This is a genomic window from Sphingomonas sp. LY54 (assembly GCF_035594035.1).
In the GTDB taxonomy this organism is placed as follows: domain Bacteria; phylum Pseudomonadota; class Alphaproteobacteria; order Sphingomonadales; family Sphingomonadaceae; genus Allosphingosinicella.
Map to the genome: position 1 here is coordinate 2488630 of NZ_CP141588.1, position 228235 is coordinate 2716864.

Genomic DNA, 228235 nt, shown 5'->3' on the forward strand with positions numbered 1-228235 from the left:
CCATTGGTGTCGAGAGCCGCGACCGGATCCAGCCCGGCCGCGCGGGCCCGGCGCAGCGTCCCCGGATCGACGAAGGCGCCAGCGGCGTCGGCGCTGCCGTCGATGCCGTCGATGCCGTCGCTGTCGGCGGCGAGCGCGGCGATTCCTTCGGTCCCGTCGAGGGCGAGAGCCAGAGCGAGCGCATATTCGCGATTGGGACCGCCGCTGCCGGGGCCGCGCACGGTCACGGTGAGCTCGCCGCCGGAGATGAAGGCGGTCCGGCGGCCCTCGCGGTGCGCGGCCAGCGCCAGAGCGGCGTGGACGCGGGCGACGTCGCGCGCCTCGCCGGCGGTTTCGGAAAGCTTGGGCGAATAGCCTCGGCTGACGGCCAGGGCGGCCGCAGCTTCCAGCGCATCGCGGCTCCGCGCCACGATGCGATAATCGGCGCGCCAGCGCTCGGTCTCGGCAGGCTTGACGCTCTCCGACCAGTGCGTGGCATGGAGGCCGTGCGCGGCGAGGATCGCCTGCGCCTCGGCGACCGTGCTCGCGTCGGCCGCGGTGGGGCCGGAGCCGATATCCTCCGGCCGGTCGCCGACCACGTCGGAGATTGCCAGCGTGACGAGCCGCGCCGGCTGGGCCGCAGCGCCGAGACGGCCACCCTTGATCGCCGAGAGGTGGCGGCGGACGCAGTTGATCTGCTCGATCGGAGTGCCCGAGCGAAGCAGGGCGAACGTGAGCCGTTTCTTCTCCTCGAGATCCAGGCCCTGGGCGGGCAGGCAGGCGAGGGCGGAAGCGCCGCCGCTCAGCAGGAAGAGCACGAGATCGTCGGGGCCCGCCCCTGCCGCCAGAGCGAGCAGTCGTTCGGCTGCGGCGATGCTGGCCTCGTCGGGAACGGGATGGGCGGCCGTCAACAAGACGATGCGCTGCAAGAGTTCGTGTGTGCCGTGGGGCGCGACCGCGATGCCCGTCAGCGGCCCGGGCCAGGCCTTTTCCACCGCCTTCGCCATTGTCGCGGCCCCCTTGCCGACTGCCAGCAGGATCGTGCGGCGGGGGGGCGGCTCGGGCAGATATTGCGGCAGGACGCGGGCGGGATGGCAGGCGGCGACGCCGGCGCGGAACATCGCCTCGAGAAGATCGCGCCGGTCCATCTTCGGACTGTGGCAGCTTGCGCCGGCCCTTCACAAGCCGCCTTCGCCGGCCCAGGCTAAGCCGCATGAAGCCACGCACGATCGCGAGAATTGCCGCCTTCGCCCTCGCCGGTCTGCTCGCGCCGGTCCTGCTCTATCTCGCCGCGGCGCTGATCGGCGGGCTGATCCCGGTCAATCGCGACTGGAAAGCGCCCGAAGCCGGCATCCCGATCTTCATCGAGACCAACGGCGTCCACACCTGGGTGATGGTGCCGACCGTTTCGGCCGACATGGACTGGCGGCCGCTCGCGCCCGCGGAGCATTTGAAGGACCCGCGCTACGCCGGCAATTACATCGCGATCGGCTTCGGCAATCGCGACTTCTACTTGAACACGCCGACCTGGGGCGATCTTTCGCCGCGCACCGCCGCGGCTGCCCTGGTCGGTGGCGGGCCTAGCCTGATGCACGTCTATCACAGCCGCGACCCGCAGCCCGGGCCCTACCAGCAGCGAATCCTGCTCACCCCCGACCAATATCGCCGGCTGGTCGGCTTCCTGGCCGGCAGCTTCCAGCTCCGCGACGGGCGCACCATGCCTCTGCTCGGCCGCGGCTACGGCGCGTCCGATGTCTTCTACGAATCTCGGGTGCCGTACAATTTCAGCAGGACCTGCAACGAGTGGACGGGCGAGGCGCTGCGCGCCGCCGGTGTCCGCATGGGTGCGTGGACGCCGCTCGCGCAGAGCATCACGTGGCGGCTGGACTAGCCTCTTCGGCGGCCGGCGGCTGGGCGGGGAAGATGTTCGGATTGAGCCGGAGCGCCTGCCGCCGCTGCGCCTCCGCCGCGGCCGCATTGCCCAAAGCGGCGTAGATGTCGGCGGCGACGGCGTGGAGATCGGCTGTCCGCCACGGCGAGGCGAGCACCTGCTCGATCAGGGTGCGGGCCTCCGGCGCGCGATTGGCGGCAAGCAGGGCCTTGGCGAGCCTGACCTTGCTCTCGCCGAACGGCCGGTTGGCGTGGTCGCGCTCGGCCAAGGTCAGCGCGCAGGCCCAATTCTCCACCGCGAAGCAATGGCCGAGCGCGTCGCTGTAGCTGGCCTCGGGGAAGCGGTTCAGCCTCTTCTCCCAGGCTTCGGACGCCTTGGCGGTCCAGTCGAGCATGGCGGCCGGATCGCCGCGGCGCCGGGCCAGTTCGGACAAAGCGTCGAACGCGGCGGGATGGCCGGTGCGGCTGGCGATGCGGGCGTAGAGGCGCTCGGCGCTGCCGAGATCGCCGTTCAATGCATTGACCTCGGCGATGCGGCGCTCGGTGCGCCAGTCGCCCGGGAAGACCGCATTGGCGCGCTGGAAGCGGGCGAGCGCTTCGTCCCGTCTTCCGGCGTCCAGCGCGGCGAGGCCCCTTTGCAGTTCCAGTTCGGCCACTTCCTGCGGCGTGCGGCGGCTGGGGCCGGCCGCGGCCTGGTCGAAAGCGCGGGCCGCGAGGTCCAGCCGGCCGATGCGGCCGTTGTAAATGGCGCGGCGCAGGTTGGTCGTGCCCGCCACATGGCGGTCGGCTTCGTCATAGGCCTGGACGGCGGCGCCATATTGGCCGCGCGCAAAAGCGATGTCGCCGCGCATCGCGGCGATGTCGGCCTGCTCGGCCGCGGCCGGCGTGACCGCATAATGGCGGACCGAATTCAGCGCCTTCTCGGCCTCGCCGATCCGGTTGAGGGCGAGGTCGAGCTCGGCCTTGGCGAGGTGGGGGCCGTCGTTGCGCGGTGCGAATTTGAACGCGCGCGCCAGCGCGGCGTCGGCCGCGGCGTAATCGTCAAAGGAACCGGTGAGGCGCGCCCGCAGCATATAGCGGCGGGCGAGCGTCTCTTGCGTCAGCCAGTCGCGCGGCCGGTCGCGGCTGGTCGCCTCGGCGTCGGCGATGCGGCGGTCGAGCTGGGCGAGGGCTTCCTCGTAAGTCTGCGCGACGCCATTCGACGTACCGGCGAAGGGAAGCATCGGCGCCGGCCGGCTGAGGATGCTGAACGAGCGCTCCAGCGCGACCAGTCCGAGGACCGCAAGCGCCAGGATGATGAGCCAGCGCCACCCGAACCCGTTCCTTGCCGTGTCGTCCGCCGCCATCATCTTCTCCGAAGTCACGCCTTTCCGCAGATTATCGCAGATTCGACAGGGGCGCTACCGCGGCGGGGTCTCGGGCAAAGGATAGGCCGTGGTCGCCTTGACCCGCTCCATCGCGAAGCGTGAGGTGACGTTCTTCAGCGGCACCTTTGCGATCAGCTTGCGATAGAAGGCGTCATAGGCGGTCATGCTGCCGACCGACACGCGCAGCAGATAATCGATGTCGCCGGCCATGCGGTAGACCTCCATCACTTCCGGCATTTCCGAAATGGCCTCGGCGAAGCGGGCCAGCCACTCGGCGGAATGATCGTTGGTCTGGATGTCGACGAACACGGTGATGTCGAGGCCGATCGCGACCGGATCGAGCAGGGCGACGCGGCGCTGGATCACGCCTTGCTCCTCGAGCCGCTGGATACGGCGCCAGGTCGGCGTCTGGGAGAGGTTCACTCGGTTCGCGATCTCCGTCACCGGGACCGAGGCGTCCTCCTGGAGGACGGCAAGGATCTTGAGGTCGGTCTGGTCCACGCAACGCTCCGGGAATTAGAAGATTAGTCTCGCGAAAGTAGGAACGGGTTCGATCACTCGCACATGCCCCCCGCCTTATAAGAGAAAATTTGGAAGCCAGTAGAAAAATCTTCCAGTCACGGCCGTGCTCGCTCCATCGCAGGACGGGTCTGGACAGCGCACCGCCTGCGGGGGACAGAATGGCCGCATGACCGCGCGTTCCCTCACCCATATCGAGCAGCTCGAGGCCGAGAGCATCCACATCCTGCGCGAGGTGGTGGCCGAGGCCGAGCGGCCGGTGATGCTCTATTCGATCGGCAAGGACAGCGCGGTGATGCTCCATCTCGCGCGCAAGGCTTTCTATCCCGCGCCCCCGCCTTTTCCCCTGCTCCACGTCGATACGACCTGGAAGTTTCGGGACATGTACGCGCTGCGCGACCGCGTCGCCGCCGACAGCGGGATGGAGCTGATCGTCTATCGCAACCCCGAGGCCGAGGCGCGCGGCATCAATCCGTTCGACCATGGCAGCCTCCACACCGATCTGTGGAAGACCGAGGGGCTGAAGCAGGCGCTCGATCTCTACGGCTTCGACGCCGCGTTCGGCGGCGCGCGCCGCGACGAGGAGAAGAGCCGCGCCAAGGAGCGCGTGTTCAGCTTCCGCTCGGCCAGCCACCGCTGGGACCCGAAGAACCAGCGGCCCGAGCTCTGGAATCTCTACAATGCCCGCAAGGCCAAGGGCGAGAGCATCCGCGTGTTCCCGCTCTCCAACTGGACCGAGCTCGATATCTGGCACTACATCCATGCCGAGGCGATCCCGATCGTGCCGCTCTACCTCGCCGCCCCGCGGCCGACGGTCGTGCGCGATGGCCTCATCCTGATGGTCGACGACGACCGCTTCCCCCTCCAGCCCGGCGAAGAGGTGGTCGAGCGCCCGATCCGCTTCCGCACTTTGGGCTGCTATCCGCTGACCGGCGCGGTCGAAAGCGAAGCTGCGACCCTGCCCGAAGTGATCCGGGAAATGCTGGTCGCCACCACCTCCGAACGCCAGGGCCGCGCCATCGACAAGGACGGCAGCGCCTCCATGGAACGCAAGAAACAGGAAGGCTATTTCTAGCCCGCGACGCGGCCCCCAACCCGTCATTGCGAGCGAAGGCGAAGCAGTCCAGCGATGCCGCGGTCCCTGGATTGCTTCGTCGCTTGCGCTCCTCGCAATGACGAGGGGAGGGTTTAGCCGGCGGCGGCGAAACCGCGGGCGAGGTCGGCGAGGAGGTCGTCGGCGTCTTCCAGCCCGACCGAAAGGCGCAGCAAGTCGCCGTGGATGCCGGCCGCCGCCTGCGCCTCGGGCGGCATGCCGCGGTGGGTCATCGTGGCTGGCTTGCAGATCAGGCTCGCGAAACCGCCGAGCGACGAAGCGAGCGTGACCAGCTCCAAGGCGGCGAGGAAGGCGGCGGTGCCCGCGTCGCCGCCCTTGACGCGGAAGCTGATCATGAACCCCGGACCGCTCTGCTGGCGCGCCGCGAGGCCGTGGTCGGGATGCGTGGCAAGGCCGGGATAATGGACCGCCTCGATTTGGGGGTGGGCGGCGAGCCAGGACGCGATCCGCCCCGCGCTCTGCTCCTGCCGGTCGACGCGCAAAGTGAGCGTGCGCAGGCCGCGCAAGATCTGCGCCGAATCCTGCGCCGATCCGTTGAGGCCGGCGGCGTTGGACCACCAGAGAATCCGCTCGACCAGCGCCGGATCCTTCGCCAGCAAGGCGCCGCCGAACAGGTCGCAATGGCCGTTCAAAGCCTTGGTGGTCGAATGCATGACGAGGTCGCAGCCGAGCGCGAGCGGCCGCTGCCGCACCGGCGTCGCCAGCGTGTTGTCGGCGATCACCAGCGCGCCCACCGCATGCGCCTCGGCGGCGATGGCGGCGATGTCGGTGACCCGGAGCAGGGGATTGCTCGGGGTCTCGATCCACACCAAGGCCGGCTTCGCGGCCATGGCCTTGGCGCGGGCCGCCCGGTCGCCGAGATCGACGAAAAGGCTGCGCAGCCGTCCCTGCTCTTCCAGTCCCTTGATCAGCCGGTAGGTGCCGCCGTAGCAATCGTGCGGCGCGACGACGAGCGCGTCGCCCGGTAGCAGAAGCATGGCGAGCAAGGCCGCGGATTGACCGCTGTTCGTCACCGCCCCGCCCGCCGCGCCTTCGAGCTCGGCCAGCGTCTCGGCCAGCACGTCCCGGTTCGGATTGACCGTGCGCGAATAATCATAATCCGGCTTGGTGTCGGAATCGAGCCAGCGATAGGTGTCGGAATGGTAGAGCGGCGGCACGACGCCGCACTGCGCTGCGGTCGCGCGGACGGCGTTGACGATGGTGTCGGGCTTGCGGCCAGTCATTCTGCCTCCAGGAACGGAGCGGCGAGGGCGCCGATCATCGCGGGCTCCTTCAGGAACATGTCGTGACCGTAGAGGCAATCGAACAGATGCAGTTCGGCATCGGGGAGCGCATCGGCGAGGTCCTCCATCTGCTCGGGCGGGACGAGCAGGTCGGTGGTGGCGCCGATCAGCAGCACCGGGCAGTCGATTCCGGCCGCATCGACCTTGTGGCGGTCGATCGAGGCGGAGAGGCTGAGGAATCGTTCGGGCGGCATCACCGCATGGAAGGCGCTGCCGCGGGCGTGGAGGTAGGCGCCGGGCTCGGACGGGCCGAGCGGATCGCAATCGGGCAGGCCGCCAATGAAGCGCTCGGCGAATTCCTCCTGCGTGCGATAGGTCAGCATCGCCATGCCGCGGGCGATCGACAGCGCCTCGCGTCCCTGGCCGGTGGCGAGCCCGAGGCCGACGACCCGGCGCTGCAATTCGCGGATCGCGGTCGCGGCCGGATGCGGCTGCGCGGGCGCGGAAATGACGACGAGGCGCCCAACCCGATCGGGGCAGTGCTGGGCGAGACTCAGGGCGACCATGCCGCCATAGGAGGCGCCGACGATCGCGTCGGCGCGATCGAGGCCGAATGCGTCGAGCGCGGCGCAGAGGATGCGCGCCTGCTCCTCGGTCGAGGGCGCGATCCGCCCGGCCGCGTCGGCGGCGAAGTCGAGCCCGAGCACGCGGTGCCGCGCGGGGTCGACCGCGCAGCCGGGGCCGACGAAGCCGGGCCACCAGCCCGCGCCGCCTTCTCCATCATGGCAGACGAAGCGATTGCCGGAGATGCCGCCGAGCACGACGATCACCGGCCCGTCCGGATTGCCGGCGAGGGTCGCGCGGGTCGGCGCGCCGAGGTGGCGGAGATCGGCCGGCAGCGACACCTCGATCTCGGTGCACGGGGCGGTGCGGACACGTTCCATCAGCATGGGGCCCGCTCCTTGGAAATAGCGAGGTCGAACAAATCGGCGACGATCGATTCGGCCGTCGCCGCGCCGCCGGCGCCGCGACCGGCGCAGGAGAAGGTGCGGCCGTCCTCGAGCGTGACGATGGCGCAATTCCATTCGTTCGGCCCGGCCGGGAGCCCGCGCACCGAGCGGAGCGGCTCGAGCGTGACGCTCGCCTCGATCCACAGGTCGCGGCAGGCGACCCGCGCGACCTGGACCCAAGGTTCGCCGCTCGCCTGGATGCGCGCCACCGCGGCTGCGTCGAGCCGCTCGGTGGTGACGTCGATCGCCTGCGGGTCGAGGCCGAAAGCGGATTGGGCGACGAGCCTCAGCTTGGCGGCGGCATCGGCGCCGCTCAGGTCGGATTCGCTGTCCTCCTCGGCAAAGCCGGCCTCGCGCGCCTCGGCGAGCGAGGCGTCGAAGCCGAGGCCCGCAGCAAGCCGGCCGAGGATGAAGTTGACCGTGCCGTTGAGGATGCCTTCGACCGAGCGGATCTCGCCGGCGGCGCGGGCGCGGGCGACCGTCTCGAGCACCGGCGCGCCGCCGCCGACGGCCGCCGAGTAGAGCAGGTTCGCGCCGGCGCCGGCCGCCGTTTCGGACAGGGCACGGTGGCGGGTGGCGATCACGCGCTTTGATGCGCTGACGACGGACGTGCCGTCGGCGAGCGCGGCCGCGCACAGGATCGCACCGGTCGCTTCGCAGGAAAGCGCGTCGACGACCACGTCCGGCTGCACCGCGCGGAAGGCATGGATATCACTGGTGGGAAGGACGGGCGGTGGGACGGCGCGCTCTCGTTCGAGGTCGCGGACCAGGATGGAAACGATCTCGAAGCGCGGCTCGGCACGGAGGCGGCCGGCGAGCGCCTGGCCGACCACGCCGTAGCCGGCGATGGCGATGCGCAGCGGGCGGTCGGCGCGGACCGGCTCCGCTGCGCCGGTACAGGGGCCGACGCGGGTGGGGATGCGGCTGCCGATCGCCTCGACCTCGATCGGCAGGCGCTTGGCGGCGGCATAAGCGACCGACTGCGGCTGGATCAGCGGCCGGGCAATGCGGAGCGCGTCGTCCCAGGAGATGGTGGCGAAGCGGCGGGCGTCCTCGTCGCCGGCGGGATCCCGATCGAATACGCCGTCGACATCCTTGTAGAGCCGCACCGCTTCGGCCTTGAGCTCGCCGCCGAGGAAGATGGCGGAGAAATCAGAGCCGCCGCGGCCGAGCAGGGTGCGCGCGCCAGCGGCATCGACGCCGACGAAGCCCGGGACGATGACGAGGCCGGTCGTATCGAGCGCGGCGTGCAGCGCTTCGGGGTCCAAGCGTACCGGATGGGCGTCCAGCGCCTCGCCCGTCGTGCGCAGGCCGAGCGCTTCCGGCCGGCAGATCGCCGCGGGCAGGCCGATCCGGTCGCAGGCGATGCGCAGCAAAGCGGCGGTACGCTCCTCGCCGAGCGAGACGAGGTCGGCAATGCCCGCGCAATCGGTAGCGCCCGAGACGGAATCGGCTTCGGCGAACAGGCGGTCGGTCTCGCCGGCCAGCGCCGAGACGACGGCGACGATCCGGCGACCGGCGCGGCGCTGGCGATAAATCTCGCCGGCCACCACGGGCAGGTCCGCTTCATTGCGCAGCACCGAGCTTCCGAACTTCAGCACGAAAAGCGGTTCAGCGGCGCTGGCCGCAGCTTCGAACTCTTGCGCTTTTTCGACGATCGACAGCTTCACGTTCCATTCCTTCGCATTCGAAGGACGACGCTGCCTGGAGACCCCGCTTGGTTGCCGGTCCGGCCGCATCGTCCCCCTGGGGGACCGCCACCTTGCCCGGGAGGGCAGGTTGGCGTGGGCCGTTGCCGGCCCACTCTGGATGCATGGGAATCGTCCTGAGGACGGGATCCCAATGGCGCCATCTATGGCGGGCGGGCGATTAAGGTCAACCTAATTTCGCGCGCCGGTTGTGCCGACGCGGAAAAGCTGGCTAGGCATGGGCCATGAACCCGCTCTTCGCCGACCAGCCGACGACGATCTTCGAGCATATGTCCGGCCTCGCCCGCGAACATGGTGCCGTGAATCTGGGGCAGGGCTTCCCCGATTTCGGCTGGCCGGAGGACGTTCTCGCCAAGGCGGGGGAAGCGCTGGCGCAGGGTTCGAATCAGTATCCGCCGATGCGCGGGCTGCCCGAACTGCGCCAGGCGGTGGCAGACCATTATCGCCGGCACCAGGGGCTCGACGTCGCGCCCGACCAGGTCATTGTGACCTCCGGCGCCACCGAGGCGCTGACCGCCGCGATCATGGCCCTGGTTTCGCCCGGCGACGAGGTGGTGCTGTTCCAGCCGCTCTACGATTCCTATTTGCCGATGGTGAAGCTGGCCGGCGGCGCGCCGAAGCTGGTCAATCTGGTGCCGCCCGAATGGCGGCTGACGCGCGAGATGCTTGAAACGGCGATCACGGACCGCACCCGGCTCGTCATCTTCAACAATCCGCACAATCCGACGGCGCGGGCCTTCGATGCGGAGGAAGTGCGGCTGCTCGCCGAGGCGTGCGTGCGGCACGACGCGCTCGCATTGAGCGACGAGGTCTGGGAGCATCTCGCGTTCGACGGCCGCGCTCACGTGCCTTTGGCGTCGATGCCGGGAATGGCCGAACGGACGATCAAAGTCGGCTCGGCCGGCAAGATCTTCTCGCTGACCGGCTGGAAGGTGGGCTGGGCCGTGGTGCCGCCGGACATGGCCAAGGCGGTGGCGAATGCGCACCAGTTCCTGACCTTCACGACCGCGCCCAATCTGCAGGCCGCGGTCGCTTTCGGGCTCGGCAAGGAGGCGGCATATTTCGAGCGGATGCGGACGACGTTCGCGGCTTCGCGCGACTTCCTCGTGGGCGGGCTTCGCGATGCGGGCTATGTCACGCTGCCGGCAGAGGGGACCTATTTCGTGACCGTGGATCTCGCCGCGTCGGACGTGAGGATCGACGACGTGACCTTCTGCGAGCGCGCGGTGCGCGAGGCCGGCGTCGCCGCGATCCCGGTTTCGGCGCTCTATGCGGAAAATTCGGTGCGCAATGTCATCCGCCTCTGCTTCGCCAAGAAGGAGGAGACGCTGCGCGCCGGCATCCTTGGCCTGGCCGAGGCTCGTGCGGCGTTCGCGGAGGGACAAAAGTGAAGGACTTCGCCGAATTCGCCTGTGCGCTGGCCGATGCCGCGCGCGCCGTCACTTTGGCGGCGGCGATGAAGCCGGGCACGGTGGAGGACAAGGCCGAGGGCACCGGTTTCGACCCGGTCACCGAGGCGGACCGCGGCGCCGAGAAAGCGATGCGCGCGCTGATCGAATATCGCTTTCCGAATCACGGCATTGCCGGGGAGGAATTTCCCGATCGGCCCGCGCGCGGCCGCCATGTCTGGAGCCTCGACCCGATCGACGGCACGCGCTCCTTCATCTGCGGCCTGCCGAGCTGGACGACGTTGATCGCCTTGCTCGAGGACGGCGCGCCGGTGCTTGGCCTGATCGATGCGCCGCGGCTCGGCGAACGCTATCTCGGCTTCGGCGAAGAGGCTTTGCTCATCACCGCAGAGGGGCAAAGGCCGCTCGCTACCAGCGATTGCCGAAGGCTTGCGGAGGCGCGCTTCTCCACCACCGATCCCTATCTTTTCGCAGGACCGGAAGCCGAGGCGTTCGAGCGGCTGCGGCGCAAGGCGCGGCTGACCCGCTTCGGCCACGACGCCTATGGCTATGCCCGGCTCGCCGGCGGCAGCGTCGATCTGGTCGTCGAATCGGGACTGAAGCCGCACGATTTCAACGCCCTCATTCCGGTGGTGCGCGGCGCCGGCGGCGTGATCGGCGACTGGGAAGGCGGATCGGATTTCAGCGGCGGCAGGCTCGTCGCTGCGGCGACCCGGGATTTGTTCGACGAGGCGGTGGCCGCGATCCGCGGCTGAGCGTCAGCGGTGGCGTTCGCGCAGCTTCGCCGCGACGTCGTCCCAGGAAAAGCCCTTCGCCTCCATCAGCACGGTCAGGTGGTAGAGGAGATCGGCCGCTTCCTCGACGCAGCCCGCGGCGTCGCGCGTGACCGCGGCGAGCGCGAGCTCGACGCCTTCCTCGCCGATCTTCTGTGCCAGCCGCGCCGGATCGCCGCCGAGCAGGCGCGCTGTATAGCTGGTCTCGTCGCCGCTCTCGGCGCGCTGGCGGACGATGCGGGCGAGCCGGGCGAGGAAGCCGACGCCGTCGGCGCCTTCTTCGGAGAAGCAGCTCGGCGTGCCGAGGTGGCAGGTGGAGCCCTCGGGCAGCGCCTTCACGAGCAGAGCATCCTCGTCGCAATCCGCGAAGATGCCGCGGACCGCGAGCCGGTTGCCGCTGGTCTCGCCCTTCTGCCAAAGCCGACCCTTCGAACGGCTGTAGAAGGTGGCAAAGCCAGAGCCCAGCGTCGCTTCGAGCGCGTCGGCATTCATGTAGCCGAGCATCAGCACCTGGCCCGTCCCCGCATCCTGGACGATCGCCGGAAGCAGCCCGTCCATCTTGTCCCAGGCGAGCGCGCCGATGTCCGCTGCGCTCAGCGGCGCATTTCGATCCCGCATGATCCGAGATACTCCTTGAGGTCGGGGATAGAGATCAGCCGGTCGTGGAAGACGGTGGCCGCGAGCGCCCCGCTTGCGCCGATCGCGAAGGCGTCGCGGAAATGTTCGGGCGCGCCGGCGCCGCCGGAAGCGATGACGGGGACGGTGACGGCCTCCATCACCGCCTCGGTGTGCCGCAGATCATAGCCGCTGCGGACGCCGTCGCGGCGCATGCAGTTGAGCACAATCTCGCCCGCGCCGCGCTCCGCCGCCTCGCGCACCCAGTCGAGCGTGCGCAGGCCGGTGTCGCGGGTCGCAGCGACGCTCCCGGTATATTGCTTCACGTAATAATCGCGGCCGTCCTCGAAGCTGTCGACGCCGAGCACGACGCACTGGCTGCCGAAGTCGCGCGCCAGTTCCTCGATCAGTTCCGGCCGCTCGATCGCGGGCGAGTTGATCGAGACCTTGTCGGCGCCGGCGTCGAGGCAGGCGGCGGCTTGGTCGCGGCTGCGCAGGCCGCCGGCGACGGCGAACGGTATGTCGATCACGCGCGCGATCCGCCGCACCCATTCGGTATCGAGGCTGCGGCCTTCGGCGCTGGCAGTGATGTCGTAGAAAACGAGTTCGTCGGCGCCTTCGTCGCGATAGCGCAAGGCGTGCTCGACGATGTCGCCGACGTCGCGATGGTCGCGGAACTGGACGCCCTTGACGACGCGCCCGTCCTTGACGTCGAGGCAGGGGATGATCCTACGGGCGGGCAATTTCGATCGCCTCCTGGAGGTCGATCTTCTGCTCCCACAAGGCCTTGCCCACGATCGCACCAGCGGCGCCGGCCTGCTGGAGCGCACGCAGATCGTCGAGCGAGGACACGCCGCCCGAAGCCTGGAGCTGCACGTTCGGAAGGCGCTCGGCGATCTCGGCCATCAGCGCCACATTGGGCCCGGCCATCATGCCGTCCTTGCTGACGTCGGTGACCAGCATGTGCTGTGCTTCAGGATAGAGCGCGGCCACGTCCCAGAGCGTGCGGCCGGATGCCTCGGTCCAGCCGGAGGTCAGGACATTGGGCTCGCCGTCGGCCAGGCTGACATCGAGCGCGAGCGTGATGCGGTCGCCGCCGAACGCGTCGAAGAAGGCGCGGACGAGATCGGGCTGCTTCACCGCGAGGCTGCCGATCACGACCCGGTCGACGCCGGCATCGAACATGCGCTTGAGCTGGTCGGCCTCGCGGAAGCCGCCGGCGACCTGCAGGCTGAGCGTCACCGACAAGGCGATGTCGGCGATCAGGCCGTGCTGGCGGGGGCGTCCGTCGCGGGCGCCGTCGAGATCGACGATATGGGCGCATTCCGCGCCGGCCCGCTCGAAGGCGAGCACCGCTTCCACCGGATCGGCCAGATAGCTGTCGACATCGTCGAACCGGCCCTGCGCGAGCCGCACCGGGCGGCCGTCCATCAGGTCCATGGCGGGGTAGATGATCATGAGAAAAGGAAAGCCTCGAGGAACCGCGCTCCAGCCTCGCCGGACCGCTCGGGATGGAATTGGGCGCCAAGGAAATTGGCGCGGCGGACGACGGCAGGGACCGGGCGCCCGTAATCGGCGGCGGCGATCGTGAACGGGCCGTCGTCGCAGGCGAAGCTGTGGGCGAAATAGACATAGTCGCCGTCGGAAAGGCCGATGCTGCGATCGCGCACGGCGAGGCGGCTCCAGCCCATGTGCGGCACCGGACGCTCGGGTGCGGGCTCGAACCGGCGGACTCTCCCGGGAATGACGCCCAGGCAGGCCGTGTCTTCCTCCTCGCTATGGTCGAACAGCAATTGCATGCCGAGACAGATACCGAGGACGGGCTGCTTGAGTTCCCTCAGCACGGGCGCCAGTCCGCGAGCCTTTATCTCGCCCATCGCGTAGCCGGCCGCGCCGACGCCCGGGAGGATGACCCGATCGGCCGCGGCGATCGCGGCGGCGTCGGCGGTGACCAGCGGCGTCACGCCGAACCGCTCGAAGGCGATGCCGACCGAGCCGATATTGCCGCAGCCGACATCGACGATGACGAGGTTCATCAAAATCCTCCCCGGCACGGGGAGGGGGACCGCCGCCGGAGGCGGTGGTGGAGGGGTTGGCGGGGCAGCGAAAGGCTTGTGCCGGCCCCTCCACCGCACTGCGTGCGGTCCCCCTCCCCGTACCGGGGAGGATAAATCATCACAGCACTCCCTTGGTGCTGGGCATCACGTCGGCATCGCCTTCGCGTCCCACCGCCTGGCGCAGCGCGCGGCCGAACGCCTTGAAGCAGGCCTCGGTCTTGTGATGGTCGTTCTCGCCGGCGACGCGGACGTGAATCGCCGCGCCGAGGCTGTCGGCGAGCGAGCGGAAGATGTGCCGCGTCATCTCGGTCGGATAGGCGCCAATGTGGCTGGCGTCGAAACTGCCTTCGAAGACGCTGTAGGGCCGCCCCGAAAGGTCGATCAGCACGTGCGCCTCGGTCTCGTCCATCGGCAGCGAGAAGCCGAAGCGACCGATCCCGCGCCGGTCGCCGAGCGCCTTCGATAGCGCGGCGCCAAACGCGATCGCGATATCCTCGAGACTGTGGTGGGCGTCGATGTCGAGGTCGCCCTCGCAGGCCAAAGTCAGCGAGAAGCCGGCATGCGCGGCGATCTGGTCGAGCATATGGTCGTAGAAGGCGATGCCGGTGTCGATCCGGCGCGGGGCCGGCCGGTCGAGATCGATCGCGACGGCGATGCGCGTCTCCTTCGTATCGCGCACGACTTCGGCGCGACGGCTCGGCGTCGTACCGGAAGCGACCCCGAAGGCGGCGAGCGCCGCCTCGTTCTCCGCGTCGGTGCCGATCGACAGCCGCACCCCACCCGGTGCGGCGTTGGGCCGGAAACGGACGCGGATGCCGAGGCCGTGCAGCTTGCGTGCCAGCGCCTCGGCGTCGTCGACTTCGAGGAACAGGAAATTGCCGCCGCCGCTGCGGACGCTGTTCACGATCGGCGCAGCGGCGAGCAGGCCGGCGAGGAGCTCACGATCGGCCTTGATGCGGACGATGCGCTCCTCGTGCAGTGGGCGGCGGGAGGGGGACAAGGTGGCGAGCGCCGCCTGGATCGACAGCGTCGGAAGCGGATAAGGCGGGAGCGCGCGGGCGATCAGCGCGATCAGCTCGGCGCTGCCGATCGCCGCGCCGACGCGGGCGCCGGCCAGGCCGTAGGCCTTGGACAGGGTCTTCAGCACGACGAGATTGTCGCGCTTCGCCGCTTCGGCCGCGAGGCTCGGCGTTTCGGAGAATTCCAGATAGGCCTCGTCGAGGACGACGATCGTGTCGGGAAGGGCGTCCGCCACGCGCAGCACGTCGGCAGGGTCGATCGGATTGCCGGTGGGATTGTTGGGCGAGCAGAGGAAAGCGAGCTTCAGCGCCGGATCGGCTTGCGCGGCGGCTACGAAAGCCTCCGCTCGGAACTCGAAATCGGCGTCGAGCGGCGCTTCGATCACGCGCGCGCCCTGCACCCGCGCGAACTGCGCATAGGCCGAGAAAGTGGGCGGGCAGATCGAGATGGCATCTTCGCCCGGCCTGCAGAAGCTGCGGATGAGGATGTCGATCGCGTCGTCGCCGCCGCGGGTGACGACCAGATTGTCGGGGGCGACGCCGTAAAGCGCGGCCATGGCGCGGCGCAGGCCGGCGGGCTGCGGCTCGGGATAGCGGTTGACGCCCGCGCCGAGCGCGCCGTCGATCAGCGGCGCGAACGGATTTTCGTTGGCGTCGAGCTTGATCGCGTCGGCGCCGAACGCCGCGTCGGCCTGGGCGGCGATGTCGACCGGGGGCAAAGCGAGGATTTCGGGCCGGGCGAGCCGGGCGACGAGCGAGGTCATGCGAGGACTCCTTGGCGCGCGTCGGCGGCCTGGGCATGGGCTTCGAGCCCTTCGAGCCGGGCCAGGGCCGCGGCAGGAGCGGCAAGGCGGCGCGCAGCTTCGGGCGTGACGGTCTGCACGCTTATCGCTTTCAGGAAAGTGTGCACGGAAACGCCGCTCCAGGCGCGGGCGGCGCCATCGGTCGGAAGGACGTGGCTGGAGCCGGCGAGATAGTCGCCGAAACTCTCGGCGGCGAGATGACCGGCGAAGACCGCACCGGCATTGCGGACGCGCGTTAGCAAAGACGCCGGATCCGCGACCGCGAGCGAGAGATGCTCGGGGGCATAGAGGTTGGCGACGTCCACCGCTTCCTCGAGGCCGTCGACCAGGATGGCCCGGGCATTGGCGAGCGAGGCCTGGGCGGTAGCGGCGCGGGGCAGCCGGGCCGACCGGTCGCTCACTTCCACGACGACTTCCTCTGCAAGACGGACCGAGTTGGTGACCAGCAGCACCTGGGCCGACGCATCATGCTCGGCCTGGCTGAGCAGGTCGGCAGCAACCAGGCGCGGGTCGGCGCTGTCGTCGGCGATTACCAGCAATTCGCTCGGCCCGGCCGGCATGTCGATGGCGAGCCCGCCGGGCAGCGAGGCGAGATAGGTTTTCGCCTCGGCGACAAAAGCGTTGCCTGGGCCGCAGATTTTGTCGACGCGGGGAATGGCGCCGGCGCCCACGGCTAGCGCGGCGATCGCCTGCGCGCCGCCCACGGTCCACACCGCCTCGATGCCGCACAGCTCTGCCGCGAGGGCGACGACCGGGTCGAGCCCGCCCTCGGGCCGGGGCGGGGTGACGACGACGATCTCGCCGACGCTGGCCGCCCGAGCGGGGAGGGCGAGCATCAGCAGGGTCGAGAAAAGCGGCGTCTTCCCGCCCGGCACATAGAGACCGACGCGGTCGAGCGGGCGCCAGACCTTGCGGACGACCAGGCCCGGCATCGTCTCGACTTCATGCTCGGCCGGAAGGCTGCCCTCGTGAAAGACAAGCACGTTGCGGCGGGCGAGCTCGATCGCGCCCAATTGTTCGGGCGAGAGCAGGCGGCGCGCTTCCGCGGCGAGCGGCGCTACGGGCACGAGGCGCGGCTCCTCGCCGTCGAGGCGAACGGCATGCTCCGTGACCGCGTCCCAGCCGCGTGCGCGGATGTCGTCGACGATCGCGCGCACCGAGGCCTGGAGCGCAGGGTCGCTGCGCTGCTCTGGTCGCGCGAGGGCGGCGCCCCGTTCGGGAGCGGCGAGACTGTTCCAAACGAGAGTCTTCACATCATCATCTTTTCGATCGGCATGACGAGGATAGCCGACGCACCGGCGGCCTTCAGCTTCTGCAGCGTCTCCCAGAAGACGGACTCCTGGCAGACGGCGTGGACCGCGAAGTGGCCCGGCCGGCCGTGCAAGGGGATGATCGTTGGCGCTTCGGCGCCGGGCAGGATGGCGCTGATCTGCTCGAGCGACTCCTCGGCCGCGTTCAGCATGATATATTTCGATTCCTTGGTAGCGAGCACGCCGTCGATCCGGCGCAGCAACTGGTCCGCCGCGTCGGCCTTGGCCGGCGCCCCTTCCTTCAGCGTCCGCACCAACACCGCCTCGCTCTCGAGCACGGTCTCGACGACACGCAGGCCGTTGGCTTCGAGCGTCGCGCCGGTCGAGACGAGGTCGCAGACGAAGCTGGCGATCTGCAGCCGCGGCGCGAGCTCGACCGCGCCGTTCATCTCGACGATCGTCGCCGCGATGCCGCGTTCGTCGAGGAACCGGCGCAGCAGGCGCGGATAGGAGGTGGCGATGCGCGTGCCCTGCAACGATTGCGGCCCTTCATAATCGGCGCGTTCGGGCGCGGCGATTTTCAGCCCGCAGCGGCCGAAGCCCAGGGGCGTCACGATCTCGAACCGCGTCTCGGCCTGGCCGAGCGCGAATTCCTCCAGCACGTTGCGACCGACGATGCCGAAATCGCACACACCGTCGACGACGAACGTCGGGATGTCGTCGTCGCGCACGAACATCAGGTCGATCGGGAAATTCTCGACGCGCGCGGCAAGGTCGTTCTTGCCGTGCTGGATGCGCAGGCCCGCATCGCGCAGCAGGTCGCGGCTGTAGTCCGACAAACGCCCCGATTTCTGGATGGCGAGGTGCAGCCGGCCGGTGTCGAACGTCATGCGCCCTCTCCGCTGCGCTCGAGCGCCAGCCGGTAGCCCTGGTGCGGCTCCTCCTTCAGGAAGCGGGCGACGCGGACGACGGTGGTGGTGCTGACCCCGGTCGCCTCGTGGATGTCGCGGTAGCTGAGGCCACCCTGGCTGAGCAGGCGCGCGACGTGCCAGCGCTCGGCCAGCGCCCTGATCTCGGCGCGGGTGCAGAGATCGGCGAGCAGCCGCTCCATCTCGTCCGGCGTCTCCGGCGTGAGCAGGGCGCGGCACAGATCGGCGACCAGAGCCTGCGGGTCGCGGAGGGGAGCGAAATCGGTTTTCGAATCGGCCATGGATCGTTCTACTGTGTTATCACGCTGTAACAAGTAGGCCAGATAGGGGCGAACCGGGAAGCGCGCAACCTCTCAATCCCGGAATGTCCGTCTTTTGTCTGGCTATGGGCCGGTCAGGTCAGCCAGTCGGGGAGCTTGTCGGCGCGGATCAGCGCTTCGATGTCCTGGCGCTCGCGCACCACCGCCCAGCGATCGCCGTCGACCAGCACTTCGGCGGTCAGCGGTCGGCTGTTATAGGTGCTCGCCATGGTCGCGGCATAAGCGCCGGCGGTGCGGAAGACGACGAGGTCTCCGGGCGCGACCGCGCCCATGTGGCGGCCGGTGGCGAAGGTGTCGCCGCTCTCGCACACCGGGCCGACGACATTGGCGACCATCTCGCGCCCGCTCGGCCGGACCGGCTCGATCGCGTGCCAGGCGTCGTAGAGGCTGGGGCGCATCAGGTCGTTCATCGCGGCATCGAGGATCACGAACGGATCGGTCGCGCCGGGCTTCACGCGGATGACCTCGCTCAGCAGCACGCCGGCATTGGCGACGATAAGCCGACCCGGCTCGAAGATCAGCCGGACGTCCCAGTCGCGGGTGATGCGCACGACCATATGGCCGTAATCATAGGGGCTGGGCGGCGGCGGCTGGTCGAGATCGTAGGGTACGCCGAGGCCGCCGCCGAGATCGGCGTGGGTGATGACGTGGCCGGCGGCGCGCAGGTCGCCGATCAGCGCCCCCAGTTTCTCGAAGGCGGCGGCGAGCGGGGCGAGATCGGTGAGTTGGCTGCCGATATGGACGGCGACGCCCTGGACCTGGAGACCCGGAAGGTCGCGGGCCTGGGCATAAGCGGCCGGCGCGTCCGCGATGGCGACGCCGAACTTGTTGTGGGCGGAGCCGGTCGAGATCTTGGCATGTGTGCCCGCCTCGACGTCGGGGTTGACGCGGAAGGCCACCGGCGCGGTGCGGCCGAGCGACACCGCGACCTCGGACAGCATCTCGGCTTCCTCGATCGATTCCAGGTTGAACTGGCAGAGCCCGCCAGACAGCGCATGCGCCATCTCCGCGGCCGTCTTGCCTACGCCCGAGAAGACAATCCTCTCGGCCGGAACGCCGGCCGCGACAGCCCGGCGATATTCGCCGACCGAGACAACGTCGGCGCCGAGGCCTTCCGCCGCCAGAGTGGCGATCACGGCGGCATTGGGATTGGCCTTCACCGCGAAGGCGACGAGCGGATCGGTGACGCCGGCGAGCGCTTCCTTGAACACGCGGGCGTGGCGCTGCATCGTCGCGGAGGAATAGACATAGACCGGGGTGCCGACCGCCTCGGCGATCTCGGCGAGCGGCACGTCCTCGCAATGAAGCTCGCCGTTGCGGGGGTGGAAATGGTCCATGTCTGTCAATCGCCCAATATGTTCGCGAGCATGCGGTCGCCGTCGCGGGTAAGGATGGATTCGGGGTGGAATTGCAACCCCGTCTGCATCGCCTCGCGGTCGCTGATCGCCATCGCCATGCCGTCGATCGCGGCGTGGACGCGGAAGCGGGCGGGGACGTCGCGCGTGCAGAGCGAGTGGTAGCGGCCGATATGGATCGGCCCCGGCAGGCCTGCGAAAGGACCGGCACCGTCATGGGCGAGGCTGGTCGCCTTGCCGTGAACGGGCTCGGTCGCCCGGCTGACCGTGCCGCCGGCCTGATGGACGATCGCCTGGTGGCCGAGGCAGACGCCGAGCAGAGGCACGCGGCCGAGCGCGAGCCCGATCAGATCGACCATGCAGCCGGCATCCTCGGGCCGCCCGGGGCCGGGGGAGAGGACGATCAGCGCGCCTTTCTCCTGGGCGAGCGCCAGCGCATCCGCCGCGGCGACGCTGTTGCGCAGCACACGCACGTCGGCGCCGAGCCGCTCGAACGCCTCGACCAGGTTGAAGGTGAAGCTGTCGAGATTGTCGATGAGGAGGACGGACCGGGTCACGCGGCTGCTCCGGTGGCGGCGAGGACGGAGAGCAGGGCCGAGGCCTTGCGCCTTGTCTCGTCGGCTTCGCGCTGCGGATCGGAATCGTAGACGACGCCCGCGCCGGCGCGGACATAGGCGATGCCGTCCTTGACCACCGCCGATCGGATGACGACGCCCGTATCCATCAGCCCCTCGCCGTTGATCCAGCCGATGGCGCCGCCATAGGGGCCCCTTTTGGTAACTTCGAACTCGCGCAGTAACTGGGTGGCGCGGATCTTGGGCGCGCCGGTCAGCGTGCCGACGTTGAGGCAGGCCTGCAGCGCATGGAGCGCATCGAGGCCGTCGCGCAGGCGGCCTGTGACGGACGAGACGAGATGCATCACGCGGGCGTAGCGCTCGACGCTCATCAGCCGGGCGACGCGGCGCGTGCCCGACCGGCTGACGCGGGCGACGTCATTCCTCGCCAGATCGACCAGCATCATATGTTCGGCGGTCTCCTTCTGGTCGAGCCGCATCTCCGCCTCGAGCCGGTCGTCCTCGTCGTCAGTGAGGCCGCGCGGGCGGGTGCCGGCGATCGGCTTCACCTCGACCTCGTGCGCGCCCTCGCCGCCGAACACGCGAACCGACGTCTCGGGCGAGGCGCCGAACAGGATGTGGTCGGGGCCGGCGACGAAGAACTGGTAGGGGCTGGGATCGAGCCGGCGCTGGGCGGCGTAGCTCAGCAGCGGTCTGGGGCAGGGCGCACGGAACGTGCGCGACGGCACGATCTGGTAGACGTCGCCCTCCGCGATATGCGCGCGCAGCTTCGAGACGATCGCGCCATAGGCTTCGTCGTCGAGGTCGACCGCGGTCGCCTCCGCGGCGGTGGGGACAGGCGGTTCGGGAAGCGCGGCGACGCTGGCGCAGCGCTCGACGAGCGCGGCGAGCCTCCGGGAGGCGTCGTGATAGGCCGCTTCGCCCGGCCCGAAGGCGGTGCAGAGGGCCCGCGGCCTGGCCCCGGGCTCGAACACGATCAGCGATTCCGCGAGCCAGAACACATAATCGGGGAAGCCGAGTGGGTCCTCTGCATTGGCCGGCAAGGTCTCGAACAAGTCGGCCTGATCGAACGCGACTACGCCCAATGCGGCGATCGTGAACGGCTCCTCCTTCGATGCCGGGACGAAACCGGTGGCCGCGCGCAGCGCGTCGAGCGGCGAGGGGGCGAGCAAGCGGGCTTCGGCGTCGTCGCCCTTCGGACCGGGGAAGCGCAGCGTGAGCCTGCGCGGCGCCGATGCCACGACCCGCGCGTCGAGCCGCCTCGCCACCGAAGCCAGCACCTGCTCGCCCCCGTTCGACAAGGCGAACAGGGTCACCTCGGGGCCGCGGCATTCGATCCGCACCGCCGCCTGGTCCATCAGCAGGGTCGGGCCGACGCTGCGCTCCAGCAGGAAGGTATCGGCGCGGCGGCCGTTGTCGGTGAGCGTCGCATAGAGCGCGAGCGGGTCGGGATGGGCAGGGAGACGGCGCTGGAGAGCCAGCGCCTGGCCTTCGGCGAGCGGCTGCATCAGAGCGTGCGTCCGACTGCGCGGACGACCGGGGCGAGCGCTTCCATCAGCGCCTTGAACTGGTCCGGGTAGAGCGATTGCGCGCCGTCCGACAAGGCGACCGCCGGGTTCTCGTGCACTTCGACGAGCAGACCGTCGGCGCCGCACGCCGCTGCCGCCAGCGACATCGGGATGACGAGATCGCGCACGCCGGTGCCGTGGCTCGGATCGACCAGCACGGGCAGGTGGGTCTTCTGCTTGATGTAGGGGATCGCGTTGAGGTCGAGCGTGTTGCGGGTGGCCGTCTCGAACGTGCGGATGCCGCGCTCGACCAGCACGATCTGGTCGTTGCCGGCGGCGAGCAGATATTCGGCGGCGAGCAGCAATTCCTCGATTCTGGCCGACATGCCGCGCTTCAGCACGACCGGCTTGCCGGCCTTGCCGACGGCGCGGAGCAGGGAGAAATTCTGCATGTTGCGCGCGCCAATCTGGAGCGCGCCGGCATATTCCACGACGAGATCCAGGTCGGCGGTGTCCATGACCTCGGTCACCACCGGCATGCCGAGTTCGTCGCCGACCTCGCGCAGAATCTTGAGCCCGGCCGGGCCGTGGCCGGAAAAGCCATAGGGGCTGGTGCGCGGCTTGTAGGCGCCGGCGCGGATCGCCGCCGCGCCCGACTCCTTGGCCGCGAGCGCGCTGGCGCGAAGCTGCTCATGGGTCTCGACCGCGCAGGGGCCGGCGATGACCTGGAACGCGGCGCCGCCGATCGCGACCTTGCCGATGCGGACGATCGTGTCGTGCGGGTGGAGCTCGCGGCTCACCAATTTGTACGGGGCAAGGATCGGCTTCACCGCCTCCACCATCGGATGGCTTTCGAGCTGCAAACCGGCGAGCACGCGTTCGTCGCCGAGCGCGCCGAGGACGACGCGTTCCGAGCCGGGCATGTGCAGCGGTTTCAGCCCGGCGCCGGAGATGCGGGCGAGGATTTCCTCGGCGGAACGGGACGTGGCTTCGGGTTTCAGGACGATGATCATGGAGCGGTTTCCGGATGGGAGGAGACGAAAAAAAGCCCGCCTGAGGCGGGCCTGGTCGGGTGGATCGGGGTCCTCTCGCGGCGAGAGGAAGCGTCAATCTACGAGGCGCGCCAACGGCATTCGGTCGAGGGCCAGCGCCACCAAGTGTTCGACACGCGCGCGTCCGCGGCGGCGGGAGCCGCGGCGGAAACAGCAAAGGCGAAGCGCGTCGTCATCGGGCCAAGGCTAGGCGAGTTGGCAGCGGCGCGTCAACCGAGCTTTGCTGCGCGGCAGAATCAGGCGAGGTGGCGCGCCAGCACGACGAAGGCGAGATCGCGGGTTCGCGGCAGGCCGAAGCGCGGATCGTCGAGCGGGAAGGGGCGCTCTTCGCCCGTGCGGGCGTAGCCGCGGCGTTCGTAATAAGCGATCAGCTCGGGCCGCTGGCGGATCACCGTCATCTCGATCCGGCGGGCGCCGAACAAGGCCTGCGCGTCATGCTCGGCCGCCGCGATCAGCAATTTGCCGAGGCCGCCGGCCTGTCGCCCCGGATCGACCGACAGCATGCCGAGATAGGCGGTGCCATGGCCCTTGTCGCTGATCTGGACGCAGCCGACGATCGCGCCCTCGTCGACCGCGACGAGCATACGCTGCCGGGGGTCGGCCAGGATCTCGGCCAAGCCGGCCTCGTCAGTGCGCTGGCCGCCGAGCAGGTCGGCCTCGTGGGTCCAGCCCATGCGGGCGCTGTCGCCGCGATAAGCGCTTTCGACCAACGCGTGCAGGCGGGGCAGGTCGGCGGGGGTGGCGGTCCGGATCGAGCGCGCGGTCATCGCCGCGCTATGACGCGCGCACGCCCGCAGCGCCAGAGCGAAGAGGGCTTAGCGGCGCGCGCCGCCGCCGAGAGCGCGGTAAAGATCGATCGCGGCTTCGAGCCGCTCCTGCAACGCCACGGCCCGCGCATCCTCGGCATCGACGAGACCGCCCTCGGCGTCGAGAACGACCTGGAGGTCGGCTTCCCCTTCGAGATATTGCAGCCGCGCGAGCCGGGCCGTGGTGCGCGCCTCGGCGACCGCGTCGGACAGCAGGATTTCGCGCTCCGCCGAGCGGGCGACTCCCGCCAACGCATCCTCGGTCTCCGACAGAGCAGTGAGCAGGGTCTTGCGATAGAGTTCGACGCTCTCGTGCTGCGAGGCCGTGGCATAATCCAACCCGCCCTGCAGCCGCGCGCGGTCGAAGATCGGCGCGAGGATATCGGCCCCGGCGGAGAGGGTTGTGCCGATCGGTCCGCCGACGGTCGCGGCCTGGCCGAGCGCCGCTGCGCTGAGCGTCAGCCGCGGCAGGAAGGCGGCGCGCGCCACCGCCACGTCGCCATTGGCGGCGGCGATGCGGGCCTCGGCCGCGCGCAGGTCCGGCCGCCGCACCAGCAGCATGGCCGGCGGCTCCGGCGCGAAGGCGGGGACGACCAGCGACTGCAGCGTGGCAGCGGGCAGGACCAGGGTCGGCGCCTCCTCGCCGAGCAGCAAAGCGAGCGCGTTGCGCGTGCGCGTGCGGGCTTCCTCGAGCCGGTGGCGTTCGGCCTCGAGCCGGCGCAGCTCGATCCGCTGCAGGCCGGTATCGACGCGCGTGGCCTCGCCGAAGCGGAGGCGGACGCCGAGGATGCGATCGAGCTCGCGCGCGCTGGTGATCGATCGGTCGAGCAACGCGAGGCGGTCGCCGAGCGCCGCATATTGGACCCAGCCGCGGGCGACTTCGGCTTCGACCACCAAAGCGAGAGCCTCGCGATCATATTCGGTGCCGAGGAGGCGGCTGCGCGCGGCGCGGCGCTCCGCCTTCAAGCGGCCGAACAGGTCGACCTCCCATTGCGCTTCGACCTGGGCCGTGGCTTCGCGCGTGTCGGAAGGGTCGTTGCCGCTGCCCGACGAGCGGGACCGGGCGATCCCGCCCGAAGCGGAAACGATGGGGAACATCGAGGCGCGGGCGATGGCGAGCTGGGCGCGGGCCTGCTCGACGCGCGCCGCCGCGACGCCGAGATCGGCATTGGCCGCCAGCGCGCGAGCGACCAGCGCTTCCAGGTCCGGGGAAGCGAAGCCCGTTGCGAGACTCGCCGGAATCGCGGCGGCCGCAGCGTCGGCGGGCGGGGCCACGCTCCACCCGGTCGCCTGCACGTCCGCGCGGCCGGGCAAGGTCACGCTCGGCGCGCAGGAGGCAAGGATGCCGGCCGCGGCCAGCAGGGTCGCGGCGCGAAGCGGCGCGAGGGTTGCGAGTCCCGGATCAGGCATGGTCGAGTCCATGGTGACCGATCTAGCGCATCACGGTAAAGTATCGGCTAAGCTTCTGCTTGGGCCCGCTGCGCGGCGTCATTGGGTTGCGTACAGTTTAACTGTCCCTTCAACGCTTTGCTCTATGGGGGAGTGCAGGTGCAGGCGGGAACAAGCGCGACATGACGAGCCGGCTGTTTCGGCAGGAAGTGATTGAGGCGGGCAGGGACCGCCTCGCGGGCAAGGTCGTCGCGGCAACGCCGCCCGGCTCGCGCATCTATGTCGGCGTGACCCTCGCCGTTGCGCTCGTCCTCGTCGCGATCCTGATCTTCGGCCAATATGCGTCGCGCGCTGCGGTCAAGGGCGTCGTCGCCTATGATGCCGGCATCGCCCGCGTCTATCCGAGCAGCTCCGGCGAAATCCGCGCGATCCACGTCCGCGAGGGCGATTATGTCGAGGCGGGAACGCCGCTCGTCACCGTCGCCTTCGCCCAGGGCGAGAGCGGCATCGATGCGCAATTGTCCGAAATGGCGCGCCAGCAGCAGGAACTGGAGCGGCAGGAAGCGCTTGCCGGCAATCTCGGCTCGGCCGAGGTGCGCGCGCTGGCGGCCCAGCGCTCCGGCCTCGTCGCGGCCGTCACCTCGCTCGAAAGACAGCGGTCGCTCGCCGCCGCGCAAGTGCCGCTCGCCGAAGCAGCCACGCGCCGCGCCGCCGCGCTCGCCGCGGAGGGCGCCGGCACCCAGCGCCAGGTCGAGGACAGCCGCGCGACCTTGCTCGCTCGCCGCGCCGAGGCGGAAAGTCTCAGCGAACGTATCGCCGAGCAGCGCCGCGCGCTGAGCGAGATTGACGGGCGGATCGGCCAGCGCGGGCTCGAGGCCGAGCGCATGCGATCCGAAGTCGCCACTCGCCGCGCGGAGCTCGGCGAGGAACGGGCGGCGCTGATCCGCACCGACCGCCTCGTCCTCACCGCGCCGATCGCCGGCGAAGTCGGCGACATCGCCAGCGAGGTCGGCCAGCGCGCGCGCCCCGAAACGTCGCTGGTGACGATCGTGCCGCGCGGCAGCCAACTCGAGGTGTGGCTCTATGCGCCCTCGCGCGCGGTCGGCTTCGTGCGCCCTGGCCAGGAGGTGCGCCTGCTGTTCGATGCCTTCCCCTATCAGAAATACGGAGCCGGGCGCGGCCGGGTGACCGCCGTGTCGCGGGTCGCCGTCGAGCCCGCCTCGATCGATTCCGCGCTCAAGGTCGACGAGCCCGTCTTCCGCATTCGCGTTGCGATCGACCAGGCGCCGCGCGTCGCCGGCGGCGAACGGCTGCGGCCCGGCATGACGCTCTCCGCCAATCTCGTGCTCGAACGGCGGAGCCTGTGGGAGGTTCTGTTCAAGCCCGTGGCGACGGCGCTCGGCGCGTGAGCGGGATCGATTGGCCCTGGGCGCCGCGGATGCGCCCGGTGATCCAGTCCGAAGCGGCGGAATGCGGCCTCGCGTCGGTCGCGATGATTGCCGCCTGGCATGGCCACAAGGTCAATCTCGCCGGCCTGCGCCAGCGCTACCCGACATCGATCAAGGGCGCGACCCTGGCCGAACTGATGGCCGTCGCGTCCGACCTCGATCTGGCGCCGCGCGCGCTCCGGCTCGATCTCGACGAAATGGACCGATTGCAGCTCCCCGCCATCCTCCACTGGGACCTCAACCATTTCGTCGTGCTCGAAAAGGTCGGGCGCGGACGCCTCACCATTCTCGATCCTGCCACCGGCCGCCGCACCCTGTCGGCGCGCGAGGTCAGCCGGCATTTCACCGGGGTTGCGCTCGAGCTGGCGCCGACGCCGGACTTCAAGCCGGTCGAGGCGCGGCCGCGCACGCGCCTGACCGACCTGTGGAGCCGCCTCGTCAATTTTCGCAGCGCGACGGTGCAGGTCCTCGCTTTGTCGTTGCTGCTTCAGCTGACGGCGCTCGTCATGCCCTTCTTCCTGCAGCTGACGATCGACGAGGGGATCGCGCAGGGCGACGCGAGCCTGCTCACCTTGCTGCTGGTCGGCTTCGGCGCGGTCTATGCGTTGAACGCTGTGACGCGCACTTTGCGGTCGTGGGTGGTGCTGACGCTCGGCCAGTCGCTGTCCTTCCAGCTCGGCGGCAACGTCGTCCGGCATCTGCTGCGCCTGCCGCTTTCTTATTTCGAGCGCCGCCATGTCGGCGACCTGCTGTCGCGGATCGGATCGATCCAGCCGATCCAGGCTCTGCTGAGCCAGGGGCTGGTCAATGCGCTGATCGATTCCGTGCTCGCGGTCACCACCCTGATCGTGATGGTCCTGATCAGCCCGGTGCTGGCGGTGCTGGTCGTCGTGACGACCCTCACTTACCTGCTCTACGGCGCCTTGCTCTATCCCGGCCTGCGGCGGCGGACCGAGGAGGAGATCGTCGCTCGCGCCCAGGAGGAAACCTATTTGATGGAGTCGATGCGCGCGATGCGCGCGATCAAGCTCCACAGCCACGAGGCGATGCGCGAGAATGGCTGGCGCAATCTTTATGCCGACGTCGTTTCGGCCAATTACCGCGCCCGCATCTACGACATCCGCCTCGACCTCGGCGAGCAGCTCCTGTTCGGGCTGCAATTCCTGCTGGTCGTCTATTTGGGCGCGCTGCAGGTGATGGAGCAGGAGCTGACCATCGGCCTCCTGCTCGCCTTCATCGCCTATCGGACGAGCTTCATGACGAGCGCAGTGGCTTTGGTCGACCAATGGCAGAAATGGCGGCTGATCGGCGTCCATCTCGACCGGCTGTCGGACATCGTCACCGAGCGGCGCGAGGAAGTGCGGCCGATGCCGCGCAAGGCGCTGCTGCCGCCGCCCGCGATCACGGCCGAGGGGCTGGGCTTTGCCTACAGCCCGGCCGACCCGCCGATCTTCGAGAATCTGCAGCTCGACATTCCCAAGGGCAGCTTCGTCGCGATCACCGGCCCTTCGGGCGCGGGCAAGACGACGATGATGCGGCTGCTGCTCGGCCTGCTCGCGCCCACATCCGGGCAGATCTTGGTCGACGGCGTGCCGCTCGGTCCCGCCACCCATTCCACCTGGCGCGGCCGGATCGGCGCGGTGCTGCAGGACGATCAATTGCTGACCGGGACGCTCGCCGACAATATCGCCTTCTTCGATCCGCGGCCGGACCCGGAGAAGGTCGAGGCGGCGGCGCGCTTTGCCCGCATTCACGACGATATCGTCAAGATGCCGATGGCCTATCAGAGCCTGATCGGCGACATGGGCGCGGCATTGTCGGGCGGGCAGCGGCAGCGGATCATGCTGGCCCGCGCGCTCTATCGCGATCCCGACGCTTTGTTCCTGGACGAGGGCACCGCCAATCTCGACGAGGACAATGAAAATGCGATCGCTGACATGATAGCGCGGCTGCCGATCACGCGCGTCGTGGTCGCCCACCGCCCGGCCTTGGTGGCGCGGGCCGACATCGTGCTGCGGCTGGACCAGGGCCGGCTCGAGCATGTGCCGCGTCCCGGCCGCTCGATCGGGGCGGTCGGGTCATTCTGACCAGTCGGTCGTCGTCCAGCTGCGCATCTTGAACTCAACCTCGACCGCGGTCTCCATCGGCCGCACCTGGAGCCGCTTGGCGAGCCGCATGTCGAAGAAGTCCTGGAGCAGGGGCGGCCGCGCGGCGCGGAAATAGAATTCCGGATCCTCGGACACGGTCTCGCTGGCGGCGAGGCGCAATTCGTCCTTCCGCGTCACCGTCTCGACGATGCAGGGCGCGTGGGTGATGCCGAGCGCGCGCAGCGCATAAGCGCGGTGATAGCCGTTGTGGAGCACGAGCCGGTTGTCGCTGCGGATCGCGGTCAGGAAATTGGAGCCGAAGCCGACGATCAGCCCGATCACTCCGGCGATCGGGCCGAAGCTCGCGATGTTGGCGATCTGGTCCTGCCCCAGCAAAGTCGGCTCGTGGGCGCGCAGGTCGGTCGAGGGCGAGGAGAAGAGGTAGCGGTCGGACGCGAGGCGCTGGATGCGCACCTCCGGATTGTCGCGCTCCAGCGGCAGGCAGAAATGGAACAGGGTCTCGGGGTCGGGCTGGGCGCCGAGCAGCCGCGCGCGCGCCTCCGAGAAGCGGTTGGCGATATGGGTCTGCGACACGATCAATTTGTCGAGTTCGACCATCGCGATCGTCGTCGGCAGCGTGTCGAAGGTCGTCCGGTAATAAGAGTTCGCCTTCAGCGCCTGCGCGAGCGGCTCGAGGCGCGGATGCAGCGGCAGGCATTCGGCCGCGTCGGCAATGCCCGCCTCGCTCTGCTCGAGCTCGTAATAGATGTCGTTGGCCGCGCGCCATTCATTGGCGAGCGTGCCCGCATCCATCGTCCGGCCGCCGACCACCTTGTGGCGCACGAAACCGAGATAGTCGGAAAGGTGCGGCTGGCCCAGCAGCCACGAAATCTCGGCGTTCGGCGCCGCTTCGCCCCGATCGGTTCCGTCCGGCACGCTGCCCCCTGCTGCCCGAATGAATAGGTGGAGCCGACACGGCGCACGCGGCGGCCGCCAGGGGCACGCCGCGCGCGCGAGGTCAGCTGCGCTTTACTGCGCGGCCGGGCTCAGCAGCCTCTGCTGCCGCTGCCGCTGCCATGACCGCGGCTCCGGCTGCCCTTGCCGCGGCTGCCGCTTCTGCTGCCGCCCTTGCATTTGAACTTCTTGGGCTTGCAGCTGCGGCTCTTGCCGCCGGCGCCGTAGACGAATGCCAATTCTGCAGGTTGAAGATCACGCATCGAGAACCTCCCTGAAAGTCGGTTGTGCGGGATAATCGGGGCGAGCACTGGCCCGGCCCGATTCCATACTCCTCTACAGGTCGGTTTTCCAAGGTTTCGCCGTCCCAAATCGGGACGGCGCGCCTTAGGCCGCCAGCGCCGGTGCGGGCGCGGCAGGGTCGAGATCGGCAAGCGCATCGAGGCGGACGTAAAGCGCCGACAGGTCGCCGCGCTGGACGAGGTTCAGCACGTCTTCGAACCGGTTGATGACGAAGTAGGCCATTTGGTAACTGTCGGTCTTGTAGGTGGTGCGCAGCACCCGCTCCAGATCGAAGCCGAGCCGGTTCGGGACCTCGCTCTCGAGCGCGTAGCGGCTCTCGCCGAAGCTGGAGAGGATGCCGGCGCCGTAGATCCTGAGATCGCCATTCTCGCGGGCGAGGCCGAATTCGACCGTGTACCAGTAGAGGCGGGCGAGCCGGTGGAGCGCGCCCTGGTCCAGCGCTTCGAGGCCGAGATGGCCGAGCGCCTGCATGAAGTCAGCGAATTCGCTCTCGGCGAGCAGAGGGACATGGCCGAACACGTCGTGGAACACGTCCGGCTCCTCGAGGTAATCGAGCTGCTCGGCGGTGCGGATGAAGTTGCCGGCCGGGAAGCGGCGCTCGCTCAGATGCTGGAAGAAGACGTCGTCGGGGACGAGGCCGGGCACGGCGACCACGGTCCAGCCGGTGCGAGCGTGGAGTCTTTCGTTAAGCTCCTCGAAATTGGGGACGCCGGGCCGCGACAGGCGCAACACGTCAAGGCTCTGGCCGAACGCCTCGACCGCGCGGCCGGGAAGCAGCTTCTGCTGGCGCGCGAACAGCACATCCCAGACGCGGTGGTCCTCGGCGCTGAAATCCTCCCAGTTTTGCGGCACGGTCCAGTCCGCGGCCGCGCCGGGCGGCGGGACGGGGGAGGCGAGGGCGCCGTGCTTGGGGGCTTGTTCTTGCATGTTGGGAGTTCCTTCTTGGCATAAGAAAAAACCCCGCCTGGAGGACCGGGCGGGGCTCGAAGATCGGCGTGCTTTTGGCGCGCGTCAGTCCGTGTCCGCCCGGGCGGTGCAATAATAGAGATAGGACGCAGCCGAGCCGGCACGGCGGAGCGCAGAGGCCTCGCGGGCGGCAGGAAGAATGTGCGTCATCATCACCATCAGACTGGAGGATTGGGATCCTGTCAACTGCATTGTCGGGGTTGCGGCATGAACCCGGGCTTTATGCGCTAAGCAGGGCGCGTAGCCGGCTATCGTCGCGTGGCGCGGGCTGCCCGAAGTAGGCCGTGAAGGCGGCGCGGGCCTGGCCGATCAGCATCGTCAGGCCGTCGATCGTCGCGCCGCCACTGGCCCGCCCTGCGGCGAGGAACTCGGTGTCGAGCGGCTTGTAGACCATGTCGAACAGAGCCGCGCCAGGAGCGTGGGCGGCGACGGCGTCGAGCAGCTCGCGCGGCATCGGATCCTTTCCCGCCATGCCGAGCGGGCTGGCATTGACGATCAGGCGCGCGTCCTGGAACGCGCCGTGGGCGCGGCCGAGCGGCGAGATTTCGACGCGGGTCAGGCTGTCGGCGCAGCGAAAGCCGGCCGCCTTTAGCGGATCGCGCACGGCGAGCGCGATCAAGCCGACGCCTTGGCTGCGCAGGTAGTGGAGCGCGGCGCGGGCGGCACCGCCGGCGCCGATCACTGCCACCTTGGCGCCGGCCAGCTCTATGCCCGCCAGCGCCGCGGCGATTCCCTCGACGTCGGTGTTACGGCCGCCAAGGCCGTCCGAACCCTTCACGATGCAATTGACCGCGCCGATTGCGTCTGCGCCCGGATCGACGTGGTCGAGAAATGAGATCACGTCATGCTTGAGCGGCATGGTGACGTTGCAGCCGCGCCAGTCGGGATCGGCCCGCCGCGTGGAGAAATAAGCGGAAAGCTCGGCCGGGGTGACGCGGACGGCGCGATAATCCCCGGACGCGCCCGTCGCCTCCAGCCAGTGCTTGTAGATCAAGGGAGACTTGGACTGGGCGATCGGGTCGCCGATCACCTCGGCATAAGGCGTGCCCATGATTCAGCCCTGCCGGTCGAGGAAGGCGGCGACGTCGGCGAGCGCGACTTCGCGATCGACGAACGCCTGGCCGATGCCGCGGGCCAGGATGAAGGGGATGCGGCCGCCCTCCTTCTTCTTGTCGAGCATCATATGGTCGGCCAGCCGCTGCCCGGTCGCGGAGATGCCGGCTTCGCGCAATCCGGTTGGCAGGCCCACGGTTGCAAGGTGGGCGCGCACGCGTTCGGCATCGGCATCTTTACAGAGGCCTCGTTCGGCCGAGAAGGCGAAGGCCAGCGCCATGCCGGCGGCGACGGCCTCGCCGTGAAGGAGCCGATCGGAGAAGCCCGCCTCCGCCTCGAGCGCGTGGCCGAACGTGTGGCCGAGGTTGAGCAAGGCGCGCACGCCCGCGGTCTCGCGCTCGTCGCGGGCGACGATCCCGGCCTTGCCGGCGACGCTGGTGGCAATCGCATGGCGCCGGGCCTCGGCATCGCCCGCGAGCAAAGCCGACCCATTGGCGTCCAGCCAGTCGAAGAAGGGGGCGTCCTCGATCAGCGCATATTTGACGATCTCGGCATAGCCGGCGCGAATTTGGCGCGGATCGAGCGTGTCGAGCACCAGCGGATCGATCAGCACCAGCGAGGGCTGGTGGAACGCGCCGACCAAATTCTTGCCGGCGGGCACGTTGATGCCGGTCTTGCCGCCGACCGAGCTGTCGACCTGGGCGAGCAGGCTGGTCGGGATTTGGACGAAGGCGATGCCGCGGTTGAGGATTGCAGCGGCGAAGCCGGCAAGGTCGCCGATCACTCCGCCGCCGAATGCGACGAGATGGTCGCTGCGCTCCAGCCGCGCCTCGAGCAGGCGGTCGATAAGGCCGGCGAGGGTTGCCCAGCTCTTGCTACCCTCGCCGGGCGGTAGGACGATCGGAACGGCCTGGATCGCGCCGAGGCCACGCCGAAGGCGTTCGCCCTGGGCCGCCCAGACATTCTCGTCGGTGACCACCACGAGCCGTCCGTCGCGCGCGAACGGGGCAAGATGGTCGGCGGCGCGCTCCAGCGCACCCTCCTCGATCCGGACCTCGTAGCTGCGCTCGCCGAGCGCGACCGGGATCGTCGTCATCCGCACTGCGCCCGGTGAAGCAGTTTCTGGTCGGCCAGAACCAGCGCCATCATCGCCTCGACGACGGGCGCGCCGCGGATGCCGACGCAGGGATCGTGCCGGCCCTTGGTGCTGATCTCGGTCTCCGTGCCGGCGCGGTCGATGGTCGGCACCGGCGTCAGGATCGAGCTGGTCGGCTTGAACGCGACCCGCACCACGACCGGCTGCCCGGTGGCGATCCCGCCCGCGACGCCGCCGGCATGGTTGGACAGGAAGGCAGGCTGCCCGTCCGGCCCGGCCCGCATCGCATCGGCATTGTCCTCGCCGCGAAGCCGCGCCGCGGCGAAGCCGTCGCCGATCTCGACGCCCTTGACCGCGTTGATCGACATCATCGCGCCGGCGAGCTCGGCATCGAGCTTGGCGTAGAGCGGTGCGCCCCAGCCGGCGGGGACGCCGGTCGCGACGCATTCGACCACCGCGCCGAGCGAGGAGCCGGCCTTGCGCGCTTCGTCCACCAGCCCTTCCCAGCGCGCGGCCGCAGCCGGATCGGGGCAGAAGAAGGGATTGCGATCGATCTCGGCATCGTCATGCGCGCCGCGGTCGATCGCATCGCCGCCAATCGCGACCACATACGCCCGTATCGAAACTTCGGGGATCACCAGCCGCGCGACCGCGCCGGCGGCGACCCGCGAGGCCGTCTCGCGCGCCGAGCTGCGTCCGCCGCCGCGCCAGTCGCGCAGGCCGTATTTGGCGTCATAGGCGTAATCGGCGTGGCCCGGCCGATAAGCCTGCGCGACCTCGGCATAATCCTTCGAGCGCTGATCGACATTGTCGATCATCAGGCTGATCGGGGTCCCGGTCGTGCGGCCCTCGAACGTGCCGGAGAGGATGCGTACCGCGTCCGGCTCGCGCCGCTGGGTCGTGAAGCGCGTGGTCCCGGGCCGGCGCCGGTCGAGCCAGGGCTGGATGTCGGCTTCGCTCAGGGCCAGGCCCGGCGGGCAGCCGTCTACGACCGCGCCGATCGCCGGGCCGTGGCTTTCTCCCCAGGTCGTGTATCGAAAGAGCCGTCCGAAGCTGTTGACGCTCATGCCGCCGCCCGCGCCAGCACGACGAAGGTGGTGGCATTGTCCTTATGGTCGTGGACGTCGCGCTGGAGGATGATCAGGCCGAACGCCTCGGCGGCGGCCTCGGAGGCGATGACGGCCTTGTTCGGATCGGACAGGGCCTGCGCCGCGACCGCCGTATTGCTGGCCGGCTGCATCGAAAGATCCATGCGGCCGAGCGTCTCGGCGCATTGCTTGAGCGCCATCGGGTGGCTGACGGCGGTCGTGACCTGGGCGAGGTTGGTGCCCGGCAGGCCGAGCAGATGCATGCGGATCGGCAATTGGTGGCGGGCGACGATGGCAAGCGGGCAATCGGCGAGCAAAGCCTGCACCTCCTCGACCGGACCGACCGCATTATTCTCATAGGGAAGCATGCCGAGATCGGCTTCGTCGTGGAGGATGGCGTCGATCACCTCGGCGAAGGTGGCGCGTCCGAACGGCTCGTCGTCGGGAAGGAAGGTGAGGCAGGCCTCGTGCGAGAATGCGCCAGGAAGGCCCTGATAGGCGATCCTCATCCCACGTCTCCTCCGATCGACCGCATCAGCTTGGCAAAGCCGGGGAAGCTGGTTGCGATCATGCCCGCGGAATCGACTTCGACCGGCGCCTGCGCGGCAAGGCCGAGCACGAGGAAGCTCATCGCGATGCGGTGATCGTGATGGGCGGCGACGCGGGCGCCGCCCGGCGGCGGCCCGCCTTGGCCCTCGACTACCAGGCTGTCGCCCTGGGCGAAGGCGTCGATGCCGCAGGCGTTGAGGCCGTCGATCATCGCGGCGAGCCGGTCGCTCTCCTTGACCCGCAGCTCGGCGAGGCCGTGCATGCGCGTCCGCCCTTGGGCGAAGGCGGCGGCGATGGCGAGGATCGGGAATTCGTCGATCATCGAGGGCGCGCGCTCGGGCGGAACCTCGACGCCGCGGAGCGGACCGAAGCGGGCGCTCAAGTCGGCGACGCTCTCGCCGCCGAGGAGGCGTTCGTTGTCGAGACGGAGATCGGCGCCCATTTCCTGCAATGTCGTGAACAGGCCGGCGCGATGGGGATTGATCATCACCGACCGGATCGTGACGGCCGATCCGGGCGTGATCAAAGCGGCGACGAGCGGGAAGGCGGCCGACGACGGATCGCCGGGGATGCGGACTTCGGTACCGACCAGCTTGCGGCGCGGGCCGAGGCGGACGGTCCCCCCGTCATCAATCTCGACGTCGCAGCCGAAGGCGCGCAGCATGCGCTCGCTATGGTCGCGGCTGGGCGCGGGCTCGCTCACCTGGACGCTGCCCGGCGCGCGCAGGCCGGCGAGCAGGATCGCCGACTTGATCTGGGCCGAAGCCTTAGTGTTGCGGTAGCGGATGCCGGAAAGGGCGCCGCCCTTGATCGTGATCGGCAGCGTTCCGCCCGGAGCGGCGCGGACCTCGGCGCCCATGTCGCGCAGCGGATCGAGCACGCGGTCCATCGGCCGGCGGCTCAGCGAAACGTCGCCGGTGAAGGTGACCTCGAGCGGGAAACCGGCGGCGGCACCCATCAGCAGGCGCACGCCGGTGCCGCTGTTGCCGCAATCGACCGGGGCCGCCGGGCTATGCCAGGGCGCGCCGGTCACCCGCCATGTCCCGGGCTCGATCCGCTCGACACTGGCGCCGAACGCGCGCACCGCGGCGGCGGTATGGAGCACGTCCTGGCCCTCGAGCAGGCCGTGGATTCGGGTCTCGCCCTCGGCGAGGCCGCCGAGGATTAGCGCGCGGTGGGAGATGCTCTTGTCGCCCGGCACCTCGATCTCGCCGGATAGTGGCGGCGACGGCGCAGCCGCCAGCAGATCGTCGTCGCGGAGGAGCGCGGCGCCGCTCATGCCGCGTCGGATCGGAGCTGGCGCTTGGCCAGCGCCTTGGCGATCGCCGCCGCCACGTCGATCGCCTGGGCGCGGTTGAGGCGCGGATCGCAATGGGTGAGGTAACGGCGCGGCAGGTCGGCCTCGACCAAAGGCAGGCTGCCGCCGAGGCATTCGGTGACGTCGGCGCCGGTCATCTCGAGGTGGACGCCGCCGGCATGGACGCGCTCGGCATGGGCGACCTCGAAGAAGGTCTCGATCTCGGCGACGATATCGCCGAGCAGGCGCGTCTTGAGCGCCCCGGCACTGCGCGTGTTGCCGTGCATCGGGTCGACCGACCAGATCGCGTTGCGGCCCTCGCGCCGCGTCGCCCGCATCAGGGCCGGCAGATGGTCGGCGACCGCGCTGGCGCCGAAGCGGCCGATCAGCACCAGCCGGCCGGGCTCGTTCTCGGGATCGAGCGTGTCGATCAGACGCAGCAGCTCGTCGGCCGTCATCGTCGGCCCGCATTTCAGGCCGACCGGATTGGCGACGCCGCGCGCATATTCGACATGGGCGCCATCCAGGGTACGGGTGCGGTCGCCGATCCAGATCATATGGCCGGACCGGGCCCACCAGCGGCCGGTCTCCGGGTCGAAGCGGGTCAATGCCTGCTCGTAATTGAGCAGCAGCGCCTCGTGGCTGGTGAACATGTGCACCGGGCGCGCCGCCTCGCTGCTGCCGACCGAACGGTGCAGCTCGGGAATGTCCGCATAAGCGGCGGCAGCATAAGCGTCGAGCAATTCGACCGTCACCTGCGCCTGGCGCAACGCGTCGAGCAGGCGGTTGGGATCGGGCGTGCGGCTGGCGTGGGTGAAGGCGGCGCCGTTGACCGCGTCGCCGCGGTAGCTGGGCAGGGTGACGCCATCGATCGTCTCGCTGAGCGACGAGCGCGGCTTGGCGAACTGGCCGGCGATGCGGGCGAGATGGACGACATCGCAGTCGCTCTCGGCGCGCAGCAGGGCCGACATTTGCAGCAGCAGGTTGAAGGTCGTGCGCACCTTGTCGGCGCCGAATTCGGCGAAGCTCTCGGCGCAGTCGCCGCCCTGCAGCAGGAAGGCGCGGCCGGCCGCGACCTCGGCGAGCCGGTTCTTGAGATGGCTGATATCGGCGACGTGGACCAGCGGCTGGGCGGCGGCGAGTTCCGCCTCGACCTGGGCCAGCACCTCGGCGTCGGGATAGACCGGCATCTGCGCGGCCGGACGATGCCGCCAGTCGGCCGGAGTCCAGCCTTGGAGATCGTGCCGTTCCATCTCGACCGCAGCTACGCATTGCGCGGGCGCGCCGCAAGCTTTGCGCGCATCTTGCGGCGCGACGCGGCCGAGCACGTGGGCGACGACGCCGCCGTCCGTGTCGTGCAGCCGATCGAACAATGTCAGTCCCGAGCCGCCATGCGGGTCATGGCTGCCGCAGATCACGGCGATCGCCTCGCCTTGCTGCGCGGCCTCCAGCGCCGCGGCCGGCGTCGCCACGCGGCGCAACGGCGCGGCGCTGCCGAAGCGGTCGCGCACGAGCGGCGCGAGCGAAGGGCCATTGCCCTCGCAGAGCACGATCTCGGTCGATGCCTGGGCCTGCAGGCCATGCGCCATCAGCTCGCGCCAGAGCCGAGTCACCAGGGCGGCCGGCGCACGGCGGGCGCGGCCCAATTGCCGCTCGATCACTTCGTCTTCACGGCGCGGGCGGATCTTGAGCAGCCCGTCGGCGGGCTTCGATCGCGCGACGTCGGCCGATACGGCGATCCTGCGCTCGACGAGATCGAGAATGGCGTCGTCGAGACGGTCGATCTCGCTTCGCAGCGCCGCTAGCGGCGCCGAAATCATGTGGGTCATGGCATGTCCTGCCGCCACGTCCCGATGGCCGGGAAGCGGCGTTTAAGCTCGAATTTTCAGAAAAGGTGGAGTGCGGTATTCTGTCCCGATACGCCCTCAGGCGTATCGGCCGCTAAACGAGCTCCAGGTGCCGAAATAGAAGCCGCGAGCCAATAGCGACGAGGGTTGGACCTGTCCTTTGCTCATGTTGGGCTCCTTACGACTACAATGCTTCAGTCCCCTTAAGCTGCAGGGGAGAGCGACGCGTGTCAACCCGTCAATGCTGCAACTGCACAAAATTTGTATCCCAAGTCGCATTTCGTATTGCATGAACCGCGGATATGAACTTATTCACTCGACATATGGGATCCCATCATGGGATTCGGAGATGTCGCCATGCCGCACAATTCGAGCCTGAGCATCGACGCACGAGCGTATAGCGGCGCCCCGTCCAAAATTTACGTGACCATTCTCTTTACCGCCTGCCTTTGGGGAGACGGCTCTTGATGACGGTCTAGGACAGACCAGAAATCGGAAGCCCCCGCTCCCCACCGGAGACGGGGGTTTTTCTTTGCGCGACGAAGGAAGGCCAGACATGCGATTGCCGGACAAGCAGGGCCTCTACGACCCCCGCAACGAGAAGGACGCGTGCGGCGTCGGCTTCATCGCCAATATCAAGGGCGAGAAATCGAACGCGATCATCCGCGACGGTCTGCAGATCCTCGCCAATCTCGATCATCGCGGCGCCGTGGGCGCGGACCCGCTGATCGGAGACGGCGCCGGCTGCCTGATCCAGCTTCCCGACGCCCTGCTCCGCCATTGGGCCGACGGCAATGCGCTCACCCTTCCGCCGCCCGGCGATTATGGCGTGGCGATGTGCTTCCTGCCGCGCGACGCCGAAGCGCGCGAAGCGGCGGTGGCGCAGCTCGAGCGCTTCATCGAGATCGAAGGCCAGATATTGCTCGGCTGGCGCGACGTCCCGGTCGACACCAAAGGCATGAGCCCGACCATCGTCGCGGCGATGCCGGTCATTCGCCAGGCGATCGTCGCTCGCGGGCCGCGGGCGAAGGATCAGGACGCCTTCGAGCGCAAGCTGCTCGTCATCCGCAAGCAGACGCTGAACCCGCTCGGCGAGCTGGCCGAGAAGCGCGCTTTGCCCGGCCTCGTCGATTTCTACATCCCGAGCTTCTCGAGCCGGACGATCGTCTACAAGGGCCTGCTGCTCGCGACCCAGGTCGGCAGTTTCTACAAGGATCTGCTGAACCCGCTGACCGCCTCGGCGCTGGCGATGGTGCACCAGCGCTTCTCTACCAACACCTTCCCGTCCTGGAAGCTGGCCCACCCGTTCCGCTTCATCTCGCACAACGGCGAGATCAACACGGTGCGCGGCAATGTGAACTGGATGAACGCGCGCCGCCGGACGATGGAATCGCCTTTGCTGGGCGCCGATCTCGCCAAGATGTGGCCGCTCATCCCGCACGGCCAGTCGGACACGGCCAGCCTCGACAATGCGTTGGAATTGCTCGTTGCCGGCGGCTATTCGCTGCCGCATGCGGTGATGATGCTGGTGCCCGAGGCGTGGGCCGGCAACAGCCAGATGGATCCGCAAAGGCGCGCGTTCTACGAATATTTCGCGGCCCTGATGGAGCCGTGGGACGGCCCCGCCGCGATCGCCTTCACCGACGGCCGCCAGATCGGCGCGACGCTCGACCGCAACGGCCTCAGGCCCGCTCGCTTCACCGTCACCGACGACGACCGCATCATCATGGCGTCGGAGAGCGGCGTGCTGCCGATTCCAGAGGAAAAGATCGTCCGCAAATGGCGGCTCCAGCCCGGCCGCATGCTGCTGATCGACCTCGAGCAGGGCCGGATCGTCGAGGACGAGGAGATCAAGGCGAGCCTCGCCGGCGCCGAGCCATATGGCGAGTGGCTGCGCGAGACCCAGTTCAAGCTGGAGGAGCTGCCCGCCGCCGACGGCGGTGCCAGCCCGCCGTCAGATCCAGCGGAACTGAGGAGATGCCAACAGGCCTTCGGCTATACCGAGGAGGATCTGAAGTTGTTCCTCGCGCCGATGGCGCAGCAGGGCGACGATCCGATCGGATCGATGGGCACCGACACGCCGATCGCCGTGCTGTCGGAGCGGTCCAAGCTGCTCTACGATTATTTCAAGCAGAACTTCGCCCAAGTCACCAATCCGCCAATCGACCCGATCCGGGAATCGATGGTGATGTCTTTGGTCTCGATGATCGGCCCGCGCCCGAACCTGCTCGGCCACCATGCCGGCGCGTTCAAGCGGCTCGAAGTGTCGCAGCCGGTGCTCACCAACGACGAGCTCGAGAAGATCCGATCGATCCGCGAAGCGGTGGACGGCGCCTTCCGCACCGCCACCCTCGACGCGACCTGGCCCGCGGGCGGCACCGGCAAGGCCATGGAAGCGGCGCTCCAGCGCCTGTGCTGGGAGGCGACCGAAGCCGTGCTCGCCGACATCAACCTGCTGATCCTGTCGGATCGCGCCACGTCCCCCGACCGCGTGCCGATCCCCGCCGCGCTCGCTACGGGGGCGGTCCACCATCATCTGATCCGGCAGGGGCTGCGCATGCAGACCGGCCTGGTCGTCGAGACCGGTGAGGCGCGCGAGGTCCACCATTTCTGCGTGCTCGCCGGCTACGGCGCCGAGGCGATCAACCCGTATCTGGCGTTCGAGACGCTGGCGGCGATGGGCCATGGCGACGAGGACGCCGCGCGGTACCGCAAGGCGGTCGGCAAGGGCATGCTCAAGGTCATGTCGAAGATGGGCATCTCCACCTTCCAATCCTATTGCGGCGCCCAGATCTTCGATTCCGTCGGCCTCTCGACACCGTTCGTCGAGCGCTATTTCACCGGGACCGCGACCACGATCGAGGGCGTCGGGCTGGACGAGATTGCCGAGGAGGCCGCGCGCCGCCACCGCCGCGCCTATCGCAGCCCGGCCGACGTGCTCGATCTGGGTGGCGCCTATGCCTGGCGCGTCGATGGTGAGGACCATGCCTGGACACCAGACACGGTCGCCGACCTGCAGCATGCCGTGCGCGGGAATCTGCCGGAGAAATATCTGCGTTACGCCGAGGCGATCAACGACCAGAGCAAGCGGCGGCTCACCATCCGCGGCCTGCTCGAATTGCAACCGGCCGGGCCGCCGGTGCCGATCGGCGAGGTCGAGCCGGCGAGCGCGATCGTCAAGCGCTTCGCGACCGGGGCAATGAGTTTCGGTTCGATCAGCCGCGAGGCGCATACCACGCTCGCGGTGGCGATGAATCGGATCGGCGCGCGCTCGAACACCGGCGAGGGCGGCGAGGAAAGCGATCGCTTCGCACCGCTGCCCAACGGCGATTCGATGCGCTCGGCGATCAAGCAGGTCGCCTCGGGCCGGTTCGGCGTTACCGCCGAATATCTGGTCAATGCCGACGACCTCCAGATCAAGGTCGCGCAGGGCGCCAAGCCCGGCGAGGGAGGGCAGCTTCCCGGCCACAAAGTCGACGCGCATATCGCCGCGGTGCGCCATTCGACGCCGGGCGTCGGCCTGATCTCGCCGCCGCCGCACCACGACATCTATTCGATCGAGGATCTGGCGCAGCTGATCCACGACCTGCGCAACGTGAACCGCCGGGCGCGCATCTCGGTGAAACTGGTCTCCGAGGTCGGCGTCGGCACGGTCGCCGCCGGCGTCGCCAAGTCGATGGCCGACCATGTCACCATTTCGGGCTATGAGGGCGGTACCGGTGCTTCGCCGCTCACCTCGCTGACCCACGCCGGGCTGCCCTGGGAGATCGGCCTCGCCGAGACCCAGCAGACTTTGGTGCTGAACGGCCTGCGCGGCCGCATCGCGGTCCAGGCCGACGGCGGCCTGCGCACCGGGCGCGACGTGGCCATCGCGGCTATCCTCGGCGCCGACGAATTCGGCTTCGCCACCGCGCCGCTGATCGCGGCCGGCTGCATCATGATGCGCAAATGCCATTTGAACACCTGCCCGGTCGGGGTCGCCACCCAGGATCCGGTGCTGCGCGCGCGTTTCACCGGCCAGCCCGAGCATGTGATCAACTATTTCTTCTTCGTCGCCGAGGAATTGCGGTCGATCATGGCGTCGCTGGGCGTGCGCCGGCTGGACGAGATGATCGGACGGCCCGAACTGCTCGACGCCAGGCCGGCGCTCGACCATTGGAAGGCGCGGGGGATCGATCTTGGCCGCCTGCTCCATGTGCCCGACGTCGACGCGTCTGCCGCGCGACGGAATGTCGAGCGCCGCCAGCACGACCTGGACGCCGTGTTCGACCAGGATCTGATCGCCGTCGCCGAGCCGGCGCTGACGCGGGGCGGGGCTGTGGTCATCGAGCGACCGGTCGGCAACATCCATCGCAGCGTCGGCGCGATGCTGTCGGGCGAAGTGGCGCTACGCCACGGCCATGCCGGCCTGGCTGACGACAGTATCCTCGTCCGCCTGCACGGCACCGCCGGCCAGAGCTTCGGCGCCTTCCTGGCCCGCGGCGTCACCCTGGAGCTCACCGGCGATGCCAACGATTATGTCGGCAAGGGCCTGTCGGGCGGCCGCATCGTCGTCCGCCAGCCCGCGCAGGCCCGCCGCGACCCTGCCGCCAACATCATCGTCGGCAACACCGTGCTCTACGGCGCCATCGCCGGCGAGGCCTATCTGAACGGCGTCGCCGGCGAGCGTTTCGCGGTCCGTAATTCGGGCGCGGTGGCGGTGGTCGAAGGCGTCGGCGACCATGGCTGCGAGTATATGACGGGCGGGCGCGTGGTCGTGCTCGGCGCGGTTGGCCGCAATTTTGCCGCCGGCATGTCGGGCGGGATTGCCTATGTCCACGACCCCGATGGGCGGCTGGAAGCGCAGTGCAACGGCGCCGGGGTCGAACTCGGCCCAGTCGAAGATGCGGATGCATTGCGCACCCTGATCGAGCGGCATTGCGCGGCGACGGGGAGCGCCAAAGCGCGCGCCCTGCTCGACGACTGGCCGCGGACGCTCGCCGCGTTCGTCCAGGTCATGCCCACCGAATATCGGCGGGCCCTGCTCGATCTCGAAGCCGATGCGTCGGCCTCCTTCACCGTCGCTGCGGAGTAAGTCTGATGGGTAAGCCGACCGGATTTCTCGAAGTCGAACGCCGCGACCGTACCGCCGCGCCGCCCCGGGAGCGGCTGCAGCATTGGGACGAGTTCGTCGAGCGGCCCGCGGCCGAGGCGGTCGGCCGCCAGGCGTCGCGCTGCATGGATTGCGGCATCCCCTTCTGCCACACGGGTTGCCCTGTGAATAACCTCATCCCGGACTGGAACGACCTCGTCTACCAAGACGATTGGAAAGCGGCGCTCGACCGGCTGCATGCTACCAACAATTTCCCGGAATTCACCGGGCGCGTCTGCCCGGCGCCGTGCGAGGCGGCGTGCACGCTGAACATCACCGACCAGCCGGTGACGATCAAATCGATCGAATGCGAGATCGTCGACCGCGGCTGGCGCGAGGGCTGGATCCGCCCGAACAGCGCGCCGCGCGGCACCGGACGGCGGATCGCGATCGTCGGCTCGGGCCCGGCCGGCCTCGCCTGCGCCCAGCAACTCGCCCGCGCCGGCCACGCGCCAACCGTGTTCGAGAAGAACGACCGGATCGGCGGCCTGCTGCGCTACGGCATTCCCGACTTCAAGCTCGCCAAGGCGCTGATCGACCGCCGCGTCCACCAGATGGAGATCGAGGGGGTCATCTTCCGGCCCAACTTGGAGGTCGGGGTGGACGTCTCGGTCGCGCGGCTGATGGACGATTACGACGTGCTTGTCCTTGCCGGCGGGGCCGAGCTTCCGCGCGATCTCGACGTGCCGGGACGCGAATTCGACGGCGTCCATTTCGCGATGGATTTTCTCGCCCAGCAGAACCGGCGCAACGCCGGCGATACCGAGGAAAAAGCGGCGGCTGCGGGCACGATCTCGGCGGCCGGCAAGCATGTCGTCGTGATCGGCGGCGGCGACACGGGCTCGGACTGCATCGGCACCGCCAACCGTCAGGGCGCGCTTTCGGTCACTCAACTCGAGATCATGGCGCAGCCGCCGCTCGGCGAGGACAAGGCGCTGACCTGGCCGCACTGGCCTATGAAGCTGCGCACGTCCTCCTCGCAGGAGGAAGGCGCGGAGCGCGAATTTGCGGTCGTCACCACCGGCCTGGTCGGCGAGGGCGGCAAGGTGACGGCGCTCAGCTGCCAGCGCGACGGCGAGCCGTTCGCGATCAAGGCCGACCTGGTGCTGCTGGCGATGGGCTTCACAGGCCCGCGCGTCGAAGGCGCGGTCGCCGAGGCGGGGGTCACCTTAACCGATCGCGGGGCGGTAGCGGCGAGCCCGCGCGATTACCGCACCGACGCGCCGCGCATCTTCGCGTGCGGCGACATGCGCCGCGGGCAATCGCTCGTCGTGTGGGCGATCCGCGAGGGCAGGGAATGCGCGGCCGCGGTCGACGCCTTCCTCATGGCAGGCGACGCGCCGGCAGCCGGCCAGGCCCGCCACGTGCTCGCCGGATAGCTAGCCAGTCATCGATGCGGCGGTCGTGAGTCGCTCGGGAATTCTCTGGCGCGCCGCGATCGTGTCCGCAGTGCGCATCGCCAGCGCGACGATCGTGAGCGTGGGATTGGCCCAGCCCGCCGTCGGGAAAAGCGAGCTTCCGGCGACGTAGAGATTGTGGATGCCGTGGACCCGTCCGTCGCCGTCCGTGACCCCGGTGCGCGGATTCTCGGACATGCGCGTGGTGCCCATATGATGGTAGCCGCCGATCGGGTGCGTGCTGATCAAGGGGTCGATCGCCCAGCGCCGCGACGGGTCGGAGAGCCAGGGTGCGGCTTCGACCCTGCCAAGGCCCAGGCGCGGCAACTCGCGCGCCAGCGCCGCGACGAGCCCGGCCGCGCTGTCGACGTCGAGCGCGCACGTGCGCCAGTCCAGCGCTACCCTTGGCATGCCGAGCGAATCCGTGTCGGCCGTCAGCGTCACCCGGCTGTCCGGGTTGGGCGCCTGCTCGCCGCGGATGACCAGGGCGACGTCCAGCCTGCCGGCCTTGTGCAACAGCCACGGCCGCAACGGATCCGTGACGTGCTGGATCTGCCCGGTGAAGCGCTTCGTCATCCGCCAGAGCTTGCGCCCGCCTTGGGTCGGCGCGAGCCGGTGCTTGGCATGGAGATAGGCGCGCATGAGCAGCGCCTCGCTGCCGTGCGTCGGGCGGCGGCCGGCGATCGTCAGCGACGTGTTGAGCAGCCCTTCCTCGGCCTGCAGTCTGGCCGAGGGAGCGATCAGCGGCGCAAATTCCATGTCGCCGACGCGGCGCTTCTGGAACGCGTCGAGCAGGTGCCAGTCCGCGCCGCCGACGATCCGCCCGCCGCGCGCATGGGGATGTTCCATGAAATAGCGCCCGACCTGGTCATGGTCGTTGCCGAGGCCGTCGCGCTGGACCGAGCGCGACGCCAGCAAGATGCGGGGATTCTCGATGCCGCCGGCGGCGAGCACATAATCGCGCGCCCGTACGTCGAGGCTGCGTCCGCCGGTGCTTCGCACGTCCAGATTGCGGATTGCCCGGCCCGACGGTTCGGCAACGATCTCGCGGACGGTCGCATGGGTGACGACGGTGCAGCGGGCATGTTCGACCAGATCCTGGCAGCGCAGGAAAGAGAAGCGGTCGAACTCATTGTCGAACGCCCAGAGCGGGGTCGCCAGTTCGTCGGGCGAGAAATCGGGGAGCAGCCCCTTGAGCGGGTCCGAGCAGTAGGCGGAGGGCGCCAACCCGAATGCTTCCCAGGCTTCGTCATAATAGGGACGCAACTGGGCATGATCGATCGGCCAGCCGCTATGCGGAATCCAGTTCCGCCTTGTGAAGTCGATCGGGTCCAGCTCGGCGCAGCGCCCGCCCCAGATCGCGGTGGTGCCGCCGAAGAAGCGAAGCCGGCAATCCTCGAGCGCGTAATAATCCTCGCCGACATTCTCGCCCGCGTTCAAATCCGAGGTTTTCTTCTCGTAATCCAGCCCTCCGCTTTCGAGCAGGATGACCGAAAGGCCTTCGGCTAGGAGCCGGCGGGCAAGGGTGATCCCGGCTGCGCCCGCACCGATGACGGCCACTTCCGCATCGAGCCGGTCCGGCCCCTGATGTTCCAGATCCAAGTACATCGGCAGGCCGCTCAGGCGGTCCGCGGGGAAGGTGCCGGTTTTCGCACAGTCAGTGGCAAGTTGCGGGCGTTCGAAACGCTGCTGACGAGCGTTTCCGCGCACGGACGATAAAGATCAGCCACGCCAGCTCTCCCTTTCGACGGACGTGATCGTACGGCTATCTTCGGGGCGATACAAGCGGAGCCAAGATCGACTGTTGGGACGGGGACAGGCAGACGATCGAAGCGGGCGACTGCCTGAGCGCTATTTGACCGGCCGTGCGTGACGGATCAGGGCAGCAGGCGCGCGATCGTCGCCATGCGCACCAGTTCGGACAGGCTGCGCGCGCGCATCTTGGTCATCACGTTGGCGCGATAGACCTCGACGGTGCGCGCGCTGATCGCGAGATCGTCGGCGATGACTTTGTTGGCGTGTCCCTCCACGAGGCCGTCCAACACCTCTCGCTCGCGCTGGGAGAGGGTGGCCATGCGCGCAACGATTTCGTCCCGTTCGGTTTCGACCAGGCCGCGCTGCTGCTGCCGCGCCAATGCGGCCCGCACCGACTCCAGGATGGTCTCGTCGCTGAACGGCTTCTCGATGAAATCGGCAACTCCCGCCTTCATTGCCTGGATCGCGAGCGGCACGTCGGCATGGCCGGTGATGACGATCACCGGATCGGGCACGCCGAGCGCCTTCAATTTGCCGATCAGCTCGACCCCGCTCATCTCCGGCATGCGCACGTCGGTGACGATGCAGCCATGTTCCATGTTCGGCACCGCCTTCAGGAACGCGATCGCGGATTCGTAGGTCCGCGCCTGGATGCCGGCGCAGTCGAGCAGGAAGCCGAGGGCATGGCGCGCCGCTTCGTCGTCGTCGATCACGTGCACCACGGGCTCAGTCGCCATCGTATAATTCCTCCTTGCCTACGCGCTGCACGGTGAAGCGGAAGATCGCGCCGCCCCCCGGATTGTCCTCGACCCAGATACGGCCACCATGCGCCTCGACGATCGTGCGCGAGATCGAGAGGCCGACGCCCATCCCGGTCCGCTTGGTCGTGATGAAGGGCTGGAACAGCTGCCCGGCGATCTCCGGACTGATTCCCGGTCCGGTGTCTGCCACGCTGACCAAAGCCATGTCTTCGGGCAAAGCGGCGACGCTGACCGTCATTTCGCGGCGCGGGCCGTCTTCCATCGCGTCGCCGGCGTTGCGGATCAGATTGAGCACCACCTGCTGAATCTGGACCTTGTCGGCGAGCACCAGATCGACGTCCGGATCGAGCGCGTAGCGGACCTGGACGCCGCTTTCCTTGGCGCCCACGAGAGCGAGCGCGCTGGCTTCCTCGATCAGCTTGGACAGGCTTTCCAGCCGCCGCTCAGTCTCGCCGCGGGCGACGAAATCGCGCAGCCGGCGGATGATCTCGCCCGCGCGCAGCGCCTCGTTGGCGGCGCGATCGACTGCGTCGCGGACCTTTTCGTGCGGGACCTCGTCGCGGCCGAGCAGCATCTTGCTGCCCTTGAGATAGGAGGCGATCGCCGACAGCGGCTGGTTGAGCTCGTGCGCCAGCGCCGAGGCCATTTCGCCCAAGGCGGTGAGGCGGGAGACGTGGACGAGCTCGGTCTGTAGCTCCTGCAGCCGGGTCTCGGTCTGCTGGCGCTCGGTGAGGTCGCGGACGAAGCCGGTGAAGAAGCGCCCCTTCGCTTCGTGCATCTCGCCGACCGCCAATTCCATCGGGAAGGTGGAGCCGTCCTTGCGCTCGCCGACGACGACGCGGCCGACGCCGATGATGCGGCGCTGCCCTGTCCGGTAATAGCGTTCGAGATAGGAATCGTGCGCCTCGCGATAGGGCGAAGGCATCAGCATGCTGACGTTGCGGCCGGTCACCTCGGCCGCATTCCAGCCGAACAGGCGCTCCGCGGTGTGGCTGAACGAGCGGATCAGGCCCTGCTCGTCGATCACCACCATCGCGTCCGGCACTGTTTCCAGGATCGAGCGCAGATGGGCCTCGCTCTGCCCGAGCTCCCTATGGGCCGCGCCGGCGCGGGCACGTGCACGCTGGAACCATTCGCCGCCGATCGTGACCGAGAGTCCGACCAGCAGGAACACCGCCGCACCGACCCAGTGGCCGGCGACCAAGCGCCCGCCGGTGGCTTCGAGCGCCAGGCCAGCGGCGGCGCCCAGCAGGGTGGCGAACAGGCCGGGCGCGAGGCCGGCGAGCGCGGCCGCTGCGACCACGGCCGGGACGAAGAACAGGAAGGTCTCGCGCCCGCCCAGCAGCGGATCCAGCGCCACGCGCGCCGCTCCGCCGCCGGCAATCGCGACCAGCGCGATCAGGCAGGCTCTGCCCTTGCCGACGGCGGGGAAGGACAGGGAGTTGGGACGCAATGCCAAGGCCATGGCGGCCTGCATAGCCGCTGCCGATGCGCGGCGCGACCTCCGGGATTCACCCTAGGGCGAAGACCCGAATTTCGCGGATTCGGGGCCGCTTCTATTTCCGGGCCAACGGCAACGCAGACTTGGCTGCCGTGTTCGCAGGGAGAATTTCGTCGTGACCGCACCGTTCATCGATCTTTCGGTCCACCACCGCCCCAAGGGCCTGTCCGACCGCGTCGCTTATGGCTTCACCAAGATGCTGCGCTGGTGCGCCGACACCTTCTTCGCCGAGCGCTACGGCCATCGCGCGGTGGTGCTCGAGACCGTCGCCGCCGTGCCGGGGATGGTCGGCGCGACGATCAACCACCTCGCCTGCCTGCGCCGCATGTGCGACGACAAGGGCTGGATCAAGACGCTCATGGACGAAGCCGAAAATGAGCGAATGCACCTGATGACTTTTATCGAAATCTCGAAGCCGACCTGGTTCGAACGCGCGGTCATCATCGGCGTGCAGTGGGTCTTCTATCTGTTCTTCTTTGCCCTCTATCTCGTCAGCTCGAAGACCGCCCATCGGGTCGTCGGCTATTTCGAAGAGGAAGCGGTGATCAGCTACACCCATTATCTCGCCGAGATCGACGAGGGCCGTTCGGAGAACGTCCCAGCACCCGACATCGCCAAGCGCTACTGGGGCCTGCCCGAGGACGCGACGTTGCGCGACGTGGTGCTGGTGGTCCGTGCCGACGAGGCCCACCACCGCGACGTCAACCACGGCTATGCCAACGAACTCGCCGGGCTGCCGCTGGGAGCCGTCGCCCCTTGTCCGCCCCACGCCGCCCTCGAGCCGACCTGGAAGCAGGCCGCCTGAACCAAACAAAAAGGGGAGGGGCTTTCCGCTCCTCCCCGCTTCCGGACACTGTCATGACCGCCTCCGACTGCCCCCGCATCCTGATCGTCGACGACGACGCCGCCCTCCGCTCCGCGCTGACTTTCTCGCTGGAGCTGGAGGGTTTCGCGGTGGAGGCGTTCGAGAGCGGCGAGGCGCTCGTCGCGCGCGGGCCAGTCCCCGATCCGGGCTGTCTCGTCCTCGACTACCATCTGCCCGGCATGGATGGCCTCGCCTTGCTCGCTTTGCTGCGCGCTCGCGGCGTCGCGTTGCCGGCGCTGATCATCACAAGCCTGCCGACGCGCAGCCTCGCCGCCCGCGCCGCGGCCGCCGGCGCCGCAATCATCGAGAAGCCCTTGTTGTGCGACGCTTTGGCGGCCGCTATCCGGGCGGCCGTGCGCAAGCAGATCGAACCCGTATGACCGATGCCATGTCCACCCCGCCCGCCGCGGCCATCACCGAGGAGGGGCTCCAGGCGCTGGTCGACGCCTTCTACGCCAAGGTCCGCCAGGATCCGCTTATCGGGCCGATCTTCAACGGCGCCATCGACGACTGGCCCGAGCATCTCGAGCGGCTCCAGGCCTTCTGGTCCTCGGTGATGCTGGGCAGCGGCCGCTACAAGGGCCGCCCGCTGCCGGCACATATCAAGCACGGCGATAGTATCACGCCCGACATGTTCCACCGCTGGCTCGCGCTGTGGCGCGAAACCACGCTGGAATTGCTGAGCGGCCCGGCGGCCGCGGCGATGCAGGAGAAAGCAATGCGGATCGCAGAGAGCCTGCAGATGGGGATCGCCTTCCACAAGGACCCAAGCGGCGGGCTGGGCGCGGTCGGTCGTGCGGGGCGTCCGTCAGGGTTGCGCGCCGACTGAGCGACGCGGCATCTCGCGCCCTATTGCGTCTGCGCAACCGCCGGAACGTCCATCACCACCACTTCGCCGGCCTTGCGGGTGATCCCGTAGATGCGGCGCGGCGCGGTACGGTCCCAGGCCCAGGCCTGGCCTTCGAGCGAGGCGGCGATGGTGGCGACATGCTCGAGCGTGGGTCCTTCGCCGGGCACGCGCAGCACGTAGATTTCCCCAGCGTCGTGGCCGGTGACGTAGAGCAGGCCGTCCGGCCCCCAGCTTCCGCCCGAAGCGCTGCGCGGCGCGAGCCGCTCCAGCACTGAATCCGGAAAGCGGTAGCCTCCGGTCATGCGCCACTGGTCGTCGAACGTGGCGACCAGGGTGAAGCGGTGGTCGCGGCCGGGCTCGCCCCCCTTGGCGTCGTAATTGGCGAAGCCCGCCCACCATTTCCCGTCCTTGCGCTCGACCCAGGTCAATGAGCCGAGCCGCATGCCGAGCGGGATCGAGCGGACGTGGCGCATCGTCTCGGGATCGAAGATCTCGACCGAGCTTGCCATCGGCACCTGCGGATAGTTGGAATTGGCGCAGACCAGCTCACGCGCGATCACGGCGCAGCTGTTGAGGTGGGTGATGCGGCGGCGGTCGCCGCTCCATTCGCCGACCTTCCGGCCGGTCGCCTTTGCATATTTGCCGATGCCGCTGTTGGTGATCGCGTAGAAATGGCGATCGTCAACCGCGACGCCCTGCCGCGCCTCCGGAGCCACGTGGCGGCGCACTTCCTTCGCCTGCAATTGGGCCACGGGGACGGCAGCGGGAGGCGCATCGCCCTTGGCCGCGGCGGGCTGCTGCATCGCGAGGAGCAGCAGGCCAAGGGTGGATGCGAGCATGGAAGTCTCCGAGGGACAGCGAAAAGGCGGGAAACAGGCGTGGCCGGTCCGTCCTTGCCTCTTTCTGTTACAATCGGGCGACAGGGCGCGCTCAGTGGCGGTGCTTTAGCCAATCGACGAGCGCCTCGGGCTCGTCGGTCTGGATCATCGACGCGCCCATCGCGATCAGCCTGCCCCAATGGCCTTCCGGGTCGGCCAGAGCGGCGCGGTCGTCGATCCCGGCGGCCATGGCGGGCGTGATCGTGCTCACCCAGATGCGCCTGTCGAGCGTGCGGGCCTGCGCCGCGGCCGCCTCGAACCAGGAAAGGTCCCGGAACACCAGTTCATAGGCGACCGGATCATAGTCTTTCCATGCGGCGAGCGGAACGCGCGGGCGCTTGCTGCAGGCGAGGGGAGGGCCCTTCGCGCATTGGCGGACTTGCGGCATGAAATATGCCCTGCCGGCGAAGGGTGACGTGGCGACGTGCCTCGTGTTCGGGTGCCCGCCCCGCTTCATCAGCACTTCAGCATTCATGCCGAGGCGGTCGACCAGCGCCATCACCTGGTCTTCCACGGGGACCTTGAGATGGAGGTTGACGAGAATTCGGCCGCGCGCGGCGAGCAGGGCTTCTTCCAGCGTCGGCACAGTGTGGGCGGTGACGGGTGTTCCGCGGCCACCCTGCCGGCGTAGCCGCAACCGCCGGACCGCAGCGCCATCCATCGCCGCCACCGCACCGATGCCGTCGGTCGTGCGGTTCACGGTCGGATCGTGCATGAGCACAAGCTGGCCGTCGCGCGTGCGGCGTACGTCGATCTCGACCATGTCGATGCCGATGCGAATGCAGGCCTCGATCGCCGCGATCGAATTTTCCGGTGCGTTCTTCCAGCAGCCGCGATGGGCGATCACCATCACCGGGGCTCCCGGGGAGGCGTCGTGGAGCGTGGCGGCAAGCGCGGCGATCCGCGGCGTAGGGGCGCCGGCGGCGGGCGCGGCGAAGGCAAGGCCCGCCGCGAGACATGAAGCCAGTCCTGCCCTCCATGCGCGTGCCATCGGGACTCCTCTTGGCCAGGACGGCGGCGCCATGATTGGCGCCGACCACTTGGGCACTGGGCACGCAGACATCGACCGGGTTCGATGGCCCTATCTTGCCCCTGACGGAGCGCGCGGTCGAGTCCTGCCAAGCGCCTCGGAAGCTGGCTTTGAAGCGTTTTTCGGGCATCGGAGAGCCTGCAAGGACCCTCGACGGGACCGGACGGGAACATCCGGGCCGCTGTCTCATTCTTGATCTTGTTACGCCAGCGAGCGTTCCGGCTGTGCCGGTGCGGGCCGCATCGCGCTTGTAAGGAGGAAAGTCGTGGTGGCTGCCGTTGAACATCGGACCTACCCAACGCCCGTTTCCCCACTCCATCCGCTGCACGCGGTGCTGCTGGCGGGAACGGTGCCCCTGTTCCTGGCCGCGCTGCTGAGCGACTGGGCTTACGCGGCCAGTTACGAAATTCAGTGGAAGAACTTTTCGTCCTGGCTGATCGTCGGCGGCCTGGTGTTCGGCGGCTTCGCCTTGCTGTTCGCGCTGGTCGATTGGGTCCGCGCCGGGCGGCGTTGGGGCCGAACGGCCTTCTATTTTCTCCTGCTGCTGGCGGCCTGGATTCTGGGCTTCATCAATGCGCTGGTCCACGCCAAGGATGCGTGGGCGAGCATGCCGGCGGCGCTCATCCTGTCGGCGATCGTCGCGTTGCTCGTGATTGCGGCGACGGCGCTCGGCTTCTCCACCTTGCGCACGGGAGCGGTGAAATGAAGCGTTGGACCCTGTTTCCCGGCGCCGCTTTGCTGGCCCTGCTAGCTGCCTGCGGCAGCGAACCGGCGGAACAACAATATGGCCCGAATCCGCAGCTTGCCGAGCCGCAGCGGGGGCTCCTGCCCTCCATGGTGATCGCGGACCCGGCGGAATGGGGCGACCGAAGGCCAACCGTGCCGGAGGGTTATGCGATCACGCCGATTGCCACCGACCTGCTGATCCCCCGCCAGACTTTAGTGCTTCCCAATGGCGACATCCTGGTCGCCGAAGGGCGCGGCGGCGGCGCTCCCAAGCTCACGCCGAAGGACGTGATCGCGAGCATCATTAAGGCCAAAGGAACGAGTTCGGCCAAAAGCGGCAACCGACTGACGCTGCTGCGCGATGCCGACGGCGACGGCGCCTATGAGGGACGCACTATCTTTGCCGACAATCTCAACGCGCCTTACGGGCTCGCCTTGGTCGGGAGCCAGCTTTACGTCGCCAATCAGGACGCTTTGGTGCGGTTCGACTATCAGGTCGGGCAGACCAAGGCCGCGGGCCCGCCGGTCAAGATCACCGACCTGCCGTCGCAGCTCAACCACCATTGGACCAAGGCGCTGACCGCAAGCCCCGACGGGCGGTTCCTCTATGTCGGCATCGGCTCCAACAGCAACATCACCGAGCGCGGCATGACCGCCGAAGCGGACCGCGCCCTGGTGTGGCAGATCGACGCGCAGACCGGCGCCCACCGCCCCTACGCGACAGGCCTGCGCAATCCCACCGCGCTGACGATCCAGCCCGGCACCGGCCAGCTCTGGGCGGCGGTGAACGAACGCGACGAGATCGGGCCGAACCTCGTCCCCGATTACATCACGTCCGTCCGGGAAGGCGGCTTCTACGGCTGGCCCTATGCCTATTGGGGGCCGAATGAGGACGTGCGCGTCCGGCCCCGGGACCCGCAGAAGGTGACCGCGACGATCAAGCCCGATTACGCGCTCGGATCGCACGTCGCCACGCTCGGCTTGGCCTTCTCGACGCCGGCGATGGGCGCGCGCTTCGCCGACGGGCTGTTCGTCGGCGAGCATGGCAGTTGGAACCGCAGCGTGCCGGTCGGCTACAAGGTCATCTTCGTGCCGTTCCGCGGCGGCCGGCCGGCCGGTCCCCCGATCGATTTCGTCACGGGCTTCTTCGGCGCCGACGGCAAGACCCGCGGCCGCCCGGTCGGCGTGACCGTCGACCCGCGCGGCGCCCTCATCGTCGCCGACGACCTGTCGAACACGATCTGGCGCGTGACGCCGATCCAGGCACCGAATCAGGGCGCCGCGGTCGCGCCAGTCCAGCGATGATTTTGAGAAGTGGGGGACGGGGCGGGCTGCTCCGCCCAGCTTCGGCCGGCTCGCAGCCGGCGATGGAACGGGCAGACAAGCCTGTGAAAACAGCGCCTTGGTCTCGCCTGCTACGGCCCGACGGTCGGCCCGCTGAGCATCTAGCCGGGCGGCCATGCTCAGGGCATAGTCCGGCGGGGGCGCGATCTTGCGCGCCGTGTTTGTATCAGGACGCATCCCGGGATGAATCTGCGCCACATCGAGATTTTTCACGCCGTCTACGTCAACGGTTCCGTGAGCGCCGCGGCGCGCGCGCTCAACGTATCGCAGCCCTCCGTGTCGAAAATGTTGCGCCATGCGGAAAGCCTGCTGGGTTTCCAACTGTTCCAGCGCACCAATGGCGGACTGGTGCCGACGGAGGATGCGCACACCTTGTTCGACGAAGTCCGCGAGATCCAGGACCGGGTGCACGCGCTGCGCGAGGCGGGGCGCAACCTTCGCCGCGGCACCGGCGGGACGTTGCGCATCTCCGCGCTGCCCTCGCTCGCGCTCGAAGCGGTGCCCACCGCCGTCGCGCGTTTCCTGCGGACACATGAGAATGTGAAGTTCGACCTCCAGACCGTCCATCACGACGATCTGCTGCGCAAGCTCCACGAGCGCGAGACCGACATCGCGGTCGCCTATCAGGTGCCCCAGGCGGCGCCGGTCGCGCAGAGCTGGCTCGGCGAGGGCGAATTGGTGGTCCTCTATCGCGAGGAGGACATGCCGGACGCGCCGTCCTGCATCGAGCTGAACCGGCTCCAGGGGCAGCGCTTCATCAGCCTGGCCGCGAGCGGGCCGACCGGGCAGATCTTCACTGAGGAACTGCAGCGGCTCAACGTCGATCTCGACCATGTCGTCTCGGCCCGCACTTTCTATATCGCCGCCGCTCTGGTCCGGCAGGGAGTGGGCATGACGGTGATCGACAGCTTCACCGCCCAGGCTTGCCTCGCGCCCGGTTTGGCGATGCGGCCGCTGAAGCCGCGCGTCACGTTCGACATCCATGCAATGTATCTGCTCAATCGGCCGCTCGGCGCGCTTGCGGTCGAATTCATGAAGACCCTGAAGCGCGTCCTCGACACTCCATAGCGTCGGGCTATGGCGTGCCGCCGCATCGTTATGCGGGGCGCGCGCCGGTGCGGGCTAGCTTCGCGGGACGATGATCCCAGCACCCTTCCTTCTCTATCTCGGCCACAGCGCCGATCCGCTCGCCATCAAGACCTCTCGGGGGGTGGCCATGTTCCGGCGCGAAGACTGCGTCGGCGAATTCCGGCACGACGATTGTCCCCAGACGCTCGGCCTGCCGCGGCTCGCCATGGCGGAGGCCGTCGCGGCCGGCGCGCGGACATTGATTCTCGGCATCGCCGGCGCCGGCGGCAAGCTTGGCGCCGACCTCGTCGAGGATGCGGCGGCGGCGCTGGAGGCCGGCCTCAACGTCGCGTCGGGCCTGCATCAGCGCCTTCGCGACGACCCGCGCCTCGCCGCGCTGGCGCGGGAGCGGGGGCTGCAGTTGTTCGACGTGCGCGACCCGCCCGAAAATCTTGCGGTTGGCAAGGGCAACAAGCGTGCGGGCAAGCGCCTGCTCACCGTCGGCACCGATTGCTCGGTCGGCAAGATGGTCGCCACATTGGCTCTCGCCCGCGGCATGCGCGAGCGCGGCATCGCGGCCGATTTCAGAGCGACCGGCCAGACCGGAATCCTGGTCGCCGGCGCCGGCGTCGCGGTCGACGCCGTGATCGCAGACTTCATCTCGGGCGCGATCGAGCAGCTTGCGCCGGCGCGCAGCGACGACGGCTGGGACCTGATCGAGGGCCAGGGCTCGCTCTTCCACCCCTCTTTCGCCGGCGTCTCGCTGGGGCTCCTTCACGGCGCCCAGCCCGGCGCGCTCGTCCTCTGCCACGAACCGGGGCGGCCCCATATGCGCGGCGTACCCGGCCGCCCGCTTCCCGATCTGGTCGAATGCCTGGAGGCTAATCTCGCGGCGGCGCGGCTCACCAGCCCGGACGTGCGCGCGGTCGGTATCTGCCTCAACACGTCGGCGATGGACGCGCAGGCCGCGCGCCGGCTGTGCGATGCTACGGCCGACCGCCTCGGCCTTCCCTGCACCGACCCTGTCGCCCTCGGCGTCGACTCCATCATTGATGAGCTATGTCCCGAATACTCAGCGCACAGCACGACTGCTTCCCGCTAAGCCGTCCATTCCGGATCGCGCGCGGCACCAAGACCGCCGCCGACGTGGTGACGGTGACGATCCGCGACGGCGACGCGTTCGGCCATGGCGAGGCCGTGCCCTATCCGCGCTACGGCGAGACGATCGACGGCTCGCTCGCCGCGATCGAGCAGGTTCGCCCTCTGATCGAGCGCGGCGCGGGACGGATCGAGCTGCTCGACATCCTCCCAGCCGGCGCCGCCCGCAATGCGATCGACTGCGCGTTGCTGGACCTTGAAGTGCAGCGCTCGCGTCAGGACGTGACGGCCATGTTCGGTGGTCCGGCGCTGCGCACGATTCCCAGTGCGATGACGGTGGTGATCGACACGCCCGAGGCGATGGCCCTCGATGCCGCGCGGATGGCCGATGCGCCGGTTTTGAAGATCAAGGTGGATGCGAACGATCCCGAGGCGCAGATCCGCGCGGTCCGCGACGCGGCGCCGAATGCGGAATTGATCGTCGACCCCAACGAAAGCTGGGACCGGACGGTGCTGGAGGCGATGCAGAGGATGATGGTCGAGGCCCGGGTCGGGCTGCTCGAGCAGCCGGTGCCCGCAGGTGAGGACGAATGGCTCGAGGGATTCACGCCCGAAATTCCGATCTGCGCCGACGAGTCGGTCCATGTCGCGGCGGACCTCGCGGTCGTCGCGCGCCGCTACCAGGCGGTGAACGTGAAGCTCGACAAGGCCGGCGGGTTCACGGCCGCGCTGAAGCTCGCGCAGGCGGCGCGCGCCCGCGGCCTCGGCCTGATGACGGGCTGCATGGTGAGCTCCTCGCTTTCGATCGCGCCGGCGCTGCATATTGCCTTGCTATCGGACTTCGTCGACCTTGACGGGCCGATCTGGCTCCGGGAGGATCGGCCTGGCGGGATAAGAGCGGAGGGTGGCTTCATCCATCCGCCGGCAGCAGGTTTTTGGGGGACGCCGCGAGTATGAAGTGGATTGCGTTGCTACCGGCCGCGACTTTGCTCGGGTGCGCCACTCCGGCGGCCGAACGGGTCGATCTCATCATCCGTGGCGGCACGATCTATAACGGCTCGGACGCACCCTTTGTCGGCGACGTCGCGGTTTCCGGCGACCGCATCAAAGCGGTCGGAAAGCGCCTAGACCTCAAAGCTGAGCGCGTGGTGGACGCGCGCGGCCTGATCGTCGCGCCCGGGTTCATCGATCCGCATGCCCATCTCGGCGCGCAGCTCGCCGACGACGATGCTCAGACGCGGTTGGTCCCCGGCTTCCTGATGCAAGGCGTCACGACCGCCTTCATCGGCAATGACGGCGGCGGCGAGGCCGATGTCGGACTCGTGCTGGGCCGGGCCGCAGCCAAGCCGGTCGGGATCAACTACGGTGCCTTCGTCGGGTTCGGCCCGGTTCGCAAGGCGGTGATCGGCGAGGCGGACCGCGCGCCCACTCCCGATGAATTGGCGCGGATGCGGCAGATGGTCGCAACGGCGATGTGCCAGGGCGCGCTCGGCTTCTCGACCGGCCTGTTCTACGCGCCGCAGAGCTTCGCCGCGCAGGACGAAGTGGTGGCGCTGGCGCGCGAAGCCGGCGCGCGAGGCGGCGTTTACGACAGCCATATCCGCGATGAATCCTCTTACTCGATCGGCCTCGCCGCGGCAGTGGACGAAGCGATCGCGGTCGGGCGGGGCGCCGGCATGCCGGTCAACATTTCCCATATCAAGGCGCTCGGCGTCGATGTGCACGGCCAGGCGCCGGCCATCATCGCGCGGGTGGAGGCGGCGCAGCGCAGCGGCCAGAAGGTCACCGCCGATCAATATCCCTGGTCTGCTTCGGGGACGAGCCTTGCCGCCGCTTTGGTCCCGCGCTGGGCGCATGACGGCGGGCGGGCTGCCATGCTGCGTCGCTTCGACGATGCCAGCGTGGCCGCGCGCCTGCGCACGGACATGACCGACAATCTGCGGCGGCGCGGCGGCGCGGAATCCCTGCTGATCACGCAGGGGAAGTTTCGCGCGAAGCGGCTTTCCGAGATTGCGACCGAGATGAAGCTCGATCCGGTCGCGACGGCGATGGCCGTGATCCGGATCAGCGATACCTCGGTCGCATCGTTCAACCAGACCGAGGAGGACATCGCAGCCTTCATGCGCAGGCCGTGGGTGATGACCGGATCGGACGCGTCGGGCGGCCATCCCCGCGCCTATGGCAGCTTCGCGCGCAAATATGCGCATTATGTGCGCGAGCAGAAGGTGCTCGATCTCCGCACCTTCATCGAGCGCAGCACGGCTTTGCCGGCCGACACCTTCGGCATTGCCGATCGCGGCCGGCTGCGAGCCGGCGCGTTCGCCGACATCGTAACGTTCGACCCGAAGACCTTTGCCGCGCGCGCGACCTATGAGGAGCCGACCTTGCTGGCGACGGGCGTGCGGACGGTGCTCGTCAACGGCGTCCCCGCTGTCGAGAATGGTGCGTTGACCGGCACCGCCGCCGGGCGCGGGCTGAAGCACGTGGCGCCGGCCGGACGCTGCCAATGACATTGCTTCGCGGTTGGTTCGCAATCCCGCTGTGGAAGCGGGTGCTCGGAGCGCTAGCGCTCGGCCTGTTGCTTGGTGCATTCTGGCCGCAGGCCGCTCCCGCGGTCCAGTTCCTCGGCGACCTGTTCGTCCGCGCGATCCGGATGCTGGTCGTGCCGATCGTGCTGATTACGATCGCGGCCGGGATCACCACTTTGGGCGACCCGAAAAGGATCGGCGGCATCGGCGGGCGCACGGTCGCGCTGTTCGCCTTCACGACGGCGATCGCCGTATCGGTCGGCATGGCGGTCGCGACGCTCATCCGGCCGGGCGAAGGCGCCCCGCTCGGCACTGCCACGGCGCACGCCATGGGCGTTCCGCCCACGCCCTACGAGCAGCTCATCAACATCGTCCCGGTCAACATCTTCGACGCGCTCGCCCGCGGCGACATGCTGGCGATCATCTTCGTCGCGGTGCTGGTCGGCATCGGCACGCTGCTGGCGGGCGAGGCGGGGCGGCCGCTCGCCAACCTGCTCCAGTCGGCGACGGCGGCCCTGCTCAAGATCGTCGGCATCGTCATGGAAGCGACTCCATTCGGCGTGTTCGCGCTGATCGCCAATGCGGTGGCGGCGAACGGCGCGGCGGTGTTCGTCAACGTCGGCTGGCTGGCGCTGGCCGTGCTGCTCGGCTCCGCGATCCAGATCCTGCTGGTGCACAGCCTGCTGTTGCGCTTCGCCGCGCGCGTGCCGGTCGGGCATTTCTTCCGCGGCATCATCGATGCGCTGGCCGTCGCTTTCTCGACCGCCTCCAGTTCGGCGACCTTGCCGGTGGCGATGCGCGTGGCGGAAAAGAATCTGGGCGTCGGTCGCTCGATCTACTCGACCGTGCTGCCGCTCGGCGCGAGCATCGGCAAGGACGGCACGGCCATGTATGTCGGCCTGCTGAGCCTGTTCAGCCTGCAGGCGCTCGGCGTGGATATGACACCTGCGACCTACGGGCTCGTCCTGCTGACCGGCGCGCTGGCCGCGTTCGGCACGGCGCCGGTCCCGTCCGCGTCCCTGTTCATGCTCGCCGCGGTGCTTTCGTCGGTCGGCGTCCCGGCGGAACATACGGCTTTGGTGGTCGGTTTCGTGCTGCCGTTCGACCGTCTGCTTGACATGACGCGTACCGTGCCGAGCGCCTGTGCGAACCTGACGGTGGCGACCACCGTCGCGCGCTGGGAGGGAGAATTGGACGATGAAATCCTGCGAGCGCCCAACGGTGCCTGAGATGGTCGATCCCGTGGCGTGGCAGCGCGACGGCTATGCGATCGTTCGCGGTTTCTTCACGCCGGAGGAAGTGGCGGCCATCGGCGCGGTGATCGATCGGGTCCATGCCGAAGGCGTCGCGCACGGCCGCAATTTCCGGCACGGCAATCTGTACTACAAGGTCGCTCAAGGCGAGACGAGCCCAGTGGTGCAGATGGTGCAGTGGCCGTCCTACCATAGGCCCGCGCTCGATGCGGTTCGGCTCGACCCGCGTTTTGCGGCGCTGCTCGCGCCGCTGATCGGCGGGGACGTCAAGCAGATCATCAACCAGATCCACTGGAAGGCACCGGGCGCCGTCGGCGATTTCGCCTGGCACCAGGATTCGCGCTTCCGCCAACCGGCCGACTGCTACCGCAACCTCGGCACGGCCTATGTCCAGACCGGCCTCGCCATCGATCCGCATGGGGCCGAATCCGGCGGCATGCGGTTCGTGCCGCGCAGTCACGTGCAGGGCGACCTCGACCTCGATACCGATACCGACGTGCTCGGCAACGCAATGCAGGACGCAGCGCTCGAGCGGGTCGGCCTATCTGCTGCCGACGTGATCCAGCTCGAGCTCGATCCCGGCGATCTGGCGCTCTGGAACCCCTATCTGGTCCACGGCTCCGGCACCAACCGGTCGAACCATTACCGCCGTTTCTACATCAACGGCTATGTCCGCGCGCAGGATTGCGACCGCGGCGAATGGGCGTTCCGCGGCGGCCAGCCGGTCCCGCTCGGCTCCGAACCGGCCCTCGTCCATTATGAGGCACTGCGGGAGCGGCCCGAGCCGCATTACGTTTGAGAGTATTCCTCCCCTGCTTTTGCAGGCGAGGGGGACCATGCGAAGCATGGTGGAGGGGCGTCTTCGGGACTGAAGGGAGCCCCTCCACCGCGCTGCGCGCGGCCCCCCTCCCCTCGGAACCGAGGGGAGGATAAGGTGCTGGCCTAGCGGTAGAAGCGGACGTTGCCGAGCTCGAGCGTGGCGTGGCCGCCGGGCTCGCCCTCCAGCCGGAAGATCAGAGCACGCAGCCGTGCCGGATCGAGCGTCCCTGCGCCTGAACTCTTCAGCGCGCTGAACGGGATGACGATCTCGCGCATGGCCTCGCCGGCGCTGAAGCTGGTGCGGAACGTCTCGCGGGACGAGATGCCGTAGCTTTCGAGCAGCAAGGCGTAGCGCCCGGTGCCGCGCGCCTCGAACGCGATGCCGGTGAAGCCGCGCGCGTCGGCAAGCTGGATCGCGCCGGGCGTCAGCGGCAGCACGAGATTGGCAAAGGGCTCCGGCGCCGCGCCCATGCGCGCGTAGAGGAACAGGCGGTTCTGATCGGCCGCCCCGCGGACATGGTGCAGATGGCTGTGATCGATGCCGGCTTCGTTGGTCTCGACCGGCAGCGTGTCGAGGTCGGTGCGGCCGTCGCTGCGCGCGCCGGTATCGATCGGTCCCGTCATCCGGTGTGTCGGCAGCGGCGAAAGCGTGTCGGAATCGAGATGACGGCGGAGCGCCGGCAAGGCGACCTCGCGCCCGGCGACGAAGACGCGGCGGACGGCGTAAAGGTCCTCGATCCGCTCGTCGGGGCGGCCGTGGACGAGGACGAGGTCCGCGCGCTGCCCGGGCGCGATGCGGCCATGATCCTCGCTTTTCCGGAGAATGCCGGCGCTGACGCTGGTCGCCGCGGCGAGCGCCTCGGCCGGCGTGAAGCCGTTCTGCGTGAGCACGCGGACCTCGCGCACCGCCGACGAGCCCTGATAGACGCCGCCGATGCCGGCGTCGGTGCCGACGCCGACGCGGACGCCGCCCGCCTTCAGCCGCCGGAGATTCTCTTGGAGGATCGTCCAGCGCCGCGCCTCATAGGCCGGGATCGGCTCGGGCGCCGCGGCCTTCTGCTCTTCCTCGCGGGCGCGTTCGGGCGCGCGGAGCATGGCCCATTCGGCCGGATCGAAAGCGCGGTCCTGCTGCGGCTCGTAGACCACCATCGTCGGCACATAAGCCGTGCCGTTCGCGCGCATGGAGGCGATGAGTTCGTCGTCGACCAGCGCATCGCCGATGCCATGGCCGAGCGCATCGACGCCCGCGGCCGCGGCGACCTTGGCGCCTTCGAGCGTGACGGTATGGGTAATGACGGGAATCCCGGCCTGGTGCGCGCGCTCGACGATGGTCTTCAAGGTCGGCAGGTTCATGCTGTCGAGGTCGGGCGAGCGGCCGTAGCGCCAGCCGTCGGTGAACACCTTGATGACGTTGGGCCGATAGGCGAGGGCGCGCTCCATCGCGATCTCGGCGGCGCGCGTCGTCGTCGCCTGCAGCGTGAAGGCGTCGCCCCAGCCATATTCGGTGCCGTGGCCCTGGGGCACGCCGATGCGGATGGCGAGCATCAGGTTCGGCGCGGCGATGGCGCCCGGTCCGGTCATGGCGCGCATCGGCGCCAGCATCTCGCCCGACACGGAGAAATCGTTGACCGTGGTGACGCCGTGGACGAGGTGCCCGCCATAGGCCTTGGGAAGGTCTTCCGGCGCCGAGAAGCCCGGGGCGCGAAGATGCGTGTGCAGATCGTGCAGGCCCGGGATGAGGGTCATGCCGCGGGCGTTCACCACGCGTGCGCCGCGGGGAGTGCGGAGGCCCTTTCCGACCCCGACTATCCGGTCGCCCTGGACCAGCACGTCGGCCGTGGCGGCGGGCGCGCCGGTCCCGTCGAACACGCGCGCACCGCGGATCAGCGTGCCGCCATCGGGAGCGGCGCCGATGCAGCAGATAGCGAGCAGCGCGCAGGCCAGCTTCGACCAGGTCATCGCAGGGGCTCCTTGCGCATCAGGGTGAGATCGAGAAAGTCCTCGGTCGCGCGCAGCGCGCGCAGCCAGCTGTCGTGGCGGAAGAAGCTGTGCCGCTCGTTGGGGAAGACGAGTTCGCGATAGGGGATGTTGCGGGCGGCGAGCTCGCGGGCGAGGAGCAAGGACTGCGCGAAGGGCACATTGCGGTCGTCGTCGCCGTGGATGAGCAGGACGGGCGAGCGCCAGGTCTCGATCGCGCCGAGCGGCGAGGACTCCCACTGCAGCTGGCGGGCTTTCGCTTGCGCGTCGGGCGAAAGCGTGTTGGGCAAGGCGCGCAGCAGGCTGTGGACGCCGTGGAGATCGACTCCGGACGCGAACAGATCGCTGTCGCGGGCGAGGCCGAGCGCGGTGAGATAGCCGCCCCAGCTGCCGCCCCAGAGGCCGATGCGGGAAGGGTCGACGTCGCCCTGAGCGGCCAGCCAGCGGCCGGCGGCGAGGATGTCGCGATATTCCGACGCGCCCTCGCGGCCCGTTTCCGGCGCTTCGCGGAAGGCCTGGCCGTAGCCGGTGCCGCCGCGATAGTTCACCGCCAGCACATGATAGCCGAGCGAAGCCAGATGCTGGTTCATCGCATAGGTCTTCGAATAATAGCTCGACGGGTGGAAGCCGAGCAGCATCTGTCGGCGCGGGCCGCCGTGGATGAAGAGCAGGGCCGGGCGCTTGCCCTTGCCGCGGGCGCGGAAGAGCTGGCCGTGAATCTCGACGCCGTCCGCGGCGCGGAAGGTCACTGCTTGCGGAGCGACGAAGCCGGCTGCCGTCGGGACCTGCGCGAGCGGTTCGGTGCGATCGCCGAGCAGAACGGGGTGGGCCGGCGTCGAGACGCCCGTCGCGATCGCCGCCACTTCGCCGCCGGCAAGGGCGGGGAAGAAGTGCATCGCCTCGCCACTGCCGAGCCGCACCGGCGCACCGCCCCGCAGCGGCCGGCGCCAGACGCGGCGGCGGTCGATATGGTCGGCATTGGCGGCGTAGAGCAGCGTGTCGCGCGCGTCGTCGATGAGGAAGGTCTCGACCTCGAAGCTGCCGCCAGTGAGGGCGCGGGGCTGGCCGCCTTTGGCCGCGTCGAGCGCATAGACGTGGAGCCAGTCGGTGCGCGCCCATGGGAACAGGATCTGGCCGTCCCGGCTCCAGAAAAGGTTGCGGCTGCGCGTCCCTGCATAGCGGCCACCCTGGCCTACGGGCGGGGTCCAGAGGATGCGTGCGGCGCCAGTGGCGAGGTCGACGACGCGGATCGACCAATAGGGACCGCCGCTGCCCGGAGCAGCCGCGGCGGGGGCCGAAAGGTAGCGGATGAAGGCCACCTGGCGGCCGTCCGGCGAGAAGACCGGGTCGACCGAATGGCCGAAGCCCGGATCGAGATAGGTCAGCCGCTGGCCGTCCGCGCCGAGCGTGGCGACATAGCTGTGCTCGCCGCGATCCTCGGAGAAGAGCAACAAAGTGCCGTCCGGCGACCAGGAAAGCCGCTCGATCTGGCCGTCGACTTTGGCGATGCGCCGGGCCTTGGCCGCGCGCGACCAGAGCCAGAGCTCGCCCCGCCGGGTGAAGGCGAGCTGCCGGCCATCGGGCGAAAAGACCGGGGAATGGCCCTGGCCCAATGGGATCGGAGCGCCGCCTTCCGCTGCGAGAACGAAGACCTGCTGGGCCGGCGTCAGCGGCGCGGTTCCGGTGTTGGGCAGGTCCTGCTGCTCAGGAAACTCCGCGTCGCCGCCGCGCACGTAGGCGAGACTGGCGCCATCGTTGCTGACGACGAGACCGGACAGCTGCTGCCCGTCATCGTCGGTGAAGGCGGTCAGCTTCCGTGCGGGCTGGCCGCGCGTCGCGACCCAGATGTTGCGCACGCCGGCTTCATTTTCGATCCAGGCGAAGCGGGGAACGTCGCGCGCGCCGGCGAGGTCGCTCGCCACGGGCAGAGCGAGCGCTTCGGCCAGTCGGTCGCGCGGCTGCGCGAATGCGGGTTGCGTGAGCGACAGGCCGATGAGGGCGAGCCAGAAGCGGACAAACGTACGAACTGCCATGGCGCGGATTGAAGCGGCTGCGCAGGTGGGGCGCAAGCACGGACGGCCGGGAATGCGTCTGCGTTATGGCGCCGCCAACGCTCTGAATGAGTGATGCCGGCTTGTTCCGCCGGCGATCTGGCTTAGGCTCGCTCCATGTCAGCAGCCCGCCTTCCCACGCTCCTCGCCGCCTCGCTCGCCTTGGCCATCGGCACGGCATCGCCGGCCTTCACCCAACCGCAGCCGCCGCTCCAGCAGCGCGTCGCGGCGACCCTGGCCGAAGCCGGGCCCGGCACGCGCTTCGGGCTGGTCGTGACGAATATGGACGGAAGCGACCTGGTCGCGATCAATCCCGACAGCCGCTTCATCCCGGCTTCCAACACCAAGATGCTGACCACCGCCGCGGTCTTCGCGAACATGACGGCGCTCGATCAGCCGGACACGGCCGGCGGCGCGGCGGTGCGGCTCGAACGCGGCAAGGGCAAGACGCCCGACGTGATCCTGTCGGGCGGGGGCGATGCGCGGCTGTCGAGCGCGCCCGATTGCGTCGCGAACTGCCTCGCGGCCCTGGCCGATGCGGTCGCGGCGCAGACGCGCCGGGTCGGCAATGTCATCGGCGACGACAGCCTGCTGCCCGACCAGCGCTGGAGTCCGGGCATGAGCTGGAACAACATCCAGTCGCGCTACGGCACCGCGATTTCGGCACTGACGCTCGACGATAACGAGCTGGCGATCCGGGTCCTGCCGGGCAAGGCGGGCGAGCGGCCGACGCTCGACATGCTGCCTTATTATATGGTCGAGAATCTCGCCACGACGGCCGTCGACGGAAAGACCGAGCTCGAATTCCATCGCATGCCGAACAGCCGTCATGTGCGCCTGACCGGCACGATCGCCGCCGGCGCGGAGCCGGCAACTCTGCACCTCGGCATCGACGATCCGGCTCATTTCGCCGCCTGGCGCTTCCGCCAACTGCTCGAGGCGCGCGGCGTCAAGGTGAAGGGCGACGTCGAGGCGCGTCACCGGCCGCTGACGCGCGCTGACGATCCCGAATATCGCAAGGGCGCCCCGGTGTCCCGACCCGCCGAACCGGAAGCGCTGGCGCGGCTCACGCCGCCGCCGCTTGCGGAGGATTTGGTGCACGTCAACAAGGTCAGCCAGAATCTCCATTCCGAGCTGCTGATGCGTCGCCTCGGCCTCGTCGCCGGCTCCGGATCGATCGAGGACGGCGTGGCCGCGGTCGCCAAGATGATGGGGCAGGCGGGCGTTCCGCGGACGGCCTGGGATCTGTCGGATGGCTCGGGCATGTCGACCTATAACCGCGTTTCGCCCCGCGCCACGGCCAGTTTGCTGCGCTGGGCGGCGACGCAGCCGTGGGGCGCGGACTGGCACAAGACCTTCCCGATCGCCGGCGTGGACGGCACGCTCGCCCGCCGCTTCCGCGGCACGCCGCTGGAGGGGAAGCTGGCCGCCAAGACCGGGACGCTCAACGCGACCAACGCGCTGTCGGGCTACATGACCGCGCGCAGCGGCAAGACCTTGATCTTCTCCTTCTACGCCAACGACGTCCCCGGAGACGCCGGCGCCACGGCCGTGATGGACAGGGCCCTCGCGCTGATCGCTGCGGAGAATTGAGCGGCGCTGGCTGAGCTCTCCGCCGTCATTGCGAGGAGCGAAGCGACGAAGCAATCCAGCGGTCCCGGAGGCCGGGCTGGATTGCTTCGCTCCGCTCGCAATGACGAACCCGAGGTTAAGCCGCGTCTCAGGCGGCGATGACGGCATCGCCGGTGGCGCGGCGCAGGTCCATGATCGCGGTCTCGCCATGGCGGGACGGGTGGACGCGGTTCGTGAGCAGGGTCCAGCCAAGGCCGCGCTCGAAATCCAGCCACAGGCCGGTTCCGGTGAAGCCGGTATGGCCGATCGTCTGGTTCGAGCAGGCGTCGCCGCCCGGCCAGCCGAGGAAGCGCCGCTCCCAGCCGCAGGTGCGGTGATCGTAGGCCGGCCTCCGGATCGCCTCCAGGATGAAGGGCGAGGCGCCGCTGCCGTCCAGCAGTCCCTGCGCGTAATCGAGCACGCCGGCGACCGTGCCGAACAGCCCGGCATGGCCCGGCGCGCCGCCGAGCGCCCAGGCATTTTCGTCATGAACCTCGCCCTTCATGACGCGTCCCCGCCACGCGCAGGCTTCGGTGGCTACCGCAGGGCCGGGCGGCGGGCCGTAGGAAAGGCCGGGGCCGAGCGGCCACTCCCGCAGCGATTGCCCGGTGATCCGCTCGATCGCGATGCCGAGCAGAATGAAGTTGATGTCGGAGTAAACCGGCGGGCCGTGGCGCCACTCGCGCTGGAGCACGAAGGCGCGCAGGCGGCTTGGGTCGTCGCCATAGGTGTAGATCGGCTCGACCGCGGGAAGGAAGGTGCGGTGGGCGAGGCAGTCGCGGAAGGTCAGCTTGCGTTCGGCTGCGTTCGCGACATCATATTGGCGCAGGTCCGGGATCGCGTCCGTGAGCGGACGATCGAGGTCGATCCGGCCCTGCTCGGCCAGCGACAGGATCATGTGGGTGGTGGCGATCACCTTGGAGACGGAGGCGAGATCGAACCAGTGTTTCTCGGTCAACGGCTCCGCCTCCGGCACCAGGGCGGCCATCCCGGCAACGCGTATCGCCCGGCGCCCGTCGGCCGCGACGATGCCGAGCGTCGCGCCGGGAATGCGCCCGGATTCGACCGCCTCGCGGGCGGGGGCGAATGCCTGTTCGATCATCTCAGGCATCATCCGCAGCGCGCGGTCGGGCGCGGACGATGAGCGGCAGGAACAGCAAGGCCGCCAGGCTCAGCACGCCCGACAGCGCGAAGAAGAGATCGAAGCCGCGATAGCCGGCGCTGTCGAACGCCTCGACGATCCCGCCGCCCGCGCCCGACAGCAGCCGCGGCAGCAGGAAGGCGAAGCCCGACAGGAAGGCATATTGCGCGCCCGGATAGCGCGGGTTCACCAGCATCGAGAGATAGACCACGAAGACCGCCCCGGCCATGCCGTTGCCGAACTGGTCGGCCGCGGTGGCGACATAGAGCGCCAGTCCGTCGACCGGCTGGTGGGCGAGCCAGACGAAGCCGAAATTGCCGAGAGCGGCGAAGCACGCGCCGACGGCGAGCGCCCATCCGGCCGGCCAGCGCGCCGCCATCCAGCCGCCGAGGCCGACGCCGACGATGCTGGCGACCAGCGCCACGTAGGAATCGGCGAGGCCAATCTCGGTGAAGGAATAACCGAGATTGCGGATCATCGGCTTGGACAGGTTGAGGGCGAGCACGTCGCCCATCCGATAGATCGAAACGAACGCCATCAGCGCCAGCGCCATGAAGCCGTAGCGCCAGAAGAAATCGACATAGGGGCCGATCGCGACCGATCGCCGCGCCGGCGCGCCCGGCGGGAGCTTGCGGATCCGGGGCAGGGCGGCCGCCATCAGCAGGAACGGCAACATGCAGATCACCAGCACGAACGGCGTGACATTGGTCTCGCCGCTGATGCCGATGCCGGCGGCGGCACCGAGCAGGAGCCAGCCCAACGCGGCGACGATCGCGGTCGCCCCGCCCAGGATGACGACGCTCGCGCCGAGGCCGGTGACAAGCGCGCGGACGCGGCTGCCGCCATGGCCGGGGTCGGGCCGCATCGCGACCAGCAAAGGGAAGGGGAGGAAAGCGACGGTGGCGATGGCCAGATAGGCGCCGGCCCAGCCCCAGCCCGGCAAATCGGCGAGCAGCAAGGCGCCGCTCCCGGCCGCGACCATGGCGGTGCGATAGCCCCAGAGATTGGCGGCGGCGATCGGGCCCTGCTCGGCCTGGGTCGGCGCCAGCTCGATGCGCCAGGCGTCAGCGGCGACCTCCAGCGTCGTCGTCCAGAAGGCGAGCAATACGGCGAAGAGGGCCGTGATGCCGAGATTCTGGTCGGAGGCCGTCAGCCCCATCGTCGCCATCGAGACGAAGATGCCGAGCTGGGCGAGCATGATCCAGCCGCGCCGCTTGCCCCAGAAGCGGCCGAAGCCCGGCACCTCGAAGCGGTCGAGCAGAGGCGCCCACAGGAACTTGAACGTCGGCAGCAACTGCACCCAGGCGAAGAAGCCGATGACGACCAGCCCGACCTCATGCGCCTGCAGCCTGAGCGACAGCACGGTCGAGAACATGTAGAAGGGCAGGCCCGCGGAGAAGCCGAGCAGCACGTAGAGCGCCTGCCGGCCGAAGCCCGGCGGCACGACCTGGCCCGCCAGGGCGATGCTGCTTTCAGCCTGCGACGCCATTCATTTCCCCCTCCGGCGGGTGTCACCCCCGCTCTTGTCGCTTGGATAGCACGCGATTGGCCCCGGGACACAATGACGAGAGGTTATGGATCGGCCAACAGAAACTATGGCGGGACATTTCATTCTTGTTACTTAATGCCGGCTTCGGCCGGCGATACGCCGCGCGGACCATAAAAATAATTCTGGGGGTGAGCAGATGCGTGCTTCGATTTCACTGAAAACGGTGCTTTTCTCCGGGGGCGCTTTCGTAGCGCTGGCGATGGCAGGGGCTGCCTCGGCGCAGGCCACGGACGCGACGGCGCAAACCAGTGCGACGACAGCCGAAGAGAATCGGGACATCCTCATCACCGGTACGCGCATCGTCCGCGACGGGTATCAGGCGCCCACTCCGCTCACCGTACTGACCCAGGAGGACATCCAGAATTCCTCCCCGACCAACAATATTGCCGACTTCGTCAACCAGCTGCCCTCGCTCGCCGGTTCGACGCGGCCGTCCAACTCGCGCCTGAACCTCAGCAGCGGCCAGGCCGGCATCAACGCGCTCAACCTGCGCAACCTCGGCGAGGTCCGCACCCTGGTGCTGCTCGACGGCCGGCGCTCGGTCGCCTCGACGATCACCGGCCTGGTCGACGTCAACACGATCCCGCAGATGCTGGTCGATCGAGTCGAAGTGGTCACGGGCGGCGCTTCGGCGACCTACGGCTCGGACGCCGTCGGCGGCGTCGTCAACTTTATCCTCGACAAGAAGTTCGAGGGGCTGAAGATCGAGGCCGACAGCGGCATCACCGGCCACGGCGACGGCTTTAACTATTCGTTCGGCGCCGCCGGCGGCACGTCCTTCGCCGACGGCCGTGGCCATATCATCCTGAGCGGCGAGATCGCCCATCGCGACGGTATCTTCGAGGTGGACCGCGACTGGAACCACACCGGCTTCGTGCGCATCACCAATCCGGCTTACAATGCGACGACGAACAGCAGCGTCCCGCAATTCCTGGTCCGCACCCAGGTCGGCTCGACCAGTTCGACCCCGGGCAGCATCATCCTCAACTCCGCGGGCGGGACGGCGAACCGGCTGCGCGGTATCTATTTCGGCCCGGGCGGATCGGTGAACCAGTTCCAGTACGGCGCGCTGAGCTTCCCGTCGCCGACCGGCTCGTCCCCTCCGACGCTGACACAGGGCGGCGATTGGCGGGTCAACGATACGGGGCGCCGCATCGGCCTCGACGCCGAGGACGATCGCCGCAGCCTGTTCGGCCGCGTGAGCTTCGACGTTGCCGACGGCGTCAGCCTGTTCGCCGAAGCCTCGTATAATTGGCAGGAAGTGCTCTTCAATGCGGGCCCGAACCTGTCGTCGACCACCAGCGCGCCGAATCGTGCCAACGTGGGCGTCGGCTCAGCGGGTGCGAGCACGCTCGCGGGCGACAACGCCTTCCTGATCCTGGCGCTGGGTCAGCAGCAGCTTGCCGACATCACCGCGGTGACGATCGGCACGAGCGCCGCCGATCTTCCCTACCGGCAGGCGAACAACAAGCGCGAGGTGCAGCGTTATGTGATCGGCGCCGAGGGCGATTTCGAGATGTTCGGCAACCGGGCGACGTGGGACGTCTATGGCCAATACGGTCGGGCCGATCTCCGCGAGCAGCTCCGCAACATCATGCACACCCAGCGTATCGCGAACGCCGTGGATGCGGTGTTCTCGGTGCCCGGCGACACGACGAGCCCGATCGTCTGCCGCATCAATGCGGACGCCAACCCGAACAACAACGACGCCGGGTGCGTCCCGCTCAACCGCCTCGGCATCGGCGTCGCCAATCCGGCGGCGATCCCGTACATCCTCGGCGATCCCTATCGCGACGAGGTGGTGGAGCAGTTCGTCACCGGTGCGAACCTCAACTTCACGCCGTTCGCGACCTGGGCCGGCGATGTCAGCGTCGCCGTCGGCGGCGAATATCGCGAGGAGAAGATCACGGGCTTCGTGCCCACCGAGTTCCAGCCGGTGATCACGCCCAATCCGGCCGGCGGCGTCACCACGCTCAATGCCTGGTCGGTCGGCAACTATCTGCCGACAAACGGCAAATATGACGTGAAGGAGGCCTATCTCGAGACGGTGGTGCCGCTCGGCTTCGGCCTCGAATTCAACGGCGCGGCACGCTTCACCGACTATTCGAGCTCGGGCTCGGTCACGACCTGGCGTGCCGGCGCGACGTGGCAGCCCATCGACGATATCCGCTTCCGTGTCACGCGCTCGCGCGACATCCGCGCGCCCAACCTGAACGAGCTGTTCCAGGCGGGTTCCTCGAACACCGACTCGGTGCGCAACCCGTTCTTCGTTCCGGGGCAGCAGAATCCCGGACCGGGCACCGGCGTCTTCGGATCGAGCATTTCTTACTCGGCGACCGCCACCGGCAATCCCAACCTGCGTCCGGAAAAGGCCGATTCGTGGAATCTCGGCGCGGTCGTTTCGCCGCGTTTCCTGCCGGGCTTCAGCGCCTCCGTCGATTATTTCCGCATCGAGATGAACGACGTGATCGACTTCCTCTCGGCGCAGGACATTGTCGACCGCTGCTTCGAGGGCAATGCGGAATATTGCGCCGCCATCACCCAGGATCCGAACAGCTCGGCACGCATCCTGCTGCGCAACCAGCCGTTCAACTTCGCCAGCAAGCTCGTGCGCGGCGTCGACTTCGACGCTTCCTACAGGCTGCCTCTGGCGAATGTCTTTGCTGGCGCCGACGGCACCTTCACGCTGCGCGGCGTGGCGACGCGCTACATCGACAACATCACCGACACGGGCGTTTCCGGGGTGACCCCCGTCAATACCGTCGGCGCCAACGGCGGCCAGTACAGCACGCCGACGTGGATCTACCGCATCAACGCCAGCTACGACACGTCGGGCTACTCGCTGACGGCGGTGGGACGCGGCGTGAGCTCCGGCAAATATGTCGCCAACGGCATCGAGTGCCAGACCACCTGTCCGGTCTCGACCTCGCAATTCCCGACCTATGACAACAATCACGTGTCGGGCGCCTTCTACGTCGATCTCAACGCGACCGTGAAGTTCGACGCGCTCGGCCGCGGCGACGGGGCCTTCTTCATCAACGTCACCAACGTGTTCGATGCCAAGCCGATCCTCCTCCCGGAGACCGGCCTGGCGGCGAACAGCACCTATAGCGACCTGCTCGGACGCGCCTTCCGCGCCGGCGTTCGCCTGAAGCTGCGCTAAGGCACGGCGCTCCTGCGCAGCCGCGGTCCGACAAGGGCGGCGGCTGCCGGGATGGCCGCCTGTCCTGCACGCGGCCCAATATCGGGAACGAGTGATGTCTGCTTTCCACCTGCGCGACGGGGTGACCCATTGCGAGGCCGTTCCCCTGCCGGCGATCGCGCAGGCGGTCGGCACGCCGGTCTACGTCTACTCGGCCGATGCGATGCGCGGCCAGGCGCGGGCCCTTCGCGCCGCTCTGTCGGCGCTCGACAACCCGCTGATCGCTTATGCCGTCAAGGCCAATCCCAATATCGCGGTCCTGACCACGCTGGCCGCCGAGGGGCTCGGCGCCGACGTCGTCTCGGGCGGAGAATATCGCCGGGCGCGCGCCGCCGGGATCGCGCCCGAAAAGATCGTCTTCTCCGGGGTCGGCAAGACCGCGGACGAGATGCGGCTCGCGCTCGCCGGCGGGCTCTGCCAGTTCAATCTCGAATCCTTCGCCGAGGCCGAGATGCTCTCGGAGGTCGCGGCCTCGATGGGCCTGACCGCGCCGGTGGCGTTCCGCGTCAATCCCGATGTCGATGCCGGCACCCACGCGAAGATCTCGACCGGCGCCGCGCACAACAAGTTCGGCATCCCGATCGGCGAAATGCCGGCCGCGTGCGCCGCGCTGCGTGACCTGCCCGGCCTCCGGCTCCGCGGCCTCGCCGTCCATATCGGAAGCCAGCTCACCAGCCTCGCGCCGCTGGAGTCGGCGATCGCCAAGCTCGGCGCTGCGATCGCGGAGCTGCGCGCACAGGGCCATGAGATCCACACTGCCGATCTCGGCGGCGGCCTCGGCATCGCTTATGATCCCGCGCTGCTGCCGCCGCCGAGCCCCGCAGATTATGGCGCGATGGTCGAACGCCTTACCCGTGGCTGGAACGTGCGGCTGATCTTCGAACCCGGCCGGCTGATCGTCGGCAATGCCGGGATCCTCCTCACCGAGGTCATCCGCGTGAAGCCCGGCGCGACAGGTCCGTTCGTGATCGTCGACGCGGCGATGAACGACCTGATGCGGCCGAGCCTCTACGACGCCTGGCACGCGATCGACGCGGTCGCGCCGACTGGCGAAGAGATGGTCGCAGACGTGGTCGGCCCGGTCTGCGAGAGCGGCGACGTGTTCGCGGCGGCGCGCCGGCTCGACCGGGTCGAGGCGGGCGATCTGGTCGCGATCGGCACGGCCGGCGCCTATGCGGCGACCATGGCCAGCACCTACAATTCCCGCGCACTGGCGCCGGAAGTGCTGGTCGATGGATCCGACTGGGCCATCGTCCGCCCGCGCCGCGGCGACGAAGCCTATCTCGCCGACGAAAGCGTCCCGGCCTGGCTGGGGCAGGCGGGATAGCGTCCGGCAAAGCGGGGGAGGCGTGGCCCAAATGACGGGACCACCATGGACTGGCTTTGAGAATCCAGCATTTCGGTGGCGTTGGCGATCCTGACAACCTTACATCCGCAACGCCAATTGACCGGTACCCCTTGCCCGACCATTCGCAATGACCTTTTCCGGTCCTGCGAGAATTTGCTCCCAGAGGGGCACGCATCTACCGGCGGGCTGAGGCAACTCAAGATCTCTAGGCGCAGAGAAGGGAGCATCCGCAGTGGCGGCGCATGTGCAAAGAGCCATGGAAGGATTGCCTTGCGCGCAGTTGCTCGGCCGGAATTACAGGCTCCCGAACACCTTGTAGAAATCTGCTCTGACCCACCCAGCTTCGCCCCGCCCGATTTGTGGATGCCCTGCCATGAATCTCGGGACGTTATTGAAGCGTATTCCTGTGCGGAGGGCTATTTCCGGGGTGGCGATGAAGCGTTGAAGACTAAAGAGGATTGCTTGCTACGGCTATCGCAAGGTTGGCGAAGGAGAAGGGTAAGGGGGTCCCAATACCAAACGGCGTTTAAATGGCGCGCCCGGCAGGAGTCGAACCTGCGGCCTCAAGATTAGAAGTCTCGTGCTCTATCCAACTGAGCTACGGGCGCGCGACGCCTCGCTCTAGCGCGCTTTCCAGCGGAGCGGAACACCGCTAATCATCGGCGGCGATGCACGGGGGGCGGATCAGGAAGATCGAGGGGGCGGAGGCCGGCGGGCGCCGCTTCGCCTATTTCGACTATGTGATGGCGGCGTTCGTCACCGTCATCCTGCTCTCCAACATCCTCGGCGCCGGCAAGGTCGCGACCGTCGATTTGCCCGGCATCGGCGCATGGCCGTTCGGGGCCGGCATCCTCTTCTTCCCGGTCTCCTACGTGATCGGCGACGTGCTGACGGAGGTCTATGGCTATGCCCGTGCGCGCCGCGTGATCTGGGCGGGCTTTGCCGCCTTGCTGTTCATGGCCTTCATGGCGTGGGTCGTGGTGGCGCTGCCGCCGGCGCCGGGCTGGCAGGGGCAGGCGGCCTATGAGAGCGTGTTCGGCCAGGTGCCGCGCATCGTCTTCGCCTCGATGCTGGCCTTCTGCGCCGGGGAGTTCGCCAATTCCTACGTGCTGGCGCGGATGAAGCTGCTGACGCAGGGACGGCACCTCTGGACGCGCACGATCGGCTCGACCTTCGTCGGCCAGGGCATCGACAGCCTGATCTTCTATCCGCTCGCTTTCTACGGCCTGTGGGACAATGAGACGTTACTGATCGTCCTCGTCACCCAGTTCGCGCTGAAGGTCGGCTGGGAGGTCCTGCTGACGCCCGCCACTTATGCCGCGGTCGGCTGGCTCAAGCGGCGCGAAGGCGTCGACATTTTCGACAAGGGCACGGACTTCAACCCGTTCCGCACCAGGATCCCATCATGAGCATTTTCCAGAGCGCCAAGCTGTTCCTCGTCGAGACGACCGACCTCAGCAAGGACGCGCTCCATATCTATGTCGGCCTCGGCGTGATGCTGCTGGTCGTGATCGTCCTTCGCAAGTCGCTCGCAGACTGGCGCCCGCTCGCCGCCGTCGCCCTGGCGGCGGTCGCGGGGGAGGTGTGGGACGTGATCGACACGCTCAGCCACGGCGGCACGCCGCGGTGGAGCCTCAACGGCAAGGACGTCTGGAACACGATGTTCTGGCCGACGATCCTGTTCGGGCTCGCCCGCTTCACCCGCATCCTCAAGAGATGAGGCGCTAGGCCCGCTCGATCGCGGCGATGTCGATCTTGCCCATCTCCATCATCGCCTGCATCACGCGCCGGGCGCGGTCCGGGTCCGGGTCGCTCATCAGCTCCATCAATCGCCGCGGCACGATCTGCCAGGACAGGCCGAACCGATCCTTGAGCCAGCCGCACTGGCTTGGGCTGCCGCCGTCGGCGGTGAGCGCGTCCCAGAGCCGGTCGACCTCGACCTGGTCGTCGCAGGCGATCATGAACGAGACCGCTTCTGTGAAGTGGAAGAGCGGGCCGCCGTTCAAGGCGAGGTAGCTCTGGCCGGCCAGGGTGAACTCGACCGTCAGCACCGCGCCCTCGGGCGTGCTCGGATTGTCGGCCGGCGAGCGCATCACCTTGTCGATCCGGCTGTCGGGCAGCAGCGACACGTAGAAATTCGCCGCTTCCTCGGCCTGGCCGTCATACCAGAGGCAGGGGGTGATCCTGGACATGGATGGCTCCTTCAGGCTTGCCGCGCGCCGACCAGCGCGAAGGTCGCGCCCTGCGGATCGGCGCCGATGATGATGTGATCGCCGCCCGGGACCTCCGACGGCCCGTGCAGGATCGTCCCTCCTTCCGCCTGGGCGGTCGCGGCCGCCCGCTCGATGTCGGGCACTCGGAAATAGAAGGTCCAGCCTGCGGGCGCGCCTTCGGGGCGGGTCATCATCGCGCCAATCGTGCCGCTGCCCTCGCAGCCCTCGCCGGTCGCGGCGGCGGGGAGGGTGATGAACTGGTAAATGCCCATCTTTCCCATATCCATCGCGTCGCCCTTCGCCCAGCCGAACGCGCCGGCGTAGAAAGCGAAGGCGCCTTCCTGGTCGGTGGTCGAAAGCTCGTTCCAGCTGCAGTGGCCGGGTAGGTTGGGCGCGAAGGCTTGGCTGGTCTCGTCGCTCGCGCCCTGCATCATGTAGAAGGGCACGCCCTGCGGATCGGCAAGCAGACTGAAGCGGCCGACATCGGGGATGTCGGTCGGCGGCATATGGACGGTCGCGCCCGCCGCCTGGGCCTCGGCCACAGCGGCGTCGACGTCGGCGACGCCGATATAGCCGAGCCAGCCCGGCCGCATGCCGGACTCCGCGGCGTCGGGCGGGATCGCCATCAGGCCGGCGACATCGCCGGTGCCCGCGTTGAGCAGGGTGTAGCTCATGTCCGGCTGCCCCGAATCCCTCGCGGTCCAGCCGACGACCTTGCCATAGAAGGCGGCCGCGGCGTCGGGATCGCGGGTAAGGAGTTCATACCAGACGAAGCTGCCATGCTGCGTGGCGGGCTGCGTCGCGGCGGGCGCGGCGCGGTCGTCGATCAGGTCGGACATTGCAGGCCCTTTCGAATTCAGGCGTCGAGGATCGGTGCGAAGCCGCCATAGATCATGCGCTTGCCGTCGAACGGCATCGGCTCCTCGCCCGGCTTCATCCGCTCGTCGGCCATGATCTTGGCCCAGCCGGCGTCGCGCGCTTCTCGCGAGGGCCATTCCACCCAGGAGAAGACGACCACCTCGTCCTCCTCCGCCTTCACCGCGCCCTTGAAGTCGGTCACCTTGCCGTCGGGGACGTCGTCGGCCCAGGTCTCGACGATCCGGGTCGCGCCATGCTCGCGGAAGATCGGCGCCAGCTTGGCGGCGATCCGGCGATATTCCTCTTTTTTGTCGGCCTTGACCGGCACCAGATAGCCGTCGGCAAAGCCCATCTCGGCGCCGCCGCCTTCGTCGACCAGGGGAGCGAAGCCGCCGAAGATCATGCGCTTGCCGTCGAACGGCATGGTTGCACCCATCTGCTCCATGCGGGGATCGCTCATCATCTTCTGGTTGGCGGCGTCGCGCGCTTCCTTCGACGGATATTCGAACCAGGAGAAGACCACGACCTCGCCCTCCTCGGCCTTCACCGCGCCCTTGAAGTCGGTGACCTTGCCGTCGGGGACGTCGACTCCCCAGGCCTCGACATGGCGGGACACGCCGAAATCCTTGAACAAGGGCGCGGCATTTGCCGCGTGCTTACGGTAAGCCTCCTTGTTGTCGGCGGGGACGGGGACCACAAATCCTTCGACATAGGTCATCTCATCTCTCCTCTCGGCTGTGTCAGGCTTCGACCGTCTCGGGCCGCATCGCCGCCGTGGCCGCCGCCATGTCCATCCACATCACTTCCCAGATGTGGCCGTCGGGATCCTCGAAGCTGCGGCCGTACATGAAACCATAATCCTGCGTCGGGCAGGGGTCGACCCGCCCGCCGGCCACTTCGGCGCGTGCCACGGTCGCATCGACCTCTTGGCGGCTGTCGGCAGACAGGCAGATCAGCACTTCTGTCGCGCGGTGGGCGTCGACGATCGGCTTGGAGACGAACTGGCGGAACTTGTCGTGGGTCAGCAGCATGGCGTGGATCGTCTCGGAAAAGACGATGCAACTCGCCGTGTCGTCGCTGAACTGCGGGTTCTTCACGGCACCGAGCGCTTCATAGAAAGCGGTCGCGCTCGGAAGGTCGGACACCGGCAAATTGACGAAGATGAGCTTGGACATGGGCCTCTCCCGAATCATCTGTTTGTGTTTGATGCGCTCGCGAGTTAATAAACGCAACTATGAAGTTAGAAAATGTAACTGCAGGCATTGCGGCCGCCCGGCGCCGCTACGACGATGCCTGCGCGGCCACGCACGGCATGGACATTATTGGCGAGCGCTGGGCGCTGCCGGTGATGCGCGAGCTGATGCTGGGGCCGCGCCGTTTCGGCGAGCTCAAGGCCAGCATCAACGGCATCAGCGCCAATGTGCTGACCCAGCGGCTGGAGGGGCTCGAGGCGGCCGGCGTGGTCCGCCGCCACCGGCTGCCGCCGCCCGCCTCGGTCCAGGTCTACGAGCTCACCCCCTGGGGCTATGAAGCCGGGCCGATCTTCCAGGCGATGGGGCGATGGGCGGTGCGCTCGCCCGCGCACGATCCGACGCGTCCGTTCAGCGCGGTGTCGCTGATGCTGTCGTTCCGGACGATGATGGACATGAAGCGTGCCGCGGAGCGGGACGGGACGATCGCCTTCCGCATCGGCGCGGACGCGTTCACGCTCGCCCTTGCCGGCGGCCAGGTGACGCTCGGCCGCGGCGAGCCGGCGCAGCCCGATCTCGTCCTCGCGGGCCCGACTTCGGCGCTCGGCGCGGCCGCTTATGGCGCCGCTCCGCTCGCCGCGCTGGAAGCGGAGGGCGCGCTGGCGATCGAGGGCGACCGCGATCTCGCCGCTTGGTTCATGACCCTGTTCCCGCTGCCGCCGAAGGCAGGCTGCTAATTGCGGCCGGACCGGCAGCGGCCACGGCTCGGCTCCCCCGCCGGAACCCGTTGCGGCTGCAGCGTTGTAACCGCGCAGGGGAGAGTGAAAGGAGACGAATGATGCCCGACCGGAAAGATCAGGGCGACCGTCAGCAGGGCGGCCGCGACGACAATCGTCAGCAACAGCAGCAAGGCGGCGGCCACGACCGCCAGCAGGGCGACACCACGCGCCGGCAGGACGACATGGACCGCCAGAAGAGCGACCGCGACCAGCAGCGCTGAACGCGTTGATCGCCAACGAGGGAGGCTTCCGTCCGGAGCCTCCCCTTTTTTTGCACCCCGTCATTGCGAGCGGAGCGAAGCAATCCAGCGATCTCTGCGTCCGGCTGGATTGCTTCGTCGCTGCGTCTCGCAATGACGATCCTGGAACGCTCTAGCGTGCCCGCACGTAGCTGCCGGGCGCATCCTCGATCGGCTTGAGCTTGCCCTTGCCGGGTATGCGGGCGCCGGTTGGGGGGACCTTCGTGCCGGCCTGCCGCTCGATCCAGCCGCGCCAGTCGGGCCACCAGCTCCCCTTGGTCTCGGTCGCGCCGGCGATGAATTCGTCGAGCGACGCGACCTTGGCCTCGTTGGTCCAATATTGATATTTTTGCGCCTCGGGCGGGTTCACCACGCCGGCGATATGGCCCGATCCCGCCAGCACGAAGCGCAGCGGGCCGCGGAAATGGTGGGTGATCTTCCACACGCTCTGCGGCGGCGCGATATGGTCCTCGCGGCCGGCCTGGACGTAGGTCGGGACCTTGACCGTCGACAGGTCGATCGGGGTGCCGGCAATGGTGATGCCGCCGGGCCTGGCCAGCCGGTTCTCGGCGTACAGCTCCTTCAGATAAGCCTGGTGCCACTTGGCCGGCAGGTTGGTCGTGTCGCCGTTCCAGTGGAGCAGGTCGAATTGGGGATAGTCCTCGCCCAGCAGGTAATTGCTGGTGACGTAATTCCAGATGAGGTCGCGACCGCGCAGCAGATTGAAGGTCGCGGCCATGTAGCGGCCGTCGAGATAGCCCTTCTCTGCCGAGAGCTGGCGGATCAGATCCATCTGCTCGTCGCCGATGAACAGGTTGAGGTCGCCGGCTTCCGTGAAATCGACCTGGGCGGTGAAGAAGGTCGCGCTCGCCACTTTGTCCGCCTCGCCGCGCGCTTCGAGCAAGGCGAGCGTGGCGGCGAGCGTGGTGCCCGCGACGCAATAGCCGATTGCGTGCACCGCCTCGACGCCGAGCAGCGCGCGGATCGTGTCGATCGCCTCGATCTGGGCGAGGACATAATCCTCCATCATCACGTCGGCGATGCTCTCGTCGGCCGATTTCCACGACACCATGAAGACGGTGAGGCCCTGCTCGACCGCCCAGCGGATGAAGCTCTTCTTCGGGTTGAGGTCGAGGATGTAGAAGCGATTGATCCAGGGCGGGAAGATGACGAGCGGAGTTTCGTGCACCTGCTTGGTCGTCGGCGCATATTGGATCAGCTGGAAGAGGGGCGTCTCCTTGATGACCTTGCCGGGCGTGGTCGCGATGTTGCGCCCGACCTCGAAGGCGTCGCTGTCGGTATGGGTGAGCTGGCCCTTGGCAAGGTCCTTCAGCATGTGATCGAGGCCCTTGAGCAGATTCTCGCCCTTGGTCTCGAGCGTCTTCTCCAGCACCAGCGGATTGGTGAGGGCGAAATTGGACGGGCTCATGGCGTCCACAAAGGCCCGCGTCGCGAACCGCACCTTCTCGCGGGTGCGGTCGTCGACCCCCTCCAGCGCGTCGACGCTGCCCAGCAGCCGGTCGGAGACGAGCAGATAGCTCTGGCGGATCATGTCGAACAACGGATTGTCGCGCCATTGCGGCGCGTTGAAGCGCCGGTCGCGGTCGGCCTTCTCGCCGAGTTCGCTCTTGGGCGGGGCGCCGCCGAGCGCGCGCTGCCAGATTGCCATGCCCTCGGTCCACAGATCGACCTGCGCCGCCGCGATCCGCGCCGGGTCGGCGAGCAGGCTCATGCTCGGCCACGCCACCGTGGCGGCGCCGGATCCTTCGCCGAGCCGGCCGCCGGCCTCGCCCATCGTCCGCGCGACATGCTCGAGCATCAATTGCTGGGCCCGCCCCATCACCCAGGTCCAGTGCTGCATCTCCTCCAGCGTCGGCAGCGGCTGGGTGGTTTCGTCCTGATCAGCCATGCTTGGTCCTTTCGCAGCGCATACTAGTCAACACCAGCCGGCCTCGATAGTGCCGGGGCGTCGGCGGATCGGTCCGCCGCGCAGCACGAGACCCACCATGTCCGACGATTTCTACCGCATCCGCCGCATGCCGCCCTACGTGTTCGCCGAAGTGAACGCGATGAAGGCGGCGGCGCGCGCGCGCGGCGACGACATCATCGATCTCGGCATGGGCAATCCCGATGGCGCCCCGCCCGCCCATGTCGTCGAGAAACTGGCCGAAGTGGCGCGCAATCCGCGTGCCCACGGTTATTCCGCGTCGAAAGGCATAGCCGGGCTGCGCAAGGCGCAAGCCGCTTATTACGGCCGCCGCTTCGACGTCAGCCTCGATCCCGACAGCGAGGTGATCGTGACGCTGGGATCGAAGGAAGGGCTCGCCAATCTCGCCCAGGCGATCACCGCGCCCGGCGATGTCGTGCTGGCGCCCAATCCGTCCTACCCGATCCACCAGTTCGGCTTCATCATCGCCGGCGCCGCGATCCGGTCGATCCCCGCGGCGCCGGGGCCGGACTTCTTCACCCGCCTCGAATTCGCGATGCGCTACACAGTGCCCAAGCCGTCGGTACTGGTGATCGGCTATCCGAGTAACCCCACCGCCTATGTCGCCGACCTCGATTTCTACGAGAAGGTCGTCGCCTTTGCGCGCGAGCACAAATTGTGGGTGATCAGCGACCTCGCTTATGCCGAAATCTATTTCGGCGACACGCCGACGCCGTCGATCCTGCAGGTGCCGGACGCCAAGGAGGTGGCGATCGAGTTCACCTCCGTGTCCAAGACCTACTCGATGGCCGGCTGGAGGATCGGCTTCGCGGTCGGCAACAAGACGCTGATCAACGCGCTCACCCGCGTCAAATCCTATCTCGATTACGGCGCCTTTACGCCGGTCCAGGCGGCGGCAGTGGCCGCGCTCAACGGGCCGCAGGACATCGTTGAGGCCAACCGCAAGCTCTACAAGGCGCGCCGCGACGTGCTGGTCGAATGTTTCGGCCGGGCCGGCTGGGCGATCGAACCGCCGCAGGCCAGCATGTTCGCCTGGACTCCGATCCCCGAAGCCTTCCGCCACCTTGGTTCGGTCGAGTTCGCCAAGCGCCTGCTGACCGAGGCCGGGGTCGCGGTCGCGCCCGGCGCCGGCTTTGGCGAGGAAGGCGAGGGCTTCGTCCGCATCGCTCTCGTCGAGAACGAGCAGCGCATCCGCCAGGCCGCCCGCGGCATCAAGAAGTTCCTGGCCGGCGCCTGATCTACTCGTCGTCCTCGAGCAGGCGCCCGATGCCCGCAACGAGCTTGCGGGCCATGTTGAGGTCGATACCGACCGGTTGGGTGCACAGCCGACACGGCCCCTGGTCGCCCGCGGGCTCGCCGACGTGGCGCACGATCTCGCCCGGCTCGCGCTCGATCGGCAGCGGGAGACGGTGGGGATCAACGGCGTCGACCGGACGGCCGCAGATGACGATGTCGTCCGGCCCGGCGGTCGGGCAATCCAGCTCCCGCGTCGACTGGAAGGTGCGGCGGTAGGTCAGCAGCGCCTGCTCGGCGGTGACTGCCGGTTCGGCCGCGGCGGTTAGTCCCGGCCAGACGACCAGCAGCATCGTCATCCTCGACTTTATCATGGGCCTCGCCTATCGACGCTCGCAACCAAGCCTAGGGGATGACAGAAAAAATGGTGACTGCAAGCCATGTGCTCGACCGCGTGCTCGTTCTGGAAATGGTGCGGGTCACCGAGGCCGCGGCCGTCGCGGCGTCGAAGCTGATCGGCCGCGGCAACGAGAAGGCCGCCGATGCCGCCGCCGTCGAGGCGATGCGCGCCGCGCTGAACACGCTCGACATGGACGGCACCGTCGTGATCGGCGAGGGCGAGCGCGACGAGGCGCCGATGCTCTATATCGGCGAGAAGGTCGGCACCGCGCAGGGCACCGGGCCCAAGATCGACATCGCGCTCGATCCGCTCGAAGGCACCACCATCACCGCCAAGGCCGGGCCCAACGCGCTCGCCGTGCTGGCGATCGCCGAGGCGGGCGGGCTTCTGAACGCCCCCGACGTCTATATGGACAAGCTTGCGGTCGGCCCCGGCTATCCCGAAGGCGTGATCGACCTCGCCAAGTCGCCGAGCGACAATGTCCGCGCCGTCGCCGCCGCCAAGGGCGTCGAGCCGGGCGACATCATCGTCTGCGTGCTCGATCGTCCCCGCCACGAGAAGATCATCGCCGAGCTGCGCGCACTCGGCTGCGGCGTCCAGCTCATCCCGGACGGCGACGTCGCCGGCGTGATCGCGGTCACCGACCCCGACACCACGATCGATCTCTACATGGGCCAGGGCGGCGCGCCGGAAGGCGTGCTCGCGGCCGCGGCTCTGCGCTGCGTCGGCGGACAGTTCCAGGGCCGTCTCGTCTTCCGCAACGACGACGAGCGTGCCCGCGCCGCCAAATGGGGCGTCGAGGATCTTGACCGGATCTACCATCTCGAGGATCTCGCCAAGGGCGACTGCATCTTCGCCGCGACCGGCGTCACCGACGGCTCGCTGCTCGAGGGCGTCAAGCGTCGCAAGGGCGGCTGCATCACTACCGAGAGCGTCGTCATGCGCGCCTCCACCGGCACGGTCCGCTGGGTGAAGGGCGAGCATCGCCACGAGCCGGGCCGCAGCTGAACCGACGCGTGATGCGCGCCTTGCGCGCGCTCATCGTTAACCGAATGACAAGCCTCTCCCCGCTAAGCCCAAGCGGGGGGAAGAGCCTATGCAAGCCCAACTCAAGAAGGTCTACGTCCAGCGCCCGCCGCGGCAGTGGATCAATGTCGAGACGATCGTCGAGGACGGCGTCGGCCGCCAGCTCGACAGCCGGATCTGGAACATCTCGGACGGCGGCTTCATGGCCGAATGCGAGGTCAAGCTGCCGATCGGCTCGGAAGTCGTCGTCGAGCTCCCCGGCCGCGGCAAGGTCCGCGCCGAGATACGCTGGGCCGTGGGCTGGCGCTTCGGCGCGATGATCCTCGGCGAGGCCTGAACCGACTTACCCCTCCGATTTGCCGCGCAGGGTCTTGATCAGCCAGTTGGCGAGCAGGGCCAGCAGGCCGCTGAGCACGAGACTGAGGAAGATATTCCCCTTCGCCCATGCCAGCCACCGCGCCTGGACCGGCTTGCGCGTGTCGACGACATAGGCCGAACCCCGCAAATCCAGCTTGATGGTCTTGTCGTCGATCGTGAGGGCCGAGGCCGCGAGCAGCGCCGGCGCCTTGGCTGACGGCACCGGTGCGGCGCAGTCAGCTCCGCGCGGAACGGCGGACCTGCGCCAGGCCACGGCCCAGCGCGTTTCCCCTTCGGGTGCCGCGCACGCGACCTTCCACGGCCGCTCCGCGCCGTCGCTGCGGATCGCCGCTTCGCGCAGGCGCAGGCGATTGCCCTTGCGCTCGCGCTGCCCGATCCGGACCAGCAGCCCGCTGAGGCTTCCGTCGGGCTTGGACGGCACGGTGAGCGAAAGCGCTCCGCCCGGGAGGAGGGTGAAGGCAAGGGCCAAGCCGGGGTCGTCGATCGCCTTCCCGGCGACGAGTAGGTGGATGGGCGGCAGCACCAATTCGTCCCCAAACGCGACGCCTGCCTCGACCGCCAGGTCCATATCGGGGCTGCTGGCCAGGAATTCGGGGGGCACTTCGTCGCCGGCCCGTGCCAATATCACCGTGCCGTCGCTGGCCTGGGACGGAGTGCTGATCTGAATCCGCACCTTGTTGTCGCCCTCGACCGTACCCGGGGTGGAGACCTGCCAGCTCAATCGCTCGGCGCGGCTGCCGTCGGCCAGCCGCACCGGCCCTGCCTCGAGGGCGATCCCGTCGCCGGCTCCGGTCTGGAGGTCGAGCAGGCGGCCGGGCGGAGCGCCGGTCAGCAGCAACTCATTCCCGACGGGCACCTCCCATGTGCTGTCCTCGATGATCGCGGTGGCGGTGGGGACGCGGGTGAGGCGGTCGGCGGCCAGGGTCAGCAGCACGATCGCCGCCAGCGCCGCGACCTTCGGCCAATGCCGCCAGGCACGGATTGCCGCGATCAAGGAATGCGGACGAGATTGGGCGCGATCGCTCCGGTCCAGTCGCGCTCGTCGTTGCGCGCGCCGACCAGCCAGCCGCGCGCCTGGAGATGGTAGATTCCGGACTGGGGCTTGGGGCGGCCCTGCATCGTCTGCCAGTCGCCGGGATAATTGCCCTGCTGCAGCGGCTGGAAGCGGACGGTGCTGACCCGTTCCAGCTTGCGCCCGCCGGGCTTGGGCAGGCGCAGAACCTCGACCACCGAGCGGTCGAACAGGCGCAGGGCCTGCAGGCTGTAGCGCACCTCGTCGGGACGGGTCGCGAGGTCGGGCGTGAAGCTGGTGATCTTGAGCAGCGTCGATCCGACCGCCCGCGGGCCGGCCCCGAAGCCGTAGACCTTCAGCGGCTGGTAGACCGCCGTGCCCTGCGCGTCGCGCAGATAGGAATGGATCGAATAACGGGCGACCCTGACATCGGCGAAGGAGTCGGCCGACCCTGGGAGGTTCACCACCGTCTCCCTTCTCCCGTCTCCCGGGATCGGGATGCGGACGAGCTGATCGGAGCGGTCGCCTTTATAGGCCACCTCCAGCCAGGTCTCGGTTTCAGGCAGGCTTTCGACGTCGACCACCACGGGCCAGCCCGCCAGCGCGAAGCCCTGGACCTGGTAGCGGCCGACGGCCTGCTTGCGCGGGAATTTGGGGCCGTCTTTCTCCAGGTCCTTTGCCGAGGTCCATTTGTCGCCGGTCAGTTGGTCGATCAGCAGCGCCCCGCCGACCACGCCGGCCGTCGCCAGCAGGATCGCGAGAATGTCGAGGCCGCCATTGCCGTCGCCGGTTCGGTCGCTGTTCGGCCGCTGACCGTCGTCGCTGGGCACGTCGTCGCCGGTCCGCGCCCCATCCTCTCCGGCGGGCGGCGGATCGCCCCGCGCCGCGCGTTGGGCCGCGGCCGTTTGCGGCGCAACGCGGACATAGGCGCGGGCTTCATTGGGGCAGCTCGCCTGCGGCTGGCAGGGGTCCGCGACCGTCGCTGCGGCGCTCGGCGGGGCCTGCGCGGCGGCCGCGACCGACTGGGCGATCAGCAAAAGCGCGCTCATGGTCGGCAATGCGGGCGTTGGACGACGCGAAGGCATGGCACCCTCCGTTCGGATCAAGCCGGATTACAATAGCATAGAGGGGCGTGGCGCGCGCGCTGCGAATGGCTCCAACCCGCACCGCGATGGATAGATCGATCTGCGGCAAAAGGCGGATATCCGATCGCGCGCCGATCGCTTAGGGTGGCCCCGTGAACCTGTTCGATCCCTCCGCGCCCTTCATCCATGTCTGCGGCGTCTCTCGCTCGATCCTCGGCCAGCCGTGGCGCTGGCGCGGCACCGCCGGCGACGCGGTCGATGCCGGCTTCGTCCCCGACGATCTTGTCAGCCAGCTGCTGCTCGCCCGCGGCGTCGGCCGCGACGCGCTCGAACTGCACCGGACGCCGACGCTGCGTGCCTTCATGCCCGATCCGTCGCTGTTCCAGGACATGGACAAGGCGGCCGAGCGGATCGCCGACGCGGTCGAGGCGCACGAATCGATTACCGTCTTCGGCGACTATGACGTCGACGGCGCGACCTCCGCCGCTTTGCTGATCCGGCTGCTGCGCGCGCTCGGCTCGGCCCCCGCCGCCTATATCCCGGACCGGCTGATGGAAGGCTATGGCCCGTCGGGCGAGGCCCTGGTGCGGATCGCACAAGGCGGCGCCGACCTGATCGTCACCGTCGATTGCGGCGCCCAGGCGTTCGAGGCGCTGGAGATGGCGTGCGGCGCCGGCGTCGACGTGATCGTCGTCGATCATCACAAATGCACGGCGGCGCTGCCCGTAGCCCACGCTCTGGTCAACCCGAACCGCCTCGACGAGGCGGCAGAAGCCGCGGCCCACGGCCATCTCGCCGCGGTCGGGGTCTGCTTCCTGCTCGGCGCCGCCTTGCTGCGCTCTTTGCGCGGGCGCGGCTTCTTCGCGAGCCGCCCCGAGCCCAAGCTGATCGATCTGCTCGATCTGGTCGCGCTCGGCACGGTCGCCGACGTCGCGCAATTGAAGGGCCTCAACCGCGCCTTCGTCACCCAGGGGCTGAAGGTGATGGCGCAGCGCCGCAATGTCGGGCTCGCCGCCCTGATCGATGGCTCGCGGCTCGATCGCGCGCCGACCTGCACCGATCTCGGCTTCGCGCTCGGCCCGCGCATCAACGCCGGTGGCCGCGTCGGCAAGTCGGACCTCGGAGTGCGCCTGCTCACCACCGAGGATCCGGCCGAGGCCGCGGCAATCGCCGCCGAGCTCGAGCGCTACAATGAAGAGCGCCGCACGATCGAAACCCTGGTCTCCGAGGCGGCGGAGGAAATGTGCCGGACGCAGGGCAACCGCGCCGTCGCTTTGGTCGCGGGCGAGGGCTGGCATCCGGGCGTGATCGGCATCGTCGCCGGGCGCCTCAAGGAGAAATTGGGCCGGCCGGCGATCGTCGTCGCGCTGGAGGGCGAGGTCGGCAAGGGCTCGGGCCGGTCGATCAGCGGGGTCGATCTCGGCGCCGCGATCCTCGCGGCCAAGGACAGCGGCCTGCTCGTCGCCGGCGGTGGCCACGCCATGGCCGCCGGGCTGACGGTCGCGCGCGACAAGGTCGAGGCGCTCGCCGATTTCCTCGACGAGCGGCTTGGCGCCGACGTCGCCGCCGGCCGCGACGGCCGCGCCCTGCTGCTCGATGCGGTGCTGGCGCCGGGCGGCGTCTGCCCGGACCTGTGCGACGCGCTCGAGGCGGGCGGGCCCTATGGCGCCGGCTGGCCGGCGCCGCGCGTCGCCGCCGGTCCGGTGCGGATCGTCAAGGCCGACGTGGTCGGCAACGGCCATCTGCGTGTGGTGGTGGCGGGCGACGACGGACGCCGCATCAAGACGATCGCCTTCCGCATGGCCGAGAGCGCATTGGGCGAGGCGATGCTGTCCGCGCCCTCGCACCGCAAGCTGTGGATCGCCGGCCGCATCAAGCGCGACGATTGGGGCTCGACCCCGGCCGCCGAGATCCATCTCGAGGACGCCGCCTGGGCCGACTGACAATTTGTTGCCGCCGGGTGTTGACCGCCGCGGCGCCCTCGCTTAGGACCCGCCCTCGCTGACGGCGAGCGCGCGCGCCCGCCCCGATGGCCCCTTCGTCTAGCGGTTAGGACGCGGCCCTTTCACGGCTGAAACACGGGTTCGATTCCCGTAGGGGTCACCATCTTACTTGGTGCGAATTGCGCATTCAGTCCGGGCTTCGGGCGCCGGCAATCCCCTTGTCCAGCACATCGCCCGCGTCACGCGTTGCCGTGTTGCTGCACCCCGCAGTCCCGTGGCCGAGGTTGGGCTGCTCGCCGGCGCTGTGCATCAAGCAATCCCATGCACTCTCATCGCCGTCGTCCATGAAGTCGGGGACCGGCGCGGAGGATGCGTTCCGGTAGTCCTGGGAAAGATCGGCGGTGGGGGAAGAGGCCGGGGATGTTATCCCGGACCCGCTCGAAACCTCTTCTCGGGCTGTCTCGGTCGACACGCGATCGACGGCGCGGGGCTCGGGCGGCGAGCGCGCATCCGGAGCAGCCTGTTCGGACAAACCGGAAATGCCATTCACCACCGCAGCCGTCGGGGGCCGGGCCGTGCGGGGCTCAATTCTAGCTTCTCGGTCCGGTCTGGCGCCGTGGACCGGGAGCGAGAAACCGTCCGGCGCGATCGCCGGCTTTGCCCTCCGGACGACGCGGAAGCCGCGCATCGCGACCCACCGCCCGAAGGCCGGACGAACAAGGGTAACGCCGCACCGTCGGCACTCCGAGATATAAAAACCGCCGTTCCATCCCGGTTCGGGCTTCGCGCGATGCCGTCCTAGCCAGCAGAAAAAGCCCACGGACTACCTCCTCTGACGGTGGCACCGGGGATTTGCGGCGTAGCGCCGCTCAAGGACCGAAAGCTTAGAAATCGCGATCCCCGAACACATCATATTTCTTCTGGACGTCGAGCGCGGCCCGGCAACCGACAAGGCCGGCCTCGATGAAAGCGATCCGCGCCTTGGGATCCGGGTCGAGCAGGCTGATAAAGTCGTGAAATTTGTCGAGCGAGACGCATTGGACCAGAAATCCCGGCACTGCCGGTCGAAGCTCGCTTTCGATCAACGCGCTGCGGCAGCGGGTATAGCGCACCGCGGCCACGCGACGGGCGGAATGCTCGCTCGCGGTGACGCGCATAATCTCTTCCATTTCGTCGAGAGCTTCGCGGGCCGTCAGCCGCGGCTCGATCGCCGCCGGCCGCCCGGTCTCCCCGCTGGATCGCCCCGACCATGGATCAAGAGACATAGGACGCCCCGTCAATCAAGAATATCGCGCCGGAGATGGACCGCCCCGCAACGCGACCCGGGCAGGTAGTAGGACTCTACTTCACTAAGCCACGTCCCTCAAAACATTTCTTTTTCTTCGCGGGGATTGCCCCCCGATGGGACGAGCCGGCAACTGTTCCTTAGGGGTGCGCTTCGCCTCTGAGGGACCGTCGGTGCATCATCGGGTTGTCGTCACTACAGGGGGCGCGCGGCGGCGACGTACCGTGCCTGGACCCAGCATTGCCGGCCCTGGACGTCGATGCTGGCCCAGGTGGCATCGTTGGCCAGAATCGCGATCTCCTCTCCGCGCCCCAGACGACGAACGAGGCGGGCCTGTCGGGCCGGAGCCGCCCGGCAGTTGAGCAGGCTCGCGGTGACGAAGCCTGGGGTGCCGGAGGGCTGATCGACGGTCCGACCCGGGACTGGCGACTGCTGGGTCCTATTCCCCTCCGCAAGCAAGGCGGCGATGGCCAGCACGCCCGCCAGGATCGACACGGCTGCACCCCCGGCAAGGCCCGCAAGCGTCGCGGTCGCCGGCGGCACGTCGAGCTTGTCGAGCCGCTCGCCGGCGCGACGGCCCGCCCGCGCCAGCCGATCGCGGACCGCTAACGCACGGGGTCGGACGGTCTTTCGAAACCTTGTCCAGAGCCCCGCAGCCCTGCCCGCCCAGCCGATGCCGTCCGAACGCGGTGATTGTCCGATGGCGCGCGAAGCCGGGCTGCTCACCAGAGAGTCCCATGCGCTCTTGTCTTCACCATCATCCATGAAGTCTTCTGCGGAGGGACCCGAAGATGGGGGTGTGGCTTCCGATCCCGTCTCGGGTGTTGCAGCAGGGGAAGGCTCTGGCTGGCCCAGAGCCGCCGCCGCGTTCAGCGGTTCAGGAGGGGCAGGCCGTCCGCCACTTTCGCCGCCCTCGATCGGGGAGGGGGTCCCCGGGTCCTCGGGAGCATCCACTTCGATCGACGGTTCAGCCGCACCGCCATCCCGAGAAACGTCGTCGCTCGACCGCATCGCCTCGGCGGCGGCCGATGGTGACGCAGAGGCGGGATCGAATGACGTGGCGCCGTCAGCTTGCGCTTCCGGGGCAGACGGCACAGGTTCGGGTGTTACCGGGTTGGGGGTTGCGGCCTCGGGAGTAAGCGTCTCGGGCGTCACAGGCTCGGGCGTCGCAGGCTCAGGGACGACGGGTTCCGCGGTCAAGGGCTCGGAGGGTCCAGGCTCAATCGTGGCAGGCCCAGCCATTGCATGGGCCGGGGCTGGGGGAGCCTGGGCCAGGGGCGCAGTGGCCTCAGGCCGCACGTCTTTCAATTGATCCAGAACGTGCTGGATCGGCAGGTTGGACGGCCTTCGGCTCGCCGGTACCCGCCGATCCAGGCCCGAAGGCAATGGGCCGGCCGGCGCGGCTTTTTGCCAGACCACCCGGTATCCGCGCGGCACGTGCCAGCGGCCATATATCGTGCGGACGAGATCACGCCCGCATCGTTCGCAACGGGAGAAATAATAGCCGCTGTTCCAGCGCACGTCGGCGCTGACCTTGTGCCAACCCATGTTGCACAATGGGCTCAGGCCGCCCTCCCCAACCACTTGGCTCCTCCTGGTCTGGAAGCGGTTCGCGTCGTGCGGCTCACCGGCCATTGGTCAGGATGTCCCGCTCCCGACCCGGCCGACCATCCCACGCTGGCGGCCACGCGAAGGATATGGACAGCCGGCATGCCCAGCCGCATCGCAAGAAAACCGGATCGCGGTCGTCACTCTATGAACACTGCCTCGGCGACGGGCTCGGAGCCTGGCTCGACCAGCCTGAGCCTGGTGGCTTCATTCCCGGTTTCTTCCCGCGCGCGCCGGGTCATCTTGCCTTCCAATACGCCCCCGTTGACCACCCGCAGGCGCGAATAGGTGACGTCGCCAGCGACCTGTGCCGTCGCCTCGACCGCTAGATCACCCGTCTCGATGGCCCCCTCGACCGTGCCCGAGACACGGACTCGGTCGGCATAGATGCTGCCCTGCACGCAGCTCTTCTCGCCGAGGATCAGGGTCGCACAACGAACGTCGCCGACGACGCGTCCCTCAATCTGCAGATCGACACTGGCTTCGATATTGCCGGTCACGACAATGTCGGCGCCGATCATCGACATCGGAGCGGTCTCGGCACGCTCTCTCGATTCATTCTTTTCCATGTGGTTCCGGCCTTTCATGAAACACTGAAGCCGGGGCGTGGACAGCCGCCAATGCTGGTCCCCCTGAGCCGCCCCACAACGCAACAACACGGTCAGTTGGCGCTGAGTGTACAACAGCTCGCCATGCCCTTCAAAATGTTTATTTTTTTCGCGCGGAGCGTGATTTGCGAAAACGCGGCCGGCGATAGTACGAAGACGTGTGAGACGTAAACCTGATCAGAACACTATTGCGAGCTTCTAGTAACAATAGGCGACGCTTCCTGAGGCATATCTCATTCTCTGGTGCACAGAAAATGCTTATTGGAGGGCAACTTCATGCCTTGAACATGTCGTTTATGGGAGGTGGCGTTGTCGCAATGACGGATCGTTTCCCTGCTTGCTGGCACTTCGAAGGTATTCGACCAATCATTCGCCAAGTTCGGCAAAGGGTTGCCCGGCGGAAAGTCTGTTTCACAATGGGACCTCGCGTCCGCCGCGCTGCCATATCGGGCAGGCCGTCGCGCCGCGCTTGTGATCGGGCGGTCACTGGCCGATAGTCGCGGCGCGTCGTGAGCGGAGGAGCGCCATGATCGATATCGTCATCACGCAGCGGCGGCGGAGCCTGGGCGGGTTCGAGGTCGGGCGCGTCCTGCCGTTCGCGAAGCGGCGGATGGTCGGGCCGTTCATCTTCTTCGACCATATGGGGCCCGTGGACTTCGCGCCGGGCATTCCGGACAATGTCGACGTCCGCCCGCACCCGCATATCGGCCTCTCGACGGTCACCTATCTGTTCGACGGCGAGATCATGCACCGCGACAGCGTCGGCTCCGAGCAGCCGATCCGGCCGGGCGAGGTCAACTGGATGACGGCGGGCCGGGGCATCACCCACAGCGAGCGGTTCGAGCGCGCCCGGATCGAGGGCGGGCACATGAACGGCATCCAGGCCTGGGTGGCGCTGCCCGAAGCGGACGAGGAGAGCGATCCGGCCTTCGCCCATCACGGCGCGGAGGATCTGCCGACCTTCGAGGACGGGGGCGTCTGGGGCCGCCTGATCGCCGGCGAGGCGCTGGGGCTGCGCGCCCGGGTCCGGACCCATTCGCCGCTCTTCTACCTGCACTGGGCGCTGCAGGCGGGCGCGTCGGCGTCGCTGCCGGCCGATTACACCGAGCGCGCGCTCTATGTCGCAACGGGCGCGATCGAACTTGGCGGGGAGCGCTTCGTTGAAGGCCAGATGATCGTCCTGTCGCCGGGCGTCGAGGCAAGCTTCCGCGCCGAGACGGGGGCGATCGTGATGGCGCTGGGCGGCGAGCCGATCGGGCCGCGCTTCATCGACTGGAATTTCGTCTCCTCGTCGAAGGAGCGGATCGAGCAGGCCAAGGCCGACTGGCGGGCGGGGCGCATGAAGCTGCCCGATCTCGACGACCAGGACTATATTCCGCTGCCGCCCGAGCCCGGTGCGCCGGCCAACCCGATGTCGTGAGCCGGGAGACGCGGCCGACAGTGCAAGGAGAGCAAGGATGCTGGACTGGGTCGAATATCGGAACGAGATCCTCGGGCGGATCGGCGAGATGGGGCAGCTCAGCCCGGACACGCTGAAAGGCTATCAGACGCTGTCGGGCGCGGGCGCGAAGACCGGCCATCTCGACGGCAAGACGCGGGAATTGATCGCGCTGGCGGTGGCGGTGACGACGCGCTGCGACGGCTGCATCACGGTGCACAGCAAGGCCGCGCTTAACGAAGGCGCGACGCGCGAGGAGATCGCCGAGGCGCTGGGCGTCGCGGTCGCGCTCAACGCCGGCGCGGCTTTGGTCTATTCGGGCCGCGTGCTCGATGCCGTGGCGGGCCACCAGGCCTAGCGCCGCCATCCGCCGGAGGAGAGGGCGAACATGCCGACGAAAGCCTTCGACTTCACCGGCGCCGACGGGCAGCGCCTGTCGGGGCGGCTCGACGAGCCCGACGGGCCGGCCTCGGCCTACGCCTTGTTCGCCCATTGCTTCACCTGCACCAAGGACTCGATCGCGGCGGTGCGGATCAGCAGGGCGCTGACCGCGCTCGGCTATGGCGTTCTCCGCTTCGACTTCACCGGCCTCGGCCAGAGCAAAGGCGAGTTCGCCGACAGCAATTTCAGCGGTAGCATCGCCGACCTCGTCGCCGCCGCGGACGCGATGCGGGCGGCGGGGCACGCGCCCGCCCTGCTGGTCGGCCACAGCCTCGGCGGCGCGGCCGTGCTGGCTGCGGCCGCGCAGATTCCCGAGACGAAGGCGGTGGCGACGATCGGCGCTCCGTCCGACGTCGATCATGTCACGCGCCTCTTCGCCGGCGACGTCGCGGAGCTCGAGGCCAAGGGCGAGGCGGAGGTGCGGATCGGCGGAAGGCCGTTCAAGCTGCGCCGCTCTTTCCTCGACGATCTGGCCGCGCACGACCAGGCCGAGCGCATCCGCGCGCTCGGCAAGCCCTTGCTCATCCTCCATTCGCCGCAGGACGCGACGGTCGGCATCGACAATGCCACGGCCATCTATCGCGCCGCGCGCCACCCCCGGAGCTTCGTCGCGCTCGACGGCGCCGATCACCTGCTCACCGACCGCAGGGACGCCGAATTCGCCGCCGCCATCATCGCCGCCTGGGCGAGCCGCTACGTCGCCGATCCGGCGCCGGCGCGGAGCGAGAAACAGTCGGGCGCGGTCACGGTCGTCGAGACCGGCGAAGGCGCCTTCCAGGTCGAGGTCAGCGCCGGCGGGGCCCGCTTCCTCGCCGACGAGCCGCCCGAGGTCGGCGGGCTCGGCTCGGGCCCGACGCCCTACGATCTGCTCGCCGCGGGCCTCGGAGCCTGTACGGCGATGACTCTGCGCCTCTATGCGCGCGGCAAGCAGCTGCCGCTCGACCGGGTGAGCGTGACGGTCGGCCACAGCAGGCGGCGCGATGCCGCGCCCGCGGACCTGTTCACGCGGCGGCTTCGGCTCGACGGCGATCTCACCGACGCGCAACGGCAGCGGCTGGTCGAGATCGCCGAAAAGTGCCCGGTCCATCGCACGCTCGCGGGCGGCGCCGCGGTCGAGACCGAGCTTGGCGAGGCGATGCCGGCCGCGGCCGCCGAGACTCCGGGCCAGCATGCGCGCGACATGGCCGCGACCAGCGGCGCCGCCGTCGACGGTAGCCAAGACCGGCCCGGATGAGGGCGCGGGCGAGCGGAAGGTCACACTAAGGTCTCACCTATAGCGCTTGCCCGACCGCTCGCGGCTGCCGATCGGGTCGAGATGGCGGCACATGTCGCCGAACTCCTGGCGGGTCAGCTCCTCCTTGCGCTCGAACTTTGCATAGGCCGCGGCGCAGCGCGCCTCGTCGGCGACCTGCGCCTCGGCGGCGATCCGCTTGGCGCTCTTGGGCGGGCGCTGCTCGCTGAGGAAATGGGGCAGCGCGCCGTCGGATATGTCGGCGATGTCGAGCTCGTGGGCCAGAGTGTCGGGGCCGAGCAATTGCTCGGGCGGGGCAGGCAAGGGCGGCTCCATCGCCCGCAAACTCTCCTCGACCTCGATCGGCGGCGTGTCCTGCGCGGGGGCGCCGCCGCCGTAGCGCTCGGGCTTCAGGTGGCGCAGCAGGAACATGAGCAGGCGGTCGTTATAGACGCGCTTGGTGCACACCACCTCGCCATATTCGTCATAGACATTGTGCTCGACCCCCTCGATCGCGCGCTCGAAGGCGACGTCCTCGACGAAGCCGCCGGCATGGTGGCGGGCGGCGTCCCAGGCGCGGGCGAAGGCGGCGCCGTGCGCCGAGCGGCGCAATTTGTAGGCGCTCTCGCGCGCCATGCCGACCGCCTTGGCGGCGGCGGAGACGAGGCCGGTATCGGCCAGCGCCTCGATGAAGCGGCGCTGCTTCTCCTCGGTCCAGCCGTCGACGCGCGGGCGGCGGCGCACCGGCACCCAGCGATAGTCGGCGGGATCGTAGCCGCCAGCGGGCGGGGCGCCGTCGAGGCTTTCGGCCGGCGCGGGAGGGGGCTCGGCGCCTTGTGCTTCGCGGGGTTCGGCGGGCGGCGAAGCGGCGGCTTCGGGCGACGCGGTGGATTGGGGCGCGGGATGGGCGGTCGCGACCGCCGACTCGGGGTGCTGTTCCATCCGGCAGGATAGAACATAAAGAGTACGGTGTAGGAAAGTTGTTTTTTTTGGGGGAGATCAATTCAGGAAAGGACTACATCGGCATCAGTCCCGACCGGATGCGGCCTACCCGCAACGCTCGCCGCAGTCGGAAGCTCGAAGCCTAATGTGGATCCGGGGTTCGGTACATACCGCGTTTCGACAGTCCCTGTTAGAAAGTCCGACAGATCAATTAGATGACGGCCGGCAATATGTACGGCTTGATTCTGTTAAGTGCCTCACAGGAGATCGGGGCCTTGACCGCGATAGCCGAATCTGAGAGCGCAAGGCATGCTCGGCTGGTTCGGTCTCAGAGTTCTCATACCCTTCCTTCCAGTCGTTATCGACTTCGCTCTACGGTGCCTAATGCTGTCGGAAATCTTTTCTTGGTGGCAGATGGTTGATTTGAAAACGTTTTCAATGTCTGGCGCGTTTTTCTGCCTTCTTATTGCCATTGAGTCTAGACTAGATACTCAGCTGCCCAGTGATGAGAAATACGAGTCCGGGCTTCAGACGTTTAAGACGCACATGATAGTTGCTGGAGTAATATTAGCCGTCTTTTTTGGTGTCGCTATAATCTCTGAATATCAGGACATTCGTAATCCAACTTCCGGTCTAAGCGAGGTATTATTACCAACGGCGTTTATCGTAATGTTTACGGTAAACATATTTGCTATTGCCACGGCATTTTTTGCAAATTTGCGCTATAAGTTTAGATTCTAGGAAATGCCATTGTCAGAGGTGTTTAAGAATATCGCAGAGTTCGTAGGATCCGCTAGCGGAATCACGTTCGCACTGGTAGTGACGCTGACTGTTGGGCAGACAATTTACTTTGTCTTTCGATCGCGAAAAGACATTGCTGTAAGCTATCGGATATCGGTTATCGGACTACCTCGGTCAGGGAAGACCGCGCTTATCTCTGCCATATTTGATCACATTTTTCACTCGACAGCTGGAGAAGCATTTGCGCCAGTGGGAGAGAAAACAATTGAAAAGATAAACAACCAAATTATGCTGCTTGATTCGCGGAGAACGTTTGGGTCAACGAAGGATGAAGACATATTTATCTTTCGTTTCCTTTATTACGTCAAAGCAATCTTTTTTATAGCGCGCGTCCGCTACGAAGGAGAGGTTGTAGACTTTCCGGGTGAAATGTCAGATTCCTTGATGCGCAGCGCGGATGACGGGTCTATTAAAGATGATATCGCGCTTTTTAATAAAGAATTTTATTCTTGGATACTTTCATCAAAGGTGCATGTCTTTGTTGTAGACCTAGCTAAGTTTTTTCTTTCCGAAGACCGCGGAGCCTTCGCGGCTTCGCGGGCGGCGGAAATGCGAAAAACGTGGCAAGTATTGAACGAAGAGATTAATCGTGTGCAGCGTTCTTCAGAGCGTCGCATTGCTTTAGTCTTCACCAAGGCTGACCTAAGTTATTATGTTTCCGAGGAGAATGGCAAACCAATTTTCACACCAGAATCCTTAGAAAGTATACATCAATTTGGGTACGAGCAGGCCCCTCTGAGCTCCGGCGATACACTTAGGAACCGTATTTCACAAAACGCGCTTGAATCTTACGTTCATACCGAATTTAGATCGGTGATAACGTTCTTTAGGGGACAGAAGGCGAATTTTGATGTGTTCTTTACATCTTCGTATAGAGATAAAGATGGTGATCGCCTCGGAGTGAAAGAGCTTGTAAACTTCGTCCTTCCGAGATCGAACGTACTGTCGTGACTAGTCATGGCTGACACCTAGCGCGTAGGTCGGGTGCTCGTTGTTAGGCAACAGGGGACGAGCCATGCCGAACTTCAAATGTTGACCTGGCCGGTCTCACGTCAGTGCCAGTCCGCATCCCCCGCCAGGTCTAGCTTCCGCGCCGCGGCCACCACATCCTCAAGGTCCACCGGCCTGTCATAAGGATCCGCGTCGAGCGCGGTGACGCGGTGGAGGCGGCGCTGCCAGCGGTGGAGCATCTGGGCGTAGGGCAGGCACAGAGTGCGCATCAGGGCGCCGCTCGGAAGCCGCTCGACGTCGGCGAGGCCCATGCGGAGCCACGCGCCATTGTGCCAGTCGGTCATGTCGACGGCCGGGAACAGGCAGATGCCGTGGAGGTCGACGCCGCGATTGACCGCGGCCAGGGCCTCGCAGACGACGTCGTTCAGCCAATCGGGGCGGCCGCCGTGGATGCCGGAGGTCTCGGCGATGATGCACGGGCGGCGATATTTGGCCCAGGCTTCCTCGATCAGGTCGCAGAGCGGGCGGATGCGGTCGTCGCCGGGCTCCAGGGGCCGGTTCGGCCCGCCGCCGCCGCCATATTCCATCTGGCCGAAGCTGTAATTGTTGAAGCCCAATATATCGATGATCTCGGGGCTGCCGCCGAGTTCGGGGTGCTTGAGGCCCGAAATCGTGTCCCAGGCTATGTAGGCGTCCTCGTAGCTTTCGCGGCGCGCGGCCTCGGCCAGATCGGGGCGGTCGCGGGGCGGCACGACCCAGATGAGCGGATCGATATGGACCATGCGCGCGTCCGGAAAGTCGGCGCGGATCGCCTTCACCGCCGCGATGTCGGCGCGGGCGAGGGCGAGGGTGAAGCGGCGGCGGTCCGCGGCGCTCTTCCCGAACGGCGCGCACCAGCTCCATTCGCCGCCCATATAGCCCCAGAAGGTCGGCTCGTTGACGGGCGTGAAGCATAAGGGGCCGTGATGGGCGCGCTCCCCGACGTAGCGGGCGGCGGCGCGGGCATAAGCGGCGAACCTCGGCGCGAAGGCATCGGACCAGGGGTCGAGCCCGTCGGGGTAGCCGTAATGGCACAGGTCCCAGATCGGCAGGATCTGGTGGCGGCGCTGGGCGGCGAGGAACGGGTCGATGAGCGAGAAATCATAGTCGCCGTGGCCGCGATCGACGAGCGGCCAGGGAATGCCCTCGCGCGCGACGCCGATGCCGAGGCCCGCGAGCATCGCATAATCCTCGTCGGCATGGGCATGATGCTGGAGCTCGGCGGCAAGGTCGCGGCGGCCCTGGTCCTTCCAGTCGAAGGTCGAGCATTCGAAGCCGGAGAGGAAGAAGGTCGGGAAGATGCCGGATCGCGGAGCCATGAGGGGGGATACGCGCCGGCGGGGTGGAGGGTTCAATTTGGGGCGGGGCTCGATGCCGCTGGTTGGGCGCGGGCGCGGGGTTCAGGGCGCTCGCTTCGCTCGCAACCCACCCCTCGATCCCCTCCCTTGAAAGGGAGGGGAGGTGGGCCTGCAAGGCGGGGGGAAGTGGGCGCCTAGCGCTGGAAGCCGAATTTGGCGAGGAGCTGCTGGCGGGTGAAGAGGCGCTGGCCCTTGTAGGGGCCGCGCAGGCTCGGGGTTTCGAGGCGGTAGCGGCCGGGCCGGATCTCGCGGTACCAGGCATTGTCGAGCGCTGACGTCTTCTCAAGGTAGGCGAGATAGTCGTCGAGCGTGGCGAAGCGCTGGTTGATCGGAACATGGGTGCTTTTCACGTTGGTTCCCGGCTTCGGAGTCGAGCGCGGCTGCGGCTGGTCCGAGGGCTTGAGTTCGCGGAGCGGCGCGGCGCCCGCCGGTGCGACGAGCACAAGAGAAGCAGCTAAAGCGGCGGGTATTGGGGTGCGTGGCACGGCTCGACACTCCGTTCAGCTCATTAAGAGACAGATCTACTTGGGGACGAGTCTAAGTATTTGCAACCAATTGTAAACCATGGTCTCTTCGCGCCCAACCGTCGAGTCGCGGCGGGGCAATCACCACCATCACGGGGGTAATCGGAATGTCATCAGTCTTTGTCCGTACGGACGCGAATGGCCGTATTCTGGCCAAATCCGGCAAGACCTATCAAGATCTCGCAGAGACCTTCTCCAGCCCGTCCGACATCGCCAGCAGTTATGGGCCGATCGCGACCCATTCCGACTCGACCGTGCCGGGCTCGCTGTCCGGAACCGAGAATGGCGACGTTATCGCCGTCCATCTCGTCGCGGGCCAGACCTATGCCTTCTCCTATCGCGGCACGCCGGTCGACGGGATCGAAGACCCCTATCTGGTTTTGTACAATAGCGCCGGCGCGTACGTCACCGAGGACGACGACGGCGGCGCGGGCCGCGGATCGATGATCACCTACACCGCGACGGTGACCGGCAATCACTATCTTCTCGCCACTTCGTGGTACACGCTCGACACCGGCAACCCGACGCTCGACACCGGCAATTACACGCTCGACGTGTGGGCCGCCAACCTGGCTCACGACGTGCCCGGCACGTTCGCCGGCGCAGTCTCGATCGACCCCGGCACGACCTACGGCTTCCTCGAAACGCCCGGCGACACCGACATGTACCGCATCGATATGACCGCGGGCATGGTCTATTCGTTCGGCTATGCCGGCGGCATTTCCAGCAGCGGCGACTGGGACGACGAGCCCGGCGAGAATATCGGCTATCTCGAACTGTACGATGCCGGCGGCAACCTGATCACGGAAGCGGTCAATTACGAGACCGGGCTCAGCTTCTTCGCGGAAGAAAACGCCACCTATTATCTGCGCGCCTCGGGCTACGATCCGGCGATGACCGGCGGCTACACGCTCGACCTCGCCGAATTGAACCCGGCCGATTACGACCCGCTCGAATCGCTCAACTGGGACAGCGCCGCCAACGTTCCGTTCGTGAACGTCGCGGGCACGCCGACCGCCTATGTCTATTTCGCCGCCGCCGGCGAGAATTTCGGCGAGACCCAGGGCGACAGCGACGCGGCCCTCGTTTCGCTCGGCTGGACCAATTACGAGATGCAGCAGGTCATGCTCGCGCTCGAGGAATATGAGCATATCCTCGGCGTCGACTATGTCGTCACCACCGACGTCAACCAGGCCACCTTCCGCCTGATCACGACCGAAGACGAGCCCTATGGCGCGCGCTTCTATCCGCAGGATCCGGCTTATGGCTCGGCGCAGGGCATCGGCACCTTCAACGTCGACAGCGGCGGCTGGGGCGCGTTCCCGCAGAGCCTGGAGCGCGGCGGCTTCTCGTTCGCGGTAATCCTGCACGAGTTCGGCCACGCCCATGGCATCGCCCACCCGCACGACACCGGCGGCGGCTCGGAGATCATGCTCGGCGTCACCGGATCGACCGGCTCCTACGGCGTCTACGACCTCAACCAGGGCGTCTACACCGTCATGTCGTACAATGATGCGTGGGACTTCCACCCGGACGGCCCGTCGGCCTTCACGGTCGCCGGCATCGACAATGGCTGGTCGGGCTCGCTCGGCGCGTTCGACATCGCCGTCCTGCAGGCCCGCTACGGCGTCCATGCCCATAATACCGGCAACGACGTCTATGCGCTGAGCGACGTGGCCGACGATGCCTTCTACCAGACGATCTGGGATTCGGGCGGCACCGACGCGATCAGCTATGGCGGCGCGCTCGACGCCCAGATCGATCTCACCGCGGCGACGCTCGACTACACCCCGACCGGCGGCGGCGTGATCTCCTTCCTCTACAACGAGCCGGGCGTGCCCAACTCCCTGCGCGTCCGGGGCGGCTACACGATCGCCAACGGCGTCGTGATCGAGAATGCCAGCGGCGGCAGCGGCGACGACGTGCTGATCGGCAACAGCGCCGCCAACACGCTCACAGGCAATGCCGGCCACGACACGTTGCTCGGCCGCGACGGCGACGACATCCTGAACGGCGGCGCCGGCAGCGACATCCTGAACGGCGGCGCCGGCAAGAACGAGCTGATCGGCGGCGCCGGCAACGACCTGTTCGTGTTCGACGACGCCGGCTCGAAGGACAAGATCCGCGACTTCGAGTCGGGCCGCGACGTGATCGATCTCACGGCGTTCGGCATCGACAGCGGCGACGTGAAGATCTCGGGCGGCAAGCTGTTCGTCGATACCGACGGCGTGGGCGGCTACGATCTCCAGATCGCCGTCCAGGGCGACAAGGTGAAGATGAGCGACATCCTGTTCAGCGAACCGACGACGTCCTTCGCGCACCATTCCGCGCAGGACTACGTAATCGTCTGATCGTCTCGATCGGGAAGGGGGCGCTTCGGCTTCGGCCGGGGCGCCCTTTTTTATGCCGGACACGGCGGCGGTCACATCATGCGCGCGAAGCGTCCCGATCTCGCACAGATGTCCTACTATAGCGGAAATACCGTGTCGGCGGCGGAGCTTAAGGTTTATAAGGGGCGGGACTCCTGGGTGGGGGCACAAGGGTCACTAGGCCTCGCCGTGTGCTTCTCCCTTTATTCCACGGCGAGGCCTTTTATTGCGCACGCGCCGCGCATCTCCGACACGAACGCCTTGATCGCCGGCCCGGCTTCGGCGCCGTCGCGCTCGATCAGCCGCACGATCGCCGATCCCGAAATCACGCCCGCCGCTCCGGCCGCGAGGGCGGCCCGCACATGGTCCGGCGTGGAAATGCCGAAGCCGAGCACCGGCGGCGGCGCGCCTTCGCGCTCCAGCGCCGCGAGCAGGCCTTCATGGTCGAGCCGCATCTCGGTCTCGGCGCCGGTCACCCCGGCGCGCGCCACGCAATAAGTGTAGCCCTGGCCCAATAGGGCGATGCGTTGCAGCGTCGCTTCGGGCGTGTTGGTGGCCGCGATCAGCACCGGCGCGATCGCATGGTCGCGCGCCGACTGGACGAAAGGCGCCGCCTCGAAAGCGGGCACGTCGGCGACCAGCACGCTGTCGACGCCGGCTTCGGCCGCGGCCCTGTAGAAAGCGTCGCGGCCGCGGGCCAGCACCAGATTGGCATAGGTCAGCACGCCGACCGGCACGTGCGGATGCCGGCTGCGGAAGGCCTTCAGCATTGCGAAGCAATCGGCGGTCGTGACGCCCTGTGCCAGTGCGCGCTCGGCAGCGGCCTGGATGGTCGGCCCGTCGGCGACCGGATCGGAGAAGGGGATGCCGACCTCGATCATGTCGGCGCCGCCCTCGACCAGAGCGTCGAGGATCGTGCCGGTCGCGTCGATGCCCGGATCGCCGAGAATCACGAACGCGCCGAACGCGCCTTCGCCGGCGCCGCGCAGGCGATCGAACATCATGGCGTAGCGATCGGTCATGCCTCGAACCCCAGCAGGCGCTGGGCCTGTTCCATATCCTTGTCGCCGCGGCCGGAGAGATTGACGACCAGCACCGTCTCCTCTTTCGCGGCCTCGACCATCTTCAAAGCGTGCGCCAGCGCGTGGGCGGATTCGAACGCGCAGACGATCCCCTCCGAGCGCGCCAGCAAAGCGAAGGCGTCGAGCGCCTCGCGGTCGGTCGCGCCGACATATTCGGCGCGGCCGCTGTCCTTGAGGTAAGCGTGCTCCGGTCCCACCGCCGGATAATCGAGCCCGGCCGAGACCGACCAGCTGTCGCTGATCTGGCCGTCTTCGTCCTGCAGAACATAGGTCTCCGCGCCGTGCAGCACGCCGGGCCGGCCGCGCAGCAAGGTGGCGCCATGTTCGGCGCCGTCGAGGCCCTTGCCGGCGGCCTCGACCCCGATCAGGCGGACCTCCGCGTCGTCGACGAAATCGGCGAACATGCCCATCGCGTTCGATCCGCCGCCGACGCAGGCGATCACGGCGTCCGGCAGGCGGCCTTCCTCGTCGATAATCTGGGCGCGCGCCTCCTGGCCGATGACGCGCTGGAAATCGCGCACCATCAGCGGGAAGGGATGGGGGCCGGCGACTGTGCCGAGCAGATAATGGGTGTCGTGGAAGCTCGCCGTCCAGTCGCGCAGCGCCTCGTTGACCGCGTCCTTGAGGCCGCGGCCGCCGCTCTCGACCGGGATCACTTCGGCGCCCATCAGCCGCATGCGGAAGACGTTGAGCTTCTGCCGCTCGGCGTCGTGCGCGCCCATGTAGATGCGCGTTTCGAGCCCGAACAAGGCGCCGGCGAGCGCGGTGGCGACGCCATGCTGGCCGGCGCCGGTCTCGGCGATGATGCGGCGCTTGCCCATCTTCTTGGCGAGGAGGGCCTGGCCGAGCACCTGGTTGGTCTTGTGAGCGCCGCCGTGGAGCAGGTCCTCGCGCTTCAGATACAGCCGCGCCTTGTCCGAGCCGAGATTGCGGCAGCGGGTGAGCGGGGTCGGCCGCCCGGCATATTTGACGAGCAGCTCGTCGAGCTCCGCGAGGAAGACCGGGTCCTTCTGCGCGGCTAGGAAGGCCGCTTCCAGCTCCTCCAGCGCGGGCATCAATATTTCGGGCACATAGGCGCCGCCGAAGTCGCCGAACCGGCCGGACATCAGCATGACGCGTCTCCCCGCACGGGCATGCGCAGCGCTTCGAAGAACGCGAGCAATTTGCCGGCATCCTTGCGGCCTGGCGCGCTTTCGACGCCGGAGCCGACGTCGAGCGCGAACGCACCGACCTGCGACGCGGCCTGGACATTGTCCGGGTTGAGGCCGCCGGCCAGGACCGCGTGAGCGAGGTCGGGCCGGTGGGCGACGCGCGACCAGTCGAACGAACGGCCGGTGCCGCCGGAGCGACCGTCGACCGCCGTGTCGAACAGGGTCCGGTCCGCGCCCGGTTGCGGTTCGGCCACGTCCGTGCCGACGGCGCTTGCCGCCCAAATCTCGCAGCGCGCGGGCAGCAGCGACCGCAGCGCCGCGATATAATCGGAATCCTCGCGGCCATGGAGTTGCACCGCTTCCAGGCGCAGGTCGCGGGCGCGCCGGGCGACGGTCTCGATTTCCTCGTCGCGAAAGACGCCCACCGCCGGCAGGCCATGCTGCGCGGCCGCATCCGCGAGCGCCTGGGCACGGTCCGGCGCCAGCGCGCGCGGCGTATCGGGCACCATGATCAGCCCGGCATAGGCGGCGCCGAATTCGGCGGCCAGTTCGAGGTCGCGTTGGTCGGTGAGGCCGCAGACCTTGACCCGGCCGAAGGCGAGCGCGCGCGCCGCCTGGGCCGGATCCTCGGCTTTCATCAGCGAGGAACCAACCAGGAAGGCGTCGGCATGGCGGCTGAGGCGCGCGACGTCGGCGCGGCCGCTTATGCCCGATTCCGCCACCACGAGCCGGTCCGCCGGCACCAGCCCGGCCAGCCGCTCGGTCACGGCGAGATCGACCGTCAGCGTCTTGAGGTCGCGATTGTTGATGCCGACGATCTCCGCGCCGAGCGCGACGGCGCGCCGCACCTCGTCCGCGTCATGCGCCTCGACCAAGGCGTCCATGCCCAGCCTGCGCGCCTCCCCGATCACCACAGCCGCCTCGGAATCGTCCAGCACGGAGAGCATGACCAGCACGGCGTCGGCGCCGTGGATGCGCGCCTCGGCGACCTGGCGGACGTCGACCACGAAATCCTTGGCGAGGATCGGGCCGGGAAATTCCGCCCGCACCTTTTCGAGATCGGCATAGGAGCCGCCGAAAAAGGGGCCGTCGATCAGCACGCTGATCGCGTCGGCGGCGCTGCGATAGGCGCGCGCGAACGCTGCCGGATCGGCCTCGGTGCGCAAGGCCCCTTCGGACGGGGAGACGCGCTTTACCTCCATGATGAAGCGCGCGCCGGGCCGGGCGAGCGCGGCCTTGAGGCTGCGATAGGTCGGCTCGGCGCGGGCGCGCAGATCCTCCAGGCTGATGCCGGCGAGCCGCTCCGCCACGTCGATACGCTTGCGGGCGACGATCGCGCCCAGAACATTGTCAGTCATTGGTGGCTTCCACGAACATCTTCAGGTGGCGGGAGGGGGTGCCGGAGCGGATCGCGTCCAGCGCCAGGGCGACGCCGTCGTGCAGGTCGGGGGCGAGCCCGGCGGTCATCAGCAGCGCGCCGGCATTGAGCGCGACCACTTCGGTCTCCGCGGCCGCGCCTTCGCCCTTGAGCAGGGCCGAGAGCCGCGCGGCATTCTCTTCCGGGCCGGCGCCCTTGATGGTGGCGAGCGGCCGGCGCTGGAGCCCGGCCTGTTCGGGGCTCAGCCGCAGCGAGCGCATCTCGCCCTCGGCGAGCAGGATCGCCTCGCTTTCGCCGTGCAGCGCAATCTCGTCGAGGCCCGCGCCGTGCACGACCAAAGCGCGCCCGACGCCCAGGGCGGCGAGCGTCTCGGCGACCGGCGCGATCATCCGCGGATCGGCGACGCCGAGCAATTGCACCTGGGGCTCGGCCGGGTTCACGCACGGGCCGAGGATGTTCATGATCGTCCGCACCTTGAGCGCGCGCCGCACCGGACCGGCATGCTTCAGGCCCGGATGGTAGAGCGGCGCGAGCAGGAAGCAGATCCCGGTCTCGTCGAGCGCCCGGCGCGCGGTCTCGGCCGGGATATCCAGCCGGGCGCCCAACTGCTCGAGCACGTCGGCCGATCCGCAGCGCGAGGTGATCGAGCGGTTGCCGTGCTTGGCGACCGGGAGCCCGCAGGCGGCGGCGACGAAGGCGGCCGCGGTCGAGACGTTGATCGATCCCGATCCGTCGCCGCCGGTGCCGCAGGTGTCGGCGAACAGATAATCGGGACGGGGGAAGGGCGCGTCGGCGGCGCGGAGCGCGCGGGCGGCGCCGGTCAGCTCGGGAGCGGTCTCGCCTTTGAGGCGGAGCGCGATCAGCATCGCCGCCATGGTGGGGTCGTCGAGCCGGCCGTCGACCAAAGCCTCGAACAGGCTATGCGCCTCGGCCTCGCCGAGCGAATGGCCGGCATAGAGCCGGGAGAGGGCGTCTTCGTGGGCGTCGGGGAAGGCGGTGGCGGCGGCCGGGGCCATGCTGGCGTTCATGTACATGTCGGGATTTCCTTGGGGAGCGCGCGAAAAAAAAGCCCGCCGGAAGGCGGGCTTGTTCTGGGGTCGACTGGACCTAGAGGGTCCGGTTCACCAAAGACGCAAGACGGCCGCCGCGGGATTCATGTTCCGCCACCAAAGCCAGGCCTGCGAGGAAGACGCGCGCACCGCGGCAACGCCCGGAAGGGCGGCCTGCATGTCCGTCAAGGAGGTGCGGTTCGTCATCCCCCTTAAGATCAGCGGATGGGCCGGGTTCGTCAACCCCCGTTGTGGGCCATGGCCAAATTGCCGTCCGATCGCCGCCGAATTGGAGACGATGGGAGGCGCAATCCGGAGCCGCCTGGCTTATGGTGCGCGCGTCATCGGGAGCGGACCATGGGCCAGTATCTCGACCGGATCGATGCGGCGCCGGCGGCCGAACGCTGGCCGCTGGTGCGGCGCCTGATGATGCAGGAGCGCCAGCCCTTCTTCGCCGAATTGCGCGCCGAGCGGCCGGTGCTCGAACTGCCCGAGCTCACCTTTCTCACCCGCCATCACGACTGCACTCAAATGCTCGCCCGCTGGCGCGATTTCGGCGTCGATCTCTACAAGCCCAAGCAGGGCGATTATTTCATGGCGCAGGACGACAGCGCCGATCACTGGCGCGACAAATCGGTGATGAAGGCGATCCTCGACGTCGAGCGGATCCCGGCGATGCGGGCCTTCGTGGGCGAGAAGACGCGGGAGGTCCTCGACAAGTCGCACGGCCGAATCGATGCGCCGCAGGCGCTGACCCGGGCGGTGCCGATCGCGCTCGTCCAGGATTTCTTCGGCTTCACCCGCAGCGATCCGGCCAAGCTCCAGGCCTGGTCCTACTGGAACCAGCAGGACGCGTTCCACAACCAGCCGTTCGACGCCGACGTCGTCGATGATGCGGAGCACATCGTCGCCGAGCGCAAGCGGGCGAACATCATGCTCGCTTTCTACGTCGGCCGGCTCGTGCTGCGCCGCTCGGTGCAGGTGAAGCTCGGCAAGGATATCGACGACAGCGTCGCCCGCCTGCTGCGGCTGTCGTCCAGCGAGGGCATCCAGTTCCCGCTTCGCAAGGTACTGTTCAATGCCGGCGGGCTGCTGATCGGCGCCGTCGAGACGACCTCCCACGCGGTCAACAACGCGCTGGCCGAATTGCTCGGCCGGCCCGACGTGCTGGCGCGGGCGCAGCGCGCCGCGGCGGCGAGCGATCCGGCCGAGTTCGACGGCTATGTGTTCGAGGCTTTGCGCTTCAATCCGGCCTTTCCCTATTTCTTCCGCACCTGCCACCGCGCCACCCAGTTCGCCGGCGGCACGCCGCACGCGCGCAGCGTGGCGCCCGGCACGACGGTTGTGGCCTGCACGCACAGCGCGATGTTCGACGAAGCGGCTTACGCCGACCCTGAGACGTTCGATCCGCGCCGCAGCGCCGAGGAGACCTTCACCTTCGGCTACGGCCATCACGAATGTCTGGGGCGGCATGTCGCGACGGCGATGGTCCCGGAGATCGTCCGCCAGGTGCTGCTCCGGAACAATCTCCGCGCCGATGCGCCGATCGAATTTCGCGGCGGCGTGCCTGAGCGCTACATGCTGCGCTGGGACGTCTGAGCGGACCCGGACGAAGCTGCGTGAACCCGCAATTTTCGCTTGGCTCCCGCTACTTATCGCTTCATGGTCGCGACCGTTGGGGCGGTTGTGGGCGCCCCAGAGGGGACCCTGCTCTTGACCATGGCCGTTTCGCTCGTCGCGGTGGCAGCTTTGCTCGCCCAGGCCGCGCCATCCGTGAAGGAATTGCCGCTTCCGACCCGGGACCCGCTCGCCATCCAGCGCGCGGACGATCCGGTGATCGCGCTCAGCCGCACGACGGTGTCGACCGCGGAATTCACCGCGCTCGTCCAGCAGGCGGTGGACCGCAGCCCGGGCGTCGACGAGACGATCGCCGGCATCGCCGAGGCGCGGGCGGCGCGGGCGGAGGCGCGCTCGGCCTTGTTCCCGGTGATCGATCTCAGCGTCAATTCGCAGCGCTCGTTCGCGCGCGAGTTCGACAACGACCCCGACAATATCGTCGAGCGTTCGCGCTCCGCCGCCCGCACCGACCTGCTCGCCAGCGCCCAGCAGACCATCCTGGATTTCGGCGCGACCGCCAACCGCATCGCCGCCGCCGGCGCGCGGCTGCGCGCGGCGAGCCTCGATGCCGAGGCGCAGGCCGACCGGGTGGCGCTAAACGCCATCGCCGCCTGGTACGACGTCTTCGCCTATCGCGCGCTGGTCACGCTCGCCGAGGCCTTCGCCGAGAACCAGCAGGAATTGCGCTCGGCGATCCAGACCCGCATCTCGCAGGGCGTGTCCGCGCCGGGCGATCTGCCGCGCGTCGAAAGCTACATTGCCTCGTCCGAGGCCGATCTCGCCCGCTTCCGCCGCCAGCTCGCCAATGCCGAGGCGCGGTTCGAAGAGACGTTCGGAGTCGCGCCGCCGCCGGGCCTCGGCCGCGCGCCGACGATGGAGGTGCCGACCACCACCAAGGATGCCGCGCAGTTCATGGCCCGCTCCCGCCCCGAGGTGGAGAGCGCCGACGCGCAGGCCCGCGCGGCCCAGCGCGACGCCAAGGCGGAGCGGGCGGCGACCTGGCCGAGCCTCGGCGTCGGCGTCGATGCCGGCAAATACGGCCTCAGCGGCAGCGACTATGACGTGCGCGGCCGCGCGATCCTGCGCTACCGCCTGCTGGGGCCCGGCGACGCCCGCGCCGACCAGGCCGAGGCGCGGTCGCTGGCGGCGGACGCCCGTGCCGCCCGCATCCGCAGCGAGGCCGAGCGCGAGGCGGCGATCGCCTGGTCCGACGTGCAGGCGCTGGAGGCCCAGCTCGCCGCGCTCGAGAACAGCTACATCGCCAGCCGCCAGTCGCGCGACGTGCTGGCCGAGCGCTTCCGCGTCGCGCGCGGTACCTTGTTCGACCTGCTCGAATCCGAAAGCGGCTATTTCGGCGTGGCCGCATCCTATATCCGGGCGATCACCGAGCTCGACGCCGCCCGTTACGTATTGCTGTCGCGGACCGGCCGCCTGTTGCCGACGCTGAGCATCGAACCGCCCGCGCTGGAGGACCAATGAGCGACGAGAGAATGGTCGAGGTTCCCCGGGAGCGTTTCGCGCCATGGCTGATCGAGCCGATGCGGCGCAGCCGCTCGATCTACATGAAGGTCGCGATGGCGGCGGTCCTGATCAACATCTTCGCGCTGCTGACCTCGATCTTCACGATGGTGGTCTACGACAAGGTGCTGCCCAACAACGCCACCTCGTCGCTGATCGCATTGTCGATCGGCCTCGCCATCGTCGTCATCTTCGATTTCGCGCTGAAGACTTTGCGCGCCTATTTCGTCGACGTCGCCGGCGCGCGCATCGACCGGGAGATCGGCGCGAGCGTGTTCAAGCAATTGCTCGCGATCCGGCTCGATCAGAAGAAGGGATCGACCGGCGCGCTGGCCGGCGTCGTCCGCGAGCTCGAGACGCTGCGCGACTTCTTCGCCTCGGCGACTTTGACCGCGATCGTCGACGTGCCCTTCATCCTGCTCACCCTTGCGGTCATCGCCATCATCGGCGGGCCGGTCGTGTTCGTGCCGCTGGCCATGATCCCGATCGTGATCCTCATCGGCTATCTCACCGAGCCGGCGATGGCGCGGCTGTCCGCCCGGATGATGGGCGAGGGGCTCTTGAAACAGACGGTGCTGGTCGAGACGATCGGCGGGCTGGAAACGATCAAGACCGCGGGCGCCGCGCCGATCATGACCGACCGCTGGCACAGCGCGCTCGAGCAGCATGCCGATACCGGCCTGCGCCAGCGCCTCGTCGCCAATCTCGGCATCACGATGGCAGGCTCGGCCCAGACCATTTCCTATGCCGGGGTGGTGATCATCGGCGTCGGGTTGATTGCCAACCAGTCGCTGACGATGGGCGGCCTGATCGCCTGCTCGATCCTCGCCGGCCGCGCGGTCGCCCCGCTCGGCCAGATCGCCGGCCTGCTGTCGCGGGTCAATGCGACCCGGACCGCCTATCGCCAGCTTGACGCTTTGATGTCCACGCCGCCGGAGGGTCCGGAGGGCGAGCCGCTGGTGCTGAGCCGAGCCGAGGGCCGGATCGAGTTCCGCAACGTCCACTTCCGCTATCCCGGCGCGCCGGAAAAGACGCTGGAGGGCGTGAGCTTCACGATCCAGCCCGGCGAGCATGTCGCTTTGCTTGGCCGCGTCGGCTCGGGCAAGTCGACGATCGCCAAGCTTTTGCTCGGGCTCTACGAGCCGGAAGAAGGCGTGATCCTGCTCGACGGTACCGACATCCGCCAGCTCGACCCGATCGATCTTCGCCGCAAGATTTCCAGTTCGATGCAGGAAAGCCTGCTCATCTCCGGTTCGGTGCGCGAGAATATCGTGCTCGGCCGCGCCGGCATCGGCGACGAGGAGATGGTGCGCGCCGCCGAGCTTTCCGGCACCCACCAGTTCATCGGCCAGATCGCCAACGGCTATGACCGCAAGCTCGCCGACCGCGGCGAAGGCCTGTCCGGCGGCCAGCGCCAGTCGATCGCGATCGCCCGCGCGCTTGCCGGCAGCCCGCACGTCCTGATCTTCGACGAGCCGTCGAGCGCGATGGACACGCAGACCGAGAGCGGCCTGCTCGACCGGCTCGATAAGGAGCTGGTCGGCCGCACCTTCCTGGTGATCACCCACCGCACGCCGTTCCTGCGGCTCGTCACCCGCGTCCTCATCATCGATCGCGGCAAGGTCGTCGCCGATGGCCCGCGCGACAAGGTATTGGCCGCGCTCAACCGACCCAAGGTGGCCGCGATATGAACAAGGAAACGGGCTTCGAGGATTATGTCACGCGGGTACGCCCGGCGACCGCGTCCAACATCCTGCTGTGGGCGATCATCGGCTTCGTCCTGATCTTCATCCTGTGGGCCTCGCTTACCGAGCTCGACCGCACGGTGCGCGGCCAGGGCCGGGTGATTCCGAGCTCGCAGCTGCAGGTGGTATCCAATCTCGAGGGCGGCATCGTCGAGGCGATCCTGGTCAAGACCGGCGACATCGTGAAGCGCGGCGTTGCCCTGGTGCGGCTCGACCAGACCCAAACCGGATCCGAATATGGCGCCAACCAGGCCCAGTTCGACGCGCTCCGCGCCAAGATCGCCCGGCTCGAGGCCGAAGTCGCGGGCCGCTCGCCGGCGTTCCCGACCAGCGGCGGCGCGAGCCTCGCCGAGCAGGTCGCGATCGAGCGCGCGCTGCACGGCTCGCGCATGGCCGACCTTTCGAGCCTGCTGTCGGCCGCCAACTCGCGCATCGTCCAGGCCGAGCGTGCTGTCGCCGAGGCGCAGGCCGCCCATAACAGCCGCCAGTCGGCGCTGAACGCGGCGCGGACCGAGCTCAACCTCATTCGCCCGCTGGTCGACCGCGGCATCGAGCCGCGCCTCAGCCTCGTCCAGGCCGAAAATGCCGCGGCGATCGCCGCCAGCGACGTCGCCGCCGCCTCGGCCGCGATCGCGCGTGCCCAGTCGGCGGTGGCCGAAGCGCGCTCGACGCTCGCCCAGCAGCGCCAGGACTGGCGTTCGCGCGCCGGCCAGGAACTCGCCCAGGCGCAGTCCGAGATGGTGGCGCTGCGGCGCTCGCTGCCTGCGCTGTCGGCGCGGGTGGCGCGCACCGTCGTGCGCTCGCCGCTCGACGGCCGGGTCAACCGCGTGCTGGTGACCACGGTCGGCGGCACGGTCGGGCCGGGCAGTCCCCTGGTCGAGATCGTGCCGAGCGGCGACACCTTGCTGGTCGAAGTCCAGATCACGCCCGCCGACATCGCCTGGGTTCGGATGGGGCAGGATGCCAAGATCAACATCTCGGCCTATGACAGCTCGGTCTACGGCGCGCTCGACGGGAAGGTCGTGGCGATCTCGCCCGACGCGACTTTGGACGAGCGCACCGGCCTGTCCTTCTACACGGTCCGCGTCGGCACCGACGACAAGCTGCTCGACAAGGGCGGCCGCGCGCTCGAGATCGGCGCCGGCATGGTCGCCGACGTCTCGCTGCTGGGCGACAAGCGCACCGTGATGAGCTACATATTGAGCCCGATCACCAAGCTCGGCCAGACCGCATTGCGCGAGGATTGAGGCCCTGCGTCGCGCTCATCGCAAGCTTTTGGAACGATCGGGCAAATGTCCGCACCGCTGCCGTTGACTTGCCGCAACGATGTCAGCAAAGCTGCTTCAGTCGATATCAGCGGGGAAGACAGTCATGGCGGACCGGAGCGAGCGGAATCTGATCGAGCGACAAGTCGACACTCCGCCAAAGGCCGCCTGGACCGCCCCGGCCGTCGCCCGACTTAACGCGAACGACGCGGAGCAAGGCGGCGCATTCGTCTCAGACTTGGGCGTCAACTTCTCCTGACATTTTGGGCATGCGCGGTTTCGGCGCCCAATCCCGCCGGGATTGGGCGCCTTGCCTATGCTTGGAGCATCGTGTGACGCTCAGAGGATGAAGTCGACCGGCTCGAGCGTGCCGCCGCCGAACAGCGTCACCTGAATGACGAGATCGGCCGTACCGTCGCCGTTCACATCGCCTTCCACCGTCCAGTTGCCGCCGCCTATGTCGAGCAGGCGAAGCTCGCCGGCCCCGGTCCCGCCACCGCCGGTGAAGGCCGCACTGCCGATCGAGTGAAAGGCCTGGTTGCCGCCAAACAAAGTGTTGGCGTCGATCCCGGCCAGATCGATCTTGTCGATGAGGTGCTGGAAATCGGTAATCGTGTCCGGCGTCGCGGCGGCGGACTCGCTGACTGTGCTGTAGCGGAACGTGTCGGGGCCCACACCGCCGGTAAGACTGTCGGAGCCGCCTCGGCCGACGAGGATGTCCGCGCCTTGGCCGCCGATGAGGGTGTCGCTGCCCGCGCCGCCGAAGACGCGGAATGTCCCATTGGTCTCGGCACTGCCGTTGAACGTAACGGTTTCGGTCGCCCGTAGCGCGCCGCCGTCGACCGTCATCTGCACGCCGGCGGCGAGATTGCCGTCATGCATAGTGAGATTGTAGTCGAAATTCTCTCCCAAGGCCCCGAACCGCGTATCGAGCGCCGACACGAAGCCGATGCTCCTTATGCTGACAATCTGCGCTGCGCCGAAGGTGATCGTGTAATCGCCGCGGAACGCCAGTTGGTCGATGCCGCCCGGGCCGCCGTTGACGAGATCGCTGGCGCCCCATTGGCCGACATCGCCAAACAGGAACACGTCGTTCTGCGCACCGCCGGTAAGGTCGTCGACGCCGCCGCCGCCGTAGATGAAGAAGCTGCCATCGGTCTCGGCCGAGCCATCGAAGGTCAGGTTCTCGCCCGCCTGCAGGCGGTTCGCGTCGACGACCAAGCGCACGCCGGCCGCGACATTCTCGTCCACGGTGGTGATGTCATAGCTGAACAGATCGGTGCCCGTCGCCCCGAAGCGGGTGTCCGAGCCCGGCAGGATGGCAAGCGATTCAATCGAAAGCACGCCCGTGCCCAGCGTCAACGCGTTGAGCCCGGCATAATCGCCCTGAATGGCGAGCTGGTCGGTGCCGCCGTCGCCGTCGACCTTGTCGGCATTGGTCAGGGTCGCGCCGAACAGGAAGACGTCGTTCGCGCCGAGGCCGATCGCCTGATCGTCGCCGCCCTGATCGAGCCGGAAGAAGTTCGGTCCGGCAGTGCCGGTGATGACGTTGTTGCTGCCGTCGCCCATATAGATGTCGTCGGCCGATTCCAGCCCGTTGACGGTCACGACCATCGTGGCGGTGTCGCCGCCCGCGACGGTGTAGGTGAAGCTGTCCAGCGCCTGGTTGTTGGCCGCGCCGGAAGCGGCGGCGGTGAGGCTGTTGAACGCGCCGTTGGGCTTGTAAGTGTAGCTGCCGTTGGAATTGACGGTCAGCTTGGCGCCCGACGCCAGCGTGATCTCGGTGCCGACCGACGCGCCGACGCCATTGACCTGGGTGACCGTGATCGCCGGGCCGTCGGGATCGGTGTCGTTGGTGACGAGGTTGCCGCTGACATTGGTCGCTTCGTCGGTGGCGGCGGTGTCGTCATTGGCGACGGCCGCGTCCGGCACGGCGGTAACGGTGATCGTCGCGGCGGCGCTGCCGGTAGGGTCGGTGGCGGCGCCGTCATTCACGGTGAAGGTCACGGTGCGGGTCAGCGTCGAGGGCGCGTCGGAATTGTTCGAATAGCTGACATTGGCCGTGGTGAGCTCGACCGCGCAGGCGCAGGCGCTGCTGTTGAAGGTGATGACCAGCGCCGTGCCATTGGTGCCGCCGGTGAAGCTGCCGACCAGAGTGCCTTCGTAATAGACGTCGTTGCCGGCCACGCCGACTTCGCCGGGGCCGTTGCCGACATGGTTGATGGTGAGCTGATCGGCCGGGGTGCCGTTGGCGGTGAAGGCGGCGGTTACGGTATAGCCGGCGTAATTGGTCGGCTGGTCGCGGTCGAACACGATTGCGTTCGGCGCGATGATTACCGGCGGATCGTTCTCCGTGTAAGAAGCGGTCGTATCGACGTCCGGAATGGTGAAGAAGTCGAGGTCGATGAACGGCGCGTCGTTGACCGCCGTGATGTTGACGGTGACCAGTTCGGTGTCGGTATCGCTCGCGGCGCCGCCGCCCTGGTCGCCGCCCGGCGAACCGTCGGTGAAGCTATAGGCGAGCTGCACCGATGCCGGCGGGGTGTCGCTGTCGTTGGTGTAGCGCAGCGACTGGATCACCTCGTCGACCAGCGCCGAGGTCGCGATCGCGGCCAGGCTCGTGAAGCTGATCTCGATCTCGCCGCCGCCATTGGCGGTGATCTCGCCGAAGATCTGGCCGCCGGTCGTCTTGAGGTCGTTGCCGTCGATCGTGAAGTTGGGCCCGGCGATCATGCTGAACGAATCGTCGAGGTGGGGGCCCCCGTTGCGGCTCATCGCAAAGGTCGACCCGGCATAATCGCCGTTGCCGCCGTTGCGCGCGTCGAGGTCCGGGTCGGCGACGGTGACGCCGGCGAGGATGGCGACTGCGGTCTGCTCGGTCGCCGAGGCGGTCGCGGCGGTGCTCAGCACCGGCGAATCGTTCTGCGGCGTGACGGCGATCGTGCGGGTGAAGGAGCCGGTCTGGGCGCCGGCACCGGTACTGTCGGTGAGCGAGATCGTGATCTCGCGCGCGGTCGAGGTCGGATAGTTCGAGTTGCTGGTGAACGAGGCGATAGAGATCAGCGCCTCAATCGCCTCCGGCGTGGCGTCGGCATCGAGCGAGGCCGAGACCGTGCTCGCGGTATAGGCCGTGACCTGTGCGAACACGGTGCCGTTATACGAAATCTCGCCGGTGCTGCCGTTGAGCGCGACTCCGGTGCCGGGCGTGGACGAGAAAGTGAGGATGATCTGGTCGCCGGTCTGCTGGCCGGACGTGAAGGCGAGGCTGATCGATCCGCCCGCGAAATTCGCATTGTCGACGTCGGTGACATCGATCGTCGTCACCAGCGGTAGCGGCGCGCCGCCTTCGGTGTAGGTGGTGCCGCCGGTGGTGGCCAACACCGGCGCGTCGTTCACCGCCGTCACGTCGAACGTGAACGTGTTGGGCGACTGATCGAGGTCGTTGGTGCCGCGGTTGTCGCGGACCTGGAACGTGAAGGTGTCGTGGCCCACGCCGCTCTCATTGGCGTCGGGAATGTAATAGAAGCGGCCGTCGAGATACTGGACGAGGATCTCCTGGCCCGCGGTCACCGCGACCGGAGCGGTGCCGCCGACGCCGTCGGTGTCGAGGAACAGGAGTCCGTTGCCGGGCAGGGTCGTCACCACCACCGACGCGAAGGTGTCGCCGTCGATGTCGGAGAAGTGGAACTCGCTCGCCGCGAAATCGTGGCGGCCGTCTTCCAGGATCGTCTGGGTCTCGTCGTTGCCGGCCGGCGCATTGCCGGCGGTGAAGCCGATGTCGAGCGTGTCGTTGGTGTCGTTGGCCGGTCCGGTCGGGCCCGCACTCGTCTCGAGCCCGTAATCGAGCCGGATCGAGCGGGTGGCGGCGTAGCCGGCGACATTCTCCCCATTATTGTCGTTGTCGACATTGTTGTTGGGGTCGGCGGCGCCGAGCACAGCGGTCATGTCCTCGAGCGGCTGGCCGGCGCCGAAATTGGCAGCGCCGATGACGACGATATAGTCGCCCGGCGCGAGGCCGGCGAAGCTGTACAGCCCGTTGGCGCCGGTCACCGTGGTAAGGGCGGTTCCCGTGCCGGGCGCGGCGGGCGTGTCGATGCCCGGATCGTAACCGGCGCCGCCGCCGAGATTGTTGAAGCCGATGTAGAGATCGGTGCCGGCATCGTAGACGCCGTTATTGTTGGTGTCGGCGTAGAGCGTCAGCGTGACCCCGACGATGCCGGTGTCGCCCGCGTCGAAGACGCCGCTGCCGTCGACGTCGTTGAAGACGAGGTTGCCGAGCGTCAGCGAGTCGATCGCCGCGGCTTCGGGGTTGGAGTTGGTCGCGAGCGTTTCATCGCTATCGCCGATCGCCATGCCGTTCCAATATCCGGCGAGCCGGTCCTCGCCCGGGTTGTTGACGGTGGCGCGATAGTCGACGGTTACCTGCTGGCCCGGCTGGAGCGTGCCGAGGTTGATCGGCGCGAACGCGAACGCCCCGGTCACCGCATGGCCGTTCGCCGAAGCGACGTCCGCGAAGCCGGCGAGGCGGCGCTCGCCGGCGCCGACCGTGCCGTACATCAAAGCGTCGCGGTCGCCCGCGGCATAGGTGTCGCCGAGCCCGATCTGGTGACCAAGCTCGTGGGTGACCACGGTCAGCAGGTCGATGCGGGTGCCGGCCGCGCCGAGGCGGTCGGTGGCGTGGAGCTGGGTGCCGCTGCCGGCATATTCGCTGTCGTCGCCCGGGGTGGCGTCGACGAACCAGGTCCAGCCGGCGGCATTGTCGTCGATCGTGATCGCGCCGAGGCCGCTCTCGCCGAGTTGGAGCCCGCCGAGATTCTGGACGGTGACGGAGACGGCGCGCAGCGCCGCGATCTGGGCGTCGGTGGCGCCGGCCAGCGTCCAGCGCTGGATCGCCGCGTCGACGATCAGGTTGAGCTCGCTCTGGCTGAGCACGCCGTCGTCGACCACGACCGGGCCGGCCGGTGCGGTCGGTTCGACGACCACGGGCGGCGGCGGGCTGGCGGGCTGGCCGCTGGGCGTCCCGCCCCCGCCGAAGCCGTCGGGCTCGGAGACGATCGGCGGCAGCCCGCCGCCAGTCTCGTCCGGCGTCGCCGCGACCGGCGCCTCGGCCGCGAACATCGGCAGCGACGGGTTCGACGGCAGGGTGGGCGCTGGCTGGCCCCACTGCGGGACGCCACCGACCGCGACCTTGATCTGCGCGAGGCCGTTGGCCTCATCGATTGAATTAGGAGCGACAGTAGCAGGCGCGAGTTGCGTGACGTTGAGGGTGCCGCCGCCGCCCTCGTTGACGCGCATCGCGGTTGCGTTCGGATCGCCGACTAGGCCGCCGATGTTAGTGAACACATTGCCCGTGATCGAGGTATTGAGCGTGCCGGGGGCGGTCGTCTGGACGATCAGCCCCCGGTCGGTCGGGATATCGTGCAGCAGGTTGTTGGTGATCGTCGCGTTGACGGTCCCGGGCGTGAGGTTCTCGACGACGCTGATGCCCTCGAATTTGGTCTGCTGGACGTCGTTGTTGGTGATCAGCAGGTTCGCCACGCCGCCGCCTTCCATCGAGACCTGGATGCCGCGGCCGAGTTGGGAGCCGGAAAGGGCCTGGCCGGTGACGCCGATGTCGTTGTCGTCGAGCGTGCCGTTGATCGTGCCGGTGAAATTGCCGTTCGAGAAGACGTTGATCGCGGTCGAGCGGATGACGTTGATGTCGTTGTCGTGGACGTTGAAGGTGAGGTTGGCGGCCAGCGCCGTCGACATGTTCACGCCGGAATTGTTGTCGTTGAAGACGTTGTTGCCGACATCGGCCTGCATCGTGCCGCCGGCGGTGTCGACATGGACTGCGGTGCCGGTGAGCGCGCCGGCTGTGAGGTTCCCGTCGAACAGATTGCCGCTGACGGTCGTGCCCATCACGGCGGTGCCAAAGCCGAGGAAGTTGAACAGATTGCCGTGCAGGCCTGTCGCGCCGTTGCTCGTCACATCGTTGTTGAGGAGCTGGAAGTTGGCCAGCGTGCCGCTGCTGTTGGTGATCTGGATCTCGAACTCGTAGTTGTTGGTGATCAGCGAGTTGGAGATCGAGGTCGGCCGCGAGCCGCCCGAGGCGGTGCCGGTCAGCTCCGCAATGTTGATGCCGCTATGGTCCTGCAGTTCGCTCGTGCCATTGTCGAAGATCGTCATCTCGTTGAGCACGAAACCGTGGACGCCCGATCCTCCAATGCCGTCGCCGGAATTGTTCTGGATCGTCACGTTGGCGAGGCGGACATTCTGGACGTTGGTCAACGAGATGCCGTCGCCGGTCATGTTCTGGATGGTGCCGCCGGTGCCGTTGCTGCCTCGCGCGCCCGCCACGCCGTCGCCCAGCACGGTGAAGCCGCCCGAGCCGGTGCCGTTGAGGACGATGCCGTTGTCACCGCCGTTGGCCGCGATGCTGTCGAAGGTGACGCCGGCCGAGCCGATCGTCGTGCCGTTGATCGCGTTGAAGGCAATCGTGTTGGCCGCGTCCGTGCCGGCGGTGACGTTGATCGTATTGCCGCTGCCCGCATCGGTGACCGTGATCGTGCCGGCATTGTCGGCGTTGAAGCCGCGACCGCTGGTGGTGACGATGTCGAGCCCGTTACCGACGGCGGCGAAGTTGGTCGTCGAGCCGTTGTTGCTCGTCAGGTTGACGGCATTGTTGCCGCCCGTGCTCAGGTTGATGGCGCCGTTGAAGTTGACGGTGCCGCCGTTGCTATTGGTGATGTCGATGCCGCCGCCGCCGCTGGTCGAGGTGATCGTGCCGGCCTGGAAGGTGATCGTGCCGGCATCATGCTCGTCGATGTTGACCGCATTGCCGTTATTGTCGGTGATATTGCCGTTCCAGGTGACGTTCGCGTTGCTCGGCGTACCCGGAACTCCGTCGACGACGAAAGCGTCGCCGGCGTTGGCGTGAATGATCTGGTTCGGCGTGCCCGGGTCCGCATGGTCGAACGTGAAGGTGCCGCCCGAGCCGGCGATGATGTCGACTCCGGCGTCGCCGCCGTTGAGGGAGACACGGCCGTTGAAGTCGTAGGTGCCGTCGGCGTTGCTGAACTGCAGGCCGGTGCCGCTGGTCGCCGTCACCGCGCCGTTGAAGGTGACCGATCCGGTCGCATGGTTGAGGACGTTCACCGTCGCGCCGGGGTTCGCATTGGTGATCGTGCCGCCATAGGTGAAGGTGGCGGTGCCGTCGGCGATGTTGACGGCGTGGCCGGTCGGGCTGGTGATCGCGGTGCCGCTGGCGAAATTGAAGGTGCCGCCGGAGCCGTTCACGACGTCGATCCCGGCGTCGCCGCCGGCGAGGGTCGTGGTCCCGTTGAAATTGTAGGTGCCGTCGGCGTTGTTGAACTGCAGGCCGGTGCCATTGGTGGCGCTGAGCGTGCCGGTGCCGAAGGTGAGCGTGCCGCTGTGGCCACCCGCGGCGCTGACGAGCCCTCCGGTCGCGGCGGCATGGGTGATCCCGCCCGTATAGGTGGTCGAGACCGCGCCGCCGCTGACAGCGAAGGAATCGCCGCTGGCGTTGGTCATCGATCCGCTTCCGAGCGCGAGCGTGCCGGTGATGTTGGTCAGCGATACGTTGTTGACGCCGCCGCTAGAGGTGACGCTGGAGAAATCGTTGCCGACGACCGCGCCGTCCGAAAGATTGAGAGCTGCGCCGGTGGTGGTGATCGTCGACTGGTAGGCCGGGGTGACGCCATTGAGCGCCGCCGGGTTGAGATTGAGCGTGCCGAAGCTGCCCACCTGGTTATCGCTGATGCCGCCGGTGTTGGTACCGTTGCCGACGATGTTCAGGCCGGCGATCGTGTTGCCCGCGCCGACGGTGACGGCGAAGCCGTTGGTCGCGCTCGACGTGATCGTCGCATTGCTGGCGGCGTTCTCGATGGCGTGGCCGTTGACGGCGAGATCCGCGCCGGTGCCGATCAGCCGCTGGTCGGCTTCGAGGATGATCTCACCCGCCGCATTGCCCTTGACGTAGATCGTGTCGCCGATCCCGTCCTTGTTGGCGGTGTTGAGCGCGCCGATCGAGTTGAACGGATTGGCCGAGGTGCCCGTGCCGCCCGCCGCCGCGGCGGCGTCGACATACCAGACCTCGCCCGAGAGCGTGATCGTCACCGTCGCGGTGCTGGTGAGGTTGTCGGCGACCGTGAGATAGTTGCCGTCGAGGCCGGCGTCGGTGATCGTGTAGGTGAAGCTGTCAGTGCCGATGTCGCCGGCCTGGTTGACGTAGTTGAACGTGCCGTCGGAGAAGATGTTGAAAATGCCGCCGCCCGCGCTGGCGCCGCCGCTGACCGGGATGATCTGGAAGGCCGAGATCGCGTCGCCCGCGAAGCTGGCGTCGTTGCTGAGCAGGTTGCCGGCGACGAACGAGGAAGGGCCGCTGCCGATATTATTGGCGGTGCCGACCCGCAGCACGGTGTTGCCCACCGCGGTGAAGCTGTCGTTGTTGGCCAGCGGCGAGATGTTGAGCGTGCCGGGCACCATCGTGATGCCCGAAGACGTGTCCTCGAGCGTCACGCCGGTGAGCGGAACATCGCCGCTATTGGCCAACAGGATCCGGATGGCGATGACGTCGCCGGGATCGTAGACGCCGACTTCGTTCTGATCGTTGGAGAACGACGTGGTGCGCGTGACAGTCATTTGTGGCGGCATGTGTCTAACCCCCGGCTAGTCGCGAAGTCGCCGCCCCTGGCGCGCGCGAGTTGTTGATGATGGGCATGGTACAGGAAATGCAGATTTCGCGACTTCATTTAACGCCCGGATAAATCTTCGATTTTTGTATTACTGACCCATTTCGGGCAGTCCAAGACAAGCTATCCTCGCGGCGGGAACACGCCCTGCAGCGCGATGCAGAAATTCAGCGTCAGATACGGCATCATATTGTTGTGCGGAAAGTCGCTGCCCGCGATCGCGAGCGCCTGCGGCGCCATCGTCGTCATATTGGCGCTGGTGTTGGTCTGATAGACCTGGCCGCCTACCGAATTGCCGAGGATCACGTTCGAATCGAGGGTCCCCTGGGTGCCGTTTTCGAAGGTGCCGTGGAAAGCGTGGCTGTGGAACGGGATCTCGCTCTGGAGCAGGGTCACCGTCTCGGTCCCGCTCTGCTCGCCGAGATCGTGCAGCGACAGGCCGGGGCCCTGGCCGGGGTGCATCGCGGCCGAGCCCTGCAAATTGGGCAGCGCGAAGTTCGATTGGCCGTTGCCGCCATAAGTGGTGCCGAGCAGCGAGAAGAGCGCCGTGTTCTGCGAGAGCGGCAGAAGCTGGCCGTCGCAGAACGCCCACCCCTTGGGCGCGAAATTGAACGGGAAGACGCGGATCTCCGCAACGAAAGGATCGGCCATGTTGCTGTGCTCCTCAGGTTGGGCTCGGGAAGAGGCCGAATAGCGAGATGATGAAATTGACGCAGAGGTAAGGCTGGAAGTTGGTGTGCGGCTGGCTGCCGCCGACCGGGCCGACCGACACCGGCGAGAAACTGCCGGCGACGCTTTCCACGGCATAATGCTGGACCAGCGTCGAGGTGGCCATCACGTTGTTGCCCGGATTGGGATCGCTGGCGTTGCTGCTGGAGCCGGTCAGGACGTGGGTGTGGGCCGGGATCTGGTTCACCGTGAGCGTGACCTCCTCGGCGCCGCCCGTCTCCGCGAGGATGAAGCCGTTGCCCTGGTGGAGGGTGAGGCGGCCGCGCAGGTCCGGCAGCGCGAAGGTCGACTGGCCGTCGCCGCCATAGGTCGTGCCGATCAGGTTGAAGAGCGTCTCGTTCTCGGAGATGGGCAGGAGCTGCCCTTGGCAGAACATCCAGCCCGCCGGCGCGAAATTGCCTGCGAACATCCGGATCTCACCGACATAGGGTTGGGCCATCGGCTCGGCTCCTCAATTTTGCGACGGGAAGATGCCCTGGAGCGCGATGCACCAGGACAAAGTCAGGAAGGGCTGCATGTTGAGATGCGCCTGGGAGCCGCCCGTATTGGCGATGATCGCCGGGTTCATGGCGACCAGCCCCGCATTGGGCGGGCGGTAGACATTGCCGACTTCGCGGGCGAGGACGTTGTTGGTCGGCGTGCTGGAGTTGCCGTCGGTCTTCGAGGCGTTGAGGAAGTGGGTGTGGGCCGGCATTTCCGACTGCGTCAGCGTGTGCGCCTGCTCGCCGCCTCTTTCCCCGAGTATGTGGCCCTGGCCGACGTGGATCGGGGTCCGCGCGCGCAGATCGGGGAGCGCGAAATTCACCCGCCCGTCGCCGCCATAGGTCGTGCCGAGCAAGGAGAAGAGCGGCTGGTTCTGGTTGATCGGCAGCAGCTGGCCGTTGCACAATGCCCAGCCCTTCGGCGCGAAGTCGAAGGAAAAGAGCCGTAGCTCCGACAGGAAGGGTTCAGCCATGCCGGAAGCTCCTTTCGAAGATGCGCGCAGCTCCGTGCAGATCAACGTAAGTCGTTGAAAACCCTACACAAGAGGCTATCACGCAATGATATAGACGATTGACTACAACCATGGTTCATTCCCCCACTCATCACTGTCGTGATGCCCCCGGGGTCGAGTCCTGAGAAACGACTGAATTACATATTCACACTATGTTGACTAGCGCTTTTGCTCGACCGGCGAGACCATTGTCTGTTAGCCCTCGGTCTTCGGGCGGACGGCGACTGGAACGAAACTTGGCCTTTACTGCGGAATTCAGACTGGCTGCCGCCTGTTGTCGCTGGCCTATGACCGAACCGGCCAAGGCGGCCGTGCGGGAAGCGGCCGCCGGCGTCGACTGGGACCGCTTCCTCGCCGTGCTCGCGCGCCACCGGATCGAGGGGCTCGCCCATCATGCGCTGACCGCCGCCGAGGTCGCCGCGCCGCCGGCCCAGGCCGCGGCGCTGGCGCGGAGCGCGGCGGACATCCTGCGCAAGAACCTCGAATTCGCGGCCGAGGCGGTGCGGATCGATCGCGCCTTCGCGGCGCTGCCGCACCTGTTCGTCAAGGGCTCGACGCTGGCGATGCTGGCTTACGGCACGCTGGCCCTGAAAGGCGCGTGGGACATCGACATATTGGTCTCGCCCGAGACGATCGCCGAGGCCGGCGCGATCCTGGCGGACATGGGCTATATCTGCGTCCTGCCGGCCGAGCCCGAGCAGACGGAGGCGTGGCTGCGCTACGTCCACGAGACGGTGTGGGCGCATCCGACGCGGGGCTATGCCGTCGAACTGCATTCCCGGCTGAACGACAACCCGGAGATGATGCCCGGCGTCGGGCTAGGCTCGCCGCGGCAGCGCGTGCAGGTGGGAGGCGGGGCCAGTCTGGAGACGCTCGCCCAGCCCGTATTGTTCGTATATTTGTGCGCGCATGCTGCACGCCACGCTTTCTCCCGCTTGAAATGGCTAGCGGACATTGCCGCGTTCACCAGCGTGGACGGTGTCTCCGCGGACGATCTTCATTCCGCCGCCGAACAACGTGGCGCGCGGCGCTGCTCGGGAACGGCGCTGCTGTTGGCGGACCAGGTGATCGGGACGCCGGTCGATGCCAGGCTGCTCGCCCGCCTCCGGGAGGATCCGGTCGTGCGCGGCCTGGCATGGACGGCGCGCTGGGTGATGGACGGCGGGCGTGACGGCACGGCGAGTTGCGACGGAGCTGGCGGGAGGATGCTTGCGCGCAAGGCGTCCTATATCTTTCTGGCCAGCGGCTGGCGCTATTGGGCGCGCGAGCTGCTCGACCGGGCTGTGTTCCCTTACACGCCCGCTTATCTGAAGGTGCCGGCATGGCTTCGCCCCGGCTACACTTTGCTGCGGATGCCGTGGTGGCTGTTCAGTCGCCGAACGTAGCGAGCAGAGCGTAATCGGCGGCATTGTCGCAGCCCGCGATGTCGATGTCGCCGGACCGCACCCAGACATGCGCCGCCAGCCGAGCCTCCGGATCGGTCCGCGCTCCGTAGTGAAGCCGCGAGGCACGCCCCCGCCGGCGCAGCATCCAATGCGCCGCCAGCCCCTGCTGGAAGCATACTGCGCGCCATGGAGCGCGGCGGGTGGCAGCAGTGATGGCCCATCGCAGCCGTCTCGCCTCGTCCGGTTCCGCTGGCGCGCGCACCCCGCTTCCGCGTCCGGCCAGAGAGGCGACCCTTCGGAACGGCAGCAGCCGGATCGCCAGCGAGGCCGCGCCAAGGAACAGCACGGCCTCTGTCACCAGCGCGCGCTCCGCCCAGCCAAGCCGGAGGAAGGTCCGCGCGGCGCCCATCAGTTCGCCCCGCGCGCCTTGCGCAGAAAGTGGCCGGCCGAGACGCCCCGGAGAAGCGCCAAGCGATAATGGCGGATCACCGCCTCCCGATGCCAGCCGCCGGCCGGCCAATCCGCAAGCCGCTGCTCGAGCGTGTCGAGATCGATCATGGCGGCCGCCGGCCCGCATCCGGCGATACGCCGCAGTTCGCCCGCAAGCTCCTGCCGAGCCCCGCTGAGGCCGACATGCCAGTCGGCCCCCTGATAGCCCTTGCGCCGTTCCTCGATCACCGCGGCAGGCAGCCGGTCCGCGAAGGCGCGCTTGGCGAGCGAGCGGGGGAGACCGTCCAGGCAATATTGTTCCTCGGGAACGGAGAGGCAGAATTCCACGAGGCGGCGGTCTGCCGTCGGGTCGCGGGTGTCGATGCCCCATCCGGCCAGTGTGCCCTTGTTGTAGACGCCGAGATCGACCCGGCCGAGCACCCAGAGGCGCATGTCGAAGCTGTCCCCCCACGGCCGATAGCTCGTGTCCAGGCCGCGTTGTTCCGCCCGGGCGTGGATGCCGAACTGCGCGATGGCGCCGGTCTTGAGCGCGGTGACCTCCGACAGGCCGTTCGGCCGCAGCCGGCTCCAGAGAGCTGCCGGCAAAAAGGGCCCAAGGGTAGCCGCCGCAATGCTACTCCAGCGCACGCCGTGGCGCTTCATCGCGCGGGCGGTGGCGGCCAGCCTCACCAACCGGCCGGCCCGGAGCAGGCCGGGCAGGATCTGCATGCCGGCGTGGCTGAAGGTCATGTTGCCCGTCTGGCCGGTCAGCAGGACCGTCAGGCCCCGCCGCGTGGCCTCGTCGTTGATCGCATGGGACCAGACGCCGTTGCACAGATTGAGAAAAGGGCGTTCGTACAGGAAGAAATTCCGGTCGAGGCCGTCGAGCGGCGATGCGCGCCCCGGGGCGAGACACATATGTTCGATATTCGGGTGGAGCGCGGCGGTTGCGGCAGCCAGCGGACCTTCGTCCCCGATGCGGCCCGAGGGTGGCGTCCAATCTCCCTCCGGCACGGCTGTGAAGGCGACGACCCGGCTGCCCAGCCGCGCCGCGGTCGCGGCAACGGTCGAGCTGTCGAGACCGGCGCTGAGGTGCGAGGCGACGGCGCCGCCGCTTCCGCGCAGGCGGCTGCGCACCGCCGTGTCGAAGTGCGCGCGGAGCGCGTCCTCATAAGCCTCGCTGCCGGCGAGCCGGACCGGTGTTCGCGACGGATTCCAGTAGCGCCGGCTCGCGATACCCGACTGGGAGACCGTGACCAGATGGCCGGGGAGAACCCGCTCGATCCCCTGGAAGAACGTCCCGGTCCCGGTTTCCGGCATCAGCGCGAGGAAATCGGCCACCGCCAGGTCGCTCGCCTCGTGCGGCACTTCGGGCAAGGCATGGATGCCCTTGGCCATCGATGCGAAGGCGAAGAACCCGTCCCCGGAATGATAGTGAAGCGGCCGCTGGCCGAGGAAATCGCGGGCCAGCAGCAGCCGGTCGCCGTCCCAATAAGCGAAGGCGAAGTCCCCGATCACGTGGTCGAGCGCCACCTCGCCCCAGCGCTCTAGCGCCTGCATCAGCACGGCCGCGTCCGAATGGGTCGGGCCGCATCCGAGTTGGTCGACTAGCTCGTCGCGATTGTCGATGCGGACGTCGGCGACGAGGATGCGCCGTCCATCCTCGCTTCTCACCGGGCCGCGGTCGTGCACGTCCTCCGGCAGCAACCGGAACAGGTTGCGCCCGAGCGAGAGCGGACCGTCGTTCGCCTGGGCGCTATGGTGGGGGCCGTAAATCTGCTGGGCCTTCAGCATGCGCGCACAGCGGTCGGCGGTGCCGCCGCCGCTGAAATCCCACAGACCAGCCAGCGCGGTCACGGCTCAGCCGGCCTTTCCATCGGGCGCGGGCTCGATCCGCACGAGCTCTTCGCGCTCGAGGTCGGTGAGCAGGGCCCGCACCTGCTGTTCGCATTCGTCCGGCTCGACCTCGAACTCCGCGACGAGCGCTGCGCAGATCTGGCTGATCGTGCGCGGCTGCTCGATCAGGCCCCAAACGCGAGTCGCCGTCTTGTTAAAGCCGAAGCAATTTCCCTTGTCGACATGCAGGCCGACAAGCTCTCCGTCCACTTCGGCTTCGATAAGTCCGGGTAACCGAGAGACGACAGCGTCCGTAGTCATGCATCACCCCCACGTTTCAGCATGAGTCCCCCGCTGGAGAACTCGCGACCGCAAGATACCCGGAATCGCGGGGTGCGCATCTTATTTCGTCACATCTAGCGGTAACCTATCGCCCTTCTATCCAGCGACTTTCCACCTCTTGGTGGCCGACCGTATGCGGATTCAATCCTCCGGCGCGATTCTTACGCGCAGGCCGTCGAGTTCGGGCAGCACCTGCAGCTGGCACGAGAGACGCGAGCGCTCGGTCTTCTGGTCGGAGCTATCGAGTAAATCGTCCTCGTCCTCGCTCTTCGGGCGCAGCCGGTCGTCAAAGCCGGGCTCGACATAGACGTGGCAGGTCGCACACGAGCAGCAGCCGCCGCACAAAGCGAGCAGCTCGTCGAAGCCGTGCTCGCGGATCACTTCCATCACCGAGAGGCCGGCTTCGCCCTCGATCTCGGTTTCGGTGCCGTCGCGCGTCGTAACGATGATCTTGACCATGGATTGTCCTTCAGGCGCTGAGCCGGGCGGCGTGCCAGCGCAAGTGATCCTCCAGGAAGCTGGAGATGAAATAATAGCTGTGGTCGTAGCCGGGCTGCATCCGCAAGGTCAGCGGAATGCCGGCCCTGTCGCAGGCCTCGGCGAGTAGTTCCGGGCGCAATTGCTCGGCCAGGAACGAGTCGGCATCGCCCTGGTCGACCAGGATTTCCGGCAGCCGCGCGCCATCCTCGATAAGGGCGGTCGCGTCATAGCGGCGCCACGCGGCGCGGTCGTCGCCGAGATAGCCGCTGAGCGCCTTTTCGCCCCACGGCACGCGTGACGGCGCGACGATCGGCGCGAAGGCCGAGACGCTGCGGAATCGATCGGGATTCTGGAGCGCGATCGTGAGCGCGCCATGGCCGCCCATCGAATGGCCGGTGATCGCCTGGCGCGCCATGTCGGCCGGGAAATGGGCCGCGATCAGCGCGGGAAGCTCGTCGGCGACATAGCTGTACATGCGATAATGATCGGCGAAGGGCTCCCGCGTCGCGTCGACATAGAAGCCGGCGCCCTTGCCGAAATCATAGGCCTCGTCGTCGGGCACCTTCTCGCCGCGGGGCGATGTGTCGGGGGCGACGAAGATCAGGCCAAGCTCGGCGCAGGCGCGGCGATACTCGCCTTTCTCGGTGACGTTGGCGTGGGTGCAGGTGAGGCCGGACAGATACCAGACCACCGGCAGCTTGGCGCCCGAGCCGGCCTGCGGCGGGAGGAAGACGCTGAACGTCATTTCGGTGCCCGTCTCGCGGCTCACATGGCTGTAGACGCCCTGCGTCCCGCCATGGCTTTTGACGGTGGAAAGGGTCTGGACGGTCATAGCGAACTCCCAAGCGCGCCGGCGGCTTCCGGCGTGGGTCAGGTCGAACGCGCGGCGCCTGGTGTCAAGCGCCACGTCTATTCGGCGGCGTCGCTCTGCGTCAGCGGATGAACCGAGCGGATCGCGCGACGCAGCTGGTCGGGCGTGAACGGCTTGTTGAGCACGGGCACGTCGATCGGCCGGCTCGATATCTGCTGGGCGTCGGCATAGCCGGTGATGATGATCCCGGGCATGCCCGGCCGAACCTCGCGCGCCTTCCTCAGCACGTCCGCGCCCGATACGTTGGGCATGGCATAGTCGCTGATGATCAGGTCGTAGGCGCTGGGCTTGCTGTGCAGCAGTGCGAGCACGGCCGGGCCGTCGGACGCTTCGGTGACTTCGTGGCCGAGGTCCGAGAGCAAGGCCGCGGTGGTGGTGCGGACGCCGTCATGATCGTCGACCAGGAGGATGCGCAGCGGCTGCTGGTCACCTTCCTCGTCGATCGGGGTTACCACCTCCTGCAGCTTTTCGGTTTCCGGAGCGCGCGGCAGCCAGATCTCGACCGTGGTCCCGGTGCCGACGGTGCTGCGGATTCCGACCGCGCCGCCGGATTGCTTGGCAAACCCATAGACCATCGACAGGCCAAGGCCGGTGCCCTTGCCCACTTCCTTGGTGGTGAAGAAGGGCTCCATCACCTGCTCGATGATCTCGGGCGGGATGCCCTCGCCGGAATCACTGACCGCGACGACGACGTATTCGCCCGGCCGCAGGCCGAATTCGGCGCCCGGGCCGACGCTGCGATTCTCGCCGGAAACCGCGATGTGGCCGCCTTCGGGCATGGCATCGCGGGCGTTGATGATCAGGTTCATCAAAGCGAGCTCGAGCTGGGTCTCGTCGGCATAGGCGCACCAGAGGTCGGGGCCGGTCCGCCATTCGAGCTGCACCAGCCCGCCGAGCGTGTGGGCGAGCAGCTCGTTGACCGTGCCGGACAGCCCGGAAATGTCGATCCGCTCGGGGTGGAGCTTCTGCCGGCGCGCGAAGGCGAGCAGGCGGCGCACCAGCTCCGATCCCTGCTCGGCGGCGTGGCGCGTCATGGCGAGGATCTTCTTATGCTCTTCCTCGAGCGGGAGCCGCCGCTCGATCAGGCCGAGGCCGCCCAGCACCGCGGCCAGCAGATTGTTGAAATCGTGCGCGATGCCGCCGGTAAGCTTGCCGATCGCGTCCATCTTGCGCGCCTGGACGAGCTGGCTCTCCAGGGCCTTGCGGTCCGTGACGTCGAGCAAGGTGCCGGCGAATTCGCGCGGCCGCCCTTCATGGTCGCGCAGCAGCACGGCCTGGTCGAGGAAATGCTTGTAGGTCCCGTCGGCGCACTGCCAGCGATATTCGATCGCTAGCGCGCCGGACTCGTTGCGCCGGATCAAGGCTTCGGTGACGCGGTCGCGATCCTCGGGGTGGAGCCGATCGGCCCAGATGTTCGGATTGGCGCGGACATCCTCCATGTCGTAGCCGGTCAGCGCGTTGAAATCGCCGCTGACGAACTGCGGCACGCGCTCCTTCACGATGAGCGGCTCGAGATAGAGCACGATCGGCAGCGAATCGATGATCGCGGCCTGGCGCTGCTCGGCGATGCGCAGCTCCTTCTCGGCCCGCAACAGTTCGCTGTTGGCGCGCAAATTCGCGTCGAGCAGAGACTGTTCCTGCTTCGCCTTGCGCTGGATCTCGCGCGTCATCAGGAACAGGTCGACGAACACCGCGACCTTCGACTGGAGCACGACCGGCTCGACCGGCTTGAACACATAGTCGACGGCGCCCATCGAATAGCCCCGGATCAGGTGCTCGGTCTCCTTGTTGACCGCCGAGAGGAACACGATCGGGATGCGCTTGGTCTGCTCGCGCGAACGGATGATCTGCGCGGTCTCGTAGCCGTCCATGCCGGGCATGTAGACATCGAGCAGGATCACGGCGAACTCGCCCTTGAGCAAATGCCGCAGCGCCTCTTCGCCGGACGAGGCGACGACGACATCCGCCACCTCCTCGAGCACCGTGCTGATCGCGAGCAGGTTGCGCTCGTCGTCGTCGACGACAAGCACGCGCGCGCGCTCCGCCCGCTTCTTGCGTGCCTGCAGGTCGGTCACTGCGGCGGCTTTGGTCGGGGTCTTGGTCACCGCTTTTTGAACGCTCACTCGTTATTCCGCCGCCGACTGGGCGAGCTTGCTCTGGCCCGGTCGGGCCCGCGACCGGCCGATCCAGACCCGGAGGAGCGCCAGCAGCAGCTCGATGTCAACCGGCTTGGCGATATAATCGGAAGCGCCGGCGTCCAGGCACTTCTGTCGGTCGCCCTTCATCGCCTTGGCGGTGACGGCGACCAGCGGCAGGTCGACCAGCTCGGGCCGCTGACGGATCTGCTGCATCGTCTCGTAGCCGTCCATCTCGGGCATCATGATGTCGATCAGCGCCACATCGACTCCTGGTGTCTGCTCGAGGATCAGGATGCCGTCGCGGCCGCGCTCGGCATGGAGAACTTCAACGTCATAATTCTCCAGAACGCTGGTCAGCGAGTAGATGTTGCGGATGTCGTCGTCGACGATCAGAATCTTCGCGCCGGCGAGCTCGGGTACTTCGCGGGTGCGCGGGCTCTCATTGTCGTTGGTCGGCCGCTTGCCGCGGCGCAGGATCGGGCTCAATGCGGCCGGCAGCGCTTCTAGGCTGTGCGCCAGCGAAACGTCGCGATCGTCGCTCAGGAGCTGAAGCCCGCGCGCGGTGGTATCGCTCTCGTCGCCGTCGCTGATGACGAGGACCGCTCCGTTGCCGGCTCCGGTCAGCGCCGTGAGGTCGCGCGCGGCCTGCTCGGTCTCGCCACCGGCGATGATGAAGACGTCGAACAAGCTGAGGTCGAGCTTCGACTTGGCCTTGGCAATGCTCGCCGCGCTCTGCGCCTCGACCAGCGGATCGTCGATCATCGCGGCGATCGCCTTGCGCTGCGCGGCGTCGCCGCCGGCGATCAGCACGCGCCGCTCGGCCCGCTTGATATGGTCGAGGATCGATCCGAACACCTGCGCCAGTTCCTCATGGTCGGCCGGCTTCTCGGTCACGCTGAAGGCGCCCATGCCGATCACCGATTCCACCGCGTCCGCGCCCGAGATGACGTGGATCGGGAGATGGCGGGTCTGGGGGTCGTGTTTGAGCAGGTCGAGGAGCACGAAACCATCGATGTCGGACAGGCCGAGATCGAGCGTGATCGCGTCCGGCTGGAGCTTGCGGGCCAGAGCGAGCGTGCCCGCGCCGGCGGTCGAAACGACGCCCTTCAGGCCTGCCTCGCGCGCCAGATCGAGCAGGATCGAGGCGAAGGTCACGTCGTCCTCAACGATCAGGACGAACGGGTCCTGGCCGAGATTGTCGCGGTCGTCGAGCACCTCGCCGCCGGCGGGGAGGGCGCTGGGCACGGTCGCGCCGCTGTTGTCGTAGCGCGCGCTGCCGCCGCCCTCGACCATCGGCAGCGCCGCGCCGGCCTCGATCGGCACGAACAGGGTGAAGGTGGAGCCTTCGCCGGGCTTCGATTGCACCTTCAGTTCGCCGCCGAGCAGGCGGGCGATCTCGCGGCTGATCGAAAGGCCGAGGCCAGTGCCGCCATATTTGCGGCTGGTCGTGCCGTCGGCCTGCTGGAACGCCTCGAAGATGAGCTTCTGCTTGTCCTCGGGAATGCCGATGCCGGTGTCGGTGACCGCGATCGCGATCGCCCGGTCGGCGGTGCGCAGCACCGGATGGCCGGGGCTCCAGCCGCCGCTCGCGCAGGAGACGTTGAGCGTCACGCTGCCATGCGAGGTGAACTTGAACGCATTGGACAGCAGGTTGAGCACGACCTGCTGCAGGCGCTTCTCGTCGGTGCGGACGCTGGCCGGCAGCTTGGGATCGAAATCGACCTCGAACTTGAGGCCCTTGTCCTGGGCGAGCTGGCGGAAGGTGCGCTCCATGTGGTTGCGCAGGCCATGCATCGGCATGTCGCCGAGCTCGATCGACACCGTGCCGGATTCGATCTTCGAAAGATCGAGGATGTCGTTGATGAGGCTCAGGAGATCCGACCCGGCCGAGTGGATGGTCCGGGCGAATTCGGTCTGCTTCTCGTTCAAATTGCCCTGCGGGTTGTCCGCCAGCAGCTTCGACAGGATCAGCAGAGAATTCAGCGGCGTGCGCAGCTCGTGCGACATGTTGGCGAGGAATTCGGACTTGTACTTGGAAGTGAGGGCGAGCTGTTCGGCCTTCTCCTCGACCGCGCGGCGCGCCATGTCGATCTCGAGGTTTTTCGCCTCGACCTGCTTCTTCTCGTTCTCGAGCAGCTGCGCCTTCTCCTGCAGCTCCTCGTTGGTGTTGTGCAGCTCTTCCTGCTTGGTGGTGAGCTCGGTCTGGCGCGCCTGCAGCTCCTGCGTCAGGAGCTGCGACTGTTTCAGCAGGCCCTCGGTGCGCATGGTTGCGGCGATCGTGTTCAAGACGATGCCGACCGATTCCATCAGCTGGTCGAGGAAGCTCTGGTGGGTCTCGTTGAATTCGCTGAACGAGGCGAGCTCGATCACCGCCTTGACGTCGTCCTCGAACAGAGCCGGGAGGATGTTGACGTTGGCCGGCTTGGCATTGCCGAGGCCCGACCCAATGCGGATGAAGTCGCCGGGCACGTTCTGGAGCAGGATCGGGCGCTTGTCGGCGGCGGCCTGGCCGACCAGGCCTTCGCGCAACGCGAACTTGCTCTTGAGCTCCTCGCGGCTCTCCGCGCCGTAGCTGGCGGCGAGCTCGAGCTGGGTTTCGTCGCCCTCTCGCTTGGTGACGTAGAAGACGCCATATTGCGCGTTCACCAGCGGCGCGAGCTCGGACATGATGAGGTTGGAGACGGTGGTAAGATCGCGCTCGCCCTGCAGCATGCGGCTGAAGCGCGCGAGGTTGGTCTTGAGCCAGTCCTGCTCCGCATTCTTCAAGGTCTGTTCCTTGAGGTTGCGGATCATCTCGTTGATGTTGTCCTTGAGCGCGGCCATCTCGCCCGAGGCTTCCACCGCGATCGAGCGGGTGAGGTCGCCCTTGGTCACCGCGGTCGCCACGTCGGCGATCGAGCGCACCTGGTTGGTCAGGTTCGCCGCGAGCTGGTTCACGTTGTCGGTCAGGTCGCGCCACAGGCCGGCGGCGCCGGGGACGCGCGCCTGGCCGCCGAGCCGGCCTTCGATGCCGACCTCGCGGGCCATGTTGGTCACCTGGTCGCCGAAGGTCGACAGGGTATCGATCATGAAGTTGATCGTCTCGGCAAGCGCGGCGATCTCGCCCTTGGCGTCCACCGTCAGCTTCCGCTTGAGGTTGCCCTGCGCCACCGCGGTGACGACGTCGGCGATGCCGCGGACCTGGTTGGTCAGGTTGGTCGCCATCAGGTTCACGTTGTCGGTCAAATCCTTCCAGGTGCCGCCCACGCCGGGCACCTGGGCCTGGCCGCCGAGCTTGCCCTCGGTGCCGACCTCGCGGGCCACGCGGGTCACTTCGCTGGCGAAGCCGTTGAGCTGATCGACCATCACGTTGATCGTGTTCTTGAGCTCGAGGATTTCGCCCTTCACGTCGACGGTGATCTTCTTGGAAAGGTCGCCCCTCGCCACGGCGGTGGTCACCTCGGCGATGTTGCGGACCTGGCCGGTGAGGTTGTCGGCCATCAGGTTCACGTTGTCGGTGAGGTCCTTCCAGGTGCCGCCCACGCCGCGCACCTGCGCCTGGCCGCCGAGCTTGCCCTCGGTGCCGACCTCGCGGGCCACGCGGGTCACTTCCGAAGCGAACGAGTTGAGCTGATCCACCATGGTGTTGATGGTGTTCTTGAGCTCGAGAATCTCGCCCTTCACGTCCACGGTGATCTTCTTGGAAAGATCGCCCGAGGCCACGGCGGTGGTCACTTCGGCGATGTTGCGGACCTGGCCGGTGAGGTTGGCCGCCATCGCGTTCACATTGTCGGTCAGATCCTTCCAGGTGCCGCCGACGCCCTCGACCTGCGCCTGGCCGCCGAGCTTACCTTCGGAGCCCACTTCGCGCGCCACGCGGGTCACTTCCGAGGCGAAGGAGTTGAGCTGGTCGACCATGACGTTGATCGTGTTCTTGAGCTCGAGAATCTCGCCCTTCACGTCGACCGTGATCTTCTTGGAAAGGTCGCCGCGGGCCACGGCGGTGGTCACCTCGGCGATGTTGCGGACCTGGCCGGTGAGGTTGCCGGCCATCAGGTTCACGTTGTCGGTGAGATCCTTCCAGGTGCCGGCGACGCCCTCGACCTGGGCTTGGCCGCCCAATTTGCCTTCCGAACCCACTTCGCGCGCCACGCGGGTCACTTCCGAGGCGAAGCCATTGAGCTGATCCACCATCGTGTTGATGGTGTTCTTCAGTTCGAGGATCTCGCCCTTCACCTCGACGGTGATCTTCTTGGAAAGATCGCCGCGGGCCACGGCGGTGGTCACCTCGGCGATGTTGCGGACCTGGCCGGTAAGGTTGGCCGCCATCAGGTTCACGTTGTCGGTGAGATCGGCCCAGGTGCCGGCGACGCCGGGGACCTGCGCCTGACCGCCGAGCTTGCCCTCGGTGCCGACCTCGCGGGCCACGCGGGTCACCTCCGAAGCGAAGCCGTTGAGCTGATCGACCATGACGTTGATGGTGTTCTTGAGCTCGAGAATTTCGCCCTTCACGTCGACGGTGATCTTCTTGGAGAGATCGCCCGAGGCGACGGCGGTGGTCACTTCGGCGATGTTGCGGACCTGGCCGGTGAGGTTGTCCGCCATCAGGTTCACGTTGTCGGTGAGATCCTTCCACGTGCCGGCGACGCCGGGGACCTGCGCCTGGCCGCCGAGCTTGCCCTCGGTACCGACCTCCCTCGCGACGCGCGTCACCTCGCTGGCGAAGCCGTTGAGCTGATCGACCATGACGTTGATCGTGTTCTTGAGCTCGAGGATCTCGCCCTTCACGTCCACCGTGATCTTCTTGGAAAGATCGCCCGAGGCCACGGCGGTGGTCACCTCGGCGATGTTGCGGACCTGGCCGGTCAGATTCTCGGCCATCAGGTTCACGTTGTCGGTGAGGTCCTTCCACGTGCCGGCGACGCCTTCCACGCGCGCCTGGCCGCCCAATTTGCCCTCGGTGCCGACCTCCCTCGCCACGCGCGTCACTTCCGATGCGAACGAGTTGAGCTGATCCACCATGGTGTTGATGGTGTTCTTGAGTTCGAGGATCTCGCCCTTCACCTCCACGGTGATCTTCTTGGAGAGATCGCCCGAGGCGACCGCGGTCGTCACTTCGGCGATGTTGCGGACCTGGCCCGTCAGGTTGGTCGCCATCGCGTTGACGTTGTCGGTCAAGTCCTTCCAGGTGCCGGCGACGCCCTTCACGGTCGCCTGGCCGCCCAGCTTGCCTTCGGTACCCACTTCGCGCGCCACGCGCGTCACTTCCGACGCGAACGAGGCGAGCTGCTCCACCATCGTGTTCACGACCTTGCCGATGCGCAGGAATTCGCCGCGCAGCGGGCGGCCATCGATCTCGACGGTCATCGATTGGGAAAGGTCGCCCTTGGCCACCGCGCCGATGACGCGCGCCACTTCGGCGGTCGGCTGGACCATGTCCTCGATCAGCTCGTTGACCGAGCGGATCGCCGTTTCCCAGCCGCCGGTCGCGCTCTTGACGCGCCCGCGCTGGCCGATCTTGCCTTCCTTGCCGACCACCTGCGACAGGCGCTCGAATTCCTTGGTCATCTCCTGGTTCAAGGAGACGACTTCGTTGAAGAGCGTCGCAATCTCGCTGTCGAGGCCGCCTTGGTCCTCGGGCAGGCGCACCGAAAAATCGCCGCGTCGCAGGCTCCGCAGAGCGGACACGATCAGGCGGCGATCGAGGAATTCGCGCGGATTTTCGAGGTTCACTATTGGCTCCTGGACACTCTCCCCCGCCCGGTTGCAGCCTCCGGCCCCCCGGCCGGTTTGCGCGCACCATAGCAGAACGTTCGGCGCGCGCTCCTGAAATTTTAGTGCGCTTCGCCGGGTTAACCGAGGGTTGCCATGTGCGGCATGGAGGTTAGAAGTGGCGTCGGGGGCGGGGCCGAAACTGACTGCGTCTAGGGGGCGCCAGCAAGGATCGACCAAGTATAATGTTATCCAGGCAGGAGGTCTCCAGCTTCATCCGTACGACTTTCCGTTCGGTTTGGACGCTGGAATTGCTCCTTTTTCTCAAGACTGAGTCCGAACGTAGCTGGTCGCGCGCCGAGCTGGTGGCCGCGCTGCGCGGCAGCGATCTCATCGTTAGCCAGGGCGTCGATGCGCTGATGGCCGCTGGTCTTGTCGTGACCGACGCGGACGGCAACGCGCGCTACACTCCGGCTACGGCGGACCTCGCGAAGCTCGTCGACCAGTCCGAGGCGGCCTATTCCAAGAGCCCCGATGCCGTGCGGCGTCTCATAATTTCTTCGGCCAATGGTGGTATTACGGCTTTCGCCGACGCCTTCAGGCTGAGAAAGGACTGAAGTGCACGAATTTTTCCCAACCGTGGTCTACAGCTTGTGCTTCCTGACAAGCGCCGCCTGTGCGGGCCTGCTCGTGCGCAGCTACAGCCGCACGTCGGCGCGCTTCCTGCTGTGGAGCGCGCTGTGCTTCGTCCTTCTCGCCGCCAACAACCTGCTGGTGATCGTCGACATGCTGCTGATCGCGCAGGTCGATTTCCGGATCTACCGCCTGCTGCTGTCGGTCGCCGCCGTCGGCGTGCTGCTGTTCGGCTTCATCTGGGATCTGGAGGAGGAGTGAAATGACCGAGCTCTTCTCCTTCCTCGGCGGCGTCGTGACGATGGGCCTGATCGTCGCCGGCCTGTTCTTCCTGCGATTCTGGAAGCGGACGCATGACGGGCTTTTCCTCGCCTTCGCGGTCGCTTTCTGGCTGCTGGGCCTCAACCAGGCGCTGCTGACGCTGACCAACATTCCGGTCGAGGAACGCAGCCCGCTCTATCTGCTCCGGCTCGCGGCATTCGCCATCATCCTGGTATCGATTTGGGTGAAGAACCGGCGTGCATAATCGGATAAATTGACGCCATGCACCTCGACGAAATCCGGGATCTCAGACGCAAGGATCTTGACGCGCTCCAGCTGGAGCGGCTGCGCGCGACCCTGGCCTGGGCCTATGACCGCAATCCGGCCTATACGCGCAAGTTCGACGCCGCCGGGGTCAAGCCGGGCGACCTCCACCACCTCGCCGACCTCGCGCGCTTCCCGTTCACCACCAAGGCGGACCTGCGCGACGCCTACCCGTTCGGCTTCTTCGCGGTGCCGATGCAGGAGATCGTGCGGATCCACGCCTCGTCGGGCACGACCGGAAAGCCGACCGTGGTCGGCTACAACCGCCACGACATCGACCTGTGGTCGCGGCTGATCGCGCGTTCGATCCATGCCGCCGGCGGCAGGCCGGGGATGAAGGTCCACGTCGCCTACGGCTACGGGCTGTTCACCGGCGGGCTCGGCGCGCATTACGGCGCCGAACGCGCGGGCTGCACGGTCATTCCGGTCTCGGGTGGGCAAACTTCGCGCCAGGTCCAGCTGATCCTCGACTTCGAGCCCGACATCATCATGGCGACGCCGAGCTACATGCTCGCCATCCTCGACGAATTCCGCGCCCAGGGCGTCGATCCGCGCTCGACCTCGCTCCGCATCGGCATCTTCGGCGCCGAGCCGTGGACCGAGGCGATGCGCGACGAGATCGAGCAGGCATTCGCGATCGAGGCGGTCGACATTTACGGCCTGTCCGAAGTGATGGGACCGGGCGTTGCCAGCGAATTCGCGGGTACGCGCGGCGGCGCGACCATCTGGGAGGACCATTTCTATCCCGAGATCGTCGACCCGGAGTCCGGCGCGCCGCTGGCCGACGACCAGCCGGGCGAGCTGGTCTTCACCTCGCTCACCAAGCAGGCCATGCCAGTCATCCGCTACCGCACCCGCGACCTGACGCGGCTGGTGCCGGGGATCGACAGCGTCATGCGGCGGATCTGCCGGATCGGCGCGCGCACCGACGACATGATGATTATCCGCGGCGTCAACGTCTTCCCGAGCCAGATCGAGGAGCAGATATTGAAGTGCGCCGGCCTTGCCCCGCATTTCCTGATCGAGCTCAGCCGGACCGGCCGGATGGACAAGATGAAGGTCATCGTCGAGGCGCGGGCGGCGGGCGACCAGAGCGGCGACGCAGCGACGCTGGCCGGCTGCATCAAGGACCATATCGGCGTCACCGCGGCGATCGACGTGTGCGCTCCGGGGACGCTGGAACGCTCGCAGGGCAAGGCGCAGCGCGTCCGCGACCTGCGCCCGAAGGACTAGAAGCCCTCGAACACCGTCTCGACATGCTCCATTTGGACGGGCCCGGCGAAATAGGGGCCGACGATGGCGCGCCATTGCTGGAAGGCGTCCGATTCCCGGAAGCCCTCCATATGGGCGGCGACGTCGTCCCAGCCGACCACCAGCCGGTAGCGGCTGGGATGCTCGATCGAGCGGTGCAGCTTGAGGCTGCGGCAGCCCCGGGCGGCCCGGAACAGGGGCGCGGCTTTGGCGACTCCGGCCTCGAAATCGGCTTCCGACCCCGGCTGGACCTCGATCTGCGCGACCTCGAAGATCATGCGGTGCGGCCCAGCGCGGAGGCGGCCTGCGCGGCAGCCTGAATGGCGTCGAGGTCCGGCGTGCCCTTCTTCACGATCCAGCTGCCGCCGACGCAGAGCACCGCCGGCTCGGCCAGCCATTGCGGCGCCGTCTCCAGCGTGATGCCGCCGGTCGGGCAGAAGCGGACGTCGCCGAACGGCCCGGCCAGCGCCTGCAGCGCCTTGCGGCCGCCCGATGCCTCGGCCGGGAAGAATTTGAAGCGGTCGAGCCCGAGATCGAGCCCGCGCATGATGTCGCCGGCATTGGCGATGCCCGGCAGGAACGGAATGGCGCGGACGATCGCGGCGCGACCGAGCGGCTCGGTCAGCCCGGGCGAGACGATGAACTGGGCGCCGGCGCCGATCGCGGCGTCGAGATCGCGTTCATTGAGCACGGTGCCGGCACCGACGACCGCGCCCGGCACCCGCGCCATCTCGCGGATCACGGCCAATGCGGCGGGCGTGCGCAGCGTGACTTCGAGCACCGGAAGGCCGCCGGTGACGAGCGCCTCGGCGATCGGGCGGGCGCAGGCAGCGTCCTCGATCACCAGCACCGGGATGACCGGCGCCATGCGCATGATGGTTTCGATATTCACTGTCCGAACTCCTCGGCGAAAGCGGCCGCCGCGCCAAACAGGCCCGGCTGGGGGTGCGTTATAAGCTTCACGGGCATCTCGTCCATCCGCCGCTCGAAGCGGCCCTTGGCGACGAAGCGGTCCGGGAAGCCGGATCGGGGCAGGCGGTCGGCGAGCCGCAGGCCGAGGCCGCCGGCGATCACCACCGCCTGCGCGCCCTGGGCGAGGGCGATGTCGCCGGCGACGGCGCCGAGCGCCAGGAAGAAGCGGTCGAGCGCGGCGACGGCGAGGCTGTCCTCGCCGGCGAGAGCCGCCGTCCACAAGGCCTTTTCGTCGCCATGGGCAGCCGGGCGGCCCTCGATCGCGGCAAGCGCCTCGTAGATGTTGGCGAGGCCCATGCCCGACGCGATGCGCTCGACCGAGACGCGGCGGTAGCGGGTGCGTAGGTGCGCCAGGATCCGGTCCTCGAGCGGGTCGAGCGGCGCGAAATCGATATGGCCGCCCTCGGTCTCGATCACATCATAGCGCCCGTCGCGGCGGAGCAATTGGCCCACGCCGAGGCCGGTGCCCGGGCCGACGATCGAGATCACGCCTTTATTGGGGAGGGGGCGGTCCGGACCGCACAGATGCCGGAAATGGCCGGCATCGAGCTGGGCGACGGCGTGGCCAACGGCGCCGAAATCGTTGACCAGCTTGAAACGGGGCGTGCCGAGCTGCTGCGGGATGGACTCCGGGCGGATCACCCAGGGATTGTTGGTGAACTTCAGCACCTCGCCCTGGATGGGGCCCGCTATGGCGATGCCCGCGGCGGGCGGAAGCGGGCGTCCGGCCTGGCGCCCGAATGCCTCCCAGGCGGTTTGCAGGCTGGCATGGTCAGCGGTCTTGAGCGTGCATATTTCGCCCAGCGAAGCGACGCGGCCGCCGGCCAGTCGGGCGATCGCGAAGCGGGCGTGGGTGCCGCCGATATCGACCGCGACGACCTCGGTCACACCACTTGTTCCATCGCGTGCAGCATCGCCGATGCGCCGCGCTCTGCGCCGTCGGCGCCGTGCCGCATCATCGCGAACAGCTCCCGGCCGGTGCCGAGCGGGGCGGGCGGCGGGGCCGCCGGTTCGCGGGCGTCGAGATCGTCGACCAAAGCGGTGAGCTCGCCGGTCTCGGCGGAGAGCCGGACGACATCGCCGTCGCGCAGCAGGGCGAGCGGCCCGCCGCCCAGCGCCTCCGGCGTGACGTGGATCGCCGCCGGCACCTTGCCGGACGCGCCCGACATGCGGCCATCGGTGACGAGCGCGACCTTGAAGCCGCGGTCCTGCAGCACGCCCAGCGGCGGCGTCAGCTTGTGGAGCTCGGGCATGCCGTTGGCGCGCGGGCCCTGGAAGCGGACGACGACGACCACGTCGCGCTCCAGCTCGCCGGCCTTGAACGCGGCCAGCACTTCATCCTGGTCCGAGAAGACGCGCACCGGCGCCTCGATCGTCCAGCGCGCCGGATCGACGGCGCTGGTCTTGAACGTGGCGCGGCCGAGATTGCCCTGGACGAGGCGCATGCCGCCGTCGGGCTGGAACGGGTCGCTGGCGGGACGCAGCATCTCCGCGTCGAGGGGCGCCGCGGGGGAGTCCTGCCAGACGAGCGCGTCGTCGCGCAGGACCGGCTCGCGCGCGTAATCGGCGAGGCTCTCGCCGGCCACGGTCAGGATGTCGCCGTGGAGCAGGCCGTGGTCGAGCAGGGTGCGGATGACGTAGCCGATGCCGCCCGCGGCGTGGAAATGGTTCACGTCGCCCGAACCGTTGGGATAGACGCGCGCGATCAGCGGCACCGCCGACGACAGCCGGTCGAGATCCTCCCAGTCGAAGAGGATCCCGGCCGCGCGGGCGATGGCGGGCAGGTGGATGGCGTGGTTGGTCGAGCCGCCGGTGGCGAGCAGGCCGACCGCGGCGTTGACGATCGCCTTTTCGTCCACGCACAGGCCGAGCGGGCGATAATCATTGCCGTCCCAGCCGATCTCGCCCAGCCGATGGACCGCGGCGCGGGTCAACTCCTGGCGCAGTTTCGTGCCGGGATTGACGAAGGCGGCGCCGGGCATGTGCAGGCCCATCACCTCCATCATCATCTGGTTGGAATTGGCGGTGCCGTAGAAGGTGCAGGTGCCGGCGCTGTGATAGGAAGCGGCCTCGGCGTCGAGCAGCTCCTCGCGCCCGACCTTGCCCTCGGCGTAGAGTTGGCGGACGCGCACCTTCTCCTTGTTGGAGAGGCCGGTCGGCATCGGCCCGGCCGGGATCAGGATCGTCGGCAGGTGGCCGAAGCGCAAAGCGCCGATCAGCAGGCCCGGCACGATCTTGTCGCAGATGCCGAGCAGGGCCGCCGCCTCGAACATGCCGTGCGACAAGGCGATGGCGGTGGACATAGCGATCGTGTCGCGGCTGAACAGCGACAGCTCCATGCCGCTCTGGCCCTGGGTGACGCCATCGCACATGGCCGGGACGCCGCCCGCGACCTGCGCCGTCGCGCCGATCTCGCGCGCGTAAAGCTTCATCTGCTCGGGGTAGCGGCCATAGGGCTGATGCGCCGAGAGCATGTCGTTATAGGCGGTGACGATGCCGATATTGGTCGCCCGGCCGCTGCGGATCGCGGGCTTGTCCTCGCCCGCCGCCGCGAAGCCGTGGGCGAAATTGCCGCAGGAGAGGCGGGGGCGACCGATGCCGGTCTCGCGCTCGCGCCGGATCAGGTCGAGATAGCGGGTCCGCGTGGGCCGCGAACGCTCGGTGACGCGCGCGGTCACCGCCTCGATCGCGGGGTTCAGTTCATTCATGCCAGCTCACTCCGTCGCGCTCGGTCAGGGCGATCGCCGCCGACGGGCCCCACGTTCCGGCGGCATAGGATTTGGGCGTGACGCCGTTGGCGGCCCAGCCGTCGCGGATCGCGTCGACCCACTCCCACTGCGCCTCGACCTCGTCGCGCCGCACGAACAAGGTGGGATCGCCCTCGACAAGGTCAAGCAACAGGCGTTCGTAGGCGATGCGCCGGCGGGTGTCGGCAAAGGCATTGGCGAGGCCGAGATCGAGCGGGACCTCGCGCAGGCGGATGCCGTCGCGGTCGAGCCCGGGCTGCTTGGCCATCATCAGCAGCCGGATATTCTCCTCGGGCTGCAGCCGGATGACGAGCTTGTTGGGCTGCACCACCGCGCCGCGCTTTTCGAAGATCGAATGGGGCACGCCCTTGAACTGGATGAAGATCTCCGAATGGCGGCTGGGCAGGCGTTTGCCGGTGCGCAGGTAGAAGGGCACGCCTTTCCAGCGCCAATTGTCGACATGCGCCTTCAATGCGACGAAGGTCTCGGTGTCCGAAGCCTGGCCGAGTTCCTCGGCATAGCCCGGGACCGGCGCGCCCGCGACCGCGCCGGCCTGATACTGGCCGGTGACGCTTTCGCCAGGGCCCACCTTGCGCAGCGAGCGCAGCACCTTGACCTTCTCGTCGCGCACGGCGGCGGCATCGAACTGGCTCGGCGGCTCCATCGCCACCAGAGCGAGCAATTGCAGCATGTGGTTCTGGACCATGTCGCGCAGCGCGCCCGAGCCGTCATAATAATCGGCGCGGCCCTCGAGCCCGACCGTCTCCGAGACGGTGATCTGGACATGGTCGATGCCGCCCGCGTCCCACAAGGGCTCGAACAGCGAATTGCCGAAGCGCAGCGCGAGCAGGTTCTGCACTGTCTCCTTGCCGAGATAATGATCGATCCGGAAGGTGCGCTCCTCGGGGAAGACGGACGCGACCGCGTCGTTGATCTCGCGGCTGGAGGCGAGATCGGTGCCAAGCGGCTTTTCCAGCGCGAGACGGACATTGGCGCCGGACAGCCCGGCCGCGGCCAGGCCCTCGATCGTGGCGCGGAACAGCGACGGCGCCGTCGACAGGAAGATGGCGAGGCCGCCTTCGGTGGAGCCGACCGCCTCGGCCAGCCGTCCGAATTGCGCGGGATCCGAGGCGTCGAGGGAGACGTAGGACAGGCGGGCGAGGAAGCGGTCGACCTTGTCCTGCCGGCGGAAATCGGGATCGACATATGTGTCGAGCGCGACCGCGGCCGCCTCGCGGAAGCCGGAATCGCCGAGCGGGCTGCGCGCGGTGCCGACGATCCTCAGATCCTCCGGAAGCAGTCCGTCCGCATCCAATGCGTAGAGCGACGGCAGCAGCATACGCTGGGCGAGATCGCCGGTGGCGCCGAACAGCAACAGGGTCTTGGCGGCAGTCACATTCACTCCTTCGGTTCCGCTCCCGGGTGACGAGGCGGGGTTGGGGCGTCCGGCAGGTGGGGTCAATCCTCAAGTGGATAAACGGCGTCGCTGCATTCCGGACCATCTGGCCGCGCCGGACGCGGCGGGAAGGCTGATTCCGCCGAGATTCGGCATCGGGCCGGTGCGGCTGGATTGCCGCGGCGCGTTCCGCGCCTCGCAATGACGCAAAAGGGGCGAACTCGGTATGTCCGCTAAGGGTGGGAAGCTGACATTGCCAGATCACGCCGTTAGGCAGTCCTCTATGGAAGAAGCTTACATCAGACTTCGTGACCGGTGGGAGGCGGGGGCCCGGGGCAGGGAGCACGGGTTGCATCTGCTCTTCCTTGCGTGGATGCATTGGGCCGACCCGCCGTTTGTGACTGGGCTTGCGGAAGACCCCCGCGCCACCAACCTTTGGCACGACGTTTTCGCTTACTTCGGCGGGGAGGGTTCTCCTGACGCGGAGTTTCTCCACGTAGCTGGCCTGATGGCTAAACTCTTCCCTGAGGCGCTTGGAGATGAGCGAGCTTGGGAGGCAGCCGCCGAGCGCATGAAACTACGTTCTCTTCACCTTAGGCCCGAAGGTTTTCCGCCCGAGTTGTTCGAGGGGCGGGGCGAGTTCGGGGATTATTTCGCACACCAAGCTCGCGTTGCCCCAACTCATCGCTGAATGTCCGCAGTGGGTCGCTAGCGGACAGCCGATGGGAGAGTGATCCTTCAATCCTCGAACGGGGCGACCGTGGCGCGGCTGCCGACCAGATAGGCGTCGCCGACCAGGCGGAGCGGGCGGACATCGACGTCCGATGTGCGCGTGTCGACGAGATCGAGGAAATGTTCGTAGATCGCCGGATATTCCCCCGGTCCTTCGACCGCGACCGGCGCGCCGTCGAGCGTCAGGCGCGATCCGCCTTCGCTGAGTTCGATCCGTTTCCCGGACACGGTTCTCACAGTGATCGTCCAGGCTTCGTCGCCGCTGTGCCGCCAGTCGAGGGTGACCGGCATGTCGGCCTCGGCGGCCGGGCTGGCGAAGTGCAGGTCCGCCGCGATCGGCGCCTGGCGGTTTTCCGGGAAATGCAGGACGGCGTCCTTGACGAACAATGGGCCCGGGAAGATCCGGGTCGCGATCGAGAAAGCGTTGATGCCGGGATCGAACACGCCGAAGCCGCCCGGCTCCCAGATCCATTGCTGGCCCGGGTGCCATTTGCGCACGTCCTCGCGCCAGACGATCTCCATCGCCGCGATCCGTTCGCCGGCCAGCTCCCGGGCCGCGGCTTCGACACCGGCGTTGAACCGGGCGTGCCAGGTGGCGAACAGGGTCACGCCCTTCGCCTCCGCCAGGCAGGCCAGATCCTCGATCTCGCTGAGCGTGACGGCGGGCGGCTTTTCGAGCAGCACTTGCAGCCCGGCCTCGATGCAATCGCGGGCGATCGCGTAGCGCGCGCCGGGCGGCGTGCAGATCGCAACGGCGTCGAGGCCGCCGGCGGCGAGCATCTCGGTATGCGTGGTATAAGAGGGAACGCCCTCGGCCCCGGTCCCGCTCCGGCTGACCGACGCCGCCAGTGCGAACCGATCGAGGCCGGCGATGGCGGGCGCATGCTGGTCGCGGGCGATCTTGCCGTAGCCGATGATGCCGATCCGAAGCGGCTTCATGGGCGTCCCTCGAGGCCGTCCACATAGGCGCGCGCCTGTCCGGCGACCGCTTCGGCCGACTGGCCGGGGCGGTAGAGACCGGAGCCGAGGCCGAATCCGTTCGCGCCAGCCTCGAGCCAGGGCTTCATCGCGCCGGGGGTGACGCCGCCCACGACCAGCAAGGGCAGGTCCTTCGGCAGCACCGCGCGATGCGCCTTCACGACCGCGGGGGCGGCGCCCTCGGCCGGGAACAGCTTCAGTCCGGTCGCCCCGGACTGGATCGCGGTGAAGGCGTCGGACGGGGTGAAATAGCCCGGCATCGACACGAGCCCGGCGCGGGCCGTCGCCTCGATGACGCCAGCATTGGTGTTGGGCGAGACGATCAACCTGCCGCCCGCTTCGGCCACCGCCCCGACCTCGGCCGGATCGAGCACCGTGCCGGCGCCGATCAGGGCCCGGCCCCCGAAGCGCGCGGCGAGGCGGCGGATGCTCTCCAGCGGATCGGGCGAATTGAGCGGAACTTCGATCATGCGGAGGCCGGCCGCGAACAAGGCGTCGCCGATCGCCTCGACCTCATCGGGCGTCACGCCGCGGATGATCGCCACCAGGGGGCACTGCGCCATCCACGCCTGAAGCTCGCTTTTCGCGCTCATAGTGTCAGCTCCGCCAGATGCCTGATTCCGGCCAGGAACGCTTCCTCGCCATCGATTTCGCGCGCCGTGCGGCCGGCTATGGCCAAAGCGGCGGCGACCAGCCCGGTCAGCTCGGGCCGGCCCATCACGACCACTTCGCCCGGCGCGGCCCCGTCCAACCCGATGCGGACGTCGCAGCCGATCAGCAGGCCGCTCGTATAATCGGCCGCGTCCTCGCGCGGCGCCTTGCCGAGCAGATAGCGGGCGCGGACCGAGAACAATTCCGCCGGGAGGTCGTCATGGGCAAGGCCGTGGCGGACGCCGGCCTCGAAGGCGGGGCCGGCTTCCACCGGCCCGGCCATCAAATCGGCGAGGATGCTGTGCTCGCTTAAAAGGCTGAACAGCTCGCCGGTCATGACCGTGCGGAAGGAGGCGATGCGGCCATCGGCGATGCGGGCCCATTTGTTGTGCGTGCCGGGGTGGCAGCAGAGCGCGTCGGCCGGGATCATCCCGTCGCCATAGGCGCCGAGCAGCTGCACTTCCTCGCCGCGCATGACGTCGGCGTGGCCATCGTCCGACTGGCAGACGCCGGGCACGATCGCGGTCCGGCCCGGCTCCACCCAGAGCAGGTTCGCGACGAGATCGGGGAGGCCGGCGGGGCAGGGGACGTAGGGCGCCTCGCGCCAGCCGCGGTTGGAGCCGATCATGCCCGCCATCAGCAGCGGCCGGTCGCCCAGCCGCGCGCGGATTTCGGCGATCGCGGCGGGGAAACCGTCGGCGGGGACCGACGTCACCCCGCGGTCGTCCTCCATCTCGTCGGCCAGCCGCCCGTCAGGGCCGATCAAATAGGCGCGGCGGTTGGTGGTGCCCCAATCGACCGCAATGAAGCCTTCTGCCCAGCGCATCCCGTTCCTCTCGTCCTGCGGCTCCAACGCCCAAACGGGCATTGGGTCCCAAACGTCTTGATCGGCGACCGGCGCGCGCTATCCAAGGACGATGAGCGCCGACACCCCCAAATGCGTGGCCGACTGCCAGGCCGTGCTCGGCGAGGGACCGGTGTGGGTCGCGGCGGAGCAGGCGCTCTACTGGCTCGACATCAAGGGCTATCGCATCCTCAGGCGATCGAACGAGGGGGCGATCACGGCCTGGGAAACGCCCTTCCGCATCTGCTCGCTGGCCCCGCGCGCGGTCGGCGGGTTCGTGGCGGGGACCGAGAACGGCTTCGCGCTCGTCGACCCGGCCGAGGATATTTACGAACTGATCGGCGACCCCGAACCCGAGCGGTCGACCAACCGCTTCAACGACGGCAAGGTCGACCGCGAGGGCCGATTCTGGGCGGGCACGATGGACGATGCCGAGGAACAGGCATCGGGCGCGCTCTACCGGCTCGACCAGGACCGCGGCTGGAGCCGCCTCGACGACGGCTACGAGGTCACCAACGGCCCCGCCTTCAGCCCCGACGGCCGCATCCTCTATCATAATGACAGCGGGCGCAGGACGACTTTCGCCTTCGATGTCGCCGAAGACGGGAGCCTAGCCGACAAGCGCATCTTCGCCCATTTCGAGGTCGCGGACGGCTATCCCGACGGGATGACGGTCGACGCCGAGGGCTGTCTCTGGATCGCTTTCTGGGACGGCTGGTGCGTCCGCCGCCTTTCGCGGGACGGAGAGGTGCTGCGCGTCATCGAGCTGCCGGTCGAGCGGCCGACCAGCTGCGCGTTCGGCGGGCCGGAGCTGGATCAGCTCTTCATCACTTCGGCGCGCGTCGGCCTCAATGCCGAGGCGCTGGCGGCGCAGCCGCATGCCGGCGGACTGTTCCTGGCGCGGCCGGGCGTCGCCGGGATCGAGGAGCGGCCGTTCGCGGGCTAGCGGGCCTATTCGTCCTCAGGCGAAACGCCGATCTCCACGACGTCGGTGAACGGCACGGTGCGCAAGACGCCGCCCGCTTCGTCCGCGATGTCGATCCGCTCGTGGAGCGGCAGCGAACCTTTGAGCACTTCCTGGCTGAGGATGCCGCGCGCGCCATCGATCGCCTCGCGCCACGCGGCGTCGAGGTCGGGAAATTCGCTTCCCTCGTCGTCCAGAATTTCAACGTCGTCGCTGCGGATGTGGAAGTAAAAACGCGGCACTTACGCTTCCTGTCAGGCTCTCGGGGTCCGGCCACCTGTCCGGTCGGTCTTTCAGCAGGGTGTTCGCCGTGCCGCTACGTCGGAATCCAAGGCGCGAGGCGCCATTGCCCGGACCGCTGCGACGTTCTTTGCACGGCAAAGCGCATGGCCGAGGGCGCCAGTTCCGCGCCCGCCGGCTTTTTGTCGGTCCCTGCATTCGGTCCGGCGCGGCCCCGGTGCGGCCGGCGCCTTCCATGCAACTTTATCGGGCGCTGCTCTTTGTGAAGAGGGCGAGCGCTTTGCGCCGCCACGAACGACGCGCGTACCCAAGGGAGGGCCCCATCGCTAATTTCATGTTCGCGACCGGGATCGAGAACAGCATTCCGACGATCAACAACGGCCGCACCCGAGTCGACCAGATGGACGTCTGCGGCCATTACGAGCGCTGGCGCGAGGATTTCGACTGCGTCGAGGAAATCGGCATCACCTATCTGCGCTACGGGCCGCCGATCCACCGCACCTTCCTCGCGCCCGGACGCTACGACTGGGAATTCGCCGACATCACGTTCGCCGAACTCAAGCGGCGCGACATCACTCCGATCGTCGATCTCTGCCATTTCGGCGTGCCCGACTGGATCGGCAACTTCCAGAACCCGGATTTCCCGCAATTGTTCGCGGGCTATGCGGGGGCGTTCGCCGAGCGTTTCCCATGGGTGCAGCTCTACACGCCGGTGAACGAGATGTTCATCTGCGCCGTCTTCTCGGCCAAATATGGCTGGTGGAACGAGCAGATGCGCACCGACCGCGCGTTCGTGACTGCATTGAAGCATATCGTGAAGGCCAATGTGCTGGCGATGATGGAGATATTGAAGCGGCGCCCCGACGCCATCTTCATCCAGAGCGAATCCTCCGAATATTTCCATGCCGACAGCCCCAAGGCGATCGGCCCCGCCGAGATCATGAACTCGAAGCGCTTCCTCAGCCTCGATCTCAATTACGGCCGCCGCGTCGACAGCGAGATGTACGAGTATCTGATGGATAACGGCATGACCAAGGACGAATATCATTTCTTCCTCGGCAACCGCCTCAAGCAGCACTGCATCCTCGGCAACGACTATTACTGGACCAACGAGCATCGGGTCCACGCCAACGGGCTGACCGAGGCGTCGGGCGAGGTGTTCGGCTATTCGGAGATCACGCGGCAATATTATAACCGCTACCGCCTGCCGGTGATGCACACCGAGACCAATTTGCGCGAGGGCCCCAACGGCAACGAGGCGGTCCAGTGGCTGTGGAAGGAATGGGCCAACGTACTGCGGCTGCGCAACGTCGGCATTCCGACCGTCGGCTTCACCTGGTATTCGCTGACCGACCAGGTCGACTGGGACACCGCGCTGCGCGAGCAGAACGGCAACGTCAATCCGCTTGGCCTCTTCGATCTCGACCGCAAGATCCGCAATGTCGGCAAGGCCTATAAGCAGCTGATCGCCGACTGGCGCGACGTGCTTCCGGCGCAAAGCGTGTGCCTGGTGGTGCCGATCGTGCCGCCTTCGGCCTCCGGCGGCGCCCATGCCCGCGAGCAGATCGAGGAAGCCGAGGAGAGGTTGCACGAAGCGCCGACCGAGGCTGCGGTTCCGGAGGTCGGGCCATGAAGATCGGGCGGATCGAGACCTTCTTCGTGCCGCCGCGCTGGCTGTTCGTCCGCGTCGAGAGCGACGACGGCGCGGTCGGCTGGGGCGAGGCCAGCCTGGAAGGCTATGCCGAGGCCGTGGACGGCGCGTTCGAGCCGCTCCGCGACCGCTTCATCGGCCACGACCCGTTCCGGATCGAGGATATCTGGCAGGTCGCCTATCGCGGCGGCTTCTATCGCGGCGGACCGGTGCTGATGTCGGCGCTGGCCGGGCTCGAGCAGGCCTTGTGGGACCTCAAGGGCAAGGCGGTGAACCTGCCGGCCTGGCAGATGCTCGGCGGCCAGGTCCGCGACAAGATCCGCGCTTATGCCTGGATCGGCGGCGATCGCCCGCACGAGATCGGCGAGGCGGCGCGGGCGCGCCGCGAACAAGGCTTCTCGGCGGTCAAGATGAACGCGACGTCGGAGCTCGACTGGCTCGATACGCCCAAGGCGTTCGACGAGGTCGTGGCGCGGGTCGAGGCGGTGCAGGCCGAAGGGATGGATGTCGGCCTCGATTTCCACGGCCGCGTCCATCGGCCGATGGCCAAGCAGCTCGCCAAGACGCTGGAGCCGTTCGGCCTGCTCTTCATCGAGGAACCGCTTCTGTCGGAGAACCCGGAAGGGCTGGCGCAGATCGCGCAGTTGGTCTCAACGCCGATCGCGCTGGGCGAGCGGCTCTATTCGCGCTGGGATTTCAAGCCGTTCTTCGAGAAGGGCGCGGTCGACATCATCCAGCCGGACCTCAGCCATGCCGGCGGCCTGCTCGAATGCCGCAAGATCGCCGCCATGGCCGAAGCCTATGACGTGGCGGTGGCGCCGCATTGCCCGCTGGGGCCGCTGGCGCTCGCCGCCTGCCTGCAGCTTGCCGCCTGCACGCCCAACGTGGCCATCCAGGAGATGTCGCTCGGCATCCACTACAATGTCGGTCACGACCTGCTGAGCTTCGTCACCGACAAGAGCGTGCTGACGCCGCAGGACGGCTATCTGCCGATCCCGCAGGGGCCGGGCCTCGGTGTCGGCATCGACGAGGCGGCCGTGCGCGACGCGCACAAGGACCGCCATCGCTGGCGCAACCCGATCTGGCGCCATCCCGACGGCAGCTTCGCCGAATGGTGACCGCGCCGCGCATAGGCAAAGAGCGGGCGCGCCCGACGGCGCACCCGCTCTTCAAATCCTTGCCCGATCGGGAAAGGAGCTTAGGCGACCGCCCGCAGACCGCCGCGACGGCGATTCGGAACGGCGCACTGGACGCCGAGCTCGGCCTCGAGCCGCGAGAGCTCGCGCTCGCGCGATTCCCGATAGGCCGCGGCGTAGCGCGCGTCGCACTCCGCTTCTTCCTGCGTCTGGGGGCGGTAATAAGCGACCGCCAGCTGGCGGCCGAAAATATCGTCGCCCCGCATCTTCACTTCCGCTTCCGCGTCGCTCGGCAGGTTCTCGCGTACCTCGATCAGGCGCTCAATCAGCGCATCGAGCGAAGTCGTATCGCGGATTTCGATAAAATCTTTGACAAGTCTACTCATCACACACCCCGTCCCACTCTGTCCCTGGGATTCAAGATACCTTGCGCGCGAATCACTGCACAAGGGTTAACTTCGATTTACCCACAAGAGAGTTACGCAAGGCTGTCGACTTGCAACAGCTAGGGTTAATACTGAAAAGGCGGCCATGCTGATCAGGCTCGCCTCCGCGCCGCTGCAGGTGGACCTGGCGCCCGCGGTCGGCGGCAGCATCGCCCGCTTCGACCATGTCGCCGACGGGCGCGTGACGCCGGTGCTGCGCGGCGCCGACGGCGTCCCCGCGGGAGCGCTCGATGCCGGCTCCTTCCCGCTCGTCCCTTATTGCAACCGCATCCGCGGCGGCCTTTTCCGCTTCCGCGGGCGCGAGGTGCGGCTGTCCCGCAACATGCCGACCGACGCCAGCCCGCTGCACGGCCATGGCTGGCTCGCGCCCTGGGATGTGGTCGCGCGATCGGACGACACGGCGGAGCTTCTCTTCCGGCACGAGCCGGGGGAATGGCCGTGGCGCTACGAGGCCCGCCAGCATTTCCGGCTGCGGCCGGACGGGCTCGAGATCGCCCTCGCGTGCCGCAACCTCTCCGATGAGCCGATGCCGTGCGGGCTCGGCCAGCATCCCTATTTCCCCTGCACGGCCGAGACGATGCTCGACACCGAGGTCGCGACGGCCTGGACGATCGACGCGCAGGTGCTGCCGGTCGATGAAGTGCCCGCGGCCGGCCGCTACGACCTGCGCAAGCGCCGGATTTGCGGCCAGCACCTCGACAACGGCTTCGGCGGCTGGGGCGGCACTGCACGCATGGACACGCCAGGCGTGCCGTTCGCCACCAAATTGTCCTCTCCGGACGCGCGCTTCTTCCAGCTTTATTCGCCGGCCGAGGGCGGGCTCTACGTCGCCGAGCCGGTCACCCATGCCAATGCGGCCCTGAACGCGCCCGAGCAGGTTTGGCGGGAGCTGGGCATACGCGTGCTCGCGCCGGGCGAGGAGATGCGGCTGGGCGCCACGATCGGCGTCATTTCCGGCCGTTGATTACCGGCGGCGTGGCCCGCCAGCGCCCTGTGCGGGACGGATGTTCAGACTGTTCCAAATGACATAGGCTGCGCGCATGGTGGGGGTATGATCCAGCGCGCGTTCCAGCACCGCTCCGGGCGGGTGATCAGCACGTGCCGGCTGCTCCTCGCCTTGCTGTTCGCGGTCGGCGTCTCACTGGAGCCGAGCCGGCCGCTCGCTTTCGCGCCGGCCGCGCAATATCTGCTGCTCGGCTATGCCGCCCTGGCCGCGGCCCTGCTCGCCGCCACCTGGGACAATTGGTGGCTCGAGACGCGGCTCGGGGCGCCGGCGCATGTCTTCGACCTGGCTGCCTTCACTGTTCTGACGGCGCTCACCGGCGGCTATGCCAGCCCGTTCTTCGGCATCTTCATCTTCCTGGTCCTGTCGGCAGCGATGCGGTGGGGCTGGCGGGAGGCGACGCTCACCGTGCTGCTGATCGTGCTGGTGTTCTTCGCGGCCGGACTGGCGGCGGCGAGCGGGCCGCAGGCGCCGTTCGACCTCCAGCGCTTCTTCCTGCGCGCCAGCAATCTCGTCGTCCTGTCGCTGATGATCATCTGGTTCGGGGTCAATCAGTTCGGCGTGATGCGCGGCCGCCGCGGCCGTTCCCTGTTCGCCGAGATCGCCGACAGCATCGAGCCGCCCGTCCTCCCTTCGCTCGACCATGCCGCCAGCCAGCTTTCCGCCGGCAAGGTGCTGCTGGTCTGGTCGGACAGCGAGGAGCCGTGGCTCAACGTGGCGACGCTTGAACAGGGCGTCTTTCGCGAGGAGCGGCTCGGACCCGAGGCGTTTCCCTGCACGGTGGCGGACGACCTCGCCGAAACGCCGTTCCTGTTCGATCTCGGCCGCAGCCGCATCCTGGTGCGCAACGGCCATTCCCGCACGCTGGCGCGGCGCAGCGACGCCATCGACCGCGGCTTCGCCGCCGCGATGGGGATCGACGAGGGGCTGATCGTGCCGATCCGCGCCGAGGGCTATCAGGGCTATATCTTCGCCAGCGCCATTCCGGGGCTGTGCTCCGAGGACCTGATCATCGCCGGCCGGGTCGGCGAGAAAGTCTCGGCCGCGTTCGAGCGAACAGCCTTGTTCGCCGCGACCCGGGAGGCGGCTTCCGCGCGCGCGCGCCTGCTGCTCGCCCGCGACCTTCACGACAGCGTCGTCCAGTTCCAGGCCGGGATGGCGCTGAAGCTGCAGGGGCTGCGGCTCGCGGCCGCTCAGGGCGTCGCGATCGAAGAGGATCTCGAGGAGCTCCAGCTCCAGCTCGCGCAGGACCAGCGCGACCTGCGCAACGTCATCGGGGGGCTGCGCCAACTGCACGGCGACGGGCGCGGCGTCGATCTCGGCCAGCGCATCGCCACCCTGTGCCGGCGGCTCGAGAGCCAGTGGGGCGTCCAGTGCGAAATCCGCGTCGAGCCTGCGGCCATCGCCGTGCTGCCCGAGCTCCAGCACAACATCGACCAGCTCATCCGCGAAGCCGTCGCCAATGCCGTGCGCCACGGCAGCGCCCGCAACATCCTCATCCGCGCCGCGCTGCGCGACAGCCGCCTGCATCTCCATGTCGAGGATGACGGCGGCGGCTTCCCCACCGAAGGCGAGTTCGGCGACGAGGAACTCGCGCAACGCGGCCTCGGGCCGCGTTCGCTGAAGGAGCGGGTCCACAATCTCGGCGGCCAGCTGAAGCTCGCCACCGACCGCACCGGATCCCGCCTCGCCATCGCCCTGCCATTCAAAGGAGCCAGCGCATGACCCAGATCATGATTGCCGACGACCATCCGATCGTCGTTTCCGGCCTCGAAATGCTGCTCCGCAAGAGCGGCTACGACATCGCCGCGTCGGTGGCCGACGGCAATGCCGCGCTCGAGGAACTGGCCGGCGCCAACCCCGACATATTGATCCTCGACGTGCAGATGCCGGGACGCAACGGGCTCGAGGTCCTGCGCGCGCTTCGCGCCGAGGGCGACGAGCGGCCGGTTGTGCTGCTCACCGCCGCGATCGACGGCCGGCAGATCGCCGAGGCGCTCAGCCTGCGGGTCCAGGGTCTCGTGCTGAAGGACAGCCCGCCCGACACTCTGCTGCGCTGCCTGGAGGAGGTCCGCGCCGGCGGACGCTGGATCGACCCGGCCATGGAAGAACGTGGCCTCGCGGCCGGCAATGGGGGCGGCATGGGACAGCTCAGCGCCCGCGAGCGCGCCGTCGTCGATCACGTCGTCCAGGGCCTGCGCAACCGCGACATCGCCAACCTGCTCGGCATCGCCGAGGGCACGGTCAAGGTCCATCTCCACAAGGTTTACGAGAAATTGGGGGTCGGCAGCCGCACCGAACTGGTCATCTACGCTCGCGACCTCGCCGAGCGCTGAGGCTTGTCAGCTTCTCGCAGGCCACTTAGCCTCGGTTGAAAAAGGGAGAGGATGATGCGGATCGCGTGCCTGGGCGGGGGACCGGCCGGGCTCTATTTCGCGATATCGATGAAGCTGCGCGATCCGGCGCACCGCATCGACCTGTTCGAGCGCAATCGCGCCGACGACACGTTCGGCTGGGGGGTCGTCTTCTCCGACCAGACGGTCGAGAATCTGATGGCCAACGATCCGGTGAGCGGCGCCGCCATCCGCGACGAATTCGCCCATTGGGACGATATCGACGTTCACATCCACGGCGAGGTCGTGCGCTCGTCCGGCCACGGCTTCATCGGCATCGGCCGCAAGCGGTTGCTCGCGATCCTGCAGGATCGGGCCCGGGAACTCGGCGTCGCCCTGCACTTCGAGCATGAGGCGAGCCCGGACCTCGCCGACTGGGCCGATTACGACCTCATCATCGCCGCCGACGGCGCGAACAGCCGCATCCGGACCCGCTACCAGGAGCATTTCGGGATCGACGTGCAGGTGCGGAAGAACAAGTTCTTCTGGTTCGGCACGCGCAAGACGTTCGACGCCTTCACCTTCGCCTTCGAGCAGACCGAGGCGGGGTGGGTGTGGGCGCACGCCTACCGGTTCGACGATGACCTCTCGACCTTCATCGTCGAGATGGATCCGGAGACTTGGGAAGGGCTCGGCCTCGACCGCATGGACCAGGCGCAGGCGATCGCCTTGTGCGAGCGCATCTTCGCCAAATATCTGGGCGGCCATGACCTTATGTCGAACGGGGCCCACCTCAGGGGCCCGGAGGCGTGGCTCAATTTCCGCCGCATCATCTGCGACCAGTGGCATTACGAGAATCTGATCCTGCTCGGCGACGCCGCCCACACTGCCCATTTCTCGATCGGATCTGGCACCAAGCTGGCGCTGGAGGATGCGATCAAGCTGGCCGAGGTGCTGAACCGGCCGGGGCTCGGCCGCGATGCGGCGCTCGAGGAATATCGCGCCGAGCGGAATCTGGAGGTGCTGAAGCTCCAGAACAGCGCCCGCAATTCAACCGAATGGTTCGAGACCGTGGACCGCTACCTCCATTTCGAGCCGATCCAGTTCGCTTATTCGCTGCTGACGCGCAGCCAGCGGGTCAGTCACGAAAATCTGCGGCTGCGCGACAAGCCCTGGCTGGAGAGCGTCGAGCGCTGGTTCCAGTCCAAGGCGCTGGGCACGCCGGTCAACGATCCCGCGCCGCCGATGTTCGCGCCCTACCGCCTGCGCGAGATGCGCCTCGAGAACCGCGTCGTCGTCTCGCCGATGGCGATGTATTCGGCGCGCGAGGGGACGCCGAACGACTTCCATCTCGTCCATTACGGCACCCGCGCCCAGGGCGGGGCGGGGCTCGTCTATACCGAGATGACCTGCGTTTCGCCCGAGGCGCGGATCACGCCCGGCTGCGCGGGCCTGTATGCACCCGGACATATCGCGGCGTGGAAGAGGATCGTCGATTTCGTCCACGCCAATTCCAAGGCGAAATTCTGCCTCCAGCTCGGCCATTCGGGGCCGAAGGGCAGCACCAGGGTCGGCTGGGAGGGCTATGACGTCCCGCTCGAGCGCGACAACTGGCCGGTGATGGCGGCGTCGGATGTGCCTTGGTCGCCGCAGAACCAAGTACCGCGGCCGATGACCCGGGCCGACATGGACGAAGTGCGCGATCAGTTCGTCGCGGCGGTCCGCATGGGCGCCGAGGCCGGGTTCGACATGGTCGAGCTCCATGCCGCCCACGGCTATCTGCTTTCGAGCTTCATCACGCCGCTCACCAACAAGCGCGAAGACGAATATGGCGGCAGCCTTGAGAACAGGCTGCGCCTCCCGCTCGAAGTCTTTGCCGCCATGCGCGCCGCCTGGCCGGCGGAAAAGCCGATGTCGGTCCGCATCTCGGCCAATGACTGGATGGGCGAAGAGGGCGTAACCCCGGACGAGGCGGTCGCGATCGGCCGCGCGTTTTGGGAGGCGGGTGCCGATCTAATCGACGTTTCGGCCGGGCAGACCTGGGCCGACTGCCAGCCCGTCTATGGCCGCATGTTCCAGACGCCGTTCGCCGACCAGATCCGCAACGAGGCGCGCGTCTCGACCATGGCGGTCGGCAACATTTACGAGCCCGATCACGTCAACTCGATCCTCGCCGCCGGCCGCGCCGACCTCGTCGCGCTCGCGCGGCCGCACCTCGTCGATCCGATGTGGACTTTGCGCGCGGCCGCGAGCCAGGATTATCGCGGCGTCGCGGTGCCCCCGCCCTATCTCGGCGGGATGGCCCAGCTCGCCCGCAACCTGCAGCGCGAAGCGGAATTGAAGGCATGAAACTGGTGGGCCACCACGCTGTCGTCACCGGCGGCGGCACCGGCATCGGCGCGGCGATTGCGCGCGCGCTTGCCGCGGAAGGCGCGAAGCTGACCCTGGTGGGCAGGCGCCGCGACAAGCTCGAAGAGGTCGCGAGCGGCGATTTCGACGCGCTCGTCGCGCCAGCCGACGTGACCGTGCGCGACGAGGTCGAGCGCGCCTTCGCCATGGCCCGCGACACGCAGGGGCCGATCACGATCCTCGTCAACAATGCCGGCGCGGCAGCGGGAATGCCGTTCGCCAAGGTGAGCGAGGCGCTGTGGCGCGACATGCTCGCGGTCAATCTCGACGGCATGTTCCATTGCTGCCAAGCCGCGCTGCCCGATTTGCTCGCCGCCGAGGCCGGCCGGATCGTGACCGTAGCATCGATGGCGGGGCTGCACGGCTTTGCTTATGCGGCGCCCTATATCGCGGCCAAGCATGGCGCGATCGGCCTCACCCGCGCGCTCGCCGCCGAATATGCGCACACCGCTTTGCGGGTGAACGCGGTCTGCCCCGGCTTCGTCGACAGCGACATGACGGTCCAGTCGGTCGCGACCATCACCGCCAAGACCGGCCGGGCCGCCGAGGAGGCGCGCGCCGAGCTCGCCCGTTTGAACCCGTCCGGCCGGCTGATCGCTCCGCAAGAGGTCGCGGCGCTTGTTCTTGACCTCGTCCTTTCCGAGCGGAATGGCGAGGCCGTGGAGATTGCATGAACCCTGAAACCTTTGCTCCGTCCCATTTCAAATGGGCCTATGCGGACGGCGTCGCCACGATCACGCTGAACCGCCCGGAGCGGAAGAACCCGCTGACGTTCGAAAGCTATGCCGAGCTGCGCGACACATTCCGCGCGCTCGTTTACGCGCGCAGCGTGAAGGCGGTCGTGATCGCCGGCGCGGGCGGCAATTTCAGCTCGGGCGGCGACGTCCACGAGATTATCGGCCCGCTGACCGAGATGGAAATGCCGGGCCTGCTCGATTTCACGCGGATGACCGGCGATCTGGTGAAGGCGATGCGGGCGTGCCCGCAGCCGATCGTCGCGGCGCTGGACGGGGTCTGCGTCGGCGCGGGCGCGATCGTCGCGATGGCCTCGGACATCAGGATCGCGACGCCCGCGACCAAGACCGCCTTCCTGTTTACCCGCGTCGGCCTCGCCGGCTGCGACATGGGCGCCTGCGCGATCCTGCCCCGTCTGATCGGCCAGGGTCGCGCGGCGGAACTGCTCTTCACCGGCCGGGTGATGACGGCGGAAGAGGGCGAGCGCTGGGGCTTCCACAATCGTATCGTCGAGCCGGTCGCGCTGCTCGACGAGGCCGAGGCATTGGCGCGCGGCCTCGCCGCCGGCCCCACCTTTGCCCACGGCATCACCAAGACCCAGCTCAACACCGAATGGGCAGTGAGCCTCGACGTGGCGATCGAGATGGAGGCGCAGGCTCAGGCCATCTGCATGGCCACCAACGACTTTCGCCGCGCCTTCGACGCCTTCGCGGCCAAGCAGACGCCGGAATTCCAGGGTGATTGAGCGCGCACATGTCACCCCTCCCCTTGAGGGGAGGGGATCAAGGGGTGGGGGCGAGGCGGAGCCTCGCGCGCCGCGAATCGGCGCCACCACCCCAACCCCTCCTCTGAAGAGGAGGGGTTTGTGAGCGATCGTTCCTTTCTTGAGTGGCCTTTCTTCGACGACAGCCATCGGCAGTTGGCGGACGATCTCGAACGCTGGTGTGAAGCGGAGCTGGGTGACGCCCATGACGAGGAGGACGTCGACGCGGCCTGTCGCGATCTCGTGCGCAGGCTGGGAGAGGGCGGGTGGCTGCGTTACTGTGTCCCGGCCGCATATGGCGGCGTCCACGATCAGCTCGACGTCCGCGCGCTGGCGCTGATCCGCGAAACGCTCGCCCGCCATTCGGGGCTCGCCGATTTCGCCTTCGCCATGCAGGGGCTCGGCTCGGGCACGATCACCCTGTTCGGCTCGGAGGCGAAGAAGCAGGCCTATCTGCCCGCCGTCGCGCGCGGCAAAAGGATCGCCGCCTTCGCGCTGACCGAGCCCGCTTCCGGATCCGACGTCGCGTCGATCGAGACGAGCGCCGTCCAAGCCGGCGGCGGATATGTCGTCGACGGCGCGAAGACCTACATCTCCAACGGCGGCATCGCCGACCATTATGTGCTGTTCGCGCGCACCGGCGAGGCGCCGGGGGCCAAGGGCATCTCCGCGTTCATCGTTGATGCCGATACGCCGGGCCTCATTATCTCCGAACGCATCCGCGTGATCGCGCCGCATCCGTTGGCGACCTTGCGCTTCGATGCGATGAAGCTCGGCGCCGACGCCTTGCTCGGCGAACGCGGCAAAGGCTTCGCGCAGGCGATGGCGACGCTCGACGTTTTCCGCACGACGGTCGGCGCGGCGGCGCTTGGCTTTGCCCGTCGCGCGCTCGACGAAGCGACCCGGCGCGCCCTTAGCCGCCGCCTCGGGGCCGGCCTGCTCGCCGACAATCCGATCACTCAGTCGAAGCTCGCCGAGATGGTGCTCGACACCGAGACTTCGGCCTTGCTCATCTACCGCGCCGCCTGGCTGCGCGACGTGAAGGGCCAGCGCAACAGCCGCGAGGCCGCGCTCGCCAAGCTCCACGCCACCGACAGCGCGCAGGCCGTGATCGACAAGGCTGTGCAGATGTTCGGCGGGCTCGGCGTCACCCACGGCGTGCCGGTCGAGAGTCTCTACCGCGAAATCCGCGCGCTGCGCATCTACGAGGGCGCATCGGAGGTCCAGAAAGTGGTGATCGCGCGGGCGCACCTGGCAGGATATACGGCATGAAGAGCTTGCTTCCCCCCGGCTGGCCGCGGCCCAAGGGCTATTCCAACGGCATTTCCGCGCGCGGACGCATGATCTTCACCGCCGGCGTGATCGGCTGGGACGAAGAGGAGAAACTGGTCGCCGACGATCTGGTCGGGCAGTTTCGCCAGGTCCTCGCCAACACGCTCGCCATCCTCGCCGAGGACGGCGCCGGGCCGGAGCATATCGTGCGGATGACCTGGTACGTCACGGACCGCGACGATTATGTCGCGAACCTTGCCGGGATCGGCGCCGCCTGGCGCGAACTGATCGGCCGCAACTACCCCACGATGGCGGTGGTGCAGGTGGCGGGGCTGGTCGAGCCTGGGGCGCTCATCGAGATCGAGACGACAGCCGTGGTGCCCGAATGATGAGGGAAGGCCGTCATTGCGAGCGAAGCGAAGCAATCCAGCCTCGCGCCAGTCGGAGAGGCAGCGCTGGATTGCTTCGTCGCTTCGCTCCTCGCAATGACGGGGCAGGAGAGGGGTGATGGCCACGGCGCATCTCGACACATTCGTCCGCGACCGCCTCCCGCCGGAGGAGGCGCAGCCCGAATTTTTGTTCGACCTGCCCGCGCTTCGCTATCCGGACCGTCTGAATGCGGCGGTCGAACTGATCGACCGGGCCCCGGCCGAGGCGCTGGCCGTGCTCAACGACCAGGGCACCTGGACCTATGGCCAGATGCGCGACCTTTCCGACCGGATCGCGCGGCTGCTGGTCGAGGAGGAGCGGCTTGTGCCGGGCAACCGCGTGCTGCTGCGGGGTCCTAACACGGCGACCATGTTCGCCGCCTGGCTCGGCATCCTCAAGGCGGGCGGGATCGTGGTGGCGACCATGCCGCTGCTGCGGCCCGCCGAGATCGCGACGATCCTGGAGCGCGCGCAGGTCAGCCACGCCATCGTCGACAGCCGCTTTATCGGCGACTTCCGTCAGGGCGCCGAGCAGGCGGGCACCTTGCGCTCGCTGCTGCGCTACGACGGCGACCACGGCAAGGGTGAGCTCGAAACGCGCCTGCTCGGCGTTGCGCCCGCCTTCGCGCCCGTTGCCACCCATCGCGACGATGTCGCCCTGATCGCCTTCACCTCGGGCACGACCGGCCAGCCCAAGGGCTGCGTCCATTATCACCGCGACATCCTCGCCTCCGCCGATGCCTTCGCCGCCAATATCCTGAAGCCGCGGCCGGGCGACCGCTGGGCCTGTTCGGCGCCGATCGCCTTCACCTTCGGGCTGGGCCAGCTCCTGATCTTCCCGTTCCGTTTCGGCGGCACGGCGGTGACGATCGAGCAGCCCAGCCCCGCCGCCCTGCTCGAAGCGGTCGAGCGCCACCGGGTGACCACCCTCGCCACCGCCCCGACCGCCTACAAGGCGATGATCGGCCCAGGGCAGGGGCGGGACCTCTCCAGCCTGCGCACCTGCGTTTCGGCCGGGGAGCATCTGCCCGCTGCCACCTGGCAGGCGTGGAAGGATGCGACCGGAATCGCGATCGTCGACGGCATCGGCGCCACCGAGATGATGCACATCTTCATCTCGGCGAGCGGGGAGGACATCCGCCCCGGCGCGACCGGCAAGGCGGTGCCGGGCTATCGCGCCTGCGTGCTGGACGAGGAGGGCGCGGTCCTGCCGCCGGGCAGCACGGGCCGCCTCGCCGTCAAGGGGCCGACCGGCTGCCGCTATTTCGACGACCCGCGCCAGGCGGCTTACGTCCAGAATGGATGGAACGTCACCGGCGACACCTATCGCTGCGATGCGGACGGCTATTTCTGGTACCTCGCCCGATCGGACGACATGATCGTCTCCTCGGGCTACAATATCGCGGCGCCGGAGGTGGAGAATGCCTTGCTCTCCCACCCGGCGGTGCAGGAGTGCGCGGTGATCGGGGCTCCCTGCGAGGAGCGCGGCCAGAAGGTGAAGGCGTTCGTCGTGCTCGCGCCCGGCCAGGTTGCCGATCCCGGCACCGCCGCGGCGCTTCAGGACCATGTGAAGGTGGCGATCGCGCCCTACAAATATCCGCGCGAAATCGCGTTCGTCGAGGCCCTGCCCAAGACGGCGACCGGCAAGCTCCAGCGTTATGCGCTCAAGGAGGCTGTCCCGCCCCGCGGCTGAGCGCAGTGTCGGTATGGTTTACAAATCGTTACCGGGGTTAGATCGAGTCCGACGCGTTTCCGCCATTGGCCCGTCTCTTGCTTCGTTTCGGGAATGTGGAGAAAGCTTACCCGCCTGTTCGTCGTGAAGACCCGCCTCGAAGCCTATGCCGTCATCTACGCGCTCGCCGTGGGCGCGGTGACGCGGGGCGAAATCTATCTCGGCCAGTATCCGGGCGTTACCGGCTGGATCTTCTTCGCGGCATGCACCGGCGCGGTATTCCTCGCCGGCGCCAAGATCCTGGATGCGACCCCGCCAAAATGGAAAGGCCGCGAACGCCGCGGCACAGACAGGCGCGACGGTCGACTATCGGCGGCCCAGTCCCGCGCGGCGTAAAGCGCTCCGCCCGCCACGCCGTTGTTTTTGGATGACGGGTTGCGACTACAGCGTCTTCCGCATCGGAAGCGTCCTGACTATAGGCGCCACGGGACCGATCGGCGCGTGGGGCGCTTTCGCATTTCGGGGATGGCACGGCTTTCAGCCGGTCGGTGTTGGCGACATGGCATCCCCGCAGCCCGTAAGATTGTAGCGTATTTGCGTATATTGTTTCTGTTTGTGGGCGAGCCGCACCAGCTCTTCCATGCTTTGCCCCTGGCGGCCGAATTGAAGGTGTCCGGGCCGGATGTAGATCTCGAAGTGGCGGTGGCGAGCGAAGGCCATTTGCCGATGGTCGAGCAGGTGCTCGCGGCCTATCCCGGGTTCGATCCGCCTGTGCGCCGGCTGGTGGCGCCGCGTGCGGAGCATGGCCTGCGCCGGCTCGGCATCAGGGGCCAGTTGCGGATCCCGACTTTGCTGGCCGCGCTTCCCTATTTGCGCAGCTTCGACGCCATCGTCGTTCCGGAGCGCACGACGACGATGATGCGGCACTTTCTCGGTCGGACGAAGCTGGTTTTCACGCCGCACGGCGCCGGCGACCGCGCGATCATGCTCGACCGGCGCGACCGCCATTTCGATTTCGTGCTCGTCGCCGGCGAGAAGAGCGAAAGACGGCTGCTGGAGGCGGGCACGATTCGTCCGGGCGCCTATGCGGTGAACGGCTATGTGAAGATGGATTTCATGCGGCGCCTGGCGGCGCAGCGCCCGCGCCTGTTCGACAACGACCGGCCGACCGTCCTCTACGCGCCCCATTTCCGGCAGCCGCTCTCGTCCTGGGAGCGGTTCGGCCGAGAGGTCATCGCCGCCTTCGCCGCGCAGGAGCGCTACAACCTCGTCGTCGCGCCACACGTCCGCCTGTTCCACGGCGCGTCCGCGAAGGCCAAGCGCGCGTTCGAGCAGTTGGCGGTGCCGGGCAAGATCATCGTCGATCTCGGCTCCGATCGCCTGGTGGACATGACCTATACCAGCGCGGCGGACATCTATCTCGGCGACGTCAGCAGCCAAGTCTACGAATTCCTGGCGACGCCCAAGCCCTGCGTGTTCCTCAACGCCCACGGCGTCGACTGGGAAAGCGATTCCAACTACCGCTTCTGGACATTGGGCGAAGTCGTCGAGGATCCCGCCTCGATCCTCCCCGCCATCGATGCCGCGCCTGCCCGGCACGGCCACTATGCCGGGCTGCAGCGTTGCGCGCTGGCCGAATCCGTGGGCGGAGACCCGGCCGGCGCTGCCCGGCGCGGCGCGGAGGCGATCGCCGCCTTCCTGGCAGGCCAGAGAGCGCCGTTCGACCATGCGATTCGGGAGGCCGTCCGCGCGCCTTCTGCATTCGGATCGCTGGCAGGCGAGAACGACGCGTCCGGAGAAGCGCACGCAGCATAATCGGCCGGGCGGCCCGGATGTGCAGCCCTTGCATGCATCCGCCCCGGCCGGATTTGCACGCCGCATAGCCGCGCCCGCGCTTTGCTTGGGGCCGACGAGCGGCTAGTCTCCCTCCATGTCCACTTACACGATCGACACGTCGACCAGCCGCGCCCATCCGACCCCCGCACCGATGCGGCGCCTTACCGTCCCCAAGATCATGAGCATGAAGGGCGGCGAGCCGATCGTCATGCTCACCGCTTATACGGCGCGAATGGCGCAATTGCTCGATCCGCATTGCGACGTGCTGCTGGTCGGCGACAGCCTCGGCCAGGTGATTTACGGTCTGCCTTCGACCGTGCCGGTGACGATGGAGATGATGTGCGCGCATGGCGCCGCCGTGGTCCGCGGATCCTATCACAGCCTCGTCGCGATCGACCTGCCGTTCGGCGCCTATGAGGCAAGCCCGCAGCAGGCCTTCGAAACTTCGGCGCGCATCCTCAAGGAAACCGGCGCGGCAGCAGTGAAGCTGGAAGGCGGCGAGGCGATGGCCGAGACCGTCGCCTTCCTGGTCGCGCGCGGCATCCCCGTCATCGGCCATGTCGGCCTGACGCCGCAGGCGGTGAACGCGCTGGGCGGCTATCGCGCCCGCGGCCGCGACGATGCCGAGGCCGCCAAGATTCTCGCCGACGCCAAGGCGGTGGCCGAGGCCGGCGCCTTCGCCGTCGTGCTCGAAGGCGTGATGGAGGAGATTGCCGTCGAGGCCACGAAGGCCGTGGCCTGCCCGACGATCGGCATCGGCGCGTCCGCGGCGTGCGACGGGCAGGTGCTCGTCACCGAGGACATGCTGGGCCTGTTCGAGCGCACGCCGCGCTTCGTGAAGCGCTATTACGACATGGCGGAGCGGGTGAGCGAGGCGGCGTCCAGCTATGCCGGCGAGGTCCGCTCGCGCGCCTTCCCGACCGAAGAGCAGATATACCGCGCCAAGTGAGGGGACTTTCCACGTCGCGGTTCAGCCGGTAGAGGTTCGGCGGACGGCATCCCGCCGCGCTCCAGCCTTCGTTCATCTTCGATCCTGTTTGACGGACGCGAGGCTGTTTGGGCAGAAGAGCGCCAGCGCGGACGCTAGCGGCGACACTGGAGAGTAATTTGGCGATCAAGCCCACTGACAACGAAGCCTTCTATCGCGAGGTCGACGAGGAGCTTCGCCGCGAGCAGATCAGCAGTGTCTGGCAGCGCTACGCCTGGCTGATCATCGGCGGCGTGATCCTGCTGCTCGCCGCGATTGGCGGCGCCATTTACTGGCAGCACCGCCAGGAGGTCGCCGCGGGCGAGCAGGGCGAGGCTCTGGTCAAGACTTTCGAGGAGATCCAGGCGGGCCGCGGCAAGCAGGCCGTGCCGGAGCTCGACCGCCTCGCGAAGGAAGGCAATGAGGGCTACCAGGCCGCCGCCTTGCTGACCAAGGCCGATCTCGCGGTCCAAGCCGGCGACGACGCTGCTGCTGCCGCGACCTACAAATCGGTCGCCGAGAATGACGATTTCGCCAAGCCCTATCGCGATCTCGCGCTGATCCGCCAGACCGCCGTCGAGTTCGACAAGCTCCAGCCCTCGGTCATCGTGCAGCGGCTCCAGCCGCTCGCCCAGCCCGGCAATCCCTGGTTCGGCAGCGCCGGCGAGATGGTCGCGCTTGCGTACCTGAAGCAGGGCAAGCCCGAACAGGCCACCCCGATTTTCGCCGCGATGGCCAAGGACCAGCAGCTTCCGGCCAGCCTCCGCTCCCGCGCGGTCCAGATGGCCGGTTCGCTCGGCGTCGACGCCATCCAGCCCTCCGAGGGCACCGGCGAGGCCGCCGCAAACAAGGAAGTCACCGAATGAAGCGCCTGATCCTCGCCCTGACCGCTGCGAGCCTCGTCACTGGCTGCGGCGTCTTCAACAAGGACAACAAGCCCAAGACGCCGACGATCGGCGAGCGCATTCCGGTCCTGTCCGCGGAGACGGCCATCGAGATCGATCCGGCGCTTGCCGGCATCGCCGTCATCCTGCCACCGGCGGTGACCAACGCGGATTGGGCTCAGCCGGGCGGCAACGCCGCCAAGTCGGTCGGCCATCTCGCTCTTGGCTCCGCGCTGGGCCAGGCCTGGCGGGCCAGCATCGGTGAGGGCAGCGGCCCGCGCGCGCGCCTCGCCGCTGCGCCCGTCGTCGCCAATGGCCGCGTCTACACGATCGACACCACCGCCACCGTCCGTGCCTTCAGCGCCGAGAATGGCAGTCCGGTGTGGCAGACGCAGGTGCGCGGGAAGGATGCGCCGAGCAACGTCCTGTTCGGCGGCGGCGTCAGCTACGACAATGGCCGCCTCTATGCGACCAACGGAGCCGGCTGGGCCTTCGCGCTCGACGCCGGCACCGGCGCGATCGTCTGGGAGGTCCGTCCGGGCGGCCCGCTGCGCGGCGCGCCCACGATCGCCAACGACAACGTCTATGTGACCAGCCAGGACAACCAGCTGTTCGCGCTCAACCCGGCCGATGGAACGACCCGCTGGACCGAAGCCGGCACGGTCGAGCTGGCCGGCGTGTTCGGCACCGCGGCTCCGGCCGCCGCGCAGGGCACCGTGGTCGCCGGCTTCTCGTCGGGCGAGCTCAACGCCTATCGTTACGAGAATGGCCGCGTCGTGTGGCAAGACGCCCTCGCACGCACCAGCATCTCGACGTCGGTCGCCTCGCTGTCGGACATCGACGCCGAGCCGGTGATCGACAATGGCCGCGTCTACGCGATCGGCCAGGGCGGCCGCATGGTCGCGCTCGAGCTCAACACCGGCCAGCGCATCTGGGAGATCAATATCGCCGGCACCGCCACGCCGGCCGTCGCAGGCGAATGGATCTTCGTCGTCACCGATCAGGGCCGCCTGCTCGCCGTCGCGCGCGCCACCGGGCGCGTGAAGTGGATGACGCAGTTGCCGCGCTACCGCGACGAGAAGGACAAGAAGGGTCCGATCTCCTGGGTCGGCCCGGTCCTCGCCGGCGACCGCCTGATCCTCGCCAATTCCGAGGGCCATCTGGTCAACGTGTCGCCGCTCGACGGCACGGTCCAGTCGACCGTGGAGACGAAGATGTCGGCGTCGCTGTCGCTGGTCGTCGCGAACGGCACGCTTTACGTCCTGCACGACAACGGCCAGCTCACCGCCTGGCGGTAATGCGTGACCGGTCCCCGCTGCGCGGGGATCGGCCGCCCGTGGCCGGGCGACGTCTCCGGTTGACCCGCTGTCGCTAAGGCGGCAGGGCGACGCGCATGGCCAAGCTTCCCACCGTCGCGATCGTCGGCCGACCCAATGTCGGCAAGTCGACCCTGTTCAACCGGCTCGTCGGCAAGCGGCTGGCGCTGGTCGACGACCGGCCGGGGGTGACGCGTGACCGTCGCGAGGGCGACGCGACCCTGCTCGGCCTGGATTTCCGGGTGATCGATACGGCCGGCTACGAGGACGAGGATCCGAACACGCTTCCGGGTCGGATGCGCGCCCAGACGACCGCCGCCGTGCGCGAGGCCGACGTCGCCCTGTTCCTGATCGACGCCCGGGCCGGGCTGACCCCGCTCGACGAGGAAATCGGCCGCTGGCTGCGCAGCGAGACCACGCCGGTCGTTCTCGCCGCCAACAAGGCCGAGGGCCGCGCCGGCGAGGCCGGGATCATGGAAGCCTATGCTCTGGGGCTCGGCGAACCGATCCCGATGAGCGCCGAACATGGCGAGGGCGTGGTCGATTTGTTCGAACATCTTCGCCCCTATGTCGAGCGCGACGAGGATGAGGTGGAGGAAGACGAGGAGGGCGATCCGACGCTCAAGCTCGCCATCGTCGGCCGCCCCAATGCCGGCAAGTCGACCCTGATCAACCGCATCCTGCAGCAGGAGCGGCTGATCACCGGGCCCGAGGCGGGGATCACCCGCGATTCGATTGCGATCGACTGGGAATGGAACGCGCCTGACGGCCAGGTCCGGCCAGTGCGGCTGATCGACACGGCCGGCATGCGCAAGAAGGCCAAGGTCGACGACAAGCTCGAGAAGCTGTCCGTGGCCGACGCCCGCCGCGCGGTCGATTTCGCCGAGGTCGTGGTGCTGCTGCTCGACGGCACCCGCGGCCTAGAATCGCAGGATCTGCGCATCGCCGACAACGTCCTGCAGGAAGGGCGCGCGCTGATCATCGCGATCAATAAATGGGACGTGGCCGAAAATGCCAGCTCGCTGTTCAACGGCATCAAGGCCGCGCTCGAGGAAGGGCTGAGCCAGGCGCGCGGCATACCTTTGCTCACGGTCTCGGGCATGACCGGCAAGGGCATCGACCAATTGCTTGGCGCCGCGTTCGAGACCCGCGAAATCTGGTCCAAGCGCGTCTCGACCGGCCAGCTCAACCGCTGGTTCGAGGATGCGGTCGAGAAGAATCCGCCGCCGGCGCCGGGCGGCAAGCGCATCAAATTGCGCTACATCACCCAGGTCAACACGCGCCCGCCGAGCTTCGTCCTGTTCGGCACCCGCGTGGACCAACTGCCCGATTCCTATATGCGCTACCTGATCAACGGGCTGCGCAAGGAACTGGGCTTCGGGGCGGTGCCGGTGCGGCTGCACGCGCGCGCCTCCAAGAACCCGTTCGACAAGGACAAATGAGCGAGACGCGCCTGATCGATGCGCGCGGCATGCTGTGCCCCTGGCCGGTGCTGCGGCTCAGCCGGACGGCGCGGGAAATGGGCGGACGCGGCGACGTCCGCATCCTCGTCGACGATCCGATCGCGCCCGCGGAGCTGGCCAAGCTCTGCGCCGAGCGCGGCTGGGCGATCCACCCCGACGGCCAAGAAAAATCGGCGTTCGACGTGCATTTCGGCTGAGCGCGTCAACGGCCTGTTTACCTCAACCCTTATAGAGACGGGTGGATCAGGGGGCTGAGAGGACCGCGTGTTGGACGAAGAATTCGGCGCAATTGTAGACTGGGCGATCTTTTCGCGCACCCGGACCGAGCTCGGACCGGGCTTCGTTCGCATTCTCGGCTATTTTCGCGAGGACGGCGAAAAGTCCGTGGCGCGGATCGAGGACGCGATGCAGCGCCGCGATTCGACCGGGCTCGTCATTCCCGCCCACACGCTCAAATCGGAAGCGCGCCAGTTCGGCGCCGAGCCGCTCGGTGAGCTGGCCGAGGAAATCGAGTTCGCCGCCCGCCGCGCGGTCGAATCGCGCATCTTCCCGGACGAATTGATCCCCCGCGTCACGCGGCTGCGTGCGCTCTACCAGCGGACGATGGAACTGTTCGACAAGGAGATCAATCCGCTCGCCCAGCGCCGCCCCGCCTTCGGCCGCGCCGGCGCCAACAACCAGGATTTCGGCCGGATCTGAGCCTGACGCTCAGGCCGCCGCCGGCTCCCGCCGCATCGGCTGGAGCGCCCCGCGGGCGAGGCTGCGCCAGAGCCATTCGAACGGTCCGTAGCGATAGCGGTCGAGCCACGGCTTCGACCACAGCAGCATCAACGCCCACATCGCGATCACGACCGGCCACAGTCCGACGCGGCTGAGCGCGCCGAACCAGCCGAGGCCGTAGCCGTAGAACAAGGTCGTCATGACCAGGCTGGTGCCAAGATAGTTGGTGAAGGCCGCGCGACCGGCAGCGGCGACGCGGTCGACCAGCGCGCCGCCGCGCCGGGTCAGCAGGACGATCAGCGCCGCGGTTGCGGCGATCATCACCGGGCGGAGCAGGATCGTCGCCGTGTTCGACAAGGCGAAAAGTAAAGCCAGCCCGAAGCCGTCGCGGATCAGCAACCAGACCAGAAGCGCATAAGCGGGGATGCCCATGGCGAAGCCGGCGACGGCGACGCGGCGATAGGCTCGGTCGCTCCACGCGCCGGTCAGGAATCCGGTCTTGAGCGCGGCCATGCCGAACAGCATGTAGCCGAGCGTCTCCCAGCCGGTCAGAAAGAGCGAGACGAGCGGTGTCGTCAGCTCCTCGGTCAGGCGATGGGCGAGGATGCCGCCATAGCCGCCGCGATAGGTTGCAAGCGTTTCGGCCAGGGCGTCCGCGGAGGGCGCCGCGAGGTCGGCCTTCACGCTCGCCCAGGCCTGGATCGCCTCCGCGCTCGCCCCCGGCGCCGCCGCAGCCGCGCCGGCCTGGAAGAGCGTCGTGCTGATCAGGGCGTAGAGGAGGAACTGGAAGGCGACTAAGCCCAGGCCCAGGCCAATAAGGGTGCGCGGCGCAGCCTGGTGGAAGAACCAGGCGAGCATCCCGACGACCGCATAAAGCGCGAGAATGTCGCCCGACCAGATCAGGTAGAAATGAATGAGCCCGAAGGCGAGCAGCCAAACCATGCGCCGGAAATGGATGGCGTCGCCGCGCTCGCCGGCCCGCTCCAGCACCAGCAAGGTGCTCGCGCCGAACAGGAAGGAGAAGAGTCCGCGCATCTTGCCGTCGATCAGCACGAAGCTGAAGATCCACGAGCCAAGGTCGGCGCCGCTCTCCATGCCGTAGGCGAGCGGGTTCGTGTAGGCCTGGAAGGGCATCGCGAACATCACGACGTTCATCGCGAGGATGCCCATCACCGCGACGCCGCGCACGATGTCGAGCGTCGCGATGCGCGGGGCAGGGGCCGCGCTGTTCATCGCGCGGTCTCGCTCGAACGGAACTCCTGCGCGGGAGGATATCGCCGGCAGGAGGACCGCAAGGGGCGGATCAGCCCTCGATCGGCTGGGACTGGAGCTGGATGTAGTTCTGCAGGCCCATCAACTGGATCATCTCGAGTTGCTTCTCGAGATTGTCGACATGCTCCTCCTCGTTGGCGAGGATCTCGGCGAACAGGTCGCGGCTGACATAGTCCCGTTTGCTCTCGCAATATTCGATCGCGTTGCGCAGCTGGATGCAGGCCTCGCGCTCGAGCTCGAGGTCGGAGCGGAGCACCTCTTCGACATTCTCGCCGACGCGCAGCCGGCCGAGCATCTGGAAGTTGGGCAGGCCTTCGAGGAAGAGAATGCGCTCCGACAGCCGGTCGGCATGCTTCATCTCGTCGATCGATTCCTCGCGCTCATAGGCGGCGAGACGGCTCACCCCCCAATTGTCGAGCATGCGATAGTGCAGCCAATATTGATTGACTGCGGTGAGCTCGTTCTTGAGCGCCTCGTTGAGAAATTCGAGGACCTTGTCGTCGCCCTTCATTGGGACCTCCTATTTTGGAGATACCTACAAGTTCCGGGCGGGAATTTCACCCTAAAAAATGGCGGAAAACCGGGAAAAATTCGCAAATGAGAATGCTAAGCGGTCGCACGCTCGGCGGCTATGATCTGCCGCGCGAACGGAAAACACTGGCCGCACTTGGCGCGACGGCCGAGCGTCGCATAGGCGCTGGACGGGCAGCCCGCGCCATCGCGGCAGGCCTTCCGCACGTCATTTTCCCGGATCGCATTGCAAACGCAGACAATCATGCCGCTCGTCTCCCTGACGAATCGTCAATAGCGCTAATGCGAACCACTCGCAATACACTATCGACGGTCCTTGCGGATGACGAGCTTCAGGCCGGACCATGTGGCATCAACGGCACACACTTTGACGTCGACCAGGCCGAGCGGGAGGGCCACGTTGCGAATCACATCCTCGGTCATGTCGGTCGGCATCCTGGCCGCTTTCTTAGGCCAGGAGATCCAGAGGAAGCCGGGAGGCGCGAGCAAGGGCAGCAGGCGGGAGATCGCGTCCTCGAGCGCGGCGCGGCTCGTCACGAAGACGTGCGCCGCGTCGATCGGCGCGACCGGCGTCGGCAGCAGATCGAGCACGAAGCCTTCGCGTTCGATCTCGGCCCGCACGGTCGCGGGAATGCCTTCCCACCATGTCCGCAGGCCGTCCTTCAGCGACAGCTTGCGCGCCAGGGGAGTCCCGGAATAGCCGGCGGAAGGAGCTTCATCCATGCTCCCTCCTTATTCCCCGGCGGGTTCCTTCGCCAGTTCAGCCGACTGCGGGTTCGCCGCGCATCAGGTTCGGGAAGAAGCCTTCATGGGCGGCGCGCAGCTCGTCCAGCGGCACAGTGCGGCCGGCGCCCGTGATGGCCTTGCCGCCGGTGGTGCCGATGCGGGTCATCGGGAAGCCCGCGGCCTGGATCGTCTCGGCGTTGCGGCTGGTGACGACGTAGCGACCCTGGTCCTCGCCGAAGGCGGTGGCGTGGTCGCCAAGCTGCTCCAGCGTGGCGCCGATATCGCCGGCGAGCGCCATCTCCGCAACCGCGACCAGCAGGCCGCCGTCGGACACGTCGTGCACCGCCGTCACCTTGCCCTCGGCAATGAGCGTGCGCACGAACTCGGCAGCTTTGCGCTCCCTGGCCAGATCGACTGGCGGCGGCGGGCCTTCCTCGCGGCCGGCAATCTCGCGCAGCCACAGCGACTGGCCGAGATGGCCGCGGGTCTCGCCGATCACGAAGATCGCCTCGCCTTCGTCCTTGAAGGCGATGGTGGCGGAGCTGCTCCAGTCGGCAAGCAGGCCGATGCCGCCGATCGCGGGCGTGGGCAGGATCGCGCTGCCGCCGCCGGTCGCCTTGGATTCGTTGTAGAGGCTGACGTTGCCCGACACGATCGGGAAGTCGAGCGCCAGGCAGGCTTCGCTCATGCCGTCGAGGCAGCCGACGATCTGACCCATGATCTCGGGCCGCTGCGGGTTGGCGAAGTTGAGGCAGTTGGTGATCGCGAGCGGCGTCGCGCCGACCGCGCTCAGGTTGCGATAGCATTCGGCCACCGCCTGCTTGCCGCCCTCATAGGGGTCGGCATAGCAATAACGCGGCGTACAGTCGGTGCTGATTGCGATCGCCTTGTCGGTCTCGTGGACGCGGACCACGGCGGCGTCGCCGCCCGGGCGCTGGACCGTGTCGGCGCCGACCATGTGGTCATATTGCTCCCAGATCCAGCGGCGGCTGGCGAGATCGGGCGAGCCCATCAGGGCGACGAGATTGTCGCCGATGTCGCCCTGCGGCGCGACCGGGCCGAGCGGCGCCGGTTTGGGCGTCGGCACGTGCGGCCGGTCGTAGAGCGGCGCGTCGTCGGCGAGCGGGGCGAGCGGAATGTCGCAGACCGTCTCGCCGTTATACTTCAGCACCATATGGCCGGTGTCGGTGACCGTGCCGATCACGGCGAAATCGAGTTCCCACTTGCGGAAGATCGCCTCGGCGAAATCCTCGCGGCCGGGCTTCAGCACCATGAGCATGCGCTCCTGGCTCTCCGACAGCATCATCTCGTAGGGCGTCATGCCCTCTTCGCGGCAGGGGACGGCGTTCATGTCGAGCTCGATGCCGACGCCGCCCTTGGAGGCCATTTCCACCGAGGAGGAGGTGAGGCCGGCCGCGCCCATGTCCTGGATGGCGACGATCGCGTCCGAGGCCATCAGCTCAAGGCAGGCCTCGATGAGAAGCTTCTCGGTGAACGGATCGCCGACCTGCACGGTCGGGCGCTTCTCCTCCGAATCCTCGGAGAAGTCGGCCGAGGCCATGGTCGCGCCGTGGATGCCGTCGCGGCCGGTCTTGGAGCCGACATAGACGATCGAGTTGCCGAGACCCGAGGCGGCCGAATAGAAAATCTTGTCGGTGTTGGCCAAGCCGACCGTCATCGCGTTGACGAGGATGTTGCCGTCATAGGCGCGGTGGAAATTGACCTCGCCGCCGACCGTCGGCACGCCGACGCAATTGCCGTAGCCGCCGATGCCCGAGACGACGCCCGCGATCAGGTGGCGCATCTTCGGGTGGTCGGGCCGGCCGAAGCGCAACGCGTTCATGTTGGCGATCGGGCGCGCGCCCATGGTGAAGACGTCGCGCAGGATGCCGCCGACGCCGGTCGCGGCGCCCTGGTACGGCTCGATGTAGGAGGGGTGGTTGTGGCTCTCCATCTTGAAAATGGCGGCCTGACCGTCGCCGATATCGACCACGCCGGCATTCTCGCCGGGGCCGCAGATCACCTGCGGACCGGTCGTCGGCAGCTTCTTCAGGTGGAGGCGCGAGCTCTTGTACGAGCAATGCTCGGACCACATGACCGAGAAGATGCCGAGCTCCGTGAGGTTCGGCTCACGCCCCATGGCGTGGAGCACGCGCTCATATTCTTCCGGGGACAGGCCGTGTTCGGCGACGATTTCGGGCGTGATCTTGGATTCGGTCATGGCGCGCTCCCTAGCGGGGCAGATCGAGCTTGTCCAAACTGGCTTTCGCGGTTGCGCGACTCCGCGACGAGGCAGAGGATGCGGCAGTCCGAAAAGCGAGGGAGGATCCGATGAGCGTGAACCCGATTCCGCACGGCTATCACAGCGTGACGCCCTATCTCATCGTCGACGGGGCGGCGAAGGCGATCGATTTCTATTGCGAGGCGTTCGGCGCGACCGAGGTGCTGCGGCTGCCGATGGGCCCCGACAAGCTGGCCCATGCCGAGATCAAGATCGGCGATTCCCATGTCATGCTGTCGGACGAATGGCCGCACATGAACATGCTCGGGCCGCAGAAGCGCGGCGGGACCACGGCGAGCCTGATGATCTATGTGACCGACGTCGACCTTGCTTATGCCCGTGCTCTGCGGGCCGGCGCGACTGAGGAGCGGCCGGTGGAGGACCAGTTCTGGGGCGACCGGATGGGGACCCTGATCGATCCGTTCGGCCACCGCTGGACGCTCGCCACCCATATCGAGGACGTGTCGGAGGACGAGATGCAGCGTCGCATGGCGGCGATGCCGGAGATGGCCGAGGCCTGATCGGCGCCGCCATCAAAAAGGCCGGCGGGAGAAGCTCCGGCCGGCCTTTGAAAAGGTTGTGGTGAGAAGGATCAGGCCTTGCAGCTCTGGGTACCCTTGCCCGGCGCGGTGTAGGTCACCTCGGTGCCGTTGCCGCTGAGCGAATAGCCCTCGGCGACATAGGCTTCGCCGGCCGCCGGGGCGGTCAGCGTGGTCTTCGGACCGGCGCGCTCGGCGCCGACATGGACCGTGTTGTTGGTGTAGAAGTCCGCATAGAACAGGCTGTTGTCCTTGCAGCGGTAGGTGCGGCTCGCCTGGATCGCGGGCGGCAGCTCGACCGGCTTGGCCTTGGCGAGCGCTTTCGCCTGCGGATCCGAGGCGTTCCCGGTAATCGTTTCAGGCTCGCTGCCGCAGGCGGCGAGGGAGAGAAGAGCCGCGACCGAGGCGGCTGCGAGGATACGATTCTTGTGCATGATGGCCCCCCTTCGCGAGCGCAGCATCTCGCGTCAAGAATTTTGTTAACGGTTTTCAGGATCCCAAACCAGCCCGTTTCGACCAGGGGCGGCGGGGGTTCGACAAGCGCCCACGCCTGGTTTAAGGTCCGCGCCGCTTATGGGACGTATCGAAGATAGCCTGCGCGGATCCCAACGGGTCCGTATCGGCCTTACCGGACTGGCGTTTGTCTTCGTCCTCGTGCTGCTGGGCGCAGTGTTCAGCAGCCCCAGCGAGGAGCAGCCGATCACCGCCAATATGATCGAGATGGGCGGCGACGGCATCGCTGCACAGCAGGCCGAGCCCAAGGAACCGTTGGCCGAGCTGGGCGTAGCGCCCGGCAATGCGGACACCAACATGGCCGGCAACGCCGGGGCCGATTCCAACAATCGATAGGGCGCACGTCGCGAAGGCGATGGTCGGCGCGGCCTGCTTTGCCGCGGCCGAGCTGCTCGTCACGCTCGCCCTCGGCCGCTTCTTCGACTGGGGGCGGGCCGAAGCGCTTCTCTTCTTCGCCTTCCGGCCGTGGCTGCTGCTGATGGCCGCGGCGGCGGTTGGCGGCTGGCCCTGGCGCCGCCGCTTGTTTTTCTACACGCTGGCGCTGGTGCTTGCGGCGGCGGGCGAAAGCCTGTTCCTGCTGAGTCTCGGGGCAACCGAGCCGTGGGCGGAGATGCTGCGCGGGCTCGCCGGCGGCGCCTTGCTCGCGCTGGCGTTCGACCTGGTCATTCAAGCGCTCCTGCGGCTGTCGCGCTGGGGCCGGTGGCTCGGCGCGGCGACGATCGGGGCGCTGCTGCTCGTTCCCGGAAGCCTCCGGCCCTACGAGTCTCTTGTCCTGGCCGAGACCGCGCGCCGGCCCGATCCGGCCCGGCCCGAACTGATGCTGATGACGGCGCTGCCGATCGTCTGGGGGGAAGGCGGCGCCTTCGATCCGTCCTCGCGCCCCGCTCTGGCCTATCGGATGCTGGAGGAAGAATTCAGGGTCCGTCCGCTCGACCTGCTCGACGACAAGGAACTGGCCAGGGGGCGCCTGCTGCTGCTCGCTCAGCCGCGGGTGCTGGCGCCGCAGGAACTGGTCGCGCTCGACGCGTGGATCCGCGGCGGCGGACGGGCGCTCATCCTCGCCGATCCCCTGTTGGTCTGGCCGTCCGACCTGCCGCTGGGCGACAGCCGGCGGCCGCCGCCGACGTCGTGGCTCGGGCCGCTGCTCGGCCATTGGGGGCTGCGGCTCGATCGACCCTCGGCTCGGGACCTCGTCGTGCGCGACCTGGCGAGCGGGCGTCGGCTCACTCTGGCAGCGCCGGGTAGCTTCGTGCGCGAGCGCGGCGACTGCATTGTGGCTCCCGACCGACTCACGGCGCGCTGCCCGCTCGGGCGAGGTGCGGCGTGGCTGGTCGCCGACGCGGACCTGCTGCGGGACGCGCTCTGGGCGGGGCCGGGGCAGGGGCAGCGCCACGAACGCCTTGCCGACAACCCGCTCGTCCTTGCCGACTGGCTCGACGGACTGGCCGGCCTGAAGCGCGAGCGCCTTGCCGGGGACGTTCAATGGCTTCGCGCCGACCCCGGCCAAGTCCCGACTCTGCTTCTCGGTCTGCTTCCGGCCGTGCTGGCCCTGATTGCGGCGTTCTTAGCGGCGCGACTCCGGCACGGTTAATTCGCCTTAACTTTGAACAGACTTATCCACAGGCTTGTCCCGCGTGAACTTCTTGCGAACATCGTGTAGAACAAACCATGAATACACAGGTATTTTCCACAGTTGGGCATGAAATCCCCACGTACGGCATGAAAACCCCTTCCATCCCTAACTCCATGCTGTTATCCACTGGCCTGTAAAGATCGGGGCAAATTCCTGTTGGCCAGGTGAGTCACGCGGCAACGCAACTGCGTTTCCGTGAACGGGGGAGCTCCGACCTTTCGAGGGCGGATGAGCGTGGAACTGGAACATCTCTTCAACGGAAGCGCATTGAGCGCGGTGGACGCCAAGGGGCGTCTGTCGGTGCCGGCGTTCATCCGTGGGGTGGTGGAGCGCCGCTCGGACGCCAAGGCGATCGTGATCGGCATGCACGAGGTGTCGCCCTGCCTCAACGCCTACGATCGCGGCTACGCCAAGATCCTCTACGCCGAAAATGAGCGCCGCCGCCTCGCCGAAGAGGCCGCCGGCGCCGATCTGGCCGCGCACCACGCCCGCGCGCGCCGCACCTTCGGCCTTACCGAGGACGTTCCTTACGACACCAGCGGCCGGATCATCCTGCCGCCGATGATGCGCCGCAAGGGGCAGATCGAGGATCTGGCCTTGTTCGTCGGTATCGGCGGCACCTTCGAGATCTGGAATCCAAAGCTCGCGCTCGAGAGCGCCGACGAGGATCTGCGCGATCTCGCCGCCTACCGGCTCGAAGAAAAGGGGATCGCGCTGTGAGTGCGGCCCAGGCTTCCGCCCCGCACGTCCCCGTCCTGCTCGACGAGGTGATTGCCGGCCTCGCGCCGGGCGAAGGCGAGATTCATGTCGACGGCACCTTCGGGGCCGGCGGCTACACCAAGGCTATACTGGACACCGGTGCGCGAGTGTTTGCGTTCGATCGCGACCCGGATGCCATCCGCGAGGGTAGTGGGCTCGTGGATGAGAGCGGGGGCCGCCTGACGCTTGTTCCGGAGCGTTTTTCCCGGATGCGTCAGGCGCTCGCTGCCCGCGGCGTGAGTGAAGTCGACGGCGTCACGCTCGACATCGGCGTATCTTCGATGCAGCTCGACAGGGCAGAGCGCGGCTTTTCCTTCCAGTCCGACGGTCCGCTCGACATGCGGATGAGCCGGGAAGGACAGAGCGCCGCCGACTTCGTCAACCAGGCCGACGAAGAAGAGATTGCCGACATCCTCTACCATTATGGCGAGGAGCCGAAGTCGCGCCGCGTCGCCCGCGCGATCGTGGCCGCGCGCCCGATCGAGCGCACCGGCCAGCTTGCGGACGTGGTGCGAAAGGCGCTCGGCCATCATGCCGGCATGAAGAAGGACCCGGCGACCCGGACCTTCCAGGCGATCCGCATCCATTTGAACGAAGAAATGCAGGAGCTCGAGGGCGGGCTCGAGGCGGCCGAACAGGTGCTGAAGCCCGGCGGCCGCCTCGCAGTCGTCACCTTCCACAGCCTCGAGGACCGCATTGTGAAGCGCTTCCTGCGCGCGCGCAGCGGCTCGGTCCCGGCCGGATCGCGCCATCTCCCCGTGCAGCAGGACAAGGGTCCGGCGCCGACGTTCGATGCGGTCGCGAAGGCCGTCCGCGCGGGCGACGCCGAGTTGAAGGCCAACCCCCGCGCCCGCTCCGCCACTTTGCGGGTCGCCCGCCGCACACCTGCCCCCGCCTGGTCCGAAGGAACGACGTCATGATTACCCAGGGTTTCAAGCCGGTCGGATGGGTCGCCGCCGTCGCCAGCGCCGCCCTTGGTTGCTACATGCTGTCGCTCAACGTCGCTTCGGAGCGCGCCGAGCTGGCGAGCCTCGAGCGCCGCATCATCGCGACCAAGCGGGAAATCCGGACGCTGCAGACCGAGCTCGGCACGCGCGGCCGCCTCGCACAGCTCGACCAGTGGAATGCGGACGTGCTGGCTCTGTCGGCGCCGACGTCGTCGCAGTTCCTCGAGGACGAGTTCATGCTCGCCCGCTTCGACCGCCACGACAAGACTGTCGCCGAGCGCGCCCCGGTGCAGATGGCGGCGATGGAAGCGCCCAAGCCCGCCGAGCGGCCGGCCGTGAAGATGGCCGCGGCCGAGATCGAGGATAGCCGGGAAGCGCGTCCGATGATCCAGCGCGCCGCCTACGTTCCGACCGATGACCGGCCGTTCAAGCCGATCAAGGCCGCCGCGTCGGCGCCAACGCCGGCGCCGGTCAAGCTCGCTGCCGCCAAGCCGGCCAAGGCCGCGCCTGTGGCCGAAAAGAAGTCGGGGCTGCTCGACGACCGGCTGATCGCGGAGATCGGCGTCGCCGCGCGCAGCGAGAGGAAATCGGCGGGTACCGGCGGACAATGACCGCGATCGCAGCGCAGGCACGAACGGCGAAGCAGGGAGGCCAGCGGCAGGAGTCGCTGGCCCTTACCTATCAGCGCCTGATGCTCGTCATGCTGGTGTTCGCCGGCGTCACTTTCATGATCGCCTCGCGGCTCATCTATCTCCAGATCTTCACCGAGCGCAGCGTCGCCTCGATCGGCAATCCGCTGCTGCCCGCGCGCGGCGACATGGTCGACCGCAACGGCGTGCCTCTGGCGCGGACCATCGACGCCTGGTCGATCGCCGTCCATCCGTCCAAGCTGCTCGGCGATCCGGATGAGCTGGCAGTGAAGCTCCACGAGCTGATGGATGAGCGGAGCGTCGCCGAATATAAAGCGATCCTGACCTCGGGTAAGAATTTCGTTTATCTCAACCGCCGCGCCATGCCGGACCTCGTCGCCGCCGCCAACGCGCTCGGCGAGCCGGCGATCGTCTTCGACCGCGAGCCCGAACGCCTCTATCCGCAGACCGGCATGGCCGGGCACATTCTCGGCTGGACCGATTTCGACGGCCAGGGCGTCAGCGGCATGGAGAAGGTGCTGAACGACCGGCTGACCGACCCGAACACGCGCGGCACGCCGATCGCGCTTTCGATCGACAGCCGCGTCCAGGCCGCGATGGAGAGCGAGCTTGGCGCGGCAATGGTCAAGCACAGCGCGGAGGGCGCCACCGGGATCGTGCTCGACGTCAAGACCGGCGAGGTGATCGCGCTCTCCTCCTTTCCGACTTTCAATCCCAACGCGACCGGCAAGGCCTCCCCCGACGCCCTGTTCAACCGCGCGACGATGGGCGTCTACGAGCTCGGCTCGACGTTCAAGCCGATCACCGTCGCCGCGGCGATGGAGGCCGGCGTGGTTAAGTCGCCCGCCCAACGCTACCAGTCGGGCGCGCCGATCCAGATCGGACGCTTCCGCATCCGTGACGACCATCCGATTCCGGGCTCGGCCAATATCGTCCAGACTTTGGTCAAATCGTCGAACATCGTCACCGCCCGGATCGCCGACCAGATGGGCGCCGAGCGGATGCAGGCGGCGTTCCGTGCGCTTGGGTTCCACGAGGCCGCCCATATCGAGCTCGAAAAAGGCCGCCCGATCTTCCCGCGCGAATGGAGCCGCGCCACCGTTCTCACCAGCGGCTACGGCCACGGCCTCGCCGTCACCCCGCTCCACCTCGCCACCGCTTATGCGGCGCTGGTCAACGGCGGCATCTGGCGTCCCGCGACCCTGCTCAAGGTCAACAAGGCGCCCGAAGGCCGCCGCGTCTATTCGGAGGCGACCAGCCGTCAGCTGCGCCAGATGCTGCGCATGATCGTGGTGGAAGGCACCGGCCGGAAAGGCGAAGCGCCCGGTTTCCGCGTTGGAGGCAAGACCGGCACGGCTGAAAAGACGTCGTCGGGCGGCTATTCGAGAAAGGTGAACGTCTCGACTTTCGCCGCCGCATTCCCGATGGACGACCCGCGCTATGTCGTGATCACCATGCTCGACGCGCCCAAGGGCACGGCCGACACGTTCGGCTTCACAACCGCTGCCTGGACGGCTGCCCCTGTCGTCTCGAAGGTGATCTCGCGCACCGGGCCCTTGCTCGGCGTGATCCCGAGCGACACGCGCGACATCGACCTCTCCAGCATAATGGCCCTGGTGGGCAAGTCCAAGGCACCCTGATGCGGCTTGGGGCACTGATCGGCGGCAACGACGAATCCATTGTAACCGGCTTTGCCATCGATCACCGCAAGGTGGCGCCCGGCACCGTGTTCGGCGCCTTTGCCGGCGCCCGCTTCAACGGCGAGGATTTCATCGCCGACGCGGTGGAGGCCGGCGCCGTGGCCGTGGTCGCTCGGCCCGAGGCGTCCGTCACGGGTGCGGCCCATGTCGCGGCGGCCGAGCCGCGCCAGGCCTTCGCCCAGCTCGCGGCGCGCTTTTTCAAGCCGTTTCCGGAGACGGTGATCGCGGTCACCGGCACCAACGGCAAGACCTCTAATGTCGAGATGACCCGCCAATTGTGGCGCATGGCCGGCCACCCGTCCGCCTCGATCGGCACGCTCGGAGTCACCACCGCCGACGAGCAGGTCACGACCGGCCTCACCACGCCGGACATCGTCACCTTCCTCTCCAACATGGCCGGGCTCGAGCGGATGGGAATCACCCATGCCGCCTTCGAAGCATCGAGCCACGGCCTCGCCCAGTATCGCACCGAAGGCCTCCCGGTGCAGGCGGCCGCCTTTACCAATTTCACCCGCGACCATCTCGACTATCACGGCACGATGGAGGCCTATTTCGAGGCCAAGATGCGGCTCTTCACCGAAGTGGTGGAGGGGGACGGCACCGCCGTGATCTGGATGGACGATCCCAAGTCCGCCAAAGTGCTGGCGATCTGCGAGCTGCGCGGCCTGCGCGTCCTCACCGTCGGCGCGAACGGCGAGACGCTGAAGCTGGTTGGCCGCGAGACCAGCCAGCTCGGCCAGACGCTGACGGTCGAGGCCGAGGGCAAGACCCACAAGGTCAAGATCCCGCTGATCGGCGCCTATCAGGCCGCCAACACGCTGACTGCGGCGGGCCTCGTCCTCGCGACCGGCGGCGAACTTGGCCAGACGCTCGCCAATCTCGGTCGTGTCCAGCCGGTCCGTGGCCGTCTCGAGCGTGCGGTCATCACCCGCGCCGGCGCCCCCGTCTATGTCGATTACGCCCATACGGCCGATGCCTTGGTCTCGGCGATCGAGGCGCTGCGCCCGCATGCGCGCGGCCGCCTGATCACCGTGTTCGGCGCGGGCGGCGACCGCGACGTCGGCAAGCGCCCTGAAATGGGCGAAGTCGCCGCGCGCATGTCCGATCTCGCCATCGTCACCGACGACAATCCGCGCAGCGAGGATCCGGCCGCAATCCGCCGCGACATCTTGGCCGGCGCGCCGGCCGCGATCGAAGTGCCGGGGCGGCGCGAGGCGATCGCTTACGCGGTCGCCGAGGCCGGCAGCGACGACATCATCCTGCTCGCCGGCAAGGGCCACGAGCAGGGCCAGATCATCGGCGACCGCGTGCTGCCGTTCGACGACGTCAGCGTCGCCCGCGAGTGCGCCGCATGAGCCCGCTCTGGACCGCGCAGGAAATCGCCGACGCGACCGGCGGCGAAGTCCAGGGCGATTTCGTCGCGAACGGAGTCGCCTTCGATTCCCGCGAGATCGTGGAGGGCGACCTTTTCGTCGCGATGAAGGGCGAGGCCACCGACGGCCATCTCTTCCTCGACAAGGCGTACGGCCAGGGCGCTGCCGGCGCGCTCGTCAGCGAAGCGGCCGGGCGTCCGCATGTCCGTGTGGCCGATACCACCAAGGCGCTCGACGATCTCGGCCGCGGCGCGCGCGCGCGCAGCGAGGCGCGCATCGCGGGCGTAACCGGTTCGGTCGGCAAGACCGGCACCAAGGAAGCCCTGTTCGCCGCGCTAGACCGCTGCGCACCGGGCCGTGCGCACCGCTCGGTCAAGAGCTACAACAACCATACCGGCGTGCCGCTGTCGCTCGCGCGCATGCCGCGCGAAGCGCGCTTCGGCATCTTCGAAATGGGCATGAATCATGCCGGCGAGCTCGCGGCGCTGACGCAACTGGTTCGGCCCCATGTCGCGATCGTCACCGCGATCGCACCGGCCCACCGCGCCTTCTTCAAGTCCGACGAGGACATTGCCGACGCCAAGGGCGAAATCTTCCAGGGGCTGGAAGAAGGGGGCAGCGCGCTGATCCCGTTCGACAGTCCCCATCGCGACCGGCTACTCGCGGCGGCGCGCCCTTATGCGGCCAATGTCCTGACCTTTGGCCTCGGCGAGGGCGCCGACATCTGTGCCCGCGACGTCGTCGCCCGGCGCGAGGGCGGCACGATCATGACGGCGCTGCTTCCGGGCGGCGTCGATCTCACCTTCACTTTGTCGCAGCCCGGCGAGCATTGGGTCTCCAACGCGCTCGCCGTGATGGGCGCGGTCCAGGCCATGGGCGGCGATCTTGCGGCCGCCGGGCTCGCTCTGGCCGACATGGCCGGGCTCAAGGGCCGCGGCGAACGCCACCGCATCGCGGCAGGCGAGGGCGAAGCGCTGCTGATCGACGAAAGCTACAACGCCAACCCATCGTCGATGCGCGCGACGCTGAAGACGCTCGGCGGCGAAATGGTGTCCGGCCGGCGCATCGCCGTCCTTGGCGCGATGCGCGAGCTCGGCGACACGTCCGACGATTTCCACGCCGGCCTGGCCGAGCCGATCGAAGCGGCCGGCGTCGCGCATGTGGTGCTGGTCGGCGACGAGATGGCGCCGCTGGCGAAAGCGCTTGGAAACAGGGTGGAAATAAAGCATGTGGCGGACGCGTCCGCGGCTCTTGAGTCCGTCCGGGGCTTGATCGGAGCCGGCGACGCGATACTCGTCAAGGGTTCGAATTCTGTAGGACTTGCCGCCGTCGTCGAGGCGCTGGCGGGCAGGAAAAGCTGATGTTTCTATTCATTGCCGAGCAGCTGGATTTCGCAGGGATTCTCAATCTCTTCCGCTACATCACGTTCCGCGCCGGCGGCGCCGTCGCCACGGCGCTGATCCTCGGCCTGCTGATCGGTCCGAAATTCATCGGCTGGCTGCGCATCCGCCAGGGCAAGGGACAGCCGATCCGCGAGGACGGCCCGCAGACCCACCTCGCCAAGCGCGGCACGCCGACCATGGGCGGGCTTATGATCCTGACCTCGGTCGCGGTCGCGATGATTCTGTGGATGGACTTCGGCAATCCCTATCTGTGGGCCTGCCTGTTCATCACGGTCGGCTTCGGCCTGATCGGTTTCCTCGACGATTACGACAAGGTCACCAAGCGCAGCCACAAGGGCGTCTCCGGCAAGGTTCGCCTGCTCGCCGAATTCCTGGTCGCGGGCGTCGGTTGCTGGGTCATCCTCCAGGGCACTGGCACCGATCTCTACATCCCCTTCTTCCAGGGTCCGGTCGTCGATATCGGGCCGGTCGCCTATCTGATCTTCGCCTCGTTCGTGGTCGTCGGGGCGGGTAACGCCGTCAATCTCACCGACGGGCTCGACGGCCTCGCGACCATGCCCGTGGCGATCGCCAGCATCGCCTTCCTGATCATCTCCTATCTGGTCGGCAACGCGGTCTTCGCCGAATATCTCGGCATCCCGCACGTGCTCGGCGTCGGCGACCTCGCCGTTTTGTGCATGGCGATCGTGGGCGCCTGCCTCGCCTTCCTCTGGTTCAACGCGCCCCCGGCCGCGGTCTTCATGGGCGATACCGGCAGCCTCGCTTTGGGCGGCGCGCTCGGCGCGATCGCGGTCGCGACCCAGCATGAGATCGTGCTCGCCATCATCGGCGGCCTGTTCGTGCTGGAGGCGGCCTCGGTGATCATCCAGGTCTTCTTCTACAAGCGCACCGGCAAGCGCGTCTTCAAGATGGCGCCGATCCACCACCATTTCGAGCAGATGGGCTGGTCCGAGCCGACCGTCGTCATCCGCTTCTGGATCATCAGCTTCGTGCTCGCGCTGGCGGGCCTTGCCACGCTCAAGCTGAGATGATCGCGAGCGACGCCTTCAGAGACAAAAGCTACGCGGTCCTTGGCCTTGCCCGATCGGGCCTTGCGACGGTGGAAGCGCTCGCCGCCAGCGGCGCCAGCATCATGGCCTGGGACACGCGCGCGGACGCGCGGGCGGCGGTGGAAGGCAAGGCGCGCATCGCCGATCCGCTGACAACCGCGCTCTACGGCTTTGCCGGCGTGGTCGTCTCGCCCGGCGTGCCTTTGAATCGCCACCCGATCGCCGAGCGCGCGCGGCAGGCGAAGGTGCCGGTGATCGGCGACATCGAACTGTTCGCGCAGGCGCGCCCGTCGCTGCCGCCGCACAAGGTGGTCGGCATTACGGGCACGAACGGGAAATCGACGACGACCGCGCTCATTCATCACATCGTGAAGAGCGCCGGCCTGCCGACGACGATGGGCGGCAATATCGGCGCGCCGATCCTGGGACAGGACCCGTTGCCGGAAGGTGGCGTCTACGTGCTCGAGCTTTCCTCCTACCAGATCGACCTCACCCGGAGCCTCGACTGCGACGTCTCGGTGCTGCTCAACGTCAGCCCGGATCATCTCGACCGTTACGACGGCATCGATGATTATGCCGCGTCCAAGGCGCGGCTGTTCGCGATGCAGTCGCCCGACCATGTCGCGGTCGTCGCCACCGAGGACGATTACACGCGGGCCATTGCCGGCCAGCTGACCGGCGAGCGCATCCTGGTCTCGTCCGAGGACGTCCGCGACCAGTCGCAATGGCCTTCGCTGCAAGGGCCGCACAACGCGCAGAACGTGGCCGCCGCCGTGGCCGCCGCGCAGGCACTGGGCGTGGCGACCGAGGTGATTGCCGAGGCGCTGCGCACCTATCCCGGCCTGCCGCACCGCATGGAGCGGGTCGCCGAGCGGGAGGGCGTGCTGTTCGTCAACGACAGCAAGGCGACCAACCCGACCTCGACCGCGCCGGCCCTGGGCGCCTATCCGGCGGTCCACTGGATTCTCGGCGGCCTGCCCAAGTCCGACGATCTCGACGCCTGCGAGCCGTTCCTCGGCCATGTGAAGGCGGCCTACACGATCGGCGAGGCCGGCCCGCTGTTCGCGCGCCTGCTGGAAGGGAAGGTCCCGGTCAGCGAGAGCGGCAATCTGGCCGATGCCGTCGCGGCCGCTGCGCGCGCCGCCGCGCCGGGCGAGGTCGTATTGCTTTCGCCTGCCTGTGCATCGTTCGACCAGTTCAAGGATTATGAAGCGCGAGGCGACGCGTTTCGCGCCGCGGTGGAGGCCCTGGCATGAGCCTTGTCGACGGCGCAAAATCGACCCGCAAGGCGATGGCCAACCGCCTCGGCCGTTCCGACCGCAGCGCGCTCGGCCGCTGGTTCTGGGAAATCGACCGCGTCCTTTTGCTGCTCGTGGCGGTGCTGATCTCGATCGGCCTGATCGCGGTCGCCGCGGCCTCGCCGGCGGCAGCGCAGCGTTATTCGGGCGGCGACTTCAGTTACGCCCCGCTCCATTATTTCTATCGGCAGCTCGTCTGGATCATCGCCGCGGTGCCGGTGATGATCGGCGTCTCGATGCTGCCCAAGGCGACCGCCCGGCGGCTGTGCCTGGTGGGGGCGGTTGTCTTCACTGGCTTCCTGGTGCTGGTGCCGTTCGTCGGCAACGAGGTGAACGGCGCCCGGCGTTGGCTCGGCTTCGGCTTCGCCCAGTTCCAGCCGTCCGAATTTCTGAAGCCGATGTTTATCGTCTCGATCGCGTGGATCCTGTCGCTGCGGCAGCAGGACCTCAACCTGCCGGTCGTGCCGCTCACGGCGGTGCTGACCGGCCTTGTCGCCCTGCTCCTGATGCAGCAGCCCAATTTCGGCGAGACCGTGATCTTCGCGGCGGCCTGGGTGATGCTGCTGACGCTGGCCGGCGTGCCGATGCGCTTCCTGATCCTCCTCGGCCTCGCTGCAGTGGTCGGGGTCGTACTGGCCTATTTCTTCTATCCGGTGGCGAATGACCGCATCAACGCCTTCCTGTTCGGCGGAGGCGGGGATACCGACACCTACCAGACCGACAGCGCATTGCGCACATTGACCTCGGGCGGCCTGTTCGGGACCGGTCCCGGCGGCGGCACCCGCAAGTTCAATCTGCCCGAGCCGCATACCGACTACATCTTCTCGGTGATCGGCGAGGAGTTCGGCATGGTCGCCTGCATGGCGATCGCGATCCTCTATCTGGTCATCGTCGCGCGCGTGCTGATCCGGCTGCTGCACGAGGAGGACATGTTCCTGGTGCTGGCGACCGCCGGCTTGGTGTGCCAATTCGGGCTGCAGGCGCTGATCAACATGGCGGTCAACGTCCAGCTCGCCCCGTCCAAGGGCATGACTTTGCCGTTCATTTCCTACGGCGGCTCGTCGATGGTGGCGCTGTCGATCGGCATGGGATTGCTGCTCGCCTTCACGCGGCGAAACCCCTATCTGCACCGCTCTCCCTATGTCGTGAAATGGAGCGGGCGCTCATGAGCAGTTTCCGGGTATCGCGCCACTATGTCCTCGCTGCCGGCGGTACCGGCGGCCATATGATCCCCGCCCATGCGCTGGCGGAGGAGCTGACCGCGCGCGGCCATCGCGTCGCGCTCATCACCGACGATCGCGGCGCCCGCATCCCGGGCCTGTTCGAAGGCACCCAGGTCCATATCCTGCCGGCCGGGCGCCTCGCCGGCGGCCCGATCGGCTGGCTGAAGGCGGCGCGCGCCATCCTCACCGGCCGGGCGATGGCCTCGCGCCTCTACGAGACCTTCCGGCCCTCGGCCGTGATCGGCTTCGGCGGCTATCCGGCGCTGCCGGCTTTGCTCGCCGCCCGGCGCGATGGCATCCCGACCCTGGTCCACGAGCAGAATGCCGTGCTCGGCCGCGTCAACCGCCTCGTCGCCACGAAGGTCGATGCGATCGCGACCGCTTATCCCGAGATCCAGCGGCTGCCGGCGGCGCAGAAGGGCAAGGTCCATCTCGTCGGCAATCCGGTCCGCGACGAGGTGCTGGCGCTGCGCGACCAGCCCTTCCCCAAGCTCGCCGAGGACGGCGTGTTCCGCGTGCTCGTCACCGGCGGCAGCCAGGGCGCGACGATCCTCTCCAGCGTGGTGCCCGACGGGCTCGCTTTGCTGCCCGAGCATTTCCGACGCCGCTTGCAGGTGACGCAGCAATGCCGGGCCGAGGATATCGAGGAAGTGCGCGCCCGCTATGCCGCGCTCGGCATACCGGCCGATCTCGCAACTTATATGCCAGATTTGCCCGAGCGGCTCGCCTGGTCGCACCTCGTCATCGCCCGCGCCGGCGCCTCGACCATCGCCGAGCTCACCGCTGCCGGGCGACCGGCGATCCTGATCCCGCTGCCGAGCGCGACCGACGACCACCAGACCTACAATGCGCGCGAGATGGCCAAGGCCGGCGGCGCGCGGATGATCGCGCAGAAGGATTTCACGCCGGTGGAGCTGGCCAAGCAGATGCAGAAACTGGGCCTGGAGCCCGCCGCCTTGGCCAATGCCGCCGAGCGCGCCCGCGCCGTCGGCCGGCCTGACGCCGCGAAGGACCTTGCCGATCTCGTCGAGCGCTCGGGCCGGCAGTCCGGCGCTGGGCTCGAGGAAATCAGCGGCGCGGCGCTCCGGGGCGCGCGCGCATGAGGGGCGTCGGCACCGACATCGGCACCATCCATTTCGTCGGCATCGGCGGCATCGGCATGTCCGGCATCGCCGAAGTGATGCACATATTGGGCTACAAGGTGCAGGGCTCGGACGTCACCGAGGGCTATGTCGTCGAGGGCCTGCGCAAGCAGGGCATTGCCGTGATGATCGGCCACCGGCCCGAGAACGTCGCCGAAGCCGCGGTCGTCGTCACCTCGAGCGCGATCAAGCGCGACAATCCCGAGGTCGAATATGCGCTAGAGCGCCGCATCCCCGTGGTGCGGCGGGCCGAGATGCTGGCCGAGCTGATGCGGCTCAAATCGACCGTCGCCATCGCCGGCACGCACGGCAAGACCACGACGACGTCGATGGTCGCGGCGCTACTCGATGCGGGAGGGATCGATCCCACCGTCATCAACGGCGGCATCATCAACGCCTACGGGTCGAACGCCCGGCTCGGCAAATCCGACTGGATGGTGGTCGAGGCCGACGAGAGCGACGGCAGCTTCCTGCGCCTCGACGGCACGATCGCGGTCGTGACCAATATCGATCCCGAGCATCTCGACCATTACGGCAATTTCGACAAGGCCAAGGACGCCTATGTCGAGTTCGTCGAGAACGTGCCTTTTTACGGCGCGGCTCTGCTCTGCGTCGACCATCCCGAGGTGCAGGCGATCATCCCGCGCCTGCAAGACCGCCGCGTCGTCACCTACGGCTTTGCGGCTCTCGCCGATCTGCGCGCCGACAATGTGACGCCGATAGCCGGCGGCAACCGCTTCGACGTTTCGGTCCGCAACCGCGCCGGCGACATCCGCACGATCGCCGACGTCGAACTGCCCATGCCGGGCCGCCACAATGTCCAGAACGCGCTCGCCGCGATCGGGGTCGCGATCGAGCTTGGCATCCCTGACGACGTCATCGCCAAGGGCTTCGAGAAGTTCCACGGCGTCAAACGCCGCTTCACCAATGTCGGCGTGATCGAAGGCGTCACCATCATCGACGATTACGGCCACCATCCGGTCGAGATCAAAGCCGTCCTCGCCGCCGCCCGCGAAGGCGCGCAGGGCAGGGTGATCGCCGTCGTCCAGCCGCACCGCTTCACGCGCCTCCGCGACTTGATGGAGGAGTTTCAGGGCGCCTTCAACGACGCCGACATCGTCTATGTCGCCCCGGTCTACACCGCCGGCGAGGAGCCGATCGACGGCGTCGACGCCGAGGCGCTTGTCAGCGGCCTCAAGCAGCGCGGCCACCGCGCGGTCAGCAAGGTCGAGGGGCCGGACGATCTCGCCCGGCAATTGCGCGACGTCGCCGGCCGCGGCGACATGGTGATCTGCCTCGGCGCTGGCGACATCACCAAATGGGCGGCCGGCCTCGCCGAAGGCATCAAGCAGTCGAGGCTCGCCAAATGAGCGTCGCCACTTTGCCCCGCGTCCGCGGCCGTCTGACGCCCGATGCGCCGCTCGCGCCTTTGGTGTGGTTCAAGGCGGGCGGCACCGCGCAATGGCTGTTCGAGCCCGCCGATGTCGAGGATCTTGCGGCCTTCCTCGCCGATCTCGATCCGGCGCTGCCGGTGCTCGGCCTCGGTCTTGGTTCGAACCTGATCGTCCGCGACGGCGGCGTCCCGGGCGTCGTGGTCCGCCTCGGCAAGCCTTTCGCCAAGGTCGAGCGCGTCGATCCCACGACGGTCCGGTGCGGCGGCGGCGCCAGCGGCATCCTCGTCTCGTCGACCGCCCGCGACGCCGGCATTGCCGGGCTCGAATTCCTGCGCTCCATTCCTGGCACGGTCGGCGGGTTCGTGCGCATGAACGGCGGCGCCTATGGCCGCGAGGTGAAGGACATCCTCGTCGAGTGCGACGTCGTCCTGCGCTCCGGCGAGCGCAAGACGCTGCCGCTTGGCGACCTCGGCTACATCTATCGCCACAGCGAGTTGCCCGAAGGCAGCATCGTCGTCGCCGCGACCTTCCGCGGCCATGCCGGCGATCCCGCCGCGATCCAGGCCGAGATGGACCGGATCGCCGCCGAGCGCGAGGCGAGCCAGCCTTTGCGGAGCCGCACCGGCGGCTCGACCTTCAAGAACCCGCCGGGCACCAAGGCCTGGAAGCTGGTCGACGAAGCCGGCTGTCGCGGGCTGACCGTCGGCGACGCGCAGGTCTCGGAGAAGCATTGCAACTTCCTCCTCAACCTCGGCAGCGCGAGCGCTGCGGACATCGAGGGGCTGGGCGAGGAAGTGCGGCGCCGGGTGCGCGAGCATGCCGGGATCGAGCTCGAATGGGAAATCCAGCGGGTGGGCACGAAGGTGAGGAATGAGCGTGGTTGAGAAGCTTCATGTCGCGGTCCTGATGGGCGGTCTTTCGGCCGAGCGGGACGTGTCGCTGTCCAGCGGCGCTGGCGTCGCCGATGCGCTCGAGAGCCTCGGCCACCGCGTCACCCGCATCGACATGGGCCGCGACGTCGCCCAGAAGCTCACCGAGGCCAATCCCGACGTGGTGTTCAACGCGCTCCACGGCACGCCCGGCGAGGACGGCACCGTCCAGGGCATGATGGACCTGATGGGCCTGAAATATACCCATAGCGGCCTCGTCACATCGGTGATCGCGATCGACAAGGAACTCACCAAGCAGGCGCTGGTGCCGCACGGCATCCGCATGCCCGGCGGCCATATCGTCGAGAGCGAGAGCCTTTATGCCAGCGACCCGATGGCGCGTCCCTATGTTCTGAAGCCGGTCAACGAAGGGTCGTCGGTCGGCGTCGCCATCGTCACGGACGAAGGCAATTACGGCAACCCGATCGGCCGCGATGTCGAGGGGCCGTGGCAGCATTTCGACCGCTTGCTCGCCGAGCCCTTCATCCGCGGCCGCGAGCTTACCGCCGCGGTGCTGGGAGACGAGGCATTGGCGGTCACCGAGCTGCGTCCCAAGTCCGGCTTCTACGATTACGATTCCAAATATACCGACGGCATGACCGAGCATGTCTGCCCGGCCGAGATTCCCGACGATGTGCGCGACGCGGCGCTGGCGATGGCGCTGGAGGCGCATCGTTTGCTCGGCTGCAAGGGCACCTCGCGCTCCGACTTCCGCTGGGACGACGAGAAGGGCGTAGAAGGCCTCTTCCTGCTCGAAGTGAACACGCAGCCCGGCATGACGCCGCTCAGCCTAGTGCCGGAGCAGGCCAAATATCGCGGCATGAGCTATGCCGAGCTGGTCCAGCGGATCGTCGAGGAGGCCCTATGAGCGCACGCATCGCGCGCGGCTCGTCCGCGGCGAAGTCCAGGCCCAAGGCCAAGCCGACCGCCCGCGGCAAGAGCCGCAAGAAGCAGCCGGGCATGTTCGACGCGCTTCCCGTGGCGCCCGAGACGATCCGGCGCATCAGCCTGTGGATTTTCGGCGGCATGATCGTCGCGCTCACTTTGGCGATCGGCGTCGCAATGCAGGTCCCGCAGATGATCGGCACGGCGATCGGCCAGAGCGTCGGCGACGCGGGCTTCGAGGTGAAGCGCGTCGAGATCAAGGGCCTCAACCGGATGGAGCGTCTGCCCGTCTATGCGGTCGCGCTCGATCAGGATTCGATGGCGATGCCGCTCGTCGATCTGGACGGCACGCGCGAGAAGTTGCTGCGCTTCGGCTGGGTGCGCGACGCGCGCGTCTCGCGCCGCTGGCCCGATACCCTGGTCGTCGACGTGGTCGAGCGCCAGCCCGCTGCGATCTGGCAGAACAACCAGCAACTGGCATTGATCGACCGCGAAGGCGTGCTGCTGGAGCAGGTTCGGCTGGAGGCGATGCCCGATCTGCCGCTGGTCATCGGCCCGGCCGCCAACCGACATGTCAACGAGTTCGAGGCCCTGTTCGAGGCCACGCCGCAACTGAAGCCGATGCTGGCCGGCGCGACCTGGATCGGCGGCCGCCGCTGGGACATCCGCTTCCAATCGGGCGAAGTGCTTGCGCTGCCCGAAGGGCCGGCGGCGGCGCAGAAGGCGCTCGCCCATTTCGCTCGGATGGACAAGGCGACGCAATTGCTCGGCCGCGGCCTCGTGCGCTTCGACATGCGCATCCCCGGCAAGATCATCGTGCGCGTCTCCGACGAGCCCGGCAGCACCGTGCCGAAATTCGACCCCGCGGCGGAAGCTCCGGGCAGCGCCGGCGTCGATCCGGCGACGACGATATGAGGACCCGCATGCCGCCGCCCGCAACCCGCAAGCTCGTCACCGCACTCGATATCGGCTCGTCGAAAGTCTCGGCGCTGATCGCCGAGCCGACCGACGACGGCGAACTCAAGATACTGGGCACCGGCCAGCGCGAGAGCCGCGGGGTCAAGCGCGGCTTCATCGCCGACATGGAGCGGACCGAAGCGGCGATCCGCGAGGCGGTCGAGCAGGCCGAGCGCATCGCCGGCACCAATATCGACGACGTGTTCGTCGGCTTCTCGGCGGGCGGGCTGGTCAGCACCGTCGCCAGCGTGGAAGTCGAGATCGGCGGCCGCCGCGTCGAGCAGGCCGACATCCACAATCTCCTCTCCGCCGGCCGCAACTCGATCGACCCGGAAGGCCGCATGCTGCTGCACGCGCTGCCGGCCATGTACACGGTCGACGGGCTGCAGGGCGTCAAGAAGCCGCTCGGTCTCCACGCCGACAAGCTCGCGGTCGACATCCACGTCATCGCCGGCGAGCCCTCGCCGGTCCGCAATCTCGACCTGTGCGTCCGCTCGGCGCATCTCGGGGTCGAGGCGATCGTCGCCTCGCCCGTCGCTGCGGGCAAGGCCTGCCTCAGCGAGGAGGAACGGGAACTGGGCGTGGCTTTGGTCGAGATGGGCGCGGGCGTCACCAACGTCTCGGTTTTCGCCGGCGGCATGCTGGTCGGGCTGAAGGCGCTCGGCATCGGCGGCATCGACATCACCGACGACATCGCCTCGGCCTTCGGCACGCGCCGCGTCGAGGCCGAGCGGCTGAAATGCTTCTACGGATCGGCGACGACCAGCCCGCGCGACAATCACGACATGATCGACATCGCGCCGCTCGCCGGGTCCGAGGAAGGGACCGAGGCGACCCGCATTACCCGCGCCCAATTGATCGCGGTCATCCGTCAGCGGCTGGAGCAGTTGATGGACGAGATTGCGGCCGCGCTGAAGGAGCTCGGCTTCTCCGGGCCGTTCGGCCGCCAGGTCGTCCTCACCGGCGGAGGATCGGAGCTGAAGGGCATGGCCGATTACGCGCAGGGCGTGCTCGGCCGCGCGGTCCGCATCGGCCGTCCGAAGATGCCCGGCCTGCCCGAAGCGCACAGCGGACCCGCCTTCACCACCCTCGCGGGTTTGGCACAGTTCGCCGCTTCAAAGGAACTGGACCTGCGCCAGATCGCTGGAACCGAAACGACCGTCCGGAAATCGGACGGCGGGAACCTTGTTCAGCGCCTGATCTCGGTCTTTCGGAGCAATTATTAGGGTTAATTTTCCAACATGTTAACTTTTCGCTTCCGTCCGCGAATCGGGTCGTGCAAAAGAATCTTCAAGGGCGCGTTGTCGCGTAATGTTTCGAGCAGGGGAGAAGGCCAGTGAGCATCGATTTCATCCGACCTGAGGTGGACGAACTGCGGCCTCGGATCAGCGTCATCGGCGTCGGCGGAGCGGGCGGCAACGCCATCGCCAACATGATCAACAGCGACGTCCAGGGCGTCGACTTCATCGTCGCCAACACCGACGCGCAGGCATTGAACGCCTCCCAGGCGGATCAGCGCATCCAGCTCGGCCTCAAGATTACGCAGGGTCTCGGCGCGGGTTCGCGGCCGGAGATCGGCAAGGCCGCCGCCGAAGAGACGATCATGGAGATCGAGAAGGCGCTCGAAGGCGCGCATATGTGCTTCATCGCCGCCGGCATGGGCGGCGGCACCGGCACCGGCGCCGCCCCGGTCATCGCCAAGGCGGCGCGCGACCGCGGCATCCTGACCGTAGGCGTCGTTACCAAGCCGTTCGCGTTCGAGGGCAACCGTCGCGGCCGCTCGGCCGATGCCGGCATCGCCGAGCTGCAGCAGCACGTCGACACGCTGATCGTCATCCCGAACCAAAACCTGTTCCGCATCGCCAATCCGAACACGACCTTCAAGGAAGCGTTCCAGATGGCCGACGAGGTGCTGCAGCAGGGTGTGCGGGGCATCACCGACCTGATGGTCATGCCGGGCCTCATCAACCTCGACTTCGCCGACGTCCGCTCGGTGATGGGCGAGATGGGCAAGGCGATGATGGGCACCGGCGAGGCTTCCGGCGACAATCGCGCCATCGAAGCGGCCGAACAGGCGATCGCCAACCCGCTGCTCGACGGCGTGAGCATGCAGGGCGCCAAGGGCGTGATCATCTCGATCACCGGCGGCGAGGACATGCGCCTGATGGAGGTCGACGAGGCCGCCAACCACATCCGCGAGTTGGTCGATCCCGACGCCAACATCATCTGGGGCTCGGCGTTCAACAACGACCTCGAGGGCAAGATCCGCGTCTCTGTCGTCGCCACCGGCATCGATGCCGACGCGCAGGCGCAGCAGCCGGCGGCTCCGGCCAAAGTTTTCGCTTTCCCGACCGGATCGCGCACCGGCGACGCCCGCCCGGCCCCGCAGCCGGTGCCCGAGCCCGAGATCGTTTCGGAAATGGACGCCGAGCCGGCGCTCGAAACCCCGACCGAACTCAGCCTGGAAACGCCTGCGCCGGCCGATGAGCTGTCGCTCGACGCCCCAGCCGCCGAGACCGAGGAAGAGGAATTGCTGCTCGGCAGCGGCGACATGCTCGCCGACGAAGAGCCGGCCGAGACCGCCGAAGAGCCGCGTCCGGGCACCCGCTCGTGGCTCGCCGCCCAGGAGAGCGCGCCGGCCCCGGCCGCGCGTTCGGGCGGCACTCTGTTCGAGCGCATGTCGAACATCGCCCGCGGCGCCGCCAAGGCGCAGGTCGAGGAAGAAGCGGCCCCGGTGGCGCGCGGCAACCGCGATCCGCTCGACATCCCGCGCTTCCTCAATCGGCAGAACAACCAATAGGGTTGGTTCCCTCAGGGTGCCCCCGGTTCATCGCCGCGGGGCACCCATTGGGCGCAGAATCAGCGCCTTAGACATTGCCGATACAGGTTCGGGGGGGCTTATCGGCCGCATGATGGCTTTCAGGAAGTACAGGTTTGGACTGGCGCTCACGCTGAGCGCGGGGGTCCTGCCGCTGGCCGGCGCAGCCGATGCGCAGCAGGTCGAGTTCAAATACGGCATGCAGCCGCGCGAAGATGCCGGCGCTGCGCTCAACCGCCATTTGAAGACGCTCTCCGATGCGCCGCGCAGCCTGACCGCGCTAAAGGGCGCCGGCGAAGCCGCGCTCGAGCTCGGCGATCCCCAGGCGGCGCTGACCTTCTTCGCGCGGGCCGAGGAAGTCGCCCCCCGCGACGCCCAGGTGAAGGCCGGCCTGGGCTCCTGCTTCGTGCGCATGGAGCAGGGCGCGGCCGCCCTCAAATATTTTGGCGAGGCGGTGAGCCTCGGCGGGCGCGAGACCGGCTTCCTCGCCGATCGCGCTCTGGCCTATGATCTGGTCGGCGATCCGGTCCGCGCCCAGACCGACTATGTCGCGGCGCTGCGCCACCAGGAGGATGCCGAGGTGCGGCGCAATTATGCGCTTTCGCAGGCGATCGCCGGCAATCGCGAGCCGGCGCTGCAGGCGATCGACGCCCAGCTGCGCCGTCAGGACCGTGCCGCCTGGCGCACGCGCGCCTTCATCCTGGCCCTGACCGGCGACACCGCCGGCGCGACCGAGGCGACCCGCGCGGTGATGCCCGCCCAGGCCGCGGCCCTGGCGCCCTTTTTCGCACGTCTCCCGGCGCTGACCCCGGCCCAGCGGGCGATGGCCGTGCATTTCGGCCGCTTCCCGGGCGATGTCGCGGTTGCCGCCCACGCCGACAATTCGGCGCCGACCCAATATGCCCGGACCGAGACCAGCGCCGGCCGGCCCGACGCCGCACAGGCAGCGCTCGGCCAGCGCAATCCGCCCGCCGCTCCGCCCTCGACGGCACCGCGCCGGCGTCCGGGAACCGGCGAGGCGCCGCCGAAGCAGGCGCCCAAGCAGACCAGCGCGCGCATGGCCAGGCTCGCCCCCGCCCGCCAGCAGCAGGCGGCCGCCAAGCCACCCGTAGAGACCGCCGCAGCCGTCCCGGCGCCCGCCAAGGCCGCGTCCGATCCGGCTCCGGTTCGGGTTACCCGGTCGGAGGCGGCCCAGACCGCGCCCGCCAAGGCAGCGCCTGATCCGGCTCCGATGCAGGTCACCCGGTCCGAGCCCGTGCAGACGGCGCCCGCCCAGACCGCGGCGCCTCAGCCGCGGCCGGGCTTTGCCGATCTCGCCACGCTCATCCAGTCGCTCCCCGAGACGCCGTCGCCGCAGATCCAGGCCAAGGCCGCCCCGGCGCAGCCTCCACAGGCCCAGCCCGCACAAGCCCAGCCCGCACAGGTCCAGCCCCAGCCTGCAGCACCAGCGCCGGTGAAGGTGGCCCGCGCCGAGCCACTGCCGTTCGGCCCGCCGACGGCGGGAACGCCGCCGACCATGGAGGATCTCAAGGAAGATTCGACGATCGCGCCCGCGGTCGAGCTGGCCCAGGCCGCGCCGGCCAAGGCTGCGCCGCCTAAGGCCCCTCCGGCCAAGGAGGCGAAGGCCACCGAGACCAAGGCCCCGGAGTCCAAGGCCCCCGAGGCCAAGGCGAAGGAGACCAAGGCGGTCGCCGCCAAGAAGAAGCCCGAGCCCGTCGCGCCCAAAGAGCCGAGCCGAGTCTGGGTGCAGGTTGCCGGCGGCGCCAACAAGGCGGCTTTGCCCAAGGAGTTCGACCGCCTGAAGGACAAGGCGCCCAAGCTGCTTTCCGGCAAAACGGCATGGACGGCCCCGCTGCGCGCGACTAACCGCCTTCTCGTCGGACCGTTCAAGACCGAGAAGGAAGCGCAGTCATTCGTGAACGAGCTCACCAAGTCGGGCCTGACGGGCTTCGCCTGGACCAGCCCGGAGGGGCAGGCGGTCGTGAAGCTCGCCTCGCGCTGAAGCCCTACGCGTCCGATCCGGCGCGCTCGCGCGGCCGGCTCCACGGCGGGGGAGGGGGCGAGGTTCGCGGCCCCCGCGACGCTTTCCAGCGCGACCGCGACCGGATCATCCACTCGATCCCGTTCCGCCGGCTGCGGCAGAAGACGCAGGTGTTCATCGCGCCCGACGGCGACCATTTCCGCGTCCGCCTGACCCACAGCCTCGAAGTAGCCCAGATCGGCCGGACGATGGCGCGGGCGCTCGGCCTCAACGAGGATCTGACCGAGGCTTTGTGCCTCGCCCACGATATCGGCCACCCGCCGTTCGGCCATGCCGGCGAGGATGCGCTCCAGGAGGCGATGGCGGACGCCGGCGGGTTCGATCACAATGCCCATACTCTGCGCCTGCTGACGCGGCTGGAGACGCCTTATCCCCACCATGACGGGTTGAACCTCAGCTGGGAGACGCTGGAAGGCCTCGCCAAGCATAATGGCCCCGTTGCGCGATCGCCCTGGGCGCTCGCCGAAGCGGATTCCGAATTTCCGCTGGACCTGTCGACCTGGCCGAGTCTCGAGGCGCAGGTCGCCGCGATCGCCGACGACATCGCCTACGACAATCACGATATCGACGACGGCCTGCGCGCCGGCCTCATCACGCTCGAGGATCTGCTCGATGTGCCGTGTGTCCGCCGGAACTGGGCGGCCGTCGAGGCCCGCTTCACCGGCATGGAGCGGAGCCGGCTGCTGCCGGAAATGGTGCGCGACCAGATCGGGGCGATGGTCAACGACGTGATCGGCGAGACGGAGCGCCGCATCGCGGCGTCGGGCATCGCGAGCGCCGACGATGCTCGCGGGTACGGTCGGGCGTTGGTCGGCTTCTCGGATGCGGGGGCGGGCGAGGAACGTCAGCTTAAGACATTCCTCTACGCCCGCATCTACCGCTCGCCGCGCGTGGATGCCGTGGCGCGCGAGGCGCAGAGGGTGCTGGCGCGGCTGTTCGCGGCCTATCGCGACGATCCCGGTCTGCTGCCCCCCGAATGGCGGGTCGAGGGCGACGAAGCGGCCGTGCTGCGCCGGATCGGCGACTTCATTGCCGGAATGACCGACCGTTATGCGATCGCGCGCCACCAAGAGCTGGTCGGGCCGGTCGAGCTGCCCGAGGGCTTCTGACGATGCGCATCGCGCTGATCGGCGCCACCGGGCTGGTCGGTTCGGCGCTTCTCGATCAGCTGCTCGCCACGGGGGATGTCGAGGTTCATTCCATCTCGCGTCGGCCCAGCGGCCGAGCCCACCGACGCCTGCAGGAGCACGTGGCGCTGCCGGAGCGATGGCCGGAGATTGCGGGCGGGATCGGCGCGAACGCCGCTGTCTCGACGCTCGGGACTACGATGCGCGCGGCCGGCTCGCAGGCCGCGTTCCGCGCGGTCGATCTGGAGATGGTCGTGGCGTTCGCCGCTGCCGCTCGCGCGGCCGGTGTGGGTCGCATGGTCGCCGTCTCATCGGTCGGCGCCGATGCGGGTTCGCGCAATTTCTACCTGCGCACCAAAGGCGAGATGGAGCAGTCCCTCGAAGCCCTGGACTTCGCCCGGCTCGACATTCTCCAGCCCGGACTGCTGCGCGGCGAAAGGGCAGCCGAGCCCCGGCCTGCCGAGCGCCTCGGCACCTTGCTCAGCCCGCTGACCAATCTCCTCCTGCGCGGACGGCTCGACCGTTTCGCCGCGATCGACGCGAATATCGTGGCAGCAGCCGCCGCCTCGGCGCTACAACAAGGGCCGCCCGGCCTCTACACGCACGACAATCGCGCGATCCGGCATCTGGCCGGGCGATAGGCGCCGCTTCAAATCGCCGCGCGCATCGTCTAAGGCCCCGCCTTTCCAGCTTACGGATGTGACCATTGACCCTTTACGCACGCTTCGCCGCGCATATCGACGCCATCCTCGACCAGCTCGAAGCGGAAGGGCAACTGCCCGCCGGTCTTTCGCGCAAGGCGGTGGCGGTGGAGCCGCCGCGCGACGCCGCGCATGGCGATCTCGCGACCAATGCGGCGATGGTCCTGGCCAAGCCGGCCGGCAGCAATCCGCGCGCGGTCGCCGGCCTGATCGCGCCTAAGCTCGAACTGCTGGACGAGGTCGCAGGCGTCGAAGTCGCCGGCCCCGGCTTCATCAACATCCGGTTGAAAGGCGACGTCTGGCGGGAAGAGCTCGGCACCATCCTGTCCGACGGTGCGCAATATGGCGCCTCCACGATGGGCCGGGACCAGCGCGTCAATGTCGAATATGTCTCGGCCAACCCGACCGGTCCGATGCACATGGGCCATTGCCGCGGCGCGGTCGTCGGCGATGCGCTCGCCAGCTTGCTCGAATATGCCGGTTACAAGGTCACCCGCGAATATTATGTCAACGATGCCGGCGGCCAGGTCGACGTGCTCGCTCGCTCGGCGCACCTCCGCTACCGCGAGGCGCTGGGCGAGGATATCGGGGACATCCCGGAAGGCCTCTATCCGGGCGACTATCTGAAGCCGGTCGGCGCCAAGCTCGCGGCCGAGCATGGCGACCGCTTCGTCGGCAAGCCCGAGGGCGAATGGCTGGTGCTGTTCCGCAAGGAAGCCGTCGCGGCGATGCTGGTGATGATCAAGGACGATCTCGCCCTGCTCGGCATCCACCACGACCTGTTCTCGTCCGAGGCCGAGCTTCAGGCGGAAGGCAAGCCTGCCGCTGCCGAGGCATGGCTGCGCGAGCGCGGCTTCGTCTATGACGGCGTGCTCGAGGCGCCCAAGGGCGAGACGCCCGACGATTGGGAGCCGGTCGAGCTCCCCCTGTTCCGCGCCACCCAGTTCGGCGACGACCAGGACCGAGCGATCAGGAAGTCGGACGGCAGCTGGACCTATTTCGGGGCCGACCTCGCTTACCATTTCCAGAAGGCGCAGAATGCCGACCAGTTGATCGACATCTGGGGCGCGGATCATGCCGGCACGGTCAAGCGGATCAAGGCCGCGGTCGCGGCGCTGACCGAAGGCAAGACGCCGTTCGACGTGAAGCTGGTGCAGATGGTGCGGCTGCTGCGCGGCGGCGAGCCGGTCAAGATGTCGAAGCGCGCGGGCAATTTCGTGACGCTCGCCGACGTCGTCAACGAGGTCGGCAAGGACGTGGTGCGGTTCACGATGCTGACCCGCAAGGCCGACGCGCAGATGGACTTCGACTTCGCCAAGGTGGTCGAGGCCTCGCGCGACAACCCGGTATTCTACGTCCAATATGCCCATGCTCGCATCTCGTCGCTCCATCGCCGCGCCAAGGAAGAAGGCGTCGATATCTCGGCGCCAGCCGATCTTTCGCTGCTCGACGAGGATGAGCTGAGCCTGATCAAGCTTGCCGCCCAGCTCCCCCGCATCGTCGAGAGCGCGGCCTCGGCGCACGACCCGCACCGCATCGCTTTTTATCTCAATGACCTGGCTGCCGCGTTCCACGCCCAGTGGAACAAAGGTAACGACGATCCCGCCAGGCGTTTCCTCGTGGCACAGAATCCCGATCTGACACGGGCCCGGCTGGAATTGGCGTCGGCAATCGGGCAAGTTGTTCGCAACGGCCTGGCCATCATGGGAGTGGCCGCTGCCGAGGAGATGCAGTGATGACCGACATTCGCTCCGATGAAACGACGCCGCTGGACGACGGCGATCGTCTGCCCTGGCTCGAGGCCGTTGAGGAAGACGAGAAGGCCGAGGGTCCCTCCGCCGCCAAGCTGATCGCCTTTGTCGTCATCGGCCTGGCCGCGATCGGCCTGATCGTGGGCGGCCTGTTCTGGATGAGCAACCGCTCGGCGCCGGGCCCCGAAGGGGAGGCCGAACTGATCGCGGCGCCCGAGGGCGACTATAAGGTGAAGCCACAGGATCCGGGCGGCATGGAAGTCGAGGGCAAGGGCGATACCTCCTTCGCCGCGAGCGTGGGCGGCGAGCCGTCGGGCGCGATCGACGTGAACGCCGTGCCCGAAGCCCCGGTCCAGAAGGCAGCGCCGGCGCCGGCTCCGAAGGCAGCGGCTCCGGCCCCTGCGCCTGCTCCGGTTCGCGCACCCGCTCCAGCGCCCGCACCGGCCCCGGCCCCGGCGGCATCGGCCGGCGGCGCGACCATTCAGCTCGGCGCCTTTTCGAGCCAGAGCGGCGCGAACAATGCCTGGAAGGCGCTGTCCGGCCGCTTCAAATATCTTGCGCCGCTCACTTACTCGGTTACGCCCGTCGAGCGCGGCGGCCGGACGCTCTACCGCCTGCGGGCGAGCGGCCCCAATGCCGTGAACCTCTGCGGACGTCTTCGCGTTGCCGGCGAGACCTGCGAGCGCGTGAACTGAGTACGGCCCGGCGCGCACCGCCGCGCCGGGTCTTATGGAGAGAAGATGCAGTCCGCTATCTATGGTTTTTCGGGCCCGCGCCTGACGGCGGATGAGCGGGATTTCTTTCGCGACGCCAATCCCGCCGGCTACATCCTGTTTCGGCGCAACGTCGAGGATCGCGAACAACTGCGGGCGCTGACCGACGAACTGCGGGCCCTCCACGGCCGCGACGACGTGCCAGTCCTAATCGACCAGGAGGGCGGCCGCGTCGCGCGGATGCAGCCCCCGGTTTGGCCCGCGTTCCCGCCGGGCGGGCGCTTCGCCGACCTCTACCGGGTCGCTCCGGCGAGCGCGATCGAGGCGATGCAGGCCAATGCGCAGGCGCTGGCCGTCATGCTGCGCGAGGTCGGGATCAACGTCGATTGCCTGCCCCTGCTCGACGTGCGCCAGCCCGGCGCCCACGACATCATCGGCGACCGCGCCCTGGGCTCGGAGCCGATGCAGGTGGCAGCACTCGGCCGCGCGACGATCGAGGGGCTGCGCGCCGGCGGCGTGGTCGGCGTCGTCAAGCATATGCCCGGCCACGGCCGCTCGATGAGCGACAGCCATGTCGAGCTTCCCGTCGTCAACGCGTCGGCCGAGGAATTGGAGAGCGACATCGAGCCGTTCCGCACGCTGGCGAACGCGCCGATGGGAATGACCGCGCACGTCGTCTACACCGCGTGGGACGCGGAACGCCCGGGCAGCCTGTCGCCGGTGGTGATCGGCGAGATCATCCGCGGCCGCATCGGCTTCGACGGTCTCCTGATGTCCGACGATCTCGGCATGCATGCGCTGAGCGGCGGATTCGACACGCGCGCCCGCGGCGTCCTCGCGGCGGGCTGCGATCTCGCCCTCCATTGCTCTGGCGTCATGGACGAGATGGTGGCGGTTGCCGAGGGCGTCGGCGCCATGCCGGAAATTGCGCGGCAGCGGCTCGCCCGGGCGATGACAACGATCGCCGACGCCGCCGATGCCGCCCCCTTTGAGGAACTCGCGGCCAAGCGCGATTCGCTGCTCGCTTACGCCTGAGGCGGAAGTTATCGCGCCGAGCCTACAGTTCAGGAGTGTGTGTTGAACATTGCCGACCGTTATGCCGCCGTGAAGACGGCCATGTCCGACATTACGGGCGCGCAGGAAGACCTGCTCCACGTCCATTTCGGCCTCTTGATCTTCGTCGTCGCCGCCGTGGCGCTCGGCAAGCGGCTGCATTCGCCGCTGCCGGTGCTGGTCGTCTGGGTCTTCGCGGTGACGAACGAGATCGTCGACCGATTCGCCGCTGGCTGGGTGCTCGAAGGCTCGACCCTCGACATCCTCAACACGGTGATCTGGCCGACCGTGATCTATTTCGTCGCGCGCTACCGCAGCGCCCGCGCTGCCGCCCAGCCCGGGGCCGCAGTCGCCGCCGAATAGGCTCGTGGCGGCCCGCAGGCGCCCGCTCATCTCCGGTTAACGGGGGATCGGCATAAGTCGCCGCCGTCCCTTGAAGGGGCCTGTATGCGTCAGGAGCGCGGCATCTCGGTCCTTCTGGTTCGGGTTGCCGCGCTCCGCTCGTACCCTGGCGCCGCCCGGCCCCGACCCGGTTGCGTAACGAGCCTTCGAAACCTACGTCCCGCTCTCATCCGATGACGAGGGACTCATGGCCGACCTTTCCCAATTCCCGATCACGCGCCGCTGGCCGGCGCAGCATCCCGACCGGATCCAGCTTTATTCGCTGCCGACTCCCAACGGCGTGAAAGTCTCGATCGCGCTCGAGGAGATGGAGTTGCCCTACGAGCCCCACATGATCGACATCGGCGCGAACGAGACCTGGACCGACGAATATCTCTCGCTCAATCCGAACGGCAAGATCCCCTCGATCATCGATCCTAACGGTCCGGGCGGGAAGCCGTTCGGCCTGTTCGAATCCGGCGCGATCCTGCTCTATCTCGCCGAGAAGAGCGGCCGCTTCCTCGCCGCCGATCCGGCGCTGCGCTACGAGACGATACAGTGGGTCTTCTTCCAGATGGCGGCGATCGGCCCGATGTTTGGGCAGGTCGGCTATTTCCACAAGTTCGCGGGCCGCGAGCTGGAGGACAAGCGCCCGCTGGAGCGCTACGTCGCGGAATCGAAACGCCTGCTCGGCGTCCTCGAGACTAGGCTCGAGGGCGGCACCTGGCTGATGGGCGAGGAATACAGCATCGCCGACATCGCGACATTGGGCTGGGTGCGCAACCTCAACGGCTTCTACGAAGCGGGCGAGCTGGTCGAGTTCGACCGGCTGAAGAACGTCCCGGCGTGGCTCGAACGCGGCCTCGCGCGGCCGGCGGTGCAGCGCGGCCTGGAGATACCGGCCAGGCCGCAGGGGTGAAGCCGGCGCTGCGTCTGCCTTTGCGGGTAGCGGCCTGCTATGCAGGCGGGATCGCGGCGGCAGTGTTGCTGACGGCGCCGCTGCGGACGGCCGACCCGCTCGCGCCACGCCTGCTTTTCACCAGCCTGCTGCTCGGCCTGCCGCTGCTGCTGGCCGCGGTCGCGGGCGCCATTGTCTGGCGGCGCAGCGTGACGGCTTATCCCGCGCGCTGGGCGGTGCTGGCGCTGTGCGCAGCGACCGTGATCGTGGCGCTGGCTTTCGTCCTGCTCGGGCACCGCGCCGACGGCATCGCGCGCTTTGCCGCTTTGTGGTCGGGGCTGTGCGCCGCCTGCGCTTCATTGCTCTTCGTGGCGTGGAGCCGCTTCAGCCCAATCGAGTGAGGATCAGGCCGAGAGCGCGCACACCACCGACGACTTGGTCACGACCTCGACGATCTCGGGATCGTCGAGCTGGCGCACGCGGCTGATGAACCGGCCGGCGGTGAGCTTGCCCTTCTCGTCCTTGAGGCTGTCGGCAAGGTCGGAGATTTTCTGCAGCTGGAGCAGGCTGAGCCTGTCGACCCACCTTTCGGCCATGCACTCGGCCATCTGCCGCGACAGGCCCGCTTCGGCGAGGCGCGAGGCGACCCGGCCCTCGAACGGCTGGGCGCAGGCGGCGAGCGCGGCGAGCGGAAGAAGCAGGGTGGCGGTGCGCATATGGGGATCCTTGGTCAGGACCCGGCGCTAGCCCGGAACGCCGCGCTTTCCAACCCGCCTGGCAATTGGGGCTTGGATCGAAGTGCGCGTCGTGCTGTTGAGGCGGGAAGAGGGAGAGCGGAACTGTGAGAATGAGATGTTTGCGTATCCTGTCGCTGGCCGGCCTGGTCGCCGTTGCCGGCTGCGTGCCCCGGGCCGAGCCGCCGCCACCGCCCCAGCCCCAGCCGCGCCCGGCCCAGCCGGTGGCGCCGCCGCCGGCCGCGGTGGACTGGAGCCTGCTGCCGCTGACGCCCGGCGGCTGGGTCTACAGCAATCAGGGCGCGAACTCGCAGGCGCTGTTCGGCCCCGCCAACAGCGAAGCGCATTTCGCGGTCCGCTGCGATCGCGCCAGCCGTCAGGTCGTCCTGTCCCGCGCGGGCGAGGGCAATGCCCTGACGATCCGGACGTCGTTCGGCGCGCGCGCATTCCCCGCTGTCGCCCAGCGCGCGCCGCTGCCCACGGTTGCGGCAAGCCTTCCCGCGGACGATCGATTCCTCGATTCGATGGCGTTCAGCCGCGGCCGGTTCACGGTCGAAACGCCGGGCGCGCCGATGCTGGTGATTCCGGCCTGGCCCGAGCCGGCGCGAGTCATCGAGGACTGCCGCGGCTGAGCCAATAAAAAAGCCGGCGAAGGGGCCGGCGCGAAGCATGGAATCCTACTCTGAAATGAGTTGAGATCAAGACTTGATCGGAGATTCGTCCCGAATCATAGTCGTCCTGCCAACAACAGCGAAAGGAGGTGATCCGATGTCTCATGGTTCAGCAGAGGGGTCGGTCCAGTACGTTCGGGAGATGAAGGCTTGAGCCTTCTTTAGGTCTCCCGGGCTGGAAACTTCCGGCCGCTGACCATGTTCGGAGGGTCGTCGCGCTGCGGTGCGGCGGCCCTTCAACGCATTCAATCTTTGTCTTTTCGGAAATGTTGATCGTCATGGGCACCAGCAGCGGCCAGCCGCGTTTGACGACGATGCGAAGCCTTCTTCTCGCAGGCGTGATGGCTCTGGCCGGCTGTGGCGACCAGTCGCGACCGGTGGGCGAAGCGCGCGCGGCAGAGCCGCCGCCTGCCAAGCTGAAGGCCAGCGAGCCGCCGCTGAGCGAGGGGAAATGGCGCCGCCGCGAGATGGCGAGCGGCGATACCTTGCTGTTCGGGGTGGACCGCGACCGGCCCGTGGCCGCGATACGGTGCGACCAGCATGCCGAGAAACTGCTCATCGAACGCATGACCGAGGCGCCCGCCGCGGGCATCGAGACGATGAAGGTCACCGCCGACGGCCGCACGCGGCGCCTGCCGGTCGTATGGGACGGCGCGAGCCTCCCCATCGCCAGCGCCGCCGTCGACCTGGGCGACCGGCTGATCGACAGCCTCAACCGACCGAGCGGCCGTATCGAGATCCTGCTTGGGCGCGAGCCGCCGCTGGCGCTGCCGATGGACCGGCAGATCGGCGTGCTGATCGAGGAATGCCGCCGCGCCCCGATGAGCTGAGCCTAGTGCCGGCGGCCGGCCCTGCGGCGCATCATGAACTTCTCGTCGACCCGGACGAAACGGGTGGCGATCGTCACTTCGAGCAGGAACAGCAGCAGGCCGAAGGTCAGGCTGGCCATGGCCGCGATGAACAGCAAAGAGACTGGGATCGCGAAGTTGAGCACGACCAGATCGGCCACGAACAGGATCACCACGACCAGCGATATGAGCAGGGCCGACGTCGTGCACAGCCCGACCGACCAGTGGCAGAGCCCCATGCGGCGGTCGAGGATCACCAGTTCCTTGCGGGCGATTTCTTCGAGCTCGGGATCGGCGTCCTCCAGCAGGCGCGTTTCGAGCGTGCGCACCCGGTCCACCACGCGCGACAGCCGCGTCGCGACGACGTTGAGGATGCCGCCGAGGCCGGCGAGCAGGAAGACCGGAGCGATGGCCAGCTGGATGATATGGGCGATGCTGGATACGCTGGCTTCGGTCATGCCGACTGCTTGGCGCGATCGGCCGCGCCCCGTCAACCAGGGATCCAGGAACCCGGCCGTCCGCGCCGGGTTGGACCTGCATGACTGACAGCCGATCAAGCCTTGTAGCCGCGTTGCTGCTCCTTGCAGCCTGCGGGCCCGCCGCCAACGACACCAATGTATCCGGAGCAGTGCAGCCCCCCGAGCCGTCCGGCGCGCCTGCTCCGGCGGCCCCGGCCGAGCCGAAGGCGGGCTGGGAGGGCACCGGCGACGCGCAAGGCGCGAGCCTGCGCCTGGTCGGCGCCGACGGCCGGACGATGATGAGCGTTCGCTGCGAGAGCGACCCTGCGCGGCTAACCGTGTCCGTCCCGAGCTTCACGCCGATCGGAAGCGAGGATCGCTTCGCCTTCGGTGTCGGCGACGAGCCGGTGACGCTGGTTGCCGATCCGACCCGCCAGCAGGCGGGCGGGGTGACCGCCGAGGGGCAGGTTCCGGACGGCTTTGCCGATCTGCTGGCCCGTGCGCGGACGATGAGCGCGCTCTACGGCACGCAGCGCGTCGGCCCGGAACCGATACCGGCCGACCGCCTCGAGGCGTTCGCCCGGGGATGCGTCAAGCGCTGACGGAACGGCGGTCGCGACGGATCGTTTTCGCCTGATGACAAAGACCAAGATCCCGAAAGACCAAGGGCGCGCGCCCGGCCTCTACGACGAGCAACTCCAGCGGCAGCAGCAGGAGAAGTTGCTGGCTAAAAAGCCGCGGGTCGCGAGCGGGGCCAAGGCGGCCGCGCCATTCGTCCTCGCCCGCTAGCGGGTTCATTCGTCCATGCGGCAAGGCGCGCCCCGAAGGGCGCGCCCGCCAGGTTCAATATTCCGAACCGCTCGTTTCCATGCTGCGGTTGATCGCTTCCCATTTCTGGCGGCCCGAATGGACCGACTGATGATGGCTGCTGATCACGGCGCGCACTTCGGGCGACAGCTTGTCGTCGTTGAGCGCCGCGTGCCATTTTTCGTCGAGATAGGTTTCGCCGCGATCGACCTCGTCGAGCACCGACTTGTCGTCGCTGCCGGTGACGCGATCACGGAGCGTCAGGAACATGCGATGCGCGGCGGCGAGCACGCTGCCGTCGTCCTCGGGATCACCGCCGAGCCGGCGGACTTCCTGCTGGAGCGCGCGCACGACCTGCTCGCGTTCCTGGGCGCTGGCGCGGAATTCGGAAGCGAAGCGATGATCGGTGGCCTCATCGGCGGAACGGCGATAGCCATCGACGCTGTCGAGGGTGGTGGCGATCAGGCTGTTGAGCACGCTGATGTCGTGCCGGTTCTTGTCGGTATCGAGCATTGAAATCTCCTCCTGGCTGATGGCGGCCCAACGCATCGGAAGGACAAAGGGTGCAGCGGAACGGCACGGCGCGGCGGGGCGTTCTAGGCTTACGTTTCAATGCTTTGAGGAGGCTCGCAATGGCGGATCCGACCACAGGGGGTGAAGGCCCCGACGAGCGGGAGCGGGGCAAGCGCGCTTCGTTCGACCATGCAACGGGCGAGGTCCATGGCAGCGGCTCGGGCGCGGGTGGCAGCGGCAATCCGCGCGAGGATTATGACAGCGATCCGATGGCCGGCGCCGGCGCCATCCCCGTCGGCGGACCGGTCCCGGCCGACGAGGCGCGGCGGGGGCCGAAAGATCGGGACGGGGAGACCTACGGATGAACGCTCGCCGGTCCGGCCACCCATTGCCGGCGAGCGACGAAGCCCGCCGCGGCGAGATCCCGGAGGGTGCGGAACGCCAGAAAGGGCGGGGCGACGACGACGAAGCGGCCGTGACGCCTGGTTCGGAGGCGGCCAATCCGGACGGCTCGCCTTATCGCACCGACGACCTCGGCCGCTGACCGGCTTTAGCGCGCTCGCCGCAGCCTTCATTCTCCAGGGCCCGCCCCGCTCTCGGTCCGTCGAATTCGCGGGAACGGCCGCGACGACGGAGCCGTTTCAAGCTTCTCTCACCAAGGAGGATGTAAATGGCCATTCAAAGCGATAGCGACCGCGGTAAGGAAGACGAAGGTCTCAGCGGCAGCGAACTCCAGCAATCCCAGTCCGGCGGCGGCAGCGGCGAGTTCGGCGGCAACCGCGACCAGCAGCAGCGTGGCCAAAGCACCGGCGACGAGCAGATGGGCGGCGGTGCGACGGGCAGCGGTTCCGCGGGCAGCGACATGAACCAGAGCCGCGGCGAACGCTATGACGAGGAGCAGGGCGGCGGTCGCGACAGCGAAAGCGTCAGCAGTGAGGACGGCAACTGGGACCAGCAGCAGGGCAATATGGACCGCGAGGGCCCGATGGGCGGCCGCCAGTCCGAAGACAGCGAATGGGACCGGGAGCAGGGCAACATGGATCGCGACCGCCAGCAGGGTGGCGACCAGAGCGGCGCGGATCGCGAGCAGCAGCAGGGCGGCAGCGGCATGGATCGCCAGCAAGGCGGCGGCTCCGACCTCGAGCGCGACCAGCGTGCTCATCAGGATCGCGGCCAGAGCGAGATCGACCGCGACTGATCGCTGGATTGGCGGATGGCAGGAGGCCCGTCTCTCTCTCTCGAGGCGGGCCTTTCCGTATCGGCAAAAGGAACTGTTCGCCGGCGCGCACGTCTGTTACGCATAAGTTATGACGGCTGGAGATTGCGAATGGCAAAGAACAAGTCGAACGATGCGGGTGGAAAGAAGGACGCAGGTTCTGCGGCATCGGACAAATATGCGAAGGCGCTTCGGGACGCCGGCCAAAAGGCCGCCGAACTCGCCCAGAATCCGGTAGCGCGCAGCATGCTGGCGGCAGGTCTTGTCGCCGCTGCGGCAGCGCTGACCGCCAACCAGAAGGTGCGTTCCAACACGCGCAAGGCGATGCAGGACGCCGCCGACAATGCCGAGGCGGCTGCCGATACGGCCAGCAAGGTCGGCGCCGCGATCGTGACTGCGGCGACCGACGCGGTTCGCAAGATGATGGGCAGCGAGCGCCGCGATCCGGCCAGCACGCCCGGTCCCGATACACCGCTCCGTCGCAGCAGCGATGCGTCGGCGGCAAAGACGGCCAAGCCCAAAACCAAGCCTGCCGCTGCCAAGAGCCGCAGCACCAAGGCTGGGACCGCCAAGCCCGCCGCGAAGAAAGCGTCGGCTCCGCGTGCAAAGGCGGCTTCGACCGGTTCGACTGCGGCCGCGCCCAAGGCGAAGAGCGGGACCAAGGCCCGCAAGAGCCCGGCCAAGAAAGCTGGTGCGCCTGCCACGAGCTGAGACGGTCGGCTTTCTTACCGGCATGTAAGGCCATAAAAAACGGGGCGCCCAATGGGCGCCCCGTTCTCATTTACGGCTGATTGCTCAGCTTAGCGGCAGCGACGGCTGCCGCTGTTGCGGTCGACCTCGCGGCCGATCAGCGCGCCTGCGGCGGCGCCGAGGATGGTACCGGTGGCGCGCTCGCCGCGGGTGTCGATCGCCCGGCCGGCGAGGGCGCCGGCTGCACCGCCGACGATCAGGCCGGTCGTGCCGTTCTTCTTCTTGCAATAGACGCGCCCGTCGCTGCCGCGCCAGGTCTTGCCCTTGTAATAGCCGTCGCGGGCCATCGCAGGCGTGGAGACCACCATTGTGGGCATCACGAGGGACGCAGCGGCGAGGGCGAGGGTGACTTTACGCATGACACAGTCCTTCAATCATTAACGCAGTGGAACAACGCCGCCATGATTGCAGGGGTTTCATTAACCTAAAACAACGAGCGCGCCCTTCCGCGACGAACGGCCGCCGAAGCAGGGCAAGGCCGTGCGACTGTGGTTTTCGGGCAACATGGTTAACGGCTCGGCGCCTAGTCGATGCGCATCGCCACTTCGGCCAGCGCCCCGGCCTCGAGCAGCAGGCTGTCGTCGACACTGCCGGTGGCGGTGCGCTCGCGGCCGACGATGACGAGGACGGGGACCGCCATCGGCGACACGCGTTCGAGCATGACGTGCAGCATCGTGTCGGCGGCGCGGTCGAGAAGGCGGGCGAGGCGGCCGACGTCGGTCATGCGCGTGCGGGCATCATCCCAGGCGGCTTTCAGCAGCAAATGGTCGGGCTCGTATCGGCGCAGCACGTCGTAGATGAGGTCGGTCGAAAAGGTGACCTGACGGCCGGACTTGCGCTTGCCGGGATGGTGGCGCTCGACGAGGCCGCCGATCACCGCCACCTCGCGGAAGGCGCGCTTCAACAGGCTCGATCCTTCGACCCATTCGACGAATTCCTGCTCGAGGATGTCGGCGGAGAAGAGCGCGGCCGGATCGGTGATCGGCTCGAGCCCGTAGCAGGCGAGGGCGTAATCGTTGGAGACGAAGCCGAGCGGCTTCAGCCCGGCCTTCTCCATGCGCTTGGTGATCAGCATGCCGAGCGACTGGTGCGCGTTCCAGCCCTCGAAGCTGTAGGCGACCATGTAATGCCGGCCTTCGTGCGGGAAGGTCTCAACCAGCAGTTCGTCCGGCGCGGGCAATGCGGAGCGATAAGCCTGGACCTGGAGCCAGTCGCGCACGTCGTCCGGGAAGCGCGGCCATTGCTCGCGGTCGTGGAGGAAGTGGCGGACGCGGTCGGCGAGGTTGGTGCTCATCGCCATGCGCGCGCCCATATAGGTCGGGATGCGGGCCGATTTGCTGCTCGCCTTCACCATCAGATCGGTGCCGTCGATCTTCTCGACCTCCAGCACCAGCCCGGCGAAATAGAAGGTGTCGCCGGGGCTGAGCGTCGCACCGAAGCCTTCCTCGACCGTGCCGAGCCGGCGGCCGTTGCGGAAGCGGACGTCGAGCAAGGGCGCGTCGACGATGATGCCGGCATTCATCCGGTGCTGCTGGATGAAGCGCGGGTGCGAGACGCGCCACGTGCCGTCCGGATCGCGCGTCAGTCGCTTGAACCGGTCATAGGCGCGCAGGCTGTAGCCGCCATTCTCGATGTAGGCGAGGACGCTGCGGAACAGCTCCTCGGTGAGGCCGGCATAAGGCGCGGCGGAGCGTATCTCGGCCAGCATCTCGTCCTCGTGGAACGGGGCGGCGCAGGCGGCGGCCATGACGTGCTGGGCCAGCACGTCGAGCGTGCCGGGGCGGAAGATCTCGGGGTCGAGCTCCCGGTTCTCGATCGCGTCCAGCGCCGCGCGCGCCTCGAGATATTCGAAGCGGTTGCCGGGGACGAGGATCGCCTCGCTCGGCTCGTCGAGCCGGTGGTTGGCGCGGCCGATGCGCTGCAGCAGGCGCGACGAGCCCTTGGGCGCGCCCATCTGGATGACGAGGTCGACATTGCCCCAGTCGACTCCGAGATCGAGGCTGGCGGTGCAGACCAGGCCGCGCAGGCGGCCCTCGGCCATCGCATTCTCGACCTTGCGTCGCGCCTCGAGCGAGAGCGAGCCGTGGTGGACGCCGATCGGCAGATGCTGGTCGTTCACCGTCCACAGATCCTGGAAGATGAGTTCGGCGAGGCTGCGCGTGTTGCAGAACACCAAAGTGGTCTTGTGCGCCTCGATCTCCTTCATCACCTGCTGCGCCGCCCAGCGGCCGCTATGGCCGGACCAGGGGATGCGCTCGTCCTCGGGCAGCAGGATGGCGATGTCGGCGTCGGCCCCGGGGTCGCCGACGACGAGATCGACTGTCTCGATATCGGCGTGCGGCGCGAGCCAGCCCTGATAGGCTTCGGGATCGGATACGGTGGCCGAGAGCGCGACGCGGCGCAGGGCAGGGGCCAGCGTCTGCAGCCGCGCCATGGCGAGGTTGAGCAGGTCGCCCCGCTTGCCGTTGGCGAAGGCGTGGACCTCGTCGACGACGATCGTCTTGAGGTTGGCGAACAGGAAGCGGCTGTCCTCGTGGCTCAGCAGCAGGCTCAGCGATTCCGGCGTCGTGAGCAGCATCTGCGGCGGCCGCACGCGCTGCCGCGCCTTGCGGTCGGCGGGCGTATCGCCGGTGCGGGTCTCGACGCGGATGTCGAGGCCCATCTCCTCGATCGGCGTCAACAGATTGCGCTGCACGTCCACCGCCAGCGCCTTGAGCGGCGAGACGTAGAGCGTGTGGAGTGTGTCGACCGGCGCCTCGACCAGATCGGCCAGCGAAGCGAGGAAGCCGGCCAAAGTCTTGCCGGCGCCGGTGGGCGCGACCAGCAAGGCGTTACGCCCGGCACGGGCGGCGACCAGCATCTCCATTTGGTGACGGCGCGGCGCCCACCCCTTGGCCGCGAACCATTGCGTGATGACGGGGGGAAGCGCGCCCGGCTCCGTCATCAGCATGGGCGCGCCGGGTCAGGGCACACGGTCGTCCTCGCCGCGATGGGCGGCATTTTCCTGACGGTAAAGCTCGTGCGTCGCGTCTTCGGTGCGCTCGATGTCGCGCGGCTTGGCCTTGCGGTTCCTGAGCAAGGCCCAGAGCAGAACCGCGGCCAGGACCAGCGGCCCGACGATGTTCATGATGGCCCAAAGGCCTCCGGAGGGGCTGTCCATGCTGTCTTCTCTCCTTCCTGGCTCGGCGGCTCCGTGGAACCGACGCGCATGTTCGCCCATATAGTGATTGATGGCCCGTCTCGGTTCCTGGATCGAGCCTTTTCCCGAAGGCATTTATGTGAAGCCGGCCGATGCGTGGGTCGATCCTTCGCAGCCCAAGGCGCGTGCGCTCGTCACCCACGGCCATGCCGATCACGCCCGCGGCGGGCATGAGACGGTATGGGCGACCCCCGAGACGCTGGCGATCATGGAGTGCCGCTACGGGCCGCAGAACGGCCGCCCCGTCGCTTATGGCGAATCCATGCAGATGGGTCCGGTGACGGTGAGTTACGTGCCCGCCGGCCATGTGCTCGGCTCGGCCCAGATCGTGCTGGAACACGCCGGGGAGCGCGTCGTCGTCTCGGGCGACTATAAAAGGCGACCCGATCCGACCTGCGCGCCGTTCGAGCCGGTGCCGTGTGACATCTTCATCACCGAGGCGACCTTCGGCCTGCCCGTCTTCCGCCATCCCGACACCGGCAGCGAAATGGACCGGCTGCTCGCGCGCCTCCACGCCAATCCCGAAAGGTGCGTGCTGGTCGGCGCCTATGCGCTCGGCAAGGCGCAAAGGGTCATCACCGAGTTGCGCGGCCGCGGCCACCACGATCCGATCTACATGCACGGCGCGCTGCAGCGGCTGTGCGATCTCTACGAGGAGCATGGCGTCGCGCTCGGCGACATCCGGCCCGCGACCGAGGCGAAGAAGGACGAATTGCGCGGCAGGATCGTGCTGGCCCCGCCCGGCGCGCTCAACGACCGCTGGTCGCGGCGCCTGCCCGATCCGATCACGGCGATGGCGTCGGGCTGGATGCGGGTCCGTCAGCGCGCCCGCCAGCGCAATGTCGAGCTGCCGCTGATCATCTCCGACCATGCAGATTGGGACGAACTCACCGAGACTTTGCGCGAGGTGGCGCCGCAGGAAGTGTGGGTCACCCATGGCCGCGAGGAGGCGCTGATCCACTGGTGCCGGATGCACCAGATAAGGGCCCGCGAGCTCAACCTCGTCGGCTACGAGGACGAGGACGACTGACGCTCTTTCCGGCGGTGCCCCGTGGGGCCGCGGGGGCCCCTTTTTCCTTTGGTTTCCCGGGGGGCGTCGCTATATGATTGCTATGGCAACTTCCCCTACTGAAAACAGCTACGGCGCCGATTCCATCAAGGTGCTGAAAGGCCTCGACGCGGTCCGCAAGCGGCCCGGCATGTACATTGGCGACACCGACGACGGCTCGGGCCTCCACCACATGGTGTTCGAGGTCTCGGACAACGCGATCGACGAGGCCCTCGCCGGCCATTGCGACCACATCCAGATCACCTTGAACGCCGATGGCTCGGTGAGCGTCGAGGACAATGGCCGCGGCATCCCGACCGGGATCCATGCCGAGGAAGGCGTGTCGGCGGCCGAGGTCATCATGACCCAGCTTCACGCCGGTGGTAAGTTCGAGAATGCGTCGGACGACAATGCCTACAAGGTGTCGGGCGGCCTCCACGGCGTCGGCGTATCGGTCGTGAACGCGCTCTCCGAGTGGCTGGAGCTGACCATCTGGCGCGACGGCCAGGAGCATTGGATGCGCTTCCGCCACGGCGATGCCGAGGCGCCGCTAAAGCTCATGGGCCCCGCTCCCGAGGGCCGAAAGGGGACGCGCGTCACCTTCCTGCCGTCGCCGACCACGTTCAAGATCACCGACTTCGATTTCGAGAAGCTCGAGCATCGCTATCGCGAGCTCGCCTTCCTCAATTCCGGCGTGCGCCTGTTCCTCAACGATGCGCGCCACGAGGAGGAGAAGACGGTCGAACTGTTCTACGAAGGCGGCATCGCGGCCTTCGTGCGCTATCTCGACCGCACCAAGACCGCTCTCATTCCCGATCCGATCTCGGTCACCGGTCAGCGCGACAATGTCAGCATCGAGGTCGCGCTCGAATGGAACGACAGCTATTACGAGCAGGTCCTCTGCTTCACCAACAACATCCCGCAGCGCGACGGCGGCACCCATCTCGCCGCGTTCCGCGCGGCGCTGACCCGCACGCTCAACAATTATGCCGAGAAGTCGGGGGCGCTCAAGAAGGAGAAGGTGAGCCTCACCGGCGACGACATGCGCGAGGGCCTCACCGCCATCGTCTCGGTCAAGCTGCCCGATCCCAAGTTCAGCTCGCAGACCAAGGACAAGCTCGTCTCGTCCGAGGTGCGCCAGCCGCTCGAAAGCCTGATGGCCGACAAGATGGCTGAGTGGCTCGAGGAGAATCCGCAGCACGCCCGCACGATCATCCAGAAGATCATCGATGCCGCCGCGGCGCGCGAAGCGGCCCGCAAGGCGCGCGAGCTCACCCGGCGCAAGGGCGTGATGGACATCGCGTCGCTGCCCGGCAAGCTCGCCGACTGCCAGGAGCGCGACCCCTCCAAGTGTGAACTGTTCCTGGTCGAGGGTGACTCGGCCGGCGGCTCGGCCAAGCAGGGCCGCAACCGCGAGGTCCAGGCGATCCTGCCGCTGAAGGGCAAGATCCTCAACGTCGAGCGCGCGCGCTTCGATCGCATGCTCTCGTCCAAGGAAGTCGGTACGCTCATCCAGGCGATGGGCACCGGCATCGGCCGCGACGACTTCAACATCGAGAAATTGCGCTACCACAAGATCGTGATCATGACCGACGCCGACGTCGACGGCGCCCATATCCGTACCTTGCTGCTCACCTTCTTCTACCGGCAGATGCCGGAGATCATCGAGCGCGGCCATCTCTATATCGCGCAGCCGCCGCTCTACAAAGTCGCGAAGGGCCGGTCCGAAGTCTATCTGAAGGACGACGCCAAGCTCGACGATTACCTCGTCGACGCGGGCATCGGCTCGATGGTGCTGGAGACGCAGGAAGGCCCGCGTTCGGGCGAGGATCTGCGCGCGCTCGCCGAGCATGCCCGGCGCATGCGCACCTTGATGCGCTACGTGCCCAAGCGCTACGATCCGGCCATCATCGAGGCGCTCGCCCTCACCGGCGCGCTCGATCCCGAGCTGCAGTCCGCCCGGCGCAACGAAACCATCACCCGCGCCGCCGCCTGGCTGCAGGCGGGCGACGAGGACGCCACCTGGACGGGCGAGGCGACCGAGGAGCGCAATTACGTGCTCCGCCGGCTGTGGCGCGGCGTCACCGACCACCATGTCGTCGACCACAAGTTCGTGCACAGCGCCGAGGCCCGCAAGCTTCACACGCTGGCGAGCGAGCAGGCCCCGACCTATGCCCGTTCGGCCCGCCTGGTGACGATCAAGGCCGCCGCTGCCGCGGCCGATGAGCCGGCGCAGGACGACAATGCGGGCGCCGAACTCGACGCCGCGCCCGATCGCACCGTCGACGCGCGCGGCGTCCTCGTGCGCCGTCCGATCGAATTGCTCGACGGCATCCTCGCCGCCGGCCGCAAGGGCCTGTCGGTGCAGCGCTACAAGGGTCTCGGCGAGATGAACGCCGAGCAATTGTGGGAAACGACTCTCGATCCCGAGAATCGTTCGCTGCTCCAGGTCGAGGTCGCCCAGGCCGACGTCGCCGACGAGATCTTCACCCGCCTGATGGGCGACGTGGTCGAACCGCGCCGCGAGTTCATCCAGGAGAATGCGCTAAGCGTCGCCAACCTCGACGTCTAGGACATTGCCGCGGCAGGGCCTCGCCCGGCCGAAAGAACCGACTTGGACCGTCCGAGCCGCCGGACTCGCTCCGAACCCGCCTGCATGAGATAATCCCTTAGCGATCTCGTCGGCAGGGCTCCGGATGGAAGCCAATTGGTACCTCCTCATCGCGTTGGCGCTGGCGGCGATCGTGCCGCTGGCGCTGATCGCCACCCGCCACGAGCTGCGCAGGGTGCGGCTGCGGCTGGTCGAGGAATTGCGATCGAGCCTGTTCAAGAACCAGCCCGACCTGCCGCAGCTCGAACTGGTCGCAGCCCGCTACCGCGCCACCAGCGACGAGGACGGCAAGACGCGGCAGGCTTTGCTGATGGTGTGGACCGGCGCCTTCTTCTTCTTCGCGGTGAGCGCGGTCGGCTTCATGCTTTTGCTCGTGCCGAGTGACTGGTTGCTGGCCGACCGTCCGGACTTCCCCAGGATCACCAACGCCTTCCTGTGGACCGAGGCAGATGCCACGCGCGAGGAACTTGGCCGCGTCGTGACGGTAGCCGGGCTGGCCTTCCTAGGCGGGTTCGTCTTCCAGCTGCGCTATCTGGTGCGCGCGACGCTCAACCAGGAATTGAGTGCGCTCGCATTCGTCCGCGCCGCGCTCCACATCCTCCAGGGCGTGATCGTCGCCTTGGTCACCTACCGGGTGATCGGCTTCGCGGTGAACGAGGGGGAGGCGGGGGCCTGGACCTTCGCCAGCGCGCTCGGCCTCGCCTTCATCGTCGGCTATTGGCCCAATCTCGGCCTAATGAAGCTCGCCAAGGCGCTGCGCGTCCAGATCAAGCGGGTCGACGACCAGGCGATGAAGGATGCGCGGCTGGTGCCGCTGGACGTGATCGACGGGATCGACGCCGAGACCGCTTTCCGGCTCGAGGAAAGCAATCTGTTCGACGTCCAGAATCTGGCCACCGTCAATCCGATCGGCCTCTACGCCGAAACCCCGTTCGCGCTGCTCCAATGTTTCGACTGGGTGCTGCAGGCGCAGCTCTGCTCCAATGTCGGCCCGCGGGCCTTCGCCGAGCTCCGGAAGCACAAGATCCGCACCATCTTCGACCTCGAGCGGGCAGTGCTCGCCGAGGGCGCTCCGGCGCCCTATCTGATCGCGTTGGGCGGGGTGATATTTCACAATGCCAGCGCGGATTTCCGCGCCGGGCTCGGCCTCGTCCACAACGGCGGGGACGAGGCATCGGTCGCCCCCGAGGTCCTGCGCCACGCCGTCGCGATCATGGCCGACGACCTCCATGTCCACCGCCTGCGTACCTTGTGGCGCGCGATGCTGCAGAGCACGGCCGGGATCGCGCCGGGGGAGCCGCCCTGGCTGTACCGGACCGGCCCGCTGCCTGGCGAGGGTGTGCGGCCTAGCGCGCCGGATCGGGACGGTGGGCGCGGTGAAGCCGCTTCACCGCCTCGACCGGAAGCGCCTCGATCCGGCCGCGATGACCTTCCGTCGTCTCCGCCTTGAACAATGAGTTCAGCACCGCTTCCTCGGTCGCCTCGACGACCGCCTGGAAGAGCGGCGACGCCGCTTCGTTGGGAAGGTCGGTGATGGTCGCTGCGGCGTCGCGCCGTTCGCGCGTGCGGCGGACGGCCGGACTGGTCGAGAAGGCGACCGCATAATCGCCCGAGCCGTTGGTCATCGGCGATCCGGTGCGCCCGATGCCGAGGAAGGCGCGCGATGCGAGCCGCTTCAGATTGCGGTCGGAAAGGGGCGCATCGGTGGCGATGACGATGATCACCGAGCCATCGCCCGAGCCCGAGGAGAGCTCGTCTTTCAGATAATATTGGTCGAGGGCTTCGCCGACGCGCGCCCCATCCACGCTCAGCACGCCGCCATAATTGCTCTGCACGAGGACACCGATTGTATAGCCGCCGAGCCGGGCGGGGAGACGGCGCGAGCTGGTGCCGATGCCGCCCTTCCAGCTGAAGGCGACGGTGCCGGTGCCGGCGCCGACCGCGCCCTCCGCGACCGGGCCCTCGCGCGCTGCGGCGATCGCCTTCAGGCCATGCTCCTTGGCGACGCGACGGGCGCGGATGTCGTTGAGATAGCCGTCATTGGTCTCGCCCACGACCGCATTCACCGACCGCACTTCCCCGTTGCCCGGCTGGCGCAGGGTCCAGTCGATGGCGGCGGCGGCCGCTTCGGGAACCGACAGAGTGTTGGTGAGCAGGATCGGGCTCTCGATCTCGCCCAGTTCCTCGATCTGGGTCGAGCCCATGAACTTGCCATAGCCGTTGCCGACCGCGAAGCCAGCCGGGACCTTGTCCTGGTAGAGGTTGCCGCCATGGGGAAGCACCGCGGTGACTCCGGTGCGCACAGTCTTACCCTCGCGCAACGTGACCTGACCGACGCGGACGCCGGGCACGTCGGTGATGGCGTTGAGCGGGCCGGTCGGCAGGATGCCGACGGCGATCCCCGCCTCGCGGGCGCGCGGACGGGTCTCGGCCGGCGTGGCGACGGCCGCTCCCGCCATGGCAAGCATCATCAACAGCAACGATTGATCCTCCCGGCTCCTCCGCCGAAACGACGGTCGGTCGCGGCGCGATAGAATTGGTCTCGGTCCATCACCGGCTCGCCCGGATGATCGGCGGCGCGGTGCGCGCGATAGGTGTCGTAATCGGGCACGCCGACCATCAGGTGCACGGTCCGCACCACCTGCTTCCACGCTTCACGCCAAGGCATCAGCGGTCTCCCGGGTGGTTGGGAAGGCGGAGCGCCGCGCTTCGAGGATCGCCTTGATCCCGTACAGCACCATCGCCAGCACGACCGCGATGAACAGGGCGCAGAGACTCGCATTCACATAATCGTTGAAGATGATCCGGCTCATCTCGCCGGCGTCGGCCGCGGGCGCGAGGATCTCGCCGCGCTCGAACGCGTCGGAATAGAGGCCGGCGTGCGAGAGGAAGCCGATCTTAGGATCGGCGTGGAACATCTTCTGCCAGCCCGCCGTGAGCGTGCAGATCAGCAGCCACGCGGTCGGCACGATCGTCACCCAGGCGTAGCGCTCCTTCTTCATCCGGAACAGGATGACGGTGCACAGCGTGAGCGCCATCGCCGCCAGCATCTGGTTGGAAATGCCGAACAAAGGCCAGAGCGTGTTGATGCCGCCGAGCGGGTCGGTGACGCCCTGGTAGAGGAAATAGCCCCAGCCGGTGACGGCGAGGCCGGTGGCGATCAGATTGGCCGTCCAGCTGCGCGTGTCCTTCAACGGTGCGACGAACGTGCCGAGCAGGTCCTGGATCATGAAGCGGCAGACGCGGGTGCCGGCATCGACCGTGGTGAGGATAAACAAAGCTTCGAACAGGATCGCGAAATGATACCAGAAGGCCATCATCGCCTGGCCGCCGATCACGTTGGACAGGATGTGGGCCATGCCGACTGCCAGTGTGGGGGCGCCGCCGGTGCGCGACAGGATCGAGGCCTCGCCGACGTCGCGCGCCACCTGGTCAAGCATCGCCGGCGTGATCGCGAAGCCCCACCCCGACAGGACCTGGGCCGCCTCGGCCGTGGTCGTGCCGATCAAGGCGGTCGGGCTGTTGAGCGCGAAATAGAGGCCGGGATCGAGCACGCAGGCCGCGACCAGCGCCATGATCGCGACGAAGCTCTCCATCAGCATGCCGCCATAGCCGATCATCGGCAGATGGGCCTCGCTCTCGATCATCTTGGGCGTCGTTCCCGAGGCGACCAGGGAGTGGAAGCCCGAGACGGCGCCGCAGGCGATGGTGATGAACAGGAACGGGAACAGGCTGCCGGCGAAGACCGGACCGGTGCCGTCGATGAACCGGGTCAGCGCCGGCATCTCGAGGTTCGGGCGGACGATGAGGATGCCGACGGCGAGGCCGACGATGGTGCCGATCTTGAGGAAGGTCGACAAATAGTCGCGCGGGGCGAGCAGCAGCCACACCGGGATCACCGAGGCGACGAAGCCGTAGCCGATCAGCATCAGCGCCATGGTCTCGCCGGAAAAGGTGAAGGCGGGGCCCAAGCTCGGGCTGGCGGCGACGCTCTCGCCGAACACGATGGCGAGCATCAGCAGCACGAAGCCGATAATCGAGATTTCGCCGATCCGGCCCGGCCGTAGATAGCGGCTGTAGAGCCCCATGAAGATAGCGATCGGCATCGTCGCGAAGACGGTGAACGTGCCCCAGGGGCTGTCGGCCAGCGCCTTGACCACGACGAGCGCGAGCACCGCCAGCAGGATGATCATGATGGCGAGAATGCCGATCATTGCGATCACGCCGGGAACCATGCCCATCTCGCCGCGGATGATCTCGCCGAGCGAGCGGCCATCGCGCCGGGTCGAGATGAACAGCATGACGAAGTCCTGCACCGCGCCGGCAAAGACGACGCCGACGAGGATCCAGAGCGTGCCGGGCAGGTAGCCCATTTGCGCGGCCAGCACGGGCCCCACCAGCGGGCCGGCGCCGGCGATCGCCGCGAAATGATGGCCGAACAGCACGAAGCGGTTGGTCGGCACGTAATCGAGGCCGTCATTGTGGCGCACCGCAGGCGTGCGCCGGCCGGGATCGATGCCGAGCACGTCGCGGGCGATGAACAAAGCGTAGAAGCGATAGGCGATCAGATAGGTGCAGACCGCCGCGACGACGATCCAGAGCGCATTGATGGTCTCGCCCCGGTGGAGCGCGACCACGCCCAGCGCCGCTGCGCCCAATGCGGCCAGCAGGGCCCACGGCACCCACCACAAAGCCGAACGTGCCTGCGCCTGCGTCGCCATCATGCCTCTCCCTTACCGGCTGCGCTTCGCGGCGCCTGCTTCGTTTGCGCAGATGCTAGAGCCGCGCGGGGGCCAGGAGCAAGCCTGTCGCGGCTCGTGATTTCCGCGCGGCTGGCCTCCCGGTTGCACAGGTGGCTTCGCCGGTTGCTGTCGACGTCCGATAAATTATTGAGAAGGCTGCTTTAAATGCCGCAATCGGGGCCTATATCGCGCACTCGTTGCAACAATCGAAAGGAGGTGGTCGAATGTCTCATTGTCTCACGCCGCTGGCGGCAAACCAATCGTGCGTGGCCACCCTCTCCGGAGGGTTCAGCGCCTGACGCGCATTGTCCACTCGGCTTAAGCCGGGCACCGGCAATGCAGCTTCGCAAGCGGCTGACAATGGAAAGGCCGTCCCGAAAGGGGCGGCCTTTCGCTATTCCGGAACATTGCAGAGCAGCCCTTCATTATCTGGCCGGTGCATCTAAGGTGGCTGGCCACAGCGGCGGCGAGGACGAACTTCTCTTGATCAGGCAATATGGCGTTCTGGCCTATCGCGAGGCGGACAATGGGGACCCACGCCTGCTGCTGATCACTTCGCGGGAGACGCGGCGCTGGGTTGTCCCGCGCGGCAATCCGATCTTCGGCCTCCCGCCCCATCTCTCCGCCGCGCGCGAAGCGTGGGAGGAAGCGGGCATCGTCGGCGTCGTCGCGCCGAAGCCGCTGGGCACCTATCGCTACATCAAGCGGCGCAACGACGGTTCGGAGGTGCGCGCCAAGGTCTATGTCTTCCCGCTCGAGGTGGACGTGGAGGAAGAGGAGTGGCCGGAGCGCATGGAACGCGAGCGCCGCTGGTTCAGCCTCGAGGAGGCCGAGGCGCTGGTCCAGGAGCCCGAGCTCAAGACGCTGATCCGCAAATTCCGCCTCGACTAGGCTGCCCCTAGGCCGCGGCAACCGTGCCAGGCGCCTGGTTGCGCGCGAGAATTTCCTCGGCGACGCGGAGGGTGCGCTCGTTGTCGACGTCGATGGCAAGCCGGCCGTCGTCCATCAGCATCGGCCGGATGCGGACCCCGAAGCGGCGCGATATGCGCCGGCACAGGCCGTCCAGCGTGGCGAGCCGGAAGCGGAATGCGATCAGGTTGGCGACGCCGAACGCCTTGACAATCCGCCCCGGATGCTTGGCGAACTGGCCGCCGCCGCGGAAGGTCTCGGCCGCCTTGAGCGCGCGGTCGTTGCCCAGCCAAAAGAGGTTGCAGTTGGAAATGGCGACGTCCTTGAACTCGTAGAAGCGTCGCTGCCCGTCGGGATGGGCGGCTTGTATGTCCTCGCGGCGCGCGACGACCACGATCGCATCGTCCTCCCGTTTCGCCCCCTGGGCGGCAAGCGCGTGCAGCGCGTCCGTGGTCAGCAAGACGTTGTCGGCGGTGGTGACAACAAGCGGAAAGCCGCTCGCTCGGGCCGCTTCGACGACGCTATCCGCGATCGTGGATTGGGCGGTGACCGGCGACAGCCGTCCCGCGGCGTGCAGGCGGGCGACCGTGGGTTCGCTCGCCACCGCATCGAAATCCTCGATCGACACGAAGAGGTGCGCATCGGACCAGGCCGCGGCTGCGGTCTCCAGCACGCGCCCGAGCATCGCCTGCCCGGCGACCGGAACGAGGCATTTGTGGCCGACGCCGGCCGCCGCCGCGAGCGGGTCTGGCACGGCCGAGCGGCGTCCGGCAAGGATGAGGATGGCGGGCGGGCGCATCATGCGGCCCGCGACAGCGCCAGCGGGCGCTCGATCACGTTTTGCCGCAGCAGGCTGTGGGTGAGGATCGTTTCCACCAGCGCGACATGGTCGAAGCCCACGCTCCGGGCCGAGCGCGAGATCGTCTTCTTGGACCACAGGTTGCAGCTCAGATTGACCTCCATGAACCAGAGTTCGCAGGTGCGGCTGTCGTAACGGAACTCGAAGCGGCCATAATCGAACGGCCAGAGCTCCGGCAGCAGGCGCCGCACCATGTCGTCGAGGCGGGCGGCGAGATGCGCATCGGTCAGCGGCAGCAGTTCGTCCTCGGCCGCATGGACGAGATTGCGCTTCTCCTCGTAGCTGCGCAGGCCGCCGCTGTTGGCGGGCGCGTAGCCGAGCGCGGGCAGGAGCAAGGCGTCGGTGGTGCCGATCACGGGAACGGCGATGTCCATCGTGCCCACCCACGGCTCGGCGATCGCGTCGTGGCCGCGCGAGTTGAGCGCGGCGGCATGGGCCTCGACCTCGCACCAGCTGGCGCAGCGCTGGATCCCCCAGCTCGCCGAGGAGGCGTTGGGCTTCACGATGAAGGCATTGCCGGCGAGCGGCGCGGGCGGGTCGAGACGGCCGGCGCGGAAGAGCGCCCAGTCGCTGCAGGGCACGCCGCGCGCCAGCGCCGCGGTCTTCATCAGATGCTTGTCGTCGCTGAGGCCGCGGATGATCGGGCTCGCGCCGAGGAAGGGGATGCCGGCCCGGGCGAGCAGCAGCGGCGCCAGCATCTCGCTATTCTGGAAACCGCCACGGTTGAGCAACGGGATGACGAAGTCGGCGTCGACCGGCCCGAACAGGTCCTCGTAGCAATCCGCAGCGACCACGTTGAGGCCGATCGCGCGCAGCGTCTCCAGCATCTCGTGATGGTAGATTGCGTGGCTCCCGTCCTCGGGATGCGGGCGACCGCCCCTCTTCGCATGCTTGGCGAGAAACAGGATGCGCAGCCGCGCCTTGTCGGCGGGCTGCAGCCGCAGGATGTCACGATGCATGGCAAACTCCTCGCCCGGCAGGTCGGGCTCGTCGTTGCCATCACTTCAAGTCGTGCGTCTTACGGTCTCGTTGCAGACGCGTGACGGTCAGGCCGCGTGGGCGCCGATCGCCTTCTGGCGGCGGCGCTGGACCGACGAGCCGATGCCGATCGCCTCGCGATATTTGGCGACGGTGCGGCGGGCGATGTCGAAACCCTTGGCGCGCAGCATCTCGACGAGCTGGTCGTCCGACAGGATCGCCTTTGGGTCCTCGGCGGCGATCAACGTTTTGATGTGGCTCTTCACCGCCTCGGCCGAGACGGCGCCGCCGCCATCGGAGCTCTGGATGCCGCTGGTGAAGAAATATTTGAGCTCGAACAGGCCGCGGTCGCAGGACAGATATTTGTTGGAGGTGACGCGGCTCACCGTCGATTCATGCATCCCGATCGCCTCGGCGACCGAACGCAACGTGAGCGGCCGGAGCGAGGCGACGCCGTTGCGGAAGAAGCCGTCCTGCTGCTTGACGATCTCGGTCGAGACCTTGACGATCGTGCGGGCGCGCTGGTCGAGCGCCTTCATCAGCCAGTTGGCGCTGGCGAGGCAATCGGACAGCCATGCCTTGCTCTGCTTGTTCTGCGGCCCGCTCGAAAGCTCGGCATAGTAGCTGCGATTGACCAGCAGGCGCGGCAGCGTAGCGCTGTTGAGCTCGATCACCCAGCCGCTGCCGCGGCGGCCGACGAATACATCGGGCACGACGGCATCGACGCGCTCGCCCTGGCTAAAACGGCAGCCCGGCTTGGGATCGTAGGCGCGCAGCTCGCGGATCATGTCGCCGATATCCTCGTCGTCGACGCCGCAGATGCGCTTCAGTGCCCCGACATTGCCCTTGGCGAGATAGTCGAGATTGTCGATCAGCCGCGCCATGGCCGGGTCGTAGCGGTCCGCCTCCCTGGCCTGGATGGCGAGGCACTCGGACAGTGAGCGGGCGCCGACGCCGGACGGATCGAAGGCCTGGATCACGCCCAGCACGCGCTCGACGTCGTAGAGCGGGGCGCCGAGGCGATGGGCGAGGTCGAGCAGGGATCCGGTCAAATAGCCGGTCTCGTCGATCTGCTCGATGATCTGCCCGGCGATGACCAGATCGGGGCCGGACAGGCATTCGCCGGCCTGCGCAAGGAGATGGTCGTGGAGCGAGACGCCGGCCGCGGCGAAGCTGTCATAGTCGGTGCCTTCGCCCCCGGCGCCGCCCGTCGCGATCCCGTCCAGGCCAAGGGCGCCGTCCATCCCCCGCATCGAATCCGCGGCGCTGTCCTGGTGGAAATCCTCGCTGTCATAGTCGACGTCGAGCGGCGCATCCTGGACGGCGTCGCCGGACTGGACCAGCACGTCGGCGGTGGCGGGCTCGTCGCTCTCGCTCAGGACCACGGCGTCCGGCGCGGGCGCTTCGGCGTTCGAATCCTCGTCGCCGCCGCCCGTGTCGAGCAGCGGATTCTTCTCCAGTTCCTCGGCGATGAAGCTTTCGATCTCGAGGTTTGACAGCGCCAGCAGGCGGATCGCCTGCTGCAGCTGGGGTGTCATCACCAGCGACTGGCTCTGGCGCAGATCGAGGCGAGGACCGAGCCCCATCACATCGTCCCGTCATTGCGAGGCGCGCAGCGGCGCGGCAATCCAACGGCGCAGGCATCGGTCCGGATTGCTTCGCTTTGCTCGCAATGACGACCAGCCTGGACCATCTCTACAGCTCGAAGCTCTCGCCGAGATAGAGGCGGCGGACATTCTCGTCCGCAACCAGCGCCTGCGGACTGCCCTGGAACAGCACTTCGCCGCCATAGATGATCGCGGCGCGATCGACGATGTCGAGCGTCTCGCGGACATTGTGGTCGGTGATGAGCACGCCGATGTCGCGCTTCTTCAATTCGATGACGAGGTCGCGGATGTCGGCGATCGAGATCGGGTCGATGCCTGCGAACGGCTCGTCGAGCAGCATGATCGAGGGGTTCGCGGCCAGTGCGCGCGCGATCTCGCAGCGCCGCCGCTCGCCGCCCGAAAGCGCCATCGCAGGCGCGTCGCGCAGCCGCTCGATGTGGAATTCCTCGAGCAATTGCTCGAGGCGCTGATGGCGGACCTGCTTGTCGGGCTCGGCGACCTCGAGCACAGCCATGATGTTCTGGCTGACCGTCATGCCGCGGAAGATCGACGTCTCCTGCGGCAGATAGCCGAGGCCGAGCATCGCGCGGCGGTACATGGGAAGGCCGGTAATGTCTTCGCCGTCGAGCAGGATGCGGCCGCTGTCCGGCTTCACCAGGCCCATGATCGAATAGAAGCAGGTCGTCTTGCCGGCGCCGTTGGGGCCGAGCAGGCCGAACACCTCGCCGCGCTCGACGTGCACCGACACGTCGGTCAGCACCACCTTCTTGTCGTAGGACTTGGCGATCGAGACGACCGAGAGGCCGCGCGAGATGTGGCTGACCGCCGCGTCGAGAGGCCTGTCGAGAAGGGCAGTGTCGTTCATCGTCGCTCCGGTTCGTCCGTTCAGCATGTAGGCGAACGGAGAATCCGCCTCAACTGGCAAGATTTGTGCATGCGTTGGTTGCGTGCTGTGCGCGGCACAAGAGCCACACTCAAGCCCGCTGCGGCGAATCGCCCTGGATCAACCGGTTAGTTGCCGCGCTGGGGCACCGTGAAGGTGCCGGTGACGCGTCCGCCCTGGGCCGACGTGCCGGCCGGAGCGCCGCCGTCCATCACGGCGCGGCCGCTGTCGAGATCGATCACCAGCCGGCCGCCATTGACGTTGGAGGCGCCGCGCGTGAGCGTGACGCCGCCGATCAAAGTGATGATCCGGCTGTTGAGGTCGTAGATCGCATATTGGCCGCGCGCGGTTTCGGATGGGCTGCGGACGGTGACTCCGCCGCTGGCGTCGAGCCGCTCGATCTGGATGCCGCCGGCATTGCTGTAGGCGACGGTGAGGCGGGCCGCGTTGAGCGCGAGGTCGCCCTGCTTCACCTGGACGTTGCCGGAGAAGACGGCGCGGTCGGCGCGGTCCTGCACTTCGATGCGGTCGGCCGCGACGTCGACCGGCGCATCGGTATTGTGGCCGCGTAGCGCCGAGGCCGCGTCCTGGCCGATGGCCGGCTGGGCGAGGATCAGGCCCGCGGTGAGCGCAGCCGCGCCGGCTGCTATTCCGATGCTTTTCATGACGCTCATCTGATGCCGCCTTGGACGATATGCAAGCGGGCGTTGCCGGCGAGCGTGACTTGGCGTGCCGGCAGATCGGCAAGCAGGCGGTCGGCCGAGAAGCGGCCGAGCGGCATCTTTCCGTCGACGCGGCCTCTGCTCGCCATTGTGCGGCTGTTGAGATCGACGGTGACGTCGCGCGTCTCCAGCCGGTAGCCGTCGGCGGCGGTGAGCAGGATCGGGCCGACAACATCGATCGTCTCGGTCTCGAGATTGTAGCGGCCGCGATTCGCCTGGAAGGTGGCCGGGCCGCTCTCCAGGCCGATCTGCGCGCTCATGCCGAGTACGTCGACGATCGGGTCACTCGAAGTCGCCTGCACCGCCGAGCGTGCGTCGATCGTGAACGGCCGGCCCTTATTGTCCTGGCCGCGATAGCGTGCCGCCTGGACGCGCATCCGTTCCCTGGCGACGTCGACCTTGGTCTTGTCGAGGATGAAGCTGATCTCGCGCGTCTTGGAGAGGGGCACCAGCGCCAGATAGGCCAGCAGCATGCCGATCACCGCCGGCAACACCAGCTTCAGCACGCGCACCATGACATCGTGCGAGCCGCCGGGCGCCGCCCAGCTCTGCTTGCGCAGGCGCTCCCGGACGGCGAGTTCAGACATGGGCGAAGATGTCGATCTCGGGCCAGCCAGCGAGATCGAGCAGGGCCCGGTGCGGTAGGAAATCAAAGCAGGCCTGGGCGAGCGCCGTCCGGCCTTCGCGCTGCAGCCGCTCGTCGAGCTTGTCCTTCAGCTGGTGCAGGTAGCGCACGTCGGACGCGGCATAGTCCTTCTGGGCGTCGCTGAGCTCGGGAGCGCCCCAATCGGACGTTTGCTGCTGCTTGGAAATCTCCTGGCCGAGCAGTTCGCGGACGAGTTCCTTGAGCCCGTGCCGATCCGTATAAGTCCGGATCAGCCGCGAGGCGGTCTTGGTGCAGTAGACCGGCGCCGCCACCACGCCGAGATAGGCCTGGATCGAGGCGATGTCGAACCGCGCGAAATGATAGAGTTTCAGTCGCGCCGGGTCGGCCAGCACCGCCTTGAGGTTGGGCGCGGCATAATCGCTTCCCGGGCCGAAGCGGACGAGATGCTCGTCGCCCTGGCCGTCGGAAATCTGGACGACGCAGAGGCGGTCGCGGCCAAGCTGGAGCCCCATCGTCTCGGTGTCGACGGCGACGGGGCCGGGCGCGAGCACGCCTTCGGGAAGGTCTTCTTCGTGGAAATGAACAGTCATGCGCTCCGCATAGGACGAAGCGCATGACTCCTCAATGGCTTCGCCTATGCGGCGTTTTCGGCCGCGACGGCGGCGGCGCGTTCCCTGCGCCGGCGCGACCAGATGTTGAGCGCCTCCACGCCGGCCGAGAAGGCCATGGCGGTGTAGATATAGCCCTTGGGCACATGGACGCCGAACCCGTCGGCGATCAGCACCGCGCCGATCATCAGCAGGAAGCCCAGCGCCAGCATCACGA

The 228235-nt window shown here is 67.9% G+C and carries 206 protein-coding genes, 2 tRNA genes, 1 pseudogene and 1 riboswitch (2 of these 210 running past the window's edge); of the genes and pseudogenes, 106 read left to right on the top strand and 103 right to left on the bottom strand.

The genetic code is table 11. The features are described from left to right. Nucleotides 1-1127, bottom strand: partial view of a glycerate kinase type-2 family protein gene (locus SH591_RS12425; protein WP_324749380.1) — the 5' portion only. Its footprint begins 97 nt before the window's first position; 1127 of the gene's 1224 nt are visible here — the first part of the coding sequence; the start codon lies at nucleotides 1125-1127; the stop codon falls past the left edge of the window. Nucleotides 1128-1192: 65 nt separating this feature from the next. On the opposite strand from SH591_RS12425, the gene SH591_RS12430 reads away from it, so the two are divergent. After that, nucleotides 1193-1870: a TIGR02117 family protein gene (locus tag SH591_RS12430; RefSeq protein WP_324749381.1), complete on the top strand. Its 678-nt coding sequence runs from the start codon at nucleotides 1193-1195 to the stop codon at nucleotides 1868-1870. Here SH591_RS12430 and SH591_RS12435 read toward each other — a convergent pair. Together SH591_RS12435 and SH591_RS12440 are read right to left on the bottom strand one after the other, a co-directional pair. Further along, a complete protein-coding gene (locus SH591_RS12435) occupies nucleotides 1851-3233 on the bottom strand; it encodes a tetratricopeptide repeat protein (RefSeq protein WP_324749382.1) in 1383 nt (460 codons plus the stop codon). The genes SH591_RS12430 and SH591_RS12435 overlap by 20 nt on opposite strands. Nucleotides 3234-3269: 36 nt before the next feature. After that, entirely contained in the window at nucleotides 3270-3737 is a 468-nt protein-coding gene (locus SH591_RS12440) for an Lrp/AsnC family transcriptional regulator (protein WP_324749383.1), read from the bottom strand. A gap of 187 nt (nucleotides 3738-3924) precedes the next feature. Between SH591_RS12440 and cysD the strand changes: the two genes are divergently transcribed. Further along, a complete protein-coding gene (gene cysD / locus SH591_RS12445; protein ID WP_324749384.1) occupies nucleotides 3925-4830 on the top strand; it encodes a sulfate adenylyltransferase subunit CysD in 906 nt (301 codons plus the stop codon). A gap of 113 nt (nucleotides 4831-4943) precedes the next feature. Here cysD and SH591_RS12450 read toward each other — a convergent pair whose 3' ends face one another. Genes SH591_RS12450 through SH591_RS12460 form a run of 3 tightly spaced genes read right to left on the bottom strand, consistent with a single transcriptional unit; the run spans nucleotide 4944 to nucleotide 8772 of the window. Further along, a complete protein-coding gene (locus tag SH591_RS12450) occupies nucleotides 4944-6092 on the bottom strand; it encodes a PLP-dependent transferase (protein ID WP_324749385.1) in 1149 nt (382 codons plus the stop codon). Continuing rightward, nucleotides 6089-7042 (bottom strand): alpha/beta fold hydrolase, encoded by a 954-nt coding sequence (locus SH591_RS12455; RefSeq protein ID WP_324749386.1) that lies wholly within the window; start codon nucleotides 7040-7042, stop codon nucleotides 6089-6091. The genes SH591_RS12450 and SH591_RS12455 overlap by 4 nt, the downstream gene beginning before the upstream one ends. Next, the gene (locus tag SH591_RS12460; RefSeq protein ID WP_324749387.1) at nucleotides 7036-8772 is read right to left on the bottom strand and encodes an amino acid kinase family protein; all 1737 of its coding nucleotides are present in this window, start codon (nucleotides 8770-8772) and stop codon (nucleotides 7036-7038) included. Before SH591_RS12460 ends, SH591_RS12455 begins: the two co-directional genes overlap by 7 nt. Nucleotides 8773-8809: 37 nt before the next feature. Next, nucleotides 8810-8920, bottom strand: a riboswitch (SAM-I-IV-variant riboswitch). Between the two features lie 115 nt (nucleotides 8921-9035). Here SH591_RS12460 and SH591_RS12465 point away from each other — a divergent pair. Further along, complete coding sequence (locus tag SH591_RS12465; RefSeq protein ID WP_324749388.1) at nucleotides 9036-10202, top strand: aminotransferase; 1167 nt, start codon at nucleotides 9036-9038, stop codon at nucleotides 10200-10202. Continuing rightward, entirely contained in the window at nucleotides 10199-10975 is a 777-nt protein-coding gene (locus tag SH591_RS12470) for an inositol monophosphatase family protein (RefSeq protein ID WP_324749389.1), read from the top strand. Before SH591_RS12465 ends, SH591_RS12470 begins: the two co-directional genes overlap by 4 nt. Nucleotides 10976-10978: 3 nt before the next feature. On the opposite strand, the gene hisIE is transcribed toward SH591_RS12470, so the two are convergent. The 14 genes from hisIE to SH591_RS12540 all read right to left on the bottom strand — a co-directional run bounded on the left by hisIE (nucleotide 10979) and on the right by SH591_RS12540 (nucleotide 24692). Beyond that, entirely contained in the window at nucleotides 10979-11611 is a 633-nt protein-coding gene (gene hisIE / locus SH591_RS12475) for a bifunctional phosphoribosyl-AMP cyclohydrolase/phosphoribosyl-ATP diphosphatase HisIE (RefSeq protein WP_324749390.1), read from the bottom strand. Then, entirely contained in the window at nucleotides 11587-12351 is a 765-nt protein-coding gene (gene hisF, locus SH591_RS12480; RefSeq protein ID WP_324749391.1) for an imidazole glycerol phosphate synthase subunit HisF, read from the bottom strand. Before hisF ends, hisIE begins: the two co-directional genes overlap by 25 nt. Continuing rightward, nucleotides 12338-13066 carry a 1-(5-phosphoribosyl)-5-[(5-phosphoribosylamino)methylideneamino]imidazole-4-carboxamide isomerase gene (locus tag SH591_RS12485; protein WP_324749392.1) on the bottom strand — a complete coding sequence of 243 codons (729 nt, stop codon included), beginning with the start codon at nucleotides 13064-13066 and terminating at the stop codon, nucleotides 12338-12340. The genes hisF and SH591_RS12485 overlap by 14 nt, the downstream gene beginning before the upstream one ends. Then, nucleotides 13063-13644, bottom strand: coding sequence for an imidazole glycerol phosphate synthase subunit HisH (gene hisH / locus SH591_RS12490; RefSeq protein WP_324749393.1), 582 nt, complete (start codon nucleotides 13642-13644; stop codon nucleotides 13063-13065). Before hisH ends, SH591_RS12485 begins: the two co-directional genes overlap by 4 nt. Before the next feature lie 139 nt (nucleotides 13645-13783). Next, the gene (gene hisC / locus SH591_RS12495) at nucleotides 13784-15448 is read right to left on the bottom strand and encodes a histidinol-phosphate transaminase (RefSeq protein ID WP_324749394.1); all 1665 of its coding nucleotides are present in this window, start codon (nucleotides 15446-15448) and stop codon (nucleotides 13784-13786) included. Then, complete coding sequence (hisD, locus tag SH591_RS12500) at nucleotides 15445-16740, bottom strand: histidinol dehydrogenase (RefSeq protein ID WP_324749395.1); 1296 nt, start codon at nucleotides 16738-16740, stop codon at nucleotides 15445-15447. The genes hisC and hisD overlap by 4 nt, the downstream gene beginning before the upstream one ends. Further along, a complete protein-coding gene (gene hisG / locus SH591_RS12505; protein WP_324749396.1) occupies nucleotides 16737-17627 on the bottom strand; it encodes an ATP phosphoribosyltransferase in 891 nt (296 codons plus the stop codon). Before hisG ends, hisD begins: the two co-directional genes overlap by 4 nt. Further along, a complete protein-coding gene (locus tag SH591_RS12510; RefSeq protein ID WP_324749397.1) occupies nucleotides 17624-17947 on the bottom strand; it encodes a YerC/YecD family TrpR-related protein in 324 nt (107 codons plus the stop codon). The genes hisG and SH591_RS12510 overlap by 4 nt, the downstream gene beginning before the upstream one ends. A gap of 113 nt (nucleotides 17948-18060) precedes the next feature. Then, on the bottom strand, nucleotides 18061-19323 hold the full coding sequence (gene lysA, locus SH591_RS12515) for a diaminopimelate decarboxylase (protein WP_324749398.1): 1263 nt from the start codon (nucleotides 19321-19323) through the stop codon (nucleotides 18061-18063). Between the two features lie 5 nt (nucleotides 19324-19328). Beyond that, the gene (locus tag SH591_RS12520) at nucleotides 19329-19898 is read right to left on the bottom strand and encodes an anthranilate synthase component II (RefSeq protein ID WP_324749399.1); all 570 of its coding nucleotides are present in this window, start codon (nucleotides 19896-19898) and stop codon (nucleotides 19329-19331) included. Next, nucleotides 19895-21424 (bottom strand): anthranilate synthase component 1, encoded by a 1530-nt coding sequence (locus tag SH591_RS12525; protein ID WP_324749400.1) that lies wholly within the window; start codon nucleotides 21422-21424, stop codon nucleotides 19895-19897. Before SH591_RS12525 ends, SH591_RS12520 begins: the two co-directional genes overlap by 4 nt. Next, the gene (gene aroF, locus SH591_RS12530; protein ID WP_324749401.1) at nucleotides 21424-22437 is read right to left on the bottom strand and encodes a 3-deoxy-7-phosphoheptulonate synthase; all 1014 of its coding nucleotides are present in this window, start codon (nucleotides 22435-22437) and stop codon (nucleotides 21424-21426) included. The genes SH591_RS12525 and aroF overlap by 1 nt, the downstream gene beginning before the upstream one ends. Nucleotides 22438-22712: 275 nt before the next feature. Continuing rightward, on the bottom strand, nucleotides 22713-23243 hold the full coding sequence (locus SH591_RS12535) for a GNAT family N-acetyltransferase (protein WP_324749402.1): 531 nt from the start codon (nucleotides 23241-23243) through the stop codon (nucleotides 22713-22715). A 48-nt stretch (nucleotides 23244-23291) separates the two neighbouring features. Continuing rightward, nucleotides 23292-24692 (bottom strand): efflux transporter outer membrane subunit, encoded by a 1401-nt coding sequence (locus SH591_RS12540; protein ID WP_324749403.1) that lies wholly within the window; start codon nucleotides 24690-24692, stop codon nucleotides 23292-23294. 161 nt (nucleotides 24693-24853) lie between these two features. Between SH591_RS12540 and SH591_RS12545 the strand changes: the two genes are divergently transcribed. Both SH591_RS12545 and SH591_RS12550 read left to right on the top strand, forming a co-directional pair. Continuing rightward, the gene (locus SH591_RS12545; RefSeq protein ID WP_324749404.1) at nucleotides 24854-26080 is read left to right on the top strand and encodes an HlyD family secretion protein; all 1227 of its coding nucleotides are present in this window, start codon (nucleotides 24854-24856) and stop codon (nucleotides 26078-26080) included. Next, the gene (locus SH591_RS12550) at nucleotides 26077-28206 is read left to right on the top strand and encodes a peptidase domain-containing ABC transporter (RefSeq protein ID WP_324749405.1); all 2130 of its coding nucleotides are present in this window, start codon (nucleotides 26077-26079) and stop codon (nucleotides 28204-28206) included. The genes SH591_RS12545 and SH591_RS12550 overlap by 4 nt, the downstream gene beginning before the upstream one ends. On the opposite strand, the gene SH591_RS12555 is transcribed toward SH591_RS12550, so the two are convergent. The 9 genes from SH591_RS12555 to SH591_RS12595 form a co-directional block, all read right to left on the bottom strand. Continuing rightward, on the bottom strand, nucleotides 28198-29142 hold the full coding sequence (locus SH591_RS12555) for a hypothetical protein (protein WP_324749406.1): 945 nt from the start codon (nucleotides 29140-29142) through the stop codon (nucleotides 28198-28200). The two genes, SH591_RS12550 and SH591_RS12555, sit on opposite strands and share 9 nt — an antisense overlap. A gap of 110 nt (nucleotides 29143-29252) precedes the next feature. Next, nucleotides 29253-29423 carry a hypothetical protein gene (locus SH591_RS12560; protein ID WP_324749407.1) on the bottom strand — a complete coding sequence of 57 codons (171 nt, stop codon included), beginning with the start codon at nucleotides 29421-29423 and terminating at the stop codon, nucleotides 29253-29255. 124 nt (nucleotides 29424-29547) lie between these two features. Then, on the bottom strand, nucleotides 29548-30390 hold the full coding sequence (gene phhA, locus SH591_RS12565; RefSeq protein WP_324749408.1) for a phenylalanine 4-monooxygenase: 843 nt from the start codon (nucleotides 30388-30390) through the stop codon (nucleotides 29548-29550). A 259-nt stretch (nucleotides 30391-30649) separates the two neighbouring features. Beyond that, nucleotides 30650-31480, bottom strand: coding sequence for a shikimate dehydrogenase family protein (locus tag SH591_RS12570; protein ID WP_324749409.1), 831 nt, complete (start codon nucleotides 31478-31480; stop codon nucleotides 30650-30652). Between the two features lie 3 nt (nucleotides 31481-31483). Continuing rightward, nucleotides 31484-32578, bottom strand: a complete 1095-nt coding sequence (gene aroB, locus SH591_RS12575; RefSeq protein ID WP_324749410.1) for a 3-dehydroquinate synthase — start codon at nucleotides 32576-32578, stop codon at nucleotides 31484-31486. Continuing rightward, nucleotides 32575-33645 carry a chorismate synthase gene (gene aroC / locus SH591_RS12580; protein ID WP_324749411.1) on the bottom strand — a complete coding sequence of 357 codons (1071 nt, stop codon included), beginning with the start codon at nucleotides 33643-33645 and terminating at the stop codon, nucleotides 32575-32577. The genes aroB and aroC overlap by 4 nt, the downstream gene beginning before the upstream one ends. After that, the gene (locus SH591_RS12585; protein ID WP_324749412.1) at nucleotides 33642-34175 is read right to left on the bottom strand and encodes a prephenate dehydratase domain-containing protein; all 534 of its coding nucleotides are present in this window, start codon (nucleotides 34173-34175) and stop codon (nucleotides 33642-33644) included. Before SH591_RS12585 ends, aroC begins: the two co-directional genes overlap by 4 nt. Then, nucleotides 34172-35494 carry a 3-phosphoshikimate 1-carboxyvinyltransferase gene (aroA, locus tag SH591_RS12590; protein ID WP_324749413.1) on the bottom strand — a complete coding sequence of 441 codons (1323 nt, stop codon included), beginning with the start codon at nucleotides 35492-35494 and terminating at the stop codon, nucleotides 34172-34174. The genes SH591_RS12585 and aroA overlap by 4 nt, the downstream gene beginning before the upstream one ends. Beyond that, a complete protein-coding gene (locus SH591_RS12595) occupies nucleotides 35491-37341 on the bottom strand; it encodes a 3-deoxy-7-phosphoheptulonate synthase (protein WP_324749414.1) in 1851 nt (616 codons plus the stop codon). Before SH591_RS12595 ends, aroA begins: the two co-directional genes overlap by 4 nt. 574 nt (nucleotides 37342-37915) lie before the next feature. On the opposite strand from SH591_RS12595, the gene gltB reads away from it, so the two are divergent. After that, entirely contained in the window at nucleotides 37916-42433 is a 4518-nt protein-coding gene (gene gltB, locus SH591_RS12600) for a glutamate synthase large subunit (RefSeq protein WP_324749415.1), read from the top strand. A gap of 5 nt (nucleotides 42434-42438) precedes the next feature. Continuing rightward, nucleotides 42439-43869, top strand: a complete 1431-nt coding sequence (locus tag SH591_RS12605) for a glutamate synthase subunit beta (protein WP_324749416.1) — start codon at nucleotides 42439-42441, stop codon at nucleotides 43867-43869. Here the strand turns inward: SH591_RS12605 and SH591_RS12610 are convergent, their stop codons facing one another. From SH591_RS12610 to SH591_RS12620, 3 genes are all read right to left on the bottom strand, one after another. Next, entirely contained in the window at nucleotides 43870-45495 is a 1626-nt protein-coding gene (locus SH591_RS12610; protein WP_324749417.1) for a GMC family oxidoreductase, read from the bottom strand. A 269-nt stretch (nucleotides 45496-45764) separates the two neighbouring features. Further along, entirely contained in the window at nucleotides 45765-46379 is a 615-nt protein-coding gene (fixJ, locus tag SH591_RS12615; protein ID WP_324749418.1) for a response regulator FixJ, read from the bottom strand. After that, complete coding sequence (locus SH591_RS12620; RefSeq protein WP_324749419.1) at nucleotides 46369-47868, bottom strand: sensor histidine kinase; 1500 nt, start codon at nucleotides 47866-47868, stop codon at nucleotides 46369-46371. Before SH591_RS12620 ends, fixJ begins: the two co-directional genes overlap by 11 nt. Nucleotides 47869-48019: 151 nt before the next feature. On the opposite strand from SH591_RS12620, the gene SH591_RS12625 reads away from it, so the two are divergent. Genes SH591_RS12625 through SH591_RS12635 form a run of 3 tightly spaced genes read left to right on the top strand, consistent with a single transcriptional unit; the run spans nucleotide 48020 to nucleotide 49598 of the window. Then, on the top strand, nucleotides 48020-48709 hold the full coding sequence (locus SH591_RS12625) for an alternative oxidase (protein ID WP_324749420.1): 690 nt from the start codon (nucleotides 48020-48022) through the stop codon (nucleotides 48707-48709). A gap of 53 nt (nucleotides 48710-48762) precedes the next feature. Further along, complete coding sequence (locus SH591_RS12630) at nucleotides 48763-49149, top strand: response regulator (RefSeq protein ID WP_324749421.1); 387 nt, start codon at nucleotides 48763-48765, stop codon at nucleotides 49147-49149. After that, nucleotides 49146-49598: a group III truncated hemoglobin gene (locus SH591_RS12635; protein WP_324749422.1), complete on the top strand. Its 453-nt coding sequence runs from the start codon at nucleotides 49146-49148 to the stop codon at nucleotides 49596-49598. Before SH591_RS12630 ends, SH591_RS12635 begins: the two co-directional genes overlap by 4 nt. 20 nt (nucleotides 49599-49618) lie before the next feature. On the opposite strand, the gene SH591_RS12640 is transcribed toward SH591_RS12635, so the two are convergent. Both SH591_RS12640 and SH591_RS12645 read right to left on the bottom strand, forming a co-directional pair. Then, the gene (locus tag SH591_RS12640; RefSeq protein WP_324749423.1) at nucleotides 49619-50458 is read right to left on the bottom strand and encodes a hypothetical protein; all 840 of its coding nucleotides are present in this window, start codon (nucleotides 50456-50458) and stop codon (nucleotides 49619-49621) included. A 91-nt stretch (nucleotides 50459-50549) separates the two neighbouring features. Further along, a complete protein-coding gene (locus tag SH591_RS12645; protein WP_324749424.1) occupies nucleotides 50550-51488 on the bottom strand; it encodes a glycerophosphodiester phosphodiesterase family protein in 939 nt (312 codons plus the stop codon). Between the two features lie 304 nt (nucleotides 51489-51792). Between SH591_RS12645 and SH591_RS12650 the strand changes: the two genes are divergently transcribed. The 8 genes from SH591_RS12650 (at nucleotide 51793) to SH591_RS12685 (ending at nucleotide 60343) form a co-directional block, all read left to right on the top strand. Beyond that, nucleotides 51793-52233 carry a DUF2231 domain-containing protein gene (locus SH591_RS12650; protein ID WP_324749425.1) on the top strand — a complete coding sequence of 147 codons (441 nt, stop codon included), beginning with the start codon at nucleotides 51793-51795 and terminating at the stop codon, nucleotides 52231-52233. Further along, a complete protein-coding gene (locus tag SH591_RS12655; protein WP_324749426.1) occupies nucleotides 52230-53558 on the top strand; it encodes a PQQ-dependent sugar dehydrogenase in 1329 nt (442 codons plus the stop codon). Before SH591_RS12650 ends, SH591_RS12655 begins: the two co-directional genes overlap by 4 nt. Nucleotides 53559-53780: 222 nt before the next feature. Further along, entirely contained in the window at nucleotides 53781-54665 is an 885-nt protein-coding gene (locus tag SH591_RS12660; RefSeq protein ID WP_324749427.1) for a LysR family transcriptional regulator, read from the top strand. 70 nt (nucleotides 54666-54735) lie between these two features. Next, on the top strand, nucleotides 54736-55767 hold the full coding sequence (gene dgcN / locus SH591_RS12665; RefSeq protein ID WP_324749428.1) for an N-acetyltransferase DgcN: 1032 nt from the start codon (nucleotides 54736-54738) through the stop codon (nucleotides 55765-55767). After that, complete coding sequence (dgcA, locus tag SH591_RS12670) at nucleotides 55725-56720, top strand: N-acetyl-D-Glu racemase DgcA (RefSeq protein WP_324749429.1); 996 nt, start codon at nucleotides 55725-55727, stop codon at nucleotides 56718-56720. Before dgcN ends, dgcA begins: the two co-directional genes overlap by 43 nt. Beyond that, nucleotides 56717-58273, top strand: coding sequence for an N-acyl-D-amino-acid deacylase family protein (locus SH591_RS12675; RefSeq protein ID WP_324749430.1), 1557 nt, complete (start codon nucleotides 56717-56719; stop codon nucleotides 58271-58273). Before dgcA ends, SH591_RS12675 begins: the two co-directional genes overlap by 4 nt. Next, a complete protein-coding gene (locus SH591_RS12680; RefSeq protein ID WP_324749431.1) occupies nucleotides 58270-59520 on the top strand; it encodes a dicarboxylate/amino acid:cation symporter in 1251 nt (416 codons plus the stop codon). The genes SH591_RS12675 and SH591_RS12680 overlap by 4 nt, the downstream gene beginning before the upstream one ends. A 1-nt stretch (nucleotide 59521) precedes the next feature. Next, entirely contained in the window at nucleotides 59522-60343 is an 822-nt protein-coding gene (locus SH591_RS12685) for a phytanoyl-CoA dioxygenase family protein (protein ID WP_324751379.1), read from the top strand. Nucleotides 60344-60486: 143 nt separating this feature from the next. Here the strand turns inward: SH591_RS12685 and SH591_RS12690 are convergent, their stop codons facing one another. Beyond that, the gene (locus SH591_RS12690; protein ID WP_324749432.1) at nucleotides 60487-62322 is read right to left on the bottom strand and encodes an amidohydrolase family protein; all 1836 of its coding nucleotides are present in this window, start codon (nucleotides 62320-62322) and stop codon (nucleotides 60487-60489) included. Next, nucleotides 62319-64373 (bottom strand): S9 family peptidase, encoded by a 2055-nt coding sequence (locus tag SH591_RS12695; protein ID WP_324749433.1) that lies wholly within the window; start codon nucleotides 64371-64373, stop codon nucleotides 62319-62321. Before SH591_RS12695 ends, SH591_RS12690 begins: the two co-directional genes overlap by 4 nt. 135 nt (nucleotides 64374-64508) lie before the next feature. Here SH591_RS12695 and dacB point away from each other — a divergent pair, with 135 nt between their 5' ends. Beyond that, on the top strand, nucleotides 64509-65984 hold the full coding sequence (dacB, locus tag SH591_RS12700; RefSeq protein WP_324749434.1) for a D-alanyl-D-alanine carboxypeptidase/D-alanyl-D-alanine endopeptidase: 1476 nt from the start codon (nucleotides 64509-64511) through the stop codon (nucleotides 65982-65984). Between the two features lie 127 nt (nucleotides 65985-66111). On the opposite strand, the gene SH591_RS12705 is transcribed toward dacB, so the two are convergent. Both SH591_RS12705 and SH591_RS12710 read right to left on the bottom strand, forming a co-directional pair. Further along, nucleotides 66112-67104 (bottom strand): serine hydrolase domain-containing protein, encoded by a 993-nt coding sequence (locus tag SH591_RS12705; RefSeq protein WP_324749435.1) that lies wholly within the window; start codon nucleotides 67102-67104, stop codon nucleotides 66112-66114. A 1-nt stretch (nucleotide 67105) separates the two neighbouring features. After that, a complete protein-coding gene (locus SH591_RS12710; RefSeq protein WP_324749436.1) occupies nucleotides 67106-68632 on the bottom strand; it encodes an MFS transporter in 1527 nt (508 codons plus the stop codon). A gap of 259 nt (nucleotides 68633-68891) precedes the next feature. On the opposite strand from SH591_RS12710, the gene SH591_RS12715 reads away from it, so the two are divergent. Continuing rightward, nucleotides 68892-71855, top strand: coding sequence for a TonB-dependent receptor domain-containing protein (locus SH591_RS12715; RefSeq protein WP_324749437.1), 2964 nt, complete (start codon nucleotides 68892-68894; stop codon nucleotides 71853-71855). A 94-nt stretch (nucleotides 71856-71949) separates the two neighbouring features. Beyond that, entirely contained in the window at nucleotides 71950-73221 is a 1272-nt protein-coding gene (gene lysA, locus SH591_RS12720; RefSeq protein ID WP_324749438.1) for a diaminopimelate decarboxylase, read from the top strand. A gap of 552 nt (nucleotides 73222-73773) precedes the next feature. Here the strand turns inward: lysA (SH591_RS12720) and SH591_RS12725 are convergent. After that, nucleotides 73774-73850 (bottom strand) — tRNA-Arg (locus tag SH591_RS12725). Nucleotides 73851-73910: 60 nt separating this feature from the next. On the opposite strand from SH591_RS12725, the gene SH591_RS12730 reads away from it, so the two are divergent. Both SH591_RS12730 and SH591_RS12735 read left to right on the top strand, forming a co-directional pair. Continuing rightward, on the top strand, nucleotides 73911-74651 hold the full coding sequence (locus SH591_RS12730; RefSeq protein WP_324749439.1) for a queuosine precursor transporter: 741 nt from the start codon (nucleotides 73911-73913) through the stop codon (nucleotides 74649-74651). After that, nucleotides 74648-74962 (top strand): hypothetical protein, encoded by a 315-nt coding sequence (locus tag SH591_RS12735; RefSeq protein WP_324749440.1) that lies wholly within the window; start codon nucleotides 74648-74650, stop codon nucleotides 74960-74962. Before SH591_RS12730 ends, SH591_RS12735 begins: the two co-directional genes overlap by 4 nt. Nucleotides 74963-74966: 4 nt before the next feature. Here the strand turns inward: SH591_RS12735 and SH591_RS12740 are convergent, their stop codons facing one another. The 5 genes and pseudogenes from SH591_RS12740 to SH591_RS12760 all read right to left on the bottom strand — a co-directional run bounded on the left by SH591_RS12740 (nucleotide 74967) and on the right by SH591_RS12760 (nucleotide 77488). Next, nucleotides 74967-75434 carry a VOC family protein gene (locus tag SH591_RS12740; protein ID WP_324749441.1) on the bottom strand — a complete coding sequence of 156 codons (468 nt, stop codon included), beginning with the start codon at nucleotides 75432-75434 and terminating at the stop codon, nucleotides 74967-74969. Nucleotides 75435-75445: 11 nt separating this feature from the next. Further along, nucleotides 75446-76294, bottom strand: a complete 849-nt coding sequence (locus tag SH591_RS12745) for a VOC family protein (RefSeq protein ID WP_324749442.1) — start codon at nucleotides 76292-76294, stop codon at nucleotides 75446-75448. Nucleotides 76295-76311: 17 nt separating this feature from the next. Then, a complete protein-coding gene (locus tag SH591_RS12750) occupies nucleotides 76312-76665 on the bottom strand; it encodes a DUF1428 domain-containing protein (RefSeq protein ID WP_324751380.1) in 354 nt (117 codons plus the stop codon). Between the two features lie 117 nt (nucleotides 76666-76782). Continuing rightward, a pseudogene (locus SH591_RS12755) lies at nucleotides 76783-77031 on the bottom strand (DUF1428 domain-containing protein); the annotation flags it as partial. A gap of 22 nt (nucleotides 77032-77053) precedes the next feature. Continuing rightward, the gene (locus tag SH591_RS12760) at nucleotides 77054-77488 is read right to left on the bottom strand and encodes a VOC family protein (RefSeq protein WP_324749443.1); all 435 of its coding nucleotides are present in this window, start codon (nucleotides 77486-77488) and stop codon (nucleotides 77054-77056) included. 59 nt (nucleotides 77489-77547) lie between these two features. Here SH591_RS12760 and SH591_RS12765 point away from each other — a divergent pair, with 59 nt between their 5' ends. Beyond that, nucleotides 77548-78240: a winged helix-turn-helix transcriptional regulator gene (locus tag SH591_RS12765; RefSeq protein WP_324749444.1), complete on the top strand. Its 693-nt coding sequence runs from the start codon at nucleotides 77548-77550 to the stop codon at nucleotides 78238-78240. Between the two features lie 101 nt (nucleotides 78241-78341). Continuing rightward, nucleotides 78342-78503 (top strand): hypothetical protein, encoded by a 162-nt coding sequence (locus SH591_RS12770; RefSeq protein ID WP_324749445.1) that lies wholly within the window; start codon nucleotides 78342-78344, stop codon nucleotides 78501-78503. Nucleotides 78504-78654: 151 nt separating this feature from the next. Here SH591_RS12770 and SH591_RS12775 read toward each other — a convergent pair whose 3' ends face one another. Beyond that, nucleotides 78655-80430 carry a PHA/PHB synthase family protein gene (locus SH591_RS12775; protein ID WP_324749446.1) on the bottom strand — a complete coding sequence of 592 codons (1776 nt, stop codon included), beginning with the start codon at nucleotides 80428-80430 and terminating at the stop codon, nucleotides 78655-78657. A 97-nt stretch (nucleotides 80431-80527) separates the two neighbouring features. Here SH591_RS12775 and SH591_RS12780 point away from each other — a divergent pair, with 97 nt between their 5' ends. Beyond that, nucleotides 80528-81706, top strand: a complete 1179-nt coding sequence (locus tag SH591_RS12780; protein WP_322832596.1) for an LL-diaminopimelate aminotransferase — start codon at nucleotides 80528-80530, stop codon at nucleotides 81704-81706. Between the two features lies 1 nt (nucleotide 81707). Here the strand turns inward: SH591_RS12780 and SH591_RS12785 are convergent, their stop codons facing one another. Beyond that, on the bottom strand, nucleotides 81708-82061 hold the full coding sequence (locus SH591_RS12785; protein ID WP_324749447.1) for a hypothetical protein: 354 nt from the start codon (nucleotides 82059-82061) through the stop codon (nucleotides 81708-81710). A 65-nt stretch (nucleotides 82062-82126) separates the two neighbouring features. Here SH591_RS12785 and glpX point away from each other — a divergent pair, with 65 nt between their 5' ends. Together glpX and SH591_RS12795 are read left to right on the top strand one after the other, a co-directional pair. Next, nucleotides 82127-83110: a class II fructose-bisphosphatase gene (glpX, locus tag SH591_RS12790; RefSeq protein WP_322832598.1), complete on the top strand. Its 984-nt coding sequence runs from the start codon at nucleotides 82127-82129 to the stop codon at nucleotides 83108-83110. A gap of 88 nt (nucleotides 83111-83198) precedes the next feature. Continuing rightward, nucleotides 83199-83465, top strand: a complete 267-nt coding sequence (locus SH591_RS12795; protein ID WP_322832599.1) for a hypothetical protein — start codon at nucleotides 83199-83201, stop codon at nucleotides 83463-83465. Between the two features lie 6 nt (nucleotides 83466-83471). Here the strand turns inward: SH591_RS12795 and SH591_RS12800 are convergent, their stop codons facing one another. Next, nucleotides 83472-84500 carry a hypothetical protein gene (locus SH591_RS12800; RefSeq protein ID WP_324749448.1) on the bottom strand — a complete coding sequence of 343 codons (1029 nt, stop codon included), beginning with the start codon at nucleotides 84498-84500 and terminating at the stop codon, nucleotides 83472-83474. Further along, nucleotides 84497-85567, bottom strand: coding sequence for a hypothetical protein (locus tag SH591_RS12805; RefSeq protein ID WP_324749449.1), 1071 nt, complete (start codon nucleotides 85565-85567; stop codon nucleotides 84497-84499). The genes SH591_RS12800 and SH591_RS12805 overlap by 4 nt, the downstream gene beginning before the upstream one ends. A gap of 188 nt (nucleotides 85568-85755) precedes the next feature. On the opposite strand from SH591_RS12805, the gene recJ reads away from it, so the two are divergent. Then, complete coding sequence (gene recJ, locus SH591_RS12810) at nucleotides 85756-87546, top strand: single-stranded-DNA-specific exonuclease RecJ (protein ID WP_324749450.1); 1791 nt, start codon at nucleotides 85756-85758, stop codon at nucleotides 87544-87546. 88 nt (nucleotides 87547-87634) lie between these two features. Further along, nucleotides 87635-87709 (top strand) — tRNA-Glu (locus SH591_RS12815). Nucleotides 87710-87733: 24 nt separating this feature from the next. Here SH591_RS12815 and SH591_RS12820 read toward each other — a convergent pair. The 4 genes from SH591_RS12820 to SH591_RS12835 all read right to left on the bottom strand — a co-directional run bounded on the left by SH591_RS12820 (nucleotide 87734) and on the right by SH591_RS12835 (nucleotide 91008). Beyond that, nucleotides 87734-88096, bottom strand: a complete 363-nt coding sequence (locus SH591_RS12820; protein ID WP_324749451.1) for a hypothetical protein — start codon at nucleotides 88094-88096, stop codon at nucleotides 87734-87736. 334 nt (nucleotides 88097-88430) lie between these two features. Continuing rightward, complete coding sequence (locus SH591_RS12825) at nucleotides 88431-88811, bottom strand: hypothetical protein (protein WP_324749452.1); 381 nt, start codon at nucleotides 88809-88811, stop codon at nucleotides 88431-88433. A gap of 215 nt (nucleotides 88812-89026) precedes the next feature. Further along, complete coding sequence (locus SH591_RS12830; RefSeq protein WP_324749453.1) at nucleotides 89027-89596, bottom strand: SH3 domain-containing protein; 570 nt, start codon at nucleotides 89594-89596, stop codon at nucleotides 89027-89029. A 983-nt stretch (nucleotides 89597-90579) separates the two neighbouring features. After that, complete coding sequence (locus SH591_RS12835) at nucleotides 90580-91008, bottom strand: bactofilin family protein (protein ID WP_324749454.1); 429 nt, start codon at nucleotides 91006-91008, stop codon at nucleotides 90580-90582. 565 nt (nucleotides 91009-91573) lie between these two features. Between SH591_RS12835 and SH591_RS12840 the strand changes: the two genes are divergently transcribed. The 3 genes from SH591_RS12840 to SH591_RS12850 are packed head-to-tail and all read left to right on the top strand — an operon-like array spanning nucleotide 91574 to nucleotide 94160. Beyond that, complete coding sequence (locus tag SH591_RS12840; protein WP_324749455.1) at nucleotides 91574-92467, top strand: pirin family protein; 894 nt, start codon at nucleotides 91574-91576, stop codon at nucleotides 92465-92467. 37 nt (nucleotides 92468-92504) lie between these two features. Further along, the gene (locus tag SH591_RS12845; protein ID WP_324749456.1) at nucleotides 92505-92843 is read left to right on the top strand and encodes a carboxymuconolactone decarboxylase family protein; all 339 of its coding nucleotides are present in this window, start codon (nucleotides 92505-92507) and stop codon (nucleotides 92841-92843) included. Between the two features lie 30 nt (nucleotides 92844-92873). After that, nucleotides 92874-94160, top strand: coding sequence for a bifunctional alpha/beta hydrolase/OsmC family protein (locus SH591_RS12850; protein WP_324749458.1), 1287 nt, complete (start codon nucleotides 92874-92876; stop codon nucleotides 94158-94160). 33 nt (nucleotides 94161-94193) lie between these two features. On the opposite strand, the gene SH591_RS12855 is transcribed toward SH591_RS12850, so the two are convergent. Continuing rightward, on the bottom strand, nucleotides 94194-95099 hold the full coding sequence (locus SH591_RS12855; RefSeq protein ID WP_324749459.1) for a hypothetical protein: 906 nt from the start codon (nucleotides 95097-95099) through the stop codon (nucleotides 94194-94196). Between the two features lie 414 nt (nucleotides 95100-95513). Between SH591_RS12855 and SH591_RS12860 the strand changes: the two genes are divergently transcribed. Beyond that, nucleotides 95514-95840 carry a hypothetical protein gene (locus tag SH591_RS12860; RefSeq protein ID WP_324749460.1) on the top strand — a complete coding sequence of 109 codons (327 nt, stop codon included), beginning with the start codon at nucleotides 95514-95516 and terminating at the stop codon, nucleotides 95838-95840. A 78-nt stretch (nucleotides 95841-95918) separates the two neighbouring features. Beyond that, nucleotides 95919-96851, top strand: coding sequence for a hypothetical protein (locus SH591_RS12865; RefSeq protein WP_324749461.1), 933 nt, complete (start codon nucleotides 95919-95921; stop codon nucleotides 96849-96851). Nucleotides 96852-96952: 101 nt separating this feature from the next. Here SH591_RS12865 and SH591_RS12870 read toward each other — a convergent pair whose 3' ends face one another. Both SH591_RS12870 and SH591_RS12875 read right to left on the bottom strand, forming a co-directional pair. Next, nucleotides 96953-98209 (bottom strand): glycoside hydrolase family protein, encoded by a 1257-nt coding sequence (locus SH591_RS12870; protein WP_324749462.1) that lies wholly within the window; start codon nucleotides 98207-98209, stop codon nucleotides 96953-96955. Nucleotides 98210-98382: 173 nt separating this feature from the next. After that, the gene (locus SH591_RS12875; RefSeq protein ID WP_324749463.1) at nucleotides 98383-98691 is read right to left on the bottom strand and encodes a hypothetical protein; all 309 of its coding nucleotides are present in this window, start codon (nucleotides 98689-98691) and stop codon (nucleotides 98383-98385) included. 188 nt (nucleotides 98692-98879) lie between these two features. On the opposite strand from SH591_RS12875, the gene SH591_RS12880 reads away from it, so the two are divergent. Beyond that, nucleotides 98880-101123: a M10 family metallopeptidase C-terminal domain-containing protein gene (locus SH591_RS12880; protein ID WP_324749464.1), complete on the top strand. Its 2244-nt coding sequence runs from the start codon at nucleotides 98880-98882 to the stop codon at nucleotides 101121-101123. A gap of 221 nt (nucleotides 101124-101344) precedes the next feature. On the opposite strand, the gene trpA is transcribed toward SH591_RS12880, so the two are convergent. The 4 genes from trpA to trpD are packed head-to-tail and all read right to left on the bottom strand — an operon-like array spanning nucleotide 101345 to nucleotide 105786. Next, nucleotides 101345-102163 (bottom strand): tryptophan synthase subunit alpha, encoded by an 819-nt coding sequence (gene trpA, locus SH591_RS12885; RefSeq protein ID WP_324749465.1) that lies wholly within the window; start codon nucleotides 102161-102163, stop codon nucleotides 101345-101347. Beyond that, nucleotides 102160-103335: a tryptophan synthase subunit beta gene (gene trpB / locus SH591_RS12890; RefSeq protein ID WP_324749466.1), complete on the bottom strand. Its 1176-nt coding sequence runs from the start codon at nucleotides 103333-103335 to the stop codon at nucleotides 102160-102162. The genes trpA and trpB overlap by 4 nt, the downstream gene beginning before the upstream one ends. Next, entirely contained in the window at nucleotides 103329-104732 is a 1404-nt protein-coding gene (trpCF, locus tag SH591_RS12895) for a bifunctional indole-3-glycerol-phosphate synthase TrpC/phosphoribosylanthranilate isomerase TrpF (RefSeq protein ID WP_324749467.1), read from the bottom strand. The genes trpB and trpCF overlap by 7 nt, the downstream gene beginning before the upstream one ends. Then, nucleotides 104725-105786 (bottom strand): anthranilate phosphoribosyltransferase, encoded by a 1062-nt coding sequence (gene trpD, locus SH591_RS12900; RefSeq protein WP_324749468.1) that lies wholly within the window; start codon nucleotides 105784-105786, stop codon nucleotides 104725-104727. The genes trpCF and trpD overlap by 8 nt, the downstream gene beginning before the upstream one ends. 372 nt (nucleotides 105787-106158) lie before the next feature. Here trpD and SH591_RS12905 point away from each other — a divergent pair, with 372 nt between their 5' ends. From SH591_RS12905 to SH591_RS12920, 4 genes are all read left to right on the top strand, one after another. Further along, complete coding sequence (locus SH591_RS12905; RefSeq protein WP_324749469.1) at nucleotides 106159-107400, top strand: cytochrome P450; 1242 nt, start codon at nucleotides 106159-106161, stop codon at nucleotides 107398-107400. 120 nt (nucleotides 107401-107520) lie between these two features. Beyond that, complete coding sequence (locus tag SH591_RS12910) at nucleotides 107521-108897, top strand: TolC family protein (RefSeq protein ID WP_324751381.1); 1377 nt, start codon at nucleotides 107521-107523, stop codon at nucleotides 108895-108897. Continuing rightward, complete coding sequence (locus SH591_RS12915; protein WP_324749470.1) at nucleotides 108894-110627, top strand: type I secretion system permease/ATPase; 1734 nt, start codon at nucleotides 108894-108896, stop codon at nucleotides 110625-110627. The genes SH591_RS12910 and SH591_RS12915 overlap by 4 nt, the downstream gene beginning before the upstream one ends. Continuing rightward, entirely contained in the window at nucleotides 110624-111928 is a 1305-nt protein-coding gene (locus SH591_RS12920; protein ID WP_324749471.1) for an HlyD family type I secretion periplasmic adaptor subunit, read from the top strand. Before SH591_RS12915 ends, SH591_RS12920 begins: the two co-directional genes overlap by 4 nt. Before the next feature lie 357 nt (nucleotides 111929-112285). On the opposite strand, the gene SH591_RS12925 is transcribed toward SH591_RS12920, so the two are convergent. The 4 genes from SH591_RS12925 to SH591_RS12940 all read right to left on the bottom strand — a co-directional run bounded on the left by SH591_RS12925 (nucleotide 112286) and on the right by SH591_RS12940 (nucleotide 122323). After that, on the bottom strand, nucleotides 112286-120589 hold the full coding sequence (locus tag SH591_RS12925; RefSeq protein ID WP_324749472.1) for a beta strand repeat-containing protein: 8304 nt from the start codon (nucleotides 120587-120589) through the stop codon (nucleotides 112286-112288). Nucleotides 120590-120762: 173 nt separating this feature from the next. Next, nucleotides 120763-121290 carry a phage tail protein gene (locus SH591_RS12930; RefSeq protein ID WP_324749473.1) on the bottom strand — a complete coding sequence of 176 codons (528 nt, stop codon included), beginning with the start codon at nucleotides 121288-121290 and terminating at the stop codon, nucleotides 120763-120765. A 13-nt stretch (nucleotides 121291-121303) separates the two neighbouring features. Next, a complete protein-coding gene (locus SH591_RS12935; RefSeq protein ID WP_324749474.1) occupies nucleotides 121304-121807 on the bottom strand; it encodes a phage tail protein in 504 nt (167 codons plus the stop codon). A 12-nt stretch (nucleotides 121808-121819) separates the two neighbouring features. Further along, nucleotides 121820-122323 (bottom strand): phage tail protein, encoded by a 504-nt coding sequence (locus tag SH591_RS12940; RefSeq protein WP_324749475.1) that lies wholly within the window; start codon nucleotides 122321-122323, stop codon nucleotides 121820-121822. Between the two features lie 326 nt (nucleotides 122324-122649). On the opposite strand from SH591_RS12940, the gene SH591_RS12945 reads away from it, so the two are divergent. Continuing rightward, the gene (locus SH591_RS12945; RefSeq protein ID WP_324749476.1) at nucleotides 122650-123747 is read left to right on the top strand and encodes a nucleotidyltransferase family protein; all 1098 of its coding nucleotides are present in this window, start codon (nucleotides 122650-122652) and stop codon (nucleotides 123745-123747) included. Here the strand turns inward: SH591_RS12945 and SH591_RS12950 are convergent. The 7 genes from SH591_RS12950 to SH591_RS12980 form a co-directional block, all read right to left on the bottom strand. Continuing rightward, complete coding sequence (locus tag SH591_RS12950) at nucleotides 123731-124156, bottom strand: lasso peptide biosynthesis B2 protein (RefSeq protein WP_324749477.1); 426 nt, start codon at nucleotides 124154-124156, stop codon at nucleotides 123731-123733. The genes SH591_RS12945 and SH591_RS12950 overlap by 17 nt on opposite strands. Continuing rightward, nucleotides 124156-126033, bottom strand: a complete 1878-nt coding sequence (locus SH591_RS12955) for an asparagine synthetase B family protein (protein ID WP_324749478.1) — start codon at nucleotides 126031-126033, stop codon at nucleotides 124156-124158. Before SH591_RS12955 ends, SH591_RS12950 begins: the two co-directional genes overlap by 1 nt. A gap of 3 nt (nucleotides 126034-126036) precedes the next feature. Next, nucleotides 126037-126282 carry a PqqD family peptide modification chaperone gene (locus tag SH591_RS12960; protein ID WP_322832670.1) on the bottom strand — a complete coding sequence of 82 codons (246 nt, stop codon included), beginning with the start codon at nucleotides 126280-126282 and terminating at the stop codon, nucleotides 126037-126039. 213 nt (nucleotides 126283-126495) lie between these two features. Further along, nucleotides 126496-126813 (bottom strand): 2Fe-2S iron-sulfur cluster-binding protein, encoded by a 318-nt coding sequence (locus tag SH591_RS12965; RefSeq protein WP_324749479.1) that lies wholly within the window; start codon nucleotides 126811-126813, stop codon nucleotides 126496-126498. A gap of 10 nt (nucleotides 126814-126823) precedes the next feature. Beyond that, nucleotides 126824-127666, bottom strand: a complete 843-nt coding sequence (gene fghA / locus SH591_RS12970; RefSeq protein WP_324749480.1) for an S-formylglutathione hydrolase — start codon at nucleotides 127664-127666, stop codon at nucleotides 126824-126826. A gap of 77 nt (nucleotides 127667-127743) precedes the next feature. Further along, nucleotides 127744-129828 (bottom strand): response regulator, encoded by a 2085-nt coding sequence (locus SH591_RS12975; RefSeq protein ID WP_324749481.1) that lies wholly within the window; start codon nucleotides 129826-129828, stop codon nucleotides 127744-127746. Nucleotides 129829-129831: 3 nt separating this feature from the next. Beyond that, nucleotides 129832-135555 (bottom strand): HAMP domain-containing protein, encoded by a 5724-nt coding sequence (locus SH591_RS12980; RefSeq protein WP_324749482.1) that lies wholly within the window; start codon nucleotides 135553-135555, stop codon nucleotides 129832-129834. A gap of 224 nt (nucleotides 135556-135779) precedes the next feature. Between SH591_RS12980 and SH591_RS12985 the strand changes: the two genes are divergently transcribed. The 4 genes from SH591_RS12985 to SH591_RS13000 are packed head-to-tail and all read left to right on the top strand — an operon-like array spanning nucleotide 135780 to nucleotide 137985. Then, on the top strand, nucleotides 135780-136151 hold the full coding sequence (locus SH591_RS12985; RefSeq protein ID WP_322832675.1) for a hypothetical protein: 372 nt from the start codon (nucleotides 135780-135782) through the stop codon (nucleotides 136149-136151). Nucleotide 136152: 1 nt separating this feature from the next. Then, nucleotides 136153-136428 (top strand): DUF5985 family protein, encoded by a 276-nt coding sequence (locus SH591_RS12990; RefSeq protein WP_324749483.1) that lies wholly within the window; start codon nucleotides 136153-136155, stop codon nucleotides 136426-136428. A gap of 1 nt (nucleotide 136429) precedes the next feature. Continuing rightward, the gene (locus SH591_RS12995) at nucleotides 136430-136693 is read left to right on the top strand and encodes a DUF5985 family protein (RefSeq protein ID WP_324749484.1); all 264 of its coding nucleotides are present in this window, start codon (nucleotides 136430-136432) and stop codon (nucleotides 136691-136693) included. 17 nt (nucleotides 136694-136710) lie between these two features. Then, nucleotides 136711-137985 carry a phenylacetate--CoA ligase family protein gene (locus SH591_RS13000; protein WP_324749485.1) on the top strand — a complete coding sequence of 425 codons (1275 nt, stop codon included), beginning with the start codon at nucleotides 136711-136713 and terminating at the stop codon, nucleotides 137983-137985. Here SH591_RS13000 and SH591_RS13005 read toward each other — a convergent pair. The 8 genes from SH591_RS13005 to SH591_RS13040 form a co-directional block, all read right to left on the bottom strand. Beyond that, nucleotides 137982-138281, bottom strand: a complete 300-nt coding sequence (locus SH591_RS13005) for a putative quinol monooxygenase (RefSeq protein ID WP_324749486.1) — start codon at nucleotides 138279-138281, stop codon at nucleotides 137982-137984. The two genes, SH591_RS13000 and SH591_RS13005, sit on opposite strands and share 4 nt — an antisense overlap. Continuing rightward, nucleotides 138278-138877 carry a bifunctional 4-hydroxy-2-oxoglutarate aldolase/2-dehydro-3-deoxy-phosphogluconate aldolase gene (eda, locus tag SH591_RS13010; RefSeq protein WP_324751383.1) on the bottom strand — a complete coding sequence of 200 codons (600 nt, stop codon included), beginning with the start codon at nucleotides 138875-138877 and terminating at the stop codon, nucleotides 138278-138280. Before eda ends, SH591_RS13005 begins: the two co-directional genes overlap by 4 nt. Before the next feature lie 14 nt (nucleotides 138878-138891). Then, entirely contained in the window at nucleotides 138892-139863 is a 972-nt protein-coding gene (gene glk, locus SH591_RS13015) for a glucokinase (protein WP_324749487.1), read from the bottom strand. Beyond that, complete coding sequence (gene edd / locus SH591_RS13020; protein ID WP_324749488.1) at nucleotides 139860-141683, bottom strand: phosphogluconate dehydratase; 1824 nt, start codon at nucleotides 141681-141683, stop codon at nucleotides 139860-139862. The genes glk and edd overlap by 4 nt, the downstream gene beginning before the upstream one ends. After that, a complete protein-coding gene (gene zwf / locus SH591_RS13025; protein WP_324751384.1) occupies nucleotides 141676-143061 on the bottom strand; it encodes a glucose-6-phosphate dehydrogenase in 1386 nt (461 codons plus the stop codon). Before zwf ends, edd begins: the two co-directional genes overlap by 8 nt. Nucleotides 143062-143856: 795 nt before the next feature. Beyond that, entirely contained in the window at nucleotides 143857-144789 is a 933-nt protein-coding gene (locus SH591_RS13030) for a Gfo/Idh/MocA family protein (protein WP_324749489.1), read from the bottom strand. Continuing rightward, nucleotides 144786-145421 (bottom strand): 2-dehydro-3-deoxy-6-phosphogalactonate aldolase, encoded by a 636-nt coding sequence (locus SH591_RS13035; protein WP_324749490.1) that lies wholly within the window; start codon nucleotides 145419-145421, stop codon nucleotides 144786-144788. Before SH591_RS13035 ends, SH591_RS13030 begins: the two co-directional genes overlap by 4 nt. Continuing rightward, a complete protein-coding gene (locus SH591_RS13040) occupies nucleotides 145418-146305 on the bottom strand; it encodes a 2-dehydro-3-deoxygalactonokinase (RefSeq protein WP_324749491.1) in 888 nt (295 codons plus the stop codon). Before SH591_RS13040 ends, SH591_RS13035 begins: the two co-directional genes overlap by 4 nt. A gap of 91 nt (nucleotides 146306-146396) precedes the next feature. Between SH591_RS13040 and SH591_RS13045 the strand changes: the two genes are divergently transcribed. After that, entirely contained in the window at nucleotides 146397-147269 is an 873-nt protein-coding gene (locus SH591_RS13045; RefSeq protein WP_324749492.1) for an SMP-30/gluconolactonase/LRE family protein, read from the top strand. A 5-nt stretch (nucleotides 147270-147274) separates the two neighbouring features. On the opposite strand, the gene SH591_RS13050 is transcribed toward SH591_RS13045, so the two are convergent. Next, nucleotides 147275-147529 (bottom strand): DUF6894 family protein, encoded by a 255-nt coding sequence (locus SH591_RS13050; protein WP_322832690.1) that lies wholly within the window; start codon nucleotides 147527-147529, stop codon nucleotides 147275-147277. A 332-nt stretch (nucleotides 147530-147861) separates the two neighbouring features. Between SH591_RS13050 and SH591_RS13055 the strand changes: the two genes are divergently transcribed. Next, entirely contained in the window at nucleotides 147862-149160 is a 1299-nt protein-coding gene (locus SH591_RS13055) for a family 1 glycosylhydrolase (protein WP_322832691.1), read from the top strand. Further along, a complete protein-coding gene (dgoD, locus tag SH591_RS13060) occupies nucleotides 149157-150296 on the top strand; it encodes a galactonate dehydratase (protein WP_324749493.1) in 1140 nt (379 codons plus the stop codon). Before SH591_RS13055 ends, dgoD begins: the two co-directional genes overlap by 4 nt. A gap of 80 nt (nucleotides 150297-150376) precedes the next feature. Here the strand turns inward: dgoD and SH591_RS13065 are convergent, their stop codons facing one another. Beyond that, on the bottom strand, nucleotides 150377-150700 hold the full coding sequence (locus tag SH591_RS13065) for a hypothetical protein (RefSeq protein ID WP_322832693.1): 324 nt from the start codon (nucleotides 150698-150700) through the stop codon (nucleotides 150377-150379). Nucleotides 150701-150845: 145 nt separating this feature from the next. Between SH591_RS13065 and SH591_RS13070 the strand changes: the two genes are divergently transcribed. The 17 genes from SH591_RS13070 to SH591_RS13150 all read left to right on the top strand — a co-directional run bounded on the left by SH591_RS13070 (nucleotide 150846) and on the right by SH591_RS13150 (nucleotide 168540). Continuing rightward, the gene (locus SH591_RS13070; RefSeq protein ID WP_324749494.1) at nucleotides 150846-151724 is read left to right on the top strand and encodes an aldose 1-epimerase; all 879 of its coding nucleotides are present in this window, start codon (nucleotides 150846-150848) and stop codon (nucleotides 151722-151724) included. A gap of 87 nt (nucleotides 151725-151811) precedes the next feature. After that, a complete protein-coding gene (locus tag SH591_RS13075; protein ID WP_324749495.1) occupies nucleotides 151812-153488 on the top strand; it encodes a sensor histidine kinase in 1677 nt (558 codons plus the stop codon). Continuing rightward, on the top strand, nucleotides 153485-154099 hold the full coding sequence (locus tag SH591_RS13080; RefSeq protein WP_324749496.1) for a response regulator transcription factor: 615 nt from the start codon (nucleotides 153485-153487) through the stop codon (nucleotides 154097-154099). Before SH591_RS13075 ends, SH591_RS13080 begins: the two co-directional genes overlap by 4 nt. 51 nt (nucleotides 154100-154150) lie before the next feature. Then, nucleotides 154151-156445, top strand: coding sequence for a bifunctional salicylyl-CoA 5-hydroxylase/oxidoreductase (locus SH591_RS13085; protein WP_324749497.1), 2295 nt, complete (start codon nucleotides 154151-154153; stop codon nucleotides 156443-156445). Beyond that, the gene (locus tag SH591_RS13090; RefSeq protein ID WP_324749498.1) at nucleotides 156442-157179 is read left to right on the top strand and encodes an SDR family NAD(P)-dependent oxidoreductase; all 738 of its coding nucleotides are present in this window, start codon (nucleotides 156442-156444) and stop codon (nucleotides 157177-157179) included. The genes SH591_RS13085 and SH591_RS13090 overlap by 4 nt, the downstream gene beginning before the upstream one ends. Beyond that, nucleotides 157176-157985: an enoyl-CoA hydratase family protein gene (locus SH591_RS13095; protein WP_324749499.1), complete on the top strand. Its 810-nt coding sequence runs from the start codon at nucleotides 157176-157178 to the stop codon at nucleotides 157983-157985. Before SH591_RS13090 ends, SH591_RS13095 begins: the two co-directional genes overlap by 4 nt. A gap of 120 nt (nucleotides 157986-158105) precedes the next feature. Beyond that, nucleotides 158106-159275 (top strand): acyl-CoA dehydrogenase family protein, encoded by a 1170-nt coding sequence (locus SH591_RS13100; protein ID WP_324749500.1) that lies wholly within the window; start codon nucleotides 158106-158108, stop codon nucleotides 159273-159275. Then, the gene (locus tag SH591_RS13105; RefSeq protein WP_324749501.1) at nucleotides 159272-159664 is read left to right on the top strand and encodes a RidA family protein; all 393 of its coding nucleotides are present in this window, start codon (nucleotides 159272-159274) and stop codon (nucleotides 159662-159664) included. Before SH591_RS13100 ends, SH591_RS13105 begins: the two co-directional genes overlap by 4 nt. A gap of 118 nt (nucleotides 159665-159782) precedes the next feature. Next, complete coding sequence (locus tag SH591_RS13110; protein WP_324749502.1) at nucleotides 159783-161396, top strand: AMP-binding protein; 1614 nt, start codon at nucleotides 159783-159785, stop codon at nucleotides 161394-161396. A gap of 93 nt (nucleotides 161397-161489) precedes the next feature. Next, the gene (locus tag SH591_RS13115; protein ID WP_324749503.1) at nucleotides 161490-161771 is read left to right on the top strand and encodes a hypothetical protein; all 282 of its coding nucleotides are present in this window, start codon (nucleotides 161490-161492) and stop codon (nucleotides 161769-161771) included. 207 nt (nucleotides 161772-161978) lie between these two features. Continuing rightward, a complete protein-coding gene (locus SH591_RS13120) occupies nucleotides 161979-163190 on the top strand; it encodes a CDP-glycerol glycerophosphotransferase family protein (RefSeq protein WP_324749504.1) in 1212 nt (403 codons plus the stop codon). A gap of 115 nt (nucleotides 163191-163305) precedes the next feature. After that, on the top strand, nucleotides 163306-164160 hold the full coding sequence (panB, locus tag SH591_RS13125; protein ID WP_324749506.1) for a 3-methyl-2-oxobutanoate hydroxymethyltransferase: 855 nt from the start codon (nucleotides 163306-163308) through the stop codon (nucleotides 164158-164160). Between the two features lie 158 nt (nucleotides 164161-164318). After that, nucleotides 164319-165044: a tetratricopeptide repeat protein gene (locus SH591_RS13130; protein ID WP_324749507.1), complete on the top strand. Its 726-nt coding sequence runs from the start codon at nucleotides 164319-164321 to the stop codon at nucleotides 165042-165044. After that, nucleotides 165041-166360: an outer membrane protein assembly factor BamB family protein gene (locus SH591_RS13135; RefSeq protein ID WP_322832707.1), complete on the top strand. Its 1320-nt coding sequence runs from the start codon at nucleotides 165041-165043 to the stop codon at nucleotides 166358-166360. Before SH591_RS13130 ends, SH591_RS13135 begins: the two co-directional genes overlap by 4 nt. Nucleotides 166361-166455: 95 nt before the next feature. After that, on the top strand, nucleotides 166456-167820 hold the full coding sequence (der, locus tag SH591_RS13140; RefSeq protein WP_324749508.1) for a ribosome biogenesis GTPase Der: 1365 nt from the start codon (nucleotides 166456-166458) through the stop codon (nucleotides 167818-167820). After that, on the top strand, nucleotides 167817-168038 hold the full coding sequence (locus tag SH591_RS13145; protein ID WP_324749509.1) for a sulfurtransferase TusA family protein: 222 nt from the start codon (nucleotides 167817-167819) through the stop codon (nucleotides 168036-168038). Before der ends, SH591_RS13145 begins: the two co-directional genes overlap by 4 nt. 70 nt (nucleotides 168039-168108) lie before the next feature. After that, nucleotides 168109-168540 (top strand): Hpt domain-containing protein, encoded by a 432-nt coding sequence (locus SH591_RS13150; RefSeq protein ID WP_324749510.1) that lies wholly within the window; start codon nucleotides 168109-168111, stop codon nucleotides 168538-168540. A 9-nt stretch (nucleotides 168541-168549) separates the two neighbouring features. Here SH591_RS13150 and SH591_RS13155 read toward each other — a convergent pair whose 3' ends face one another. The 5 genes from SH591_RS13155 to purL all read right to left on the bottom strand — a co-directional run bounded on the left by SH591_RS13155 (nucleotide 168550) and on the right by purL (nucleotide 173311). Then, entirely contained in the window at nucleotides 168550-169794 is a 1245-nt protein-coding gene (locus tag SH591_RS13155) for a DUF418 domain-containing protein (RefSeq protein ID WP_324749511.1), read from the bottom strand. Between the two features lie 70 nt (nucleotides 169795-169864). Continuing rightward, nucleotides 169865-170344: a bacterioferritin gene (gene bfr / locus SH591_RS13160; protein ID WP_324749512.1), complete on the bottom strand. Its 480-nt coding sequence runs from the start codon at nucleotides 170342-170344 to the stop codon at nucleotides 169865-169867. Between the two features lie 95 nt (nucleotides 170345-170439). Further along, entirely contained in the window at nucleotides 170440-170610 is a 171-nt protein-coding gene (locus SH591_RS13165; RefSeq protein WP_322832713.1) for a (2Fe-2S)-binding protein, read from the bottom strand. 57 nt (nucleotides 170611-170667) lie between these two features. Continuing rightward, nucleotides 170668-171087, bottom strand: a complete 420-nt coding sequence (locus tag SH591_RS13170) for a hypothetical protein (protein ID WP_324749513.1) — start codon at nucleotides 171085-171087, stop codon at nucleotides 170668-170670. A gap of 37 nt (nucleotides 171088-171124) precedes the next feature. Next, the gene (purL, locus tag SH591_RS13175; protein ID WP_324749514.1) at nucleotides 171125-173311 is read right to left on the bottom strand and encodes a phosphoribosylformylglycinamidine synthase subunit PurL; all 2187 of its coding nucleotides are present in this window, start codon (nucleotides 173309-173311) and stop codon (nucleotides 171125-171127) included. 110 nt (nucleotides 173312-173421) lie between these two features. On the opposite strand from purL, the gene SH591_RS13180 reads away from it, so the two are divergent. After that, nucleotides 173422-173892 (top strand): VOC family protein, encoded by a 471-nt coding sequence (locus SH591_RS13180; protein WP_324749515.1) that lies wholly within the window; start codon nucleotides 173422-173424, stop codon nucleotides 173890-173892. Between the two features lie 71 nt (nucleotides 173893-173963). Here SH591_RS13180 and SH591_RS13185 read toward each other — a convergent pair whose 3' ends face one another. Continuing rightward, complete coding sequence (locus tag SH591_RS13185; RefSeq protein WP_322832717.1) at nucleotides 173964-174344, bottom strand: hypothetical protein; 381 nt, start codon at nucleotides 174342-174344, stop codon at nucleotides 173964-173966. Nucleotides 174345-174483: 139 nt separating this feature from the next. Here SH591_RS13185 and SH591_RS13190 point away from each other — a divergent pair, with 139 nt between their 5' ends. From SH591_RS13190 to SH591_RS13320, 27 genes are all read left to right on the top strand, one after another. Further along, nucleotides 174484-174759: a hypothetical protein gene (locus SH591_RS13190; protein ID WP_322832718.1), complete on the top strand. Its 276-nt coding sequence runs from the start codon at nucleotides 174484-174486 to the stop codon at nucleotides 174757-174759. Continuing rightward, nucleotides 174707-176014, top strand: a complete 1308-nt coding sequence (locus SH591_RS13195) for a Gldg family protein (RefSeq protein WP_324749516.1) — start codon at nucleotides 174707-174709, stop codon at nucleotides 176012-176014. Before SH591_RS13190 ends, SH591_RS13195 begins: the two co-directional genes overlap by 53 nt. A gap of 270 nt (nucleotides 176015-176284) precedes the next feature. Further along, a complete protein-coding gene (locus SH591_RS13200; RefSeq protein ID WP_322832720.1) occupies nucleotides 176285-176776 on the top strand; it encodes a division/cell wall cluster transcriptional repressor MraZ in 492 nt (163 codons plus the stop codon). Then, nucleotides 176773-177735, top strand: coding sequence for a 16S rRNA (cytosine(1402)-N(4))-methyltransferase RsmH (gene rsmH, locus SH591_RS13205; protein WP_324749517.1), 963 nt, complete (start codon nucleotides 176773-176775; stop codon nucleotides 177733-177735). Before SH591_RS13200 ends, rsmH begins: the two co-directional genes overlap by 4 nt. After that, a complete protein-coding gene (locus SH591_RS13210; RefSeq protein ID WP_324749518.1) occupies nucleotides 177732-178373 on the top strand; it encodes a hypothetical protein in 642 nt (213 codons plus the stop codon). The genes rsmH and SH591_RS13210 overlap by 4 nt, the downstream gene beginning before the upstream one ends. Next, on the top strand, nucleotides 178370-180052 hold the full coding sequence (locus SH591_RS13215; RefSeq protein ID WP_324749519.1) for a peptidoglycan D,D-transpeptidase FtsI family protein: 1683 nt from the start codon (nucleotides 178370-178372) through the stop codon (nucleotides 180050-180052). Before SH591_RS13210 ends, SH591_RS13215 begins: the two co-directional genes overlap by 4 nt. Beyond that, complete coding sequence (locus SH591_RS13220; protein WP_324749520.1) at nucleotides 180052-181467, top strand: UDP-N-acetylmuramoyl-L-alanyl-D-glutamate--2,6-diaminopimelate ligase; 1416 nt, start codon at nucleotides 180052-180054, stop codon at nucleotides 181465-181467. Before SH591_RS13215 ends, SH591_RS13220 begins: the two co-directional genes overlap by 1 nt. Continuing rightward, complete coding sequence (locus SH591_RS13225; protein WP_324749521.1) at nucleotides 181464-182846, top strand: UDP-N-acetylmuramoyl-tripeptide--D-alanyl-D-alanine ligase; 1383 nt, start codon at nucleotides 181464-181466, stop codon at nucleotides 182844-182846. The genes SH591_RS13220 and SH591_RS13225 overlap by 4 nt, the downstream gene beginning before the upstream one ends. Then, on the top strand, nucleotides 182846-183919 hold the full coding sequence (gene mraY, locus SH591_RS13230; RefSeq protein ID WP_322832725.1) for a phospho-N-acetylmuramoyl-pentapeptide-transferase: 1074 nt from the start codon (nucleotides 182846-182848) through the stop codon (nucleotides 183917-183919). The genes SH591_RS13225 and mraY overlap by 1 nt, the downstream gene beginning before the upstream one ends. Then, entirely contained in the window at nucleotides 183916-185193 is a 1278-nt protein-coding gene (murD, locus tag SH591_RS13235; RefSeq protein ID WP_324749522.1) for a UDP-N-acetylmuramoyl-L-alanine--D-glutamate ligase, read from the top strand. The genes mraY and murD overlap by 4 nt, the downstream gene beginning before the upstream one ends. Then, complete coding sequence (locus SH591_RS13240; protein ID WP_324749523.1) at nucleotides 185190-186404, top strand: FtsW/RodA/SpoVE family cell cycle protein; 1215 nt, start codon at nucleotides 185190-185192, stop codon at nucleotides 186402-186404. Before murD ends, SH591_RS13240 begins: the two co-directional genes overlap by 4 nt. Further along, nucleotides 186401-187561 (top strand): undecaprenyldiphospho-muramoylpentapeptide beta-N-acetylglucosaminyltransferase, encoded by a 1161-nt coding sequence (murG, locus tag SH591_RS13245; protein WP_324749524.1) that lies wholly within the window; start codon nucleotides 186401-186403, stop codon nucleotides 187559-187561. The genes SH591_RS13240 and murG overlap by 4 nt, the downstream gene beginning before the upstream one ends. Continuing rightward, on the top strand, nucleotides 187558-188970 hold the full coding sequence (gene murC / locus SH591_RS13250; RefSeq protein WP_324749525.1) for a UDP-N-acetylmuramate--L-alanine ligase: 1413 nt from the start codon (nucleotides 187558-187560) through the stop codon (nucleotides 188968-188970). Before murG ends, murC begins: the two co-directional genes overlap by 4 nt. After that, nucleotides 188967-189878 (top strand): UDP-N-acetylmuramate dehydrogenase, encoded by a 912-nt coding sequence (gene murB / locus SH591_RS13255; protein WP_324749526.1) that lies wholly within the window; start codon nucleotides 188967-188969, stop codon nucleotides 189876-189878. The genes murC and murB overlap by 4 nt, the downstream gene beginning before the upstream one ends. A 22-nt stretch (nucleotides 189879-189900) precedes the next feature. Continuing rightward, the gene (locus SH591_RS13260; protein ID WP_416385242.1) at nucleotides 189901-190791 is read left to right on the top strand and encodes a D-alanine--D-alanine ligase; all 891 of its coding nucleotides are present in this window, start codon (nucleotides 189901-189903) and stop codon (nucleotides 190789-190791) included. Beyond that, on the top strand, nucleotides 190788-191723 hold the full coding sequence (locus SH591_RS13265; protein WP_324749529.1) for a cell division protein FtsQ/DivIB: 936 nt from the start codon (nucleotides 190788-190790) through the stop codon (nucleotides 191721-191723). Before SH591_RS13260 ends, SH591_RS13265 begins: the two co-directional genes overlap by 4 nt. Nucleotides 191724-191731: 8 nt before the next feature. Next, on the top strand, nucleotides 191732-192991 hold the full coding sequence (ftsA, locus tag SH591_RS13270) for a cell division protein FtsA (RefSeq protein ID WP_324749530.1): 1260 nt from the start codon (nucleotides 191732-191734) through the stop codon (nucleotides 192989-192991). A 110-nt stretch (nucleotides 192992-193101) separates the two neighbouring features. Continuing rightward, nucleotides 193102-194565 (top strand): cell division protein FtsZ, encoded by a 1464-nt coding sequence (gene ftsZ, locus SH591_RS13275; RefSeq protein ID WP_324749531.1) that lies wholly within the window; start codon nucleotides 193102-193104, stop codon nucleotides 194563-194565. 109 nt (nucleotides 194566-194674) lie between these two features. Beyond that, nucleotides 194675-196585, top strand: a complete 1911-nt coding sequence (locus SH591_RS13280; RefSeq protein WP_324749532.1) for an SPOR domain-containing protein — start codon at nucleotides 194675-194677, stop codon at nucleotides 196583-196585. Then, a complete protein-coding gene (locus SH591_RS13285) occupies nucleotides 196582-197733 on the top strand; it encodes a deoxyguanosinetriphosphate triphosphohydrolase (RefSeq protein ID WP_324751385.1) in 1152 nt (383 codons plus the stop codon). The genes SH591_RS13280 and SH591_RS13285 overlap by 4 nt, the downstream gene beginning before the upstream one ends. A 2-nt stretch (nucleotides 197734-197735) precedes the next feature. After that, on the top strand, nucleotides 197736-198392 hold the full coding sequence (locus SH591_RS13290; RefSeq protein ID WP_324749533.1) for an NAD(P)H-binding protein: 657 nt from the start codon (nucleotides 197736-197738) through the stop codon (nucleotides 198390-198392). Nucleotides 198393-198457: 65 nt separating this feature from the next. After that, complete coding sequence (gene argS, locus SH591_RS13295; protein ID WP_324749534.1) at nucleotides 198458-200188, top strand: arginine--tRNA ligase; 1731 nt, start codon at nucleotides 198458-198460, stop codon at nucleotides 200186-200188. Continuing rightward, complete coding sequence (locus SH591_RS13300; RefSeq protein ID WP_322832738.1) at nucleotides 200188-200898, top strand: SPOR domain-containing protein; 711 nt, start codon at nucleotides 200188-200190, stop codon at nucleotides 200896-200898. The genes argS and SH591_RS13300 overlap by 1 nt, the downstream gene beginning before the upstream one ends. Nucleotides 200899-200943: 45 nt before the next feature. Further along, nucleotides 200944-201951 carry a beta-N-acetylhexosaminidase gene (gene nagZ / locus SH591_RS13305; RefSeq protein ID WP_324749535.1) on the top strand — a complete coding sequence of 336 codons (1008 nt, stop codon included), beginning with the start codon at nucleotides 200944-200946 and terminating at the stop codon, nucleotides 201949-201951. 42 nt (nucleotides 201952-201993) lie between these two features. Beyond that, nucleotides 201994-202332 (top strand): hypothetical protein, encoded by a 339-nt coding sequence (locus SH591_RS13310; RefSeq protein WP_324749536.1) that lies wholly within the window; start codon nucleotides 201994-201996, stop codon nucleotides 202330-202332. Between the two features lie 226 nt (nucleotides 202333-202558). Beyond that, nucleotides 202559-203269: a glutathione S-transferase N-terminal domain-containing protein gene (locus SH591_RS13315; RefSeq protein ID WP_324749537.1), complete on the top strand. Its 711-nt coding sequence runs from the start codon at nucleotides 202559-202561 to the stop codon at nucleotides 203267-203269. A 62-nt stretch (nucleotides 203270-203331) separates the two neighbouring features. Next, on the top strand, nucleotides 203332-203649 hold the full coding sequence (locus tag SH591_RS13320) for a hypothetical protein (RefSeq protein WP_324749538.1): 318 nt from the start codon (nucleotides 203332-203334) through the stop codon (nucleotides 203647-203649). A gap of 3 nt (nucleotides 203650-203652) precedes the next feature. On the opposite strand, the gene SH591_RS13325 is transcribed toward SH591_RS13320, so the two are convergent. Next, the gene (locus SH591_RS13325; RefSeq protein ID WP_324749539.1) at nucleotides 203653-203964 is read right to left on the bottom strand and encodes a hypothetical protein; all 312 of its coding nucleotides are present in this window, start codon (nucleotides 203962-203964) and stop codon (nucleotides 203653-203655) included. Between the two features lie 131 nt (nucleotides 203965-204095). On the opposite strand from SH591_RS13325, the gene SH591_RS13330 reads away from it, so the two are divergent. Together SH591_RS13330 and SH591_RS13335 are read left to right on the top strand one after the other, a co-directional pair. Then, nucleotides 204096-204614: a hypothetical protein gene (locus SH591_RS13330; protein ID WP_324749540.1), complete on the top strand. Its 519-nt coding sequence runs from the start codon at nucleotides 204096-204098 to the stop codon at nucleotides 204612-204614. A 305-nt stretch (nucleotides 204615-204919) separates the two neighbouring features. After that, entirely contained in the window at nucleotides 204920-205483 is a 564-nt protein-coding gene (locus SH591_RS13335) for a hypothetical protein (RefSeq protein WP_324749541.1), read from the top strand. A gap of 2 nt (nucleotides 205484-205485) precedes the next feature. Here the strand turns inward: SH591_RS13335 and SH591_RS13340 are convergent, their stop codons facing one another. Continuing rightward, nucleotides 205486-205959 (bottom strand): DUF2721 domain-containing protein, encoded by a 474-nt coding sequence (locus SH591_RS13340; protein WP_322832746.1) that lies wholly within the window; start codon nucleotides 205957-205959, stop codon nucleotides 205486-205488. A gap of 170 nt (nucleotides 205960-206129) precedes the next feature. Here SH591_RS13340 and SH591_RS13345 point away from each other — a divergent pair, with 170 nt between their 5' ends. Together SH591_RS13345 and SH591_RS13350 are read left to right on the top strand one after the other, a co-directional pair. After that, the gene (locus SH591_RS13345) at nucleotides 206130-206561 is read left to right on the top strand and encodes a hypothetical protein (RefSeq protein WP_324749542.1); all 432 of its coding nucleotides are present in this window, start codon (nucleotides 206130-206132) and stop codon (nucleotides 206559-206561) included. A 34-nt stretch (nucleotides 206562-206595) separates the two neighbouring features. Next, nucleotides 206596-206748: a hypothetical protein gene (locus tag SH591_RS13350; protein WP_324749543.1), complete on the top strand. Its 153-nt coding sequence runs from the start codon at nucleotides 206596-206598 to the stop codon at nucleotides 206746-206748. A 54-nt stretch (nucleotides 206749-206802) separates the two neighbouring features. Here SH591_RS13350 and SH591_RS13355 read toward each other — a convergent pair whose 3' ends face one another. Beyond that, nucleotides 206803-207279 carry a ferritin-like domain-containing protein gene (locus tag SH591_RS13355; RefSeq protein ID WP_324749544.1) on the bottom strand — a complete coding sequence of 159 codons (477 nt, stop codon included), beginning with the start codon at nucleotides 207277-207279 and terminating at the stop codon, nucleotides 206803-206805. A 119-nt stretch (nucleotides 207280-207398) separates the two neighbouring features. Here SH591_RS13355 and SH591_RS13360 point away from each other — a divergent pair, with 119 nt between their 5' ends. The 4 genes from SH591_RS13360 to SH591_RS13375 all read left to right on the top strand — a co-directional run bounded on the left by SH591_RS13360 (nucleotide 207399) and on the right by SH591_RS13375 (nucleotide 209206). Then, entirely contained in the window at nucleotides 207399-207644 is a 246-nt protein-coding gene (locus SH591_RS13360) for a hypothetical protein (RefSeq protein WP_324749545.1), read from the top strand. Then, the gene (locus SH591_RS13365; RefSeq protein WP_324749546.1) at nucleotides 207641-207823 is read left to right on the top strand and encodes a hypothetical protein; all 183 of its coding nucleotides are present in this window, start codon (nucleotides 207641-207643) and stop codon (nucleotides 207821-207823) included. The genes SH591_RS13360 and SH591_RS13365 overlap by 4 nt, the downstream gene beginning before the upstream one ends. A gap of 126 nt (nucleotides 207824-207949) precedes the next feature. Continuing rightward, nucleotides 207950-208477, top strand: coding sequence for a hypothetical protein (locus SH591_RS13370; RefSeq protein WP_324749547.1), 528 nt, complete (start codon nucleotides 207950-207952; stop codon nucleotides 208475-208477). Nucleotides 208478-208606: 129 nt separating this feature from the next. Next, complete coding sequence (locus SH591_RS13375; RefSeq protein ID WP_324749548.1) at nucleotides 208607-209206, top strand: hypothetical protein; 600 nt, start codon at nucleotides 208607-208609, stop codon at nucleotides 209204-209206. Nucleotides 209207-209295: 89 nt separating this feature from the next. Here the strand turns inward: SH591_RS13375 and SH591_RS13380 are convergent, their stop codons facing one another. The 3 genes from SH591_RS13380 to SH591_RS13390 form a co-directional block, all read right to left on the bottom strand. Continuing rightward, nucleotides 209296-209604: a glycine zipper 2TM domain-containing protein gene (locus tag SH591_RS13380; protein WP_322832754.1), complete on the bottom strand. Its 309-nt coding sequence runs from the start codon at nucleotides 209602-209604 to the stop codon at nucleotides 209296-209298. Nucleotides 209605-209768: 164 nt separating this feature from the next. Beyond that, on the bottom strand, nucleotides 209769-212189 hold the full coding sequence (locus tag SH591_RS13385; protein ID WP_324751386.1) for a ligase-associated DNA damage response DEXH box helicase: 2421 nt from the start codon (nucleotides 212187-212189) through the stop codon (nucleotides 209769-209771). Nucleotides 212190-212207: 18 nt separating this feature from the next. Next, on the bottom strand, nucleotides 212208-212405 hold the full coding sequence (locus tag SH591_RS13390; RefSeq protein ID WP_322832755.1) for a hypothetical protein: 198 nt from the start codon (nucleotides 212403-212405) through the stop codon (nucleotides 212208-212210). A gap of 70 nt (nucleotides 212406-212475) precedes the next feature. Here SH591_RS13390 and SH591_RS13395 point away from each other — a divergent pair, with 70 nt between their 5' ends. From SH591_RS13395 to SH591_RS13405, 3 genes are all read left to right on the top strand, one after another. Further along, nucleotides 212476-213474, top strand: a complete 999-nt coding sequence (locus tag SH591_RS13395; RefSeq protein ID WP_324749549.1) for a ligase-associated DNA damage response exonuclease — start codon at nucleotides 212476-212478, stop codon at nucleotides 213472-213474. 73 nt (nucleotides 213475-213547) lie between these two features. Further along, nucleotides 213548-216064, top strand: coding sequence for a DNA topoisomerase (ATP-hydrolyzing) subunit B (gene gyrB, locus SH591_RS13400; protein WP_416385186.1), 2517 nt, complete (start codon nucleotides 213548-213550; stop codon nucleotides 216062-216064). A gap of 124 nt (nucleotides 216065-216188) precedes the next feature. Next, nucleotides 216189-217553: a hypothetical protein gene (locus tag SH591_RS13405; RefSeq protein ID WP_324749551.1), complete on the top strand. Its 1365-nt coding sequence runs from the start codon at nucleotides 216189-216191 to the stop codon at nucleotides 217551-217553. On the opposite strand, the gene SH591_RS13410 is transcribed toward SH591_RS13405, so the two are convergent. The 3 genes from SH591_RS13410 to SH591_RS13420 are packed head-to-tail and all read right to left on the bottom strand — an operon-like array spanning nucleotide 217450 to nucleotide 220827. Further along, nucleotides 217450-218574, bottom strand: a complete 1125-nt coding sequence (locus tag SH591_RS13410) for a DmpA family aminopeptidase (protein ID WP_324749552.1) — start codon at nucleotides 218572-218574, stop codon at nucleotides 217450-217452. The genes SH591_RS13405 and SH591_RS13410 overlap by 104 nt on opposite strands. Beyond that, entirely contained in the window at nucleotides 218574-218771 is a 198-nt protein-coding gene (locus tag SH591_RS13415) for a YbdD/YjiX family protein (RefSeq protein ID WP_324749554.1), read from the bottom strand. Before SH591_RS13415 ends, SH591_RS13410 begins: the two co-directional genes overlap by 1 nt. Then, nucleotides 218758-220827: a carbon starvation CstA family protein gene (locus SH591_RS13420; RefSeq protein WP_324749555.1), complete on the bottom strand. Its 2070-nt coding sequence runs from the start codon at nucleotides 220825-220827 to the stop codon at nucleotides 218758-218760. The genes SH591_RS13415 and SH591_RS13420 overlap by 14 nt, the downstream gene beginning before the upstream one ends. A 465-nt stretch (nucleotides 220828-221292) precedes the next feature. Between SH591_RS13420 and SH591_RS13425 the strand changes: the two genes are divergently transcribed. Beyond that, nucleotides 221293-221736, top strand: coding sequence for an NUDIX hydrolase (locus SH591_RS13425; protein WP_322832795.1), 444 nt, complete (start codon nucleotides 221293-221295; stop codon nucleotides 221734-221736). 7 nt (nucleotides 221737-221743) lie between these two features. Here the strand turns inward: SH591_RS13425 and SH591_RS13430 are convergent, their stop codons facing one another. The 8 genes from SH591_RS13430 to SH591_RS13465 form a co-directional block, all read right to left on the bottom strand. After that, nucleotides 221744-222556: an NTP transferase domain-containing protein gene (locus SH591_RS13430; RefSeq protein WP_324749556.1), complete on the bottom strand. Its 813-nt coding sequence runs from the start codon at nucleotides 222554-222556 to the stop codon at nucleotides 221744-221746. Then, entirely contained in the window at nucleotides 222553-223572 is a 1020-nt protein-coding gene (locus SH591_RS13435) for a D-alanine--D-alanine ligase family protein (RefSeq protein WP_324749557.1), read from the bottom strand. The genes SH591_RS13430 and SH591_RS13435 overlap by 4 nt, the downstream gene beginning before the upstream one ends. Before the next feature lie 87 nt (nucleotides 223573-223659). Then, entirely contained in the window at nucleotides 223660-225177 is a 1518-nt protein-coding gene (gene rpoN / locus SH591_RS13440; protein ID WP_324749558.1) for an RNA polymerase factor sigma-54, read from the bottom strand. A gap of 109 nt (nucleotides 225178-225286) precedes the next feature. After that, complete coding sequence (gene lptB, locus SH591_RS13445) at nucleotides 225287-226063, bottom strand: LPS export ABC transporter ATP-binding protein (protein ID WP_322832799.1); 777 nt, start codon at nucleotides 226061-226063, stop codon at nucleotides 225287-225289. A 146-nt stretch (nucleotides 226064-226209) separates the two neighbouring features. Continuing rightward, entirely contained in the window at nucleotides 226210-226755 is a 546-nt protein-coding gene (locus SH591_RS13450; RefSeq protein ID WP_322832800.1) for an LptA/OstA family protein, read from the bottom strand. Next, nucleotides 226752-227390: an LPS export ABC transporter periplasmic protein LptC gene (gene lptC / locus SH591_RS13455; protein WP_324749559.1), complete on the bottom strand. Its 639-nt coding sequence runs from the start codon at nucleotides 227388-227390 to the stop codon at nucleotides 226752-226754. The genes SH591_RS13450 and lptC overlap by 4 nt, the downstream gene beginning before the upstream one ends. Then, nucleotides 227383-228000, bottom strand: a complete 618-nt coding sequence (locus tag SH591_RS13460; RefSeq protein ID WP_322832802.1) for a ribonuclease D — start codon at nucleotides 227998-228000, stop codon at nucleotides 227383-227385. Before SH591_RS13460 ends, lptC begins: the two co-directional genes overlap by 8 nt. A 44-nt stretch (nucleotides 228001-228044) precedes the next feature. Next, nucleotides 228045-228235, bottom strand: partial view of a TerC family protein gene (locus tag SH591_RS13465; RefSeq protein ID WP_324749561.1) — the 3' end only. It continues 610 nt past the right edge of the window; 191 of the gene's 801 nt are visible here — the last part of the coding sequence; the start codon falls outside the window, past its right edge; the stop codon is at nucleotides 228045-228047.

Bases quoted from the DNA above. Each gene is read 5' to 3' on its own strand.
- SH591_RS12430 (WP_324749381.1), top strand. From the start codon at position 1,193: ATGAAGCCACGCACGATCGCGAGAATTGCCGCCTTCGCCCTCGCCGGT.
- cysD (WP_324749384.1), top strand. From the start codon at position 3,925: ATGACCGCGCGTTCCCTCACCCATATCGAGCAGCTCGAGGCCGAGAGC.
- SH591_RS12450 (WP_324749385.1), bottom strand. From the start codon at position 6,092: ATGACTGGCCGCAAGCCCGACACCATCGTCAACGCCGTCCGCGCGACC.
- SH591_RS12455 (WP_324749386.1), bottom strand. From the start codon at position 7,042: ATGCTGATGGAACGTGTCCGCACCGCCCCGTGCACCGAGATCGAGGTG.
- SH591_RS12465 (WP_324749388.1), top strand. From the start codon at position 9,036: ATGAACCCGCTCTTCGCCGACCAGCCGACGACGATCTTCGAGCATATG.
- hisIE (WP_324749390.1), bottom strand. From the start codon at position 11,611: ATGCGGGATCGAAATGCGCCGCTGAGCGCAGCGGACATCGGCGCGCTC.
- SH591_RS12485 (WP_324749392.1), bottom strand. From the start codon at position 13,066: ATGATCATCTACCCCGCCATGGACCTGATGGACGGCCGCCCGGTGCGG.
- hisH (WP_324749393.1), bottom strand. From the start codon at position 13,644: ATGAACCTCGTCATCGTCGATGTCGGCTGCGGCAATATCGGCTCGGTC.
- hisC (WP_324749394.1), bottom strand. From the start codon at position 15,448: ATGACCTCGCTCGTCGCCCGGCTCGCCCGGCCCGAAATCCTCGCTTTG.
- hisG (WP_324749396.1), bottom strand. From the start codon at position 17,627: ATGACGTTCGACACCGGCCGGCTGCACCTCGCCATCCAGAAATCGGGG.
- SH591_RS12510 (WP_324749397.1), bottom strand. From the start codon at position 17,947: ATGGCCGATTCGAAAACCGATTTCGCTCCCCTCCGCGACCCGCAGGCT.
- lysA (WP_324749398.1), bottom strand. From the start codon at position 19,323: ATGGACCATTTCCACCCCCGCAACGGCGAGCTTCATTGCGAGGACGTG.
- SH591_RS12525 (WP_324749400.1), bottom strand. From the start codon at position 21,424: ATGCAGCCGCTCGCCGAAGGCCAGGCGCTGGCTCTCCAGCGCCGTCTC.
- aroF (WP_324749401.1), bottom strand. From the start codon at position 22,437: ATGATCATCGTCCTGAAACCCGAAGCCACGTCCCGTTCCGCCGAGGAA.
- SH591_RS12535 (WP_324749402.1), bottom strand. From the start codon at position 23,243: ATGACCGCGCGCTCGATCCGGACCGCCACCCCCGCCGACCTGCCCCGC.
- SH591_RS12540 (WP_324749403.1), bottom strand. From the start codon at position 24,692: ATGCCTGATCCGGGACTCGCAACCCTCGCGCCGCTTCGCGCCGCGACC.
- SH591_RS12545 (WP_324749404.1), top strand. From the start codon at position 24,854: ATGACGAGCCGGCTGTTTCGGCAGGAAGTGATTGAGGCGGGCAGGGAC.
- SH591_RS12560 (WP_324749407.1), bottom strand. From the start codon at position 29,423: ATGCGTGATCTTCAACCTGCAGAATTGGCATTCGTCTACGGCGCCGGC.
- phhA (WP_324749408.1), bottom strand. From the start codon at position 30,390: ATGCAAGAACAAGCCCCCAAGCACGGCGCCCTCGCCTCCCCCGTCCCG.
- SH591_RS12570 (WP_324749409.1), bottom strand. From the start codon at position 31,480: ATGGGCACGCCTTATGCCGAGGTGATCGGCGACCCGATCGCCCAGTCC.
- aroB (WP_324749410.1), bottom strand. From the start codon at position 32,578: ATGACGACGATCCCGGTCGCGCTCGGCGAGCGCAGCTACGAGGTCCGG.
- aroC (WP_324749411.1), bottom strand. From the start codon at position 33,645: ATGAGCGTCAACAGCTTCGGACGGCTCTTTCGATACACGACCTGGGGA.
- SH591_RS12585 (WP_324749412.1), bottom strand. From the start codon at position 34,175: ATGAGGATCGCCTATCAGGGCCTTCCTGGCGCATTCTCGCACGAGGCC.
- aroA (WP_324749413.1), bottom strand. From the start codon at position 35,494: ATGAGCGGCGCCGCGCTCCTCCGCGACGACGATCTGCTGGCGGCTGCG.
- SH591_RS12595 (WP_324749414.1), bottom strand. From the start codon at position 37,341: ATGACCCACATGATTTCGGCGCCGCTAGCGGCGCTGCGAAGCGAGATC.
- gltB (WP_324749415.1), top strand. From the start codon at position 37,916: ATGCGATTGCCGGACAAGCAGGGCCTCTACGACCCCCGCAACGAGAAG.
- SH591_RS12605 (WP_324749416.1), top strand. From the start codon at position 42,439: ATGGGTAAGCCGACCGGATTTCTCGAAGTCGAACGCCGCGACCGTACC.
- SH591_RS12610 (WP_324749417.1), bottom strand. From the start codon at position 45,495: ATGTACTTGGATCTGGAACATCAGGGGCCGGACCGGCTCGATGCGGAA.
- fixJ (WP_324749418.1), bottom strand. From the start codon at position 46,379: ATGGCGACTGAGCCCGTGGTGCACGTGATCGACGACGACGAAGCGGCG.
- SH591_RS12620 (WP_324749419.1), bottom strand. From the start codon at position 47,868: ATGGCCTTGGCATTGCGTCCCAACTCCCTGTCCTTCCCCGCCGTCGGC.
- SH591_RS12630 (WP_324749421.1), top strand. From the start codon at position 48,763: ATGACCGCCTCCGACTGCCCCCGCATCCTGATCGTCGACGACGACGCC.
- SH591_RS12635 (WP_324749422.1), top strand. From the start codon at position 49,146: ATGACCGATGCCATGTCCACCCCGCCCGCCGCGGCCATCACCGAGGAG.
- SH591_RS12640 (WP_324749423.1), bottom strand. From the start codon at position 50,458: ATGCTCGCATCCACCCTTGGCCTGCTGCTCCTCGCGATGCAGCAGCCC.
- SH591_RS12645 (WP_324749424.1), bottom strand. From the start codon at position 51,488: ATGGCACGCGCATGGAGGGCAGGACTGGCTTCATGTCTCGCGGCGGGC.
- SH591_RS12655 (WP_324749426.1), top strand. From the start codon at position 52,230: ATGAAGCGTTGGACCCTGTTTCCCGGCGCCGCTTTGCTGGCCCTGCTA.
- SH591_RS12660 (WP_324749427.1), top strand. From the start codon at position 53,781: ATGAATCTGCGCCACATCGAGATTTTTCACGCCGTCTACGTCAACGGT.
- dgcN (WP_324749428.1), top strand. From the start codon at position 54,736: ATGATCCCAGCACCCTTCCTTCTCTATCTCGGCCACAGCGCCGATCCG.
- dgcA (WP_324749429.1), top strand. From the start codon at position 55,725: ATGTCCCGAATACTCAGCGCACAGCACGACTGCTTCCCGCTAAGCCGT.
- SH591_RS12675 (WP_324749430.1), top strand. From the start codon at position 56,717: ATGAAGTGGATTGCGTTGCTACCGGCCGCGACTTTGCTCGGGTGCGCC.
- SH591_RS12680 (WP_324749431.1), top strand. From the start codon at position 58,270: ATGACATTGCTTCGCGGTTGGTTCGCAATCCCGCTGTGGAAGCGGGTG.
- SH591_RS12685 (WP_324751379.1), top strand. From the start codon at position 59,522: ATGGTCGATCCCGTGGCGTGGCAGCGCGACGGCTATGCGATCGTTCGC.
- SH591_RS12690 (WP_324749432.1), bottom strand. From the start codon at position 62,322: ATGACCTGGTCGAAGCTGGCCTGCGCGCTGCTCGCTATCTGCTGCATC.
- SH591_RS12695 (WP_324749433.1), bottom strand. From the start codon at position 64,373: ATGGCAGTTCGTACGTTTGTCCGCTTCTGGCTCGCCCTCATCGGCCTG.
- dacB (WP_324749434.1), top strand. From the start codon at position 64,509: ATGTCAGCAGCCCGCCTTCCCACGCTCCTCGCCGCCTCGCTCGCCTTG.
- SH591_RS12705 (WP_324749435.1), bottom strand. From the start codon at position 67,104: ATGATCGAACAGGCATTCGCCCCCGCCCGCGAGGCGGTCGAATCCGGG.
- SH591_RS12710 (WP_324749436.1), bottom strand. From the start codon at position 68,632: ATGGCGTCGCAGGCTGAAAGCAGCATCGCCCTGGCGGGCCAGGTCGTG.
- SH591_RS12715 (WP_324749437.1), top strand. From the start codon at position 68,892: ATGGCAGGGGCTGCCTCGGCGCAGGCCACGGACGCGACGGCGCAAACC.
- lysA (WP_324749438.1), top strand. From the start codon at position 71,950: ATGTCTGCTTTCCACCTGCGCGACGGGGTGACCCATTGCGAGGCCGTT.
- SH591_RS12730 (WP_324749439.1), top strand. From the start codon at position 73,911: ATGCACGGGGGGCGGATCAGGAAGATCGAGGGGGCGGAGGCCGGCGGG.
- SH591_RS12735 (WP_324749440.1), top strand. From the start codon at position 74,648: ATGAGCATTTTCCAGAGCGCCAAGCTGTTCCTCGTCGAGACGACCGAC.
- SH591_RS12740 (WP_324749441.1), bottom strand. From the start codon at position 75,434: ATGTCCAGGATCACCCCCTGCCTCTGGTATGACGGCCAGGCCGAGGAA.
- SH591_RS12745 (WP_324749442.1), bottom strand. From the start codon at position 76,294: ATGTCCGACCTGATCGACGACCGCGCCGCGCCCGCCGCGACGCAGCCC.
- SH591_RS12750 (WP_324751380.1), bottom strand. From the start codon at position 76,665: ATGGGCTTTGCCGACGGCTATCTGGTGCCGGTCAAGGCCGACAAAAAA.
- SH591_RS12760 (WP_324749443.1), bottom strand. From the start codon at position 77,488: ATGTCCAAGCTCATCTTCGTCAATTTGCCGGTGTCCGACCTTCCGAGC.
- SH591_RS12765 (WP_324749444.1), top strand. From the start codon at position 77,548: ATGAAGTTAGAAAATGTAACTGCAGGCATTGCGGCCGCCCGGCGCCGC.
- SH591_RS12770 (WP_324749445.1), top strand. From the start codon at position 78,342: ATGCCCGACCGGAAAGATCAGGGCGACCGTCAGCAGGGCGGCCGCGAC.
- SH591_RS12775 (WP_324749446.1), bottom strand. From the start codon at position 80,430: ATGGCTGATCAGGACGAAACCACCCAGCCGCTGCCGACGCTGGAGGAG.
- SH591_RS12780 (WP_322832596.1), top strand. From the start codon at position 80,528: ATGTCCGACGATTTCTACCGCATCCGCCGCATGCCGCCCTACGTGTTC.
- SH591_RS12785 (WP_324749447.1), bottom strand. From the start codon at position 82,061: ATGACGATGCTGCTGGTCGTCTGGCCGGGACTAACCGCCGCGGCCGAA.
- glpX (WP_322832598.1), top strand. From the start codon at position 82,127: ATGGTGACTGCAAGCCATGTGCTCGACCGCGTGCTCGTTCTGGAAATG.
- SH591_RS12795 (WP_322832599.1), top strand. From the start codon at position 83,199: ATGCAAGCCCAACTCAAGAAGGTCTACGTCCAGCGCCCGCCGCGGCAG.
- SH591_RS12805 (WP_324749449.1), bottom strand. From the start codon at position 85,567: ATGAGCGCGCTTTTGCTGATCGCCCAGTCGGTCGCGGCCGCCGCGCAG.
- SH591_RS12825 (WP_324749452.1), bottom strand. From the start codon at position 88,811: ATGTCTCTTGATCCATGGTCGGGGCGATCCAGCGGGGAGACCGGGCGG.
- SH591_RS12830 (WP_324749453.1), bottom strand. From the start codon at position 89,596: ATGGATGATGGTGAAGACAAGAGCGCATGGGACTCTCTGGTGAGCAGC.
- SH591_RS12835 (WP_324749454.1), bottom strand. From the start codon at position 91,008: ATGGAAAAGAATGAATCGAGAGAGCGTGCCGAGACCGCTCCGATGTCG.
- SH591_RS12840 (WP_324749455.1), top strand. From the start codon at position 91,574: ATGATCGATATCGTCATCACGCAGCGGCGGCGGAGCCTGGGCGGGTTC.
- SH591_RS12845 (WP_324749456.1), top strand. From the start codon at position 92,505: ATGCTGGACTGGGTCGAATATCGGAACGAGATCCTCGGGCGGATCGGC.
- SH591_RS12850 (WP_324749458.1), top strand. From the start codon at position 92,874: ATGCCGACGAAAGCCTTCGACTTCACCGGCGCCGACGGGCAGCGCCTG.
- SH591_RS12855 (WP_324749459.1), bottom strand. From the start codon at position 95,099: ATGGAACAGCACCCCGAGTCGGCGGTCGCGACCGCCCATCCCGCGCCC.
- SH591_RS12860 (WP_324749460.1), top strand. From the start codon at position 95,514: ATGGTTGATTTGAAAACGTTTTCAATGTCTGGCGCGTTTTTCTGCCTT.
- SH591_RS12870 (WP_324749462.1), bottom strand. From the start codon at position 98,209: ATGGCTCCGCGATCCGGCATCTTCCCGACCTTCTTCCTCTCCGGCTTC.
- SH591_RS12880 (WP_324749464.1), top strand. From the start codon at position 98,880: ATGTCATCAGTCTTTGTCCGTACGGACGCGAATGGCCGTATTCTGGCC.
- trpA (WP_324749465.1), bottom strand. From the start codon at position 102,163: ATGACCGATCGCTACGCCATGATGTTCGATCGCCTGCGCGGCGCCGGC.
- trpB (WP_324749466.1), bottom strand. From the start codon at position 103,335: ATGCTGATGTCCGGCCGGTTCGGCGACTTCGGCGGCGCCTATGTGCCC.
- trpCF (WP_324749467.1), bottom strand. From the start codon at position 104,732: ATGACTGACAATGTTCTGGGCGCGATCGTCGCCCGCAAGCGTATCGAC.
- trpD (WP_324749468.1), bottom strand. From the start codon at position 105,786: ATGTACATGAACGCCAGCATGGCCCCGGCCGCCGCCACCGCCTTCCCC.
- SH591_RS12905 (WP_324749469.1), top strand. From the start codon at position 106,159: ATGGGCCAGTATCTCGACCGGATCGATGCGGCGCCGGCGGCCGAACGC.
- SH591_RS12910 (WP_324751381.1), top strand. From the start codon at position 107,521: ATGGCCGTTTCGCTCGTCGCGGTGGCAGCTTTGCTCGCCCAGGCCGCG.
- SH591_RS12915 (WP_324749470.1), top strand. From the start codon at position 108,894: ATGAGCGACGAGAGAATGGTCGAGGTTCCCCGGGAGCGTTTCGCGCCA.
- SH591_RS12920 (WP_324749471.1), top strand. From the start codon at position 110,624: ATGAACAAGGAAACGGGCTTCGAGGATTATGTCACGCGGGTACGCCCG.
- SH591_RS12925 (WP_324749472.1), bottom strand. From the start codon at position 120,589: ATGACTGTCACGCGCACCACGTCGTTCTCCAACGATCAGAACGAAGTC.
- SH591_RS12930 (WP_324749473.1), bottom strand. From the start codon at position 121,290: ATGGCCGATCCTTTCGTTGCGGAGATCCGCGTCTTCCCGTTCAATTTC.
- SH591_RS12935 (WP_324749474.1), bottom strand. From the start codon at position 121,807: ATGGCCCAACCCTATGTCGGTGAGATCCGGATGTTCGCAGGCAATTTC.
- SH591_RS12940 (WP_324749475.1), bottom strand. From the start codon at position 122,323: ATGGCTGAACCCTTCCTGTCGGAGCTACGGCTCTTTTCCTTCGACTTC.
- SH591_RS12945 (WP_324749476.1), top strand. From the start codon at position 122,650: ATGACCGAACCGGCCAAGGCGGCCGTGCGGGAAGCGGCCGCCGGCGTC.
- SH591_RS12950 (WP_324749477.1), bottom strand. From the start codon at position 124,156: ATGGGCGCCGCGCGGACCTTCCTCCGGCTTGGCTGGGCGGAGCGCGCG.
- SH591_RS12965 (WP_324749479.1), bottom strand. From the start codon at position 126,813: ATGGTCAAGATCATCGTTACGACGCGCGACGGCACCGAAACCGAGATC.
- fghA (WP_324749480.1), bottom strand. From the start codon at position 127,666: ATGACCGTCCAGACCCTTTCCACCGTCAAAAGCCATGGCGGGACGCAG.
- SH591_RS12985 (WP_322832675.1), top strand. From the start codon at position 135,780: ATGTTATCCAGGCAGGAGGTCTCCAGCTTCATCCGTACGACTTTCCGT.
- SH591_RS12995 (WP_324749484.1), top strand. From the start codon at position 136,430: ATGACCGAGCTCTTCTCCTTCCTCGGCGGCGTCGTGACGATGGGCCTG.
- SH591_RS13000 (WP_324749485.1), top strand. From the start codon at position 136,711: ATGCACCTCGACGAAATCCGGGATCTCAGACGCAAGGATCTTGACGCG.
- SH591_RS13005 (WP_324749486.1), bottom strand. From the start codon at position 138,281: ATGATCTTCGAGGTCGCGCAGATCGAGGTCCAGCCGGGGTCGGAAGCC.
- eda (WP_324751383.1), bottom strand. From the start codon at position 138,877: ATGCGCATGGCGCCGGTCATCCCGGTGCTGGTGATCGAGGACGCTGCC.
- edd (WP_324749488.1), bottom strand. From the start codon at position 141,683: ATGAATGAACTGAACCCCGCGATCGAGGCGGTGACCGCGCGCGTCACC.
- zwf (WP_324751384.1), bottom strand. From the start codon at position 143,061: ATGCTGCTGCCGTCGCTCTACGCATTGGATGCGGACGGACTGCTTCCG.
- SH591_RS13030 (WP_324749489.1), bottom strand. From the start codon at position 144,789: ATGAAGCCGCTTCGGATCGGCATCATCGGCTACGGCAAGATCGCCCGC.
- SH591_RS13035 (WP_324749490.1), bottom strand. From the start codon at position 145,421: ATGAGCGCGAAAAGCGAGCTTCAGGCGTGGATGGCGCAGTGCCCCCTG.
- SH591_RS13040 (WP_324749491.1), bottom strand. From the start codon at position 146,305: ATGCGCTGGGCAGAAGGCTTCATTGCGGTCGATTGGGGCACCACCAAC.
- SH591_RS13045 (WP_324749492.1), top strand. From the start codon at position 146,397: ATGAGCGCCGACACCCCCAAATGCGTGGCCGACTGCCAGGCCGTGCTC.
- SH591_RS13055 (WP_322832691.1), top strand. From the start codon at position 147,862: ATGTTCGCGACCGGGATCGAGAACAGCATTCCGACGATCAACAACGGC.
- dgoD (WP_324749493.1), top strand. From the start codon at position 149,157: ATGAAGATCGGGCGGATCGAGACCTTCTTCGTGCCGCCGCGCTGGCTG.
- SH591_RS13065 (WP_322832693.1), bottom strand. From the start codon at position 150,700: ATGAGTAGACTTGTCAAAGATTTTATCGAAATCCGCGATACGACTTCG.
- SH591_RS13070 (WP_324749494.1), top strand. From the start codon at position 150,846: ATGCTGATCAGGCTCGCCTCCGCGCCGCTGCAGGTGGACCTGGCGCCC.
- SH591_RS13075 (WP_324749495.1), top strand. From the start codon at position 151,812: ATGATCCAGCGCGCGTTCCAGCACCGCTCCGGGCGGGTGATCAGCACG.
- SH591_RS13080 (WP_324749496.1), top strand. From the start codon at position 153,485: ATGACCCAGATCATGATTGCCGACGACCATCCGATCGTCGTTTCCGGC.
- SH591_RS13085 (WP_324749497.1), top strand. From the start codon at position 154,151: ATGATGCGGATCGCGTGCCTGGGCGGGGGACCGGCCGGGCTCTATTTC.
- SH591_RS13090 (WP_324749498.1), top strand. From the start codon at position 156,442: ATGAAACTGGTGGGCCACCACGCTGTCGTCACCGGCGGCGGCACCGGC.
- SH591_RS13095 (WP_324749499.1), top strand. From the start codon at position 157,176: ATGAACCCTGAAACCTTTGCTCCGTCCCATTTCAAATGGGCCTATGCG.
- SH591_RS13105 (WP_324749501.1), top strand. From the start codon at position 159,272: ATGAAGAGCTTGCTTCCCCCCGGCTGGCCGCGGCCCAAGGGCTATTCC.
- SH591_RS13110 (WP_324749502.1), top strand. From the start codon at position 159,783: ATGGCCACGGCGCATCTCGACACATTCGTCCGCGACCGCCTCCCGCCG.
- SH591_RS13115 (WP_324749503.1), top strand. From the start codon at position 161,490: ATGTGGAGAAAGCTTACCCGCCTGTTCGTCGTGAAGACCCGCCTCGAA.
- panB (WP_324749506.1), top strand. From the start codon at position 163,306: ATGTCCACTTACACGATCGACACGTCGACCAGCCGCGCCCATCCGACC.
- SH591_RS13135 (WP_322832707.1), top strand. From the start codon at position 165,041: ATGAAGCGCCTGATCCTCGCCCTGACCGCTGCGAGCCTCGTCACTGGC.
- der (WP_324749508.1), top strand. From the start codon at position 166,456: ATGGCCAAGCTTCCCACCGTCGCGATCGTCGGCCGACCCAATGTCGGC.
- SH591_RS13145 (WP_324749509.1), top strand. From the start codon at position 167,817: ATGAGCGAGACGCGCCTGATCGATGCGCGCGGCATGCTGTGCCCCTGG.
- SH591_RS13155 (WP_324749511.1), bottom strand. From the start codon at position 169,794: ATGAACAGCGCGGCCCCTGCCCCGCGCATCGCGACGCTCGACATCGTG.
- bfr (WP_324749512.1), bottom strand. From the start codon at position 170,344: ATGAAGGGCGACGACAAGGTCCTCGAATTTCTCAACGAGGCGCTCAAG.
- SH591_RS13165 (WP_322832713.1), bottom strand. From the start codon at position 170,610: ATGATTGTCTGCGTTTGCAATGCGATCCGGGAAAATGACGTGCGGAAG.
- SH591_RS13170 (WP_324749513.1), bottom strand. From the start codon at position 171,087: ATGGATGAAGCTCCTTCCGCCGGCTATTCCGGGACTCCCCTGGCGCGC.
- purL (WP_324749514.1), bottom strand. From the start codon at position 173,311: ATGACCGAATCCAAGATCACGCCCGAAATCGTCGCCGAACACGGCCTG.
- SH591_RS13180 (WP_324749515.1), top strand. From the start codon at position 173,422: ATGAGCGTGAACCCGATTCCGCACGGCTATCACAGCGTGACGCCCTAT.
- SH591_RS13185 (WP_322832717.1), bottom strand. From the start codon at position 174,344: ATGCACAAGAATCGTATCCTCGCAGCCGCCTCGGTCGCGGCTCTTCTC.
- SH591_RS13190 (WP_322832718.1), top strand. From the start codon at position 174,484: ATGGGACGTATCGAAGATAGCCTGCGCGGATCCCAACGGGTCCGTATC.
- SH591_RS13195 (WP_324749516.1), top strand. From the start codon at position 174,707: ATGCGGACACCAACATGGCCGGCAACGCCGGGGCCGATTCCAACAATC.
- SH591_RS13200 (WP_322832720.1), top strand. From the start codon at position 176,285: ATGAGCGTGGAACTGGAACATCTCTTCAACGGAAGCGCATTGAGCGCG.
- SH591_RS13210 (WP_324749518.1), top strand. From the start codon at position 177,732: ATGATTACCCAGGGTTTCAAGCCGGTCGGATGGGTCGCCGCCGTCGCC.
- SH591_RS13215 (WP_324749519.1), top strand. From the start codon at position 178,370: ATGACCGCGATCGCAGCGCAGGCACGAACGGCGAAGCAGGGAGGCCAG.
- SH591_RS13220 (WP_324749520.1), top strand. From the start codon at position 180,052: ATGCGGCTTGGGGCACTGATCGGCGGCAACGACGAATCCATTGTAACC.
- SH591_RS13225 (WP_324749521.1), top strand. From the start codon at position 181,464: ATGAGCCCGCTCTGGACCGCGCAGGAAATCGCCGACGCGACCGGCGGC.
- mraY (WP_322832725.1), top strand. From the start codon at position 182,846: ATGTTTCTATTCATTGCCGAGCAGCTGGATTTCGCAGGGATTCTCAAT.
- murD (WP_324749522.1), top strand. From the start codon at position 183,916: ATGATCGCGAGCGACGCCTTCAGAGACAAAAGCTACGCGGTCCTTGGC.
- SH591_RS13240 (WP_324749523.1), top strand. From the start codon at position 185,190: ATGAGCCTTGTCGACGGCGCAAAATCGACCCGCAAGGCGATGGCCAAC.
- murG (WP_324749524.1), top strand. From the start codon at position 186,401: ATGAGCAGTTTCCGGGTATCGCGCCACTATGTCCTCGCTGCCGGCGGT.
- murC (WP_324749525.1), top strand. From the start codon at position 187,558: ATGAGGGGCGTCGGCACCGACATCGGCACCATCCATTTCGTCGGCATC.
- murB (WP_324749526.1), top strand. From the start codon at position 188,967: ATGAGCGTCGCCACTTTGCCCCGCGTCCGCGGCCGTCTGACGCCCGAT.
- SH591_RS13260 (WP_416385242.1), top strand. From the start codon at position 189,901: ATGGGCGGTCTTTCGGCCGAGCGGGACGTGTCGCTGTCCAGCGGCGCT.
- SH591_RS13265 (WP_324749529.1), top strand. From the start codon at position 190,788: ATGAGCGCACGCATCGCGCGCGGCTCGTCCGCGGCGAAGTCCAGGCCC.
- ftsA (WP_324749530.1), top strand. From the start codon at position 191,732: ATGCCGCCGCCCGCAACCCGCAAGCTCGTCACCGCACTCGATATCGGC.
- SH591_RS13280 (WP_324749532.1), top strand. From the start codon at position 194,675: ATGATGGCTTTCAGGAAGTACAGGTTTGGACTGGCGCTCACGCTGAGC.
- SH591_RS13290 (WP_324749533.1), top strand. From the start codon at position 197,736: ATGCGCATCGCGCTGATCGGCGCCACCGGGCTGGTCGGTTCGGCGCTT.
- SH591_RS13300 (WP_322832738.1), top strand. From the start codon at position 200,188: ATGACCGACATTCGCTCCGATGAAACGACGCCGCTGGACGACGGCGAT.
- nagZ (WP_324749535.1), top strand. From the start codon at position 200,944: ATGCAGTCCGCTATCTATGGTTTTTCGGGCCCGCGCCTGACGGCGGAT.
- SH591_RS13315 (WP_324749537.1), top strand. From the start codon at position 202,559: ATGGCCGACCTTTCCCAATTCCCGATCACGCGCCGCTGGCCGGCGCAG.
- SH591_RS13325 (WP_324749539.1), bottom strand. From the start codon at position 203,964: ATGCGCACCGCCACCCTGCTTCTTCCGCTCGCCGCGCTCGCCGCCTGC.
- SH591_RS13330 (WP_324749540.1), top strand. From the start codon at position 204,096: ATGAGATGTTTGCGTATCCTGTCGCTGGCCGGCCTGGTCGCCGTTGCC.
- SH591_RS13335 (WP_324749541.1), top strand. From the start codon at position 204,920: ATGTTGATCGTCATGGGCACCAGCAGCGGCCAGCCGCGTTTGACGACG.
- SH591_RS13340 (WP_322832746.1), bottom strand. From the start codon at position 205,959: ATGACCGAAGCCAGCGTATCCAGCATCGCCCATATCATCCAGCTGGCC.
- SH591_RS13350 (WP_324749543.1), top strand. From the start codon at position 206,596: ATGACAAAGACCAAGATCCCGAAAGACCAAGGGCGCGCGCCCGGCCTC.
- SH591_RS13355 (WP_324749544.1), bottom strand. From the start codon at position 207,279: ATGCTCGATACCGACAAGAACCGGCACGACATCAGCGTGCTCAACAGC.
- SH591_RS13360 (WP_324749545.1), top strand. From the start codon at position 207,399: ATGGCGGATCCGACCACAGGGGGTGAAGGCCCCGACGAGCGGGAGCGG.
- SH591_RS13365 (WP_324749546.1), top strand. From the start codon at position 207,641: ATGAACGCTCGCCGGTCCGGCCACCCATTGCCGGCGAGCGACGAAGCC.
- SH591_RS13370 (WP_324749547.1), top strand. From the start codon at position 207,950: ATGGCCATTCAAAGCGATAGCGACCGCGGTAAGGAAGACGAAGGTCTC.
- SH591_RS13375 (WP_324749548.1), top strand. From the start codon at position 208,607: ATGGCAAAGAACAAGTCGAACGATGCGGGTGGAAAGAAGGACGCAGGT.
- SH591_RS13380 (WP_322832754.1), bottom strand. From the start codon at position 209,604: ATGCGTAAAGTCACCCTCGCCCTCGCCGCTGCGTCCCTCGTGATGCCC.
- SH591_RS13385 (WP_324751386.1), bottom strand. From the start codon at position 212,189: ATGACGGAGCCGGGCGCGCTTCCCCCCGTCATCACGCAATGGTTCGCG.
- SH591_RS13390 (WP_322832755.1), bottom strand. From the start codon at position 212,405: ATGGACAGCCCCTCCGGAGGCCTTTGGGCCATCATGAACATCGTCGGG.
- SH591_RS13395 (WP_324749549.1), top strand. From the start codon at position 212,476: ATGGCCCGTCTCGGTTCCTGGATCGAGCCTTTTCCCGAAGGCATTTAT.
- gyrB (WP_416385186.1), top strand. From the start codon at position 213,548: ATGATTGCTATGGCAACTTCCCCTACTGAAAACAGCTACGGCGCCGAT.
- SH591_RS13405 (WP_324749551.1), top strand. From the start codon at position 216,189: ATGGAAGCCAATTGGTACCTCCTCATCGCGTTGGCGCTGGCGGCGATC.
- SH591_RS13410 (WP_324749552.1), bottom strand. From the start codon at position 218,574: ATGATGCTTGCCATGGCGGGAGCGGCCGTCGCCACGCCGGCCGAGACC.
- SH591_RS13415 (WP_324749554.1), bottom strand. From the start codon at position 218,771: ATGCCTTGGCGTGAAGCGTGGAAGCAGGTGGTGCGGACCGTGCACCTG.
- SH591_RS13420 (WP_324749555.1), bottom strand. From the start codon at position 220,827: ATGATGGCGACGCAGGCGCAGGCACGTTCGGCTTTGTGGTGGGTGCCG.
- SH591_RS13430 (WP_324749556.1), bottom strand. From the start codon at position 222,556: ATGATGCGCCCGCCCGCCATCCTCATCCTTGCCGGACGCCGCTCGGCC.
- SH591_RS13435 (WP_324749557.1), bottom strand. From the start codon at position 223,572: ATGCATCGTGACATCCTGCGGCTGCAGCCCGCCGACAAGGCGCGGCTG.
- rpoN (WP_324749558.1), bottom strand. From the start codon at position 225,177: ATGGGGCTCGGTCCTCGCCTCGATCTGCGCCAGAGCCAGTCGCTGGTG.
- lptB (WP_322832799.1), bottom strand. From the start codon at position 226,063: ATGAACGACACTGCCCTTCTCGACAGGCCTCTCGACGCGGCGGTCAGC.
- SH591_RS13450 (WP_322832800.1), bottom strand. From the start codon at position 226,755: ATGAGCGTCATGAAAAGCATCGGAATAGCAGCCGGCGCGGCTGCGCTC.
- lptC (WP_324749559.1), bottom strand. From the start codon at position 227,390: ATGTCTGAACTCGCCGTCCGGGAGCGCCTGCGCAAGCAGAGCTGGGCG.
- SH591_RS13460 (WP_322832802.1), bottom strand. From the start codon at position 228,000: ATGACTGTTCATTTCCACGAAGAAGACCTTCCCGAAGGCGTGCTCGCG.